This is a genomic window from Halalkalibacter sp. HAAS-P014 (genome assembly GCF_056619965.1).
This window is the reverse complement of the sequence record NZ_JBWQTV010000024.1, coordinates 1-163,648: the sequence shown is the minus strand read 5'-3', so window position 1 is coordinate 163,648 and position 163,648 is coordinate 1. Positions and strand designations below refer to the sequence as shown.

Here is a 163,648-nt window from a genome sequence, read left to right as displayed (position 1 = left end):
CTCGACTTGCATGTATTAGGCACGCCGCCAGCGTTCGTCCTGAGCCAGGATCAAACTCTCCATGAAAATGGTAAGCTGATTAGCTCAATTTGCATCACGCTAGCAATGCAATAATAATTCCGATGAAATTTGCCCTAATGGGTAAATTTCTTTGACGAGATTAATATCTCCTTAATTTCGCTTGGCTTTTGTTCAGTTTTCAAAGAACTCGTCAAAACAGCAACTTTAACATCTTAACAGTTCCAAAAAAGAATGTCAATATTTTTGTGTTTTGTTAGCCGCGTCAGCAGCGACGGTTAATAATATAACACGTATCTCAAAATAAATGCAAGTCATTTTTTAAAAAAATTCTCCTTTTCACAAAAAAATGCAAAAGGACACCATATTAATTACAGGCATCCTTTCACTAGATTAAAATGTGTTAAGCATTTGAAACATAGGGAACATCGTTACAAGAAACAACACTAAAATAAATCCACCTATAAACAAAAAGAGAATAGGTTGAACAATTTGCAAACCTCTCTCAAAAAAATCTTCAAGCTCCCCATATAGAATATCACTATATTGAACAAGGTCACTCCCTAAGTACCCTGTTTTTTCTCCGTTATCAATTACATACGATAATTCCTTCAGTAAATATTCTTTTTCTATCACCACGTCATGAAATGGTCGCCCTTGCTGAAGTTGATGTGAAATTTCTACGCTTTCTTGTTGTAAGAATTCGAGATAGTCTTGTGTTTGAAAGTGTACCAAAGCTTGTTGCAAACTCATCCCTGCTTTCATGAGTCCTCCCATTTGAAGTGCAAAAAAATAGGTTATTACTACTTTTACATACTTGCTACAGAACGGAAGAGAAAGGATCCTCACTACTTTTTCGTAAGGGGTCAATTTATTTAGCATATGAAATACATAGAAAATAATAATAGAAACAACCAATAAAAAAATAGTGATTATATAAGGGAAATTATAAATAAAGGTTAGAAGAAAACTAATAAATAGTGGTAATTCTTCTGGCACTACAGAAAAGGAAGTTTGAAAATGAGGAAGGACAAACTGAAACATTAATAACAACAAAAAAATAGAAAGGAAGAGAAGAAAGACTGGATATCTTAATAGCTTACCTAATTCTGCAAGGGTTTCTTTCCTTCGAATCAATAATGACCCCGCCTGAATAAATCCTTCTGCTAAATTACCTTGTTTATCATAAAAATAAAGGAATGATTTAATGCTATTTGGAATATCAAAGGATTGAAATGCTTCATGTACCGAAAGACCATCTTTAAGATTTATCAAAACAAAATCAATTTGTTCTTTTGTTAATTTACTAACGTGAAGTTGGACAAATTTAAGTGCAACTTCTAAAGGGTAACCTTGCTGAAGCATACGTCCAACCCTTATAAAAGAATAAGCAGCATTTTGAAAGTGTTTTTTACGTTGCGTCCTTTTAGATAGTTTTAAGAACAAATTCCAACACCTCTTTTTCATCAATAAAACCTAATGCCCATGCTTTTTTCGCTTCACTTAAAAATAATTCACCAAGAGCTTCATCTTCTTCTTTCAAAAACTTTCTTAATTTCTCTCCTTTTAACACCTCATATAGTGCAGCCCTTGGCATCGACCTCGTCCTAGCGCAAAACCAATGGCACTTCCCTGGACAAAATGGACATTTAATATTTAGAATTCGCTGAGATAATAACACCCTGCAACATTCAATGAGCTCCAGGCGAGAAACACCTAAATCAATCATTCTCATTACTGCCGATTCACAATCATTAGCATGAACCGAAGCGAGTACCAAATGACCCGTAAGAGCAGCCCTTATTGCTAACGATGCCGTTTCCTCATCCCGTATTTCACCAATTAAAATAACATCCGGATCATGTCTTAATGATGCCTTTAAAGCATTATCAAAGGTCATACCTGTTTTCTGATTCACTTCAACTTGAACGGTATTTTCAACGACTTGTTCAACGGGATCTTCAATTGTAATCACTGATTTCCCACCGTTTTTAATAATATAATTTGTTAATGAATAAAGAGTAGTTGTCTTTCCAGAGCCAGTAGGTCCAGACAGTAAGCAAAGGCCATGAGAATAAGATGTAATAGTACGTAATAATTGAACTTTATTATGAAGGATAGGCAAGGATGGTAGCGCCTGTGAAGAAACATGAGGGAAAATTCTAATTGCTAAGCTTTCTTTCTCCCTAGAAGGAAGAGTGGATAACCTGAGGGAAAATGTTAAGGTTCCTTGCTGATATACCATGGAAGTGCTTTGTGGTTTGCGACGTTCGCCGATGTCCATTCCCGATCGATATTTAAAATGGCTAATTAATCTCTCTGCGATGATTGGGTTTACTTTTCTCCAAGGCTCCAAGAAGCCACCTATTCGACAGGTAACAATGTAATAATTTTCTTGAGGAATTAAGTGAACATCGGTTGCCTTCATATAAATAGCGTCACTTAATATATGCCTACTATATTGTTCAATATCATACAATCACTTCAACCTCCTTTACTTTTAAATAAGGAATTCAACACTTTCAAAAAAAATCCTTTAATTAAATGAATAGTTTTTTGAAATTAGGCTAAGATATTTACTAGTAAGCGCCACAGCGAACAACATTTTACAGAACACATTTTACGAACAAAGTTTTTTTGAATAAAAACAAAAGCTTGTGGTTATGCTATAAATACCGATGGGCTATAGCCAAGTGGTAAGGCACCGGACTTTGACTCCGTAATGCGCTGGTTCGAATCCAGCTAGCCCAGTAAATCTCTAAATTGAGGTTATCTCTTATCAGATCTGTTTATGACAAAATGCAGATCTAATGAGATAACCTCTTTTTTTAATTCATACACGCCACCTTCTTGCATATCGTTATTACATGGTTAACTCTCTAACTTTTATAAGTAAAAGAAGGTGAATCTGTGAAAATTTTTAGTGAATTCAAGGAATTTGCCGTTAAAGGAAATGTCATTGATATGAGTATCGGTGTCATTATAGGTACAACCTTCGCGAAAATCGTTGAGTCATTAGTTGATGACATCATTATGCCTCCATTTTGGTTGTTGTTTGGACAAGTAGATTTTTCTAATATGTATATCAACTTATCTAACCAACAATTTGCTACCTTATCTGAAGCACAAGAGGCTGGTATACCAATGATTAACTTTGGAGTCTTTTTAAACCATACCGTTCATTTTTTTCTTATCGCGTTTGTTTTATTCTTATTTGTTAGACAAGTAAATCGTATTAGACGTCCCGAGGAAGACCCTTTAATTAACATGAAAACAAAATTATGTCCACACTGCTTTCAGTCTATTGCTTTCAAAGCAACTAGATGCCCAAATTGTACATCTTTGTTAAATGACACACGTACTACAACACAAAAGCCTACCTATGTTCGTATTCAGAAAAAGTCATCTTCTTGAATTAGATTTCCTAGTTCGACTTATTTTTGTAGGTGGTTGCTTCTGTATCCACTTTATAAAATTTTTTAACCTGTCATCATTTATTAACCTTTCTAACGTCATCAGACGATTCGCAATTTCTTTATTTGTATATATGACAAGGGATACAAAGTTCAGCCGTTGGAAGATGTGTCCCTCCCTCCTCTTTTGGTGTTAAATGATGAACTGTTAATTCAACTTTTCCTCGATGACACATTTGACACGTACCCATTCTTTTTTTCATTTTCCATCCTTCTTTATCAATTTATTAATTAACCTACGTGAATTTAGGTCTACTATCTTCCCCTTTCCTCTCTTTCACGTTTTACTTGAACTGAACTTATAAAAAGAAAATTTAATCCGATAATCGCCGCTATAAATGGCCCAAATAAAAATTGATCTTGAAAGTACCAGCCACCTATAAGAAAAGTAATGGCAGTAATTGTAACGATACACCCTAAAATAAAAAACGAAATCATAAGATACCTCTCTTCTTTGTTTTTTCTAAATCTCTTATTTCCTACGAAAAGTAGCACACTTTCACGACAAAATTTGCTACGATAGACAAGAACATATTTATGAGAGGAGACCTAATTATGCAAGTGGCTTATCACCAAGAAAAGCTTATTCATCTCTCAAGCTGCGAGCGTGAAAAATGGCAACAACTGTATATGGCTAGTATTCGACAGGAGGTCACTTGTATACATTGCCACTCACCTCTAAAAATGGAGATAAGTATCCTCACTCCTCCAAAGTTTGTCCATTTACACGAAACAGATGAATGTAGGGAAACGGCTACTCTAATGGAAAGAAAAATGACAAAAGTTAACCAACACATAGATACGGAGCCGAAAGTCGAAAATACATCCGGGATTCAATTACCCAAAAGAAGAGTCATTACATCACCCTCTTCCTCAAGCAACCAAGACAATACTTGGAAAGAGCCAGAATTAGTTAAAGCAATCCCTTCCTTTCTACCTAAAGAGCCTATTATTAATATTGACTCCAATAGTTATCGCCATACTTTAGCTAACAATGGGATCCATTTAGATGATCATCAATGGAGTGCTGTGCAAACAACAGAAGGGCCACTTCTTATTTTAGCCGGAGCCGGTAGTGGCAAAACACGTGTATTAACAACAAGAACAGCTTATATGTTAACTGAGCTCAACCATTCACCAAAAGAGATTATTTTAGTAACCTTTACAGCGAAGGCAGCAAAAGAAATGAGGGAACGGATGGCCCTGTATCCAAGTATAAAAGCTGCCGATTTAAACCAACTTGTTATCGGGACATTTCACAGTATCTTTTACAAAATGCTTATGCATCATGAGCCCAGCCAATGGGCACCAAATAAATTATTAAAACAAGAGTGGCAGCGTCAAGCTATGATTAAAGAAGCAGGCCGTGAAATTGACATAGATGAAAAGGAATTTCCTTTTGACCAAGCTTTAACTCAAATAAGCTGGTGGAAAAATCACCTCATCACCCCACAACAAATAAAGACAAAAGATATATGGGAAGAACGCGTTTCTTACTTGTACAAGCGATATGAACAAATGAAGCTCTCAAACAATTTATTTGACTTCGATGATATGCTAGTTGGTTTGCATGAATTATTAACTACCAACCAAAGACTGTTAAAACGTTATCAACAACGCTTCGCCTATGTCTCGGTCGATGAGTTCCAAGACATTAACAAAGTCCAAGTTGAATTAATAAATATGCTAAGTGACCACACAAAAAACTTATGTGTAGTAGGTGATGACGATCAATCCATCTACGCATTCCGTGGGAGTGATCCGTCCTATATATTACAGTTTAAAGATCGTTATCCAGAAGCAAATACGGTAATCCTAGATGAGAATTACCGATCAAACCATCAAATTGTTTCTTCAGCTAATAATGTGATTGCAACCAATCGCAATCGCTATCCAAAACAATTACATGCACAGTCAACATCAAATCAAGTCCCACTTCTTTTTTATCCTTTTGATGAAGAGGAAGAAGCAACGATGATTATGACTGATATAAAACAACAAATAGAATTAGGTGCAGAGCCTTCAGAATTTGCCGTCTTATTTCGAACAAATAGTTCAGCACGAGCTTTGATTGAACGCTTTATATCATCAAGTATCCCTTTTCAGCTAGAAGTTGATGGTGAATCTTTTTACCGACGAAAAGCTGTCCGTAAAATGCTGTCTTATTTAAGGCTAGCGATTAATCCTGATAACGGACAAGCATTACAAGAATTAGTCGGCGCCCTATTCTTAAAGCAACATGTTACGCAAGATATTAAAGCAGTCAGTATTGAAAATGACTGCTCATATGTTGAAGCTCTCTCTTATCTTAAAGGGCTACAGCCATTTCAACTTAAAAAACTCGCTGCCCTACCGAAAAAGTTCGTGCAACTAAAAGAAAAGGCACCTGTTGATGCGATTACATTCATTGAACAAGAAATGGGCTTTAATGATTATGTAAAAAAACAAGGAAACGAAGGAAACAAAATGGAACGTGGCTCTGATGACATTCGAGATTTAAAAGTCGTTGCAAAGCTCCATAATACGCTCGAAGACTTCTTAGTGTATGTTGACCACATGACAATAAAATATAATGAACTTCGTCACCAAAATACAACGAATGCCGTTCAACTTATGACGATCCATCGAGCAAAAGGGCTTGAATATAAACATGTATATATCCTTAGTTGCGTTGAAGGTGGCCTTCCACATGATTATGCACTTGATGCTTGGCGAGAAGGAGACGACAAACCACTCGAAGAAGAGCGTCGCCTTATGTACGTTGCAATGACAAGAGCTGAAGAAAGTTTAAAGATGTCCGTTCCACTAATGAGACGAGGAAAAAAAGCCTTTCGTTCTAGGTTTGTTAGAGAAGTTCAAAGAATAGCGCCAAAACAATCGTTTAAAACCTAACCTAAAAAGGAGTCTAAAAATGGAAAAAGAACAAATGATAGAAAAAACACAACAATGGGTGAAAGAACAGCTACTACATGAAAAGACTGGACATGACTGGCATCACATTAGACGTGTTAGTGAGCAAGCACAAGAAATCGCATTAATAGAAGAAGCAGATGAGCTCATCGTAACACTCGCCGCTCTAACTCATGATCTAATTGATGATAAAGTAGTTGACAACGAAACAGAAGGATTAAACCGAGTTACCAAATGGCTTATAGAAATCGGTACTAACAAGGAACAACGTGAGCATATTCTACAAATTATTACTACAATGTCCTTTAAAGGGGGTACAAACAAACCCGTAACTACTCTTGAAGCCCAAGTCGTCCAAGATGCTGATAGACTTGATGCATTAGGGGCAATCGGGATCGCAAGAACATTTATTTACGCCGGCAGTAAAGGTGACCCAATGTACGACCCAACACTTCCTGTACGAGAGAATTTCACCATTGATGATTACCGAAATGGTCGTTCGAGTGCAATTAACCATTTCCATGAAAAATTGCTTAAATTAAAGGATCTAATGAATACAAACGAAGGGAAAAAACGAGCTGAAAGCAGACATCAAGTTCTTGTAGAGTATCTTGAGCAGTTTTATCGTGAATGGGGTAAAAATTAACATTCATTAATACTGAGATTTTATTTATAGACGAGGCCCCTAAAAAGATAATTTCACCCTCTTTACGGGCCCTGAGGTAATGCGCAGAGTCGTTACGTTTTTTGAAAGCCTTTCTATATCTCATAGAAAGGCTTGTAACGTGCGAAGCCATTGCACTTCTTCGAGGCACTTTTTCAGCGTCCTCTTTAAACCTTCTTTAATGTAATAAGTTCTATAAATACAAGTAAAACTTTATCTAATTACGTACTAGAGTGTAAAACCAATTATTTCTTTTCTTTACTTTTTTGAGGTAGCTCTTTTACAGTCCGTTCTTTTTTCTTCAACATGGATTTTTGGTAGACAAATTCTTGCTCTAACACCTCAACTTCCCTCTCTTCCCTCTGATAAATATATAATAATGGCATTTTATTTTTTCCCATTCTCACTCACCTCTTAACTTTTATACTTTAGTTCATCTATATTTATGAACAGTTCAATGTATGATACAACTTCTATAATTTGCATAATTAAATCAGGATTGCTTACATATGTATAAATGGACAGGGTGTTTAGTGTGTAAATAAGAAAGTCTACTTAACGAGGTGAAGGATAATGGAACAAGTCGAAAGAAACCTTAAAGAAGCTCTCGAAAAGCTCGAAAAAGCGATTTATCAATATGAAGAACATTTGTATAAAGCGGCTGAGAAACTTGAAACAGAAGAGGAACATTCGCAATCACTTAAATCAATGAAAGTTTTGTTACATGATAAGAAAAGAACGCTGGATCCTCATGTACAGTTTGAAGATATTAATAATAATTCATTATCGAAATTAGATTCAAGTATTCCATCAGGACACTCTGTTACGCTATTCTATTATAAAAATCCAATCCAAAAGCAAACCATCTATCATTCTGAGCAAGTACAACAAAAACCCTGGTTCTCATTCCGATTTAATAATTTACCATAAGAAAAAAAGGTCGACTCTTAACAAAGAGTCGACCTTTTTTTATGATTTTTAACTTTTCAATTTAGGACAATCACCTACTGAGTTAAGATCCATATGATAAAGAGAACTTACAAAAAGGAGGAACTTTCATGTACGGACCACAACAACCAGGTGTTCAATTTTTACCCCCTACTGTTATTACCCAATACATGAATCAATGGATTACAACATCGATCCCGACTTACGGGGAAGTTATAGGCTATATAACAGATTTCAACCGTAGAACAGGTATGGTTTCTATGTTTATTTACCGAGCACCGAGCTACCAACTTCAGTTTATTCAAGTACATCACAGTGATTTAGTCGGAATCGCTCCTTATTATGGACCCATTCCACCACGTCCAGGCAGACCGCCTAGACCTCCTAGACCTCCTAGACCAAGACCTCCTTATCATCATAGCCCTGGTTTCCCAGGTGGAGGATTTTGGCCTTGGGTCTTTGACCAAACAGGTGTCTTTGGTCAAAGGTACTAAAAAGTCAGTAAAAGTAAAGAAAGGGCTGAGTCATCTTCAGCCCTTTCCTTTGTTTTTTTATGAAAGCGACAAAATATTATAACCACTATCTACATGTAGCAGTTCTCCTGTCATTCCACGTGACAAATCACTCATTAAGAATAATGCCGTATCCCCAACTTCTGCTTGAGTCGTAGTACGACGTAGAGGAGCACGCTCTTCAATCTCTTTTAAAACGTCGTTAAACCCACCAATCCCCTTCGCCGCTAATGTACGAATCGGACCAGCTGAAATAGCATTAACACGAATGTTCTCTTTTCCTAAATCATTAGCTAAATATTTCACACTCGCATCAAGTGACGCTTTCGCAACACCCATAACATTATAATTTTGCACCACTTTTTCTCCACCAAGGTATGTTAACGTTACAATGCTTCCACCTTCTGTCATTAATGAACGTGCTTGTTTTGCAACTGCCGTAAGTGAATAAGCACTTATATTTTGGGCAAGCAAGAAACCATCTCGAGTTGTATTTAAATACTCTCCCTCTAGCTCTTCTTTGTTAGCAAAAGCAATACAGTGAGCAATCCCATGAATGGTTCCTACTTCACTCTTTATTTGTGAAAATGTTTTTTCAATTTCTTCATCACTTGTAATATCGCAAGGTAAAACAAGATGGTCGTTCCTCTCTAATGATTCCATCAGTGAACGAACATTTTTTTCTAATCTCTCACCAGCATATGTAAAGATTAATCGTGCTCCTGCGCTCGCTAATGACTGGGCAATTCCCCAAGCGATACTACGTTTATTCGCCACGCCCATCACAACATATGTACGATTTTCTAAATTTAATTGATACATTTCTTCCCCTCCGTTATGAGTAGTTATTAATACCAAGTACTAATTATTATAGCATACGTATCCCATGATAGATAGTTCAACAAGCATCTACTCTATCCCTTTTTTTGTCTCGATATTCTTCTTCTCATAACTACAAACATCGCACTTATAAATTAGGTTTTGATTTGACTGTGCCGTTAATAAATTCGTAATCGGCTTTTGATCATGGCAATTAGGACAAATAACCATCGCATCCGTTAGCATCTTAATCATTCCCCCTATTTTTTCTCACTATTTTTTCCAGAATGTAAAATATCATACATGATGTTGCTTTCCCAAGCCCATCTCCATAAAAAAAGAGCCCTCCCTACTTTTGCTATAAAAGTAGGGAACAGACTCTATTAAAAATTAAAAGTAGCTTTCTTACTCATATGAACTGTGTGATAAAAAGGTTTTCGGCAGTTCCGTCCCTCTAGTTCCTCTTGTATCAACCTCTTCTGCCTCAGGTGGATATACCATAATAAAACTTTTCGGTCCAGAATGAGCTAGTACACGAGGTAAGCGTTCAAGTTGTGGATGCCAAGCAATGGTTCCTCTTCTAGCACTAAAAACGAGGACAACATCATCTGAACGTAAAAGTGGTTTATACGTATTATGCCACTCATTCCAAGTTTGAAGGCTAGTAATCGTTATTTTAACATCAGGTTTTACCTCATTAAAACTTCTTTCATAGCTTTTTATATTATCCTTAATAATGAAGCAAGAAATCGTAGCTCCTAATTGACTAGCCATTTTTTTTGCAACCTGTACAGCCTGATAATAACCAGCTTTATGATCAAAACCAGACGGGATAAGAATAACAATTCGCTTCGTCGTATTTAATGGATGACCAAGTTTAGATACTAAAATCATTTGTGTCGTTCTCTCAAGTAATTGGTCTAGAACACCACCAAAAATTTTTTGTGGGGTAGATAATTTTCCATTCCATCCAATCACTGCTGTCGTAATACGTGATTCCTCCATTGCGCGCACCATGCCAGAAGTAATATTGGAATCAACACGAGTAAGCATTTGAATTGGAACCTCAGCTCCTGCGGCATAAGTGACCGCATGCCCGAGTACTTTCTCCGCTTGCACTATTCTGGATTCAGAATCTTCTCTACCTCCTTGAGCAACAGATAAAGTATAAAGAGGTTGAGGTGATTGCCCTCTTATAATAAACGATAAATCTAACAATGAGTCCATCGTATGTGGATTTGCAATTGGTACCATTACTCGCTCAGGAGCCAATGACGGTTCGTACGGTTTTTGTTCCTCTTTCATAGCAATTATTCTGGAGAATTTCTCTACAGTATATGGTCCAATCATACATGTAACTAAAATCATCACAATAATTGCATTAACCGTTGCCTGATCAAAAAAGCCTAGATCAAACCCAACGAGTGTGGCTGCCAGGGTAGCTGCTGCTTGAGGAATCGTTAGACCAAAGATTAACTTTATTTCCTCATTCGAATAATGATAGATTTTGCCTGTAATCCATGCTGCACTAAATTTTCCTATTAATACAAGTGTAACAACTAATGTAGCCTTCACCCAAGCAGAAGGATCTGATATCAATATACTTAGATCCATCAACATTCCTACAGACAGCAAGAAAAATGGAATAAATATCGAATTACCAATAAATTTAATTCGGTTCATGAGGGGACTTTGTTCAAAGATAAATCGGTTTAAGGCAAGCCCCGCTAAAAATGCCCCGATAATAGGTTCCAAGCCCGCTACCGTTGCAAAGTAAGCCGAAACAAAGAGTATCGTCATAACAAAAATATATTCTAGTGTTCCTTCACTGCTTAGTGTCCGAAAGAAAAACTTCGCTGCAACAGGTACAATTATAAAAACACCTGCAACATATACGACTAGGGATACAATTAAAATAAACCAAAAGTCTGGAGTTAGTTCGCCTTGGGAGGAACCAGCAACAACTGCTAAAATAAGTAAAGCAAGAGTATCTGTCATAATCGTTCCACCAACAGAAGTCGTTACTGCTTTGTTTTTTGCAATTCCTAAACGACTAGCTATCGGATAGGCTAGTAACGTATGTGACCCAAGTAAAGATCCTAGTAAAATTGCTCCAGCAATACTATAGCCTAAAAAGTATGCCCCGATTGTCCCCAGTAAAAACGGGATTAGAAAAGACATCGTCCCAAAGGTCAAACTTCTTTTCCGGTATTTTTTAAATCCCTCAAGATCAATTTCAAGTCCTGCAATAAAAATAATATATAAAAGTCCGACTGTACCTAATAAAACAATTGTTGGATCCCTATCAAGTAGCCCAAGACCGTTAGGACCAATAACTACGCCGGCAAAGATAAAGCCAATAATGCCAGGTACTCTAAACTTCGCCATAATCAATGGGGCCACTAAAAAAACGACCATAGCAATTGCAAAAATTAGGACGGGGTCCGTTACTGGCTGTGGCAACATTGATCATTCACTCCTTTAATTCCTTTATCTATTTGTGCAAGTCTAATCAATAGTAAAGAACAGTCCCTTACGCTGTCAATGCAAAACTCTTTTGTAACCCCTTACAAATAAAAAGCTATAACTTGGAAGCAAATGGTGAATATTTAGAGGAGTTCATTGCTTTTCATTATTTGGATAAGATATCATTTGAAATAGTTATATCAGCATTCGAATGAATAGGAGGACAACCTTAATGAAACTTGATATTATTGGTGATATACATGGATGTTATGATGAGTTTATTTCTCTTATTACGAAATTAGGATATCATTATAACGAAAACTGTTACGTACACCCGACAGGTCGAAAATTAGCATTCGTAGGTGACTTAACAGATCGTGGACCAAATTCCTTAGCAGTTATTCAAACAGTTTTTGATTTAGTAGAATCAAATCAAGCATATTACTGTCCAGGCAATCATTGTGATAAACTATATCGCTATTTTTTAGGAAGGAACGTTCAAATTACACATGGCTTGGAAACAACGGTAGAAGAATTAAAACGATTATCAAACAAAGAATATAAGAAAGTTCGCCATCAATTTATGAGCCTCGTTGAACGTTCTCCCCTTTACCATGTGCTTGATGACAAAAGACTTGTAGTTGCTCACGCTGGAATACGTAGCGATTTGATTGGTAAAACAAGTAAGCGAGTTAAAACCTTTGTTCTATACGGAGATATAACAGGAGAAAAAAACGCGGATGGTACTCCCGTTCGCCTTGACTGGGCTCAAGAACACCAAGGCAAAGAGTGGATTGTGTATGGGCACACCCCTGTTAACGAACCTCGTTTCGTTCATCACACGGTCAATATTGACACAGGTTGTGTTTTCGGTGGAGCGCTAACTGCGTTGCAATATCCGGAAATGCAAATTGTACAAGTCCCTTCAAAGCAACCACTTATCAAAGAAAAGTTTCGAACGTTTGACTAATCGTTATGTATATGAAAGGATTGAAAATTTTATAATGAAAAATTACATACTATCTCTTTTTTTTATTCTTATTTTGACGGGCTGCGGTCCTGAAGTTGCAATTGAAATTGACTCTGAACAAACCCGAATTATCCACGATGAACAAATTGGCATGGTTTCTTTCTATGTGCGAGTAGAAAATCATGGACAATTACCTGCAAACGAACTCTCTGCCAAATTTATTATTGATAATCCTGATGTTCAATCAGCTCTTGGTGGCGTAAATGAAATAGTCTTCTCTGATGAACATGATATACCAGAACGGTTCCAAATTAGTGGAGGTTCTAGTTTCTTTTTCGCCGAGGCATTCTCACTTGAAACAGACGTTTCAGATGAAGATTTAAGTCATGCAATTACAGTAGAGATTTTTGATAACAAAGACGAGATCGTAGCCGAACACACATTTCATCAAGTAACAGATGAATAAATAAGATTAAAGGCTAGTACAGGACAATCATTACCTGCTACTAGCCTTTTAATAAGTTTTTGTGTCAAACAAAAAGATTACCCATATCTCTAGGTAATTCTTTTGTCACGTTTATAACCCGATCATTATAAGGATGCATAAATTCAACACGATAACAATGAAGAGCTTGTCGGTTAATAACACTGCAACTTCCTCCGTACAAATCATCACCAAGAAGTGGGTGTCCAATATAGGAGAAATGAACACGAATTTGATGAGTACGACCAGTTTCTAATTTAATATCAACTAGACTCCCAAACTGAGCTTCTTTTTGAACAGAATAGTGTGTGATCGCTCGCTTTCCGTCAGCTCTGACTTCACGTGTAATAATACTATTAGGATCTCTTCCAATCGGTGCATCAATTGTACCTGCTTTATCCTGTAAATTACCCGATATGGCTGCTAGATAATAACGTTGCACCTTTCCTTGTTGCTGCAATTTGGACATTCTGTCATGAGCGAGCCGGTGTTTTGCAACTATAAGCAATCCAGATGTATCTTTATCCAACCGGTTAACAGCATGAAATGTCGCATTAATATCCCTCTTTCGGTAATACCCTAATACACCATTTGCTAATGTGTGAATGGTATGTTGCCTCGAAGGAATCGTTGGTAGTCCGGCCGGTTTGTCGATAACCAGTATGTGATCATCCTCATAAGCAATATCTAGTTTCATATGTTCAGATTTTAGCGAGGAACTCGTCTGTTCAGGTGGAAGAAGGATCACCACTTCATCACCTTCATAGATCACTTTACGTACCGTAACTTCTTCTTTATTAACTAAAATTTTTCCACCATTAAACTTTATCTCAGCTAAAGCCCTCTTTGAAATATGACAATTTTCACGCAAGAAGTAACGAAGCAATTGTTCATCACACTCTGCCCCAACTACCCATCGCAAAGTTGCCAAGTAGTTAGTCACGTATAAACGACTCCCTTACTCTTTTCCAAAAAGGAAATGGACGAAACCTAGCAAAACGAATTTTCTCTTCAGCTACTCGACATTGCAACGACTTTACCCGAGTATGATCAAGTGTGTAATGGTCAATCGTCACTTGAATATCAACATCATTTAACGGTTTGAGTAAGCATGTATGATGCTGAGGTAAAACAAGTGGAGATCCTACTGTTCGATACACCCGGTTGTTAATCGAGGCCATTTCAGCTATTTGAATTGAAGCAAGTGAAGGATGTAATATCGCTCCGCCTAAAGCTTTATTATAAGCTGTACTACCAGATGGCGTAGAAATACATAACCCATCACCTCGAAATACTTCAAAGGATTCTCCTTTTATATCGACCGTACTGACAAGTGATCCACCTATACTTTTTATCGTGCATTCATTTAAAGCCAAATGTCGCTCCGATTTGGTAACGCCTTCTCTTCTAATCACCACTTCAAGTAGAGGATATTCAACTATTTGATACGGTGTTTTGGCAATATGAATAACTAATTTTTCAACTTCTTCAGGGATCCAATCTGCATAGAACCCTAAATGACCTGTATGTATACCAACAAAAGCCGTATCCTCTAAACGGTCACAGTAATCATGAAAAGCTTGTAAGAGCGTTCCATCCCCACCGACAGTTACGACCATTTCTGGTTCTTTATCATCATAAATTAATCCAAAATCAAGCAAATACTGTTTAATTCGTTGCTGCAATTTATTAGACGTGTCATCCCCACGTGATGCGACGGCAAATTTCATTAGAATTCCCCTTTCTAAAGATTGTACTTGAACAATCTCAGATCACAGTGTTAATACCATTACATCTTTTTCGTAATAAAAAAACAGTTTTTTATCTACAACTTCTTTCCTTGTTCTTGTTTCGTTGAAATAATCTCTTGTGCATCTCTAACTTCATCACGTATAATCGACATCTCTTCATCCAATAGAAAAGCAGCTTCAGCAGCACGTTGTAATCTCATCTTAATGTCTTCAGGAATTTCCCCACTATATTTATAGTTTAAAGAATGTTCAATTGTCGCCCAAAAATTCATAGCAAGTGTTCTTACTTGCAACTCAACTAAGATTTTTTTTTCACCATTTATTGTTTGCACTGGGTAGTTGAGTACAATGTGGTAGGATCTATACCCACTAGGTTTTTTTTCAAAAATATAATCCCGTTCTTCGACAATTTCAAAATCTTTCCTTGTTCGAATTAAATCAACAACCGTCTCTATGTCTTCAACAAACTGTGTTACAATACGTAACCCTGCTAAATCCTGCATTCCCTCTTCCAACCGATCCAACGGAATATTTTTCCGTTTTGCTTTATCTAAAATACTTGAAACCGGCTTAACTCTTCCGGTGACAAATTCAATTGGCGTGTGTTTAGATGATTGTTGATATTGTTCCCTAATCCCTTTTAGTTTAATTTTTAACTCCTCGACAGCTTGCCGATATGGCGTCAAGAAAATCTTCCAGTTGCTCATTGCATCACCGTCCACTCATGTAGAGAAATTGCATGATTGTTAAGTATGTTAGTTGAATATCTCCTTGACTGCACTTTCCATTTTTTCTCCGTAATTACCATTGCCTTCAATATTATCAGTTAAAAATACCAATTCCTCCACAATAGAAGTCAACTCGATATTCGTTTCGTCGTTTAGTCGTAAAGTAACTTGAGCATTCTCTCTTAAAACTCCATGTAATTGTTCCCATGTTGTTCGTGGGAAACAAACATAATAAAATGCTGATTCATCCTCTAATATGTAAATAAACGCTAATTCATCAGAATCAACAAGCATACGCCCACTAGCTTGAAGCGATTTAGCTACTTGTTCATCAATCATCTCATTCACGATCGCAATAACATTTCCATCTTCATTTTTAATTTGTTCCACAACTAATTTCTTCAAAAAATATCCCTCCAACTTTTCAAACACGTTCTTCAAAGATACCATTTTATTCTAACATAGTTCATCTGTAAATACGTATCAGTTCAAGCTTCCCCTTAATACGATAACCTTAATTACATTTGAAAGTAATTTACTGTTATAATTAGTAACAACAATTATAAATAATACTCGAGATAATATATTTTACTAAAGGATGATCAATCAATGTCACAAGAAGTTGAAATTGAAGTTAAATCAATGCTTAGCAGAGATTCATTTTTCACCTTATTAGATGAGTTTCAGCTTAGTACTACAGATGCAGTTGTGCAACATAACCATTATTTTGAAACACCGACTTACTCTTTAAAAGCTTGTGGTTCTGGACTTCGTATTCGTGAAATAAATCAATCCTACACATTGACACTAAAGCAACCTCATAAAGTCGGTAAGCTTGAGACACATCAAACCTTACAAAAAGAAGATTGGGTGTTGGCAAAAAAACAAAGTATATTACCTCCTGGGGATGTGCAAACACAACTAAAATTACTTCAAATCCCAATTGAACAACTTGAATATGTCGGAACCTTAACGACCAAGCGAATTGAAATAGACTATCATGACGGCACTTTATGCTTTGACGAAAGTAATTACTTCGATCAAATTGATTTTGAGATTGAATTTGAAGGCAAAACAGAAGAACACGCTAAATCCACCATCATGAACTTACTGTCAAATTATCAATTGACTTATGTACCCACTAAAAATAAGGTTCAACGATTTTTCGAACGCAAAAACAACTTTAACCAATCATAACCAATTGTTGTCCTAGAAAACATTTGTTATGATAAAACAGAATCGGCTACTTTACAAAGAGGTGCTACTATGAACTTGTCCTTTTTACAACAAGTTAATCATCTTCCATCAATTCAAAAATTACAAGCAACAAAAAATCAACAAAATATCATGCAATCTATGTTTTCCGGTTTTTTAGAAGAACAAATAAGTAGACTTCAAATGAATAATACTCATGAAAGAAAGAATGACTTGTACTTAAATCCTGCTATCCAACATTGGGTTGAAACTCAAAACAGTACTTTAAATCATTCTATCGAATCAATTCAAACAAAATCACAACCAAAAACGGAGTCTACATTCCAACCATATATTGAATCTGCAGCGAAAAAATACAATCTTGACCCGAAGTTAATTTATTCCGTAATCAAACATGAGTCAAGCTTTAATCCGAATGCTGTTAGCCATGCAGGTGCTAGGGGTCTAATGCAGTTAATGCCTGCTACAGCTAAAATGCTTCAAGTTAAAAATATTGACGACCCACAGCAAAACATAGCAGGGGGCGCCAAATATTTACGGCAAATGTTAGACCGATATAACGGGGATATTCGCCTAGCTCTTGCAGCTTATAATGCAGGACCAGGTAATGTCGATCGCTACAACGGGATTCCTCCATTTAAAGAAACACAATCATATGTACCACGAGTTTATAATACTTATATGAATGCCTAACATACTTAAGCTGACCCTCAAGAATAATCAATATCTTTCTTGAGGGTCAGCTTTTTACCTATTAGAGTCATCAAATTTGCCGATCCCGGGTCATATTGCTACAATATGAGAAAGAGTCGATATAATATAACATCCTATAAATTGGCTAGAACACGTTGAGGAGTTTTTGATTATGACAAATACAGGTCAAACACCTTTTGATGCATTAGGTGGCGAGGAAATACTCTCCAAATTAGTTGATACATTTTATAGTAAAGTTTCTGAACACCCAAATCTAGCCCCACTTTTTCCTGAGGATTTGAGGGAGACAGCACGAAAACAGAAACAATTCCTTACCCAGTTTCTCGGTGGGCCTACACTATACACCGAAGAACATGGGCATCCAATGTTACGAGCACGCCACATGCCCTTTGAAATTAGTCCAGTACAGGCTGAGGCTTGGTTAGAATGCATGGAAAATGCAATGAATGATATTGGAATACAAGGGCCTATTCGAGAATATATGTTAGAACGTTTGACAATGACTGCTCATCATATGGTGAACAAACCATTGTAGAAAGGAGAATGACCATTGAACCAAAAAGATCTTTCTTCAACATGTGATAATCAACTTGGCGTTTGTGGTCTAGATCCTGAACAGCAAATTTATAATAAGCGCCATAAACCCATTGAAATATATACTTTTATTGATCCTTTATGTGCTGAATGCTGGGCATTTGAACCCGTATTAAAAAGGTTATATGTTGAGTATGGGAATTACTTCCGTATCCGAACTCTTGTAGCTGGCAGGTTACAGGCATGGAACGCTTGTAAAAATACACTGAATGGACTGATCTCTAACAAAGAGGATATCGCTTCTACATGGGAACAAATTGCTTCACGAACAGGAATGTCCTGTGACGGTGATGTTTGGTTAGAAAATGAGTGGGATTCCCCCTACCTTGCTTCTCTAGCTATCAAGGCGGCTGAATTTCAAGGGCCACATGCAGGGATGCGTTTTTTACGAAAAGTGCGTGAAGCATTCTTTCTTGAAAAGAAAAATATTACTGAAGAAAGTGTTCTAATTAACTGCGCGAAGAAAGCTTCTTTAGATTTGGTGGAATTTAAAAAAGATTTAAGCTCAAAGACTGCTGCCAAAGCACTTCAGCACGATATTCATACTACGAACGAAATGGATGTCGACCTAGTACCGACATTTGTATTTTTCAATAATAATGTTGAAGATGATGGTATAAAAGTAACAGGGAATTATCCTTATGAAGTATATGTACAGATTCTTGAAGAAATGCTAGGTTTCAAGCCAGAACCAGCTCCAATGTTATCGTTGGAAGACTTTTTAGCACGCTATGAATTCGTGGCAACAATTGAAGTTTCTATGGTATTTAATATTACTGACGAAGAAGCAGAAAAACAACTAAAAACATTAGTTCTTCAACAAAAGGTCGAATCAGTGCCAGTGAAATACGGTATGTTTTGGCGCTATCTAGGCTAGAGAGCTATATTTTTAAAACTGTTGATATTCAACAGTTTTTTTATTCACCGGTGTTTCTAATCCGTTTTCGAGCGTCATGAGGCCACATTAAAGCTTGTTTTCTTTCCTTCTAAGCTTGCATACTTAAGCATAACATATAAGAGTAATATAGTATTAGGAGGAGTGAGCATGAATCGAGTAAAGATTATCATTGGAGTGATCGCGATCATCGCTAGCTACTACTTCTTCATTTTATCTTTAATGAACCTTTTTCCAATTTGGATATCAGCTCCCTTTTTATTCGTCTCTCTCATAGTAACACTTTCCCCTCTTGCCACTAAAAAACGGTTTAAAGGGTTCCACTAACGTGAGAATTAGGGCTGTTCAAAAGGTCAAAAAACAACCTTTTAAACAGCCCCATGTACCTTTATTTTTTATTCCTCAACTACTAACAACTTTTCCATCTCCGTGAGGGTCTTTTCAAAAACAGCTAATGCCTCTTCAATCGGTTCTGATGAGGTCATATCTACCCCCGCTTGCTTTAATACTTTAATAGGATAATCAGAGCTGCCGGCTTTTAAAAACTCTAAATAACGTGCAACAGCGCTCTCTCCCTCTTCAAGTATTTGATTAGATAATGCTGCAGCAGCACTATAACCTGTTGCATACTGATAAACATAAAAATTGTAATAAAAATGAGGAATTCGAGCCCACTCCAATCCGATTTCTTCATCAATGACAATGTCCTCACCAAAATATTTCACATTCAAATCATAATAGGTCTTCGTTAATAATTCCGGTGTTAACGCTTCTCCACCTGCAGCTTTTTCGTGGATAAGTTGTTCAAACTCTGCAAACATTGTCTGACGGAAGACCGTCCCTCTAAATCCCTCTAAGAAGTGGTTTAAGAGGTAGAGTTTTTTCTTAGAATCTTCAGTATGCTTTACCATATAATCATTGAGCAATGCTTCATTAACGGTCGAAGCAACTTCAGCTACGAAAATCGTATAGTCCCCATAAATATATGGCTGTGACTGACGTGTATAGTAACTGTGCAAACTATGACCAAATTCATGCGCAAGAGTAAACAAGTTGTTCACATTATCTTGCCAATTCATTAATATATACGGCATCGTTCCATAGGCTCCAGAAGAGTAGGCACCACTACGCTTACCAACATTTTCTTCAACATCCACCCAGCGATTTTCAAACCCCTCTTTTAAAGCTGAAACGTACTCCTGACCAAGAGGTGCCATCCCTTTTATAATAAGTTCTTGCGCCTTCTCATAAGGGATTTCCATTTTGACACCTTTTACAAGTGGTGTATAGAGGTCATACATATGCAACTGCTCTACACCAAGAACTTTCTTACGCAAACGAACATATCGGTGCAATAAATCAAGCCGATTATTAACCGTTTCAACAAGTTGTTCATAGACGGTCTCAGGAATATGGTTAGAACTTAAAGCAGCCTCCCTTGCTGATTGATACTTCCTTACTTTTGCATAAAATAAATCACGTTTTACTTGACCACTTAATGTTGCAGCAAACGTATTTTTATATTTATCGTACGTATTATAAACAGCTTTAAATGCCTCTTTCCTGACACGACGGTCACCACTTTCCAAAAAGCGAATGTAACGCCCATGTGTAATTTCAACTTCCTCACCATTCTCATCCTCTATAATAGGGAAAGTTAGATCAGCATTATTTAGCATGCCAAAGGTATTACTTGGGCTATTTGTGACTTCACTAGCCTGAGCTAATATCACTTCTTCCTTTTCCGATAATACATGTGCCCGTTGTTCATTTAATTCCTCAAACATATGTTTATATACTTTTAATCCATCGTACTCTTCAATGAAACGCTCAATTTTTGATTCTTCAATTGCTAGAAGTTCCGGAACAATGAAGGAAGCAACTTGAGCTACTTCCGAAGCAAGATTCGCTGCTCGATCATTTAGTCCTTGATAGAACGAGTTTGTTGTATCTTGATCGTAGCGCATATGAGCATACGTATACACACGCCCTAACTTTTCAGTGATTTCATTTTGTTTTTCCAGAGCAACAAATAGACTTACCGCTGAGTCAGCTAACGTACCTCTGTAAGCTTCTAGATAAGGAAGCATAATTTGAATGTTTTTAAATTCTTTTTCCCACTCATCATCCGTTGAGAAGATTTTTTCCAAGTCCCAGGTTTTTTCAACAGGGACCTCTTTACGTTTAGGTAATTTCTTTGACAATAGACTTACACCTCCACATTCATACCTTTACCTTATATATTCGATTCCGAAACACTTATTCCTTTATTCTCACCTTCTTCATTTCTTTGTTTGATCATTTTTCCTACCTCTTGTATAAACAATGTTTCATCAAATGTGATTGCCTCATTTACAGTTTTAGGCAATGTCACATTTCTTACTCTTCTATAAAAATGATCTCGTTTCTTTTCTTTCTGTAAGTATCCTGTCTGAACAAGAAACTCGATGAAACCTGCTACAGCATCAATCCAACTTATTTGTTTATTTACTTGTCTTATTAAGAAGACTTTTCTATCAAAATAGGGCTGTAAACATTGTAAAGCTAATTGTAAAGAAAAAGGATGATTAAGTGGTTGATATTCGAGACATTCGAGGAGGAGGAAAGTTTGCCAATAACAAGGAGAAGATCCAATAGTGTAGTGAAAGTCTGAAGGCCAACCGGCTTCAATAGGGAAAAGACTAGGTGAAATTTGTTTACGGTATAAGATTGTTTGAAGGAATTTCTCTGTTTTTGTAGGATATGGATATGGTTGATGATAGCGCCAATGTTTCTTTACCATCAGCCACTTCTCAAGCATATTATTCATTTGTTTATTAGGATAGAAAATCGATTGAATTGTTGATTGTATCATCGGAGTTTCATTGTATGAGGCTAGTAACCGTGTAGGACTATAAGGAGTTAATTGTTGTAGAGTTACAAAACTTGCTTGGTCTGGACAAAAGTACGTAAGGATTCGATAATCGTGATTTACAATTCGAGCCATATTCCATTCAAAGGATTTTAACGAGAAGGAGTTAGGTCCGTGTCGTTTCAAACGGTTTCCACCTAGGATCCAAATTGGGATTATCCCTAATTGAAGATAACCATCTGTACGACTTTCGATAAGTTCGGGGACAATGGGAGAACACTGATATTCAATAGCATAGAGGCTATTATGATAGCGCAATAGTAGATCAGGGCGTTGTTTAATCAAGGGCAAATATACTTCTAGAGCAACTTTTACCTTTTGCTGTTGTAACCATTCAAACAGTTTTCTTTTTCCGTTCATATGGTATAAAGATTCTCGCTCATACATTTCACTACACACCGAGTCTTGTTTATGAGCAAAATGCCATAGTTTTTTGGATCCGAGTTTCAAACTAACTTTTGATTTGCAGGCCGGACAGTAAAAAGTCCTTTTTCTTCGCAACTCTTTCAGTTCATCAATATGCCAGCGCTCAGCCATTGAAATGACCGTTCCATCTGCTAACTTAGCATTAAACAATCAATCCACCTCCATAAATTTCATACAAACTAAATTCTAATTTCGCTTTCCCTTCATTATTCCCCTGCAAAACACAGAAATTTTCAACAAAAAAGCCATACTCAATTAATGAGCTGGCTATAATAATGGAGATAGCAATCTAGATGTCGATTCAACTACGCGATAGAAAATCGAACGACCTTTAAATGATTGATAATTTAATTGATTTGATTGCTCAAGGTCATAGACAAAATCGCTAACCAAAGTCGTTACACTTTTTGTTCTATATAAATAGGCATTTACTTCAAAATTCAAATGAAAACTTCGCATATCCATGTTTGATGTTCCAATAGACGCAATTTCATGGTCAACAATAATTAACTTACTATGCATAAATCCACGCGTATACTCATAGACCTTTACCCCTGTTTCGAGCAGTTCAGGAAAATAAGAACGCGATGCATGAAATACTATTCGTTTATCAGGTCGACTTGGAACAAGAAGTCGAACATCTATACCACTTAGGGCAGCAATTTTCAATGCACTTAAAATATCATCATCTGGAATAAAATATGGACTTGCAATCCAAATCGATTTTTTTGCTGAAGTAATCATAGAGAAAAATAACTTCTTATTTACTTCCCAACGCTGATCAGGACCACTAGCGATCATCTGAACCCCACCATCTCCTGTTACGGATGCTAGTGTCGGCGATAAATACATTGGATTTAAAATGGTTTCACCAGTTTGATAGTGCCAATCCTGTAAAAAGATTAATTGAAGCGTCCTTACTGCTTCTCCTTTCACAAATAAATGCGTATCTCTCCAGTTACCGAAATAAGAATGTTTCCCTAAATATTCGTCACCGATATTTAAACCTCCAACAAATCCAATCACTCCATCAATTACAATGATTTTACGATGATTTCGGTAATTAATTTTATGATTCAAAAAAGGTAGCTTTACTGGTGAAAAAGCCGTTATTTCTACACCAGCTTCTTTTAGCTCTCGAATAAACGTTTTTGTTAACTTCCAACTCCCTACTGCATCATAGAGAAAACGTACTTTTACACCTTCATGCGCCTTTTGGATTAAAATTTCTTTTATTTCTTGACCAAGTTCATCATCTCGAACAATGTAATACTCAAGGTGAATGTGATTTTCTGCTAATTTGAGTGACTGCAATATATGGGCGAACGTTTCCTCCCCATCAGTTAACACTTTTGTTTCACTTGAAAATGATACCGGGTTCTTTCCAAGTCGATGAGCTAAACGAAATAGCAACTGTTGATGTCCACCCATCTTTTGCATTTGGTCTTCATTTAATTGTCTATGCCCTTCAATCTTCTGAAAAGCTTGTTCATCTTGAATCGCTTTTTTCGAAAAAGATCGCTTCTTTCGATGATCTTGCCCGAATAACAAATAGAAAAAGAACCCTATCAATGGAAAAGCAGCCAATACTAATAACCATGTCAATGTTTTTGTCGGATGCCTATTTTCAAAAAAGATAACGACGGCTATAAATAAAACGGTTAAAGAAAAAATGATACTTAGAGCTCCGACAACCCAACCTTCCCAATAAATCCTTGTCATGTAAAGTAAAACAAGGACCATCCCTAAAAAGATAAATAAATTCAATTGATTTCTCATTAGACACTCCATACTAAAATTTAATCATAAAAAGAGGGGACCCACCGGATCCCCCCTAATTCTAACACACATCATTATATTAATAGATGCTCATATCGGCAATAACATTTTGTAATGGCGTTGATTTCTCCATATCCTCTAGATCAATATTGCCATAGTCTTAATTAAACTGTTTCTTTTTACATTTCACTTTACTTAGGGAATGACTTTCGAATGACCGGAAGGGCATTTTCTTTAACGATTTCTTTTCCGTATTCCATCATCCTATAGATGGAAAGGTCAGATTCATAACCATATTCAAGCATTTGACTTAGCATATCATCTTGCTCATCTTCATTATACTTATCGTCCTTAAATAGAACATGTAAATAGTACGTATCTTCAAAATGATAAAGCTCGTTAAACAAATCATCTACAAAGAAGTTATGACTAAGAGAAATAACATCTTCAAAGTCTTTGAATCCAATTACGATTTCTAACTCGTCATTTATTGAGTCCATATCATCTTCATTTCCAGCCATTAAGTCAACAAGATTTGATTCATCTGTATCTTTGTCATTTACTGGAATTTCAAGTTTAACACTGCCATCTGAGACTTGCCCTCTTGTGACAACAATCTCTAGCCCTTTATCTAACGCATGAACCTGTATCCATAAAGGTCCATCCAATTCAAATTCATCATCTCTATCATTGGCTTCATTCATCATTTCGAAGAAGAGCTCTTCCCCACGCTCACGATTGTACCAAATTTCATCCCTGTCAAAGCCTCTATCCTCAATATCTGTATACGTAATAAAAAACTTAATGGTCGTATCATTGACGCGTTCAATGTCCATTTTGCTCTCCCTCCTAATCGAGTAATATTACTAGAATTAGCTCAAGATAAGGAACTCGTGTAAACCCCCTTCGAAACCTTGATCCTATAAAGCAGCCTTTTTAGAAACCTTAAAATACTTATTCGATATAGTATCCAGATTCCCTTCATACTCCATGTGAATATGTTACGGGGTCTGTATCCCTTAATCAAAATATAGGCTTACTACTATTTTATGATAAATCCTTTGAAAATGGAAATTTTAAAAGCGATTTACTTAGATTTTCTACAATATCACTACTATATCTATTATAACAGTTATTGCTTGAGATATGACTCAGAAAATTTTCTCATATTTTGGCCTAGTAAGCCATATATGTACTTAGTAGACGGTTAGACAAGCTCATACCGACTTAAAACCAATGTTACTGATTAATGTATGAATTGTTATTAACCAATATGAAACAAATAATGTGCTTATGCCAAAGGATGATGCAGAATATGGATACAGAATTTATCATTTCACTTTTAACAATTATTGGTATTGACATCATTTTAGGTGGAGATAATGCAATCGTTGTTGCTTTAGCTTGTCGAAACCTACCTAAAGAAATTCGGAATCGGGCCATTGTTCTTGGCATATGTTTGGCACTTGTAACAAGAATGTCACTAACAGTCGTAGCCGTTCAGCTTCTTGAAATTCCATTTCTCCTAGCAATAAGTGGAGCGCTTTTAATTTACATCGCTTACAGCCTGTTGACTGATCAAGCAGACAATCGCGATATTGAGGGTGGAACAAGCCTCTGGAGTGCGATAAAAACGATTATTATTGCTGATTTAGTAATGGGATTTGATAATGTTATTGCCGTTGCAGGAGCAGCTCACGGTGATCATACACTGGTGATGATCGGTCTTCTAGTTTCTGTTCCAATTATAATATGGGGTAGTAAGCTCATTTTAAAAGCGTTTGATCGCTTCCCTATTATCATCTACTTCGGATCTGGAATTCTCGCCTTTACAGCTAGCCGAATGATAACTCATGAAGAAATGCTCACACCATTATTTGTTCAACACCCAATCTTCACTATCTGTTTTCAACTCTTTATTATTTTAGGAGTTATTATAGCTGGTGCTCTTCGTATGCGTTCTTTAAATAAAAATAGTTGATACAATAGTCAATTATAGGGATCGTACAACTTATCTTTCTGTTTTCTATATCAGTACGTCTCTAAAAAAGGTTGCCTCACAAAGCTTCATCCCTTATATATTAAATATAAACGGGGTGAAGCTTTTCTTCGAGACAACCTTTTACTTATGGTTAATTAACTAAGCGTTGAGCTTCTTGTAAATGAAATGTACGAACCTTACGTGGGAGAAAACGACGAATTTCTGCGTCATTATAACCTACTTGCAAACGTTTCTCATCAAAGATGATGGGCCGGCGCAAAAGCCCTGGATTCTCACTTATAATTTCAAACAACCTTTGTAATGGTAGTGATTCTAATTCTACATTTAGTTCTTGAAACACTTTTGACCGTGTTGAGATAATTTCATCTGTACCATCTTCAGTCATTCTTACTACTTCTTTCACTTCTTCAACAGTTAGAGGTGACGCAAAAATATTTCTTTCCTCAAATGGGATATTATGTTCTTCTAACCATGTTTTCGCTTTTCGACATGATGTACAACTAGGTGATGTTAATAGTGTAACCATATGGTGGACCTCTCCTTCCAAGTTTGAGATCTATGACGAACTTCGTAGTTTTAATGTCAACTTGTGATTACATAATAATTATACAAATGTGTTCAATATTTGTATATACAAAATGCATTCTTTTATACTTTTGCTCAATTTTACACAATCGAACAAAGGATATAAGAACCTATACCCTCTTCATGACATTATAAACCTATTATACAAAAAAATCTTTTCTAAACAAATATGTTTATTTAGTTGTTTTGAAACAAAATCCTTTTTTCCTCATACTTGTCACACGTTTGTCACACCATATACATAGAAATCCTTTTTATCAACTAAATTGAAAATACTACCATAATGTAGGAGTTGAAGAAATTGAAAGGTTGGATGAGTGCCTTGATCGCTTTACTTGTATTATCTGCTTGTGGGACAGATGACATAACAAGTGATCAAGTGGAGCGCCAGCGTTTACTCGTTGAAACAGAAGCAATAAAGCGAAGTTCGATTAATCAAACAATTGAGTTATCCGGCCAGATGGTGCCAAGGCGGCAAATTCCCCTTTTAACCACAATGCCTCTTGAAGTCAAAGAGATTCATGTTCAAATGGGCGACCATGTTAAAAGTGGTGACCCTTTACTTAATTTAGATGATGAAGAAGCACGCTACCAACTAGAGCAAGCCAAAGAAGCCGTTAAGGAACTCGAGAAAACCCTAACTCAAGTAGAGGAACTAAACCGTTCTATTGAAAGTAATTCAGCAAACATTAAAGAGCTAGAACAAGAATTACTAAGGTCAATTAACCGTTCACGTATGATAATGAATGAATTAAATCAAGATCAACTTGAAGAATCATTAAAAGAACTCTTACAGTCCTCAATTGATGTTTCTTTAAAACAAGCTGAGCTTGCACATGCAGCCACCAATATTCATTCGTTCGCACCAATAAATACGATTGAATTAGAGCTACAACTAAAAAATGCAGAAGCTACCGTTCAGCAAGCTGAACAAGCAATACAAGCAACGACCATAACATCGCCAATATCTGGAGTTGTTTCGCAACTCCATGTTGTAGAGGGACAAATTGCTCCACCAAATAAGCCTTTAGCATTGGTTACAGATTTAACTGAGTTGGTTGCGACTTTCCCAGTTAACACTTTTCAAGTTGCAAAGCTCCAGCCTGGCTTAGAAGCAAAACTCTCCGTTTCAGGGGTTGAAAAAACGATCATAAGTGGAGTTGCTAGAGTCTCTCCTGTTGTCGACCCTTTAACGAATACTTTCACTGTTGAAATACCTATCGATAATGAATCTATGCAATTAAAAGGTGGAATGAGGACAAATGTAACAATTGATTTAGATACCATTAGTGAAGCCCTCATTATTCCAGCTGAGGCAATCCTGTTCGAAGATGGAAATCCCTATACGTTTGTTATTGAAGATCAAATCGCAAAAAGACGAGCATTAGAACTAGGAACTAGAAGTCAAGATATGATCGAGGTTGTCTCAGGTGTAAAAGAAGATAATCTTGTTGTTACTTCCGGTAAAGAACGTCTAATTGACGGAGCTGAAATAACGATTCGAAGTGAGTGATTGGTATGAATTTAGCAAAATTATCTGTATTACGTCCTGTAGCAATGGCAATGGTGATCTTTCTTCTGATCATTTTAGGTATGGTCTCGCTTCGAAGCCTTCCGATTGATCTCTTTCCAGAATTAAATTACCCCGTTGTTGCTGTAACGGCTAGTTACGAAGGTGCTGGCCCTGAAGAAATTGAAAAACTGATTACTCGTCCTATCGAAGAAATAATGGCCAGTATTCCGAATGTCGAATCCGTCTCCTCTACTTCACGTACAGGAGGTGCTCTCATACTCGTTTCTTTTGACTGGGGAACGGATTTAGACTTTGCTACGCTTACGATGAGAGAAAGAATTGATCAAATTCGAGATCATTTGCCCAGTGGTGTAGTCGCACCACAAGTCATGAGATTCGATCCGAGTATGTTACCGGTTATTCAGTTAGCTGTTTCTGTTTCAGATGCAAACCTAAGTGAAACAAAAAAATTAATTGAAAATGAACTGCAGCCTAGACTTAACTCTGTTGATGGCGTTGCATCTGTACAAATTGAAGGAGGCACAGAAATTGAAATTCGCCTCGATGTTGATCCAGAACATTTAGCTAATTATGGAATCAGCCTTAATGATTTACAAGGCTTCATTTCTAGTGAAAATTTGAATATCCCTAGTGGTGAAGTGACTGAGGGAAATCAAAATTTACCTATTCGTATAGCCGGGGAGCTGACATCCGTACATGATTTAGAAATATTACCGATTCCAACAATTGAAGGGGTCATACCCCTTGGTGAGTTGGTAAACATCATCGAGACAAATGCACCTGTTATACAAGAAAGTTATTTAAATGGAGAACCAGCTATTGGAATTTCTGTACTAAAGGCTTCAGGTACAAATACTGTCGGAGTTGTTAAAAACATTCACAATGAGCTCGAGGTGCTCTCTGATTTACTTCCAAACGAAATAGAAATTCGAACGATATTTGATCAAAGTCGTTTCATCGAGCAATCAATCCGTGCAGTAGCATGGAATATTATCATTGGTGGTTTGTTAGCTGCTTTTGTTCTCTATCTTTTTTTACGAAATTTTCGTAGTACACTTATTATTGGATTGTCGATTCCTATTTCTATTATGACGACGTTTCTATTTCTATATTTCTATGGTGAAACATTGAATCTTTTAACACTCGGTGGGCTAGCTCTTGGGGTTGGAATGATGGTAGATAATTCTATTGTCATTCTCGAAAATATCTACCGAAAACAACAACTAGGTGAGGAAAGAAAAACAGCTTCTATTAATGGAACGAATGAAATTGGGGGGGCAATTGTTGCCTCAACGTTAACAACTGTAGTCGTATTCCTACCAATCGTTTTTGTCGAAGGGTTGGCGGCTCAATTGTTTAAACCACTAGCGATAACAGTTGCTTTCTCATTGCTAGCTTCTCTTATTACAGCTTTGATCATTGTGCCATTGCTTTCATCAACTTTGTTAAAAGTATCTGATGACTTAACTACCTTTCAACGTGGCTTCAATCGTTCAAGAGATATGTATAAACATGTTCTCATAAAGGCTCTACAAAAACCTAAAACTGTTCTATTCAGCACAATCGGATTATTGGTAACGTCGCTGGCTTTCACTCCGTTTATAGGTACTGAATTTTTGCCTGCACAAGATCAAAGTTTCATCAGTGTGGACGCACGCTTACCCGTTGGAAGTTCACTTGAAGCCACTTACGAATTGACAAAAGAAATTGATAAATACCTAGAGGATATAGAAGAAATCGACCTTGCTTTTGTTACTATTGGTGGAACAGATAATTTTACAATTGGAGCAGGGACACAGGCAAATAGAGCTTCCTATAGCATTTTACTTAAAAATCTTACTACTCGCATTCGTTCAGATTTGGTGATAGCTGAAGATATTCGCAAGAGATTACAGCAAATTCCTAATACTGATATTTCAGTCACAGCGAGCGACACGGGCTTCTCAGAAAATCCGATATCCGTGACGGTTAAAGGTCCGGATTTAAAGACATTAAAAAACATCGCAGACAATATGATCAAAACGATTTCATCTGTAGAAGGTGTACGAGAACCATCTTCAAATTACACTGAAGGAAATCCTGAAGTTACTGTATTAATTAATCGCCAAAATGCAGCTTCATATGGGATCGGAAGTGCCCAAATCGCTACTATTATTGGTAATGCAACTAAAGGACTCATCGCTTCAACTCTTACCCGTAATGGAGAAGAAATAGCCGTACGGCTCCAAGTAGAGGATCGTTATACAGCATCTGTTGATCAATTGGAACAACTTCTCATTGATACTCCTACTGGTGAACGTATTCCACTTTCGGCAGTGGCAACTGTGAAACGTGGACAAGGGCCCAGCTCGATTCGTAGATCTGATCGCTTACGTGAGATTACCATTCGGGCCGATATTTTAGGTCGTGACTTAGGAAGTGTTATCTCAGACATTGAGCTCGCTTTAAAAGAAGAAGTGCGTCCTCTAATGCCTAGTGGTTATCGTATTACATTTGGTGGACAAAATGAACAGATGAACGATGCGTTTTTTAAACTTAGTGGAGCGATTGCTTTAGCTATTCTACTTGTCTATATGGTAATGGCCGGACGGTTCGAATCATTTTTCTATCCATTTATCATTATGTTTTCAGTGCCTGTAACAGCAATTGGTGTCATTTTTGGGTTACTTATAACAAATCAACCTCTTGGAGTAGGTTCGTTAATCGGCATATTAATTTTAACAGGCATTGTCGTTAATAATGCCATCGTTTTAGTGGACTACATCAATACATTAAAGAACGATGGTTTACCTAGTAACGAGGCTATCATTAAGGCAGGGCCGACAAGGTTAAGACCGATATTAATGACAGCTCTTACGACTATACTTGGTTTACTTCCATTAACACTCGGATTCGGCGAAGGTACTGAGGTTCAACAACCAATGGCTATAGTTATCGTTTTTGGGCTTGCTGTCTCAACATTTATCACATTAATCTTAATACCCGTTCTTTATGAGTTAACGGATAGACGTCGTAATAAGAATAAAAAGGTTGATCATGTTCACACATGAAAAGAAGAAAGGGATGTGCCAAAAGGTCTAAACTTGACCTTAGGCACACCCCGAGGCAATGAACGAATTGCTACATCTTTTACAAGCCATCAGAGAAGTAAGGTTCTTCTCTATAGACATGTGGCGAATGGAGCCATTGCTAACTATACTTTTGGCTTTTGAGTCATCCTTACGTCTTAGGCAATCGTTCGCCTTGTAGGTGTCGGTACTGGACTTCGGTTCGTACGTCCCTTCCAACCTCGCACATTTTTCTTTAAAAAGTCTTTAAGCATTTCTCTTTTCTTTTTAGCACGTTTACGGACTTTACTTTTCATCTCAATCACCCTCATTATTGATGATTTACATGCTAGGTTACATACTTGCCTGATCCTTTTCTTCCTCATATGTGAGAACTTGGTCTACATCCTCATATGAGGCTCCATAAAGCTCTTTATCTTTATACGTATGAATGTTTTCATACGTGTGTTTCATTTTTTCAAAAATACTTTTTTCTGACTCATCTGTCGGAGACCAATATAGTATTTCTAGCTCATTAATTTCATTGGTCGCTAACGAACGCCTTCGATAACCAACAGACTCCGCATGCTTAAAACCTTCACGACTATAGAAGCGTTGTCTCTTCTTCGTATCGGTATCAGCATAATCAACCGGTTCTACCTCCAGTATAATCGGTTTTTGTTTTAGTTTTAATTGATTAAGCAACTTTCTGCCTAACCCTTGGCCTCTTGCATCCTTTGAAACAAAAAGATAATCAACAAACACGAAATCATCTGTTTCTACGTACATCATCACATGATGTGGGCCTTCATCTTTATGATAAATATCTGCTTTTTCTTTTAACAGTAATTCCATATGTTCTTTCGATTTCATTTCTTCGATCGGGAAGTATTGATTGAGCTTTTCGTACCAATTCATACAATGTAACCTCCATATTCGTTATAATCTTAGTATATTCCTCTTTTCCATAAGCTTAAACTGCCTCATTTCAGCATATCTTAGGAAGGTTAACCATTCTAACCATTATTTGTAGTATACGCACCTCACCCATACAATTACACGCTGTTCCTCGGGGTCAGACACCTCTTTATTACTGCACTTGAGTAAAGATAGGGGAGAATCGCAAAAAGAGCTGCTCTTCATGTAGCAGCTCTTCAATTTAATCTAATGGTTTGTAATTCACATCTGGTGTATAGCGATTCGTTGCATTCCAAAGTAAAAACTCGTTAATTCCTTGCTCATTTAGTGCTCTAATTTGGGCCTCGACTTCCTCTTTTCCATACTTCTTATAATTTCCTGATCCAAGCCAAGTTGCAGTAAAGTCTTGAATCCACGGTCTTGAAACTGGTGGGTCTTTCAAAGCTTCGAGGACCTCATTTTCAACTTTTGCATACTCCTTCGTTAACTCATAAGGATACAGGTCAGGCTTATCTAAGCCAAAATAAGGAGTCCAATGACTAGGATAAATCATCGATGAAATCACATCTACATTTTCTGAGATTTTAGAAAAGTTTTGCCCGATTCCAGGTGCTTCTTTAATGGTTGCAGCATATCCAAATATATCAACTGAGACATCAACATTGTATGAAGATAATTGTTCATTCGCATAGGCCACAAAATCAGTCACAGCTTCTACTCGTTTTTTTACATTGTCGTCCCCATCTGTGTATTCACCTAATTCGTATTCAAGCACTTCATCTCGTCGTTCAAAACCTTCTGGAAAACGAACATAGTCAAACTGAATTTCTTTAAACCCCATTTTAGCAGCTTTTTCTGCTATAGCTATATTGTAGTCCCATACCTCTTTCAAAAATGGATTAACAAACGCTTCTCCCCTGCCATTTTTCCACACTTCTCCATTTTCTTTAAATGATAATTCAGGTTTACTTTCTGCAAGTACAGTATCTTTAAACACTACAATACGCGCTATTGGATATACTTCATTTTCCTCTAATATTTCCATTAATTCTTCTGTGTTTCCAATGTAATTTTGGGAAATGTTAAAGAACGGCGATTCGTCTTCCGGACGATAGGTAAGATAGCCATGATCATCTTTAATATCAATGACCATTGAATTTAACTCCGTGGTATTAATCATGTCAAGCAACGTATCAAATCGTTCTCCTCCTGCTGAGTTACCAGTAACATAAATACCACGAACCCCATCTGCTGGATATGAAAAAGAATACCCGGAATCATATTCAAATCGGATCAATTTATCTGGCAAATCAAACGCTGTTCTTTGCATTAATTTCTGCTGATGGTCTCTTGCTTTGATTGTCTCTGTTTCTTCTGCATGTACAGAAAAAGGTCCTACAACGAAACCAAAGATACAAAGCATGAGCACAAAAACCAAGTGTTTCCCCATGCGCTTCACAACCTTTTCTTTTGGTTTTGTGTTCACGTTTATAGTGTATGTATTAATCTTCGTCTTTAGCATCCCAATCTTCGGGAATTGGTTCCTCGGCCTCCTCTGTCAATTGTTTTCTTTTCATGTCAAGTTGTTCCTTATGCCATGAGAAATTATCCTTGTTTACTAAATATTTATCTCCATCGTATAATGCTTTGATATGACCTTGTTTAATTTGTTCCAATATGTATCTCTCAGGCAATTCTAAATAATCTGCCAAATCAGCTATCGTAATATACATTACATATCTCCCTTTTAAATGAGTCTAAAAAAACAAAAAGAAAGGCGTCTCTCTAAAATTCCTGATACCATATCACAAAATAGTAAATGAAATGGAACCCGGAACTTTTATGAAACACCCTTTTTTAAAAATTAAATTGGCAACACATAAAACAATATCATAAAGAAATGAGCTACTGTTCCAGCTAACACAAATAAGTGCCAGACAGCGTGGTGGTATTTAAATCCTCTCCAAACATAAAAAATTGTTCCTACAGTGTAACAAACTCCACCAATAAACAATAAAAACGTTCCAGCAGGTGATAATGTTGCTATTATTGGTTTTATAGCAACGATCGCAAGCCACCCCATTCCGATATAGAAAACGGTTGACATAAAAAGAAATTTCTTCACAAAGAATATCTTAAATATAATTCCAACAGTTGCGATCCCCCATACAATACCGAATAAGGTCCAACCAAGAGCGCCTTGAACGACGATAAATAATAATGGAGTATAGGTGCCGGCAATAAATAAGTAAATCGATGCGTGATCAAAAATTTCAAATAAGTCCTTGACCTTGCCAGGAGGCATAGCATGAACCATTGTGGAAGAAAAATATAGTAAAAGCATTGTTGTGCCATAAATTGTGAAACTAACTATATGCCAAGCAGAACCATATAGACTCGAAAATACAATAAGCAAGACAAGTCCTGCAATACTTAATAAAGCTCCAATACCGTGTGTAATTGCATTTGCAATTTCTTCACCTTTTGAAAACGTGTGTGTTGTAGCCATTTTTAACCCCTTTCAACTTGCATTCTTACATTATACACTCTTTAGTATGTACATTGCTACCAATTTCAATCAATTGTTGCATTTCAGTCAAAAAGTCTTTATAATAGATGAAATATACTTTTTTAATGACAAAATTTATCACAACCTAGAAAAGGGGGAATGTCCCATGAGACATGTTACATTAGTTCAATTGTTTGATCATCCCATTACGCAAAAATATGTAAAACGCTCTGGTATGGCCCACGCAGTTGCTTGTGCTTATCATGCTTTTCGCTTAGCACTTGAGCATAAAGTTGATCCTGACCTAGCAACGAAGGCTGCATTCCTTCATGATATCGGTCATTACACATGGTATCGAGATGGTCAGTGGGATTATGATTTATATAAACAAAATGATATTCATGCAATCAAAGGCTCCGAAAGAGCGCACAAACTGCTAATTCGTTTAGGTGAACATCCAAAAATAGCAAAAGATATCGCCTTAGCCATTTTGCTTCACACCGATTCTTATTTACCTAACGGGTATTTAGAATTGAATCCACTACAACATGTTGTAGCTTTAGCCGATGAAGCCGATGAAGAGCCAGGAGGAGATCATCATTACCGTACGATTTCAGATAGTCGCGCAAGACGACTATTAGAACGGCTAGATAAAAAGGTTGAATCTAAAAAAAATAACAATTATATAAAGCGTTCAATTTGATTTTTTCGAAATTTTAATCACATAAAACAAATTGACGATACGCTCCTCCTCATGCTACATTAAACACATCACAATAGAATACCCTAAAAAGGGGAGTAGCGACCTTTTGGTCAATGAGTCGTCATGACAGTGAAATTTCACTCGGTTCATTGAGCTTTGAGTTGAGCAGTTCATATCGAAACATGAACTGGCCTCAAAGTACGCAAGACCTTTTTATGAGAGATTACATCCAACTTGGGGCAAACTCTCATAAAAGGGTCTTTTTTGTGTCATTTATGTTTAGGAGGAATTGTTTTATGGTCTTTTTTTGGTTTATTATAGCAGCTGTCATTACCGTACTAGCTGCGATAAAACTCTCTACATATGCCGATACAATTGGAGAAAAAACCTCTCTTGGGGGGATGATGGTTGGAACGATTTTCCTCGCTGGAGCAACTTCTCTTCCTGAAGTGACAACCACCGTATCTGCTATTGTGTTAGATACTCCCGATATTGCTATTGGGAATGTATTTGGCAGTAACATGTTTAATTTATTAATTATTGCGAGTTTCGATCTCTATTTTAGGAGACAACAAATCTTTAAAGCAGCTGAGCGTTCTCATTTATATACAGCCAGTGTTGGTTTGCTTCTTGCAATTGTTGCTTTACTAGCTCTTTCCATTAGAATCGAAATTTCATTACTTGGTATTGGAGTTGATATTTGGATCCTTTTCTCTGTTTATGCACTAGGGATTTGGCTAACCTCCTATTTATCAAAAAAATACCCCGATCAACCTGTAGAAGAGCCAGAAGAATACAATATGTCAGCTATTCCCCTCAAACAAGCAATTATTGGCTTTGTGATAGCTGCGATTGTCATCATGGGGGCAGGAACTCTCTTAACGATTACAGGGGATCAAATTGCTGTGATTACAGGGCTTGGTGCAAGCTTTGTTGGAAGTTTCTTAATTGCAGCTACAACGTCTCTACCTGAAGCCGTATCTGTACTTGTTGCTTTGCAACTTAGGAACAACAACCTTGCCATAGGGTCAATATTAGGAAGCAACTTATTTAACTTTTTAATATTAGGCTTAGCCGATATTTTTTATCGTGAAGGTCCAATCATTGCTGCAGTATCTGATGTACATCAAATTACGGCAGCAGCTGTCGGTATTTTATCAGTTGTAGTCCTTTATGCATTAATACGAAAACCAAGAGAAACCATGCTCCGTTATGCATTGCCCTCTGTTGTTTTAGTTATCCTATACTTCATTTCTTCTTTTCTTATTTTCATCCAGTAATAATAGAGGCTGCTGAAAAAAGGAAAGACCGATCTTTTTCAGTAATGGATTCGTTTCTAGAGGAATAAAGTGAACACGCAAGGAAAATAGCATAGCACAGGTACTTAACACCTGTGCTATTTACTCTTGTTGAACTAACGCTTCCATTAGCAAAATACATTTTTAGATACTATTTCCAATTGTTAATTCTCCCTTTTCTCCTCCCAAAGCTGTATACGCTCTTCATGACTAACTTCTTTATGTACCTGATGCAGCATCCATACATAACCAAAGGGGTCCATAAATACGGCGTTCGATACACCATAGTCAGCTATCTCAGTTACCGGTTGCACTTCTTTACAACCTCGGTCCATCGCTTTTGCGTAGGTCTCTTTAATGTTTGGGACAGTAACATTTACCCAACTAGTTTTAGGGTCCTCAAGATTCGGTGCAATCAAATGAAATTCTGGATTCTCATCTAACATATGAAAGTGAACGTCGTATAGGGTAAAAACTACCTCATTTTCACCACGAGGAAAGTTTGAAACCTCCACACGCTCGATATCAAATATATTTTCGTATAATTCCAGTGCTTGTAAGCTATCTTTCACAACCATATCAAGTTCTACTCCAACCATAATGAACACACTCCTTACAAGTTTATAAATATTCTTTTCTTTACCATTACCCCAGTTTATCAATTAAAGTATACCAAATTCATAATTAATAACACGGTAAATATAGTTTATAAATAAAAACAAGCGTACCAATTTCTATGTGAATTGATACGCTACTTCTATTGCTTTTGTATTTTCTCTTCGAAAACTGGCCGTCCTACGTTTCCAGCAGTCTCTTTAACCTTCTTCCCTCAGAACTATAAGGTCTTCCATTATATCAAAGGTTAAGCCTCCATTGATTCGTTGAACAATCAGCCCTTGTTCATCAATAACTATTGTTGTAGGTATTCCAATAATTTGATATTTTTTCATTACTTCTCCATCTTGATCAAGAAGTGGATCAAAAGTCGCTCGATAGTGTTGCAGAAATGGTCTTATTTCTGCTTGGCTCTTTTCTTGACTTGTCATATTTATTGCTAAGAACGCTGCACCTTTTTCTTTCAACTTTTTTTCCATCTCTAAAATGACTGGCATTTCTTCTTGACAAGGATGACACCATGTCGCAAAAAAGTTTATGACAACTGGCTGTCCTATAAAATCATCTAATGAAACTTGATTTCCATTTAAGGTTGTCAATTCAATAGGAAGCGCTTCTTGTCCGACTTGCACACCTGGTTGTACCGAAGCAGCTACAGACTCCTCAACCTGTTGAAAAATACTATCTGATTGGCTATACATAAACCCAACACCACATAAAAGAATAATTAAAACACTTCGATAAAAAGCTTGTTTTCTTCTCATCCATCACGCCTCTTTTCGTTCTTTTTCAGGATTGTTATAATGTATCGTATGTCCTTAAAAAGGAAATCATGCGAAATGAGGGGAAGTCTTGAGTAAAATCCAAATTCTTCAATTAGTTGCTATTACCGTCTTAATTATTTTTGTGCTTATCTCCTATCTAAATGATTACACCATTACGTGGCTTTTTTATTTAATTGTTGTTATTAATGTTGTTCTATGGGTCTTAAGATTGAATGAACGACGAAAGTCAGCTACTTAAAACAAGGCAGCATGTTCGCTCATTGCTTTGAGGGATTTCAAGAAGGGAAAAGTCGCCCTTCGATTGTTTGCAATGGCTCCCTTGCTACGCGTAGCTATGAGAAAATCGCTCATAGCTCCTTAAAACAAGGCAGCATGTTCGCTCATTGCTTTGAGGGATTTCAAGAAGGGAAAAGTCGCCCTTCTTGAAATCCCTCTTGTATGTTTTTATGCATCTTCGTACATATTAGTTATACAGAGACTTCTAGACAGGAGGATGTAATATGAAAGCTTTGCTAGGAAAAGTTAAGGATTTTAGCTATCACTTTTTAGATCTCCTCTTTACTTTAGAATACGAAGATGTATATAACAAACCTCATAGAAACCAAACTGTTAGAGAACGACAGTCTTACTCAAATTCAAAACCGATTCACTAAACACATAAAAAAAGGTGACATGTATGTCTACTTTAGCTAGGTCATCTATCATGAACTTGACCTTAATTACTAGCTATAGAACATTTCAGTCACCTTCTTTATTATGACATAATATGAAATTCATTCTTTTTTATTGAAATTGCTGTTGGAGTCGTTCCAATCATTTCTCCATCAGCCATTACAGTTTGTGGCTCATCACAATCTACATAAATAGATTCTACTTGTAAATATTCAACACCTTTCATGTTAACATGTTTCCCCCCAAAAACGTTAGCGAGTATAAAGAGTAACCTCCACCTAGGGAGACTGTGAATAATACATAAATCCAATTTCCCATCATCACTAATCGCTTTAGGACAAATTTTTATTCCTCCTCCATAGTAAGCATGATTGGCTACTGCTACTAACCAAACTTTCTCAAAAACTTTTTCGCTACCATTCAATTGAAGCCTAAAAGAAGAAGCCTTATATGTTAGTAAGACTCTTAAGATTGTTACTAAGTAAGCGAGACTTCCAAACCACTTCTTCAAATTACTTTTGTTAACTTCATCGGCAACCTTTGCATCAAAACCTATTCCAACTACTGTCATACAATGGCGGTCACCAACTTCTAATACATCAATTTTGCTTTTTTCATTTTGCAACAGTTTCTCAACTTCTTTTCTGTAATCCTTTGAAATTCCTCTCGCTCTTGCATAATCATTTCCAGATCCTGTCGGGATAACACTGAATGGTACTGATGTTCCAATTAGTTGATTCATAATCTCATGAATTGTCCCGTCACCACCAAGAGCGATGATACACGATATATTCGTTTTAGATGAAATTAAATTGTTTAGATAGCTAATAACTTCTTCTTTAGTAGCTGTAAATTGAACATGATATTCAACTTTTTTTTCGTTCAAAACTTTTTCTATTTCACTCCAAGTTTGAACAGACCGTCCTTTTCCTGATGTTTTGTTTACAAGAAAATAATACATCTACTTCCTCCCCCCTTTTTTGCATGTATTCTTCCCATATTTCTTTTCGATATTCAAAGATATTTATTCCAATTATAGTGGAAAAATATGAATAAAATACTTTTTTTTGCACAAATTACAAGTAATTAAGTACGTACTTCCATATTAATTAGGGAGGTGATTAGATGAACGCTTTACAATTTGATTTTACAATTCCGAAATATGTCCTTACAAAAACATTTGGTCGCTGGTTCCCTTCACTCCATTGGAATCCCCGGTTCTCTTGTTTAAAGTGGGGAGAAACCGAAGTGCCTAATTTACCTAATGAAGATTGGGCGAAAATTAAAGTTAAGTATGGTGGCATTTGTGGTAGTGATATGAACTTACTATTTCTACATGATTCGCCAACTACATCACCGTATGTTTCCTTTCCATTTACAATTGGCCATGAAGCTGTCGGGCAAATTGCGGAACTCGGAAAGAATATTACCCATTTAAAAGTAGGGCAACGGGCTGTTGTTAATCCTGTTCTCTCATGTGAAACTCGGGGTTTAGAACCTTGCCCAGCTTGTGAACGTGGAGACGAGAGCTTATGTGAGAAAAAAACGAAAGGGTCAATCGAATCTGGTTTGTTAATAGGGGCTTGCAAAGATACGGGAGGAAGTTGGAGTCCTTATTTTGTTGCACACAAAAGTCAAATTCTCCCCTTACCAGACGAGGTAAACGATTTAAACGGTGTTTTAGTAGAGCCATTCAGTTGTGCTCTTCATGCTGTATTACGTAATCCACCAAAAACAGGAGATAAAGTGTTAGTCATAGGGGCTGGGGTGATTGGACTTTCGGTTGTAGCTGCTATCAAAGCACTTAATTATTCCTGTAAAGTCTCAATCTTAGTTAAACATTCATTTCAAGCTGACATGGCCAAAGCGCTTGGGGCCGATGAAGTAATTTATCTTGATCAGTCATATGTCAGTTCGACTGCAAGAGCACTTGGGGCAGAAGCATTAAAGCCTGTTTTCGGAGCAGAAGTCGTACAAGGTGGAGCCAACATTGTGTACGAGTGTGTAGGCAGGAAGAAAAGTGTTACAGATGCACTACGCTTTACAGAAAGTGGTGGTACCGTTGTCCTTCTCGGTTTAGCAAGCATAATGAAACAGATTGATTGGACAACAGTCTGGTTAAATGAACTAACGATCAAAGGGTGTTTTGCATACAGCACAAATGAATTTGAAGGTCAGAAAATGAACACTCTTCAAATCGCAATTGAGTTAATGAAGAGAGGGAAAGTTGATCTATCACCTCTAATTACCCATCAATACCCTCTACATGACTACAAGGCGGCTTTCAACACCATTTCTAATAAAAATCGTGAAAATGCTTTGAAAGTTGTCTTCAACCATGATCAAACTACTGTTGGAGGTTAACTATGAAAAATTTTACATTGAGCTCAAATCCTACTAGTCCATTCTTACAATGGTTATCAAAAGGTTTAGTATCAACATTTTCAAAAAATGGTTTTTCATACACTGAAAATAATAATGATCCTCTTCAACTCGTCTTTCATTTTGTTACGGAAGATGAAATCAAACCATTTCGCCGAAAAGCACAAGCAACCTTTGTTGTTGCAGCATTAGAAAGTTCTGGCCAACCATATGATTTATTTACCGAAGTATATCCTTTTCTAGTTCGCTCATTAGCAAACCATTTTATGTACATTAATCACCGTTCTGGGAAAACAGATGTCCACTTTTTAACACCGGAACAAGGCTGCTACTCTATTTCATACCACGAGGGTGATGATGAACAAGAATTCTTGGATAAAATATATAAACGTCTTGAACCGTTAACATGTTCTAGACTTGTTATTGACAATCAATTTTACGAAGATCTTCCTAAGCCACTTTGGGAAGGCAACCAGGTAACAACTGAGCTAAGTAAATCCGGTAAAAAATTAGATGAAATGGATTTGCTGCCAGCTCCTTTTCCTTTAGATAAATACTTAAGCGAAAGAGATATGCGTCACCTCAATAAACTATATGGACTTGGTGGATTAAGCTACGGAAACTTAAGTGCTAGAAGCGACGAAGATCACTTCTGGATGAGCGCTAGTGGTATTAATAAAGCGAATATGAAAGAAATAGGTAGAGATATACTCTATATAAAGGGATATAATGATGATGAGAACTTTATTGAAGTCAGTATTCCACCAAATGTTAAACCAAAAAGAGCCTCAGTGGACGCAATTGAACATTGGATGATTTATAAGGAACATCCAGACGTCGGTGCGATTGTCCACATTCATGCTTGGATGGACGGTATACAAGCAACAGAGATTAATTATCCATGTGGAACAATTGAATTAGCCGAAACCGTCGCTCAACTAATTCGAGAATCAGACAATCCATCTGAAACCATTATCGGTCTTAAAAATCATGGTTTAACGATTACTGGCCCTTCTCTTAAAAATATCTTTAATCGCATTGAAGGTAAAATCCAGCGCCAAGTACCTATGTCTTAATTGAGCTCATTGCTTAGAGGCCACGGAAAAAGGATAATTCTCCTTTTTCCGTGGCCTCTATAGTACTTGTTTTGTTTTTACTAGTTGTTTTATTGCGTAAGCGATTTGTTTGGCTGCATCGGGTTTTTTTAGTTTTTGGGCGTTTATTACTAGCTGATTGTACTTTTCCTCATTGAATAACATTTCTTTTATATGGTTCGTAACTTCTTCGCTTTTTTCAGCGATAAAAGCTGTCCCAAATTCCATTAAGAACTTTGCATTATCTTCCTCATGTCCAGGTACTGGTTGATAAATTAAAATTGGTGTTTCACAGGCTAGTGCTTCTGACATCGTTAACCCACCTGCTTTTGATATGACAATATCGCTTGCTCTTAAATATTTGGTGAATTGATCAGTGTATGGAATAACATGTACACGATGTTTACTAGCACATATTTTTATTTTTTGTTCAATCTCTTTATTCATTCCGGTCATGCATAGTATTTGGACGTTTTCCTTTATCTTTTCTAATGATACTAATATCTCTTCATAATTACCGAGTCCTAGGCCCCCTCCTGTTATCAACACTGTCTTTTCATCAGGTTGTAAGCTTAAGTCGTTTCTTAATTTCCACCTTGGAATGGAAACATCGGGAATTTCTTTTATTGGAATACCTGTACAGAATAATTGATCTTGTCGTAAGTTATGTTCATTTGCAAAATGTTCAATATACGGAGAGGCGGTAAAATAACCATCAATCTCAGGACGTACATAAGCAGGGTGTAAATATAAATCAGTTATTACGGTATACAGTGGGATCGATAAATGTTTTTTTCTTTTTAATCTCGATAAAAAAGCTGTTACAAACGGATGAGTAGAAATCAATACATTTGACCGTTGTTTTTTTATAATCGAATGCAATTTTTCGCAAAAAAAAGAACCAAGTTGATCCATGATTAAAAACCATGAATACTCCTCACTATATCGGTAAAGCCTTCCCCAAAAGCGTGGAGTTTTTTCAATCATTTTTAAATATAATTCTAAAAATGTTTTGTGTAACAAGGGATGGATCGAATGAAAAGTATCTATTATTGAAACGGTTTCTCCTTGTTCCTCCAGTTGCTCTTTTAATGCTTTTGAAGCTTCGTTATGACCATTTCCTATTGAAGCAGAAAATATAGTGATTTGACTCATAAGCGCCTCACTTCCTTGAACCTGTTACAAATATGATAAAGTTATTGTTCACCTTTTCTTAAAAGATCATTCATGATATTCAAATTGACTTCTTTTCAAGAGGTGTATCAGCCTATGTTTTTGGGAAACAATCTGATATGATTTGATGTATATCATAAGAACATGTTAATGAAAGGAATGACAAAAATGAAAACCGTATTTTCTGGCATACAACCAAGTGGCACATTAACACTTGGAAATTATTTAGGGGCAATGAAGCATTTCGTGGAGATGCAAGATGAATATAATTGTTATTTCTGTATTGTTGATCAACACGCTATTACCGTTCCACAAGATCGTTTAAAACTTCGTGAAAATATTCGAAATTTAGCTGCTCTATACTTAGCAGTTGGAATTGATCATGAGAAAGCCACTTTATTTATCCAGTCTGAAGTACCTGCCCATGCTCAGCTAGGTTGGATTATGCAATGCGTTTCTTACATAGGTGAACTTGAAAGAATGACTCAATTTAAAGATAAATCTGAAGGGAAAGAAGCTGTTTCTTCTGCATTGCTTACCTATCCACCACTTATGGCAGCAGATATCCTTCTTTATAAAACAGATATAGTCCCAGTTGGCGAAGATCAAAAACAGCATCTCGAACTTACACGTGACCTTGCAGAACGATTCAACAAAAAATATAATGACATCTTTACGATCCCAGAGGTTCGTATACCTAAAGTAGGTGCTCGTATCATGTCTTTAAATGACCCTTCTAAGAAGATGAGTAAGTCAAATCCTAATCCAAAAAGCTATATTTCAATGTTAGATGACGAAAAAACGATCACGAAAAAAATTAAAAGTGCTGTCACAGATACTGAAGGTAGCATTCGTTTCGATCGTGAGGAAAAACCAGCTGTATCTAACTTACTTTCCATTTATTCTTTATGTTCTGGTGAAAGAATTGAGACAATTGAGGAGCGTTACGCCAATAAAGGCTATGGTGATTTTAAAACAGATCTAGCTGAAGTAGTAGTAAATACACTTAAACCTATTCAAAATCGTTATTATGAATTAATTGAATCTGAAGAGTTAGATGAGATACTCGACCACGGTGCAAACAAAGCGAATCAAGTAGCTTCTCGCATGATCGAAAAAGCAGAGCGCGCGATGGGGCTTGGACGTAAGAGGCAAAAATAAATTTTTGGTTGGAGTAATTGAACATGCAGCCACATGCAAAAAAGGACGGAAAACCGTCCTTTTTAGTATCCTGCATTCTTCTTCATGACTTTTCCTACAAAAAATGATAGTCCTAGTGTTCCCACTAACAATACAACTGTTAGGATTTGCATCACAGCATAAGCGAAATTATCCATTGTTTCCCCTCCTTACTTAATTCATCTTTCTCTGTAATTATTATAGGAGAGTTTAATTACAAAGTAAATGCCTAAGAATAGCACGTTTGGCTATTTCTTAGACATTACTATGCTTATGCTTCAATTGTTCCTTGCTTGTTCACAAACTATTCATTTATTTAACGCTCTCACCATGCTCAAGCTCCCATAACTTTTCAAAGAAGGCTTGTCCTCTAACCATCGCTTCGCATAGTTGGTGATGTTTTTCAGTCCACCCTATGCGAATTTCAGAATACAATTGTTCCCAAGCTTCATCTCTACTTAGCATTTGTATTCGTATATAATCGTTAGGGCTCCACTCTGTATACCAGTAACGCACTTCAGCATCAGTTCCAGAAGAGTATAGCTGATCCAAAGCCATATACAACAATTGCTTTAATTGTCTCTCTCTTCTAGTTAACCCCCAAAGATCTTCAGGACTCGGTGATAAAATATGGTACTCTTTGCTAACAGTGCTTGATAATTCAAATTTGGTAAATTCATTCTGTTTTAATTGCTCATAAACCATTTGTTCCTGTCTTGGAGTTAATCGACTTTTCCGAATAGGCGTTTTATAGCCCATTGTATCAACAGCAATGATCCCTATACCATCTGTTGCAATAAAGCAGTAATCTAATTGAATACGCGACATGTTTTTTCTAAGATAACTTTGTTGATGAACTTCAGCCAACAAATCTTCCGGCAGGTCGGATAAGTTGTTCTCAATGTAGTGGAATAATTCTGAACTTACTAATACTACGATTGCTTGATCTAACACTTCAATTCTGTCATCACTACGCCATTCATGAAAATCACATACATTATATCCGTTTTCCTCGCCTTCGAACCAATTGACCCATACGTCTCGGATATGGACCATGAAAAACCCCCCTCACTGTATTTTGTTTTGTATCCACAGTATAGGCAGGCACGAACCAGTTTATTCCATACACACATAATTCATTCCAAATTATTCTAAGTTTTTTTTTTCCGCTTTCTTTTAGTGGGTATCGTCATTGAGACAATGATGATAATGACTCCAATAACGAAGAAATAAAACTCTATTCTTTGCAGTAAGAACATCACATACATCGAAGCATCATAACCAGCTGTAAGTAAATTTAAATATGCTAAAATACTTATTCCACCTACTACAGCTAGTGTGAAGCCAATAAGAACGAAGAATAATCTAATCATGAGCTATCACAACAAATAATCACCATTTTTTCTCACCTCTTTTAGTTTGAATTTCGATTTCTGCAGTAATGTCTCAGCAGGTACTTGCAATAGTTGTACAGTATTATCGGTTTCAGTCGTTGCAGATTGAACCAGTTTGTAACCGGTGTAATACCCTAACCATAATGGAATTCCATGTTCTTGACTTCCATATAGGTAAACTAGATAATTTTTTCTTCCTTGCTCAAACAAATTAGGGCGAATCCACCTTTCAAACCACTTATCATTCCATCTATCATCATATCGGCGAGTCCAAGAAGCGCAAGCATTTGGGCCTAACTCTTCTTTAACAGCAAGTTCAGCAAGACCTTCCATTGCCATTGACTCTAATAACGTAATGGACTCTTCGGTTTGATGAAGGGTCGCCAGGCGACATATATGATGATATTCATGCGTGATTAAAGCAAGAAGATCGTTTTTTGTTGTAGAAGAATCGATAAATAGTAAAATCGCATTTTGTAATGATAATCCTGTTTTTCTTCCTAGCTCACTAGCGAGAAACTCATCTTGATTATTTAATGGCAAAATATATATTTTAACGTCTGGTCCATTCCATTTCTTTTTTAATTTAAGAAATTGTTCTTGAACGACAAACCAAGGCATTGTTTGTTTCCATATGTCATATTCACGTTCGATTGATTGGTTAGGTAAAAAAAGTCCCATTTGCATAAGATATTGATGCAACCCCAATACATCTTCCGTCGAAAAAAGATCGCAAAGTGGTTTGATGACCAGTTCCCTTTGACATTCAAACTTTTCTTCAATCGTCTTTGCTTCATTCCATTTTAATTTATAGTGATGTAACCACTTATCCGTTCTTACAACCCCCATAAACTGACACCCTCCTTATTATTACTATATGAAGAGTTTGTCTGGAATGAACCAACTTTTGCCTTTTTTTCAGTAAAGCTGTAGATCAGTGGTAATATATGTATATTGATAATTTGCTATTTCATATGAACGTTTATCACGGTTTTACATACTCTATTATTAGCTATTGGATAAGAAAAGGATGGTTCTATGCCAGCAATTGTAGGAGCCGTAAAAGTTAACAGTGTTGGAAATAGTGGAGTACTTAATATTGGAGACGTATTTAATATCGCTCCAAAAAGTACTGCGAAAACCTTTGCCGGTGCAGGCTCTTTTATTACTGGAGATTACCTGAAAGTAAGTAACAACCAGAGTGCAACAAATACGTATGACAAAGATTTTGCTGACTCAAACATTCAATCAATCATCTAAAGGAGGGTATATATGAACTTCCATATTAATCAAAGCATTACAATACACAATTTAAGAATAGATGGAATAACGAACTCTTCGGTGTTGCAAATCGGAAGTGCGGGTATGATTAAATCACTATCTAACCTCTATAATACGGGTGGCTTTACAGAACCAGCACCTGAAGCAGACGGAATAGTAGAAGAACATGACCCAAGACCTCCTCTTGTTCCACTTGCACCACCAACAGGAGCATAAAAATGTTGAAGTAATACGTAAGGAGGAGATTTCATGTATTTCAACAATTCAGATTTGATACAAAATCTCCAACAACTCTATGGCCACGTTAATTCTCAACAAGAAAGAATTACTTATTTAGAATCAACGGTTCAATATCTACTGAACGAAATCAACACTTTGAAACAAAATCAAACTTCAAATATAGAGAGAGTCGAGTATAAGTTTGATCAGTTAAAAGTAGAAAGGTTGGAAGGGACGTTAAATATCGGTTTGACACCACAGCATAACGGCGAAGGACCTATTGAAGATTTTTCGATTAATCAACATGATTTAAAAGTCCCTTCTGTAAATCAACAGCAATCAAACATTTTTGAAACAGTAAAACATCAGGTACACAGTTATTTGAATGGAGAATGCCATGAAATTTTCAATCAAATTGAAAGCCAGCATAATTATTATTTAGATAGTCATTATCGCCAATATATCATTGATGATATACGAAGACAGATTGACCATCGTATTAACTATTACCTTAATCAAGTTAATCAAGCTTCTTTACCACCAGAGGAAATTGCACGTGTTGAAGAGATGGCTATAAATAAAGTAAAAGAAGATATTCATAAAACATACGATGAGTATCTTAAACACCTACCTCGAGAGGAGTCAGAGTGATTATATGAATTTCACCGTAGTTAACAAAAACGTATGTGTCGATAATGTTCGGATAGTAGGGGTTTCAACTTCATCTCTATTCTTAGTTGGAGATACAGATACAATCACATTATCCTCTATTTTTGATACACCACCCGAATCTTTAATTATAGGACCATTCGTTCCACTTGCCCCTGAGTAAAGGAGTGTCATATGGTTAGAAGGACTTCTATTGTAAAAAACGTGAAAATCACAAGCTTAGCAAGCAGCTCTGTTTTAGAAATTGGCGATTCAACGAATATTACTCCGAGATCCAGGGCTTTGGCCGTACAGCGTGAAGTTGAATTATTTTATAGTGATGAAGGCAATTTTAATGCGTATCCAATTTTCACTAAACCTTTACCGAGACCGATTATCACTGAACCAATTAACATCTCAAGACACAATGTTTCTCCTTTTATTCATGTCAATCAAATCGATATTATAGGGGCAGCTGCCTCCTCTGTAGTGCATATCGGATCAACTCATAACATTGATGCCGAAGCCAGGGTGAAGCATATCAGACAATTAGAAGAAAGAAACTGGAACCAATAACTTGTTTACTGAGTACTGTACTGTAATTCTAAAATGAAAAGGGTGTTAATATGCCTTCGATAGTAGGTGGTCCATTTAAAGTAAATTCAAATGGTGGAATTATGCATTTTGGAGATTCATTAAATATTTCTCCAAAAAGTTCAGAGAAAAGCGTTTCCGGTCAAGGCGCCGGAATTAATGGTGATTTTGTCATTACAAATAATGGATTTAATGCAAATAACGTCACAGATCCAGATATTTTAGATCAAAATCTAGGTGGAAATGTTTAAAAGTGGGTGATACTCTTGGATTTTCACGCAAATGAATGGAATAAACCGTTCAAGAACTTTTTTGAAGATGAGTTTTGGGGGAAATTTAATAATTATTTTAACGGAGTTGGTAATCAACCAAGAGCAAACGTATATCAATCCGGAAATGAATTGATTTGTACTGTTTTTTTGCCAGCAATTGAAACTGTAGAAGATATTCGATTAAATGTCTATGAAAATACGTTAGAAGTTAGTGGTGTAATTAATCTTAATTATAATGGATTTCAATTAATTCAAGAGGAGCTACAACAAGGGGCCTTTAAACGCGCAATAGAATTGCCTTTTGCTGTTCGGAAGGATAAAATTGAAGCTTCCTATAAACGTGGAATGTTAGTCGTACATTTATTTCGACTAATACCAAATAAGAGTAACCAAACCATTCAAATAAGAGATGAAGAGTAAAGATCAGTAACTTAGCTACTGATCTTTTCATAATTATCGCTCAAAGCGAAATTCTATTTTTTTATTCTCTTTATTCCAAAAAAGTGAGGCTTGAAACGTCTTCTCACCTTTTTTAAAACCATCTATTAATTCAGTCTTTCCATCATTTAATAGAGCTCTCATATCTTTTTGTCTAATTTTCTTCCCTAAGATCGTCTTTGAAATCGTAAATTTGCAATTATGTGACTTGTATTGACTGCAGCCATAGAACGTTCCCCTATCTAATACTCGACCACTGCATTGAGGACAAGCGCCCACAGTGGTAGGCCTACTCTTTCCTTTTTGAGGTTTCTTTTTCATGGCTGTTATATCATATTGAGAAAAGTCCCATCCTTTCGATTGTTTTTCTGCTTCAGAAAGGATGTGATGAATGAGCTTTTTTGTCTGTTCCATAAATACTGCTGGAGATGCCTTCCCCTTGCCAATCTCATTTAGACGCTGCTCCCATTTTGCCGTCATCTCAGCAGAAGTTAATAGACTATCCCCTAAAGCTTCGATTAATAGGCGACCTTTCTCCGTCGGTGAAACAATATTGTTGGTCACTAACATATAACCTCGATCCTTTAAGACAGTGATAATTCCAGCTCTTGTAGCTTCAGTTCCAAGCCCTTGTGATTCCGTTAAAATCTTTTCAAGTTCCCCATCAGTCAATTGTTTCCCAGCTGTTTTCATAACATTAATAAGTTGTCCTTCTGTATAACGTTTAGGAGGTTGAGTGACTGATTCTTTTGACTCTACCTTTTTTACCGTTCCTGAATCCCCTTGTTCTATTAAGGGTAATTCTTCTTCCTTTTTCTCCTTTTGCTCGGGAAAGATAATCTTTCTCCATCCTTCCTGCTTTGTAATGTTTCCCTTTGATTGAAAAGTTGCTCGTTCATCAACAAGTGTTTCTACTTTTGTCGTGTGAACAATCGCTTCATTTTCGTGTGCTGCAAGAAGTGATCGAACAATTAAATCATATATATTTCTTTCTTCAGTTGTGAGCTTTTGTATTTCGGGAATCTGTTCTGTTGGAATAATCGCATAATGATCGCCAACTTTTTGATCATTAACATAGCGTTTATTTCCAATTAACGACTTGATCGGTAGAGGGAAAAAAGAAGAGTAATCTTGCATTTTTGCTAACGATTCTATAATTTTAGGAAACGTTAATGCCTCACCTTTTGTAATAAAAGGAGAATCCGTTCGTGGATAAGAAATAAATCCTTTTACATAAAGCTTTTGAGCCGTATCAAGTGTTTTTTTAGGTGAATATTTATAACGTTTGTTCGCTAATGTTTGAAGGCTCGATAGTGTAAACAAAAATGGTGGTTTAAAATGTTTTTCTTCTTTTTTAACACTTATGACCGATGCCTGTTTGCCATCACAAAACGCGACAATTTTATTTGCTAATTCGGCCGTTTGAACTCTTGTCTGGTTATCTTTATGCCAAATTCCACTATACTCTTTATCTTTAATTTTAAATGTTGCTTTTATTTCCCAAAAAGGTTCAGGTTTAAAATTTTCAATTTCCTTTTCTCTTTTCACAATTAATGCTAGCGTTGGTGTTTGGACTCTCCCAGTGGAAAAGACATCAGAGATCCCTTTTTCTTGGAACAAAAGTGTATAGGCGCGCGAAGCATTCATTCCAACAAGCCAATCAGCACAAGATCTACTTAGCGCCTCATAATACAAAGGACGAGTCTCTTCTTCGCTTCGTAAAGACTGGAAGCCTTCTTCAACTGACTTTTTGGTAAGAGAAGAAAGCCATAGTCTTTTGAGTGGCTTATTAACCTTACATTGTTCAATAATTAACCGAACGATTAGCTCCCCCTCTCGCCCGGCATCTCCAGCCATAATAATTTCCTTTACATGATCTTGGTTAACTAGTTTTTTTATTACCTGAAACTGCTTGCTTTTCCCTTTTGTGATTTTATGTGCGAAGCGATCTGGCAAAATAGGTAAACTATCTATTCTCCAAGCCTTCCATTTCTGTGAATAGAACTCTGGAGGAACCAATTCTACGAGGTGGCCAACAGCCCACGTAACATATGCACCATTCGGAAACTGTGGTGTTCTCTTAATTTCTATGTATCCTGATTTTTTACTTGATGGATATGGAGCTGCTAATTTAACTCCTTGGTCCGGTTTCTCAGCTATGATCACTTTCATTCTCTTTTTCGTCCCTTTCAATACTCCAACTTTCGATTTATTATAACTCAAGATAGAATTTATGAGTGAATTATTGCCCATTTTCAGTAAATTAGTGTTACTATAAGAAGATCAAAATATTTCTTATTAAATAGAGTCATTTTCGACCTGAACACATATACGTAAAGGAGAACAATATGGTTACTTTAAACAAGTCTGTCCCTTTATCAGCCTATACTCCATTTACTCGGGCTGAATGGGCTAAACTTTCAGAATCAACAACCGAAATACTTTCTGCTAGTGAGCGTGAGAAACTCGGCAGTATCAATGAGGCTATTTCTGCTGATGAAGTTTCCGATATATTTCTTCCATTATCTCAATTACTGTACATGCACATGGTACATTCGGTAAACTTACACGATAACGTGAGTACGTTTTTACAAAAGAAAACAAAAAAAGTTCCTTTTGTCATTGGAGTAGCAGGAAGTGTGTCTGTTGGGAAGAGCACAACAGCAAGATTAATTCAAGCACTTGCCTCTCGTTGGCCTAATAAGCCAAAGGTTGATTTAGTAACAACGGATGGCTTTTTATACCCTAATGCTGTCCTTGAGGAACGAGGGTTAATGAAACGCAAAGGTTTCCCTGAAAGCTATGATATCGGCCGTTTAATACGATTTTTGTATGAGCTTAAATCTGGTTACCCTTACATTGAAGCGCCAATGTATTCACATTTAACATACGATGTGCTAGAAAATACAGTACAGAAAATCATCGAACCTGATGTGGTTATAGTTGAAGGAATTAATGTATTACAAGTTAACAAAAAAGATCGGCGAATTCCACAGGTTTTCGTTTCAGACTTTTTTGACTTCTCTATCTATGTGGATGCTGATGAAAATGATATTCTTTCATGGTATATCGAACGTTTTAAACTATTACGTAATACCGCTTTTCAACAACCTGAATCGTTTTTCCATCAGTACAGACATTTAAACGACTCTCAAGCTCATCAATTTGCTAAAGATATCTGGAGCACAATTAACGGAATTAATTTAGAAAAGAACATTCGCCCTACTCGCCATAGAGCTGATTTAATTTTAAAAAAAGGACCAGGACACAGAGTAGAAGAAGTCCATTTAAAAAAGATGTAAGAAAAGGAGCTGCTCCTTTTCTTACATCTTTTTTTACTTAATGATACTTTAGAGCCTACAAATATTCATATATTACGAATTTATTATTATACGTTACAGAACTGTAAAGAAGCATATTCCGATTTACTGCCTCTAGGGATGGCGTTTGTAACATTCTCAGTTGGTAAAAGTTGGACCCTTCTTAGTAAGTGAATTTATGCTAGTTTAGTAGAGTACAAGTTACCAAGGAGGGTTTTACAACATGAAAAAAATGTTAGTTACAATGTTTGCTGCAACTTCTTTATTCTTTATTGGAGGAAACGATACACACGCTCAATCGACTCATAACGTTCAAGCTGGTGATACACTATATAAAATTGGACAACAATATGGCGTATCAACCACAGCAATTCAACGAGCAAATAATAAATCGTCATCTATGATTATGGTCGGCGAAAAGTTAACCATTCCATCATCAATTTCTGCTGCTGAGAAAGATCTATTAGCTCGTCTAGTTCGTGCTGAAGCTGAGGGTGAATCTTATGCTGGAAAAGTTGCAGTTGCAACTGTCGTATTAAATCGCGTCGATCATCATGATTTCCCAAATTCAGTTCGTGGGGTTATCAATGAAGTATCTAATGGATATTATGCATTCTCACCTGTACAAAATGGTCGTATTAATCGTGCAGCAGACCAAGAATCAATCCGTGCTGTTAATGAAGCATTAGCTTTTCGCGGACAAGGCTCAGGTTCTTTATTTTTCTACAATCCAACAATTGCTACAAATCACTGGATTGCAACACGTACGGAAACCGTAAGAATCGGTAACCACGTTTTTGCTAAATAATAAGACATAGAATTACCAAGTAAAAGAAAATTAACTTCTAAAGGGTGATATTCATCGCCCCTTTAGAAGTTCAACTTTTCCCACTTCACTAAATACAATTGCTCGCCACATATTCTTCGTCTATATATATGATTTACCCTCAAATCTCTTCGTTCAAACTTTCTCATTGTTGGATCAAACAACTATTCAATTGTTTAAGATCATAAAAAGCATTCTCTCCCTATACTTTTTCCTCATACTAGTTTTGATACATAAAAACTTCCAAGCATTGCTTTATGACGCAACTTTATTAGTCCAGGCCTGTAATACTTAACATCCCTACAAGCTTTCATCATCCACTTTAAAAAGTTTGAATAAATATAGTTAATAAAACAGGTACTTTTACATGGAATGGGGAATTAATTATATAAAAGATTAATAAAGGGTGGTGAGACTTTGTCTCGAGTTTCAAATACTTCACGGATAAGGAGCAATCGTATTCAGTCTTCATATGTCAATCGAATGACAGAGGTGGGAAGTATAGATGCAGTAGAACAGATCGAACGTATACAAGATACGAAAAATCCGACAAATCACCCTTCCGAAAATTATCTACTCTCATATGAACGATATTATCAAAAACAACAAAGCTTAAAAAAAGAATTCAAACATTTTTATAGACAAGAAAAGCAACTATATGAAGCCGCTAAAAACCTTGATGCAACAAGTAACCAAATTATTAAACAAATAGATGCACTCGTCCAAAAGTACAACCAAGCTCTCGGCTCACTGAAGAATTTTGACATATTAGCTAGTACAAACTATGTAGCATCAATAAATGAAATATTTGACCATTATTCCAAGGAACTTATGTCTATCGGCATTCAAACAAACAAAGATTCCACTTTATCCTTTAACTCAACTAAATTTATTATCAGTTTAGCAAACTCCATAGATGCGACCACGAAAATAGTAAACACTTTTCAATCATTGATTCTTATCAAATATAAAACATTCGCAAAAACTAAAAAGTCTGATTTTGTAAATGGTTATGATAATTTATCACTAGAATTAAAAGGCTTAATTATAGAAGAAGAAGGATGATATTCCTTTCTTCTTCTTTTTTTACCTTATCAAGTATAGTTGTAGTCTGGTACACTTATACAAAACAGGTAGAAATGAGGTTCAAACATGGATGTTATTGTTTCACATATGAATCTTGACTTTGATGGGTTAGCTAGCTTATTAGCAGCAAAAAAACTTTATCCTCATGCTAAAGTAGCACTTACAGACAAACAACAGCCAACAGTGAGTTCATACCTTGCTATTTATAGGGATCGACTTAACTTCTCTTCATATAATGAGATTAGATGGAGTGATGTTGAAACACTCATTCTTGTAGATGTAGCTTCTCTCAAAAGAACAGGGGTTCCAGCAAACGAACTCCCAAATGATAAAAAAATTATCGTTTATGATCATCATCCACCAAAAGAAGGAGATGTTACAGCTGAAGAAACATATATAGAGGAGACAGGGGCAACGATTACCATTCTTACTGAAATATTACATAAGAAAGAGATTACCATCACCCCTTTTGAAGCAACATTATTTGGCCTAGGACTATACACAGATACTGGAAACTTCACCTACCAACATACAACAGCTAAAGATCTTTACATTGCCTCTATTTTAAAGCAGTTAAAAATGGATATTAAGTTAATAGACCGGTTTTCGGAACAAGCGTTATCCATAAAAGAGAAAGAATTATTTCAACAATTACTCACTAATGGAGATCAATATTATGATAATGGTATTACGCTGTTTCTCTCACGTTTCGTCCAGGATACTTATCAAAATGGTCTTGCAACGATTACGAGAAAAATAATGGAGTCAACTGATTCAGATGCAGCCATATCAATTGTAAAAATGAAAGAGCATGTTTATGTTGTAGCACGAGCTAGCTCTGAACGTATTGATTTTCGTCCTCTAATGAAAAAACTAGGTGGGGGTGGACATGCCCAAGCCGCTTCAGCAACACTAAAAAAGCACGAATTACAACTCGTTAGCTCAATGGTACAAGAGAGTCTTGATGCCATTATTAAGCCAGCTATAACAGCAGCTGAAATAATGGCAGTACCAGTAAAGTCTGTATCACCAAATGATACGATTAAATCCGTCCACAGCCAAATGCATCAATTCGGACATACCGGTTTTCCTGTTGTTAATGATGACGACCGATTGGTTGGCATTATTTCTCGACGTGATGTTGATAAAGCAATTCACCATGGTCTAGGACATGCTCCTGTAAAAGGATACATGTCGACAAATTTGATTACTTTGCAACCCCATGCTTCCTTAGAAGAAATTCAACTAACAATGATGGAACATAATATTGGTAGGATTCCAATTATTTCAGGCGACAGAATGATTGGTATTCTGTCTAGAACTGATGTAATTGAACAGCTTCATCAATCGTCCAAAAAGCAAAAAAGTTATCCTATCATCTCAAAAATGAAAGCACAACTCTCTCCTTCTATTTATGATTTGCTACTCAAAATTGGAATGATCGCAGATCAAGAAAATGTAAAAATATACTTGATAGGTGGAATTGTTCGCGATTTCATATTAGGCAGAAAAAATGAAGATATTGACCTTGTCGTTGAGGGGGATGGAATTGCTTTTGCAAACCTTATAAGTAATAAATTAGGTGGCGAGATAAAAGCTCATGAAAAATTCGGTACAGCCACATGGACTACACCAGCTGATGTAAAGTTTGATATTGTCACTTGTCGTACCGAATATTATGACGCACCTGGAGCGTTGCCTAATGTACGTGCTTCAAATATTCGCGAGGATTTAAGAAGAAGAGATTTCACCATTAACGCAATGGCCTTACAAATAAACTATAATAATTTCGGTCATCTTCTTGATTATTTCCAAGGCCAAAATGATATTGACAATAAGAAAATACGAATTTTACATAGTTTGAGCTTTGTAGAAGATCCTACTCGTATCATTCGAGCAGCTCGATTTGCTTTGCGCTTCAATTATCAACTTGCCGATCAAACACGCGAATTAGCGATCGATGGATCGCAAATGTTAAAACAAGTGAGTGCCAAACGTCTTCTCCGAGAACTAGAATTGTTACTTAATGAAAGTACGTCTACAGATGGAGTCAAGCTACTTGACTCTCTCGGTGTATGGTCTATTCTCTTTGAAATTAGTTTAACGGATAAAATACTTAATAATATTGAGAAATTAATAAAGAAAAATAAAAGCGATCCATTTCTTATAATCCTTGCAATAGTCTTTAGACAAGTAGACTGGGATAGAAAAATTATGTTTTACGCCATTACATCGCAACATATTCAAATGGTTCAACAGATTTTTAAAATGGATCAAATCCCTATCTCATCTGATGATTCCTTAAGTACAATTCATCAGCATTTTTATACATTTAAAGAAGACGTTATTTCTAACTATGCTATATTAGCAAATAAGGAAGCAATTTTTGCCTATGTAAAGAAACGAAAGACATTACCAACTTTGCTTACTGGAGAGGATCTGATTCAATTTGGATTAAAGCCAGGCCCTACTTTCACACAAATTTTTCAGGAATTAACCTGTCTACAGCTAGATGATCGTATCGAGTCAAAAAGCGATGCTCTATTGTGGTTACGATCTCATTTAAAAAATGATTCTTCTACCACCTCTTAAAATTATACGGTACTATTCATGAATACTTTTAATAAAAAAGGCTCCTTAACACTAAAATCTAACCATACCTATACAATAGTACATAGCATGTACTATTGTATAGGTAGAATCAGAAATAAGCTTCGGAGCAACCTATTGGCATTTTAAATCGTTTGGAATTTATTATTTCAATTATCATTTTCTTTAAACTTGTCTAGCTTTGTTATTGTATCAACTAGATGATTATTAAATATTTCCTTTGCTACAACTAATAAATCGATAATTTTTGGATCTTTTAACGAATACACCACTCTATTCCCATCTTTCATACCTACTACAATGTTCTTTGCACGCAATACCGTTAATTGTTGAGAGACAGCAGAACCTTCGCTCCCAATAATACTTTGAAGTTCATTGACATTTTTATCCCCTTCAGATAAAAGTTCTAAGATACGTATTCTTAAAGGGTGAGCAAGTGCTTTGAAAAAATCAGCTTTAAATTGTTGCATTTCAAGCTCCAATGCCAGATCCTCCTTTCCCTAATACTCTAATTACATTTAGGAAGAAGTTGCTTTCCTTTTTTCTTCGAAAGATGCTGACCCTAATTCAGAAAGACTAACACATTCTCTAAATGCAAAATGTTGACAACCATAACACCTCTTTTTATCTAATTGCGTTAACGCATAGTTAATTGCATCACCCGTATGATCAAAGAAATGCTCCTGTTTTATAATATCATATAAGCCTGTTTTGATTAACATACTTTTTGGTTGAGGTTTTAACCCCGATATTAAGACAACACCACTCTTTGAGGAGTGTCTTATTATATTTGCAAGATAAGCCTCCCCTGTTGTGTCAATGAATGGAACTTTTCCTAATCTTAATATAAGGGTTCTTGGTTTTTGATTAATTGTTTTAAATAGTTCTTGTTCAAATGTCTGAGCTGCACCAAAAAATAACGGACCCTCGACATTATAAATACTTATTTGTGGACAATCATGTGTCTCTGTAACGATATCTACTTCGACCTTTTCTGACTTCCTTTTAGGGTTTGGGAGTACTTTTGTCACAACAAAACTTTCACTCATTCGTTTTATGAATAAAACAACGGCTAGTAAGAGTCCAACCTCTACTGCAACCGTTAAGTTTACAAATACAGTTAATAAAAAGGTTACAAGCAATACAAGGGAATCACCACTTTTGGTTTTTAAAACATGCATGAATTGTCTTCTTTCGCTCATATTCCAGGCTACTACCATTAATATAGGTGCCATACTCGCCAGTGGTATTACCGATGCGTATGGAGCAAACAGTAGTAATACAAGGAGAACAACTAGACCATGTACAATACCAGAAACAGGTGACACCGCACCATTTTTAATATTTGTTGCAGTTCGAGCAATAGCCCCTGTAGCTGGAATTCCTCCAAATAATGGTGTAACCATATTTGCCACACCCTGTCCCATTAATTCCTTATTACTGTTATGCTTATTATTTGTCATTCCATCCGCTACTACAGCAGAGAGTAAGGACTCAATTGCTCCTAAAATAGCAATAACAAATGCAGGCCTTAATAACTCTATGACACGTTCATAAGTAATATCCAACATTTGAAATTCAGGTAACCCACTTGGGATATCCCCAAATGTTGAACCAATTGTAGGAACCTGGTTCGGAAATAAAAAAGTAGCTAGTACCGTAGACAAAAGTAAACCGACTAAAGGGCCAGGTATTCTTGGCAAAAGCTTCGGAGTTACGATTACGGCTACGAAACAACTAATAGCCGTTAAAACACTATACAGATTAATAGAGTTTAGATGTATTATAATTTCATAGATGTTTTCGATAAATGCCTCATGACTTTCTACTTCAGTTAAACCTAAAAAGTTTGCTATTTGCCCAGTAAAAATAATTACAGCTATTCCAGAGGTGAAACCAATTGTAACAGGTTTAGGTATAAATTTAATGAGTGATCCTAACTTGAATACCCCCATTAAAAATAGTATGATACCAGCTAAAAAACCAGCTATCAGCAAATTTTCAAATCCATAAGTGACGACAATCCCAAATAAAATAGGGATGAAAGCACCTGTAGGACCACCGATTTGGTATCTCGAGCCTCCTAGTAACGATATAAGTATTCCTGCAATAATTGTTGTGTAAATACCGTATTCTGGTTTCACACCAGAAGCAATAGCAAATGCCATACCTAAAGGAATAGCAATTACCCCAACAACAATTCCAGCTAAAATATCCTTTTGTAAACTATCTAAATTATAATCAGTATATCTTCCACAAGGAAACTTCACTTTTTTGTTCACCGTTAACCCTTCTTCGCTTTAATTTATTTACACTCATATATATATATGTATATCTGATTATTTGAATATACGCAATATCAAATCATACAATTTTATGTATAAAAAAGAAATAACGAGACAGAACATTAGATAATGAGCAATCTTCCTCACTTAATTCAGATTCAAGTTATGAAAATCCAGTTTCCAACGAATAATACTAATACATCTTTAGTTAATAATGCGATCTTCTCTTACAAATGATTAAAGTAAGGTCATGAACGACACCTGTTCTTTTACTAAACTAATATTTCATCGGGAACGTGAGGAGGGCTTTGTATGTCCACCCGAAGCGCTAGAAAGAAGCAAAAGAAAAGAAGACGTTATCAGGCCATCTTTCTTTCTTTCAGCCTCCTACTCTTTCTCCTTTTTGGCGTAATTGGTTCGTATGTATTCATGCAATACGAAGCAGGTAGGTCTGAATCACAGCAGCTAATCATATTCACCGACAATCCACCGAGAACGGTTGAAAAACAGGCAGAAATAGCTGTTAGAAAGGAGCCTGAGAACAACGAGCCAATTAATGTTCTCTTAGTTGGAGTTGATACATCTAAAGAAGATATTGCACGGACGGATACGATCATGATCGCACAATATAACCCTCTTAATGGTAATGCAAAACTTGCCTCTATTATGCGTGACTCATATGTAGAAATTCCAGGTCGAACAAGCAACAAAATTAATGCCTCATTTGCATTTGGTGGTGTTGAACTTCTTCAAGATACTATTGAGCATAATTTCGACCTTGACATTCACTATTACGCTTTAATCAACTTTGATGGCTTCATAAAAATGGTCGATACTATTGCTCCAAAAGGACTTAAAGTAACTGTTGACCACCATATGTCTGACCCTAAAAGTAAAATTGAATTCAGACCAGGCACACAAATATTGGATGGAGAAAATGCATTAAAATATGTACGTTTTCGTAAGGATTCTGAGAATGATTTTGGGCGTGTAGAACGACAACAAGAAATACTTGAAAAATTAAAAGATGAACTATTTACACTACAAGGATTGGCAAAAATACCAAGAGTGATTGGTGCTCTTGAACCGTCTATTGAAACGAATATGCGCACCACTAAGTTGTTAAGTTTGGGACGTGACGTCATGCTAAATCCTATTAAAGGAATTGAGACAACTCGAATTCCAATCGAGGAAAGTTTTAAAGATGCATACTACCAGCATGCAGGAGCTGTATTAGAGATAGATATTATTGACAACAAACAGTTTCTTCACGATTTTTTTAAAAACAAGAACGAAGTCGACGAACATTCTAAAAGAAGCGCAAATAAAGCTGACTAACCAAATCAAATTTGGTCAGTCAGCTCTTTCTTACTTTGTATATTCTTTAAATACTAACGTTGCGTTATGTCCTCCAAAACCAAGAGAGTTACTCATAGCTGCACGTACTTGTTGTTTCCGTGCTTCGTTTGGCACATAATCTAAGTCACAGTCTGGATCTGGAGTTTCGTAATTAATCGTTGGCGGGATAATTCCTTCTTTAATCGCCTTAATCGAAAAGATAGCCTCAATCGCTCCTGCCGCTCCTAAAAGATGTCCTGTCATGGACTTTGTTGAGCTAACAGCTAATTTATAAGCATGTTCTCCGAAGACCTTTTTTGCTGCCATTGTTTCAAACTTATCATTGTACGGAGTACTTGTACCATGTGCATTTAAGTAATCAATATCTTCAGGCTGAAGACTCGCATCTTCTATCGCTTGTGTCATTGCTCTTGCTCCACCTTCTCCTTCAGGTGCAGGTGCCGTTACATGGTGCGCATCTCCTGTTGCCCCGTAACCAACTAACTCAGCATAAATGGTCGCACCACGTTCTAGTGCTGAATCTAGACTTTCAAGGATAAGAATACCTGCTCCTTCACCCATTACAAAGCCATCACGATTTGCATCAAACGGTCTCGATGCATTCGCAGGATCTTCGCTTGTTGAGACTGCTTTTGCAGAACAGAATCCAGCAACAGCCATATTTGTGATTGGGGCCTCAGAGCCACCAGTAATCATGACATCAGCATCTCCTCGTTGAATTACCTTAAAGGCATCTCCGATTGAATTCGTGCCAGAAGCACAAGCAGTCACAGTACAAGAGTTAATCCCTTTTGCCCCTGTTGTAATTGACACTTGTCCTGAAGCCATGTCTGGAATCATCATTGGGACAAAGAACGGGCTGACTCGTCTGTGCCCTTTTTCAAGGAATTGACGAAAGTTTTGCTCGTATGTCTCCATCCCACCAATACCAGATCCAATCCATACTCCTACTCGCGATGCAATTTCTTCCGTGATTTCTAGGTTGGCATCTTTTAGTGCCATTAATGATGATGCAACAGCAAATTGAGTAAAGCGATCCATTTTTCTTGCTTCTTTTTTATCAATAAATTCAGCTGGATCAAAATCTTGAATTTCAGCAGCAACCTTCATCGGGAATTCCTCTGCTGGTACTCTAGTTAGAGCTCCAACACCCGACTTTCCATTAATAGCATTCTCCCAAGTACTTTGAACATTTAAACCCAGTGGGGTCACTGCCCCCATTCCAGTTATCACAACACGTCTTTTATTCACAATTTTTCTCTCCTTTGCGTTAATGGCTATCTTCCCCATCTTATAGCAGCAGAGCCCCACACAAGACCAGCTCCAAAACCAACTAAAACTAATAAATCTCCATCTTTAATTTTACCACTTTTCAACTCATCAACCATAGCCATTGGAATCGATGCTGAAGAGGTATTTCCATATTTATGGACAGTTTTGGACATTTTCTCAACTGGCAAGTCTAAACGCCCTCTAGCCGCTTCCATTATTCGAATGTTTGCTTGGTGAGGTACAAGAAAGTCACAATCTTCCTTAGTAAAACCTGCTTTTTCAAGTACACGTAAAGAAGAGTCACCCATTTGGCGAACAGCAAATTTAAAAACTTCACGCCCATTCATTTCTAAATACTTACCTTTTTGATTAATATGCATCGCACCAGAGCCGTCAGCACCTAACTCAAAAGCTAGAATACCTTTCCCTTTAGAAACTGGTCCAAGGACAGCAGCCCCTGCTCCATCTCCAAATAATACCGCAGTATTTCGGTCAGTAAAATCAGTGATTTTTGATAATTTTTCAACCCCAACAACGAGTACGTGTTTATATGCGCCTGTTTCAATGAACTGTTGTCCAGTAGCTAACCCGTAAATAAAACCTGCACAAGCTGCACTTATATCCATTGCAGCAGCTTTCTTTGCACCCAGGCGATCTTGAATTAATGCAGATACGGTTGGAAACGCCATATCTGGCGTAACGGTAGCAACTAAAATTAAGTCTATGTCCTCAGCTGAAAGCCCTGAGTGATCCAACGCATCTTTTGCAGCACTAAATGCCATATCCGAACTATCCACATCATCTGGAGCAAAGCGTCTTTCTTCTATCCCCGTTCTTGTTTTAATCCATTCATCATTAGTATCTATTTTTTCTTCAAATTCTGCATTCGTGACAACATTTTCTCCAATATAGCTGCCCATACCTAATATTCCTGCACTTGTCATCTTACTCTTCCCCTTTCGCGATGGCACACGATTTTTTGGGTTATTATTAGTACCTGATCCTAAGTTTAACGTATTTCAAAAGTTCTGTCTATATAAGAGATTCTCCAAAAGGGAGGAGTTTTCCTTTTTGTAGAATCTCATTTTAATGCAAAGAGTAGCTACTTTATAAGCTCTGGAATATCGACTTTCTAAAAGTAATTTCTCTATTTAGGTACCAGCCTTTACACAGTGACACCATTTCATCCATACAATATCTATGAGTACAGTTAAGGAGGGGAATTTATGAGTGATGAAAAAAAACAACAAACTGATTTTTTTACTGACTTAATGTTCGGAAGGCCACCGACACCACCTGAAACCGAACAACCAGTAGAAAAACAAGCTGAGGAATCTGATGAAAACATTTCTGAAACATCCAATGTTCCTGCTGAACAAAGTAATACTCAATCAAACAACCAACAACAAAATGAACAAGGGGATCAATTAACCCATATAATTGCTCTTGTTCAATCATTAAGTCCTTATCTTGTTAAATTAGCACCTCTTGCGAAAATGGTCTCTAATTACTTTGGTCAAGATGAAAAAGACACTAAAGAAACCTCGACGAGCAAGGAAAAATCAAAAAAACGCTAACAACTAGAGTTAGCGTTCTTGTTTTTGAAGTTCCTCCATTAAGTCATTGAAAAACCCATCTAGTTGCTGCTTCAATTTTATTTCTTCTTCACTTTTTGGTTCCATTTCCTTTACCTCAGCATACGTTTGTAAGAATCCCTCTAACTCACCTGTACGAATTTGGGCAATACTATAAGAGGAGAATAGTCGGATGTTAGGAGCACCACTTCTTCTCATTAATTCAATGAAAGGCTGTAGTTTCTTTTTCGCTTCTTCATCACGTTTTTCTTTAACAAGCTGAAAGCCTTCTTTCATTTCTTGAGCAAATTCCTTAAGTTTTTCTACCTTCTCCATACACGTTCCTCCTCACAATTTATAAACAAAACAAAAGCTCGTTCTGAGTTATCTCAGGTCGAGCTCATTTTCTATTTCATTTAGTTTGATTCATTAGCATGATCTTTTCCTAGTTCATATGCCTCTGACATCACATTTAATAATAATTCCAACATTGGTTGCAAATCTTCCATATTCAATTCAATGCCTTTTTCATCAAGGAATTTTTTTCCTTCTGGTAAGTGCTTCATAGCAATTTGCATAAATCTCATATTCATTTCCGGGTTACTCATCTTCAACCACCTCTATCTTCATTCTTCCCACTCTAACAATACTATGACAACCTCTATGAACGCAAGTAACACACTATAGTGGTTCGGTCAGTAACTCTCCAGTCTCTATGTATGTTTGAACAGCTTCCTCAATTTGAGAAACAATTTCCTCAGGGATACTTGGGCTAAATTGACCTAAAGTAATAACACCATCTTGAAAATCATATCGCAAATTACCTGACTCTAATTCACTTTGATAAAATTTTTCAGCCACCAATTCATATAAATAATCGACATGTTGCACCGTACTCGTTAGAACTGTTGTTTCACCTAGATCGGCTTGATCACTTACAAATCCGATTGCATATAAACCTTCTTTTCTAACTTCTTCTATAACATCGACATGAAATCCATCTCCTGCAGGATAATAAACATCTACCTCTTCTTTCAACAACTCTTCAAATAGTGAAAGAGCCACTTCACTATCTCCCCAGTCTTCAACAACCTCCAAATAAACATTTGCTTGATTAAGAGTTGCTCCATCATAAAAGCCATTTACTTCCGGCTGCCATTCAAATGCTGAGATAACACCAACATTCCCACTGTCAGACATTGTTGCTGCAACCATTCCCGCAAAATACCCCATTGCATAACTATCAAAATGTAGACTTGTTACATTATCGCCCTCAACTTCACCATTAAAACTAACAAAATGAATTTCAGGATATTTTTTCCCGATCTCTGTAAAAAGATCAGCATAATAGCGACCATGTCCAAAAATTAAGTTCACTTCTTCTTGAACAAATTCATCGATAGCTTTAGTAACTTTAGCTTCCGTGTTCATATCTTCATAAAACAATACATCAATATTTAGATTTGAATGTATATTTAATAAACCTTGATACCCTTTGCTATTCCAACCCTGATCATCAATCGTATCTTCTAATAACAAACCTACTTTATTTTCAGAAGATGGTGAGTTAATTACACAGCCAGCAAGAATAGCTGGTAATAATAGTATGATTAGCCATTTAAAATTCATGTTGACACAACTCCCTAATCTTTACACTTTCTAAAATGATAATAAACTAGTTGTCTACTGTTATTCCACTATTGGGTCCACAATAACTACTTTTGTACTAGCTTATTCGTTAACCATATGTATGTTTCCTTTGGCCCTTGCCTTTTGATATGAACTTGTAATATACTTGTAATTTTTTAACAAAGTAAGCATTGGTATTAACATGAAGATGAAACATTCGATCAACACTGTTATAATGAACCGAGACTATTTAAATATAGAAGCGAGGATATTATTTTATGAATTATACAACGGCAGTAGAATCGCGTCGTACTTTTGCGATTATTTCCCATCCAGATGCAGGGAAAACCACCTTAACAGAAAAACTTCTTTTATTTGGGGGAGCAATTCGTGAAGCAGGTTCTGTAAAAGGTAAGAAAAATTCAAAGCATGCGATGAGTGACTGGATGGAGATTGAAAAGCAACGTGGAATCTCTGTAACAAGTTCAGTCCTTGAATTTTTATACGAAGGATATCATGTCAATATTCTTGATACACCTGGGCATGAAGACTTTAGTGAGGATACGTATCGTACTTTAACTGCAGCTGACTCTGCAACTATGCTTATCGATGCTGCAAAAGGGGTAGAGGCACAAACGAAGAAGTTATTCAAAGTATGTAAAATGCGTGGTATACCTATTTTCACATTTATGAATAAATTAGACCGACAAGGTAGAGATCCATTTGAGTTAATGGAAGAACTGGAAAACCTACTTGGGATTCGTTCATATCCAATGGGATGGCCTATCGGAATGGGGCAATCATTTTCAGGGGTATATGATCGTCACAATAAAAAGCTTGAGCTATATAATCCTGAAAATCCAAAGGAAATTGATGTTATTCAACTTGAAGGCCCAAACGATCCAAAGTTAGATGAAGCGATTGGTGACGAAGGGTTAGTTGCGCAGTTTCGAGAAGAATTAGAATTGTTAGATGTTGCCGGAGATGAATTTGACGCAGAACTAGTTGCTAAAGGAGAGCTAACTCCTATTTTCTTCGGAAGTGCAATTTCAAGCTTTGGTGTTCAAACCTTCTTAGAACACTTTTTGGAGCTTTCTCCAGCTCCTACACCACGAGAAAGCTCAAAAGGACTTGTTGATCCACTAACGAATCAATCTTTTTCAGGGTTTATCTTTAAGATTCAAGCAAACATGAATCCTGCTCACCGTGATCGCATTGCCTTTTTACGTATAACATCTGGTAAATTTGAGCGCGGAATGAATGTGAAACATGTTCGAATTGGCAAAAGCCTCAAGCTTACTCAACCAACTCAATTCTTAGCTCAAAGTAGAAGCATAGTTGACGAGGCTTATGCCGGTGATATTATTGGGCTATTTGATCCAGGTAACTTTAGAATTGGTGATACATTAGTGGCAGGGGACAGCTTTGAATTTGATGAAATGCCTCATTTCTCACCAGAGTATTTTAGCGCCATTACAGTTAAGGAAGCTCTAAAGCATAAGTCTTACGAAAAAGGTTTGCAACAACTGACTGAAGAAGGCGCAATCCAGTTATTTAAAACATTTAATCGTTTTGCTGAGCAACAGATTGTTGGTGTTGTTGGAGTTCTTCAGTTTGAAGTTCTTGAATATCGTCTAAAACATGAATATCATGTTGACATTCAACTAGAACGACTTCCATTTTCCTTTGCTCGTTGGGCTGCTGGACCGCCTGAGGCAATGGAGGCTTTTAAAAAGTCACAGCGTAACCTAGTAACCGACCGAGACGGGCGAATCGTTGTTTTGTTTGAAAATGAGTTTCAAATGCGTACAGCAATTGATAAATATCCTGAAATGAACTTCTATGAAAATTCATTTATAAGAGAAATAAATTAATAAATAAGCAATGTGTTCTTGTGATTAAAAGAATCAGGGGTGTGCCAAAAGGGCAAGTTTATAACTTTTTTGGCACACCCCCTTTTTGTATTCATTTTCTTTTTTGATAAAGAAACTCAATAATCCCTCCACATAGTAGCGCAATAATAACACTTAAGCCCTCCCCTAAATGAAAAACTTGATAAAGAAGGAAATACGATACAACTGTTACAATCGCAAAAATGAATATACCAAAAATCGCTCGCTTTCTTTGCACCTGTTCACATCCTTAAGTTAACCTTTGTTGCTGCTGCCATTGTTTCACATGTTCCCGTTGTTTGGCAAGGCCTTCATCAAGTGATATTTTCGGTGTGAAACCAAGCAAATTCTTAACTTTTTCATTACTAAGCGATGTTTTCACCTTAGGTACCCTTTTGATCCCCTGATACCCTAGAAGCTCAATCCCCTTATACCAAGCTTCCTGTTGTCCCGATGCTAAGTGAAAAACTTCATTCTTTGCCTGATTACATAAAACGAATGCTTTAACACAATCTTCCACATACAATACATCTAGAGTTGATCGATCAACAGTAGGGTTTTCTACCCCTGATATGATTTGTTGATAGGTCATATCAGCTCTTTGCCAAGGGCCATAAATAGTGGGCAATCGAAGTATATTAAACGAAACACCTTTCTCGCAACATTCTTTATCGATTAGTCTTTCGCTTGCTAGCTTAGTAATACCATAGGCTGATGTCGGATTTGTTGGTGTACGTTCTGTAATCGTTCCTGGACGTTCTCCATATACTTCAACTGTAGAAGCAAAAATCAACTTAGCTCGCTTTGGGATGGCACTCACTATTTTTTTTGTTACATGTACATTATTTATAATGATGTTAGCTAACTTATCCCACTTAGTATCGATTGCCGTTGCTGCAGCTAAATGGTAAACAACATCAATATCTTTTAATAGTTCAAGTAAATCAACATTCTCTACTTTCTTATCAATTAATGTAACTAAATCATTACGACCAATTCTCATCCACTTCTCTTCTTGTTCTACTTTACTCTCGTCGTTTATTTCATCTATAATAATTACTTTTATACCTTCAGACAAAAGGTGCTCCACTAAATGGTACCCGATAAATCCTAATCCACCTGTTACTACAACCTTTTTCATATCCATACTTCTCCCCCTTTACTAACAAGTTATGTAAAAAGCCCTCTCCTATGTCAAATAAAGAGATAGGCTATAAGTGTACTTCATATTTTTTATAAAAAGGAAAAGCTGCTTGTGAAGCTTTGTAAAAGGATTTATCATTCCCATGGATTCGCAAATTAACAAAGATTTGTCTTTTTGCTAATTCTTGTTGGAATGGCCGACTTTGAACTTGTAGAGGAAAATACTTTTCTTGCATATGACAATGAATCGATAATGGTGGTACATAACCTTCTTCAAGTACAGGTGTGATTGCCTTCATAGTCTTTGCGCTAATCTCTTTAGAAGGAAGTTGATAAGCTTCTCCAATTTCTTTGATGAATCGTTTAAAGTATAGTTTATTCTCTTTCTCTTGTTGATAGAATGCTTCCAACGAAAAACACGGGTTAACAAAGTAACAGGAACGAACACGTTGTGGATTGTCATTAAGAAATCTTAATGCTAGAAGTGCACCACTTCCCTCTGCAAAAAGATGCACCTTTGAATTTAATATTTCTTTTTTTAAAACTAAATTATAAAGTTGATTAAACAATTGGTAAGCCTTTGGGCTCCCCCAATGTTGATCAAAAAGCGAGGAAGCAATAACCGTATATCCTCTACTTAACAAATCATCAACGAATTGATTTTTTTCAGGGTGTTGCTCCCAATCACTTGTATCTTTTTCAACTAACATCCCGTTAATTCCAAGCAAAAAAACGGCAAAACCACTTGGGCGTTCTGGAAGATAGATGACGTTCCACTGTTCTTCTATGCGAAAAAAACGTGCACGTATCATTGTTATACGTCTCTCCCATCATTTCAGTAGTATCTTTATTACGGTATGCAGAACTAAAAAAAATGGAAGCAAAAGTGACAACAATATTTTTTAAAATAGGAAAAAACCTCTTTTTCTTCTTGGTATTGCATAGGGAGAAAAAGAGGTTTTTTATTCACTTTATACATAAATTCAAAGACTTATAACTCTTCTTTTTAGAAATCTATAAGCCAGCTTTTGGTTTTGGCTTTGGTGTCCATTTCCTATTATGGTTTTGCGTATCAGGAAATGTATCTCCGGCTTTCATTTTAAGAGCCTTTGGGTTTTGTACCATATCCCCCGTTTCACCAATTTCTACATAAATTCCGTTATTTGGTGCTTTTTGTCCTGGTTCAAATTGTCTACTTTGACCCATGATAAAACCCCCTTTCCATAATTAGAATACCCAAATTTATTCTAATCATGAACACGAAGAACCTAGTTAGGATTGGTTAATAACGCCAGAAGAATCGCTTTTTGTGCATGGAGACGATTTTCAGCTTGATCATAGACAACTGAATGTTTTCCATCAATTATGTCTGAAGTTACTTCCTCATCGCGATGTGCCGGTAAGCAATGTAAGAAGATAAAATCGTCTTTTGCACCGCTCACTAAATTTGAATTTACTTGGAAACCAGCAAATGATTTTAAACGTTCTTCTTGTTCTTGTTCATACCCCATACTTGCCCAAACGTCTGTATAAATAACATCAGCATCTTTAGTGGCTTCTTCTGGATTATTCGTTTGAACAATGTTTGCCCCTGTCTCTTCAGCAACTTGCTTTGCCTTTTTAAAAATTTCTTCATCAACTTCATATCCTTTAGGGGTTGCAATCGTAACATCCATTCCGACCTTAGCTCCTGCAATTAAAAGAGAGTTAGCTACGTTATTGCCATCACCAACATAAGCAAGTTTTAACCCTTTAAGTTGTTTTTTATGTTCATATACCGTTAACAAATCCGCCATAGCTTGACAAGGATGATATCCATCAGTTAAAGCATTAATAACAGGGACAGACGAATGTTCTGCTAACTCTTCAACAAGTTCGTGTGAATTCGTACGAATCATAATAGCATCAACATAACGAGCGAGTACATTAGCTGTATCCTTAACCGGCTCACCACGACCAATTTGCATATCACGTGGGCTTAAGAACAAAGCATGCCCTCCTAATTGCGTCATACCTACTTCAAAAGAAACACGAGTACGTGTAGATGCATTTTCAAAAATCATACCCAATGACTGACCTTTTAATGCGTTAGCATAGTTGTATTTGTTTTCTTTTATATCTAATGAGCTTTCAAGTAAAAAATTGATCTCATTCGGTGTATAATCAAGCAAAGTGAGAAAATCACGTCCATAAAATGATTGTATATTCGTATCAACTGCAGTTTTCAAGCCAGTCACTTCCTTTATTTGATAAGTTCCTTTTCTTTCATCCACCAATCTTGAATTGCATGGTAATTAAGATTGCTTACTCCTAATCCATTTAGCATTACTTCTAATGTTGTAAGCTCAGAAATCACAGAGCAGCGTTGTCTTAACGCTTCTTGGCGTTTTTGTGTCCCATTTTTCGTTCCAAGCTTCGGCAAACTAATTAACGCTATTGCTTCATCCGATTGAATCCAATTTTCAAATCCACTCGATACAAGTGTAAATTCATGCTCTTCTAAACGCTTTGCATAGGATTCAAACTCTGTTTGAAATTCCGGTGCTACATCAACAAAGATTGAGCCTTTCTCTGTAAAGAACTTTGGTTTCGATTGCTGTGACCACATAAATGCTTTTAAGAATGCCTCATCAAGATCTACACCCATACTCATTAATTCACCTGTTGATTTCATCTCAGCTTCTAATATTGGATCAAGTCCTGCCAATTTCTGATAAGAGAAAACAGGAGCTTTTACTGTATAAAAATGTGGTTTACGCATTAGCTTTTCGGATATACCGAGCTCAGTTAAAGATGCTCCAAGCAATAATTGTACTGTGTAATCAATTAAAGACTGGTTAGAAATTTTACTCAAGATCGGCACCGTTCTTGAAGCCCTCGGATTTATTTCAATTACGTATAATTGCTCTTTATATAACACAAACTGAATATTAAAGATCCCTTTAAAATCCATCCCTTTTGCAATTCGTTCCGTGTACGTTAATACAAGATCTTGTACAGATTCAGAAATAGAATAAGGTGGAGTAACAGCTATGCTATCACCTGAGTGTACCCCTGCACGCTCAACATGTTCAAACATCCCAGCGATACATACTGACTTTCCATCTGTTAACGCATCTACCTCTAATTCAATTCCAGGATAGTAAGCATCTATTAACAAAGGAAAAGCAACTGTTTGCTCTTCATCGTTTAAATAAGAAACAAATTCCTTTTCCGATTCAAACAACATCATCCCTTGACCACCGATTACATAAGAAGGGCGGATTAACACTGGATAACCAATTTCGGCAGCTTTTTCTAATCCATCCTCTTCATTGCTTGCCGTTACACCCGGGATATGTGGCACTTCAACTTGTTGCATAAAAGAATAAAACCTTCCACGGTCTTCTAATTGATCAATCGTATCGAGATTAGTACCATATAACTTTACTCCTGCTGCTTCTAGACCCTCGACAAGTGAGATTGCTGTTTGCCCTCCAAGTTGGACAATAACCCCTTCAACATGTTCTAAGTCAATAACATTTAGAACATCCTCAACCGTTAAAGGTTCGAAGTACAAGCGATCTGCCGTTGCATAGTCTGTACTTACCGTCTCAGGGTTGTTGTTCATCATAATAGCTTCATAGCCTAAACGATGAAGACTCTGAATTCCCTGTACCGAGCAATAATCAAACTCAATACCTTGCCCAATTCGAATTGGACCAGAGCCGATTAATAAGATTTTCTTTTTCCCGGATTGAGGTATCGTATCATTTTCACCTGACCAACTCGAATAAAAATAAGCAGTTGAAGCCGTAAATTCTCCTGCACATGTATCAACCATTTTATAAGAAGGTACGATTCCATAATCAATCCGTTTCGTACGAATTGCTTGTTCCGTAGTTCCCCATGTGCGAGCTAGGTACTCATCAGCAAATCCAGCTTTTTTTATTTCTTGTAAATCCTCTTTTTCAATCGTATCAAAGCTTTCTTCTTTTACCTTGTTTTCGAGTGCTATTAACCGTTCAAAGGATTGAAGGAAAAATTCATTAATACCAGTAGCTTCATGTAAACTTTGACGTGAAGCCCCTCTTCTCATTAACTCTAATAAAACAAAGAAACGGCGATCATCAGCATTCTTTACTAAGTGCCATAACTCTTCATCTGACTTTCTCGAAACAACTGGAAACGTTAACCCAACTGTTTTCAACTCTAAAGATCTGACAGCTTTTTGAATCCCCGCTTCTAAATTACGTTCAATTGCCATCACTTCTCCAGTAGCCTTCATTTGTGTACCAAGCTTACGTTCGGCATGAACAAATTTGTCAAACGGCCAGCGAGGAAACTTCACAACAACATAATCTAGAGCAGGTTCGAAACTAGCATACGTATGTCCTGTTACTGGATTAATTAATTCATGTAAATGATATCCGATACTCACCTTTGCTGCCATTTGCGCAATCGGATAACCAGTTGCTTTAGAAGCAAGCGCCGAAGAACGACTTACTCGTGGATTTACTTCAATTAAATAATATTGCTTGCTATAAGGATCAAGAGCAAATTGAATATTGCAACCACCGACAATTCCCAAAGCTCGAATAATCTTTACCGAACAACTCCTAAGCATTTGATATTCAACATCTGTTAAAGTTTGTGAAGGGGCAACGACAATCGAGTCACCTGTATGAATACCAACCGGGTCGATATTTTCCATATTACAAATCGTGATACACGTATCATTGCTGTCACGCATTACTTCATATTCAATTTCCTTGAACCCTGCGATACTTTTTTCAATTAAACACTGACTTATCGGACTAAGGGAAAGCCCTCCCTTTATAATTCGCTTTAACTCGTCTTCATTTGAAGCAATCCCCCCACCTGCGCCACCAAGCGTGTAGGCAGGACGAACAATAATTGGGTAACCTACTTGCTCTGCAAATTGAATTGCAGCATCACTCGTTGTAACAATATCACTCTCAGGGACCGGTTCATTCAGTTCCTGCATTAAAGAACGAAATTCTTCACGGTCTTCCCCTTTTTTAATAGATTCAATGGGAGTACCTAAAAGGTTAACATTATATTTTTCCAAAATCCCATTATCATGTAGATCCATTGCTAAGTTTAGCCCAGTTTGACCTCCTAGAGTGGCAAGGATACCATCAGGTTGTTCTTCTTTAATGATATTTTCAACACTCTCGATCGTCAAAGGTTCGAAATAAACACGATCGGCACATGATTCATCTGTCATGACAGTTGCTGGATTATTATTTACAAGGATGACCTCGATGCCTTCTTCCTTTAAAGCAAGGCAAGCCTGAGTACCGGCATAATCAAATTCAGCTGCTTGCCCGATAACAATTGGTCCAGATCCGATAACAAGTACTTTTTTTAAATGTTGGTGTTTAGGCATAAGCTTTCTCTCTCCCTTTATTACGTAGCATTTCTATGAATGTATAGAAGAGTTGTTCACTATCAGATGGCCCAGGATGAGCTTCAGGATGAAACTGCACTGTAAACACAGGATATTGTTTATGAATAAGACCTTCAATTGATTGATCGTTAATATTCATAAACTTCGGTTCAAATCCTGTTCCGTTAAGTGATTCTTCATTAACGACATAGCTATGGTTCTGTGATGTCATATAGACTTTATTTGTTACTAGATCAATAACTGGTTGATTAGCACCACGATGACCAAACGTTAATTTTTCAGTATTGGCACCAAAAGCAAGTGCTAATAGTTGATGTCCTAAGCAAATTCCCATCGTTGGATAATTCATAGCGACTTCTTTAATTGTTGGAAGGACATGTTGTAATTGTTTAGGGTTTCCTGGTCCATTTGAATACATGACCCCGTCCGGCTGTAGGCTTTTAATTTTTTCAAACGATGTGTTATATGGAACAAGAGAAACTTTGCATCCATGTTCTAGTAAGGAATCTAGAATAGACTTCTTATAACCAAGATCAACCATGACAATATGATGATCCCCGTCACCATACGTTCTTATTTTTGAAGTAGTTACTAACGGTACAACTTGTTGCTCCCCTAGTGGCAAGGACTTCTCAAATGTTATATTAGCAGGATCCGTTGTGATAATCGCTCGCATATCGCCCTGTTCCCGTATCCGTTTCACAATAGCTCTTGTATCAATTCCTGACATCAACGGAATCGAATGCTTCTTGCAATAAGTAACTAAAGATGTACAAGATTCATAGTGGAATCCTTCATCTGATACTTCACTTACGAGTAAGGCATTCACTTGAGGTGTAATGCTTTCAAAGTCAACTTCATTAACCCCATAATTTCCGATTAGTGGATACGTGAACACGACCATTTGCCCTTTAAACGATGGATCACTTAAAACCTCTTGATAGCCTGACATGCCCGTAAAAAAAACAATTTCTCCATGAACTTCCTCTTGATCGCTATGAAGAATTCCCTCGAATATCTCGCCATTTTCTAACACTACGAACCCTTTCATTTGATTCCCTCCACTCGTGATGAATACTTATACTAACTTCTAAATTTTTATACAAACCTTTTTTTAAAAAAACACTACTTATTTGAGCAGTGAGCGTTTAAATTTAGACATTCACATTGTTATTTTCATTTAATACCGTTAATACTTCTGTCAAAATTGTTACTGCCTTTTTTAACTCCTGTTCCGTTACCACTAACGGTGGCAAAATACGAAGAACCTTTGGTCCAGCTGGTAGGACTAGCAATCCTTTTTCTCTGCAAACATCGATAACAGGACCGACTTCAATTTCACAAGCAATTCCAACCATTAAGCCTTTTCCACGCACTTCTTCAACTATCTCAAGAGAGTTGAGTTTTTTTTCTAGCTCAGCTTTAAGCCATTTCCCTTTATTTTGAACATCTTGTAACAATTGAGGATTAATCACTTCTGTCAACACAGCTTCAGCTGCTGCCATCGCAAGTGGATTGCCACCAAATGTTGATCCATGGCTTCCTGGTGTAAATGATTCCTTTAATGACTTCTTCCCGATGAGAGCACCAACTGGAAATCCATTCCCTAGCCCTTTTGCTAAAGTTATTATATCTGGTGATAAGTCTAACTGTTCATAAGCAAAAGTTGTTCCTGTCCGGCCTATTCCTGTCTGAACTTCATCAATTATGAGAAGACAGTCAAATTTTTCACAAATCTGGCTAAGGGCTTTTGCATACTCTTCGTTCATTAACCGTATGCCTCCCTCACCTTGTATCACCTCGACCATAATAGCAGCTGTTTGATTAGTAACAGCTTCTTCAAGTGCTGATTGGTTATTCATTTCAATATACGTAAATTCAGTCAATAGCGGACCAAACCCTTGATGAATTTTATCTTGCCCTGTTGCAGCCATGCTTCCAAGAGTCCTGCCATGAAACGAGTTTGTTAAACTAACAATATGATGTTTCCCTGTAGACTTTCTAGCTAACTTAATTGCTGCTTCATTTGCCTCAGCCCCACTATTACAGAAAAAGACATAATCACCAACACTATGATCGGCTAACAACTGTGCTACTTTCTCTTGTTGTTCTATATGAAATAAATTGGATACATGCCAAAGTTTTCCTAATTGATTCTCAACAGCTGCGACGACTTTAGGATGACAATGTCCAAGGTTACATACAGCGATTCCTGAGATAAAATCTAAATATTCATTTCCTTCTACATCTATAATTGTTGATCCAATACCTTTTTCAGGTTGTATATTCCATCTTGCATATGTTGGAAATAGTGCACTCATTTTGTCCTCCCTACGATACCGACAGTTTCATTTTTGATTTTATTATAGTTGTTCCTTGGACAGACCCATCTTTTCCAACATTCGTTGATTTCCCATTCATAATCATAACCGATTCAAGACTATCTTTTAGTGAAGAAAGGGCTGCTTTTACTTTTGGAATCATACCACCATAGATCGTACCATCTGCTATATATGCTTCTATATCCTTATCCGTAACTTTATCTAGGCATTTTCCGTCTTTTAAAATTCCATCAACATCGGTTACGAAAATAAGTTGTTCTGCATGTAATTCATTTGCAATTGCTCCAGCTGCGCTATCAGCATTCACATTATAATGAGTTCCTTCATCGTTCATGCCAATCGGTGCAATAACGGGAATCATATTTAATTCCATTAATGAAGTAAGCAAATTGGTGTTTACCTTAATTGGCTCCCCAACATAGCCAAGCATTCCTTCATTAATTGGCTTAACATCAAGTAATTGACCATCACAGCCCGATAAACCAACTGCCTGCCCTCCAGCTTTATGCAAACTAGTGACGACTTGCTTATTAACCTTCCCACAAAGAACCATTTCAGCGGTATCTAATACATCTTCTGTCGTTTTACGGAGTCCATCTACGAATTCAGATTTGATGTCTAACTTTTGCAATAGTTGATTGATAGCAGGGCCTCCACCATGAACAATGATTGGGTGCTTTCCATTTTTTTGCATCATTACGACACTTTCAAAAAATTCTTCTGATAATTCAGCGATCGTACTGCCCCCACATTTAATAACGACAACATCCTTCACTACTTTTCCCCTCCCGAGTATGTTCTTACTTATGTTCTATATCCAGCGTTAATCCGCACGTAATCATAAGATAAATCACAGCCCCAAGCTTTCCCTGCTCCATCGCCGACGTGTAAGTCAACTTGAATTACGATTGTATCATTGTCTTCCATATATGCTTTTGCTTCTTCTTCAGAAAACGAAACCGGCTGACTCTCTACAAGCGTTTCAATTGAACCAATTGAAATATCAATCGTATCCGGGTCAATCTCACAACCACTATAACCGATCGCACAAATAATTCTTCCCCAGTTTGCATCTGTACCATAAACAGCTGACTTAACTAGGTCTGAACCAACAATCTTCTTAGCTACTTTCCCTGCTTCCTCATTTGACAGAGCACCTTTTACTTGGACTTCAATTAATTTCGTAGCACCTTCTCCGTCACGCGCAATTTGTTTGGCTAATGATTCGCAAGTTAATTTTAATGCTTGATAAAACTGATCCCAATCAGGATGATTGGGTGACAGGCTTTGATTATCAACTAAACCTGATGCCATAACAACAACCATATCATTCGTTGATGTATCTCCATCAACCGTAATACGATTAAAGGTTTCATTTGTAATAGAGGTTAGTGCATTTTGCAATACTTCCGGTTCAACATTTGCATCCGTTGTAACGAACGATAGCATCGTAGCCATGTTAGGGTTAATCATGCCTGAACCTTTTGCAACTCCACCAATTGTAACCTGTTTACCATCTATTATTGTTTGAAAACATACTTTTTTATTGATTGTATCCGTTGTAAGAATTGCCTGATTAAATGCCTCAGCGCCTTTTAAAGTAGGTATTGTATCAAGTTGCTTTATCCCAGCTACAATTTTGTCCATCGCTAAATATTCTCCAATAACACCAGTAGATGTTACAGCAACATAGTGAGGTGGGATGTTAAAATGATTAGCACTTTCACTTCTCATTTTATAAGCATCTTCAAGTCCCTTTTTACCCGTACATGCATTTGCATTACCACTATTTACGACTAACGCTTGGATTTTGCCTTCTTGTTCTATTGATTCTTTCGTTACTTTTAGTGGTGCAGCTTGGATTCGATTACATGTATAAACAGCTGCTGCACTTGCCGGAACTTCACAAAAAATTGCTCCAAGGTCAAACCTTTTTCTTTTTACGCCTGTATATAATCCATTAGCCGAAAAGCCTTTTGGAGTTACAATACTTCCATTCTCTAACTCTGTGATTGTCGGTGCATTTGCAACGCCTTTCATGAGTGACCACCCTCCATTACGGATACATAGGAACAAGTGCTAACCCTGTATCCTCTTTGAATCCATTCATAAGATTAAAATTTTGAATCGCTTGCCCTGACGCGCCCTTAACTACATTATCAATAACTGAAACAACCGTTATTCGCCCTGTCCGTTCATCATACGTTAGGCCAATATCACAATAATTACTACCGTATACTTCTTTGGTCGATGGGTACTGACCTGTCTTTCTAATTCTTACGAAAGATTCATCGGAATAAGCCTCTTTGTAAAAGTTTCGAAGCTCAGTTTCTGTAATTGGCTGCTTTGCCTTCGCATAGATTGTTGCCATAATCCCTCGAACCATCGGAACTAGATGTGGTTGGAATGTAATGCTAGGAATGCTTTCATCCCAACTATTTAAATTTTGTTCAATTTCAGGAATATGTTTATGTTGATTAATTTGATATATTTTGAAATTTTCATTCATCTCACTAAAGTGTGTAATAGCAGATGGAGATCTACCTGCACCAGATGTTCCAGACTTAGCATCAACGATAATCGAATCTACTTCAATTAATCCATTTTTCACTAAAGGAGCAAGACCTAAAAGTGTTGCTGTTGGGTAACAGCCTGGATTTGAGATGATTTGGGCTTGTTGAATCTCTTTTCTATTCCATTCAGGTAATCCATATACAGCCTTCTGAATTAGAGATTTAGGAGCACTTTCACGTTTATACCACTTTTCATATACATCAGGATCTTGTAGACGCAAATCACCAGACAAATCAATTACTTGGCACCCAGCTTCAGCAATAGCTTCAGACCATTCAGTTGAAACACCCGGAGGAGTCGCAAGAAACACTGTATCTACTTCTTCTCTAATTGAACTAAGTTCAATTGGTTTTAACGGTTGTTCATAGATCTCCGATACATGTGGATAAGAATCCTGTATATTCATGCCCTCTTTTGATGATGTATACAAAACAACCTCTTTTACATGAGGATGTTGGTTTAACAGTCTTAATAATTCTGCGCCACCATAACCACTAGCGCCAATAATACCAACTCTCATACTTCTCTCTCCCAACTTTTGGTTCTCTTCTCTTTATGATCTTGGTAATCATTATATCTATGTATAAAAATTAATTCAACTGTATTTTTATTTTATTTTTGCCTATTTTTAATCTTTAACAATTTCAAACGATTTCTTATAATGCTTTTGGGATATTACCTAATGCGAATATTCTGATTAAAGAGGATATAATAAAGAGGTTTCTCAGTTTTTCTGAAGCTATTTATAAAATATAATTCGGGGTATTATACTTAATCATAGTTTATTATGTGTCTGTCTATTGGGGGAACAAATTATTTGATACTTCCCCATTTCTATTTCTTTGTCCACAAAAAAACCCACCAAGTTTGGTGGGTCTCGATTCTAATGATTTAGTTTATCAAATATAATATCTTTCGTCTCTTCTATTTGGTCGCCCCAAAAGTCATTTATTTGATGATAAATATAGTTTCCATCCTTATCCAAAATACTAATTCCACGATAAGACATATTATCATTTCTCATATTAACGTGTTCAAGCACCTCGAGTGTTGAATCCGATAAAAAAGAAAAAGTAAAGGATCCAGCTTCTTTTAATTGTTTAGAGTGATCCGGACTATCTGTACTGATCGCAAAAATATCAGCATCTAACTCCTCAAAGAGATGGATGTTCTCTTGCAACTGAACCAGTTGCTGCTGACAGAGTCCTCAACCAACCTCTGTAAAGTGAAATAAGATGGTCGCTCGCTCCTTGTTCGTAAGCGATACTTCTTCACCTTGCTCATTTAAAAGTGTTAAGTTGCCTTCTGGTTGTCCGTCTGAAGAACCACACCCAACTAATACAAACAGAAACGAAGCTAATACAAAATAGAAGGCTATATATTTGCCTTGAAATTTTTTCATTCTTTCACCTCCAGTCGTTAGACGTTTTTTCCTTATTGCACGGTTTCTAATAAATCCTCAATAATTGATTCTTGATTCGTCTGAAGTCCATCATATCTCTTAATAACCTTCCCATCCGGGTCGACTAAAAAGAATCTTGTACTATGAATAATATCATCACCATCAGTTTCTTGTACAAGTGATAAGAAGCTATCTTTAGCAAAGTCAGCTATTTCATCAAACGTATAACCGGTTAAGAACTGCCAAGTTTCTAAGTCCGCTCCGACATTTTCCCCATAAGTTTTAAGGTGTTCTGCTGTATCTCTTTCAGGGTCTACCGTGAATGAAATAAAAGACATTTCAACACCTTCAGCTTGCATAGCAGCCTGAAGACGCTGCATATTAGGGGTCATGGTAGGACAAACGCTAGGACAGTACGTAAAAATAAAATTTGCGAGCCAGTACTGCCCGTCTAATTGTTCTGTACCATATGGCTCACCTTCTTGGTTCGTAAATTCAAACTCTACCACTTCTGCATTTGCTTCTGCAAAATCATATTCTTCTGACTCACTACTACCAACTTGATAAATCCAACCACACCCGCCTAAAAAAAGGACAAGCAATAATACACTTAACTGTTTCATATAAGAACCTCTCCCTACGATATGTTCAAAAAGTAAACTGCTCTTTTTGAACAAGTCAATAGCACTGCAACTAATAAAATAGTTCATGGTAAATGATTTACCTAAAGTACCCTAATTACTTTTTGCTGTTGGAATATCACTGATCGTTAAAGTGCCGTCTTGTTGCTTTTCTTTCTTCAACCATTGTTTAAACACATAACCAATCGTAATTCCATAAGTGATTTCCTGCATTACTTTCATTAATACACCTGCTAATTGCTGGTCCATTCTTGTTTCTAGAAAAGCAAAAGAATTAGGTCCCGATAAAAGACCCATAGGCACTTCTGTTCCAACAGGTAAGCAATAAGCCATTACTTGAGCCCAAATTGTTGGATCTGTATAAGTTTGGTATAAAGGATTAGGAGCAAAGATAATTAAAGCACAAGCTGGGGTAATTAAAATCCCATTGGCAAAAATATACCCTACCCGTCGAAGGTCCGACAACGGAAATGCACTTGGAAGTGGTGCAATCATATGCCACCACATTAACGTTGCAGCAAAAAATAGTAAGTATTCGTATAAGCTATGCCAAATAACAGACTGCATCAATGTATCAAACATAAATGGGACATGATAAAATGAAAAAAGTCCATTAAATAATAACAAAGCTACGATCGGACTCCAAATCACGCGAAAAACACGCTCCGTTATAGGTGAACGGAAACGATCTACAATAGCTTGAAAAAACCATTTTGGAAGCCCTAATAAGAAAAGAGGTGCCGCAATAAAGTAAGCGAAGACCATCTGAGTCATATGAAAACTTATCATAATATGTCCAGCTACATATAAAGGGCTTCCCCAACCAATATATAAAGCAATAAGTGCCAAGACAAAATATACCTTCTGCCTTAATCTAACAGGGGTGGCCCCTTTAAAGTGACTACGCCATTTTGTAACAAGTAAAAAATATAGGATCCCAACAATGAGTAACCCAACAATTAACTCTGGTGTCCATAGCGCTCGAAAACCAAAGTTTTCAAATAAAACACCCACAATATTCCCTCCTTTGTGGACTTAACTATTAAAGCATGTCTATCATAACATAATTTCAATGACAATTATTTGAACGAATACAGACAATTTATTGAAAGGAAGATTTCATGTCAAAAAAACATTTAATCGCACTAGATTTAGACGGAACTTTACTTACCGATGATAAAACGATTTCCCCTAAAACAAAGCAAGTCATAACAAAAGCTAGAGAACAAGGGCATATTGTTACCATCTCCACCGGACGTCCTTATCGAGCTAGCAGTCAGTATTACAACGAATTACATCTAGATACGGCACTTGTAAACTTTAACGGGGCTTTTGTCCATCATCCATACGATAAAAGCTTTGGTACTTACCACTCTCCACTTGACTTAAACATCGCTAAAACGGTTATTAGAACATGTGAAGCTTTTAATGTAAGTAATATAATGGTTGAAGTAATTGATGATTTCTATTTACGCCATTTTGATGAAGTGCTAGTTAATACATTTCTTTCCGGACAAAATCCCGTTGATCACGGTAATCTAATGCGCATCTTAAAAGATGACCCTACTTGTGTGTTAATACACCCGAAAGATGAACACGTTAAGCAATTACGCGAATTGCTTGTAGATGCCCATGCGGAAGTGATCGACCAAAGAGTTTGGGGCGCTCCTTGGAACGTTATTGAAATCGTGAAAGCTGGGATGAACAAAGCTGTAGGACTAAAGAAAGTAGCAGATTTTTATAACATACCTAGAGATCGCATTATTGCATTTGGTGATGAAGACAATGATTTTGAAATGATCGAATTTGCCGGTCAAGGTGTGGCCATGGGTAACGGAATTCCTGAATTGAAATCTCTCGCTAACTCTATTACCCTTACGAATGAAGAGGATGGAGTCGCTGTTTACTTAGAAAATGCATTAAATTTACGTTAATTTTTGAATGATTTCATCCTTTTAGGAGATGGTAAAAGAAGGATCCATTTCAATCTAAAGGAGAAGCATATGCCAAAACCAAAAGTTAACAACGACATTAAACAAGAAATAAATCATGTACAAGCTGCTAAATCAAAGATTGATACTCTTACACTCGGGAATATGACTCTCGAGAAAGCAGAAAGGCTTTACAATAATCATTCAGAAGTGGGAGTTCACAAATGGACCAACAATTAAACTTTTATGAAGTAAGAGAAGCCATTGCTCGGTTTGAGCTGTTAGCTCTGAATGTAGAAACACCTATTCAATATGAAGCTGTAGAAAAAGAGTTACAACGTGCAAAAGAAACCCTACATTCTGCTTTCTCAAACTCCTCACCTGCTGAACAAGATCAAATTATTTACATGGAGCAGCATTTGGATCACCTTTTTACTGATATTAATTTATAAATTGTCAACACATCACGAGAATCTAAAATGCTTTCTTGTGATGTGTTTTTTCAATGATTATTTCGCTACTCTAATACCTTGATTTATGTTACCCTTAAATCATATTCAAAAGGCTTTTATGTAGGGGGAACTTGGATAATGGTTAAGGTGTATGAAGTAGGTAAAGACGCTGACTACCAATTCAAACAGCGAATTGCCAATTTACTTATGGGTCAATTAGAGCCCATCGGTCCTAAAAATGCGTATGATCAGTTAGTGAAAACGATTGACTTGGCATTAAAAAATGATTCTCAAGCTCATATTTTTGTTGCTGAGAAAGAAAAGACACTTGTTGGAGCTGCCTTTTTTAATCTTGGATTAAGCATTGATAAAGGTGGTCAATATATTTGGTTAAATGATTTATATGTGCACAAAGAGCACCGAAACCAAGGGATAGCAAAGAAGCTTCTTCTAAAAGTCATCTATTGGGCCGAGCAACAAGAAATTAAAGGAATTGAACTCGAAACAGGCATTAATAATGAAGCTACGAAAGCATTATATAACTCATTAGGTTTTTACGATATCGTCTCAAAACGCTACGGCTTCCGATTTTAGAGGCTACAGAAAAAGGTGATTCTCCTTTTTCTGTAGCCTCTTTTATAAATACTTGCAGATTCACCGCGCCCATTTCTCCTGAAAGTGGGCGTTTTACTTCTTTTTTCTGACTTTTCAACATATGATATAGCAACCATAACCTTATCAATGCGAAGCTGTCAAAGGAGTGTGTGTGCATAATGATGAGAGATTCGTTTGTTGAAGTGGAATTTTCAGATATATATATTGAGCTTTCCAAGCCTGCGTTACACCAGTTTATAAAAAATATGATGAGTCAACATTACTCTCTCTTTTGGCGCTATGATGCAAAAACGATTTATCTCATGGTAGAGCTAGAGGAGTCTGTCCACGAACTCCCGTTTATTCGAAATACTGAATTTCTCACTCTCTCTGCTGACAGTATTCATGTTTATGATGATGTGTTGGCAAGTGCGCTTGAGAAGCTACTTCAACATGAAAAAGGCAATGGCATTGTAAAACGGTCAACAGAAGGCCCCCTCTATATTACTTCATACCAGTCTGGTGATATTGAGTCGATGATCGAAATTGATGGGAGTGAAAAGGTCATGATGAACCGAAATGGATCGATGATTCAGTATAAAGATGATGGGAAGTCCCTAGAGCCTCGTACAATTTATAACATGATGAACTTAGAAATTGATTATGTATTAATGGAACTTCATGAAGCTCTTCTCGATTCAGATGATTCGTTAATTGATGCTCATAAAAATAAGTTAAAAAAACTATTATCTCGACGAGAACAAGTAGAACAACTCTTATAAACAGGAACATCTCTTCTAATTCAAACTATCTGTTTCGTTGCTTTTGCAACGAAAAATGCAAGCACCTAAAAGTAGTGCTTGCATTTTTTCGGGCCCTACCTCCCCCTAATATACTTCCCCCTAGAAAAGTATTTCACCCTTTCATCCAAAAGAATGTATTTTTGCTATTGATAAGCCCTAGCATACACTCGTCGTGTTATAATATTCTTCATGATTTGATGACTTTATTTAGTTGAAAGGAGAAGTCAATTACATGGCAACAACTGTCTTAACGAACCAAAGGTCTGCTTTTTCACGTGGATTGCTTGCTGGGTCAAGCATTGCAATCGGCTATTTACCTGCAGCATTGACGTTTGGTTTACTTGCAAAAAGCACCGGTTTAACCTTTTTAGAAACAATGGCCATGAGTATTTTTGTATACGCAGGGGCTGCTCAATACATGGCATTGAATTTGATTGCATTAGGCACTGGAGCATTTGAAATCATTTTCACTACTTTTATCGTAAACATTCGTCACCTTCTCATGAGTGCTTCTGTTAGTGAACGTGTTGAAGAGGATCATCCTATTGTTAAAGCCCTTTATTCATTTGGAATCACGGATGAGGTTTTTGCCGTCACAACAACTCAAGAAGGTCAAGAAGGCCCGATAAAGACAGGATTTGTAGTTGGTGTAGCAACAATTGCTTACATAAGTTGGGTCGTGAACTCAGGGATTGGTTATTTTGTCGGATCCATCTTACCTACTTCCCTTCAACAAAGTATGGGCATCGCACTATATGCAATGTTTATTGCATTGCTGATCCCATCATTAAAAAAGCATCGGAAGGTAATGATATTGGCCATAAGTGCTGCACTTTTAAATAGCCTCTTTTCACTTGTAGTACCAAATGGCTGGTCAATCATTCTGGCTACATTGCTAGCGTCTGCAGGAGCTGAACTTTTAAACCGGAAGGATGACGAGCAGATATGAACATGACAGTATTACTTATTATCGCTGGAATGGCTCTTGTTACATATATTCCTCGGATGCTACCACTTGTTTTTATGAACATTGAAAAAGTTCCACCTTGGTTTCAGGCAATATTAAGGAATGTTCCATATGCTGCGTTGGGTGCCTTAATCTTTCCTGGGATTCTTACTGTACATGAGAACATTTGGTTCGGGATCGTCGGTGGAGCCTTTGCCATTACAGTTGCCTACTTAGGCGCAAACCTGATTGTTGTAGTGACAAGCAGTATTGCAGTTCTTATGCTACTAACACTTTTTTTATAAAAGTTTTTATAAAAACCTAACTAAAGGAGGTTGTCTTATGGGGACAACCTTTTTTTGTTGCTACTAGAACAGTCAGCAATAATCTCCTTGTTCCCTTTTCTTCTTCTCTCAGAAACGATACAATGGAAGAATGGAATTTTTCGAAAAAGAGGTGAGATTTTATGAATAGCTCGCTCTTTCAAAATGAAGAGTTAAATATATATATGGAAATAGAGAAAGATATTAACTATACGTATCAATTAATTACCTCTTCAAGATTTGTAAACAATCGAAATCTTGAACAACTTTGTAATGACACCAAAAACCGTGTTAAATCTTTAAATAAATCTGATTATTGGCTGTATCTTATTATCTATATGAAAGGCATTTACAAACTCACTCAAAATAGCAACCATTACGAGGAATATGGGAGAAGGTTTACATATTTTTTCAGATCGATGCGCCATGAAATTATTGAAGATCTCACAAAAGGACATTCTAACCAGTGTGATGTGTTTCTTGAAAAATTAGTTTCTTCCATTATCACTGATGCAAATAGTACGTATTCCCCTTGGCCAAAACTACTCCTTGAAATTGTTCGGGAGTTGAAACAAGTGCATATCGAAGTAGTATACGATCGGCTTTCTACAAACCTTAATTCATTGACTATTTCAAAGAATCTTTCACTTGCTTACAGCTATATTGCATTACTTGTGGGAAAGAAAGAAGCTTCTTTAACAATTTTACAGCAGCAAAGAGATGCTATTAAAGAGCAAGATGTGACTCCACATTATCAGCTATTAAAGGAAAGAGACCTTTGGAGTACGATGAAGCAGTGGTTTAAAGTTTTGTTCCCCGAGAAAGGAAATGGCCAGTATGGATCTTTACAGAAATACGTCGATGAAATGAATACAGTGTTACCGATCGGTCCAAAGGAACAAAAACTAATCTGGGATAGGTGGTTATTATCACCAAGCTTTGTCCGTTTTCAATCATATAGCAAGCACCTATCAAACGATGAACAACTTGCCCTTATTGATCGTCTACTACCTGAACTCGAACAACGTCTCCATCAAGTAGACGTTGCTAAAACATATGAGAAACTGTTGCTCACATATGAAAAGTATGATTTAGCCATTTTGTATTTCTTAAAATATGAACGTGAACCCTTAAGGTTACGAGATGAAAAAGTTGAATTATTAAAAGCGATTAAATCATATGATCCTACATTAGCACGTCCTATTTATCATCAGTTTGTAGTGAGACTCGTTGAAAAGAAGTCAAGAGTTTACTATGAACAAGCTGCCGTCTACATAAAAGATCTTCAATCTTTATATGAGCGAACAGAAGATGACCAGAAATTATTTGTAGCTTACGTCAAGAAGTTAAAGAAAATGTACAGAACGTATCGAGCGTTCGTAGAGGAGTTGAAACAACTTGGCCTCTAAAGTAATTATCCATGGTGGCTGGTTAGAGGATTCTTTTTTCATATGGGGAGAACGTCCTCCATCGTCTCGTTTTGAACAAATAGTCAACTTTCAGTATCCATTTTTGTATCCTCCTTTTGAGTTGAAACTTACTTTATTTAAATTTGATCAAACTTCTTTTTACGGGACTTTTATTAACACAGATAAGGCTGTTCTTGATGTGCCTATTCATTCAAGGATATATTCTTCTTTGGCTGGGGATGTGACTGTATATCAGGCACAAGAAAACATGAAGCAATACTCATTTCCAGTGGAAGGTCTTGTTATTTCAATTGATTCTCTTCTTTCTTACTTATCTCTCTTTCAAACTTGGAGAAAAGATGATGATATTGAACTCGCGCCTGATTTCCGTAAGTGGGTAAAACTAATTAAAAGTATCCAAGACTACATAATAAGTGGAGCTTTTTCTCCTACTGCATCTGGACAGTGGGAATTAGAGGAATTTCCGTATGAAAAGTGGCTCGAATATATTCCTTTATCAGGTAGAGCATTACGTGCAAACACTAGTTATATAAAAAATGAATCAGCTGGCATTGTAACTATCTCTCAACTACAAAGTCTTGTCACGCTCATTGCTAATAAGATGATACAGTCGTTATTTAAAGAATCAACTGTTCTAACAGCCTTTAACACTTGGAAAGGTTCTATAAGAGAGACATGGCTTCCTGTTATTGATCAACTAAAGGAAACAGGGACAATTGAACAACCCGTGTCAACAGCTGCTTTTCAACAACAAATTGGCGTTACTGAGGCAACACCATTCATTACAGGATTAGCCTTAAAAGAACCCAGCTCTAAAAATGGAGATTGGAAAGTTTCTCTTTGTATGGTTGATCGTAAACGCCCATCACTTATGGTTGAAATGGATCAATTAGAAAGAGGAGAACATCCGTGGCGTGAGAACCCTATCGCACAATTAAAAAGAGACCTTAAGAAAGCTAAAGAAGCATTGCCTATTCTTATGCCTTTAAAATTGTCATCACCGACTTTATCGTTACAACCAGATGAAGCTTACGAGTTATTCACAACTTCAGACGATTTACTTAAGCAATTAGGGTTTCATTTAATTGTTCCTAAGTGGATGACAGAAAAAAAGAAACCACGTGTTACATTAGCGATGAACAAGGAGCCAGAGCAAAATCAAGCAACGAGTGAACCATTACTAGATTGGCAAAGTGTTTCTTCTTTTACTTATAATATCGCTTTAGGAGACCAATCCATAAGCAAGAAAGAGTTTGAAGAGTTCGTTGAAGGAAAAAGACCTTTCCTTTATTCAAATGGTGAATGGATGTCGTGGGATCGTTCTTTAGCTGATAAACTCCTTCATTATTTAGAACATATGGAAGAGAACACTTCATTTTTAGAAGCTTGGCGCTTAGATCAACTTGAGTTTGATTCTGAATTTGATACAGCTATTGATTGGAATGTCTCCTGGGGAGGGGAATTAACTAATTCCATTCAAAAACTGTATTCCTCCACTCCCTCTTTGGTTCAAATTCCGAGTGAACTAAATGCAACATTACGTCCTTATCAACATGAAGGGGTTTCGTGGCTAGTTCACTTACGAAGAACGGGGTTTGGAGGTTGTTTGGCTGATGATATGGGACTTGGCAAATCGATTCAAACGATTGCATACATTCTATATATATTAAAAAAACAACGTGAAGCCGGGACTCAAAATTCTCCATTCTTACTTATATGCCCTACTTCATTACTGTACAATTGGGTTCACGAATGCGAGCAATTTGCCCCTTCACTTAGAGTATTTGTCCATCATGGTCCTACACGCCTTGAAGAAGAACAACTGAACGCAGCAAACTGGGATCTTATTATTACTTCCTACCAACTGGCAGTAAGAGATCATGAACTCTTTCAACAACTAACATGGAACGGCTTAATACTAGATGAGGCTCAGCATATTAAAAATGTTGAAACGAAGCAACGACGAGTCATAAAAAAAATAAGAGCAACACATCGAATTGCGTTAACTGGTACACCGATCGAAAATCGTTTACGTGAATTATGGTCGCTGCTTGATGTATTAAATCCGACATACTTAGGTTCTTATCAAGACTTTCAAACAACCTTTATTAGACCGATTGAGCGTGACCAGGATGACCAACAATTACGTAAGCTTCAAACACTAATTCATCCACTTATATTAAGACGTAAAAAATCGGATCAGTCTCTGCAAATAGGACTGCCAAAAAAAGAAGAAAAAGTCCACTCTGTTCATTTATCTTTAGAACAAGCAGCACTCTATCAAGCTGTAGTAGATGATATTATAAAACAATTAGATGAAGTAACGGCTTTTGAAAGACGTGCACTTATTTTACGAAGCTTAACGAAATTGAAACAAATTTGTAATCACCCAGCTCATTTTCTAAAGGAACGTTCATTAACAGGACATGATTCAGGGAAGTGGGATGCTTTTATGGAGCTTATCGATGAGCTTCACATAAAGGGAGAGAAAGTTTTGATTTTCTCACAATATAAAGAAATGGGTGTATTGCTTACAAATGCCCTTGAAGAACGATATCAACAAACAGTCCCCTTTCTGCATGGCAGTTTAACAAGAGCTAAACGTCAAGAAGCCATTCAAGCATTCCAAACGAGAGAAAACGTTAATTTCTTCGTTCTCTCTTTAAAAGCTGGTGGAGTTGGACTGAATTTAACAGCCGCTACAAATGTCATTCATTATGACCGTTGGTGGAATCCAGCTGTTGAAAACCAAGCAACTGATCGCGCCTACCGGATTGGACAAACAAAAGATGTAACAGTTCATAAACTTGTTACTAAAGGAACATTGGAAGAACGCATTGATAAAATGCTGCTTAAAAAACAAGAACTAGCAGATCAAATACTCACTGCAGGTGAACAGCGAGTAACCGAACTTTCAAATGAAGAAATCAAAGAACTAATCCAACTTACCGTTCCTGTAAGAAAGGAGTAATCTTAGTATGAGAAAACTTAAGCCTCCCTTTTCTTTATTTTGGTATGGAAAGAAGCTTGACTTAAAATCCGTAAAACCAAGGAAAAATTCTCTTAACACATCGGAAGAAGAATTGTATCATGCATTTAAAAAGTCGATACAAGAAGAAGCGAGAAGACAATGGAGCTAATCAATCTACTTGATATCAGCCAGCTCATGACAATAGTCACGACACCATCAAAAACGGACACCCTAAAACAATAGAGTGTCCGTTTTTTCTAGCTCATATATTAGATCTTACATTTCAATATCAACTTTTTTTAGGAATGTCCCATCTTCTGTCCATTCTTCTCCATCGATAGCTGATAGAATTAGCTGTGCTTCAAGCGTGTACTCCCCAGGTTCAATCGAATCTAATGGTATCGTTTCTTCAAATTTCATTGACTCTCCTGGTTCAACTGTTTCCTGAATTAGAGCCATTGTGAACATTTTCCCCTCGGAGAATCGATACACTTCCGTATCATTTTGATCGATCAAAACTAATTCATATTTTTGCCCCGAAGAGAACTCAAGTGTTGCTGCCTCGTTTTTTTTGTTCGTAACGATCAGTGATACAAGTAAATTATTATCTTTTTGATTTGTCTCAACTGTAAATCCCCACTCTTTAGCTGACAAATCCTCATCTCCTTCAGTTAAGGGTGCAGTTGCTCCCTGCCCACATGCACTAAGAAAAACTAGTAAAAACAAAAGCCAGATCATTTTTTTCATTTCGTTTCATCCCTTCATTCTTTTCGAAAGAAACCAAAAATACCTGATGTTTCAACTATATTTGTGAAAGCATTTGGATCTACCTCTTGAATCACTTTTTTCAATTCATAAAGTTCATAACGTGTAATAACAATCATCAAAATTTCCTTATCATCAGATGTGTATCCACCTTTAGCGGGAATTCTTGTGATTCCCCTTGTAACCCGTTCATGTATTGCTGATCTTAAAATTTCAGCTTGCTTCGTTACGATCAGCGCTGTGAGTTTCACGTGCCTTGTATAGATGGCATCAATCACTCTTGAAGAAACATAAAGAGCAACAAGAGTATACAGAGCTTGCTCTAGGTCAAATAACAAACCAGAGGTCATCACAATTATACTATTTAAAATAAGAAAGTAAACCCCAACTGGCCGGTCACTTACTCTAGATAAGATTAATGCAATAATATCAAGCCCGCCAGAGGAAGAACCCCACTTCAAAGGAATTGCCGCTCCAACTGCTAAGATGACACCACCAAACACCGCATTCAATAAAACATCCGGAGAAAATTGGGTGACAGGTAACACCTCTAGAAAAAACGTTGTTAAAATAACATTAACAAAACTGTAGACTGTAAAGCTTTTACCAATTTTCATCCAACCGAGAATGGCAACTGGAATGTTTAATAGAAATAACATAATCCCAGTCGACAGAGGGATAACGGTAGCAAGAATTTGGGCTACCCCAGTGAACCCACTAGCAAAAACATTCGCCGGAATTAAAAAGAAATTTAATCCAGCAGCTAAAAACAACGCACCTACTACTACCGCTATTATTTTTTGAGTTTCTTGAATTGTTCTTGATTGCATATCTACTAAGATGATACCTTTACTGATAAATGTTGTTCAATCCACTCCACAGACTTGAGTACTGCCCTTCTCGAGACTTTGTGGCCGGCCTTTTCCTCCGAGAACAATTGAAGCTTTTCTGGGGTGTCTTCATAACTTACTTCTAACTCTTCATATAACTTTTCAGAAAAAGGATAAGGAACAACTTGATCTTCCATACCATGCCAAATAAATAGTGGTCTACCGTTGAGTTTATTTAGTTGTGCTGATAAGTCAAACGGTCTAATTTTTCTTAATACTTCCTCTTTCATACGATCTTCAATGGTAAGACCTTTGTTTTCTACAGTCTGTAACAATCCGTGAGCGAACTTTTCATAATATGCTGTACCCATAAATGACACAGCTGTTTGTATCCAATTGTATTGAGTTAGCGCTCCAAACATAGTAATAGCACCCATTGATGTACCAATGACTCCAACTCTATCACATAGCGCTTGCTCTTCCAATGTTCTTTTCATTAAGTCCATTTCTTGTATCGATGTTAAAATAATCTCCCAAAACGCCAAATTCCGTTGCGTTTCACTTAAGCCTTGGTCTCGTTCACCGTGATAAAGAGCATCGGGTAATAGAACACGAAACCCTTTTTCAGCTAGCAAATAAGCTACATGTAAGTTATGTTCCTTCGCACTAGTAAAGCCATGAAAAAAAAATACGGTTGGAACTTTTTTCATACGGTATGATTCTTCCACTACATGTAATGTTGGTATTTCGACGATTGGTTCTTTTTTTATTGTTATCATCCATTTTCACCCTTTTTTAAAACTGATCTTATTATAGCATTCCAAATTTATGAATTCACATTACCAAAACTTTCAGTTTCTTACAATAAACCTCTCAAAATCATTCTTTTGAGCCATTAGAAAAAGCCACCTGCTTTAAGGTGGCACAAGAAGGAATATAGGGCGCTTAAAAAGGGAAAACGCCCTTTTCAGTATCCTTCTTTCAAGTCGCTTCATCTTGCCTTTTATTATAATATTTGATGCTAGTTAACGCTCCTTCACCAACCATTTTATTATCTTCATAATCATTAGGGTGAGAATGCCCGATTTTTAAATGATGCTCATTATTCTGTTTCTTACCTTTTGTTTTCATTTTAAGATAACGACCTTGAACATATTGAAAAAGTTTTGTTCGAACGTTTTTGCTTACTATCAAAGGTGTTGCGCCAACTACTGTAACTGCCGAAATTACTTTAGATAATTTATTCATTTTTCATCTCCACCTTTCTCCGATCGTTATAGAACTATACCCCTTCATAAAAGAGATCAAACATGCCGTTCATATCCTTATATGGTTTCGGACAATCTATAAATAAATGATTAGGAAAGAAGGTGAAATTGCAATGTCTCGTACTGGTGATAACAACAAAAAGAAAAAAGATAATAATGCCTTAAACCGTCAAAAAAATGAGCAAGCACATGCTAATGCAGAACACGGTAAGCATAGCTATTCAAAAAAAACAGATCATTTATAAAAGAATAAAGGTTGCCTCAAAATTACGTTCTGTCCCCAAACACATTTGGGGGCAGACATAACGAGGCAACCTAACAACCTAATTCAACTCTTTTACATCTTTAACGATCCATTCAGGACCAACTTTTACCTCACCGTCCCATGCTAACATTCCACCAAAATAATTTTGGACATTGTTAAATCCTTGGTTTTGTAAATATATTGCAACGTTTTGACTGCGATTGCCACTTCTGCATATAAATAAGTAGGACTGTTCTTTATCTAACTGATCCATAACCATTGGGATGGTTTGCATTGGAATTAGTGGCACTCCAGGTATATGCGCTTCTTCATATTCCTCGACTTCGCGCACATCAATAATAATTGGATCTTTTTTCCCACCCTTTACAAGTTCCTTTAATTCCTCTACTTCTACCTGCTTAATACCATCTTGTTCAAAAGACAATTCGATCACCTCATTTTTATTCTAACTCTATAAGAGCCGATTCAAAGCATATACAGATACTTACTATAACGTAGATTACTCGATAGTTGTATTTCGAAGCAACCACAATCGATAAAAATGTAATACTAAAACCTTACATACTGCGTAGGCTGGAACAGCAATTAATAGCCCAAGTAATCCAGCAAATCTACCCGCAACAAGGAGTAAGAATATAATCGTTAAAGGATGAATCGATAACTTCCTCCCCATAATCTGTGGGGAAATCAAATTACTTTCAATCTGCTGAACAATCACAACAACTATAATGACAAGCAGTGCCATCAATGGTGACTGTAGGAAACCAACGATAACTGCAGGAATCGTTCCAATCCATGGCCCTAAAAATGGAATCACGTTTGTAAACATCGCAACAAGCGCTAATACAAGTGGATAGTCAAGACCAATAATGAGAAAACCTATGTAAGCTAAAATTCCGACACAAATGCTTACAAGAATTTGCCCTTGTATATAGGAACTCAGTGCGACATCCATAGCTCGAAGCACTTCTCTTCCTTCATTTTGTCTTTTTTCAGGCAACAATTTCAAAAATTGATTCGGTGCCTTTTCTCCTTCTTTTAGCATATAAAAAAGGACAAACGGGATAATGACGATTACAATTAAGGCATTCATCACAAACCCAATAATAGTCGCTATACTTGTTCCTAAATTGCTAACAAAGTTATTCAAATAATTTGCTAACTCCATTGTAATCTCTTCCAACGAAAAATGCTCACCTTCTTGAAAGCGAGAAACATATTCATTCGCTTGAAGATCAATAAACATATCTCTAATTTCATTAATAAAAATGGGCATATTCCTTGTAAAACTATAAAATTGCTTCTGAAGCTCAGGGCCGATTATGAAAAATAATGCTGTTAACAACCCAACCACTCCAAAATACAGAACCAAAATCGCAACCGTCCGAGGTACTTTAATTGCTACTAGATTGACAAAAGGCCGTAGTAAATAATATAGAACACCAGCTAGAATTATCGGTGCAAACAATGTCTGGACCAAAATAACGATTGGCTGAAAGACCCAGTCAATTAGAGAACCTAAATAAATAATAATAAAAACTAAAACGATTCCATAGCCTAGACGGAAAGCTTTCGTTTGTGGCATCAGTACAATCCCTTCCTTGCTATCCAAAAATTTGTTTTCTATATTGTACCATTATCTTCCGATTTCTTCTTCCTGATATTCCAAAAAATATCATCTAACTAAAACTGTCAATAACAATAATCACTTTATGAAGTCATGAATCTAGTTCCATAGATCAATTATCTCGTAAATATTCATTGAATTTAAACCCAAATGATGTAAAATTTAACTAAATGAGTTGATGGTTTCATTAAATGAGGAGGATCAATATGAAAAGAAATGGAATGTTTCTCGCACTAGTTTTCTTTATTTTAATGCTTAGTGCATGTGGACAAGGTGCAACAAGTGAACAGGAACAGCAACTAGCTGATGGCATTGAAACAGAAGTAAATACCGAACCCGAAGAAGAAGAGAATGAGTTTGATTCTGAAGAAACTATTGAAGAAGTCGAAGCAAATGAAGAAGAGCATAATGATGAAATAACAGATGAAGAGGAGAAAGAAGAAGAAAAAATGGAAACAACTATAACTCCTGTTGAACTGCTCTTTTCCGATGATCAAGCTATGAATATGTATCGCGTCGAACGCCAATTAGAAGTTAGTAACGACGACCTCTTCAAGGCTACATTAGAAGCATGGATAGAAGGTCCGACAGAAGAAGGCCTTGTATCTCTTGTGCCCCAAAATGTTAAGGTACAATCTTTTGAAGAAAAACAAGGGGTCGCTTATGTTTCATTTTCTTCTGAATTACTAGATGCGCAGTTAGGATCTGGAACTGAATCTATGTTGTTGCAACAAATTGCATTCGCTTTGAAACAATTTGGATTTAATGAAACACAAATTTTAGTAGATGGAGAAATTTATCCTGAACTTTTCGGTCATGTTGACACGAGTCAACCGATTGTAGCTAACAATCTAGATAATTATGAAAAAAGATAATCAACATATATCAACTTGTAAAGGTATCCCAAAGACCAAGTCCTGGTCTATGAGATACCTTTTTCCATCGTTGCCTAAAGAATGGTCCTTATGCCCCTTCTTTTTAGTCGTTTTAGAATATGGTATGATACTGTACGTAATGAAAGAAGAGAATTGAGGGGTACACTATGAAAACCGTCGTAACGACGTTGAATGCAAAATATATCCATACATGTTTAGCGCTGCGTTGTTTAAAGGCTTATGCTGAACCGGAATTTCCTGTAGAAATGGTTGAATACACAATTAAAGATCCAGTCATGAATATTGTTTCAGATTTATACGAAAGGAAGCCTGATGTCATTGGGTTTAGCTGTTATATCTGGAACATCGAAGAAACTATAAAAGTAATCAATATGTTAAAAAAGGTAATGCCCAATACGAAAATTATTCTCGGTGGTCCCGAGGTTTCCTATGACACAAAAGAGTGGCTTGGTACTCTTGAAAATGTTGATTTTATTGTAGTAGGTGAAGGCGAAGAAACATTTAAACAATTACTCGAGGAAATAAGCAGTTCGGAAAAATACCATATGGTTTTTGGACTTGCTTATCGTAAAGAAGATGAGGTCATCATTACTGCACCGAGACCTAAATTAAAATTAGATGATGCTCCAACGCCTTACCGTTTCGCTGAAGATTTAGACGGATTGAAAAAGCGGGTCACTTATTTTGAAACTAGTCGTGGCTGTCCATACAGTTGTCAATTTTGTCTGTCTTCTATAGAAGTAGGTGTACGGTATGTAGACATTGATCGCGTAAAATCAGACTTGCTTTATTTAATAGAGAACGGAGCTAAATTAATCAAATTTGTCGACCGTACATTTAATATAAAACGTGATTATGCGTTGGAAATCTTTCGTTTTCTAATTGAAAATCATCAAGGCTGTGTATTTCAATTTGAAATTACAGCAGACATTATGCGTCCCGAAGTTTTATCATATTTAAATGAACACGCTCCTAAAGGAATCTTCCGATTTGAAATAGGAGTTCAATCAACAAACGATGCAACAAATGAACTTGTTATGCGTCGTCAAAACTTCGAAAAGCTAAAACGGACAGTTACAATGGTAAAAGAAGGAGGAAAGATTGACCAGCACCTTGATTTAATCGCCGGGTTACCAGAAGAAGATTATGATTCATTTCGAAACACATTTAACGATGTTTTTGCAATGAGACCTGAGGAGCTTCAATTAGGCTTTTTAAAAATGCTTCGGGGTACGGGGTTACGCCTGCGGGCTGAGCAACACGATTATGTGTACATGGATCATTCTCCTTATGAAATTTTAAGTAACAATGTCCTTAGCTTTGAAGAGATCATTCGAATAAAACGCGTGGAAGATGTCCTAGAGAAGTATTGGAATGACCACCGAATGGACCGAACCGTTGAGTACCTAGTAACCCAAGAATATGATTCACCTTTTGACTTCTTCCAAGACTTTGGTGACTATTGGGATGAACGTGGTTGGGCTAGGATTGGTCATCAACTAGAGGATTTATTCAATAGACTCCATGAGTTTTTAGTGCAAAGAAAAACAAAGAACATACAAATAATTCGTGGGCTGATGATGGTGGATTACTTTGCTAATCATAAACACAAACCTCGTAAAACTTGGTGGGATTTCTCGATGTCAAAACAAGAACAAACCCATTTCTTAACTTTATTAGCTGAGAATCCAACTCTAGTTTCAAAACAATTCGCTACCCTTCAATTGAATTTGAAGGACTTACACAAGCACACAATGATAGAGAAGATTCCATTTCATATATCAGACCTAGGCTTTGAAGAAACAACAAGCTTGCTGCTTGCATACTTCAGTCCAAAACATAATCAATCAACCGTCTATACTGTCCCACTTGAACGATTTGCCACAGTAGTAAACTGATATGTTAAAGGTTGTTCTAAGGATTCTCCTTTCGAACAACCTTTTTATTATCAAAAAAACAATGATTAATCCCTGCCTTGTTCATACTTTTTTAATAACGTTACTGCCGCTTTCATTGCACTGATTTGGCCTTCTACTACTGTTTGTTTTACTAATGGTAGCTCACTTTTTATCGTTTCATGTTCGTAGAAATCAGAAAGAAGTTGCTCCTCAACGAGTGAGTGAAACCACTCACACACCTGCTCTTTTCTTCGTTTATCGAACTGACCTGTCTGTTTCATATAGTAAGTGAATTCTTCAATTAAGTTCCAACACTCTTTTATCCCTTTCCCTGTAATGGATGACACCGTTTCTACTTTTGTTTCCCATCCTTTTGTCGCGCCTTGCAAAAAATGAAAAGTACGAGTTAATTCCATTTTTGTCTGCTCAGCTGCTTGTATATTCTCACCATCAGCTTTATGAATAAGCATTAGATCAACCATTTCCATAATGCCTTTCTTAATACCTTGTAACTCATCTCCAGCTCCAGTTAACATTAAAAGCACAAAGCAATCCACCATAGAACGAACAGCTACTTCACTTTGCCCAACTCCTACAGTTTCAACAAAAATTATATCGTAGCCCGCTGCTTCACATAATAAGAGCGTTTCCCTCGTTTTCCTTGAAACCCCACCTAATCTTCCTCCCGTAGGTGATGGACGAACAAATGCATTAGGATGCCTAGATAGCTTCTCCATCCTCGTTTTATCTCCTAAGATACTACCATTAGAATAGGAGCTTGATGGATCAACTGCAAGCACAGCAACACGGTGTCCTTTTTCAGCTAACATTGTCCCAAATGTCTCAATGAACGTTGACTTCCCTGCCCCAGGAACACCTGTAATCCCTATCCGAATGGCATTACCTTTATAGGGCATAATCGCTGTAAGTACGTCTTGAGCAAGCGCAATGTGCCTAGTCGCATTGCTTTCCACAAGCGTAATTGCTCTAGCTAGTACAGCCCTGTTATTGTTTTTTATCCCAGTTACATATTCATCTATAGAAAGTATCTTACGTCTTAACTGAGGTTTTCGCTTCATAAACTATGTTCACCTTTCCTAAATAAAATAGGATGGTCGGTGGTACCTCCTCTTTCGGAGACTGCTAATAGTCATTTTCACAATACCCTAAGCGTTTATTTAACTCTTTAATAATCTGTTTTGCTGCCACAGGAATGACTGTACCTGGACCAAAGATTGCACTCACTCCAATATCTTTTAGAAATTGATAATCTTGTGCCGGGATCACCCCCCCAACAATCACAAGTATATCTTCCCTTCCAAGCTTGCGCAGAGCTCCAACAACTTGAGGCATCAACGTTTTATGTCCGGCTGCTAAAGAACTGACACCAAGAACATGAACATCGTTTTCCACTGCCTGCATTGCAGCTTCTTCCGGTGTTTGAAATAAAGGACCAATATCAACATCAAAGCCCATATCAGCAAAGGCCGTAGAGATCACCTTTGCACCTCTGTCATGTCCGTCTTGCCCCATTTTTGCAATCATAATACGAGGCCGTCTGCCTTCTTTTCTTGAAAACTCATCCGTTAGCTTCCGAATAACTTCCATTTCTTTTTTCTCTCCAAACTCGCTAGAATACACCCCACTTACCGAGCGAATCCTTGCTGTATGTCGACCTACAACCTTCTCATAAGCTTTTGAAATTTCTCCAAGGCTCGCACGTGCTCTAGCAGCCTTTACGGCACATTCTAATAAATTTCCTTCCCCACTCTCTGCCACTTTAGTAAGGTCATTAAGGGTTTTCTTAACCTCCTTTTCATCTCTTTCTTTTCGCAGAACCTCTAAGCGTTTGATTTGGGCATATCTTACAGCTGTATTGTCAACATCTAATATATCCAACTCTTCCTTAGATTCAGTGCGATATTTATTTACACCAATAATCGTTTCGTTTTTTGAATCGATATGCGCTTGCCTTTTTGCAGCCGCCTCTTCTATGCGCATTTTTGGTAATCCTGTATCGATTGCCTTAGCCATACCACCAAGTTTTTCAATTTCAGCAATATGCTCCCATGCCTTCTTCATAAGCTCAACCGTTAAGGATTCTACATAGTAGGATCCGCCCCAAGGATCTAATACATTTGTAATTCCTGTCTCTTCTTGTAAATATAGTTGAGTATTACGGGCAATTCTCGCTGAGAAGTCCGTCGGTAAGGCAATCGCTTCATCAAGAGCATTGGTATGGAGTGACTGAGTATGACCGTGGACAGCTGCCATTGCTTCAATACATGTACGAATAACGTTGTTGTATGGGTCTTGCTCTGTTAAACTCCAACCTGATGTTTGTGAATGAGCCCTAAGAGCAAGTGATTTTTCATTTTTAGGTTTAAATTGTTTCATTAATTGTGCCCACATGAGACGAGCCGCTCTCATTTTTGCAACTTCCATAAAGTGATTCATACCTATTCCCCAAAAGAATGATAGTCTTGGTGCAAACTGGTCTATATCAAGGCCAGCACTAATACCAGTTCTCACATACTCAAGACCATCAGCAAGGGTATAGGCAAGCTCAATATCTGCTGTGGCACCTGCTTCTTGCATATGGTAGCCTGAAATACTAATACTATTAAACTTTGGCATATTCTTAGATGTGTATTCAAAAATATCAGCAATCACTTTCATTGATGCTTTCGGTGGGTAAATGTAAGTGTTCCGAACCATATATTCTTTCAAAATATCGTTTTGGATCGTTCCCGTTAGCTTCTCAAGAGGGACTCCTTGTTCCTCAGCTGCAACAATATAAAAAGCCATGATCGGCAAGACTGCCCCGTTCATCGTCATTGAAACCGACATTTGATCAAGTGGAATTCCATCAAATAATAATTTCATATCTAAAATAGAATCAACAGCTACTCCTGCCTTCCCTACATCTCCAACTACTCGTGGATGGTCAGAGTCATACCCCCGATGCGTTGCTAGATCAAACGCAATAGATAACCCTTTTTGGCCAGCAGCTAAATTACGACGATAAAAAGCATTGCTTTCTTCAGCTGTTGAAAAACCAGCATATTGACGAATCGTCCACGGGCGTTGCTTATACATGGCTGGATAAGGGCCTCGAAAGAAAGGTGCAATCCCTGCTACATAATCGAGATGCTGCATACCCTCTATATCTTTTTTTGTATACACATGTTTTACAGGAATACTCTCAAATGTTTCCGTAGAAAGGGATTCAATTTTCTCTTCCTTTACACTATTTCGTAAAAATGGGAATCGCATATTATGAAAAGCTGGTTTCCTTCTCATAGCTGCCCACCTCCCATTTCCTCCTGGAGATTATAGATAAATGTGTATGCATTTAAATCAGAATGTATAAACCCTCGAATCTCTTTTTGAAATACGTTATTTAACTTTTCAGTTGGTCTACCAGCAACATAAATATAGCACTTTGTTTTTGTTAATTTTTTCATAATCGACTTAGAACAATCATTGTAAGTTTCATTGCTTCCACAAAGGACTACATACTTATGAAGTCTTGCAAGCTCAACCAGTTCCTGTTCATTCTTACTAGAATTAAACACTTTTACATCCATTCCTCCACTTAGAAAAAAATCACTAATGAAATCTGCTCGAGGCTTATATGATGCGTGTGTTCCTAAGGTTACAACAAGTACTGTTGGCCCCCTCTCTGTTCCTTTCCTTAAAAACTTACTGCGACTTCTTAATTCTTCAAACGGTTGTGCTAAGCGCTTTTGTGCAATTGACTGAATGATTGGTGGTTGTGTTGTATCTCTTAATTGTTCATGGATTTGATAAAATGGGGTATTTTGATGAATTAACTGTTGAACGGACTCCATTGTATTTAGTCGTTTTGCTCGTTCATTTGTTTCCCACTTGTCGACAGACAATGTCGGATTCGATTCAGTTACTTTGTTTTGTGGATAGGATTCATCTAAGAAACTAAATTTATTAACTCCAACTAGGACTTTTCTTCGATACTCAATCTCTCTTGCAATAGTTTTCCAACTCTCATCGATCTTTTTTTGAATAGATCCTCTCTTTAACGCAGAACTTATTCCACCCTCTTTCTCGATCAGTTGAAAGTGCTGCCATATTTTTTGGGCCATTTGCTCTGTCAAATATTCGACATACCAGGAGCCTCCTGAAGGGTCAATTGTTAGCATTGTATATGCTTCTTCTTTCAAGATAAGTGACGTGTTTCGGGCAATTCTCTTCGAAAATTTAGAGGTTTGAAACATCTCATCAAAAGGACTAACATGAAGACTTTCTACACCAGCTATTGCAGCTGCAAATGCCTCAGTGGTTCCTCGTAGCAAATTGACGTATTGGTCTAATTTAGATTTTGTGAAAGCAGACGTTCTCGCATGAATATGCATTTTCTGTCCAGTTTCATCGGCTCCAAACTCCTTCATAATGGCAGCCCAAAGGGCACGCGCAGCTCGAATTTTTGCAATCTCACTAAAGAAATCACTACCAATTGAATAAGAAAATGTGATTGAGCGCCCCGCTTCATTCGCAGTAACCCCTCGTTCTAGTAATGCATTTACATACTCTACACCTGTAGATAAACTAGTAGCTATTTCAAATGCTGGTGTCGCTCCTCCATTATGATAGACATGACTTTGAACAAGCACAGTTCGCAAGGTTGAATGATTTTCTGTTGCCCATTTTACAGCAAGCGCCATTAAATCATAGGAGCGATTAAGTGAATAAGTTAGCTTCCCTATTTTTGCTAGCTGGTGAAGTGGATCAGAAGCAACAGTTCCTGTTATATTTTTTGTTATTGAGTGTACGGCAGCTAAGATAGGAAGGCTTACGATACCTGTATCGATATGAAGAGGATAATCGGCAAGGTTTATTTCTTCAAAAGCTTGCTTAAGATTAGATAGATTCGATAATGTACTAGTAGAGGAGGAATCTTTCAATGGTTTTACAGCGTTTTTCAATGTTTCGGGTAATATGATATGTGCAACATTTTGTCCTCTCTTAAAGGCATGCTGCATTTCTTTATTTAAATGAGTAGGAGATGTCTCTGTAAATTCTTGACTAATTTTCCAAGGGGCAGGATTCACCTTTACTCCTCTTACATATGGGTAGATACCTGGCTGACTTACCAAAGTTGAACAGTGCTCAATGTCTTTCTTTTGGTACATCGGTTCGAGTACAATGTCATCAAGGAGCCTCGTTAATAATGATTGTTCAAATGACTCACCTTTTAATGATTTTTCAGTGGTTTTATGCCATTGTTCATATGTTGGAACTGGAAATTGATTAAAGGACATATCCATAATGTTTGTGGCTACCAAGTTTGATTATGCCACTCACCCCTTCCTAAAAAAATAAGCACACGTTACAAAGGTATATTTCCGTGTTTCTTTTTTGGAAGTTGTTTCTTTTTCTTTCTAAGAACTTCTAACCCTTGAGCAATACTTTTTCTTGTATCACGTGGGTCAATAACATCATCAACCATCCCATTTGCAGCTGCTATATAAGGGTTAGCGTATTTCTGTCGATATTCTGCAACTTTCTGTTGTTTCATTTGTTTAGGGTTTTGACTTTCTTTAATTTCACGAGCGTAGATAATAGTTGCTGCCCCCTCAGGACCCATTACTGCAATTTCAGCATTTGGCCATGCAAATACTAAATCAGCTCCAATTGCTTTACTATTAAGAGCAACATATGCTCCTCCGAAAGCTTTCCGTAAGATAATAGTAATTTTAGGAACGGTTGCTTCAGAGTATGCATATAAAATTTTTGCCCCATGGCGAATAATACCACCATGTTCTTGTTGAACACCCGGTATAAATCCACTTACATCTTCAAAGGTTATTAAAGGAATATTGAAACAATCGCAGAATCTAATGAAGCGTGCACATTTATCAGAAGAATTAATATCAAGGCCACCGGCCATCATTTTCGGGTTATTTGCGACTATCCCAATCGTTTCACCTTCGATTCGTCCAAAGCCTATTACAATATTTTTCGCAAAATGAGGTTGGACTTCCATAAATTCTTCATCATCAACAAGCTCTTTGATAACTTTTCTAACGTCATAGACTTTTCTTCCATCAACAGGGACAAGGTCTAGTATTTCATCAATTCGTTCTTGTACAGGTCTTTTTGTTTTAGGCTCTACATGCTCTGACCTTTCCTCAAAGTTTGAAGGCAGAAACCGAATTAATCTCCTTACCTCCATTAAAGCCTGTTCCTCTGTTTGCGCTGTAAAATGAGTATTCCCACTTACAGTAGAGTGTACCTTCGCTCCCCCTAATTCTTCAGCATTCATTTTGGCTCCTGTAACACTTTCAATTACTTTAGGGCCTGTAATAAACATTTGACTTGTTTTTTCAACCATAAACACAAAATCAGTTATAGCTGGTGAGTATACAGCTCCTCCAGCACACGGCCCCATAATAACAGATATTTGTGGAATCACACCTGAATAGATCGCATTTCGATAAAATATGTGACCGTAACCATCCAAGGATAGTACCCCTTCTTGAATACGAGCTCCTCCTGAATCATTTAACCCAATAATTGGAGCACCATTCTCAGCTGCCAAATCCATAATCTTCGAAATTTTCCTAGCGTGCATTTCTCCTAATGCACCACCAAAAACAGTAAAATCTTGAGCAAATAAAAAAACAATTCTCCCATGGATCTTTCCGTATCCTGTAACTACGCCTTCTCCAGGTGCTTCATTTTCTTGTAACGAGTTATTCCGGAACTCAATAAATGGATTAAGTTCGACAAACGTTTCTTCATCTAGCAATAGCTCAATTCTTTCTCTTGCTGTAAGCTTGCCCCGACTATATTGTGCATCAATCCTTTTTTGTCCCCCTCCTTGTTTGATTTTGTCTCGGCGATTTTCCATATCCTGTATAAAGTCAAACATATCCATTTTAAACAGCTCCTTAACGAATAGTCTTACTTACTCGTGAGGAAAAAGCGTGCGTATTCTGGTTTCGTACTAGCTTCTTTCGTAAGAACTGCATTCATTATTATGTCGGCATAAATATTTGCAATTTCCATTATGGAGTATTCGCCACTTTCCTTATACCACTTATAAGTCCAGTTAGTCATTCCAAATATCGCCATTGATGTTATTGGTACAGGAATCTCTTTTCTAAACTCACCGCATGCTATCCCCTCTTCAACTAGGCGAAACATCATTCTTTTATAACTGCTTCGTTTCCGTTTGATTGCTTCATAATATTCTGTGCTTAAGTATAACGATTCTTGATAAAAGACAGTAACATGCGAGCGGTATATTTCGAACATTCTAACAAATGATTTGACAGTTTCATATAAACGTTCAGCAGGTGTAGAATAACGATTGTACGCATCTTCAGCTTTATCAAGGATATATGTTATGAATGAATCATGTACTGTATACAAAAGCTCATCTTTAGATTTGAAATTATGATAAAAGCCTCCCTTTGATGTTCCACTCTCTTTTACAATCCTATCAACCGTTACAGCATGGTATCCATTCTCTTCAAAAAGAATAAGTGCTGTTTCAATAATCCGTTCTTTAGTTGGTTTTTTTTGTGTTTTAGCTTCGAGCACGTTAATAATTCCCCCTTCGTACATAAATCGGTAACTCGCTTCGATACAAAGCTTTTACAGACTAGTCAGTTTGGCTAAATTGTATATAAATTTCAGATTATTGTCAATGGATTTTGTAACCGTTTACAAAAAAATGTGATTGTTCTGCTTGTTTAGACATTCTATTGAAGTACAACTTTTTTTATGTCATAATTGCTAAATTTCAACAGCTTTCTTAAAATGTAAAGGCTTCAAGCTTAAAACGAGCAAACGAAAAAAAATGTGATATGCCCTAAGGCATATCACATTCTGTACTGCTTATTCAAAAAGCGCCTCTTATGAATCGAAAACTAAATGCAACTCAAATCCATCTTCTACAACAGTCTTACCTTCACGATGTAGATTTTGCCATTGCAGTAATTGTCTAGAGTACTTCATAAATGTTGTTTGATCTTTCTCTTCCAATGCTTTGTCAATCTTACTTGTTAGTGTCTGTTTTTTAAATTGATAGATAGAATATTCTAGTATTGCTTGCGCATACAAAGATTGTACAGTGTCATCTGTTGGAGATTGAAGATTTTTAATAACTCGCAGCTGCTTTCTAATACTTGGGTCCATCGCAAAATCATTAATCAAAACTATCCCTCCTAAGTGAATAACAATGCTTATCATTACATTACCCATTAGTTGGAAGTTTCAAACTAGTTAAAATAAATTTCCATTATTAAGGCTGCCTTTGTAAAGATTGTTACTATGAAATACTTTTTCCTCGTAGTGAAATGGAGTGGAAGTCACTCGACTCCTGTGGGATGCAGAGGTAGGGGCGAGACCCCACAGGCGCAGTACACAGTCGAGGAGGCTCGGCACCTCCCCACGGAAAGCGAGTGGCTCGAGCGTAATGAAACGAACAGTGAAGGATACGTAAGCCGTATAGAGCTCTTTTAGAAGCAATAAATCTACTATTCTACAACTCCTCTTAATTGGTCAGCACGTTTTCTACGTTCTTCATCCGTTAATTTTGGACATGAATAACAATAATTCCCATCAGCTTTTAAGTAACTCATACAGCAGGCTGCTTTTATTTTAATGAGGCGATTTGAATCCTGCCAGCTTGCAACAAATTTAGATGTAATATTAAAAGGGTTTCGTTTTAATCCAAATAGAGCAGGTGATAAATTACGTACTAACTTCAAATCATTCTCTACATTTACTGAGTCTACCCCTATGTCACTCAACCATATCGTTAAACGAGTAAGTGCATTATTTAGCAAACCCCACACTTGTTGTTTGGGTAAACCAGAAGTGTGGGCAATAGTTTCAAACATAGGACGATATGAAAGAAATAACTTCTTAAGCTCACCTTTTCCATATTCATTTCTATCTGTTTGAACCTCTAGCAATTTTGGGTGATGTATCTCGAAATAAACATCCTTTCCATTATCCACCAAATACAAACTATTATAAGTTAACCATTTGTTATGAATTGAAAAAACGTAGAGATGGGCACTAATCAAATCACCTAACCATTTCATTATATTTGCTCCACCTACTCTTAGATCTTTACCATTAAAACAATAAGTTCGCTTTTCAATCATTTCTTTTATTGTCTGTTCACCAACACCCTCATCCAATACTATCCCACTCGAATCTATTGAATTGTCTACTATTTTCAAAGAAAATTTATCCTTGAGTATTTGGGCTAATTCACTGTTCATTGTTCTCTCTCCATTCATAAGGATAATCATTTGCAATTAGTATAACAGTAATGAATAAAATGCGCAGCAACATTAAGACTCATTGCTAACAGCTTCTCTCATTAAAAAAGAGACCATCATAATTTGATGCCTCCTTTTCTCATTACACATTACTAAGCTGTAAGTGACTAAGTTCTCTTACATTCCTTCATCTTCAAAACGCTTCAAGTCATTTTTATGACCAATCACAATTAGAATATCATTCAATTCTATATAATCCGTTGGTGTAGGAGCGATATTAATGTCTTCACCTCGTTTTATTCCTAAAATCGTACAACCATATTTTGCTCGTACATCTAAATCAATTAACGTTTTATTGGCTACTTTCTTTGTCGCAATAAGCTCAACGATACTATAATCAGCAGATAATTCGATATAATCAACAATCTTTTCGGACGTTAGATGCTGTGCGATTCGAATCCCCATGTCCTGTTCAGGGTGAACAATACGATCAGCTCCTATTTTTTCAAGAACTCTTTCATGGTAATAATTTTGTGCTTTAACCCAGACATTTTCTACCCCAAATTCTTTTAAAATTAGCGTACACAAAATGCTTGATTGAATGTCATCTCCGATTGCAACGATCACATAATCGAAGTTTCGTATACCTAACGATTGGAGCGCTTTTTCGTCAACTCCATTTGCAATCGCACTATGAGTAGAGTAACGTGTCATATCATTGACTTTTTCTTCTTTTGAGTCTATTGCTAACACTTGATGGCCTAATTTGTAAAGCTCTTTACAAACACTGCTTCCAAATCGGCCTAGGCCAATCACAGCAAACTGCTTTTTCATCTTGATTCTCCCCTTTTGAAACATACCAACTGTTTTTATCCATCTCTTAACACTCTAAATTATGTATTGTTATACCAGTAGTTCTATTATCTCAGTTACTATCATTTATTGTATATTGTACCCTTAAAAAAAGTTTTTAGTTGCATTTATAAATCTCTCAGAAAAAAACCCCTAATTACCTAAAAACAGTAATTAAGGGTGGTGAGAATGTTATCCTAGTACTTTTTTAATAGCTTCAAGGACACGATCAGCTTGAAAGGGCTTAACGATAAAGTCTTTTGCTCCTGATTGGATCGCATCAATTACCATCGATTGCTGGCCCATTGCTGAACACATAATCACTTTGGCGCCACTATCAATTTCTTTAATTTCTTTTAATGCTTGAATACCGTCCATTTCTGGCATAGTGATATCCAGTGTTACAAGATCGGGTTTTACCTCTTTATATTTTTCAACAGCTTCTATTCCATTAGCTGCTTCTCCAGCGATCTCAAATCCATTTTTTGAAAGGATATCCTTAATCATCATTCTCATAAATGCTGCATCATCAACAATTAATACCGATGCCATTTATATCACCTCATACTGTTTATTAATTATTAATAGAAGATCTACTGACACATTAACCCCTCTACCTCTGATTGATTATTGTAATAATTTATCTAAGTTTAGTAAGGTGAACAGCCTTTTCTCTATTTTAACAACACCTCGGATATAATCAGTTTCGATTCCCCCTATTACTTCTGGTGAAGGTTCAACTTTTTCAAAAGGAATATCAATAACATCATTAGCTCCATCGACAATAAATCCTACTTCTAAATTCTCTTTTGAAATAACCAGAATACGAGTAGCGGCATCATATTCCTTTTCTTCTATACCGAACCTTTTACGTAAATCAATAATCGGAGTAATAACACCACGTAAATTCATTACACCCACTACAAAAGAATATGTACTCGGAATTCTCGTAACTGGTTGCATTCTTTCAATTGATTGAATGTAGTCTATTTCTAATGCATACTCTTCATCTTTTAACTGAAATATAATAACTTTCATCTCTTTCTTTGTAGCTGTATCATTTGACATTTTTTGTAACCCCCCTCTAAATTACTTAATTAACGCATTGGTATCAACGATGAGAGCAACTTGTCCATTTCCTAGAATCGTTGCTCCTGAAATCGCAAAGACTTCCTTTAAGTAATTTCCGAGTGATTTTAGAACAATATCATGTTGACCAATTAAAGAATCAACTACTAACCCAGCTACTTTATCGCCTTTATGTACAATTACGAGTGAATAAAGTTCTTCCTCTCCCCACTCTCCAGGAACTTCAAAAATATCTTTTAAAAATACAAGAGGAACTACTCTCCCTCTAAAGTCAATTACCTTTTGATTGTGAACGCTATAGACGTCGTTTTTATTTACGATAGCTGTTTCTACAATTGACGATAGTGGAATTGCATATTTTTCATCTTTTACTTCAACGAGCATTACATCAATAATTGATAATGTTAATGGTAGTTGAATTGAGAAAATAGAACCTTTACCAAGTTCAGAATTAACGGTAACAACTCCACCTAATGATTCAAATGTATTACGAACAACATCTAGACCAACTCCACGTCCAGATACATCAGTAATCTTTTCTGCAGTAGAAAAACCAGAAGCAAATAAAAGACCAAATACTTGTTGATCAGTCATTTTCATTGCATCTTCTTCACTTACGACACCATTCTTTAATGCCTTATCAAGTATTTTATCACGGTCAATACCAGCGCCATCATCTTCTATTTCAATGAAAACATTGTTCCCACTATGGTATGCCTTTAAGCGCACCGTGCCCTCTTCTGGTTTCCCTTGAGCTAACCGCTTGTCAGGAGTTTCAATCCCATGGTCAATTGAATTGCGTAATAAGTGAACCAGTGGATCACCAATCTCATCAATAATTGTTCGATCTAATTCCGTCTCAGCACCGATAATTTCCAAATTCACTTTTTTATGTAAGTCCTTTGAAAGATTACGAACCATCCTAGGAAAACGATTAAAAACTTGTTCTACAGGCATCATTCTCATATTTAATATGATTTCTTGTAGATCTCCTGAGATTCTTGACATCCGTTCAACTGTTTCATTTAGTTCATTATTTCGTAATTCACTAGCAATTTGTTCAAGACGCCCACGATCAATAACCAACTCTTCAAACAAGTTCATTAAAACATCTAATCGCTCTATATTCACGCGAATTGTTTTGTTTATTTCACCTTGAGCTTTCTTCTTTGCAGGTGGTTCTTTTTTAGTTGTAATATCATTAGCTGGCTTTTCTTTATGCTCTGACATTTGCTCCGTACTTTGTTGTTCAACGGGTACTTCTTCTTTAGAATTCGTTGCTATTGTTTTCACATCAAACGGTTGAATTCGTACATCTGTCACTTCAGAAACTTTTAAGATACGTTGCTTAATTTCTTCGTCCATTGCTTTTGATACAATCGTTACAAGAAAATGATTATCAAAATTTTCTGCTTCCAGATCCTCAGCATTTGGGGACGATTTGATCACTTCTCCAACCTGTTCTAATACGTCAAAGACCATAAAAACACGGGCCGCTTTTAACATAGCTCTCTCATCTAGCGTTACTTTAATCTGATATGTAGAATAACCTTGTTCAACTGATTGCTCAAGTACCGTTGCTTCAAATTCATCGTAATCTTCCTGTAACTCGCTAAGTTGACTAGAATCTACAGGTGGGTTACTTGGTTCATCACTCGGAATATTTCCATTCTCGATTCGTTCTAATTGAGAAACAACTTCACTTACATCGCGTTTTCCATCACCACCACTAGCAATATCTGTCACCATCACTTCTAAGTCATCAACAGCCATAAACACTACATCAAGAACTATTGATGTGGCATCAAGTTTATTGTTACGAATTAAATCTAATACATTTTCCATATTATGAGTTAGATGGGCAAGGTCTTCAAACCCCATCGTCGCGGCCATCCCCTTAAGTGTATGGGCAGATCTGAAAACTTCACCAACTATTGATAAATCGTCTGGCGACTGTTCTAACTTTAGTAAGTTATCGTTAATTGCTTGTAAGTGTTCTTGACTCTCATCAATAAAAACATCTAAGTATTCCGCATTTATCAAGTCATTCACCTCTATAGAGTTCTTTACTCATCCACTACTATTCTGAGCTTTTCTCCATAATAGCATATATTTATTATAATTTAAGGTTAAAAAACAGGAAATAAGAAATAGTTTCATTGTCTCATGTTTTTTTTCATGAAAATCTCAAATTCAGCTCTCGTTAATGGTTTCGAGTAAAAATAACCTTGCACTTTATCACACTGATTTGTAATTAAAAATTGTAATTGTTCACTTGTTTCTACCCCTTCAGCTATTACTGAAATGTTAAGAAAATGGGCTAAATTTATAATCATTGAGATAATTTCTTCACTTTGTTTTCCTTTCCCAATATTTTTCACGAAGGTTTGATCAATTTTCAATTCTTGAATAGGCAATTGGTTTAGGTATTGAAGCGAGCTATAACCTGTCCCAAAATCATCCAAACTAATTTGCACACCCAATGTTAATAAACGATTTACAATGTGTAAAGTTCGTTCAATATCAATCGTTACACTCTCGGTTATTTCGATTTCTAATAAATGAGGAGGTAGCATAGATTGTCGCAAAACTTCCTCAACTACTTCGACGATATTTTGTTGCAGAAACTGACGTAATGATAAATTAACGGACATTGGCACTTCTGGGTATCCTTCATCAATCCAACGCTTCTTTTGATAACAGGCCTCTTGTAATACCCATTTTCCGATTGAGTTAATCAAACCTGTCTCTTCAGCAATTGTCATAAACGAATCAGGACTAACCACCCCTTCTTCTGGGTGTTGCCATCTTAGTAGTACTTCTTCTCCGCAATATGTATTTTCACTTGTCTCAAATTGAGGTTGGAAGAAAAGAGAAAACTCATTTCTTTCTAAAGCTCGGCGCAAATCATTCTCAATATAAAATTTTTCATTAAGATGGACTCTCATCTCACGATTAAAAATCTCGCAAGTGTCACTACCAACTGTCTTTGCTTGATATAATGCAGCATCTGCTGACCTTATCAGTGACTCCGCATCTTCCCCACTCTGAGGAAATACAGAAACACCGATACTAGCTGTCAAGGTAAATTCATAGCCGTCAATAACAATAGGAGCTCTAATACATTTTAGTAGTTTCTCTGTTGTTACTTTTACTTTACTTAATGAGTGCATCTGTGGAAGGATGATAATAAATTCATCGCCTCCAACTCGTGACATGATTTTTGTTTCTCCTAACTCTTCTTTTAAACGTTTAGCTATTATTGAAAGAGCACGATCACCATAAGAGTGGCCTAAAGCATCATTGACAAGTTTAAACCTGTCCAAATCAACAAACATAACTGCAATTTTTTCTTCGGCCTTTTTGGCCTTTTTAATTTCTTTCGTTAGTGCCTTTGTCACATAACGGCGATTAGGTAAACCTGTTAGATTATCTTTAATTATAGTTTGATCTATTTTTGTTTCTTCAGAGATGTTTTTGGCAATGCCAATTAACCCTTTAAATTTCCCTTTAGCCTCAATTAATTCAATGGTAACTTTTACAGTTAGCTCATTCGAATGAAGTTGAGTTAGCTTACCTTCAAACGTTAAGGGAGTTCCAGCTTTCATAGTTTCTGTAATTTGAGTTAACTCTAAATTCGCTGTAGGTTGAATTAGGTCCGTAAATTGTTTCGTTAACAGCTTGTCTTCATCGTAGCCTGATAATTGTGTTAATCCCCGATTCAAACATACAAATTTCTCGTCTAGATCTAATATAAAAATTGCGTCTTCACAATATGTAAAAAGAAAGTTTATCTTTTGCTCAATCTCATTAAATTGATTATCAACATCACATTTTTTCAATTTGCTCACTTCCTATTCATGTGCTTAGCCAACAAACTCTAGCCTGTAACCAGATATGCATTACACCTAGTTTACAATAAAACAACTTCCTCTTATAGCTTATGCTACAAGAGGAAGTTGCCTTTAATTCTTATTTAGATTGAAAACAAGTTGTAATTGATGGAATAACTGTTAATAAATGGTGTTTATCATCAAATCCATGTGGATTTATGTATATTCCTTTCATACCGAGAAGGATAGCTGGTGCGATCTCATTAATAAAGTTGTCACCAACGGAAACAGCTTCCGATGCATCAACCTTATATTGCTTCAATAACTCATTAAAGATCGGTGTCGTTTGAGCTGGCTTCTTTGCAGATGTTACAACGTGTGCAAATACATGATGCAAATCTAACTCCTTTAATAACCGACAAACATCCTCACGATCACTATTGGTTACGAGGACAATTTGCGTCATATCTTTTAAATTAATTAATCCTTCTTTTAGTCCCTCAAGCCTTTCAAGTGTAAATTGCTCGGTAACCATGTATTCCTTCGTTGCTAAATAACTGGGGTAACAGTCTTCTACTCCGTAATGCTTAGCTGCGACATAGGGCAACCACCACCCATCACCAATTGCAATCATATCTTTAAAATTAAACTCTAGAGTACGTGAGTATAACTTTCTTACTTTTTTTTCCTCAACCTTGGTACCGTCCCAACAATGGGCCTCAGAAACCATTAACGTCATTGGATCAACTGTCAATATTAAATCTTTGTTAACATCGTAAGCTTTTCCGATTGATACGATATGGTTCCCATTTTTCATTCTGTCATAATCGTCTATATAGCTCTTCTTTGCATGTTCTGGTACGTATTGCTTTAATAGGCTAGCATAAAAATCAAAATGATCCGTGCCTTCGTATAATGTTCCGTCCAAATCAAAAATAACTAGTTTATAGTTCGCGAGCATCTTTATCTTCCTTTCCACCTATGCAATAACAGCAATCGAATTTTAACCGGTAAATTATATTTGTGAAGTTATTTAATTTATAGAGATGCACGTTGTTAAAGCTTTTTTAACTAGTAGAGTAAATAAACGCTAAATCTTATTTTGTGGAATTATTATTCATTAATTCATTCCTAAGCCTCTTTCTATACAATAAATACAAATAGCGTATTATCTATGAAAAAAAGCGAGCAGAATTCTAGTCTGCTCGCTTTTTTAACTAATTCTGTACTATAGACACATACTCTGCTTTCGTTGCTTGCTTCGTTCGCAGTAATTGAATCATCCGTATCGCTTGTCTAACAGCTTCCTCTTCCCTTTCTTTTCTCTCTAACGTATGAACTGGATTATCTTTATCACGTAACACAAACAACGACATCGTATCGATTTGATTTCCAGTTTCTTGCTCATAAGCTAGCTTATAAAGGTAGAGTTGTGACCAATAGAGATCCATTAATTCACTTCCTGAATCTTTGAACCGATTTGTTTTAAAATCAACTATATGATATTTTCCTTCTTTTTCCGTCACCTTATCTATTTCACCAATGATCTCAACGCCTTCAATTCTAGTTGAAAAAGACCATTCGTTTGCAACCGTTTCTCCTAGTAGCTCTTTTACCTCATCGTTGTAGCTTCTCATTAACTTCACCATTTCAGCTTCGTAATCAGGAAGTTCCTCACCAAACTCCTGTTCTTCACGCAGCGCTTCTTTTATTGCGAGCTCATTTGTTAGCCCGCTATCGCGAAGCTCACATGCCCGGTGAACTAAAGTACCTAGTTTTGAAGGATCAATCCCTATTTGCCTTTGTTCTACCCCAGTTTGGTTAACTAAGTCAGTAAAATCAGGTAAACCGATGACATGCCGATCGAAATAGATAGCTGGATCTTTTATGAAAAGCATCACTTCTGATACTGACAATGTTAATGGGGTCTCTTTAAGATCGAGTCGTTTCGGAATTGTATATGGTTTAGCAGTAACTTGTACTTGCTCTTGATCTTCACTAGGTTCTCTGTCATCAAGTTTGTCTGCTAAGCTTGTCTTTTCTAAAGCATCTTCTGTTAAAGCAAGCCAAGTATAGGAATTTTTAGATTCTTCCCCAAGCATAAAGAGATAATCACGTGCCCGTGTCATCGCTACGTAAAATAAACGCTTTGCTTCTTCTCTTGCTTCTAGATTAGCTCGTTCTTTGACAAGAGGAAATCCTGGCGTTTGATAAAAAGTAGACTTCTCCCCTAGTTCAAGCGCCTCTTCTTCCAAGTTCAGCACAATCCCCATATCTGGGTGAAAGCGAATACTTCCTTTGTCTCCTTGAATGGCTCTATCAAGTTGAGGTAAGCAAACAATTGGAAATTCGAGTCCTTTTGAAGCATGAACAGTCATAATTTGAACTACATCACCATCTATACGTTCTACTTCCGATTCTCCTTCTTTTTCACTTAGAGCAATTCTATCTTCTAATTCTGACAAGAGTGTCTCTAGATCGGTTTGCTTACTATCAACAATCGTTTGAATGAGTTTCTCAACATTTCTTACTTTTTGCAGCCCGTTCTTCTGAAGCAATAAAGCACTACGCAAGCCTGTTTCCTTAAAAACCTTCCCTAACGAATGCTCAAGTGATTCCTCTGTACGAAACGGTGTCCACTCTAACCAACGATGCAGCTTATTGCATGCTTCTTGAACCTGTGCTGGAAGGCTACTAAAAGCTTGATGGGCTTGATCATAAACAAGATGGTAAAGTGACTCCGTCTCACTTAATCTTGATTTAAGAGTTAAAAAGTCGTCAAACGTCAGCCCACAAATTGGACTTCTTAGAATCGCCAATAAATGCAACTCTTCAAATGGACGATTCAACCACCTTAAAAGTGTTAAAAAATCTAGAACTTCTTGTCTATCATAAAATCCAATTCCACCACTAACAACATAAGGAATTCCTTTATTTATTAATGATCGCTCAAGTGAGAGAAGCTGGGATCTAGCTGGAATTAAAATTGCTATATCTCCAAAGCTCGGTTTCATCCACTCCTCATTATGAAATACCTTTGGTCTTCCTGATTCAATCATCTCAACAATTCGATTTGCTAGCGTACCGTAAGAAGAAGTTTCTCTCTCTTCATCCTTCTCAAGCTTGACTAATTCCACTCTTTTTTCCCCGACAGTTTCACCAGGACGATTGGCTTTTAAAGGAGCATAAACAGTCTCATAAGATTCTTTTCTTTGCTTCACCATTGCATTTGAAAACAGCTCATTCACTGCCTCAATAACCGGTTCTGTCGTCCGGTAGTTTTGATTCATTAAAATAACCTCAGCATTGTTTAACTTCGTTGCTAACTCTTCTCGTTCGTTCATTAAACGTACATTAGCTCCACGGAAGCGGTAAATTGATTGTTTTTGATCCCCTACAATAAATTGAAAATCTGGTTCAATTCGTTCTAACATCTCAAGCTGCAAGCGATTCGTATCTTGAAATTCATCAACCATCATGTGACGAAATTGTCTCTGACAAGCTTCTTTAATGGCTTTATTATTAAGAAGTGCAACAGCTTTTTGCTGTAAATCTGAGAAATCAAGCACCCCTGCCATTTTCTTTTCATAGCTATAACGTCTTGCAAACTCTTGAAGTAGAATGATTACTCGTTCTAAATATTGCTTTGTGTCATCGTCAATTGTAACTTCTCCACCAACGTTTTCCCAAAGGTCTTTTAATGGCTTCCAATGCTCTACATAGAGTTCATATAATGCAGGTGCTTTTTCACTCCAACGTTTATCAGACTTTGAAGGCATTAAACTCGCTACTTGGTTTATATAATCATTAGGGTCTTTTTTAATCGAAACTGTCGAAAACCCTTCGGATATTCTCTCAATATGTGCCCGTTGTGCTTTCGTTAACTCATCAACTTCCGGAAAATCCTGAATGCACCTACGCGCTTCTTTATCAAACTTCTGAATTAATGTTACTTGTTCTATCTTTTTAGCTTCAGTTTGTTTTTTTATCATTTCGTCGATTTGCAGCGACTCAATTGTATTTACGCCAACAACAAATTCACTAATATCATTAAAAACTTGTTCAATCGATTCAAAGACTTGACGTTTACTCATGATTGTAAGTAAAGGTAAGGCGACTTCATGATATTTTCTTTCCTCAAGCATTTCTGTCATGATCGCTCGCTTACGGCTTCTAGCCTCAACATCATCAATCACACGACTCCTTGGTACTAAATCTGCTGCCATAGCATGTTGAGAAAGAAGTCGCTGACAAAAGCTATGAAAGGTCGAGATATTAGCGCGTTCTATCGCTTCCTTTTGTTCGTTCCAAAAGAGACGTTCGTACTCCTCTTTTCCGTGCAGTTCTTTTTCAGCTAAACGTTTACGAATTCGATCCTTCATTTCTCTTGCTGCTTTTTCTGTAAATGTGATCGCGACAATTTCCTCGACTGTTGCACCGACAGGGTGATTCGGGTCTTGTAATCGAAGTTCACACAGATGAATAAATCGCTCCGTTAACACTCGCGTTTTCCCTGAACCTGCTCCAGCTGATACCAAAATTAATGATTTGTCACTCGTAATAGCCCTTAATTGAGCATCATTAAATTTCATGTCTCTCCTCCTCAGGCTTATCCGTTATCGATTTGCTCGCTCTTTCTTCTCATCCGTGACTCGACACACCGACTTATACGGACAAAAACTAGAACATTCCAGTGGCTCTACAGGGAAATTAGTTTGCATGCCTTCCCATAATTCCGTAATACGTTCCTTTAGTTCATGCTCAATTAAAAATTGCTCCGTCCCAAGCTGATCGTCACGATTTCGGCAAGCTGATGATACAAAGTAACGTGACGATTTTCCAACGTGTTCGTTACGCCACATACCATTTCCTGCTCGTTTACTAGGCTCCTTGAGAGAGATATAGGTTGCTCCGTCTGCTTGGACAGTTGTTTGTTCGTTACGTTCAAGTTCCTCGCGAATGGCAAATGCATATAATGGTAATTGTAATTTCAATCCAGACTTAACTTCATCAATTTTCACACTAGCATGGCCAGATTTATAATCATATACAACGATGGACCCGTCGATTCGATCAACACGGTCTGCTTTACCTGTTAAAACCAATGTCTGCTTTTGCGACAATGGCAATTCAAACCGAATAGCTTTTTCAATTTCCATAATTTTCATTTCTGATAACTGTTTGTTATCCCAGAAGTGTTTCCGTTCTGCTTGCCACCATCTTCGTAAACGCCTTTGCCATTCTTGCTTTGCTAATTTTAAATCAAACCTTGAAATTTCCGGACTTTGTTTTTCAATAGTCTCCCATTTTTCCTCGAATAACTCTACAATCCGAGCGGGGATGTGAGTCACTTTCTCCTTCATTTCTGCAAATGACTTATCGACTGCATTAACCTCTGTATACACTTCTTCAATAATAGAGTGCATCATATCGCCTATCTCAAGCGGTGATACTCGCTCTTGTATCGACGCTGGTTCTGATACTTTCAGGACTCGCTCCATTCCATATCGAAAAGGACAACGCGCATAACTTTCTAGCGCCGTTACGGAAACCACCGGCTTTAATTGTTCTTGCTGGAAATAAGAGACGCGCTCCTCTCCCTTCTCTAAGCGCTCTAATCTATGTTGCATTTGTTCAATCTCATAAGGTGGTTGTTCGACTAAGTAGCCTTTGCCAAGGTGATAAGCTATTTTCTCACGTTCATCGTCAACAGAAAACGAGTATTCACGACTCATTCTTCCTTCCCATGTCCACATTTTTGTTTCATTTATGCCTTCTAGTAGAGTTGACGGTAATAAAGGATGGTTAGCATCGATTCCTTTCATATATGTGAATGTAATTGAACTTGCAACATATGCTAATTGCTCATAATATGCTTGTTGTTTTAAGCGAAAATGCTCTTGTGTCGGCGCACTAAAGCGAACTGGGCTATCAAATAGATCACGTTCATGAACATAACCACTCAAATGATGGGGGGCAGGAAATGCTCCCTCATTCATTCCTACTACATACAGTTTTTCTCCCTGAAACAAGCTAACATCACGCCATGTATGAATCGTAATCCCTTGTTTAGATGCTCTCTCTTTAAAGATGTGCAATCGATCGCCAATTGAACTCATCCATTCAACAAATAAATCATGGGTCATCTGTAACGATTCTAGGCCTTTGTCTAGCAAAAGCTGTTCGTACTTTTGCAAATGTACGTTGATTTGATCTAACGCCTTGTATTCATTCGCCATTTCTTTTAATAGATTTACATTATCTATTTTTGAAAATTGCTCCTGCCAATATGCTTGAAATGGTAGCTGTTCTATCAAGTTCCGTAATTGTTTAAGGTACGCAACAAACGAATCACTCTTCTTCCATTCAAGGCTATTTACTTGTTCAAATACGTATTGATGTTCCTCATATAACCAGTTACCCGAATTCAAAAACTCTTGCTTCTGTTTTGCATATTGCAATCCAGTAACTTGATACAGCCGTAAGATTAACTCTACTAAAGGAAGCTGTTCCCATTTTGACTTCGGCTTTCGATTATTACGTAAAGCTGCTAGCAATATAGAGTGAACCGAAGTCGTTGACAGCTTTCGTTTTTTCGCTTTGTCTAGAGGAACACCATAAACATTGGCATACTTCTCCAATTCATTAATGCCATTCTGCTCATCAACAACTAATATCCCTACACGATCATAGGGCTGATCGGACTGACATATTTCTTCAAGAATCCCCCTCCACTGCTCTTCGTTTGTAGACGAAGCAACTAGTTCAACATGCTTGAGCATTTTTGTTTGCTCTTTTTCCTCACGCCTATCAGTAAATCCTATCGTTGTTAATTCCTGTACTGTTTGGTCAACAATATCAAAGCCAGTATGATTTGGTACGTATATCTCTAGCGTAATGCCTGCTTTTTTTAACGCTTCAATAAATAATACTTGTAAAGGGCTAAAGTCGTAATATCCATCTATCATGATAGTAGACAATTTCACATCTTCAGGTTTTTGCTCAAGCAATTTAATTGCACGTAAAATAATATTTTCCGGATCCAATAACGTTCGAGCATTTCCAACTTGTTCTTCATAACTTTTAAATAAGTGTTGTAATGGTAATAGAGTATTTGGTATATCGTTAACTTCAAGCCCTAATCGTTTCACTTGTCCATACGTATCTGCATAAGCTCGAGCTTTTCCAGAAATAATCTCTTCCCCTCTTATCGTCTCTTTTTCCTTTACAAATTGTAAAAAGAAAAGAGTTCTCTCTTCTTCAGATAGTGGGATGTAGGAAATATTGGCTTCTGATAAGATGAAACTCGCAACATCATCAAATGTTGTAATTAACAAACCTGGTTGCTTTCTTCGTGCCTCATGCAACCACTTTTGCGATGGAAGAACATAGAAAACCTTCCCCTCTCCTTCCTTAGTAAGGGCAAACGCTCTTTTTAACCGTTCTTTATTAGCTACCTGTTTGACATGTGTACTATAAACAACGTGCTGGCTCATACCTTCCTCCCCTTACGCATATCTAAATGATCAATCCCATCTAATAGATAAACTTCAGACACTGCTTGAAAACCGAATGACTGATAAAATTCCAATAAATAATTTTGCGCATGAATGAGGATGCTCTGCTCCCCCATCTGCGTTTCTAAAGTTTCTATTGACTTAGTAAGTAGAGCTTGTCCCCATCCATTCCCTCTTGCATTTTCTTTTACGATGACTCGTCCGATAGATGCATCATCAGTTGCGACTATTCCTTTTTGAAATAACCTACTATAAGCAACAATCTCTCCATCTTTTCGACCGATTAAATGGAGAGCCTTCTGATCTTTGTCATCAAGTTCTTGGTATGGGCAATTTTGTTCTACTACAAAAACCTCTATACGTAAACGAATTATTTCATATAACTCATCTATTGATAAATCAACGAATTTTTTAACCGTCCAGTCCATAAAACATTTCCCCCTAAAATTATCTTCTGTTATTTTATCATCTTCCACGTATCCAATGAAAATGAAATGGTACAAGGTTGCGTCTAAGGACATCGCTATGAAAAAGGTGGAAATATACACAATTTCCATCATATAAATATGAGGAATGTCAATAAAGGTGGGATGCTATGTCAATTATAACGGGTAAACAATATATTGATCGAATTGATTCATTAAATAACGAGGTTTGGATTGAAGGAGAAAAAGTGACAGGTAAACTTTCAGAGCATTCAGCTTTTAAAGGAATACTTAACAGCAAAGGAGCTCTTTATGACCTCCAACATACTCAGAGCGCCCAGCCTTTACTCACACGATTAACAACTGATCAAAAGGAACGCTATAACTTTGCATTCGAGCAACCAACAACACTCGAGGCATTAAAGAGGCGACGCGAAGCCACTCAACTCTGGGCCAGAGAAAGTGGTGGGACCATTGGACGTTCTCCTGATTATATTAATACAGCGATCATGACACTTGGAGCTTCTTCCTCCTTTTTTGATAGGCGTTTTAAAGAAAACGTTAAAAATGTGTATCAATATGCTAGTAAAAATGAGTAGCGACACAAGGTGGGATAACAGATGAAGTACTCGTCTTACCTGCAGGTGGAAATTCTATTGATCCGGCGTATGTTTACGCATTTTCCCTCCCCTCGAACACACCTGGTTTCCAACAGAAAAAGATTTTCATTCTCCGATTGGCCCTGATTTAGAGCAATATTTACAAGCAAAAGAAGCCCCAACTAAAGAACGTGTCCAACTGTTTCGTTTAGCATGGGATCTAACTATGAGTCCATTTGGTTCTCGTCAAACTCAGTATGAGCGTTATTTCTTTGGCGATCCTGTTCGTCTGTCGTCTTCGCTCTACCAATCTTATGACAAGATTGAATATGTTGAGCAAATCACTTCATTTTTAAACCAACATAAAAATCAAAAATAGAGGTTAGCTCAGAAACTGGTAACACGGAGGTAATAGCTCAAGACACGTAGCGATCCCACTAAATGCTTTGAGGATGTCCCAAAAGGCTTCACACCTTTTGGGACATCCCCTCTCTTAAAATACTATTACTCGAAGACCTAATAGGACCACAAGGATAAGTGTAACAATCAAGATTCCCCAGTACATTGTTGCCTTCGAACCAAGCGTTCCCTTCTTTGTCCGAACAAGAATCATTTCCATAGCATAAATGAGCACAACTGCAAGAATTCCTTTTACAACATACATCAGTGCAAATCCTTGATTAAATAGGAGAACAACTCCAGAGAAAATCATAATGACGTAGAATAAACGCAAGATCATATGTAGAATTTTACCAGCTTTATTCACATTAGCTCTTATTAGAAAGAATGTGATCAAAAACAATACTAGAAAAAGCCACCATGAATCTGCATGTGCATAGTACATTCCAACAAGCAAGATAATACCTCCTTCTAAAATTAACATTCTTCCCCATTATAATCGATAAAAGCTAAAAATAATAACAATCAGCTGTAAACGACAAAGAAATTTTAATTTCCATTTATTGTCAAAAAGATTCCCCCACTTCTGTTTTCATACATACTCCTCTGGAAGCCTCACATACTAAATGTAAAAATGAGGTGAGAAACTTGTTGCTGACACGAAAGATCTTGTCACTGATATTCACTTTCGCTCTGATCATGACAGGCTGTGGTATGAATGAAGGTGCAACCGAGGAACAAGCACAGACTGGAGTAGCTAGTATTGATAACATAGAAGAATTTGAACTTGAAGTTGATTTTATTAACAATGAAGAACTCGAAATGGACTTCAAAAATAAGAATGGCTCTAAAATGGCCGAAGTTGAAAGAAAAACTGCTGAAGGCAAAGACGTATCCAAGGGAGAAGTAGCACTTGCAGAAATAAAAGGGTTGCTGCATCAACTTGCTTTACAACCCAATACTTCCCCTGAAGAAGCACTCGCTAAGACACTAGATTCCCTGAACATTACAAGAGATGATATTCGTAATTTAGAATTAGAAGTTGATTTTTCTACAGGTGAAGAACTAACAGCAAATATGTAAATCTAATAATCCCGTGAAGGGTCGGTAGTGCCATCTTATTTCACGGGATTATTTTATTTTTTATATAGAGGCTAATTTAAATCAAAATGCTTACCATTCACTTCATAAACAACCCATTCTGCAATATTAGTAGCATAATCAGCTATTCGTTCAATATACCTTCCGATAAAGGCTAATTGCGTAATTTGATCAACCTCTATTTGCTCCTCTTTTAATTGAAATAAATCGCGAATTAATGCCCCGTACATAGCATCCACTTTATCGTCCATTCCAGCAATTTTCTGAGCTAGTAGAATATCTGTTTCTCGATATGCCTGTAACGATTTATGAATCATTTCTTGTGCTAATGAAAAGATAGCTACAATTTTAACCTGGTAGGGTAATAAACTATTTTGTTTTATTCGTTTAGCTTGTTTTGCCATATCAACGACTAGATCTGCAATTCTTTCTAAATCACTCGAAATTTTTAAGGCGACAATTAATTTTCTCAAGTCTGTTGCAACGGGCTGCTGTCTAGAAATTAACAATGTTACCTGATCGTGCAACCTAAGCTCTAATTGATTAATTTCAACATCCTGCTTAATAAGTTCTTCCATCACTTTGACTTCTGATGCTGCAAATGCTTTAATCATTCGATCCATTACATCTTCAACTTTTGTTCCCATCTCAAGGAGCTGATGTTTCACTAAATCAAGTTGTGAATGGAAACTTTCGCGAACAGCCATAAACATACACCTTCTTATCCAAATCTTCCTGTAATATAATCCTCAGTACGCTTATCAGTTGGATTCGAGAAAATAACATCCGTTTGATCGTATTCCACCACTTCCCCATTTAAAAAGAAGGCCGTCTTATCTGATATACGAGCTGCTTGTTGCATATTATGAGTTACAATAATAATCGAATACTCTTCTTTTAACTCTTGAATAAGCTCTTCCACTTTAAGGGTTGATTTAGGATCTAAAGCCGAGGTCGGTTCATCCATTAAAATGACATCCGGCTCAATTGCCAAGCAGCGCGCTATACAAAGACGTTGCTGTTGTCCACCAGATAAACCATAAGCATTTTCTTGCAATCTATCTTTCACTTCATCCCATATTGCAGCACCACGTAGGCTTCGCTCAACAATTTGATCTAATATGTTTTTATTTTTAATTCCATGAATTCGAGGACCATATGCGACATTATCATAAATTGACTTAGGAAAAGGATTCGGCTTTTGAAAAACCATTCCAACACGCGTTCGCAAATCTTCTACTTTATAAGACTTGTCTAAAATACTTTTGCCACGGTACATTATATCTCCTGCTATACGAACAATTGGCACTAATTGAACCATTCGATTTAGCGCTTTTATATAAGTTGATTTCCCACAACCTGAAGGGCCAATAATAGCTGTTACTTCTCGTTCAAATATAGGAAGATTAATATTTTTTAAGGCATGATCTTTTCCATACCAAAGGTTTAAATCCTTCGTTTCATACACAATCTCTCTTCCCATTACAGTACTTTTTACAGGGTTGCTCTTCTCATTGTACTCAACATTATCTTTTTGAAATAAAAGCGCCATGATTTCCCCTCCTGAAAAATTAGATTAATATCTTTGTTGAAATTTATTCCGTATGACAATAGCCATTGAATTCAATAAAAATAACACAACAAGCAGGACAATAATCGTTGCCGAAGCTAAGTAGGCATATTCAGCTACTAAAGCCGAGTCAAGCGTCCAATAATAAATTTGCATCGGTAACACCGTAAACCGGTCCATAATCCCACCCGGAAATGGAATTAATAATGCTGGAATTCCTATTACCACAAGAGGAGCTGTTTCTCCAATCGCTCGAGATAAGGATAAAATGGCACCTGTCATGATTCCAGGTAACGCAGCAGGTAAGACGATGTTTTGAATCGTTTGCCATTTGGTTGCTCCCATTCCAAAAGATGCTTCACTTAATTGTCCTGGTACGGCACGAATCGCCTCCTGACTTGCAACAACGACAATTGGCAACACTAAAAGTGACATCGTTAGCCCCCCCGCTAGAATGACATTTCCGAAACCAAGCGTACGAACAAACACGGTCAAACCTAAAATACCAAATACAATTGAAGGTACACCAGCTAGGTTAGAGATATTTGTTTGAATAAATGAATGGAGTCGGCCTTTTTTTGCATAACACTCTAAATAAATTGCTGTACCTACACCTAAGAATAGGGTGACAGGAGCAACAACAGCTATGAGCCATAACGTACCAAGTACAGCACCCATGATTCCTGCTCGCTCTGCATTCGTTGATAACTTCCCTGTTAGAAAGTCGACATTAATCCAGCCAATTCCTTGTGAAACAACGCGAATAATTAAAATAGTAAGGATGAGAAATCCGAACATTGTTGCGAGAAAAAATAATGATTTTGCAATAGTATTCGTTAGTAAACGTGTGTTCATTTTTTTTTGAACTTGAGCTGTATCCACGTATTTCATCTTAATATTCCTCCCTATACTTACGAGAAATATACCTTGCTAGTAAATTCATTAAAAACGTAAAAATAAATAATGTCATTGCTACAGCATACAAGCTGTAATATATCGTGGAACCAGCGGGAGCATCCCCACTAGATACCTCAACAATATATGCAGTCATTGTTTGCATAGATTGAGTAATGTCGAAAGTGAAGTTTTTGGAACTACCACTTGCAATGGTTACGATCATTGTTTCACCTATCGCCCGTGAAATTCCAAGAACGAATGAAGCAATGATTCCTGACATCGCAGCTGGCATAATTACTTTTCTAGTAACCTCTAGCTTCGTTGAGCCAAGCGCTAAAGCTCCCTCTCTCATTGAATTCGGTACAGAACTCATTGCATCTTCGGACAAAGATGCTACCATTGGAATAATCATAATTCCCATTACAATTCCTGGACTAAGGATATTTGTAGCTTGAAGCCCTGGAATAAATTCTCGTAAAATAGGTGTAACAAACGTAAATGCGAAAAATCCATAGACGATCGTTGGGATTCCTGCTAAAATTTCAAGAATTGGTTTGAATAATCTTCTTACTTTATCAGACGCATATTCGCTTAAATAAATAGCCGTCATCAATCCAATTGGAATTGCAACAAACATTGCAATGATTGAAGAGATAACCGTTCCCATAAGCAATGGCAAAATACCAAATTCAGGATTTTGACTAAGTGGTTTAAGGACCGTTCCCGTAAAGAAGTCTAAGATCGGAATTTCCTTAAAGAATGTTACCGTCTCAGTTATTAGTGTTAGGATAATTCCAATTGTTGTTAGGATTGAGATGGTCGCAATCGCTAATAGAACCTTTGGCACAATTTTTTCTAAAACATTGGTTAGACTTCTTGCTTGTTTTCTTTCATCAATCATTTCCCGAACGTTAACAGCGTTCCCTTTGTTTAAAGCGCTGTTTGTCTCCATCACTCGCGCACCCCTTTATCCCCGTTACTCGTAGATAATAGAGGGCGAAAAGCAAAAGGTTTATGCCCTCACCCTCTTCATTACAAAACGATTATTTTAAGCCTTCTAAAAACTCAACATATTGTTGTAATTCTTCTTCTGGTAACGGAGCAAATCCAGTTTCTCCAGCAAATTCATCTACATTATTCGCAACAAAAAGTGCAAAATCTAATACTTGCGGCTTTTCTTTGGCCATATCCACATTCAAGTACGTAAATACTGGACGAGTAAACGGGGCATATTCTGCATCCTCTCCAATTGTTCCTAGTGTTGGTTCGACTGGTCCATTTCCAAAGTCAACATTAACTGCTGTAAGCTGCTCTTGATTGTTCACATAATAACCAAAGCCAAAGAATGCAATCGCATTTTTGTCTTCTGCTACTAGGTTTACTAACGTCGAATATTCTTGTTGAAGGTTAACACCGTCTACTAAATCTTCTTTATCAAGAATATTTTCATAGAAAAATTCATACGTTCCATGGTTTTCGTTTGGTCCCATTGGGTTAATCTCTTCATCTGGGAATTCAGGACGTAAATCAGACCATTTCGTAACACCACCGTCATGTTTGAAAATGTGGATTATTTCCTCTTCAGTTAATTCAGTTGCCCAGTCATTTTCTTTGTTAATGACAAATGTTAAACCATCTAATGCTACTTTCATTTCTTTCACTTCAAATCCAACTGCTTCTGCTTCTTGCGCTTCTTCTTCTTTTATTTGCCGTGATGCATTATTAAAATCTGTACCGTTTTCTATTAGGAATCTACCGAATCCAGCACTTGTTCCTGCACGACTAACCTCTACAGATACATTTTCTTGTTCTTGATACATATACTCTTCAGCCACGACTGACATTAATGGATAAACAGTTCCCGATCCATCAACAACAACACTTCCTTCTAAAGAAGTTTCTTCTGCTGCTTTTTGTCCATCATTAGAATCTTTTTGCTCAGATACACTTCCTTCATTTAAATCCCCTGTTGACTCTTCACTTCCACATGCTGCTAACACTATCATTAGCATCGCTGTAACGAATAACAATAAAAACTTCTTCAATTCATTGTCCTCCCTTTTTCTTTTAAGTGAATTTTCTAAAGGTCTCTCCCTTACAATTGTAAGTATAGTAGAGGAATATTAAGGAGGTATGGTTGTACTGTTAAGCTTTTGTAAATGGAATTTACACTTCTTTACATACAAAAAGGGGTCCATTCTATATCAATTAGAATGGACCCCTTAGTTCTCCCTATTTTACTATTAATACTGGCACTTCTACTCGTTTGGCAATTTTATGGCTTACGCTACCTAGTACCATTGTTTGCAATTTATTTAATCCACGTGAACCGACCACAACACAATCATAGTTCCCTTTGTTAGCAAAGTTTACAATTGTTGGTCCTGGCTCACCTTGTATAATTTGAACCGTAAAGTCTACTTCTTCCTTCTCTAACAATTCTACAATTGGTGCTAGCTTTTCTTTACGCTTTTTCTCAATCTCATACTTGCTATTGTTCGTCAATACATCTGATTTCGATGTTGAGCCGTCAACTGAATAAATAACATCAACTTTTCCATTGTGTAACTTTGCTAAATTTGCTGCTTTCTCAGCTGCACGTACGGAATGTGCTGATCCATCAGATGCTAACAAGATTTTTTTGAACATATCGAGTCCCCCTCTGTAAAACACGTTATGACTTATTATAATCGTAATCAATTCACCAATTAATGTAAAGCGTATTCAATGAATCTACTTTTAAAATAAAAGAATGAAAGACAGAGGTATGCATCGACCTCTGTCTTTTAATTTTAGTGGCCTGAAGCTTTTGAGATTCCACCAATTTTATCTTTTAATTTTTCGCTCTCTGCATTCAAGCCAACATACTCGACTTTAATGCCATTTTGTTCAAATTTCCCTTCGATCTTATCTAATGCCCCAATCGCTGAGTCATCCCAAAGATGAGCGTTTGTTAAATCAATCTCAACATGTTTCACATCTTCCTTGTAATCAAAGTTATTTACTAAATCCGTTACAGAAGCAAAGAAAATTTGACCATGAATTTTATAGACTTGTTTATCGAGATTATTAATATAGCTCTTTTCTACATGAACCTTTGAAATCTTTGCAGCAAAGAAAATCGCACTTAATAGAACACCTGCAAATACACCGTATGCCAAATTATGCGTGATAACAACCGTTGCGACTGTAACAACCATTACGACTGCATCAGTACGTGGGAGCTTGTGAATGTTACGGACAGAACTCCAGTCAAATGTACTGAAGGACACCATAAACATGACCCCTACAAGTGCCGCCATTGGAATTTGAACGACTAACCCTCCGAGTACTAAGATTAAGAACATCAAGAACACACCCGCTACTAAAGCTGAAAGACGTCCTCTTCCTCCCGATTTGACATTGATAACGGACTGACCAATCATCGCACAACCAGCCATACCACCGAAGAAGCCTGACACGATATTGGCAATCCCCTGTCCACGACTTTCTTTGTTTTTATCACTTTCTGTATCTGTCATATCATCGACGATATTTGCTGTTAACAGTGATTCCAGAATACCTACAATTGCTAAAGCAAGTGAATAAGGGAAAATAATCATTAACGTTTCAAAGTTTAACGGAATTTGTGGAATTAAAAACATTGGCAAAGCTTGAGTTAGGTTTCCCATATCTCCAACGGTACGAAGGTCAAAACCCGCAAAAATAACAACTGCAGTAATGATGACAATTCCCGCAAGAGCAGACGGTACTACCTTCGTAATACGTGGCAACCCATAAATAATTACTAAAGTTGCAGCAACCAATGCATACATTAACCATGTTGCATCAACAAATTGCTCAAGCTGCGCCATAAAAATTAGAATCGCTAATGCATTCACGAAACCTACCATTACGGAACGAGGAACGAACTTCATAATTCTCGCAAGTTTAAAAACTCCAAATAGTATTTGTAAAATTCCTGTTAGTATTGTAGCAGCCAATAAATACTGCAAACCATGTTCGGCAACTAATGTTACCATTAATAATGCCATCGCACCTGTTGCAGCTGAAATCATCCCTGGACGTCCACCTACAAAAGCGATGACAACAGCAATACAAAATGAAGCATACAAACCGACCATTGGGTCAACACCCGCAATAATCGAGAAAGCAATTGCTTCTGGAATAAGTGCAAGAGCAACGACAATACCGGCCAAGACGTCAGCACGCACATTTCCAAACCATTCTTGTTTTATTGATTGAATGTTCAATCTAGCACCTCTTTCTTTTACTTATTTTTTGTTCGACTTTCGACTCTCACAAAAGTCGGGGTCCGTTATTAACAATCGTAATCTTATCATCAACACACCTTTTTTGAAAACCTTATGTAAGCGTCCATCATACTTTAATTTCTTCTGTTTATTACTATTTTCTCTCTTTTTCTCTTCTTTCAATAAATTTGTCATAAAATCGACCAAACTTAATGTTGCATAACACAAAATCAAGGGAATGTTTTGACTTTACTGGTTACTTTTCATCACTTCGTTCTTTCTCTTACATATTTTATAAAACTTTCTCTATGAACTTCCTTATCTATAATTTTACGAACAAAATAAGGATCATTTAACAAGCCATTTTCTCTATCTGAATCAATCCACTGTTTACTTTTTTGATTTTCCAATAACTCTTTATACCACTCTTGTTGATCTAACTCTTCCCAAAGAAGCTCTATATCAGGTTTCGCTTTTCTTACAATATATCTTTGTCCTATCTCAATGATCAGTGCGCCACATAACAAACACAATAATAATAAAAACAGCATGCATTTCTCCTCCACTCTCTATGCAACTTGTTAAACGGTAAAGCTACTATGGATTATTCTACTAGATCATTGAAAAATAGTTTATAAACAACTAGGGTTTTATGCTTGGAAAGTTTAGTAATTTCTTTTCCATGACAAAAAGAGCTATCTCAAAACTGAGAGAGCCCATTAGTATTAATTGACAATTTTTATATAACTTCCTATTTCGTTAACTGCTTTAATTGCTCATAACCCGTTCCCATTTCTAACTGCCACGGTATAATTGCCACTTGCTTTGATTGTTCTCTTATTACAAGATTGATCCACTTCGCCTCTGAATTAGAGCGAGCCTTTAAAATTGGATCAAGAGTCTGAGTTGTAGCAAAGCTTTGATTCACAACCCACCAGCTCGGGGTAATTCCGGCTCTTACAAGGTCTTCTTGCAAGCGTGTGGCCTCATGTACAGGTGTCGCTTCCGGGAGAGTAACAATGATCACATCTGTTTCATTCTCGTTTCGTAACCTTGGTAACAACTTGGATACTGCCACTGGAACATCTCCTGTCGTACGTTCCAACTCTTTATGATATGACTGAGCCGCATCTAATAGCAACAACGTATGTCCTGTTGGTGCAGTATCAATAACGACAAACGAATCCTTTGCTTTTTCTACCACTTCTGCAAAGGCACGGAATACAGCAATTTCCTCCGTACAAGGAGAGTTTAAATCTTCTTCTAAGTAAGCAAGTCCATCTTCATCAATCGACTCTTTCGCGTTTGATAAAACTTCTTCTTTATAAGCTTCTACCTCAGCTTTCGGATCAATACGACTCACCGTAATGCTTCCAACCTGTTTTCCTAGAACATTTGTCAGATGTGCAGCAGGGTCTGTTGTCGTCAAATGGACAGTATGACCACGTTCAGCTAGTCCAACTGCAATCGCTGCAGCAACAGTTGTTTTCCCGACGCCACCTTTTCCCATTGTCATAATCACACCTTCAGACTTACTCCCTACTTGATCAATAAGGTCTTTCATCGATTGAATATCGCCTGACAGTCCTTCTGAAACGTTTTCTGGTTCTGTCTGTTGATCGTTAAAGAGAGTCCGTAACGCTTCAACACCAGTGAGTTGATAAGGAACATAAGGAAGTTCATAGCGACTCATCGTTTTTAATAAAGCTGGAATATTCTGTAATGCTTTTTGTTGTCGTTCATAAAAAGCACTAGAGACGGGATCACCTTCGATAAACTGCTCACGCTTGCCATTAATCAAAAGAAGCTGATTTGTTAAACCAATTTCTTTTAACTCGTTTGCTGCTCGGCTCGCTTCTTTCAGTGCTGATTCATCAGGCCTTGATACAAGGACAAGAGTTGTCAACTCTGGGTTCGATAATGCTGTTACAGCTTCATTGTACAACTCTTTTTTCTCAGCTAGTCCTGAAAGTGGACCAAGACATGATGCCCCGTGCGTACTCTCTTTTAGAAAACTTGACCAAGCTGTTGGAAGCTGTAGCAAACGCAATGTATGCCCTGTTGGTGCTGTATCAAAAATGATATGATCATATGCACTAGTACGTTCTGGGTTCGTTAAGATTGAAGCAAATTCATCAAATGCTGCAATTTCCACCGTACATGCACCGGATAGTTGCTCTTCCATTTGTGCAATTACGGGGCTTGGAAGTTTATCACGATATGGACCTACTACTTTTTCACGATAAGCACGAGCTGCTTCCTCAGGATCAAGATTGATCGCTGATAAACCTTGAACATTTGAGATAGTTGTTTTTTCATAGCCAATTTCTTCTTCAAAAACATCTTGTAAATTCGAAGCAGGGTCAGTGCTGACAATTAGAACATTCTTTCCTTCATCAGCTAAGGCCACTGCTGTTGCACAAGCCGTTGAAGTCTTTCCTACCCCTCCTTTTCCTGTGAAAAATAAATAAGGGGTACTCGTTACGGAGTGAGGCTCGAAACGTTTATTCATAGTAGTTCAATTCCTTTACTTTTCGTCTCTTGCTTCGTAAGTTCATTAGCTGATACATTCGCCCATTCGGCAAATTCTTCATTTGTCGGATAACGACCTGTTGCCTTCACTTCACCATCGACGATGACAGCAGGTAGCGCATCGGTCCCTTTTGTATTTAATAATTCCTGTACCTTTTCTTCATCAATAAAAGCTTGAGGTTCAGAACCCAAATTATAACGAGTGATATCAACATTCTTTTTCTCTAATATAAAAACCGCCGTTGCGACACGCGTTAATTCTGGGTCTACACTAGGTCCACACACACCCGTTGCACAACACATAGCCGGATCGTAAATTCTAATTTTAGACATATAACCACTCCTTTACCGTAGTAAAGAGGGGTCTGACCCCCTCTCTCTTATTTTCCTGTTTCGCCGAACGTTTTGATGCGTTCGCCAATTTCATCGCGTACACGTTGGAAGAACGCCCACTTTTCTTCATCAGTTCCTTCTGCTTTAGCAGGGTCATCAAACCCCCAATGAACGCGCTCTTTATTAGGTGGTGTTGCTGGACAAACATCATTGGCATGCCCACAAAGTGTTACAACTAGGTCCGCTTTTTTCAAAATCTCAGGATCAATCGTATCTGACGTTTGACCTGAAATATCAACACCCACTTCTGCCATTGCTTTTACCGCATTTGGATTCACACCGTGTGCTTCAATTCCAGCTGAGTAAACATCATATTTATCGCCTAAGTATTTTTTGCCCCATCCTTCAGCCATTTGGCTACGGCAAGAGTTTCCTGTGCAAAGAAAATAGATAATCGGTTTTGTTTGTGTCATATTGCTAGTCTCCTTACATAATTATATTAATTAGTTTCAAGCTTTGCCGGAAACCAATGTCTCGTATTATTCGCAATTCTTACTAGGAATAACATAAGTGGCACTTCAACTAAAATCCCTACAACCGTTGCTAATGCTGCCCCGGAATGAAGGCCGAATAGACCAATTGCTACTGCTACTGCTAATTCAAAGAAATTACTCGTACCAATCATTGCTGCAGGTGCTGCAACACTGTGACCTACTCTCCAGTACTTTGCCCAAAAGTAAGCAATGGCAAAGACAAAAATTGTTTGGATCGTTAATGGAACGGCAATTAACACAATGTGCAGAGGATTACTCATAATCACATCGCCTTGGAATGAAAACAAAATAATAAGTGTTAACAAAAGACCAACGATTGTAAATTTCCCAATTGTTTTTAGGTAAACATTTTCAAACCATTCTTTCCCCTTCTTTTTGATAATCAAAACGCGAGATACATATCCAGCAATTAAAGGGATTAAAACATAAAGCACAATTGAAAGAAACACCGTATCAAACGGTACATTTACATTTCCTACCCTTAATAAGAGCATTACAATAGGAGCATATAAAACTAATAAAATTAAGTTATTAATTGCCACTTGAACAAGTGTGTATCCAGCATCCCCTCTTGTTAAATAACTCCAGACAAAGACCATCGCTGTACAAGGTGCAGCTCCTAATAAAACAGCACCAGCAATATATTCGGTTGCTAAATCAGCAGGGATAATCCCTCCAAAAATCACTTTTAAAAACAACCATGCAAAAAAGAACATTGTAAAAGGCTTAATTAACCAGTTGACGACAATCGTGATCACTAATCCTTTTGGTTTCTTCCCTGCATTCACAATTGAACTAAAATCAACTTGAGCCATCATCGGATAGATCATCAACCAAATTAAAATAGCTACCGGAATCGAAACCTGGGCATATTCAAAACGTGATAATGTCTCTGGAATAGCAGGTAAGAATTGACCAATTGCAACCCCGATCACAATACAAATGATCACCCAAATCGTTAAATACCGTTCAAAAAAACCTATGCCTTTTCCACTGTCATTGCTCATACTCTCCAACTCCTTCCCTTGTTCTTTTTTTAATCACAGCTTACACGCAAGCCACGCTTCTCTAATTCAATAAGCTTACTTTTTTGTTCAGGTAGAAAGGTAAGTAGCGTTTGAACCATTGGGAAAACTTCATGATCAGTATTAAGTCGATAAAATATCCACTGACCTTTTCTTTGTTCTTCAACAAGACCAACATCGCGTAACTTACGTAAATGCTGACTAACAGCAGGTTGACTCATTTGAAACAGTTCAACAAATTCACACACACAACACTCATCCTCAGATAACATCGCTATCATTGCTAAACGCGTCTTATCACCTAAAAGCTTTAACACTTTTGCAGCTGTATCAACTTCTACCTTTGCATGGACATCTTTCAAAAGATCATCTCCCTTCTGCTCAAATAAAGTATATAACTATATGCTTATATATACAATTAATTAAATGTAAAGAAAAAGTAAAGGATAGACGCAGAATGTAAATTCCACAACTACCCTTTAGATTCTTTCATTACTTATTTACATACTCATCAAAAAACAGTTGAAATTCTCCATTTGACACAGCTCCTTCAACACGAGCGACTTCAGATCCATTCTCATAATGTACCACAGTCGGTGTCGATTGGAGGTTGTACTGATCCCATCCTTGTTCAAATTCTAACAAGTTGTATTGCACGAGGTCTATTTCATTCTCTTCTGCTAAAGGTACGAGCCTTGGGGTAGCTTCCCGACAAAATTGACATGTAGAGCTATAAAAGTATACGGTCACAGTTTCGTCATTTGAAAGCTTTTCTTCTAATTCATCAGGTAAGATTACATTCTGATAATTAGGATCATCCATTAAACCAATTGTCGCAGGGTCTAACCGTTCTTTACCAAACGGATTTCCTGCTGCTTGTTGTGTTTGCTGCATGTTCGATACAATCGCAAGAGCAATAAATATTACCAGGACTACACTACCAAAAATCACTACTTTCTTCATGAAGCTTGTTCCTCCTTTGTTGCTTTCAATATCATCAGACTGCAAATAAAAATAATCGTAAACGCTACTAAAGCTAAAAATGGTATCGTAATAAAACCGAACCAATTAATATATTGTCCCGTACATGGTATCCGGCCACAGGCAGGCGCATTTTGGGCGAAAAAAGCAAGCTTCTGCATAGCATAATGATAGCTTGATAGACAGAGCCCAATAAAAGAGAAGATTGCTGAATAAAGAGCAGCTGTTGCATCTTTTTTTATGATACCAATTAAAAGGATAATGACGAGTGGATACATGAGAATGCGCTGATACCAACATAATGTACATGGTTCAAACAATCTAATTTGAGAAAAGTACAAAGATCCAAGTGTAGCGATTAACGATGTTAACCAAGCTACAACACTAAGGTTCTCAATTCGTTTGTTCATCGTTTATCCTCGCTTCTAATAGATTCAATTCCAGATTCATTATACAGATAGTTACAATACTTTACTAGTAATAAACATTGGCAATGAAAGTTTTGTACTTCTATCTTAAAAAACAAAAAACATCACTTTCTACTTCAAAAGTGATGTTAATTTATAGATTAGTTTCTAAACCTGAAGAAGCTAGCTTGATCTCGCCTGGGAATTGTTCTGCCACTTCTTTAATCAATAGTTGATGATCTCCAAAATGAGGTAGATGAGTCAAAATCAGCTGTTTTGGTTGTGCTAACTTTGCCAATCTACCTACGTCTTCACTTGTCATATGACCATACTGCGCTATTTGATCTCCTTTATATCCAGTACACTCTGCGAGTAGGAGGTCTGCTCCTTTAGCGAATTCAGCAAGCCCAGGGAAAAAGCTTGAATCCGCTGTGTATACAAGCGTTTTGCCTTTGCTTACCACTTTCACCGCATAACACGGGACTGGGTGATCTGTTTTAAAAAAAGTAAAAGTGAACGGGCCTGCTTGAACTGGATACTGGTCACTATATGCTTGTGCCTTAACTAAGTCTTTATACTTTAACTTCGAAAAAGCAAATTCATCCTCACGGTGACCATAAACCGTTACATCTTTCATGCTTGTACCCATACCTTTATGAATAATTCGCGAATATTGAAAAGGTCCGATATCGGCTTGGTGGTCTTGGTGATAATGCGATAAAACAATCGCATCTAAATCAGTAAGTTGACAATAGTTCTGCAGTGAGGAAAGTACACCACTTCCACAATCAAGTAACACTTTGCTCTCGCCTTCTTCTATCAAATATCCTGACGTTGCTTCTCCTTTTTCAGGATAACCATGCCAATAACCAACAACCGTTAGTTTCAATTAACTCACTCCCTAATTCGTTTGCTGATTGGTCGTTTCTTCTATCCGTTCTCTTTCTGTAATCAATGCAATTTCCGTCATTAGTTTCTTCTGTTCATTTTCTTTTTGAGCATCTGAAACACACTTTTGCAATTGCTTAATAGTTTCTTGTTCTTTTTCGCTAGTCACATCTAACACCTTCCCCATTTGAATCGAGAACCACCATAAAAAACTAGTGGCTAGTCGCCCTCTACTCTTTATTTATACACACTTTGACGATAATTAAACCTTATACTTTGCACAAGAACCATCAATCATAATAACGTTTCTACACAACAAAAAAAGTTCTCTTGCAACTAGAGTGCTACAAAAGAACTTTTTTCAACAATTATGCAGGATATACGCTCACTTGCTTGCGATCACGACCAACACGCTCGTATTTCACAACGCCGTCTACTTTCGCAAATAGTGTATCGTCTCCACCTTTACCTACGTTCACACCAGGATATACGCGTGTTCCGCGTTGGCGTACTAGGATAGAACCACCTGTTACAGCTTGACCGTCAGCACGCTTAGCGCCTAAACGCTTAGATTCTGAGTCACGTCCGTTCTTTGTACTACCTACCCCTTTTTTCGATGCGAAAAATTGAAGGTTCATTTTTAACATGGAATTCACCTCCCGAATGTTTCGTTAACTTGAATATTACGGCTGTATTCTTCAGCAATCGACTGAAGGGATACAAGCATCCCTTCAAGTAGAAGCTGGACTTTCTCAAATGTCACTTCATCCAATTCGTTTGGAACATGACAGCGGAGAAAGCCACCATCGTCTTCCATTTCAACATCAAGCTCTACTTCACAAAGTGCAGCAATTGCATTGACGGATCCAAAAGAGACGGCTGAAGCTCCAGCACAAACGATATCATGACCATGCGGACCAGCGTCAGCATGTCCACTCATCGTAAAAGAGACAATGTTACGTTCGTCGTTCCGTGTAATCTCAACCGTAATCATAACACTTATGCGTTAATCTTTTCGATTACCACTTTTGTGTAAGGTTGACGATGACCTTGCTTACGACGGTAGTTTTTCTTAGCTTTCATTTTCCAAACGATGATTTTCTTTGCACGACCTTGCTTTTCAACTTTAGCCGTTACAGTTGCGCCCTCAACGTATGGAGCACCAACTTTCACCTCATCGCCACCTACAAATAAAACGTTATCGAAGCTAACTGTTTCACCAGCTTCTGCGTCTAATTTTTCGATGTAAACTTCTTGGCCTTCTTGAACTTTAACTTGTTTACCACCAGTTTCAATAATTGCGTACATACTTGCACCTCCTCATATACTCAGACTCGCCATCCCAGGTAGGCAAAAAGCCTTTAAAAACCTGCTCTGTGCGGTTATAGTTGTTTGGGTGCGACCAAATAACTAACAAGCGCTATTGTAGCATATTTCTTCAAAATATGTCAACGGATTTATTTTGTTTTTAGACGCTCCAACTGTGCTGTTGCCTCAACAATATCACCAATATATCGGATCGCAAAAAACTCTTCTTTTGTCTTTCGGTTAGGGTAAGCGAAGATTCGAAATCCGAGCGCTTCCTCTAATCGTTTTAAGTGTTCACCTTTTTGACCAAACAGAACAGTGGATACAGAAGCCGGAAGTTCTAACACAACTGCTTCATCTGACATTCCCCTGTACTCCCATAACTGTCTTTCAATTTTGAATGCTTGTGCCTCATCAGAGAGCACAACTCCTTTGCCACTACAAGTGGGACAAGGCTTTGACAAACTTGCTTGAAGGTTTTGCCGAACTTTTTTTCGAGTCATTTCAAGCAAACCGAGTCCTGTAAACCCAAGTACATTGGTTTTCGTCCGATCTTGTTTCAATGCTTTCTCAAAGACGGCTTGTACATGTTCACGGTCTTCTGCTCGCTTCATATCAATAAAGTCAATTACTATGATACCGGATATATCACGAAGACGAAGCTGCCTTGCAATTTCTTTTGCCGCCTCTCGATTTGTTTTTAACACCGTGTCTTGTAAATTTGTTTTTCCAGTGAATTTCCCAGTATTAACATCAATGACTGTTAACGCTTCGGTCTGATCAATCATTAAATACGCGCCATTTTTCAGCCAAATCTGTCTGCGTAATCCTCGTTCAAAATCCTTTTCAATGCCATAAGCTGAAAAAATATTCTCTTTTTCACGATAAAGCGTAACTGCTTGATGCAAAGCAGGAAATGGCTCAAGCAACTCTTTCAACAGTATATATTCATCAATATGATCAACGACAATTTCATCGATCGTGGAAAAAGAGAAATCGCGCACGATACGTTCAATCAACCCAGAGTCTTGATGAATTAACGCAGGCGCTTTCTTGTCTTTTCCGTCTTTCCAAAGCTCTTTCCATAATTTGCGTAAAAATCGAAGCTCTTGAGTAACTGCCTCGAAATCTTTCCCTTCACAAGATGTACGGATAATGAGACCTTCATTTCCTTCTGTAACGTTATCCCCAAACGTTCTCCAGCGCTCCCTTTCTCTTTCATTTGAGAACCGGCGCGACACGCCCACATAATCTCCTTCAGGCATATAAACAAGAAATTGACCTGGAAACGACACCACTCCAGTCAGACGAGGTCCTTTTGAGCCAAAGCCTTCTTTCGTGACTTGAACCAACAACTCTTCTCCTTGTTTCACAAACTCAGAAATACTCCGCTCTTTCTTCTTCTCTTCATCCTCATTTGATAAGTGAAACGATAGTAAATCATCTCGGTAAAGAAAGCCGTTTTTCTCACGACCAATATCAATAAAGGCAGCTTGCATTCCTGGTAACACATTTACGACTCGCCCTCTATATACATTACTAACGATACGATTTTCAAGCGTACGTTCAACCATTAATTCAACTACTTGACCATCTTCTACAACAGCCGCTCTTCTTTCTCTCGTTGCCATATTAAAATAAATTTTCTTCAATGGAAAAGCCCCTTTTAAGATTGTACAACTCTTAATTCATCTTTATCCCATTGTAACAGTTTCACGATTAAAAGTCGTGAAACCACATATAGTGGGCACGACTTTTCAATCATTTTTTATTATTTGAGAACAATGTTGACAACGGTATGTGAGGCCTATTATCTTGAAAGAGTCGGTGGATCAACTCTTTTTCACTAATCATATGGTGTTCTCCCGTTTTCAATTGAAACACCTTAAATAAATGAGACCGACCTCTTTTTATTTTCTTCATCGCTTCACGCATTGAAATCGTATCTCGTACAGCTAATACTGCTTTTTTTCTATCTTTTGTTTCACTGGATCTCCTAGACATGAGAAAACGCATAAACCGATAATGCCGTTGCTTCCATTCTAAATAATTTGCAATCATTAAAAACGAGATTATCACCCATAAATTTAAATGATAAGGAAACAAAATGGCACTTACACCAATCATAACAAGTAAAACCAAACAAGACATCCAACGCGAATACGCTAATGCATGTACATAAGGAAAAAAGTACGTAAATCCTAACTGGACAAGTCGTCCTCCATCGAGAGGTAAGACCGGAATTAAATTAAATAATAGAATCATTACATTATGCCAAACAAACAGATGATGATCCGTGCTAGTCCAGAACGGAAACTGGACTAAAAAATAAGATAACAGGATCATCCATAAATGTTGAAACGGTCCAGCAATAATCACGATAAATTCCTCATGAAAAGGACGATTGCCCATATCTTCAACTTCAGCAACGCCCCCAAATGGTAATAGCTCAATTTTATTTATTCGCCATTTAAAGAAATGGGCTGCAATCGCATGTCCCATCTCATGAATAAAAACAATACTAAAGATCATCAATACTTCCCGAAAGTAACCTGTCAAGACCCCGACTCCAAGAACAAACCAAAATAAAGGATTTACTTTAATTTTTGCGAAAAGTTCTTTCATGTTACTCAAATGAAATAACTTCACTAGGGTTAATGTATTGGTCGTCGTCTTTTAGGGCAAAGTAAAAAATTCCTTTCTGGGCTTGTTCATTAGTTGATACGCTACCGATTTTATACCCTGCTTGAATATGGTCATACAAATTCACATCAACCTGATCTAACATCCCATAAACAGCCTCCGTTCCATCATAGTGTTTGACAGTCACTGTTTTTCCGATGTCTCGACCTTCCTCATCAGCGCCTACTTTGATTACTTGCCCACCTTTAACCGCCTCGATTTCAGCGTTCATTCCTGTTTCAATTAAAATGCCCCTACCGTCTTGATCAAAATCTTGACTTATCGTTCCAGAAGCTGGTACGGCGTAAACCATTTCAACTTGTTCATTCGGATCTCCTTGTGCAACATCTTGATTCATAGGTACAAGAGCAAGTGGGCGGCCAAACTGCTCTTCATACCAATTGGCAATCGAAGCGAACTGAATCTCCTGTTCATAGGATTGCTTTACAAACTGCCTTACTCCCTCAGCCTGTGGGACACTAGATTGAAACAGAATAGCAGTCATTAAGAAAATACAGACAGCAAGCATCAATCGAAATAGAAATAAATCACCTTTGTTAGTTTTTTCCTTCGGCTCTTTCTCTGTAGATGGAGGCATATAAAAATCTGGCTCTTCCCTCGCATCCTCATGACGATTAAGCAACATCGGTACCGAACGCTCACGCTGTTTCACATTATGATTTATTTGACGCCTTCTATTTTCAAGCTTTCTCCTAACCTTATTAAGATTTTTGGACATACGCTCCCCCATCCTTTTACGTACTAGATTTACTTAACTATATGACTTGTCCGCCTCTCTTATGACATAATAGAGCTAGAAGGAAAAGGTTGGGTTTCACCTTTTCCTTCTAGCTCTATGCAATGCGCGTAACCGCTGCTTTCTTTAAGCTTTGAATGAGCGAGCTTCTCATTCAAAGCGCGCAGCGTGTGGAGCCATTGCCTTCCTTGAGTTGCTTTCGATTCTTACTCAGAAGGTTGGGTTTCACCTTTTCCTTCTAGCTCTATTAACGTTTACTGGTAAAAAATATTATTTTTGAGAGGAGACAAAAAATTGGAGAAACGGAAACTTGGACTCTCTGATCTTTATGTAAGCGAAATCGGGCTTGGGTGCATGAGCCTCGGTACCGATCAAAGTAATGCAAAACATATTATAGAAACAGCACTTGACATGGGCATCAACTACCTAGATACTGCTGACCTATATGACCAAGGTTTAAATGAAGAGTTAGTTGGTGAGATCATTAAGGAAAAAAGAAAAGATCTCGTGGTAGCGACTAAAGTTGGAAATCGCTTTGAACAAGGAGTTGAAGGATGGACTTGGGACCCTTCCAAAAAACATATTGTCTCAGCTATTAAAGACAGTCTAAAAAGGCTCCAAACTGATTACATCGATTTATACCAACTACACGGGGGAACGATTGAAGATAATATTGATGAGACGATCGATGCGTTTGAAGAGTTACAGAAAGAAGGGCTGATTCGCTATTATGGAATTTCTTCAATTCGACCAAATGTTATTCGTGAATATGTAGAACGTTCTTCAATTGTAAGTATTATGATGCAATATAACTTACTTGACCGCCGTCCTGAGGAATTATTTCCATTTTTAGAGAAGAACAAAATCAGCGTAGTCGCAAGGGGACCTGTTGCCAAAGGAATTCTAACGAATCGCCCACTTTCTAACATGTCTGACTCGATAAAACAAAAAGGCTACCTCAATTACTCTTATGATGACATTGTCTCATTACGTTCTGCGATGAAGGATGAACTCCTGCACGAAAGACCACTACAAACTGTCGCACTCAACTATTGCCTTTCATCACCTATCGTCGCCTCTGTCGTTGCTGGTGCAAGCAGCGCTGAACAAGTCAAAGCAAATACCCATGCGATTTTTAAAGGAAATCAACTATCAACAGAAGAGTTTCAATGGCTACAAAAGCACACAAAACAAACATTCTATACTCAGCACAGATAAAACGGGGGTCAGACACCTCTTTAACACACTAAAGCGACAGGTGCAAAAGAAGGCTGTTTGAGCATAGGTCTCAAACAGCCTTTTTCTTAGACTCTGACTTTATCCATCAGGATTTCTTTCATAACCGATCCTAATTCAGGGAGAATAATTCTTTCCATCGCTAATTTAATTGCTCCTGTCGGTCGAGGCATTGAAAAGATCGCCTTCCCATCACGTACACCTGCAATTGCACGACTCAAAATCGCAGCTGTACCGATCTCTTCTTTAAAGCTTAAATGGCGAAACAACTCTCCAAACCCTGGCATTTCTTTATCAAGACTATCTCTAACAGCTTCGTGTGTCGTATCATGTAAAGCAATTCCCGTTCCACCTGTAATTAAAATGGTATCAACGTCTGCTCGAATGGCTGCAATTTTAATCCAATGTTGAATCAAGCTGTATTCTGCATTAATAATTTGATATTCTGAAACACAGTGACCTTTTTCTTCTAACATTGATCTGATCAATGCACCACTTTCATCATCCTCATATGAACATGAATCAGTAACCGTAAGTACCATACAACGGATGCTCTTTGTAGTTTCTTCCAAATGTTCTTCCATCATTGTCATTAATTTGGCCTCCTATTTTTTAAAAACCACATTCTTGAGAACTATCATAACACAGCCCCTTTGCCTCTGTTACCTAAGTTTGTCAAATAATTACTACGGTGCCAAGAAAGTGACGGATAAGAAGCGTTTATCCTCTCACCCCCTCTAATGCTACCTACTAACAAAAAATCAACTATAATGACGAAATATGAATATTTAATATTAATGCTATTCAAAAAATAGGTGCACAAATTTCAATCATATAAAGCAGATTTGTTCTCATACAAACAAAAAAACAAGGGCCATAGGCCACTTGCTTTTTATTATCTAACACTAAAAATCTTTTTAATTCTTGCAAACATACCACGTTGTTCGTCAAGTGACATAAGTGGTACCGTTTCACCAAGAATTCTTCTTGCAATATTTCGGTATGCAATCGAAGCTTTACTCGTTGTATGTAGAGCTATTGGCTCACCTTTATTCGAATGTGTAATAACATCATCATCATCTACAACGATTCCTAGGAGGTCTATCGCTAAAATTGAAGCTATTTCATCAACATCTAGCATATCTCCATTTTTCATCATATGACCTCGAATGCGATTCACGATTAATTTTGGAGATTCCACGCTCTCCTGTTCAAGAAGCCCAATAATCCTGTCAGCATCACGAACAGCAGACACTTCCGGAGTCGTAACCACAATTGCACGGTCAGCTCCTGCAACAGCATTTTTAAACCCTTGTTCAATACCAGCAGGACAGTCAATGAGAATATAATCGTATTCCTGTTTTAACTCATCAACAATCTTCTTCATTTGCTCTGGTTCAATAGCCGTTTTATCTTTCGTTTGTGCAGCAGGCAGTAAGTATAAGCAATCAAAGCGTTTATCTTTAATCAGTGCTTGTTTAAGCTTACAACGACCTTCTATCACATCAACGAGGTCATATATAATCCGATTTTCAAGACCCATGACAACATCAAGATTGCGGAGTCCGATGTCTGTATCCACTAAGCAAACTTTCTTCCCCGAAAGCGCAAGGGCTGTGCCAATATTAGCAGACGTTGTTGTTTTCCCAACGCCACCCTTTCCACTTGTAATGACGATTGCCTCTCCCACGTTGATGACCCCTTTCTCAATTCAGTGTATAATTGCGTATGCATAAAGATGATTACAACGGTCCACTCAGTAGCAGCCTTCTCATAAAAACTTAAAAAGACTAGCAAATCTAAATAGCCATTAGACAAGTACTTGTGTCTGATTTTTGGCAAGCTCTGGATGAGTTTGACCTAGTTGTTGAACTCTACCTATTTGAATCATTTTTTGATCATCTAAAAAAGCACTTGCCATCATATGCTCATTGGATTGTTCTCTATCAAATTGTTTGATCTCATTAGCAATTCTTAACTGAGAGGGTGCTAAAAGCGATGCCGAGATAACAGCTCTTTCATTTCCCTCAAATCCTGCATGAGCAATTCCTCTAAGAGCCCCCATAACGTAAATATTTCCATTTGCAATAAGAGTTCCTCCTGGATTAACATCCCCAATGAGCAATACGTCACCATTTACTCTCAGTACTTGTCCCGAACGCACAATCCTCATTAACGTTACCGTTTGCGACTCCTGACGCAATTTCTCTGATTCTTCTTTTGATAGAACACGAGATTCAAACTGTTCGACAGCTAAATTTCGGCCTTTTGTAATAATATGCTTTAGCTCCTCTTGCTGGTGTTCCTGAAGAAATCGGTAACCGATATCAACTTTCACCTGAACACTAGGACCTTCGGCTTGTTGATAATGCTTAGATGATAGTTTCTCCACTAACTCTTCTAATAAGTTTTCATAGGAACAACTATCATCCAATAAGAAAATAAGTCCTTCTTTCGTACCTTTTATCGTAACATATTGCTTCTTCTGAACCATTGTTGTGTTCACCTCAGCCTCACTCACCTTCGTTGCTCGTCACCAAGTCACTACCCGAGTAAAACGAGAAAACAGTGATGATACGTTAATTCAACAAACAACCTTTAAAACCCTTCTTCATTTGAAGAAGATGTAGAAAATTCACCGTATTTTATGTCGTATTATTACTTTTCACGGAATTTCGCTTGCTTTTCAACATGGGCAAAAAGTCTTTTAACAGGATAATAAATCACAATAGCAAAAGCTAAGTTTATTAGTAAGCTAGGAAGAAAGCGCTCCTGAAAAAAAACAACTGATTCCATGTCAGCTAGTCCAATTAACCTATACAAACCAAACTGATAATATTCAAATAACGAAACAGCGAGCAGGACTAAAAAAAGTTGGAACAAAAATGAATCCTGTACTCGCTTGTATGTATAAGCAAAAGCATACCCTATGAGACCAAATCCAAACATGTACACACCAAGCAATTGCGTATAGACAATATCGTAGATCAGACCAAAGATAATTCCATACATAATTGAACTATAGCGACCAAAATGAATCCCAATAAATACGATCATAACCACAATAAATCGTGCAACGATTGTGACTTCAATATCATGATGGGAAGGAGTAATAATTTGAAACAGAGTACCTTCTATAACCAACAAAATAAAGACAAGTGCAGGAATATAGAAACGACTCACGATTGTTCCTCCTCTAACAGATCCGGATCTAATGACGTACTCGTTCTTTCAATAATGTAAACATAGTCTAAGGCATAGAAATCAGCTGTTGGCTCAATATATGCATTTTGCGTTAGTCCATACTCGTCAGGTTCAACCCGAACGATTTCACCAATTAATAGTCCACTTGGATAAATGCCACCTTTGCCAGATGTCATTACCATTACGCCTTCCTCTATTTCTGCCTCAATGTCGATCTTACGCATAATTAACATTCCCGATTCAGCATCATAGCCTTCGATAAATCCGTACTCAGGCTGATCAATCGAGATCATCGCCGAGACCCGATTCGTACGGTCATTATCTGATAATAATTGAATTCTAGAGGAAAACTCACTCACTTGCTTTACTTTTCCAATTAACCCTCCATTTGAATCAATCACACCCATATTGGGCTCAATTCCATCATCAGAACCTTTATTTAAACCAATGTATTCTGTCCAACGATCTGGACTACGGTGAATGACAACAGCAGACCTCATTAGATAATCGTTTAGACTTTCTTCGAGTTCAAGCATGTCTTTTAATGTATTGTTCTCATTTCGTAACAAATTTCGCTCAACAGAAATTTGTGCGTACTCTTCTAGTCGCGATTTCAACAGTTTATTTTCTTCATAAATATGGCGGATGTCTTGGACATTTTCAAAGAAACCCGCTACAGCATACGCGGGTTTCGTAAAAATAGTCTGCACCCATCCAACAGCATCTCTCACCACTTGCTCTGGTCCTGTAATCTGTTCTCGATCTGTTCTCGAATAACCAATCAAGGCAACCAATATGATAATGCTGACCAGAAGAATAATTAATTTTTTGTTTGAAAAGAAGGATGGCATGCCAGACACCTACTTACAATTTTCTATCTGAGCGCGACGTTATACCCGCTTTTGAACGAAATAAGTGTAAATTTTCAAGTGCTCGACCTGTACCAATCGCTACGCAATCTAATGGATTTTCTGCAACAAGTACTGGCATATTCGTTTCATCACTTAACACTCGATCAAGGTTTCTTAACAGTGCGCCTCCACCTGTTAAGACGATACCCCGGTCCATAATATCCGCTGCAAGCTCAGGAGGTGATTGCTCCAACGTATTTTTCACAGATTCAATAATGGTAGTTACTGTATCGGCGAGAGCACCTGAAATCTCTTCAGCTGACACTGAAATTGTCTTCGGTAATCCTGTCAACAAGTCACGCCCACGGATATCCATATCATCGACACCTTCAGGGGCACCAGCAGAACCAATTTCGAGCTTAAGTGCTTCTGCTGTTCTCTCACCTATCATCAAATTGTAGTTTTTCTTAATGTATTGAATAATTGAATCATCCATTTCATCACCAGCAACTCGAATCGATTGGCTTGTAACAATCCCTCCTAATGAGATAATCGCTACTTCTGTCGTTCCACCACCGATATCAACAACCATACTTCCTGTCGGTTCCCATACAGGGAGATCGGCACCTATAGCTGCTGCAAATGGTTCTTCAAGCGTATATGCTTCCTTTGCACCTGCTTGCTTTGTTGCATCTTCAACTGCTCGTTTCTCTACCGCCGTAATTCCAGATGGAACACATACCATAACAGAAGGCTTACGGGTAAAAATTGAACGGTTTTTCAACGCTTGTTGGATAAAATACTTCAGCATCGTTGCAGTCGTATCGAAGTCAGCAATGACCCCATCTTTCATCGGACGAACTGCCACAATATTACCAGGCGTTCGACCAATCATATTTTTTGCGTCATTTCCAACAGCCTCAATTGAACCAGTATCAGTTCGAAGTGCGACAACCGACGGTTCACGGACGACTATTCCTTTGCTCTTCACATAAACAAGCGTGTTTGCTGTTCCTAAATCAATTCCTATATCTTTTGAGAACCCACCAAACATCTATGTATCTCCCTTCATACAAATCCGAAATCATAACCTTCATTATAACGAATAAAACATAAAAAAAATAGCCTTAAGTTCCCCAAGTTTAACAAAAAAGCTACTAAATAAAAACTTTCATGAACATTTCATCACTTTGAAGCAAAACATAAAGAAATTGAGTTACAGTGGCATGGCATGATTCCAATAAAAAAGCAACACCCCTCTTATGTTACCATTCTCTTTTGAAGATCGCTATCGCTTTATTTCCTAATCTTATTTCCACGACTACGATCGAGTTTATTATATGACATACCCTTGTTCCTTAAGACTAACAAATTTTCGATCACCGATAATAATATGGTCAAGAAGCTCAATTCCAAGAACTTTCCCCGATTCCGTTAATCGCTTTGTCACTTCAATATCTTCACGACTTGGGGTCGGATCTCCAGATGGATGATTATGGAGGCAAATAACAGAAGCAGCCGACCTACGAAATGCTTCCTTGTATACTTCACGTGGATGCACGATACTCGCATTTAAGCTGCCAATGAAAATTGTCTTTCTTGAAAGGACTTGATTCTTTGTATTTAAATATAAACAGTCGAAATGCTCTTGTTGAAGGAAGCGCATATCTTCCATCACATAGTTTGATACATCTTCTGGAGAACGAATGACATACCGTTCGTCAGGTTGCATACAATGAATTCGTCTTCCAAGTTCTATTGCAGCTAAAAGTTCAACTGCCTTTGCCTCACCTACCCCATTAACAGTACATAATTCCTCAATTACAGCATCCTTTAACAATAATAAACCATCAAATTTTGCTAAAAGATGATGAGCCACTTGCAAAGCTGATTCTTTTTTCGTTCCACTTCTAAGCAAAATCGCTAGTATTTCTTGATTCGATAAAGTTTTAGGGCCTTCTTGTAACAAGCGTTCACGAGGCCTTTCACGCAATGGAACATCTCGGATAAGAAACGACGAGTGAGACAAAGAGAACACTTCCTTTCTACTGTGTACAAAAAAGGGAGATTTTATAAAAATAAAAAGGTAAAAACCAAGGACGGCTGAAAACCTCAAAGAAGTGCAATGGCTTCTCTCGCTACTCGGCTTCATGAGAAAACCACTCATGAAGCCTTAAGACCATTGTAGCGGCTTCGCTCATTGCTTCGAGTTGATTCCAAAAGGGATAAACCGCCCTTTTGGCTTTTTTGCAATGGCTTCTCTCGCTACTCGGCTTCATGAGAAAACCACTCATGAAGCCTTAAGACCATTGTAGCGGCTTCGCTCATTGCTTCGAGTTGATTCCAAAAGGGATAAACCGCCCTTTTGGAATCAACTCTTATATACTTGGGGTTATGCCGATTTTTTTTAGTTCGCGCATTGTTTTGGCTAGGGGGAGGCCAACGACGGCGAAATAGTCACCTATGATTCGCTTAACTAAATAAGCACCGAACCCTTGTATTCCATATGCTCCCGCTTTATCAAACGGTTCACCACTACGAATATACATGTCAATATCGTCAGTGGATAATGGGTAAAATTCAACTTCAGTTTTCTCATAGAAGGTTGTTGTGCCGCTTGGATGACAAAGGGCTACGCCTGTATACACAGTATGTGTTTGTCCAGATAGACGCTCAAGCATTGCTTTTGCTTCAGTCTTATCTTGAGGCTTTCCAAGGATATCAGAATGAAATACAACGACAGTATCTGAACCTAGAACAATCGCATCTTTATGTTTCGATGATACGTCTTCTGCTTTTTGTTTGGCCAATTGAACTACGACTTCTTCCGGAGATAATCCCTCCTCTACTTTTTCTTGAACTGTACTTGCTTGAATGGAAAATGAATAGTGGGCTTGTTCGAGTAGCTCTTTACGCCTCGGGGAACCTGAGGCTAAAATGAAAGATTTCATGAAGGGGTCACCTCTACAATAGTTTTTTACTTATTGTACAGGTTCATAAGAAAGATTACCAAATCCTCTTTTTTTCCACAACAAGTATGTTAGAAAATGTATCTTTCAAACGTACTAAAAGAAGGCGCTCAATTGATAAGCATTGAAACACCTTCACTTAATTCCTCGTTATTGTAGCGTATCTATAACCTCTTCGTAATTTACAAGTGCATCTAACAGCGCCTGTTGTGACTGCCACAATTCTTCTTCTTTTTGAGTGTCTACATAAGCTGATAACTTCTCGCCTGCAAGAACTAGGTTATCCCCCATGGCCAAAGCTTTATCTTGCACTTCTTTTGGCATGTTCATAAAAGCTTGATTACGATTGGCTTGTAAGTCATCGGTTGCTTGTTCTAATTGCGCCATTTTCTCAGTTGTAAGTAACGACCCACCACCGAAACCATCAACCGTTAATGAAAGAAGTTCTTTATAATGGGAAATGGCATTTGTAAACCATGTAGTCGTTTCTTCAGCTTGTCCGGTTACAGCTTTCCCATCAACACGATACGTTTTCAAATACGTATCGTGGCCATAATCTTCATATATCATCCCGATGCTCGTTGCCTGTGCACGATCTCCCCCAGCACCTATAAACATATAAAATGGATCAGTTGTAGTTGTCAGTGTTGCAGCTAAACCTTGTTCTTTTAGATTTTTAGCAACGTCTTCTCCAGTCTCCAGTTCAGCGAACGCCCCACCTTGAACGACTTCCAATGCTAAGACTGGGAGCCCCTCACCTGCTTCTGAGAAAGCAGGAACTACTGCTCCACCTGTAGTTCCTTGGCTTGTCCCCACACCATCGCCAGTAAAAAAAGTCAATACCATAAATCCAAGACTTAGTCCAACTGCAACAGCTGAAAACAACGAGACAATTAACATCATTGGAAATTTAGGCTTTTTATTAGGATTATATGATTTCTTCTTACGTTTAAATGGAAGTTTCGGACTCTTCTCACTAAACCCATCATCCCAATATGGTGCATCATTTCGTTTTCGTTCTTCTTGTCTTTTTCCAAAATCTATGATGTTATCTGGTTGAGGAATGAGTTCAGTTTCATCATCTGCTACATCTTCTCGGGCCGCAACAATTTCATTTGAGATAACCTGGTTGGCAGATTGTTTGCTAGAGCGATCTTCATTGCTTTGCTCGTTCAGGGTCTGCTCTTTCCCATTTAATCGGACCGATATTTTATATTTCTCCTGTTCCATCTAAACCACTCCCTTCCACAATCATTTCTTTATATTTCTATTCTATTAAACATGAGTACTAGATAGAACAAGCAACTGAAATAATTATCGTATTAACTAATAGCCTTATCTAAGAAGAAACAATTGATCTAAAGGCTAGGGTACTCGAGTAGAGTTAGAAAGGCCACTGAAAAAGGTAAAAGACCTGTACCTTTTTCAGTGGCCAATAGAGATTTCACTTTCAACTTTATCCTCCAAAATTCTGATAAACAGAAAACATAGGGAGCATCGTCGCAAGTACGATTGTACCAACAACGAGCCCTAACACAACGATCATTAAAGGCTCTATTATTGAACTCATCCTTGAAGCCATTTGTTCAACTTCTTCTTCATAGAAGTCTGCTACTTTCTCAAGCATTGAATCAAGTTGTCCAGACTCTTCTCCTACCTTAATCATATGGCTTACTAGTTTTGGAAATACCCAGCTTTTGCTAAATGGCTCCGATAAGCTCTCCCCAGCACGTAATGACTCTTTTGATTCAGTCATTACTTTTTTTACCACTTCATTATTAGCAATTTCTGAGCTCATCGTTAACGTTTGTAAAACCGGAACAGAACTTGAAAACATAGAAGCCATCGTTCGCGTTACACGAGCAATAATAGTTTTTTGGGCCAATAGACCAAAAACAGGAAGCCTTAATTTGACGTAATCAAGCATATATCTCCCCTTCGGATCTCGTTGTAGCGCCACAAATCCGAGAATCAAACCAAGTACCACGAGCAAAGCAATATACCACTGATGAATAAGAAAATCAGATGCCGCCATTACTATTAACGTTGGCACCGGAATCTCCCCACCCATTGATAATAAATTATTTAATAAACTGGGTAATACCACAGTTAGCAAAATGACAACTACGACAACGGAGATGAGAGATACAGCAATAGGATACATCATAGCTGATTTCACTTTTTCGCGAACACGTCTTTCTTTTTCATAGAAAGTTGCTAAACGATCTAACACCTTTTCTAAGTCTCCACTCGTCTCCCCAGCACGAACCATATTGATAAACACCTTATCAAAGATCTTCTCGTGTTTCGTGCAAGCTTCGGAGAAAGAAGTACCTGATCTCACATCGTAATAAACCTCATCAAGTGCTTGTCTAAAAGGTTTAGAGGTTACTTGCTCTGATAAGATCTTCACAGATTCTACGATTGTTGTGCCCGCATTTAACAGGGTCGCCAACTGCCTGCAAAAAATAACAAAATCTGCATTCTTTACCGGCTTACCTATAATGATAGTAAGATCTTTGTTCCAAATAGACTCCTTTTGTTCCTTTAACTCAGCGATGTAGAGACCTTTTCGTTTCAACTCGGTTGCAGCTAAATCTACAGAATTCGCTGAGAGCTTCCCTTTTATTTCTTTCCCTGTTCTGGAGTCGATCGCCTTGTAGAGAAAAACCATTCGCTTACCTCCTCTCCATTGTTATTCATGTTTATTCCAGTTTGGTACAAATTCATCAGCAGTCTCACGTGTAACAAGACCTTTTTGCACAAGCTCACTCACGGCCATATTAATCGTTCTCATTCCACTGCTTCGACTCGTTTCTAATACCGTTAGAATCTGATGAATTTTATCACTGCGTATTAAGTTAGCAATCGCTGCATTTTGAACGAGAATTTCTAATGCTGCGATCCTCCCTTTACCATTTGCTGTTGGCAAGAGTCGTTGGGAGACAACCCCAAGAAGAGAACTAGCTAATTGCATTCTCACTTGCTGATGCTGTTCAGCTGGAAACACATCAATGATTCGATGCACCGTTTGCGAAGCTGTTTGAGTATGGAGTGTCCCGAGAACCAAATGACCTGTTTCAGCTGCTGTTATAGCCGTTCGAACAGTGTCCAAATCTCGCATTTCACCAACAAGAATTACATCAGGATCTTGACGCAAAGCAGCACGCAACCCTATCGAAAACCCTTTACTATCAAGGCCTATTTCTCGTTGATTGACGATACTCTTTTTGTGTTTATGCAAAAACTCAATTGGATCTTCCAATGTCAAAATGTGTTTGCTCATATTCTCATTAATGTAATCAATTATAGAAGCTAGAGTGGTAGATTTCCCCGAACCTGTCGGGCCCGTAACAAGTAAAATTCCTTGTGTATACTTCGCGAAGTCTTCTAGGATCGTTGGAAGACCCAGTTCTGAAATAGTAGGAACTTTCCCACTCACAACCCTGCAAACGATCCCGACAGAACCTCTTTGCCTAAACACATTAACCCTAAAACGACAAACACCTTGAATGGCATATGAGAAGTCAAGTTCACCATTTTGTTCAAATTGCTTATACTTATCTTCTGGAATAATTTGTTTAGCCATCATTAACGTTTGTTCAGGTGTTAAAATTTGTGATTCAACTTTCTTTAACTTTCCGTTGATTCGCAAATTCGGTGTTGCTCCTACTGTTATATGCAAATCCGATGCCTTATTTTGAAAAGCAAAATTTAATAATTTATCAATATCCATTAAAAGCCACCTTCTATTCCACTGTAACTCTATACACCTCATCGATTGTCGTAAGTCCTAAAGCTGCCTTTGTCAAACCATCTTCTAACATGCTATTAAAGCCTTGCTCTTTTACGTATTGGCGATACGCTGAATCAGATGATTTCTTTATAATTAATTCACGTAACTGTTCATTGATTACAATCGCCTCGTGAATCGCAAGTCGTCCTTTATAACCTGTACTATTGCAATTTGCACACCCTTTACCTTTAACAAGCTGCTTTACAGGAATCTCGTGTGATTGAAAGAGTTGCAACTGTTCTGCTGATGGATCATACGACTGAACACAACTTGGACATACCTTACGCACGAGACGTTGTGCAATTACACCCGATAAGGCCGATGCAACTAGAAACGGTTCAACTCCCATATCCATCAAACGCCCGATTGCGCTTACAGCATCATTGGTATGCAATGTACTTAAAACCAAATGCCCTGTTAATGCAGAGCGCAGTGCAATTTCAGCTGTTTCTGTATCCCGCACTTCTCCGACCATTATGATGTCAGGGTCTTGTCGCAAAATTGATCTCAGGCCCGTAGCAAATGTCATTCCTACGTTGCTATTAACATGAACCTGGTTAATTCCTTTTAATTGGTACTCGACCGGATCCTCAACCGTAATAATATTTACTTCAGGTGAGTTTAAGTTCGTCAAAGCAGAATACAACGTTGTCGATTTTCCCGAACCGGTTGGTCCTGTAACAAGAATGATCCCATATGCATTTTTAAGCATTTTAAGAAACTTCTCTTCATTATCTACCGAGAAGCCAAGACGATTAATCCCAAGTAGAACATTTGCCGTATCAAGAAGTCGCATAACAATTTTTTCACCAAAAATTGTTGGTAAAATGGAGATACGCAAGTCAATTTTATGAAGATCTAAATCCATTTTAAAGCGACCATCTTGGGGTAGTCGTCTTTCTGCAATATTTAAATCTGCTAAAATTTTCACCCTTGAAACTAGAACATTGTGCATATTTTTCGGCACCGTTCGCTCATGGCGTAGTACTCCGTCTACCCGAAAGCGAATAATCGTTTCTGTTTCTTGTGCATCGATGTGAATATCACTTGCTCCTTCATGAACAGCTTGAGAGATAAGCTGGTTCACCATCTTTGCAACTGGCGAATCATCCGATTGCTGCATTTCAAGAGTGGCCTCATCATCTTCTTTTTGGGGCGCCATATCAACGATCATTTGATCGAGTGATTTTTGCACTCCGTAGTAACGATTTATGGCCAAGCGTAATTCTTCTTTTTTTGCGATAGCTGGCTGAATTTGAAAGCCCGTGCTAAGTCTCAGATCATCTAAAGCAAAATAATCAAGTGGGTCTGCCATTGCAACCGTTAACCGACTTCCATTTCGCTCAACTGGTATTAGTTGGTATTCGCGGGCATATTCTTCACTAATAATCCCAATAATTTTTTGATCGAGTTTTACTTTATATAGGTTTATATGTGGAATCCCTAACTGGTACTCCAAGGTTTCAATAATTGTTTGCTCCGTAACCAAATTCATTGATACGAGTTGGTCACCAAGCTTGTCTCCCGTCTTTTTTTGTTCTTCGAGCGCTTCCATTAATTGATCATTGGTTATGACTCCTGAATCAACAAGTAAGTCGCCTAATCGTTTACGTTTTTGCGAAGCCATACGTCCAACTCCTTTTTTACTAAGAAAGATAACAATGAAGCTACTTCGAGTCGAATCGCACAAAGCCATTCAATGAATAAATGAATTCAAGCATGGCCCCTTGTGTTTGCCATAAGACTGCAGAATCCGGCTGATCATGATAGTGTTCGATTGAATCTTTTGCTAATGCTAAAAATGTGATCGTATCTTGCAGTTGCACAATTCTCGCTTCATCTTTTGAGTCTTCTATCGCTTGCTTCGCTATTTCTTCATATGTCTCAAAGACCTCATTGACCTTCATATACTGACTACTTGTAAGGGCAAAATTTTTGTCCGTTATCCCTCTGGATGCGATATCACTCATTATATTAATTGCATCAATGGCAACCGGCCACAAAGTCTGTTTCTCACTCTCTGGAAGTCGAACAGGCACTTTATCTACCCAAGAATAGTAATCTGAATGGATACTATATAAATAATTGCCTATTTTTTCAGCTGACGCGCGTGAATGCCCAAACCCCGTATTAATAACTAAACTCGTTAAACTTGGATCATGATCACGTACTACTGTTCGAGGGAATACCCCTTGTCCAATAAGTCTGTTTAATTGTCTATGGAAATAATAATCCGTATTATAAGCTCCTGTTTGAACAAGGTAAACAAACGTATCGTCATCTTTAACGGCTTTATCGTATGAGGCCGGCATATAGTATAATTCTAATGGAGTGACGCCTAATTCTACATTATAGCTTTCATTCGGATAAACAGGGTTTATGGAGATATTCTCTCTGTGATCGTGACCTATATCGTCTCCGGAAGGCATGTCCTCTACAGTCTCTTCCCTTGACTCGTTTCTTTCTTCCCGGCTTTCTTCTGCCTCAAGTTCCTCTTCATCATTGAAAGGCTCACCTTCATTCGTGTCTACACGCTCTCCATCAGTTGGTTCTTCGCTTACTCCCTCAGCTATTTCAATATAACGATTTAAGCGATTTACATCAAATTCATAATCTAACTCAAATTCATCTCGTTCTTCAACAAATGTAAGGAACTCCTCGCTATAATAGGCTCTCATGTTAACCGTAGCTGTTAAGCGTTCTGTCCCTACATCATTCTCACTAATTGTATAGTTATAATCTTGAATATGAATAATCCGAGGAAGATTTTCGATATCTCCAATGAATGCATCAACTTCTTCTTCTGTGCCTTCTACGTTAACAATTAGTTCAACTGAGGAAACTTGTAGCTCTTCAACCTCCTCAAGTCGCTCACCCAAAACCTCTAAAACGTCTTCAGAAAATACCGAGCCCCATTGACGCTCCTCTGCTTCATTCTGAATGATCTCAGTAGAAATACTCCTAATAAAGACTCCATTTTCAAGTTCTGTACTCTCTAAATCAGCAAGTAACTGTTCGACATTTGGCCGGATTGGAATGCTGTCTAGTAATAACCTTTCGTCTTCATTTGACAACACTTGAGGCTTCAAACTTGAAATCGCTTCTTCATAGTTCCAAATAGATGCATGAATTCTATCCAGTTCACCTTCTTGATTCTTTTGTGACGCTTGTAATGGTTTGAGTTGAAAAAAGTAGAAAAATGCTAACCCTAAAAAAGCAATAATCACAATATATAATAGTAGGTTTTGATTTCGAACAAGCCATTCCCTCATTCTCTTTCACCAACTAACGTATTAAGCATTAACGTAAACTGAGATGTATAGGCAAGGGTTCCATCGCTCTCTCTTTCCGAAACAGTCTCCACTTGTGCATCTGTTACAATTTCTTCATTTAGCAAGTGATTCAAATAAATAGCGGCATCTCCCTTAGAAGTCGTCGTCAGCCTTATTGCTAATGCTCCTTCATTATTAAACGCATATGTTTCAACGCTAGCACCTTCTGGTAAATAAAGATATATTATTTCCTTTAATGTAATGGCCCCTCTGTATATACTAGTTAAAAAGCCATCCAATTCTTGATAATAGTCAACATAGTTATATTCTGTAACACCTGAAGTCATTGCAATAAATTCAGCCTCGATTATATCGAGCTGTTCTGTTTGCGTTGCAATTTGTCCCTGTAACGTATTAATGTTACTTCGTGTATCAACATATGTGACTCCTAAAACGATCGCTCCGATCACAATCGAGGCTAATCCCATAACTGGGATTACCGGAAACCTATCTTCTCTTGCTCTTGATCGTTCTGGGAGTAAGTCAATGCTTATGTTCAAGACGATCTCTCCAATCTCCCACTACAGATTATTTCTTTTTCTTTGGCTTCTCGTTAGCGCGCATCGCTAACCCAATCGCCACACTACAGCTATCTAACAAATCGTTTGAAATGTCATATTCGAGTATCGGAGTATAATCAACCCTTGTCACTTCAGTAACCATCGTTAATCTCTCCTTAAAGAGAGGACACATTTTGCTTGCAAGATCACCGGTTACAATCACTCGATCAAATTCACTATCTCTTTCCCCTAATGAGTAACGATAAAAATTTTGAGCTTTTTGAATTTCATCAATTACAGCGTTGACATAGTGATCTTCTGCTTCATTCTTTGTCTGCTCTTTCGTAGCAGCTATTTCGCGGTCCTCTTCTAAATCAACTATATTAAAGGAAAGCACTTCCTCTTCAAGCTCTACCGGTATATCTACAGATTCCTCACTATCAATTACCATCGTTCTCGAGAAAATAATCATATCGTTTTTAAAAATATGGATATCTAGAATCTCTTCTTCTACATCAATGATCATCTCCACTCCTCTTAACCAACGAGGATGAAGATTCAATATCAATCGCTGTAGAGCCAGACCACGAATCTCGGCCGTTTGGGGTTTAAAGCCGGCATCTTCACAAGCTTCCATTAGCTCTTCAGAAATTTGTCTTGATGTTGCAAAGAAGAGGATCTCACTCCGGGGCTCGTCCTGGTTATTATTTCTTGCTAAATCCTCAACTGTAAAGTCTTCATTTTCTAAGTAAGCATTAGGACGGTTAATATTAAGCGATCCGATTTTCACAAAGTCATAAATCGGTTCATCAAATGGAAGGTGAATTGTTTCTCCAATTTGAAACTTAATGAGTTTCGCTAAATCCTTCTCTTCTAGATCTGGCAATGTATTTATCTTTCGAATTAACGTATTTTGAGTAGGAATGGCAAGATGAACTCGTTTTGAACTTTGTTTTTTATTTTCTAAAAACGTCTCGATCGCTTCAGATAACGCTTCAACTTCTACAACTGCTCCATCATCCATTATCCCTTTCGAAACCGGAGTCTCAAAAACCCCCACTAGTACAGGCAGCTGTCTATCCATTTTAATCGTAGCAAAGGTTACCTTCTTGTCACGAAAGTCCATGCCTGAATACTTATTGTTGAAGAACATTACTTACACCTCATTCTCTTTATCTTAATGTTCTATATGATACGACCTCGTACTCATAATTTTCGCCATACTCAACTGTAACATGCTCTAAATTATCCACTTTGCCACAATCAATTAGTGTACCATTAAGTAAATCACACGGTATACCATTTGCAGCACCTTCTACACTTAGATTTTGCCCGGCTGGTGGACTTTCTGGATTCCCTTTTCCTCCCATGACAAAATCTCTAGCAATGATTCCTGTATTAACAGTAAGAGTTGGAGTCCCGTTAATTCGTAAGTAATCAGCAAGTAACAAACCGTCCACAGTAACGTGACTATTCCCCGTTATCTCGACCTCATCTACTATATAAATTTCATTTTCGGGAACATTAAATGGCGCTGATAAATTTTTGCACGTTTTAATTACTAATTCGCCTATCGTAAATGGGTTAGGTGTATCTTGACAACTATTAGGTATTTGCTGAAAACCTGTATGAGGTTGCTGTCCAGAAAAATTGTAATGATACCCATATTTCTCGTGTATCAATTTGCTATATTTATCAACAACGCTATTATATTGATCGTTCGTGATCTGAATAATTTCTTCAGCAGACAACTTTACTTGTTTCGTCTCTGCATCAACATTCCCACCAATATAATTAATAGAAACCCCTTGCCCAAAGTATCTATTGATAATCTCTTTGTTAATATGCATCAAGAGTTCGCGTTCTATTTGGGGATCGTTTTGCACACTCGCAGTAATTGTCGCTTCCATTAGCTGTTCATGTACCTCTTCATTTGGTTCGCTCTGCAACTCTTCATCAGATATTACTTCAGATGAGATTGTAAACATGATTGTGTTTCCATCAATGACATATACATCATCAGTAAAGACTTTCTCTTCTGACAAATAATGCTCAAAAAAGGAAAAAAGCTCTTCTTCCCCGACATCCTGATAAATATAATCTAGAAATAAGTCAAGTCCACCTTCCAACATATAAAATTGACCTTCAATCACTTTATTTTGAACTATCGACTTTTGGCTGTACGTCGTTTGTGTTAACATCGACAGTCCAACTATGGAAAGAAAAACAATAACAAAGAGAACTAATATAAGGGCAGCCCCTTGTTCAGATTGAATGTGCTTTTTCATGTTATTCATCCTCTTCATTAAAACGATTAGTATAGATATCACTTCTTAATTCAAGGCTTTCATCAGCCTTATCAATTCTCAATACAACTTGGCCACTTTCCCCGAAACCAGGAAAGTCAAAATTCTCAATATCTGTAGAAAGAACATTTCCTCCAACACCGAGCCTCATTGTTTTATTAGCTTCTTCATAGGTTAAGAAAACATCGGAGCACTCTTCATCGCCTTCCTGATTTTGTTCACCTTTGCACAAGAACCAAATTTGAGTAGTTTCGTTCTTTTGGATCCATCCTACATCTTTATCACGCATTTTTTCCGTTATATATTCCATAATAAAACGGGCTTCTCGTTGTATCTCATTTCGTGTGGAAACATCTCGTTCAGTATTCAACGACAGTGAAACCATCATAAAAATCGGAGTGCTAATAGCCCCCATGATGACAATGATAACGAGCAATTCCACTAGTGTTATCCCTCGCTCATTATTGCTATTCATTTTTTTTCACCACCGTTACTAGCTCGATCTCATTCTTTTTTTCAACGACACCACTAGTAGGACCATGTGACACCAAGGAATCATTGCTGACCGTTACTAAAACTTCATAAAAATGATCTCTATCTGAATAACTCTTAACTTCCACATAAATGGTATAGTCGTGATTGATTTCTAAATCCCCATCGATATAAAAATCAGGTAAGGGTTCACATTCGACACCGTTCCAACAATAGCTTCCTTCGATTAACTGATGTTCGGAACTGTTCATTCTTACCTTTTCCATCACACTCTGAGCGATATAGGCATTAACCGTCTCTTGCTCTTGACTGACTGTGCGCGTAAACGTACCAGTCATGATCGTTAATAGGGGAACGAGGATGATTCCAGCGATAACAATCGCAACTAGCAATTCAACTAACGTTACACCTTTCTCATCTCTCATTCCACTAACCTCCTATAAAAAACTTGTGTACCAATACCAAATCTCAAACCCAAACAAATAAGCTACAATCGTACCAATTAAAATAAACGGTCCAAACGCAATCGGTTGCTTATGTTTAACCACCCCTAAAAGCATCAATACCCCACCGACAAGAGCACCTGCAAATGCAGCAAGCATCAGGCTCATCAACGTTAACCAAGGACCTAGCGCGACACCAATGGCTGCATAAAGCTTTATATCGCCACCACCCATGCCACCACGGCTGGCAATCGCAATAACTAGTAACAATACAAAACCAACAACCCCACCTGCTAAATAAAACCAAAACGACTCCGTGCCAATAAAGAAACGGCTAATTAGCAAAAGACCAAGCATCGGAAACGTAACTTTATCCAAAATCAACTGCTCACGAATATCTGTTAACACTGCTAATACTAGTAAAACCGTGAGTAAAAGCGCCGGAATCAATTCCCACTCTAATCCAACAAACTTATAAACAACAAACATAGATGAAGCCGTTAACAATTCCCCAAACGGATATAGAGGAGAAATCTTCACTTGGCAATAACGACATTTGCCCTTTAAGAAGAGATAACTAAAGACAGGTACAAGATCAAGAATAGACAGCTTGTGCTTGCAGTGAGGACAATGAGAAGGAGGGAATGCGACTGACTCTTTTTGTAGTAAACGAATGGCGACGACGTTGAAGAAGCTGCCGAGTATGAGGGCTATTAGGATAACGTATATGTCAATGAGCATGTCTTTCCTCCTTTTTTGGTATTATTTAAGAAAAGCTGTCGCTGAAATATAGCGACAGCTTTAATTAGTAAACTTTAATCCTCACTCAAATGTAAATCAGCATCATAGCCTGGGCAATCGTCATTCGGGAAAACTGCTTTAATTACACCATTATCATCATCTATAGCAAAAGGACTTTCACAACCTGCACCGACCGCTTCTGGAATAGCACTAATAAACGGACCACCTACATGAAGGCCTTCATTAGTTTCTTCTAATAAAAGATGAGAAGCCTCAGGAACAGTACCGTTTAAAACTTGATATCGATTAGCCGCATCAACAATAATACTAGCATTTTGTAAATTTGTGTTCGCATTCGCCTCATCCGTATTTCCCATAACCATCGGAATTACAATCGCAGCAATAATCCCCAAAATCACAACTACAACCAATAACTCAATCAGCGTTAACCCTTTTTGATTTTTCAGGCGTTCTTTAATCAATTTTCTCATTTCTCTATCCCCTTTTTCATTTTTCAAAATCATCTAAGATAGTAATAAAGACCCATAAAACCAGACTCATTTTTAACAAAATCAGCCAAATGAAAGGAATTGAGCAAACAAAAAAGCCTTTTGCATTTCAACTTACTAAAGTAGACAAAAGGCCGGTTGCACCAGTGGCTCAATACGACTTTTAGGTGCCCAGATACAAGTCGTATTTCATCGCTTCCAAGTGTGTTCATTTGTTACATTTAGTGTATTTTTTTTCGGAATTAAAGTCAATACTAATTTCCTAGATTTTGAAGCTTTCCAGAAATATCGACAATTTTCCAAATTAATCAAAAGGACTATTGATACAGCAGCAGTCCGGCTCTTCAGAAGTAAATAGTTTCACTACGAGGTTCTACTACTAAGTTATGTTTACCCACAGTCATTGCTTCCTAAACACATTATCTGTTGATCATTAGTGCTGTTTCATCTTTACTTAACAAGTATTTTCTGACCTTTGCTATAAAGTAAAGTGACCCACATACAATTAATAAGTCATTTTCATTCAGTGCATCTATTTCTGTTGCTAACGCTTGTTCCCAATTTTCTTCTATCTTCTTTTTAGCGACAGGCGCTTCCCTATATAAGTCATGGGCTTTTGCTGCACGTTCAAAGTCAAAGGTTGTAAACGTAAACTCAGCATCGAATCTAGTTAACGGCTTCAATAAATTGGCGACTTCCTTTTCCTTAGTCGCTGCCACTATAAAGCGAAACGTTTTGTCTGGATAATGTTGTTTTAACGTATTTGCTAGCGCTTCTATTCCTTCTTCGTTATGAGCTCCGTCAATAATGATAGGAGGATGGTCACTTATTTGTTCAAAGCGTCCTAGCCACGTGGCCTTTTCAAGCCCACGTTGGATATCTTGTTCTGTTACCCTATATAAATATTTATTTGTTAAAACTTGTAAAGCCTTAATTGCCACAGCTCCATTTTTCCTTTGATGTGGTCCTTGCATTTGAATGGTGACATCAAATGTTTCGTCATCTTTTTGAAGGTAAGTAAAAACTTGTTTCTGTTCATTATTAGTCACAATTCGCTCGCTAAAATCCGTACCTAATTGAAACAATTCTGCTAGCTGCTTTGTTGAGGTTTTCTGTACAACCTCTTTCGCACTTTGCTGAGAAACTCCAGATACAACTGGAATGTGTTTCTTAATGATTCCAGCCTTTTCCGTGGTAATCTCCTCAACTGTTTTGCCAAGTATATGCATATGATCAAATCCGATAGAGGTAATGACTGAAAGAATCGGATGAATTACATTGGTTGAGTCTAAACGTCCACCTAAACCAACTTCTAACAGTACAACATCTGGCTTTGCAATCGTAGCAAAATACTCAAACGCAATGGTTGTCAGCACTTCAAATTCTGTCGGACTTCCAAGGTCTGTAGTTGCTAGTTCTTCTACTAACGGGCGAATGCGATTCCCACATAAAACAAGCGACTGTTCATCAATCGGGATACCATTGATCGAAATTCGCTCTTCAAAGAACTCGATGCTAGGAGACGTAAAGGTTCCCACATTATAACCAGACTCTTCTAAGACATGCCTCATAAAACTAATCGTCGAACCTTTTCCGTTTGTCCCAGCGATATGGACAGCCTTTATTTTCTGTTCTGGATTCCCAAGACGTTCTAGTATCCATTTCATTCTCTCTAAACCGGGCTTGATGCCAAACGGCAATAACCCTTCAACCCAAGTAATGACCTCAGAACTTGTTTTCATGTACTCACTCACTCCCCTTCTATACGTTGCATACATTGTTCTATTATATCGATAATTGTCATAGTCTATCAATCATTGTTTTATGTTCATATTTTACCAATGCTACATACGCAGAAAAGACCCCAATATATTGGGGCCTCAGGCTGTTGAGAAAGTTTTCTCAACAGCCTGTTTTTTTGCGCAGACTAATCCGATTATTCAGGTAATTATAGTATAATATAGATAAGAATAATCGTGAGGTGATCCATATGTTACGTC

General features: G+C 37.3%; 169 protein-coding genes, 1 tRNA gene, 1 rRNA gene, 3 pseudogenes, 1 riboswitch and 1 other annotated feature. Of the genes and pseudogenes, 54 read left to right on the top strand and 120 right to left on the bottom strand.

Translation table 11 applies throughout. From position 1 onward, the window contains the following. The 3 genes from AC1FXZ_RS19375 to comGA all read right to left on the bottom strand — a co-directional run. A 16S ribosomal RNA gene (locus tag AC1FXZ_RS19375) occupies positions 1 to 66 on the bottom strand; the annotation flags it as partial. Between the two features lie 345 nt (positions 67 to 411). Beyond that, on the bottom strand, positions 412 to 1,485 hold the full coding sequence (comGB, locus tag AC1FXZ_RS19370) for a competence type IV pilus assembly protein ComGB (RefSeq protein WP_480056738.1): 1,074 nt from the start codon (positions 1,483 to 1,485) through the stop codon (positions 412 to 414). Then, entirely contained in the window at positions 1,445 to 2,497 is a 1,053-nt protein-coding gene (gene comGA, locus AC1FXZ_RS19365; RefSeq protein WP_480056736.1) for a competence type IV pilus ATPase ComGA, read from the bottom strand. The genes comGB and comGA overlap by 41 nt, the downstream gene beginning before the upstream one ends. Positions 2,498 to 2,697: 200 nt before the next feature. Here comGA and AC1FXZ_RS19360 point away from each other — a divergent pair. Both AC1FXZ_RS19360 and mscL read left to right on the top strand, forming a co-directional pair. Further along, positions 2,698 to 2,769, top strand: a tRNA-Gln gene (locus AC1FXZ_RS19360). A 165-nt stretch (positions 2,770 to 2,934) separates the two neighbouring features. Next, complete coding sequence (gene mscL / locus AC1FXZ_RS19355) at positions 2,935 to 3,432, top strand: large conductance mechanosensitive channel protein MscL (protein ID WP_480056746.1); 498 nt, start codon at positions 2,935 to 2,937, stop codon at positions 3,430 to 3,432. On the opposite strand, the pseudogene AC1FXZ_RS19350 reads toward mscL, so the two are convergent. Continuing rightward, a pseudogene (locus tag AC1FXZ_RS19350) lies at positions 3,421 to 3,694 on the bottom strand (HNH endonuclease). The gene mscL and the pseudogene AC1FXZ_RS19350 sit on opposite strands and share 12 nt — an antisense overlap. A 52-nt stretch (positions 3,695 to 3,746) precedes the next feature. Next, positions 3,747 to 3,929 (bottom strand): hypothetical protein, encoded by a 183-nt coding sequence (locus AC1FXZ_RS19345; RefSeq protein ID WP_480056734.1) that lies wholly within the window; start codon positions 3,927 to 3,929, stop codon positions 3,747 to 3,749. Positions 3,930 to 4,046: 117 nt separating this feature from the next. On the opposite strand from AC1FXZ_RS19345, the gene AC1FXZ_RS19340 reads away from it, so the two are divergent. Next, positions 4,047 to 6,383, top strand: a complete 2,337-nt coding sequence (locus AC1FXZ_RS19340; protein WP_480056732.1) for an ATP-dependent helicase — start codon at positions 4,047 to 4,049, stop codon at positions 6,381 to 6,383. A gap of 19 nt (positions 6,384 to 6,402) precedes the next feature. Beyond that, positions 6,403 to 7,047, top strand: coding sequence for an HD domain-containing protein (locus AC1FXZ_RS19335; protein ID WP_480056730.1), 645 nt, complete (start codon positions 6,403 to 6,405; stop codon positions 7,045 to 7,047). A gap of 263 nt (positions 7,048 to 7,310) precedes the next feature. Here the strand turns inward: AC1FXZ_RS19335 and AC1FXZ_RS19330 are convergent, their stop codons facing one another. After that, on the bottom strand, positions 7,311 to 7,466 hold the full coding sequence (locus tag AC1FXZ_RS19330; protein WP_480056728.1) for a hypothetical protein: 156 nt from the start codon (positions 7,464 to 7,466) through the stop codon (positions 7,311 to 7,313). 172 nt (positions 7,467 to 7,638) lie between these two features. On the opposite strand from AC1FXZ_RS19330, the gene AC1FXZ_RS19325 reads away from it, so the two are divergent. Next, positions 7,639 to 7,995 carry a hypothetical protein gene (locus AC1FXZ_RS19325; RefSeq protein ID WP_480056726.1) on the top strand — a complete coding sequence of 119 codons (357 nt, stop codon included), beginning with the start codon at positions 7,639 to 7,641 and terminating at the stop codon, positions 7,993 to 7,995. A gap of 128 nt (positions 7,996 to 8,123) precedes the next feature. Then, entirely contained in the window at positions 8,124 to 8,507 is a 384-nt protein-coding gene (locus AC1FXZ_RS19320; RefSeq protein ID WP_480056724.1) for a hypothetical protein, read from the top strand. Positions 8,508 to 8,564: 57 nt separating this feature from the next. Here the strand turns inward: AC1FXZ_RS19320 and fabI are convergent, their stop codons facing one another. The 3 genes from fabI to AC1FXZ_RS19305 form a co-directional block, all read right to left on the bottom strand. Next, positions 8,565 to 9,347, bottom strand: a complete 783-nt coding sequence (gene fabI / locus AC1FXZ_RS19315; RefSeq protein ID WP_480056722.1) for an enoyl-ACP reductase FabI — start codon at positions 9,345 to 9,347, stop codon at positions 8,565 to 8,567. 87 nt (positions 9,348 to 9,434) lie between these two features. After that, positions 9,435 to 9,599, bottom strand: coding sequence for a hypothetical protein (locus AC1FXZ_RS19310; RefSeq protein ID WP_480056720.1), 165 nt, complete (start codon positions 9,597 to 9,599; stop codon positions 9,435 to 9,437). A gap of 150 nt (positions 9,600 to 9,749) precedes the next feature. Further along, positions 9,750 to 11,810 (bottom strand): cation:proton antiporter, encoded by a 2,061-nt coding sequence (locus AC1FXZ_RS19305; protein ID WP_480056719.1) that lies wholly within the window; start codon positions 11,808 to 11,810, stop codon positions 9,750 to 9,752. Between the two features lie 232 nt (positions 11,811 to 12,042). Between AC1FXZ_RS19305 and prpE the strand changes: the two genes are divergently transcribed. After that, complete coding sequence (gene prpE, locus AC1FXZ_RS19300; protein ID WP_480056717.1) at positions 12,043 to 12,780, top strand: bis(5'-nucleosyl)-tetraphosphatase PrpE; 738 nt, start codon at positions 12,043 to 12,045, stop codon at positions 12,778 to 12,780. 34 nt (positions 12,781 to 12,814) lie between these two features. Beyond that, complete coding sequence (locus AC1FXZ_RS19295; RefSeq protein WP_480056715.1) at positions 12,815 to 13,246, top strand: hypothetical protein; 432 nt, start codon at positions 12,815 to 12,817, stop codon at positions 13,244 to 13,246. 64 nt (positions 13,247 to 13,310) lie between these two features. Here the strand turns inward: AC1FXZ_RS19295 and AC1FXZ_RS19290 are convergent, their stop codons facing one another. The 4 genes from AC1FXZ_RS19290 to AC1FXZ_RS19275 form a co-directional block, all read right to left on the bottom strand. Next, positions 13,311 to 14,207, bottom strand: a complete 897-nt coding sequence (locus AC1FXZ_RS19290) for an RluA family pseudouridine synthase (RefSeq protein WP_480056713.1) — start codon at positions 14,205 to 14,207, stop codon at positions 13,311 to 13,313. Next, positions 14,200 to 14,994: an NAD kinase gene (locus AC1FXZ_RS19285; RefSeq protein ID WP_480056711.1), complete on the bottom strand. Its 795-nt coding sequence runs from the start codon at positions 14,992 to 14,994 to the stop codon at positions 14,200 to 14,202. The genes AC1FXZ_RS19290 and AC1FXZ_RS19285 overlap by 8 nt, the downstream gene beginning before the upstream one ends. A 95-nt stretch (positions 14,995 to 15,089) precedes the next feature. Continuing rightward, positions 15,090 to 15,722, bottom strand: a complete 633-nt coding sequence (gene yjbM, locus AC1FXZ_RS19280; protein ID WP_480056709.1) for a GTP diphosphokinase — start codon at positions 15,720 to 15,722, stop codon at positions 15,090 to 15,092. A gap of 48 nt (positions 15,723 to 15,770) precedes the next feature. Beyond that, on the bottom strand, positions 15,771 to 16,148 hold the full coding sequence (locus tag AC1FXZ_RS19275; protein WP_480056707.1) for a UPF0738 family protein: 378 nt from the start codon (positions 16,146 to 16,148) through the stop codon (positions 15,771 to 15,773). A 204-nt stretch (positions 16,149 to 16,352) separates the two neighbouring features. On the opposite strand from AC1FXZ_RS19275, the gene AC1FXZ_RS19270 reads away from it, so the two are divergent. From AC1FXZ_RS19270 to AC1FXZ_RS19250, 5 genes are all read left to right on the top strand, one after another. After that, positions 16,353 to 16,940: a CYTH domain-containing protein gene (locus AC1FXZ_RS19270; protein ID WP_480056705.1), complete on the top strand. Its 588-nt coding sequence runs from the start codon at positions 16,353 to 16,355 to the stop codon at positions 16,938 to 16,940. A gap of 69 nt (positions 16,941 to 17,009) precedes the next feature. Beyond that, entirely contained in the window at positions 17,010 to 17,651 is a 642-nt protein-coding gene (locus tag AC1FXZ_RS19265) for a lytic transglycosylase domain-containing protein (RefSeq protein ID WP_480056703.1), read from the top strand. A 172-nt stretch (positions 17,652 to 17,823) separates the two neighbouring features. After that, positions 17,824 to 18,207, top strand: a complete 384-nt coding sequence (locus AC1FXZ_RS19260) for a globin domain-containing protein (protein WP_480056701.1) — start codon at positions 17,824 to 17,826, stop codon at positions 18,205 to 18,207. A 15-nt stretch (positions 18,208 to 18,222) separates the two neighbouring features. Further along, entirely contained in the window at positions 18,223 to 19,143 is a 921-nt protein-coding gene (locus AC1FXZ_RS19255) for a ClpXP adapter SpxH family protein (protein WP_480056699.1), read from the top strand. Between the two features lie 168 nt (positions 19,144 to 19,311). After that, positions 19,312 to 19,488 (top strand): hypothetical protein, encoded by a 177-nt coding sequence (locus AC1FXZ_RS19250; protein ID WP_480056697.1) that lies wholly within the window; start codon positions 19,312 to 19,314, stop codon positions 19,486 to 19,488. A 68-nt stretch (positions 19,489 to 19,556) separates the two neighbouring features. Here AC1FXZ_RS19250 and pepF read toward each other — a convergent pair whose 3' ends face one another. From pepF to mecA, 4 genes are all read right to left on the bottom strand, one after another. Beyond that, on the bottom strand, positions 19,557 to 21,365 hold the full coding sequence (pepF, locus tag AC1FXZ_RS19245) for an oligoendopeptidase F (RefSeq protein WP_480056695.1): 1,809 nt from the start codon (positions 21,363 to 21,365) through the stop codon (positions 19,557 to 19,559). Positions 21,366 to 21,397: 32 nt separating this feature from the next. Beyond that, positions 21,398 to 22,648 carry a competence protein CoiA gene (locus tag AC1FXZ_RS19240; RefSeq protein WP_480056693.1) on the bottom strand — a complete coding sequence of 417 codons (1,251 nt, stop codon included), beginning with the start codon at positions 22,646 to 22,648 and terminating at the stop codon, positions 21,398 to 21,400. Positions 22,649 to 22,765: 117 nt separating this feature from the next. Further along, positions 22,766 to 24,277, bottom strand: coding sequence for a cardiolipin synthase (gene cls, locus AC1FXZ_RS19235; protein ID WP_480056691.1), 1,512 nt, complete (start codon positions 24,275 to 24,277; stop codon positions 22,766 to 22,768). A gap of 191 nt (positions 24,278 to 24,468) precedes the next feature. Then, positions 24,469 to 25,113: an adaptor protein MecA gene (gene mecA, locus AC1FXZ_RS19230; RefSeq protein ID WP_480056689.1), complete on the bottom strand. Its 645-nt coding sequence runs from the start codon at positions 25,111 to 25,113 to the stop codon at positions 24,469 to 24,471. Between the two features lie 479 nt (positions 25,114 to 25,592). On the opposite strand from mecA, the gene AC1FXZ_RS19225 reads away from it, so the two are divergent. Next, positions 25,593 to 26,258, top strand: a complete 666-nt coding sequence (locus AC1FXZ_RS19225) for a TerC family protein (RefSeq protein WP_480056687.1) — start codon at positions 25,593 to 25,595, stop codon at positions 26,256 to 26,258. A 151-nt stretch (positions 26,259 to 26,409) separates the two neighbouring features. Here AC1FXZ_RS19225 and spxA read toward each other — a convergent pair whose 3' ends face one another. Continuing rightward, positions 26,410 to 26,805 (bottom strand): transcriptional regulator SpxA, encoded by a 396-nt coding sequence (gene spxA, locus AC1FXZ_RS19220; protein WP_480056685.1) that lies wholly within the window; start codon positions 26,803 to 26,805, stop codon positions 26,410 to 26,412. A gap of 360 nt (positions 26,806 to 27,165) precedes the next feature. On the opposite strand from spxA, the gene AC1FXZ_RS19215 reads away from it, so the two are divergent. Together AC1FXZ_RS19215 and AC1FXZ_RS19210 are read left to right on the top strand one after the other, a co-directional pair. Continuing rightward, complete coding sequence (locus AC1FXZ_RS19215) at positions 27,166 to 28,377, top strand: efflux RND transporter periplasmic adaptor subunit (protein ID WP_480056683.1); 1,212 nt, start codon at positions 27,166 to 27,168, stop codon at positions 28,375 to 28,377. 5 nt (positions 28,378 to 28,382) lie between these two features. Further along, positions 28,383 to 31,448, top strand: coding sequence for an efflux RND transporter permease subunit (locus AC1FXZ_RS19210; protein WP_480056681.1), 3,066 nt, complete (start codon positions 28,383 to 28,385; stop codon positions 31,446 to 31,448). Between the two features lie 176 nt (positions 31,449 to 31,624). Here the strand turns inward: AC1FXZ_RS19210 and AC1FXZ_RS19205 are convergent, their stop codons facing one another. The 5 genes from AC1FXZ_RS19205 to trhA all read right to left on the bottom strand — a co-directional run bounded on the left by AC1FXZ_RS19205 (position 31,625) and on the right by trhA (position 34,872). Further along, positions 31,625 to 31,762, bottom strand: coding sequence for a hypothetical protein (locus AC1FXZ_RS19205; RefSeq protein ID WP_480056679.1), 138 nt, complete (start codon positions 31,760 to 31,762; stop codon positions 31,625 to 31,627). Positions 31,763 to 31,799: 37 nt separating this feature from the next. Beyond that, on the bottom strand, positions 31,800 to 32,363 hold the full coding sequence (locus tag AC1FXZ_RS19200) for a GNAT family N-acetyltransferase (protein WP_480056677.1): 564 nt from the start codon (positions 32,361 to 32,363) through the stop codon (positions 31,800 to 31,802). Positions 32,364 to 32,604: 241 nt separating this feature from the next. Next, positions 32,605 to 33,813 (bottom strand): putative glycoside hydrolase, encoded by a 1,209-nt coding sequence (locus AC1FXZ_RS19195; protein ID WP_480056675.1) that lies wholly within the window; start codon positions 33,811 to 33,813, stop codon positions 32,605 to 32,607. A 52-nt stretch (positions 33,814 to 33,865) separates the two neighbouring features. Further along, positions 33,866 to 34,096 carry an excisionase family DNA-binding protein gene (locus tag AC1FXZ_RS19190; RefSeq protein ID WP_480056673.1) on the bottom strand — a complete coding sequence of 77 codons (231 nt, stop codon included), beginning with the start codon at positions 34,094 to 34,096 and terminating at the stop codon, positions 33,866 to 33,868. A 131-nt stretch (positions 34,097 to 34,227) separates the two neighbouring features. Beyond that, positions 34,228 to 34,872: a PAQR family membrane homeostasis protein TrhA gene (trhA, locus tag AC1FXZ_RS19185; RefSeq protein ID WP_480056671.1), complete on the bottom strand. Its 645-nt coding sequence runs from the start codon at positions 34,870 to 34,872 to the stop codon at positions 34,228 to 34,230. Positions 34,873 to 35,038: 166 nt separating this feature from the next. On the opposite strand from trhA, the gene AC1FXZ_RS19180 reads away from it, so the two are divergent. After that, a complete protein-coding gene (locus AC1FXZ_RS19180; protein ID WP_480056669.1) occupies positions 35,039 to 35,575 on the top strand; it encodes an HD domain-containing protein in 537 nt (178 codons plus the stop codon). A 296-nt stretch (positions 35,576 to 35,871) separates the two neighbouring features. Beyond that, on the top strand, positions 35,872 to 36,855 hold the full coding sequence (locus AC1FXZ_RS19175; protein WP_480056667.1) for a sodium:calcium antiporter: 984 nt from the start codon (positions 35,872 to 35,874) through the stop codon (positions 36,853 to 36,855). 182 nt (positions 36,856 to 37,037) lie between these two features. Here AC1FXZ_RS19175 and AC1FXZ_RS19170 read toward each other — a convergent pair whose 3' ends face one another. Next, on the bottom strand, positions 37,038 to 37,472 hold the full coding sequence (locus AC1FXZ_RS19170; protein WP_480056665.1) for a VOC family protein: 435 nt from the start codon (positions 37,470 to 37,472) through the stop codon (positions 37,038 to 37,040). Positions 37,473 to 37,688: 216 nt separating this feature from the next. Next, positions 37,689 to 38,252 carry a TlpA disulfide reductase family protein gene (locus AC1FXZ_RS19165; RefSeq protein ID WP_480056663.1) on the bottom strand — a complete coding sequence of 188 codons (564 nt, stop codon included), beginning with the start codon at positions 38,250 to 38,252 and terminating at the stop codon, positions 37,689 to 37,691. Positions 38,253 to 38,340: 88 nt separating this feature from the next. On the opposite strand from AC1FXZ_RS19165, the gene AC1FXZ_RS19160 reads away from it, so the two are divergent. Beyond that, a complete protein-coding gene (locus AC1FXZ_RS19160) occupies positions 38,341 to 38,511 on the top strand; it encodes a hypothetical protein (protein ID WP_480056661.1) in 171 nt (56 codons plus the stop codon). Positions 38,512 to 38,773: 262 nt separating this feature from the next. Continuing rightward, positions 38,774 to 38,926, top strand: coding sequence for a hypothetical protein (locus tag AC1FXZ_RS19155; protein WP_480056659.1), 153 nt, complete (start codon positions 38,774 to 38,776; stop codon positions 38,924 to 38,926). A 101-nt stretch (positions 38,927 to 39,027) separates the two neighbouring features. Here the strand turns inward: AC1FXZ_RS19155 and AC1FXZ_RS19150 are convergent, their stop codons facing one another. Continuing rightward, positions 39,028 to 39,906: a diacylglycerol/lipid kinase family protein gene (locus AC1FXZ_RS19150; protein ID WP_480056657.1), complete on the bottom strand. Its 879-nt coding sequence runs from the start codon at positions 39,904 to 39,906 to the stop codon at positions 39,028 to 39,030. Positions 39,907 to 40,070: 164 nt separating this feature from the next. On the opposite strand from AC1FXZ_RS19150, the gene AC1FXZ_RS19145 reads away from it, so the two are divergent. Further along, a complete protein-coding gene (locus tag AC1FXZ_RS19145) occupies positions 40,071 to 41,309 on the top strand; it encodes a zinc-dependent alcohol dehydrogenase (protein ID WP_480056655.1) in 1,239 nt (412 codons plus the stop codon). A gap of 2 nt (positions 41,310 to 41,311) precedes the next feature. After that, positions 41,312 to 42,403, top strand: coding sequence for a class II aldolase/adducin family protein (locus tag AC1FXZ_RS19140; RefSeq protein WP_480056653.1), 1,092 nt, complete (start codon positions 41,312 to 41,314; stop codon positions 42,401 to 42,403). Between the two features lie 57 nt (positions 42,404 to 42,460). On the opposite strand, the gene AC1FXZ_RS19135 is transcribed toward AC1FXZ_RS19140, so the two are convergent. Continuing rightward, positions 42,461 to 43,576, bottom strand: a complete 1,116-nt coding sequence (locus AC1FXZ_RS19135) for an MGDG synthase family glycosyltransferase (protein ID WP_480056651.1) — start codon at positions 43,574 to 43,576, stop codon at positions 42,461 to 42,463. Positions 43,577 to 43,762: 186 nt separating this feature from the next. Here AC1FXZ_RS19135 and trpS point away from each other — a divergent pair, with 186 nt between their 5' ends. Further along, a complete protein-coding gene (gene trpS, locus AC1FXZ_RS19130) occupies positions 43,763 to 44,755 on the top strand; it encodes a tryptophan--tRNA ligase (RefSeq protein WP_480056649.1) in 993 nt (330 codons plus the stop codon). A gap of 330 nt (positions 44,756 to 45,085) precedes the next feature. Here the strand turns inward: trpS and AC1FXZ_RS19125 are convergent, their stop codons facing one another. From AC1FXZ_RS19125 to AC1FXZ_RS19115, 3 genes are all read right to left on the bottom strand, one after another. Then, on the bottom strand, positions 45,086 to 45,829 hold the full coding sequence (locus AC1FXZ_RS19125) for a DUF3603 family protein (RefSeq protein WP_480056647.1): 744 nt from the start codon (positions 45,827 to 45,829) through the stop codon (positions 45,086 to 45,088). Between the two features lie 95 nt (positions 45,830 to 45,924). Further along, positions 45,925 to 46,146, bottom strand: a complete 222-nt coding sequence (locus tag AC1FXZ_RS19120) for a YuzI family membrane protein (RefSeq protein ID WP_480056645.1) — start codon at positions 46,144 to 46,146, stop codon at positions 45,925 to 45,927. A gap of 6 nt (positions 46,147 to 46,152) precedes the next feature. Further along, the gene (locus tag AC1FXZ_RS19115) at positions 46,153 to 47,016 is read right to left on the bottom strand and encodes a DUF2268 domain-containing putative Zn-dependent protease (protein WP_480056643.1); all 864 of its coding nucleotides are present in this window, start codon (positions 47,014 to 47,016) and stop codon (positions 46,153 to 46,155) included. A 189-nt stretch (positions 47,017 to 47,205) separates the two neighbouring features. On the opposite strand from AC1FXZ_RS19115, the gene AC1FXZ_RS19110 reads away from it, so the two are divergent. From AC1FXZ_RS19110 to AC1FXZ_RS19080, 7 genes are read left to right on the top strand one after another with little or no spacing between them, the layout of a single operon-like run. Then, complete coding sequence (locus tag AC1FXZ_RS19110; RefSeq protein WP_480056641.1) at positions 47,206 to 47,427, top strand: spore germination protein; 222 nt, start codon at positions 47,206 to 47,208, stop codon at positions 47,425 to 47,427. Positions 47,428 to 47,439: 12 nt separating this feature from the next. Continuing rightward, positions 47,440 to 47,664, top strand: coding sequence for a spore germination protein GerPB (locus AC1FXZ_RS19105; RefSeq protein WP_480056639.1), 225 nt, complete (start codon positions 47,440 to 47,442; stop codon positions 47,662 to 47,664). Between the two features lie 33 nt (positions 47,665 to 47,697). After that, positions 47,698 to 48,318, top strand: a complete 621-nt coding sequence (gene gerPC / locus AC1FXZ_RS19100) for a spore germination protein GerPC (protein WP_480056637.1) — start codon at positions 47,698 to 47,700, stop codon at positions 48,316 to 48,318. Positions 48,319 to 48,322: 4 nt separating this feature from the next. Further along, positions 48,323 to 48,499 (top strand): spore gernimation protein GerPD, encoded by a 177-nt coding sequence (locus AC1FXZ_RS19095; protein ID WP_480056635.1) that lies wholly within the window; start codon positions 48,323 to 48,325, stop codon positions 48,497 to 48,499. Positions 48,500 to 48,510: 11 nt separating this feature from the next. After that, positions 48,511 to 48,891 carry a spore germination protein GerPE gene (locus tag AC1FXZ_RS19090; protein ID WP_480056633.1) on the top strand — a complete coding sequence of 127 codons (381 nt, stop codon included), beginning with the start codon at positions 48,511 to 48,513 and terminating at the stop codon, positions 48,889 to 48,891. A 50-nt stretch (positions 48,892 to 48,941) separates the two neighbouring features. After that, complete coding sequence (locus AC1FXZ_RS19085) at positions 48,942 to 49,160, top strand: spore germination protein (protein WP_480056631.1); 219 nt, start codon at positions 48,942 to 48,944, stop codon at positions 49,158 to 49,160. A 15-nt stretch (positions 49,161 to 49,175) separates the two neighbouring features. After that, the gene (locus AC1FXZ_RS19080) at positions 49,176 to 49,601 is read left to right on the top strand and encodes an Hsp20/alpha crystallin family protein (RefSeq protein ID WP_480056629.1); all 426 of its coding nucleotides are present in this window, start codon (positions 49,176 to 49,178) and stop codon (positions 49,599 to 49,601) included. A 33-nt stretch (positions 49,602 to 49,634) separates the two neighbouring features. Here the strand turns inward: AC1FXZ_RS19080 and AC1FXZ_RS19075 are convergent, their stop codons facing one another. Further along, positions 49,635 to 51,791, bottom strand: a complete 2,157-nt coding sequence (locus AC1FXZ_RS19075) for a DNA topoisomerase III (protein WP_480056627.1) — start codon at positions 51,789 to 51,791, stop codon at positions 49,635 to 49,637. A 176-nt stretch (positions 51,792 to 51,967) separates the two neighbouring features. Here AC1FXZ_RS19075 and coaA point away from each other — a divergent pair, with 176 nt between their 5' ends. The 4 genes from coaA to AC1FXZ_RS19055 all read left to right on the top strand — a co-directional run bounded on the left by coaA (position 51,968) and on the right by AC1FXZ_RS19055 (position 57,443). Beyond that, complete coding sequence (coaA, locus tag AC1FXZ_RS19070; RefSeq protein ID WP_480056625.1) at positions 51,968 to 52,921, top strand: type I pantothenate kinase; 954 nt, start codon at positions 51,968 to 51,970, stop codon at positions 52,919 to 52,921. Between the two features lie 241 nt (positions 52,922 to 53,162). Beyond that, positions 53,163 to 53,747 carry a cell wall hydrolase gene (locus AC1FXZ_RS19065; RefSeq protein WP_480056623.1) on the top strand — a complete coding sequence of 195 codons (585 nt, stop codon included), beginning with the start codon at positions 53,163 to 53,165 and terminating at the stop codon, positions 53,745 to 53,747. 435 nt (positions 53,748 to 54,182) lie between these two features. Beyond that, positions 54,183 to 54,830: a hypothetical protein gene (locus tag AC1FXZ_RS19060; RefSeq protein ID WP_480056621.1), complete on the top strand. Its 648-nt coding sequence runs from the start codon at positions 54,183 to 54,185 to the stop codon at positions 54,828 to 54,830. Between the two features lie 87 nt (positions 54,831 to 54,917). Further along, positions 54,918 to 57,443 carry a CBS domain-containing protein gene (locus AC1FXZ_RS19055; protein ID WP_480056619.1) on the top strand — a complete coding sequence of 842 codons (2,526 nt, stop codon included), beginning with the start codon at positions 54,918 to 54,920 and terminating at the stop codon, positions 57,441 to 57,443. Between the two features lie 167 nt (positions 57,444 to 57,610). On the opposite strand, the gene AC1FXZ_RS19050 is transcribed toward AC1FXZ_RS19055, so the two are convergent. Then, positions 57,611 to 57,943 (bottom strand): ArsR/SmtB family transcription factor, encoded by a 333-nt coding sequence (locus tag AC1FXZ_RS19050; protein ID WP_480056617.1) that lies wholly within the window; start codon positions 57,941 to 57,943, stop codon positions 57,611 to 57,613. Positions 57,944 to 57,979: 36 nt separating this feature from the next. Beyond that, positions 57,980 to 59,743 carry a SulP family inorganic anion transporter gene (locus AC1FXZ_RS19045; RefSeq protein WP_480056615.1) on the bottom strand — a complete coding sequence of 588 codons (1,764 nt, stop codon included), beginning with the start codon at positions 59,741 to 59,743 and terminating at the stop codon, positions 57,980 to 57,982. A gap of 315 nt (positions 59,744 to 60,058) precedes the next feature. On the opposite strand from AC1FXZ_RS19045, the gene AC1FXZ_RS19040 reads away from it, so the two are divergent. Further along, positions 60,059 to 61,084 carry an LCP family protein gene (locus AC1FXZ_RS19040; RefSeq protein WP_480056613.1) on the top strand — a complete coding sequence of 342 codons (1,026 nt, stop codon included), beginning with the start codon at positions 60,059 to 60,061 and terminating at the stop codon, positions 61,082 to 61,084. A gap of 30 nt (positions 61,085 to 61,114) precedes the next feature. Here the strand turns inward: AC1FXZ_RS19040 and fabF are convergent, their stop codons facing one another. Both fabF and AC1FXZ_RS19030 read right to left on the bottom strand, forming a co-directional pair. Next, positions 61,115 to 62,356 carry a beta-ketoacyl-ACP synthase II gene (fabF, locus tag AC1FXZ_RS19035; RefSeq protein ID WP_480056611.1) on the bottom strand — a complete coding sequence of 414 codons (1,242 nt, stop codon included), beginning with the start codon at positions 62,354 to 62,356 and terminating at the stop codon, positions 61,115 to 61,117. Positions 62,357 to 62,382: 26 nt separating this feature from the next. Next, a complete protein-coding gene (locus tag AC1FXZ_RS19030; RefSeq protein WP_480056609.1) occupies positions 62,383 to 63,321 on the bottom strand; it encodes a beta-ketoacyl-ACP synthase III in 939 nt (312 codons plus the stop codon). Between the two features lie 282 nt (positions 63,322 to 63,603). Here AC1FXZ_RS19030 and AC1FXZ_RS19025 point away from each other — a divergent pair, with 282 nt between their 5' ends. Further along, the gene (locus AC1FXZ_RS19025) at positions 63,604 to 63,954 is read left to right on the top strand and encodes a hypothetical protein (protein ID WP_480056607.1); all 351 of its coding nucleotides are present in this window, start codon (positions 63,604 to 63,606) and stop codon (positions 63,952 to 63,954) included. Between the two features lie 9 nt (positions 63,955 to 63,963). Here the strand turns inward: AC1FXZ_RS19025 and AC1FXZ_RS19020 are convergent, their stop codons facing one another. The 3 genes from AC1FXZ_RS19020 to AC1FXZ_RS19010 all read right to left on the bottom strand — a co-directional run bounded on the left by AC1FXZ_RS19020 (position 63,964) and on the right by AC1FXZ_RS19010 (position 65,580). Further along, a complete protein-coding gene (locus tag AC1FXZ_RS19020) occupies positions 63,964 to 64,287 on the bottom strand; it encodes a hypothetical protein (RefSeq protein ID WP_480056605.1) in 324 nt (107 codons plus the stop codon). 80 nt (positions 64,288 to 64,367) lie between these two features. Then, positions 64,368 to 64,559, bottom strand: a complete 192-nt coding sequence (locus tag AC1FXZ_RS19015; RefSeq protein ID WP_480056603.1) for a ComZ family protein — start codon at positions 64,557 to 64,559, stop codon at positions 64,368 to 64,370. A 73-nt stretch (positions 64,560 to 64,632) separates the two neighbouring features. Further along, on the bottom strand, positions 64,633 to 65,580 hold the full coding sequence (locus AC1FXZ_RS19010; RefSeq protein ID WP_480056601.1) for a BMP family ABC transporter substrate-binding protein: 948 nt from the start codon (positions 65,578 to 65,580) through the stop codon (positions 64,633 to 64,635). A 278-nt stretch (positions 65,581 to 65,858) separates the two neighbouring features. On the opposite strand from AC1FXZ_RS19010, the gene AC1FXZ_RS19005 reads away from it, so the two are divergent. Continuing rightward, positions 65,859 to 67,454, top strand: coding sequence for a peptide chain release factor 3 (locus AC1FXZ_RS19005; RefSeq protein WP_480056599.1), 1,596 nt, complete (start codon positions 65,859 to 65,861; stop codon positions 67,452 to 67,454). A gap of 91 nt (positions 67,455 to 67,545) precedes the next feature. Here the strand turns inward: AC1FXZ_RS19005 and AC1FXZ_RS19000 are convergent, their stop codons facing one another. From AC1FXZ_RS19000 to ctaG, 15 genes and pseudogenes are all read right to left on the bottom strand, one after another. Beyond that, complete coding sequence (locus AC1FXZ_RS19000; RefSeq protein ID WP_480056597.1) at positions 67,546 to 67,710, bottom strand: hypothetical protein; 165 nt, start codon at positions 67,708 to 67,710, stop codon at positions 67,546 to 67,548. A 12-nt stretch (positions 67,711 to 67,722) separates the two neighbouring features. Continuing rightward, a complete protein-coding gene (locus AC1FXZ_RS18995) occupies positions 67,723 to 68,619 on the bottom strand; it encodes an NAD-dependent epimerase/dehydratase family protein (RefSeq protein ID WP_480056595.1) in 897 nt (298 codons plus the stop codon). A gap of 64 nt (positions 68,620 to 68,683) precedes the next feature. Continuing rightward, a complete protein-coding gene (locus AC1FXZ_RS18990) occupies positions 68,684 to 69,427 on the bottom strand; it encodes an alpha/beta fold hydrolase (RefSeq protein ID WP_480056593.1) in 744 nt (247 codons plus the stop codon). 202 nt (positions 69,428 to 69,629) lie between these two features. Beyond that, positions 69,630 to 69,821: a YjzC family protein gene (locus AC1FXZ_RS18985; RefSeq protein ID WP_480056591.1), complete on the bottom strand. Its 192-nt coding sequence runs from the start codon at positions 69,819 to 69,821 to the stop codon at positions 69,630 to 69,632. Positions 69,822 to 69,883: 62 nt separating this feature from the next. Further along, positions 69,884 to 70,843 carry an ornithine carbamoyltransferase gene (gene argF, locus AC1FXZ_RS18980; RefSeq protein ID WP_480056589.1) on the bottom strand — a complete coding sequence of 320 codons (960 nt, stop codon included), beginning with the start codon at positions 70,841 to 70,843 and terminating at the stop codon, positions 69,884 to 69,886. Positions 70,844 to 70,857: 14 nt separating this feature from the next. Continuing rightward, on the bottom strand, positions 70,858 to 74,007 hold the full coding sequence (locus tag AC1FXZ_RS18975) for a carbamoyl phosphate synthase large subunit (RefSeq protein ID WP_480056587.1): 3,150 nt from the start codon (positions 74,005 to 74,007) through the stop codon (positions 70,858 to 70,860). Further along, entirely contained in the window at positions 74,000 to 75,079 is a 1,080-nt protein-coding gene (locus AC1FXZ_RS18970; RefSeq protein ID WP_480056585.1) for a carbamoyl phosphate synthase small subunit, read from the bottom strand. The genes AC1FXZ_RS18975 and AC1FXZ_RS18970 overlap by 8 nt, the downstream gene beginning before the upstream one ends. Before the next feature lie 103 nt (positions 75,080 to 75,182). Further along, positions 75,183 to 76,349: an acetylornithine transaminase gene (locus AC1FXZ_RS18965; RefSeq protein ID WP_480056583.1), complete on the bottom strand. Its 1,167-nt coding sequence runs from the start codon at positions 76,347 to 76,349 to the stop codon at positions 75,183 to 75,185. Between the two features lie 10 nt (positions 76,350 to 76,359). After that, on the bottom strand, positions 76,360 to 77,145 hold the full coding sequence (gene argB, locus AC1FXZ_RS18960; RefSeq protein ID WP_480056581.1) for an acetylglutamate kinase: 786 nt from the start codon (positions 77,143 to 77,145) through the stop codon (positions 76,360 to 76,362). A gap of 29 nt (positions 77,146 to 77,174) precedes the next feature. Further along, complete coding sequence (gene argJ / locus AC1FXZ_RS18955; protein WP_480056579.1) at positions 77,175 to 78,410, bottom strand: bifunctional ornithine acetyltransferase/N-acetylglutamate synthase; 1,236 nt, start codon at positions 78,408 to 78,410, stop codon at positions 77,175 to 77,177. Positions 78,411 to 78,426: 16 nt separating this feature from the next. Further along, positions 78,427 to 79,464: an N-acetyl-gamma-glutamyl-phosphate reductase gene (argC, locus tag AC1FXZ_RS18950; protein ID WP_480056577.1), complete on the bottom strand. Its 1,038-nt coding sequence runs from the start codon at positions 79,462 to 79,464 to the stop codon at positions 78,427 to 78,429. A gap of 363 nt (positions 79,465 to 79,827) precedes the next feature. Continuing rightward, positions 79,828 to 80,136 (bottom strand): annotated as a pseudogene (locus tag AC1FXZ_RS18945) (redoxin domain-containing protein); the annotation flags it as partial. Positions 80,137 to 80,151: 15 nt separating this feature from the next. Further along, a complete protein-coding gene (locus tag AC1FXZ_RS18940) occupies positions 80,152 to 80,346 on the bottom strand; it encodes a hypothetical protein (RefSeq protein WP_480056575.1) in 195 nt (64 codons plus the stop codon). A 32-nt stretch (positions 80,347 to 80,378) separates the two neighbouring features. Next, positions 80,379 to 80,969, bottom strand: a complete 591-nt coding sequence (locus AC1FXZ_RS18935) for an SCO family protein (protein ID WP_480056573.1) — start codon at positions 80,967 to 80,969, stop codon at positions 80,379 to 80,381. A 111-nt stretch (positions 80,970 to 81,080) separates the two neighbouring features. Next, positions 81,081 to 82,001: a cytochrome c oxidase assembly factor CtaG gene (ctaG, locus tag AC1FXZ_RS18930; RefSeq protein ID WP_480056571.1), complete on the bottom strand. Its 921-nt coding sequence runs from the start codon at positions 81,999 to 82,001 to the stop codon at positions 81,081 to 81,083. Positions 82,002 to 82,108: 107 nt separating this feature from the next. Between ctaG and AC1FXZ_RS18925 the strand changes: the two genes are divergently transcribed. The 10 genes from AC1FXZ_RS18925 to AC1FXZ_RS18880 all read left to right on the top strand — a co-directional run bounded on the left by AC1FXZ_RS18925 (position 82,109) and on the right by AC1FXZ_RS18880 (position 90,606). Continuing rightward, on the top strand, positions 82,109 to 82,921 hold the full coding sequence (locus AC1FXZ_RS18925; RefSeq protein WP_480056569.1) for a Cof-type HAD-IIB family hydrolase: 813 nt from the start codon (positions 82,109 to 82,111) through the stop codon (positions 82,919 to 82,921). Positions 82,922 to 82,990: 69 nt separating this feature from the next. Beyond that, complete coding sequence (locus AC1FXZ_RS18920) at positions 82,991 to 83,158, top strand: hypothetical protein (protein ID WP_480056567.1); 168 nt, start codon at positions 82,991 to 82,993, stop codon at positions 83,156 to 83,158. After that, a complete protein-coding gene (locus AC1FXZ_RS18915; protein WP_480056565.1) occupies positions 83,143 to 83,370 on the top strand; it encodes a DUF3813 domain-containing protein in 228 nt (75 codons plus the stop codon). The genes AC1FXZ_RS18920 and AC1FXZ_RS18915 overlap by 16 nt, the downstream gene beginning before the upstream one ends. A 138-nt stretch (positions 83,371 to 83,508) precedes the next feature. Beyond that, a complete protein-coding gene (locus tag AC1FXZ_RS18910; RefSeq protein WP_480056563.1) occupies positions 83,509 to 83,964 on the top strand; it encodes a GNAT family N-acetyltransferase in 456 nt (151 codons plus the stop codon). A 179-nt stretch (positions 83,965 to 84,143) separates the two neighbouring features. After that, a complete protein-coding gene (locus AC1FXZ_RS18905) occupies positions 84,144 to 84,746 on the top strand; it encodes a hypothetical protein (RefSeq protein WP_480056561.1) in 603 nt (200 codons plus the stop codon). 253 nt (positions 84,747 to 84,999) lie between these two features. Beyond that, positions 85,000 to 85,716: an AzlC family ABC transporter permease gene (locus AC1FXZ_RS18900; protein WP_480056559.1), complete on the top strand. Its 717-nt coding sequence runs from the start codon at positions 85,000 to 85,002 to the stop codon at positions 85,714 to 85,716. Next, a complete protein-coding gene (locus AC1FXZ_RS18895) occupies positions 85,713 to 86,018 on the top strand; it encodes an AzlD domain-containing protein (protein WP_480056557.1) in 306 nt (101 codons plus the stop codon). Before AC1FXZ_RS18900 ends, AC1FXZ_RS18895 begins: the two co-directional genes overlap by 4 nt. Before the next feature lie 161 nt (positions 86,019 to 86,179). Next, complete coding sequence (locus AC1FXZ_RS18890) at positions 86,180 to 87,445, top strand: hypothetical protein (protein WP_480056555.1); 1,266 nt, start codon at positions 86,180 to 86,182, stop codon at positions 87,443 to 87,445. After that, positions 87,435 to 90,437 carry a DEAD/DEAH box helicase gene (locus tag AC1FXZ_RS18885; RefSeq protein WP_480056553.1) on the top strand — a complete coding sequence of 1,001 codons (3,003 nt, stop codon included), beginning with the start codon at positions 87,435 to 87,437 and terminating at the stop codon, positions 90,435 to 90,437. The genes AC1FXZ_RS18890 and AC1FXZ_RS18885 overlap by 11 nt, the downstream gene beginning before the upstream one ends. A 7-nt stretch (positions 90,438 to 90,444) precedes the next feature. After that, positions 90,445 to 90,606: a hypothetical protein gene (locus AC1FXZ_RS18880; RefSeq protein WP_480056551.1), complete on the top strand. Its 162-nt coding sequence runs from the start codon at positions 90,445 to 90,447 to the stop codon at positions 90,604 to 90,606. Positions 90,607 to 90,713: 107 nt separating this feature from the next. Here the strand turns inward: AC1FXZ_RS18880 and AC1FXZ_RS18875 are convergent, their stop codons facing one another. The 4 genes from AC1FXZ_RS18875 to AC1FXZ_RS18860 form a co-directional block, all read right to left on the bottom strand. Continuing rightward, positions 90,714 to 91,184, bottom strand: a complete 471-nt coding sequence (locus AC1FXZ_RS18875) for a BsuPI-related putative proteinase inhibitor (RefSeq protein WP_480056549.1) — start codon at positions 91,182 to 91,184, stop codon at positions 90,714 to 90,716. Positions 91,185 to 91,198: 14 nt separating this feature from the next. Beyond that, positions 91,199 to 92,032, bottom strand: a complete 834-nt coding sequence (locus tag AC1FXZ_RS18870; protein ID WP_480056547.1) for a YitT family protein — start codon at positions 92,030 to 92,032, stop codon at positions 91,199 to 91,201. 5 nt (positions 92,033 to 92,037) lie between these two features. Then, positions 92,038 to 92,811 carry a serine aminopeptidase domain-containing protein gene (locus AC1FXZ_RS18865; RefSeq protein ID WP_480056545.1) on the bottom strand — a complete coding sequence of 258 codons (774 nt, stop codon included), beginning with the start codon at positions 92,809 to 92,811 and terminating at the stop codon, positions 92,038 to 92,040. Between the two features lie 202 nt (positions 92,812 to 93,013). After that, positions 93,014 to 93,280 (bottom strand): hypothetical protein, encoded by a 267-nt coding sequence (locus AC1FXZ_RS18860; protein ID WP_480056543.1) that lies wholly within the window; start codon positions 93,278 to 93,280, stop codon positions 93,014 to 93,016. Between the two features lie 106 nt (positions 93,281 to 93,386). Here AC1FXZ_RS18860 and AC1FXZ_RS18855 point away from each other — a divergent pair, with 106 nt between their 5' ends. After that, positions 93,387 to 93,545: a DUF3941 domain-containing protein gene (locus tag AC1FXZ_RS18855; protein ID WP_480056541.1), complete on the top strand. Its 159-nt coding sequence runs from the start codon at positions 93,387 to 93,389 to the stop codon at positions 93,543 to 93,545. A gap of 78 nt (positions 93,546 to 93,623) precedes the next feature. Here AC1FXZ_RS18855 and AC1FXZ_RS18850 read toward each other — a convergent pair whose 3' ends face one another. Beyond that, entirely contained in the window at positions 93,624 to 93,989 is a 366-nt protein-coding gene (locus tag AC1FXZ_RS18850) for a rhodanese-like domain-containing protein (RefSeq protein ID WP_480056539.1), read from the bottom strand. Positions 93,990 to 94,064: 75 nt separating this feature from the next. After that, on the bottom strand, positions 94,065 to 95,150 hold the full coding sequence (locus AC1FXZ_RS18845; RefSeq protein WP_480056537.1) for an AI-2E family transporter: 1,086 nt from the start codon (positions 95,148 to 95,150) through the stop codon (positions 94,065 to 94,067). 248 nt (positions 95,151 to 95,398) lie between these two features. Between AC1FXZ_RS18845 and AC1FXZ_RS18840 the strand changes: the two genes are divergently transcribed. Both AC1FXZ_RS18840 and AC1FXZ_RS18835 read left to right on the top strand, forming a co-directional pair. After that, entirely contained in the window at positions 95,399 to 96,067 is a 669-nt protein-coding gene (locus tag AC1FXZ_RS18840) for a GerMN domain-containing protein (protein ID WP_480056535.1), read from the top strand. Between the two features lie 167 nt (positions 96,068 to 96,234). Beyond that, positions 96,235 to 97,986 (top strand): B12-binding domain-containing radical SAM protein, encoded by a 1,752-nt coding sequence (locus tag AC1FXZ_RS18835; RefSeq protein ID WP_480056533.1) that lies wholly within the window; start codon positions 96,235 to 96,237, stop codon positions 97,984 to 97,986. 65 nt (positions 97,987 to 98,051) lie between these two features. Here the strand turns inward: AC1FXZ_RS18835 and meaB are convergent, their stop codons facing one another. From meaB to AC1FXZ_RS18755, 16 genes are all read right to left on the bottom strand, one after another. Next, positions 98,052 to 99,065: a methylmalonyl Co-A mutase-associated GTPase MeaB gene (meaB, locus tag AC1FXZ_RS18830; protein ID WP_480056531.1), complete on the bottom strand. Its 1,014-nt coding sequence runs from the start codon at positions 99,063 to 99,065 to the stop codon at positions 98,052 to 98,054. Positions 99,066 to 99,129: 64 nt separating this feature from the next. After that, a complete protein-coding gene (gene scpA, locus AC1FXZ_RS18825) occupies positions 99,130 to 101,262 on the bottom strand; it encodes a methylmalonyl-CoA mutase (protein WP_480056744.1) in 2,133 nt (710 codons plus the stop codon). A 23-nt stretch (positions 101,263 to 101,285) separates the two neighbouring features. Further along, the gene (locus tag AC1FXZ_RS18820) at positions 101,286 to 103,310 is read right to left on the bottom strand and encodes a methylmalonyl-CoA mutase subunit beta (RefSeq protein WP_480056529.1); all 2,025 of its coding nucleotides are present in this window, start codon (positions 103,308 to 103,310) and stop codon (positions 101,286 to 101,288) included. Positions 103,311 to 103,354: 44 nt separating this feature from the next. Further along, complete coding sequence (locus AC1FXZ_RS18815) at positions 103,355 to 104,905, bottom strand: acyl-CoA carboxylase subunit beta (RefSeq protein WP_480056527.1); 1,551 nt, start codon at positions 104,903 to 104,905, stop codon at positions 103,355 to 103,357. 26 nt (positions 104,906 to 104,931) lie between these two features. Beyond that, a complete protein-coding gene (locus tag AC1FXZ_RS18810; protein WP_480056525.1) occupies positions 104,932 to 105,573 on the bottom strand; it encodes a TetR/AcrR family transcriptional regulator in 642 nt (213 codons plus the stop codon). Between the two features lie 315 nt (positions 105,574 to 105,888). After that, on the bottom strand, positions 105,889 to 106,188 hold the full coding sequence (locus tag AC1FXZ_RS18805) for an IDEAL domain-containing protein (RefSeq protein ID WP_480056523.1): 300 nt from the start codon (positions 106,186 to 106,188) through the stop codon (positions 105,889 to 105,891). Positions 106,189 to 106,511: 323 nt separating this feature from the next. Beyond that, entirely contained in the window at positions 106,512 to 107,267 is a 756-nt protein-coding gene (locus tag AC1FXZ_RS18800; protein WP_480056521.1) for a hypothetical protein, read from the bottom strand. A gap of 177 nt (positions 107,268 to 107,444) precedes the next feature. Further along, positions 107,445 to 108,101, bottom strand: coding sequence for a potassium channel family protein (locus AC1FXZ_RS18795; RefSeq protein ID WP_480056519.1), 657 nt, complete (start codon positions 108,099 to 108,101; stop codon positions 107,445 to 107,447). 210 nt (positions 108,102 to 108,311) lie between these two features. Further along, complete coding sequence (locus tag AC1FXZ_RS18790; protein WP_480056517.1) at positions 108,312 to 108,671, bottom strand: response regulator; 360 nt, start codon at positions 108,669 to 108,671, stop codon at positions 108,312 to 108,314. A 75-nt stretch (positions 108,672 to 108,746) separates the two neighbouring features. Next, positions 108,747 to 109,187 carry a chemotaxis protein CheW gene (locus tag AC1FXZ_RS18785; protein WP_480056515.1) on the bottom strand — a complete coding sequence of 147 codons (441 nt, stop codon included), beginning with the start codon at positions 109,185 to 109,187 and terminating at the stop codon, positions 108,747 to 108,749. A gap of 21 nt (positions 109,188 to 109,208) precedes the next feature. Further along, positions 109,209 to 111,251, bottom strand: coding sequence for a chemotaxis protein CheW (locus AC1FXZ_RS18780; protein WP_480056513.1), 2,043 nt, complete (start codon positions 111,249 to 111,251; stop codon positions 109,209 to 109,211). A 113-nt stretch (positions 111,252 to 111,364) separates the two neighbouring features. Further along, a complete protein-coding gene (locus tag AC1FXZ_RS18775; RefSeq protein ID WP_480056511.1) occupies positions 111,365 to 113,050 on the bottom strand; it encodes a putative bifunctional diguanylate cyclase/phosphodiesterase in 1,686 nt (561 codons plus the stop codon). 130 nt (positions 113,051 to 113,180) lie between these two features. Next, positions 113,181 to 114,002 (bottom strand): HAD family hydrolase, encoded by an 822-nt coding sequence (locus tag AC1FXZ_RS18770; RefSeq protein ID WP_480056509.1) that lies wholly within the window; start codon positions 114,000 to 114,002, stop codon positions 113,181 to 113,183. 256 nt (positions 114,003 to 114,258) lie between these two features. Beyond that, positions 114,259 to 117,633 (bottom strand): UvrD-helicase domain-containing protein, encoded by a 3,375-nt coding sequence (locus AC1FXZ_RS18765; protein WP_480056507.1) that lies wholly within the window; start codon positions 117,631 to 117,633, stop codon positions 114,259 to 114,261. 24 nt (positions 117,634 to 117,657) lie between these two features. Continuing rightward, positions 117,658 to 120,537, bottom strand: a complete 2,880-nt coding sequence (locus AC1FXZ_RS18760) for a PD-(D/E)XK nuclease family protein (protein WP_480056505.1) — start codon at positions 120,535 to 120,537, stop codon at positions 117,658 to 117,660. Beyond that, complete coding sequence (locus AC1FXZ_RS18755; protein WP_480056503.1) at positions 120,534 to 120,986, bottom strand: GNAT family N-acetyltransferase; 453 nt, start codon at positions 120,984 to 120,986, stop codon at positions 120,534 to 120,536. Before AC1FXZ_RS18755 ends, AC1FXZ_RS18760 begins: the two co-directional genes overlap by 4 nt. Positions 120,987 to 121,153: 167 nt before the next feature. Here AC1FXZ_RS18755 and AC1FXZ_RS18750 point away from each other — a divergent pair, with 167 nt between their 5' ends. Together AC1FXZ_RS18750 and AC1FXZ_RS18745 are read left to right on the top strand one after the other, a co-directional pair. Beyond that, a complete protein-coding gene (locus AC1FXZ_RS18750) occupies positions 121,154 to 121,582 on the top strand; it encodes a 4-hydroxyphenylacetate 3-hydroxylase N-terminal domain-containing protein (RefSeq protein ID WP_480056501.1) in 429 nt (142 codons plus the stop codon). A 109-nt stretch (positions 121,583 to 121,691) separates the two neighbouring features. Further along, a pseudogene (locus AC1FXZ_RS18745) lies at positions 121,692 to 121,961 on the top strand (4-hydroxyphenylacetate 3-hydroxylase C-terminal domain-containing protein); the annotation flags it as partial. 114 nt (positions 121,962 to 122,075) lie between these two features. Here AC1FXZ_RS18745 and AC1FXZ_RS18740 read toward each other — a convergent pair. Continuing rightward, positions 122,076 to 122,438, bottom strand: coding sequence for a DUF1516 family protein (locus AC1FXZ_RS18740; protein ID WP_480056499.1), 363 nt, complete (start codon positions 122,436 to 122,438; stop codon positions 122,076 to 122,078). A gap of 194 nt (positions 122,439 to 122,632) precedes the next feature. Between AC1FXZ_RS18740 and AC1FXZ_RS18735 the strand changes: the two genes are divergently transcribed. Continuing rightward, positions 122,633 to 123,064 carry a YusW family protein gene (locus AC1FXZ_RS18735; RefSeq protein ID WP_480056497.1) on the top strand — a complete coding sequence of 144 codons (432 nt, stop codon included), beginning with the start codon at positions 122,633 to 122,635 and terminating at the stop codon, positions 123,062 to 123,064. A 71-nt stretch (positions 123,065 to 123,135) separates the two neighbouring features. On the opposite strand, the gene phoU is transcribed toward AC1FXZ_RS18735, so the two are convergent. The 23 genes from phoU to AC1FXZ_RS18620 all read right to left on the bottom strand — a co-directional run bounded on the left by phoU (position 123,136) and on the right by AC1FXZ_RS18620 (position 141,251). Continuing rightward, the gene (gene phoU, locus AC1FXZ_RS18730; RefSeq protein ID WP_480056495.1) at positions 123,136 to 123,789 is read right to left on the bottom strand and encodes a phosphate signaling complex protein PhoU; all 654 of its coding nucleotides are present in this window, start codon (positions 123,787 to 123,789) and stop codon (positions 123,136 to 123,138) included. 14 nt (positions 123,790 to 123,803) lie between these two features. Beyond that, entirely contained in the window at positions 123,804 to 124,565 is a 762-nt protein-coding gene (gene pstB, locus AC1FXZ_RS18725) for a phosphate ABC transporter ATP-binding protein PstB (RefSeq protein ID WP_480056742.1), read from the bottom strand. A gap of 93 nt (positions 124,566 to 124,658) precedes the next feature. Further along, positions 124,659 to 125,543 carry a phosphate ABC transporter permease PstA gene (gene pstA, locus AC1FXZ_RS18720; protein WP_480056493.1) on the bottom strand — a complete coding sequence of 295 codons (885 nt, stop codon included), beginning with the start codon at positions 125,541 to 125,543 and terminating at the stop codon, positions 124,659 to 124,661. Position 125,544: 1 nt separating this feature from the next. Next, positions 125,545 to 126,501, bottom strand: a complete 957-nt coding sequence (pstC, locus tag AC1FXZ_RS18715; protein ID WP_480056491.1) for a phosphate ABC transporter permease subunit PstC — start codon at positions 126,499 to 126,501, stop codon at positions 125,545 to 125,547. 91 nt (positions 126,502 to 126,592) lie between these two features. Then, on the bottom strand, positions 126,593 to 127,594 hold the full coding sequence (locus AC1FXZ_RS18710; RefSeq protein ID WP_480056489.1) for a phosphate ABC transporter substrate-binding protein PstS family protein: 1,002 nt from the start codon (positions 127,592 to 127,594) through the stop codon (positions 126,593 to 126,595). A gap of 187 nt (positions 127,595 to 127,781) precedes the next feature. Further along, positions 127,782 to 128,198 carry a universal stress protein gene (locus AC1FXZ_RS18705; protein WP_480056487.1) on the bottom strand — a complete coding sequence of 139 codons (417 nt, stop codon included), beginning with the start codon at positions 128,196 to 128,198 and terminating at the stop codon, positions 127,782 to 127,784. A gap of 143 nt (positions 128,199 to 128,341) precedes the next feature. Next, complete coding sequence (locus AC1FXZ_RS18700) at positions 128,342 to 129,802, bottom strand: SulP family inorganic anion transporter (RefSeq protein WP_480056485.1); 1,461 nt, start codon at positions 129,800 to 129,802, stop codon at positions 128,342 to 128,344. A gap of 266 nt (positions 129,803 to 130,068) precedes the next feature. Then, positions 130,069 to 130,353 carry a hypothetical protein gene (locus AC1FXZ_RS18695; RefSeq protein ID WP_480056483.1) on the bottom strand — a complete coding sequence of 95 codons (285 nt, stop codon included), beginning with the start codon at positions 130,351 to 130,353 and terminating at the stop codon, positions 130,069 to 130,071. A 200-nt stretch (positions 130,354 to 130,553) separates the two neighbouring features. Then, a complete protein-coding gene (arsA, locus tag AC1FXZ_RS18690; RefSeq protein ID WP_480056481.1) occupies positions 130,554 to 132,314 on the bottom strand; it encodes an arsenical pump-driving ATPase in 1,761 nt (586 codons plus the stop codon). Next, complete coding sequence (gene arsD / locus AC1FXZ_RS18685; RefSeq protein ID WP_480056479.1) at positions 132,311 to 132,667, bottom strand: arsenite efflux transporter metallochaperone ArsD; 357 nt, start codon at positions 132,665 to 132,667, stop codon at positions 132,311 to 132,313. Before arsD ends, arsA begins: the two co-directional genes overlap by 4 nt. Before the next feature lie 47 nt (positions 132,668 to 132,714). After that, positions 132,715 to 133,140 (bottom strand): arsenate reductase (thioredoxin), encoded by a 426-nt coding sequence (gene arsC, locus AC1FXZ_RS18680; RefSeq protein WP_480056477.1) that lies wholly within the window; start codon positions 133,138 to 133,140, stop codon positions 132,715 to 132,717. 26 nt (positions 133,141 to 133,166) lie between these two features. Next, complete coding sequence (gene arsB / locus AC1FXZ_RS18675) at positions 133,167 to 134,228, bottom strand: ACR3 family arsenite efflux transporter (protein ID WP_480056476.1); 1,062 nt, start codon at positions 134,226 to 134,228, stop codon at positions 133,167 to 133,169. Positions 134,229 to 134,257: 29 nt separating this feature from the next. Next, a complete protein-coding gene (locus AC1FXZ_RS18670; RefSeq protein ID WP_480056474.1) occupies positions 134,258 to 134,608 on the bottom strand; it encodes an ArsR/SmtB family transcription factor in 351 nt (116 codons plus the stop codon). 130 nt (positions 134,609 to 134,738) lie between these two features. Continuing rightward, positions 134,739 to 135,209: a thioredoxin family protein gene (locus tag AC1FXZ_RS18665; RefSeq protein ID WP_480056472.1), complete on the bottom strand. Its 471-nt coding sequence runs from the start codon at positions 135,207 to 135,209 to the stop codon at positions 134,739 to 134,741. Continuing rightward, a complete protein-coding gene (locus AC1FXZ_RS18660; RefSeq protein WP_480056470.1) occupies positions 135,206 to 135,637 on the bottom strand; it encodes a disulfide oxidoreductase in 432 nt (143 codons plus the stop codon). The genes AC1FXZ_RS18665 and AC1FXZ_RS18660 overlap by 4 nt, the downstream gene beginning before the upstream one ends. 151 nt (positions 135,638 to 135,788) lie before the next feature. Then, on the bottom strand, positions 135,789 to 136,523 hold the full coding sequence (locus AC1FXZ_RS18655) for an MBL fold metallo-hydrolase (RefSeq protein WP_480056468.1): 735 nt from the start codon (positions 136,521 to 136,523) through the stop codon (positions 135,789 to 135,791). Positions 136,524 to 136,535: 12 nt separating this feature from the next. Beyond that, the gene (locus AC1FXZ_RS18650) at positions 136,536 to 136,709 is read right to left on the bottom strand and encodes a hypothetical protein (protein WP_480056466.1); all 174 of its coding nucleotides are present in this window, start codon (positions 136,707 to 136,709) and stop codon (positions 136,536 to 136,538) included. 181 nt (positions 136,710 to 136,890) lie between these two features. Then, positions 136,891 to 137,169, bottom strand: coding sequence for a 50S ribosomal protein L27 (gene rpmA, locus AC1FXZ_RS18645; RefSeq protein ID WP_480056464.1), 279 nt, complete (start codon positions 137,167 to 137,169; stop codon positions 136,891 to 136,893). A 5-nt stretch (positions 137,170 to 137,174) separates the two neighbouring features. Further along, positions 137,175 to 137,516 (bottom strand): ribosomal-processing cysteine protease Prp, encoded by a 342-nt coding sequence (locus AC1FXZ_RS18640; protein WP_480056462.1) that lies wholly within the window; start codon positions 137,514 to 137,516, stop codon positions 137,175 to 137,177. A 5-nt stretch (positions 137,517 to 137,521) separates the two neighbouring features. Then, on the bottom strand, positions 137,522 to 137,830 hold the full coding sequence (rplU, locus tag AC1FXZ_RS18635) for a 50S ribosomal protein L21 (RefSeq protein ID WP_034626944.1): 309 nt from the start codon (positions 137,828 to 137,830) through the stop codon (positions 137,522 to 137,524). A gap of 12 nt (positions 137,831 to 137,842) precedes the next feature. Further along, positions 137,843 to 137,916, bottom strand: a sequence feature (ribosomal protein L21 leader region). A 63-nt stretch (positions 137,917 to 137,979) separates the two neighbouring features. After that, entirely contained in the window at positions 137,980 to 139,482 is a 1,503-nt protein-coding gene (locus AC1FXZ_RS18630; RefSeq protein WP_480056460.1) for an Rne/Rng family ribonuclease, read from the bottom strand. Positions 139,483 to 139,591: 109 nt separating this feature from the next. Beyond that, positions 139,592 to 140,455, bottom strand: a complete 864-nt coding sequence (locus AC1FXZ_RS18625; RefSeq protein ID WP_480056740.1) for a M50 family metallopeptidase — start codon at positions 140,453 to 140,455, stop codon at positions 139,592 to 139,594. 1 nt (position 140,456) lies between these two features. Then, entirely contained in the window at positions 140,457 to 141,251 is a 795-nt protein-coding gene (locus AC1FXZ_RS18620; RefSeq protein ID WP_480056458.1) for a peptidoglycan DD-metalloendopeptidase family protein, read from the bottom strand. Positions 141,252 to 141,563: 312 nt separating this feature from the next. Between AC1FXZ_RS18620 and AC1FXZ_RS18615 the strand changes: the two genes are divergently transcribed. Further along, a complete protein-coding gene (locus AC1FXZ_RS18615; RefSeq protein ID WP_480056456.1) occupies positions 141,564 to 142,487 on the top strand; it encodes an aldo/keto reductase in 924 nt (307 codons plus the stop codon). A gap of 86 nt (positions 142,488 to 142,573) precedes the next feature. On the opposite strand, the gene AC1FXZ_RS18610 is transcribed toward AC1FXZ_RS18615, so the two are convergent. The 21 genes from AC1FXZ_RS18610 to AC1FXZ_RS18510 form a co-directional block, all read right to left on the bottom strand. Continuing rightward, positions 142,574 to 143,098, bottom strand: coding sequence for a MogA/MoaB family molybdenum cofactor biosynthesis protein (locus tag AC1FXZ_RS18610; protein WP_480056454.1), 525 nt, complete (start codon positions 143,096 to 143,098; stop codon positions 142,574 to 142,576). 302 nt (positions 143,099 to 143,400) lie between these two features. Next, positions 143,401 to 144,195 (bottom strand): septum site-determining protein MinD, encoded by a 795-nt coding sequence (gene minD / locus AC1FXZ_RS18605; RefSeq protein WP_480056452.1) that lies wholly within the window; start codon positions 144,193 to 144,195, stop codon positions 143,401 to 143,403. A gap of 120 nt (positions 144,196 to 144,315) precedes the next feature. Next, positions 144,316 to 144,999, bottom strand: coding sequence for a septum site-determining protein MinC (gene minC / locus AC1FXZ_RS18600; RefSeq protein ID WP_480056450.1), 684 nt, complete (start codon positions 144,997 to 144,999; stop codon positions 144,316 to 144,318). A 164-nt stretch (positions 145,000 to 145,163) separates the two neighbouring features. Then, entirely contained in the window at positions 145,164 to 145,688 is a 525-nt protein-coding gene (gene mreD / locus AC1FXZ_RS18595; RefSeq protein WP_480056448.1) for a rod shape-determining protein MreD, read from the bottom strand. Further along, positions 145,685 to 146,560 carry a rod shape-determining protein MreC gene (gene mreC / locus AC1FXZ_RS18590; protein WP_480056446.1) on the bottom strand — a complete coding sequence of 292 codons (876 nt, stop codon included), beginning with the start codon at positions 146,558 to 146,560 and terminating at the stop codon, positions 145,685 to 145,687. The genes mreD and mreC overlap by 4 nt, the downstream gene beginning before the upstream one ends. A gap of 13 nt (positions 146,561 to 146,573) precedes the next feature. Beyond that, the gene (locus tag AC1FXZ_RS18585; RefSeq protein ID WP_480056444.1) at positions 146,574 to 147,614 is read right to left on the bottom strand and encodes a rod shape-determining protein; all 1,041 of its coding nucleotides are present in this window, start codon (positions 147,612 to 147,614) and stop codon (positions 146,574 to 146,576) included. A gap of 282 nt (positions 147,615 to 147,896) precedes the next feature. Continuing rightward, a complete protein-coding gene (gene radC / locus AC1FXZ_RS18580) occupies positions 147,897 to 148,589 on the bottom strand; it encodes a RadC family protein (protein WP_480056442.1) in 693 nt (230 codons plus the stop codon). A gap of 349 nt (positions 148,590 to 148,938) precedes the next feature. After that, positions 148,939 to 149,511 (bottom strand): Maf family protein, encoded by a 573-nt coding sequence (locus AC1FXZ_RS18575; protein ID WP_480056440.1) that lies wholly within the window; start codon positions 149,509 to 149,511, stop codon positions 148,939 to 148,941. Between the two features lie 168 nt (positions 149,512 to 149,679). Beyond that, positions 149,680 to 150,759, bottom strand: coding sequence for a hypothetical protein (locus AC1FXZ_RS18570; protein ID WP_480056438.1), 1,080 nt, complete (start codon positions 150,757 to 150,759; stop codon positions 149,680 to 149,682). Positions 150,760 to 150,985: 226 nt separating this feature from the next. Then, positions 150,986 to 152,203 (bottom strand): type II secretion system F family protein, encoded by a 1,218-nt coding sequence (locus AC1FXZ_RS18565; protein ID WP_480056436.1) that lies wholly within the window; start codon positions 152,201 to 152,203, stop codon positions 150,986 to 150,988. Positions 152,204 to 152,224: 21 nt separating this feature from the next. Continuing rightward, the gene (locus AC1FXZ_RS18560; RefSeq protein ID WP_480056434.1) at positions 152,225 to 153,265 is read right to left on the bottom strand and encodes a type IV pilus twitching motility protein PilT; all 1,041 of its coding nucleotides are present in this window, start codon (positions 153,263 to 153,265) and stop codon (positions 152,225 to 152,227) included. A gap of 13 nt (positions 153,266 to 153,278) precedes the next feature. Next, on the bottom strand, positions 153,279 to 154,952 hold the full coding sequence (locus tag AC1FXZ_RS18555) for a GspE/PulE family protein (RefSeq protein WP_480056432.1): 1,674 nt from the start codon (positions 154,950 to 154,952) through the stop codon (positions 153,279 to 153,281). Positions 154,953 to 154,992: 40 nt separating this feature from the next. Then, entirely contained in the window at positions 154,993 to 156,597 is a 1,605-nt protein-coding gene (locus tag AC1FXZ_RS18550) for a hypothetical protein (protein ID WP_480056430.1), read from the bottom strand. After that, positions 156,594 to 157,157 (bottom strand): hypothetical protein, encoded by a 564-nt coding sequence (locus tag AC1FXZ_RS18545; protein WP_480056428.1) that lies wholly within the window; start codon positions 157,155 to 157,157, stop codon positions 156,594 to 156,596. Before AC1FXZ_RS18545 ends, AC1FXZ_RS18550 begins: the two co-directional genes overlap by 4 nt. A gap of 28 nt (positions 157,158 to 157,185) precedes the next feature. Then, positions 157,186 to 158,310 carry a type IV pilus biogenesis protein PilM gene (gene pilM / locus AC1FXZ_RS18540; RefSeq protein ID WP_480056426.1) on the bottom strand — a complete coding sequence of 375 codons (1,125 nt, stop codon included), beginning with the start codon at positions 158,308 to 158,310 and terminating at the stop codon, positions 157,186 to 157,188. A gap of 19 nt (positions 158,311 to 158,329) precedes the next feature. Then, complete coding sequence (locus tag AC1FXZ_RS18535; protein WP_480056424.1) at positions 158,330 to 159,445, bottom strand: hypothetical protein; 1,116 nt, start codon at positions 159,443 to 159,445, stop codon at positions 158,330 to 158,332. Position 159,446: 1 nt separating this feature from the next. Further along, complete coding sequence (locus AC1FXZ_RS18530) at positions 159,447 to 159,938, bottom strand: PilW family protein (protein WP_480056423.1); 492 nt, start codon at positions 159,936 to 159,938, stop codon at positions 159,447 to 159,449. Beyond that, positions 159,931 to 160,380, bottom strand: coding sequence for a type IV pilus modification PilV family protein (locus AC1FXZ_RS18525; protein ID WP_480056421.1), 450 nt, complete (start codon positions 160,378 to 160,380; stop codon positions 159,931 to 159,933). The genes AC1FXZ_RS18530 and AC1FXZ_RS18525 overlap by 8 nt, the downstream gene beginning before the upstream one ends. 12 nt (positions 160,381 to 160,392) lie before the next feature. Beyond that, a complete protein-coding gene (locus tag AC1FXZ_RS18520) occupies positions 160,393 to 161,139 on the bottom strand; it encodes a prepilin peptidase (protein WP_480056419.1) in 747 nt (248 codons plus the stop codon). 74 nt (positions 161,140 to 161,213) lie between these two features. Next, positions 161,214 to 161,630, bottom strand: coding sequence for a type II secretion system protein (locus AC1FXZ_RS18515; RefSeq protein WP_480056417.1), 417 nt, complete (start codon positions 161,628 to 161,630; stop codon positions 161,214 to 161,216). 141 nt (positions 161,631 to 161,771) lie between these two features. Beyond that, positions 161,772 to 161,857, bottom strand: a riboswitch (cyclic di-GMP riboswitch). Between the two features lie 210 nt (positions 161,858 to 162,067). After that, entirely contained in the window at positions 162,068 to 163,390 is a 1,323-nt protein-coding gene (locus AC1FXZ_RS18510; RefSeq protein ID WP_480056415.1) for a bifunctional folylpolyglutamate synthase/dihydrofolate synthase, read from the bottom strand. Positions 163,391 to 163,648 lie beyond the last annotated feature (258 nt).

What these genes read in the sequence shown, in the direction of transcription:
- AC1FXZ_RS19025 (WP_480056607.1), top strand. Translation starts at nt 63,604, where the DNA reads ATGAGTGATGAAAAAAAACAACAAACTGATTTTTTTACTGACTTAATG.
- pilM (WP_480056426.1), bottom strand. Translation starts at nt 158,310, where the DNA reads ATGTTCTTCAACAATAAGTATTCAGGCATGGACTTTCGTGACAAGAAG.
- AC1FXZ_RS19330 (WP_480056728.1), bottom strand. Translation starts at nt 7,466, where the DNA reads ATGGGAAAAAATAAAATGCCATTATTATATATTTATCAGAGGGAAGAG.
- mreC (WP_480056446.1), bottom strand. Translation starts at nt 146,560, where the DNA reads ATGCCATCCTTCTTTTCAAACAAAAAATTAATTATTCTTCTGGTCAGC.
- AC1FXZ_RS19320 (WP_480056724.1), top strand. Translation starts at nt 8,124, where the DNA reads ATGTACGGACCACAACAACCAGGTGTTCAATTTTTACCCCCTACTGTT.
- meaB (WP_480056531.1), bottom strand. Translation starts at nt 99,065, where the DNA reads ATGAAGCGAAAACCTCAGTTAAGACGTAAGATACTTTCTATAGATGAA.
- AC1FXZ_RS19210 (WP_480056681.1), top strand. Translation starts at nt 28,383, where the DNA reads ATGAATTTAGCAAAATTATCTGTATTACGTCCTGTAGCAATGGCAATG.
- AC1FXZ_RS19115 (WP_480056643.1), bottom strand. Translation starts at nt 47,016, where the DNA reads ATGGGGGTTGTAAGAACGGATAAGTGGTTACATCACTATAAATTAAAA.
- AC1FXZ_RS18660 (WP_480056470.1), bottom strand. Translation starts at nt 135,637, where the DNA reads ATGAACAAACGAATTGAGAACCTTAGTGTTGTAGCTTGGTTAACATCG.
- AC1FXZ_RS19250 (WP_480056697.1), top strand. Translation starts at nt 19,312, where the DNA reads ATGAATCGAGTAAAGATTATCATTGGAGTGATCGCGATCATCGCTAGC.
- AC1FXZ_RS18870 (WP_480056547.1), bottom strand. Translation starts at nt 92,032, where the DNA reads ATGCAATCAAGAACAATTCAAGAAACTCAAAAAATAATAGCGGTAGTA.
- AC1FXZ_RS19155 (WP_480056659.1), top strand. Translation starts at nt 38,774, where the DNA reads ATGAAAGCTTTGCTAGGAAAAGTTAAGGATTTTAGCTATCACTTTTTA.
- pstA (WP_480056493.1), bottom strand. Translation starts at nt 125,543, where the DNA reads ATGAAATACGTGGATACAGCTCAAGTTCAAAAAAAAATGAACACACGT.
- AC1FXZ_RS18970 (WP_480056585.1), bottom strand. Translation starts at nt 75,079, where the DNA reads ATGAAAGGGTTCGTAGTGTTAGAAAATGGCGAGATATTCGAGGGAATT.
- coaA (WP_480056625.1), top strand. Translation starts at nt 51,968, where the DNA reads ATGGTTACTTTAAACAAGTCTGTCCCTTTATCAGCCTATACTCCATTT.
- AC1FXZ_RS19015 (WP_480056603.1), bottom strand. Translation starts at nt 64,559, where the DNA reads ATGAGTAACCCGGAAATGAATATGAGATTTATGCAAATTGCTATGAAG.
- AC1FXZ_RS18905 (WP_480056561.1), top strand. Translation starts at nt 84,144, where the DNA reads ATGATGAGAGATTCGTTTGTTGAAGTGGAATTTTCAGATATATATATT.
- arsC (WP_480056477.1), bottom strand. Translation starts at nt 133,140, where the DNA reads ATGACACAAACAAAACCGATTATCTATTTTCTTTGCACAGGAAACTCT.
- AC1FXZ_RS18795 (WP_480056519.1), bottom strand. Translation starts at nt 108,101, where the DNA reads ATGAAAAAGCAGTTTGCTGTGATTGGCCTAGGCCGATTTGGAAGCAGT.
- AC1FXZ_RS19145 (WP_480056655.1), top strand. Translation starts at nt 40,071, where the DNA reads ATGAACGCTTTACAATTTGATTTTACAATTCCGAAATATGTCCTTACA.
- mecA (WP_480056689.1), bottom strand. Translation starts at nt 25,113, where the DNA reads ATGGACATTGAACGCGTCAATGATACGACCATTAAGTTTTTTATTACG.
- AC1FXZ_RS19335 (WP_480056730.1), top strand. Translation starts at nt 6,403, where the DNA reads ATGGAAAAAGAACAAATGATAGAAAAAACACAACAATGGGTGAAAGAA.
- AC1FXZ_RS18555 (WP_480056432.1), bottom strand. Translation starts at nt 154,952, where the DNA reads ATGGCTTCGCAAAAACGTAAACGATTAGGCGACTTACTTGTTGATTCA.
- arsD (WP_480056479.1), bottom strand. Translation starts at nt 132,667, where the DNA reads ATGTCTAAAATTAGAATTTACGATCCGGCTATGTGTTGTGCAACGGGT.
- AC1FXZ_RS18865 (WP_480056545.1), bottom strand. Translation starts at nt 92,811, where the DNA reads ATGATAACAATAAAAAAAGAACCAATCGTCGAAATACCAACATTACAT.
- AC1FXZ_RS18975 (WP_480056587.1), bottom strand. Translation starts at nt 74,007, where the DNA reads ATGCCTAAACACCAACATTTAAAAAAAGTACTTGTTATCGGATCTGGA.
- AC1FXZ_RS19195 (WP_480056675.1), bottom strand. Translation starts at nt 33,813, where the DNA reads ATGGGGAAACACTTGGTTTTTGTGCTCATGCTTTGTATCTTTGGTTTC.
- arsA (WP_480056481.1), bottom strand. Translation starts at nt 132,314, where the DNA reads ATGAATAAACGTTTCGAGCCTCACTCCGTAACGAGTACCCCTTATTTA.
- AC1FXZ_RS19165 (WP_480056663.1), bottom strand. Translation starts at nt 38,252, where the DNA reads ATGAGAAGAAAACAAGCTTTTTATCGAAGTGTTTTAATTATTCTTTTA.
- AC1FXZ_RS18835 (WP_480056533.1), top strand. Translation starts at nt 96,235, where the DNA reads ATGAAAACCGTCGTAACGACGTTGAATGCAAAATATATCCATACATGT.
- fabI (WP_480056722.1), bottom strand. Translation starts at nt 9,347, where the DNA reads ATGTATCAATTAAATTTAGAAAATCGTACATATGTTGTGATGGGCGTG.
- AC1FXZ_RS18560 (WP_480056434.1), bottom strand. Translation starts at nt 153,265, where the DNA reads ATGGATATTGATAAATTATTAAATTTTGCTTTTCAAAATAAGGCATCG.
- AC1FXZ_RS18875 (WP_480056549.1), bottom strand. Translation starts at nt 91,184, where the DNA reads ATGAAAAAAATGATCTGGCTTTTGTTTTTACTAGTTTTTCTTAGTGCA.
- AC1FXZ_RS18750 (WP_480056501.1), top strand. Translation starts at nt 121,154, where the DNA reads ATGTCAATTATAACGGGTAAACAATATATTGATCGAATTGATTCATTA.
- AC1FXZ_RS19150 (WP_480056657.1), bottom strand. Translation starts at nt 39,906, where the DNA reads ATGTATTATTTTCTTGTAAACAAAACATCAGGAAAAGGACGGTCTGTT.
- AC1FXZ_RS19075 (WP_480056627.1), bottom strand. Translation starts at nt 51,791, where the DNA reads ATGAAAGTGATCATAGCTGAGAAACCGGACCAAGGAGTTAAATTAGCA.
- AC1FXZ_RS18565 (WP_480056436.1), bottom strand. Translation starts at nt 152,203, where the DNA reads ATGGTTTTTCTCTACAAGGCGATCGACTCCAGAACAGGGAAAGAAATA.
- AC1FXZ_RS19265 (WP_480056703.1), top strand. Translation starts at nt 17,010, where the DNA reads ATGAACTTGTCCTTTTTACAACAAGTTAATCATCTTCCATCAATTCAA.
- AC1FXZ_RS19120 (WP_480056645.1), bottom strand. Translation starts at nt 46,146, where the DNA reads ATGATTAGATTATTCTTCGTTCTTATTGGCTTCACACTAGCTGTAGTA.
- gerPC (WP_480056637.1), top strand. Translation starts at nt 47,698, where the DNA reads ATGTATTTCAACAATTCAGATTTGATACAAAATCTCCAACAACTCTAT.
- AC1FXZ_RS19310 (WP_480056720.1), bottom strand. Translation starts at nt 9,599, where the DNA reads ATGATTAAGATGCTAACGGATGCGATGGTTATTTGTCCTAATTGCCAT.
- AC1FXZ_RS18755 (WP_480056503.1), bottom strand. Translation starts at nt 120,986, where the DNA reads ATGGACTGGACGGTTAAAAAATTCGTTGATTTATCAATAGATGAGTTA.
- AC1FXZ_RS19345 (WP_480056734.1), bottom strand. Translation starts at nt 3,929, where the DNA reads ATGATTTCGTTTTTTATTTTAGGGTGTATCGTTACAATTACTGCCATT.
- AC1FXZ_RS19260 (WP_480056701.1), top strand. Translation starts at nt 17,824, where the DNA reads ATGACAAATACAGGTCAAACACCTTTTGATGCATTAGGTGGCGAGGAA.
- AC1FXZ_RS18940 (WP_480056575.1), bottom strand. Translation starts at nt 80,346, where the DNA reads ATGAAAAAATTTCAAGGCAAATATATAGCCTTCTATTTTGTATTAGCT.
- AC1FXZ_RS18995 (WP_480056595.1), bottom strand. Translation starts at nt 68,619, where the DNA reads ATGGATATGAAAAAGGTTGTAGTAACAGGTGGATTAGGATTTATCGGG.
- AC1FXZ_RS19175 (WP_480056667.1), top strand. Translation starts at nt 35,872, where the DNA reads ATGGTCTTTTTTTGGTTTATTATAGCAGCTGTCATTACCGTACTAGCT.
- cls (WP_480056691.1), bottom strand. Translation starts at nt 24,277, where the DNA reads ATGAGAAATCAATTGAATTTATTTATCTTTTTAGGGATGGTCCTTGTT.
- yjbM (WP_480056709.1), bottom strand. Translation starts at nt 15,722, where the DNA reads ATGAGCAACTGGAAGATTTTCTTGACGCCATATCGGCAAGCTGTCGAG.
- prpE (WP_480056717.1), top strand. Translation starts at nt 12,043, where the DNA reads ATGAAACTTGATATTATTGGTGATATACATGGATGTTATGATGAGTTT.
- rpmA (WP_480056464.1), bottom strand. Translation starts at nt 137,169, where the DNA reads ATGTTAAAAATGAACCTTCAATTTTTCGCATCGAAAAAAGGGGTAGGT.
- trpS (WP_480056649.1), top strand. Translation starts at nt 43,763, where the DNA reads ATGAAAACCGTATTTTCTGGCATACAACCAAGTGGCACATTAACACTT.
- AC1FXZ_RS19030 (WP_480056609.1), bottom strand. Translation starts at nt 63,321, where the DNA reads ATGACAAGTGCAGGAATATTAGGTATGGGCAGCTATATTGGAGAAAAT.
- AC1FXZ_RS18935 (WP_480056573.1), bottom strand. Translation starts at nt 80,969, where the DNA reads ATGAAACAGTTAAGTGTATTATTGCTTGTCCTTTTTTTAGGCGGGTGT.
- AC1FXZ_RS19190 (WP_480056673.1), bottom strand. Translation starts at nt 34,096, where the DNA reads ATGTATATTACGATAGCTGATTTGGCAGATTATTTAGAATTGCCTGAG.
- AC1FXZ_RS18625 (WP_480056740.1), bottom strand. Translation starts at nt 140,455, where the DNA reads ATGAAAGAACTTTTCGCAAAAATTAAAGTAAATCCTTTATTTTGGTTT.
- AC1FXZ_RS18705 (WP_480056487.1), bottom strand. Translation starts at nt 128,198, where the DNA reads ATGTTCAAAAAAATCTTGTTAGCATCTGATGGATCAGCACATTCCGTA.
- spxA (WP_480056685.1), bottom strand. Translation starts at nt 26,805, where the DNA reads ATGGTTACACTATTAACATCACCTAGTTGTACATCATGTCGAAAAGCG.
- AC1FXZ_RS18575 (WP_480056440.1), bottom strand. Translation starts at nt 149,511, where the DNA reads ATGAAATCTTTCATTTTAGCCTCAGGTTCCCCGAGGCGTAAAGAGCTA.
- AC1FXZ_RS19005 (WP_480056599.1), top strand. Translation starts at nt 65,859, where the DNA reads ATGAATTATACAACGGCAGTAGAATCGCGTCGTACTTTTGCGATTATT.
- trhA (WP_480056671.1), bottom strand. Translation starts at nt 34,872, where the DNA reads ATGGCTACAACACACACGTTTTCAAAAGGTGAAGAAATTGCAAATGCA.
- AC1FXZ_RS18530 (WP_480056423.1), bottom strand. Translation starts at nt 159,938, where the DNA reads ATGAATAGCAATAATGAGCGAGGGATAACACTAGTGGAATTGCTCGTT.
- AC1FXZ_RS19200 (WP_480056677.1), bottom strand. Translation starts at nt 32,363, where the DNA reads ATGAATTGGTACGAAAAGCTCAATCAATACTTCCCGATCGAAGAAATG.
- AC1FXZ_RS18665 (WP_480056472.1), bottom strand. Translation starts at nt 135,209, where the DNA reads ATGAAGAAAGTAGTGATTTTTGGTAGTGTAGTCCTGGTAATATTTATT.
- AC1FXZ_RS19125 (WP_480056647.1), bottom strand. Translation starts at nt 45,829, where the DNA reads ATGGTCCATATCCGAGACGTATGGGTCAATTGGTTCGAAGGCGAGGAA.
- AC1FXZ_RS18790 (WP_480056517.1), bottom strand. Translation starts at nt 108,671, where the DNA reads ATGGCATCGGTATTAATTGTTGATGATGCAGCATTTATGAGAATGATG.
- AC1FXZ_RS18915 (WP_480056565.1), top strand. Translation starts at nt 83,143, where the DNA reads ATGGACCAACAATTAAACTTTTATGAAGTAAGAGAAGCCATTGCTCGG.
- AC1FXZ_RS19325 (WP_480056726.1), top strand. Translation starts at nt 7,639, where the DNA reads ATGGAACAAGTCGAAAGAAACCTTAAAGAAGCTCTCGAAAAGCTCGAA.
- AC1FXZ_RS18515 (WP_480056417.1), bottom strand. Translation starts at nt 161,630, where the DNA reads ATGAGAAAATTGATTAAAGAACGCCTGAAAAATCAAAAAGGGTTAACG.
- AC1FXZ_RS18585 (WP_480056444.1), bottom strand. Translation starts at nt 147,614, where the DNA reads ATGTTTGGTGGGTTCTCAAAAGATATAGGAATTGATTTAGGAACAGCA.
- AC1FXZ_RS18520 (WP_480056419.1), bottom strand. Translation starts at nt 161,139, where the DNA reads ATGCTCATTGACATATACGTTATCCTAATAGCCCTCATACTCGGCAGC.
- AC1FXZ_RS18525 (WP_480056421.1), bottom strand. Translation starts at nt 160,380, where the DNA reads ATGAGAGATGAGAAAGGTGTAACGTTAGTTGAATTGCTAGTTGCGATT.
- AC1FXZ_RS18900 (WP_480056559.1), top strand. Translation starts at nt 85,000, where the DNA reads ATGGCAACAACTGTCTTAACGAACCAAAGGTCTGCTTTTTCACGTGGA.
- AC1FXZ_RS18990 (WP_480056593.1), bottom strand. Translation starts at nt 69,427, where the DNA reads ATGATACGTGCACGTTTTTTTCGCATAGAAGAACAGTGGAACGTCATC.
- AC1FXZ_RS18925 (WP_480056569.1), top strand. Translation starts at nt 82,109, where the DNA reads ATGTCAAAAAAACATTTAATCGCACTAGATTTAGACGGAACTTTACTT.
- AC1FXZ_RS18845 (WP_480056537.1), bottom strand. Translation starts at nt 95,150, where the DNA reads ATGCCACAAACGAAAGCTTTCCGTCTAGGCTATGGAATCGTTTTAGTT.
- AC1FXZ_RS19305 (WP_480056719.1), bottom strand. Translation starts at nt 11,810, where the DNA reads ATGTTGCCACAGCCAGTAACGGACCCCGTCCTAATTTTTGCAATTGCT.
- AC1FXZ_RS19105 (WP_480056639.1), top strand. Translation starts at nt 47,440, where the DNA reads ATGAACTTCCATATTAATCAAAGCATTACAATACACAATTTAAGAATA.
- AC1FXZ_RS19180 (WP_480056669.1), top strand. Translation starts at nt 35,039, where the DNA reads ATGAGACATGTTACATTAGTTCAATTGTTTGATCATCCCATTACGCAA.
- AC1FXZ_RS18550 (WP_480056430.1), bottom strand. Translation starts at nt 156,597, where the DNA reads ATGAGGGAATGGCTTGTTCGAAATCAAAACCTACTATTATATATTGTG.
- AC1FXZ_RS18855 (WP_480056541.1), top strand. Translation starts at nt 93,387, where the DNA reads ATGATTAGGAAAGAAGGTGAAATTGCAATGTCTCGTACTGGTGATAAC.
- AC1FXZ_RS19095 (WP_480056635.1), top strand. Translation starts at nt 48,323, where the DNA reads ATGAATTTCACCGTAGTTAACAAAAACGTATGTGTCGATAATGTTCGG.
- AC1FXZ_RS19090 (WP_480056633.1), top strand. Translation starts at nt 48,511, where the DNA reads ATGGTTAGAAGGACTTCTATTGTAAAAAACGTGAAAATCACAAGCTTA.
- AC1FXZ_RS18840 (WP_480056535.1), top strand. Translation starts at nt 95,399, where the DNA reads ATGAAAAGAAATGGAATGTTTCTCGCACTAGTTTTCTTTATTTTAATG.
- AC1FXZ_RS19225 (WP_480056687.1), top strand. Translation starts at nt 25,593, where the DNA reads ATGGATACAGAATTTATCATTTCACTTTTAACAATTATTGGTATTGAC.
- AC1FXZ_RS18610 (WP_480056454.1), bottom strand. Translation starts at nt 143,098, where the DNA reads ATGACAATGATGGAAGAACATTTGGAAGAAACTACAAAGAGCATCCGT.
- AC1FXZ_RS18880 (WP_480056551.1), top strand. Translation starts at nt 90,445, where the DNA reads ATGAGAAAACTTAAGCCTCCCTTTTCTTTATTTTGGTATGGAAAGAAG.
- scpA (WP_480056744.1), bottom strand. Translation starts at nt 101,262, where the DNA reads ATGCGATTCCCATTTTTACGAAATAGTGTAAAGGAAGAGAAAATTGAA.
- AC1FXZ_RS19270 (WP_480056705.1), top strand. Translation starts at nt 16,353, where the DNA reads ATGTCACAAGAAGTTGAAATTGAAGTTAAATCAATGCTTAGCAGAGAT.
- AC1FXZ_RS18510 (WP_480056415.1), bottom strand. Translation starts at nt 163,390, where the DNA reads ATGAAAACAAGTTCTGAGGTCATTACTTGGGTTGAAGGGTTATTGCCG.
- AC1FXZ_RS18985 (WP_480056591.1), bottom strand. Translation starts at nt 69,821, where the DNA reads ATGGGTCAAAGTAGACAATTTGAACCAGGACAAAAAGCACCAAATAAC.
- AC1FXZ_RS18965 (WP_480056583.1), bottom strand. Translation starts at nt 76,349, where the DNA reads ATGAGTGCACTATTTCCAACATATGCAAGATGGAATATACAACCTGAA.
- phoU (WP_480056495.1), bottom strand. Translation starts at nt 123,789, where the DNA reads ATGGCTGTTCGCGAAAGTTTCCATTCACAACTTGATTTAGTGAAACAT.
- AC1FXZ_RS18890 (WP_480056555.1), top strand. Translation starts at nt 86,180, where the DNA reads ATGAATAGCTCGCTCTTTCAAAATGAAGAGTTAAATATATATATGGAA.
- AC1FXZ_RS19140 (WP_480056653.1), top strand. Translation starts at nt 41,312, where the DNA reads ATGAAAAATTTTACATTGAGCTCAAATCCTACTAGTCCATTCTTACAA.
- pstC (WP_480056491.1), bottom strand. Translation starts at nt 126,501, where the DNA reads ATGGAGACAAACAGCGCTTTAAACAAAGGGAACGCTGTTAACGTTCGG.
- AC1FXZ_RS19170 (WP_480056665.1), bottom strand. Translation starts at nt 37,472, where the DNA reads ATGGTTGGAGTAGAACTTGATATGGTTGTGAAAGATAGCTTACAAGCA.
- minC (WP_480056450.1), bottom strand. Translation starts at nt 144,999, where the DNA reads ATGGTTCAGAAGAAGCAATATGTTACGATAAAAGGTACGAAAGAAGGA.
- AC1FXZ_RS18695 (WP_480056483.1), bottom strand. Translation starts at nt 130,353, where the DNA reads ATGCTGTTTTTATTATTATTGTGTTTGTTATGTGGCGCACTGATCATT.
- AC1FXZ_RS18640 (WP_480056462.1), bottom strand. Translation starts at nt 137,516, where the DNA reads ATGATTACGGTTGAGATTACACGGAACGACGAACGTAACATTGTCTCT.
- AC1FXZ_RS19010 (WP_480056601.1), bottom strand. Translation starts at nt 65,580, where the DNA reads ATGAATTTTAAATGGCTAATCATACTATTATTACCAGCTATTCTTGCT.
- AC1FXZ_RS18895 (WP_480056557.1), top strand. Translation starts at nt 85,713, where the DNA reads ATGAACATGACAGTATTACTTATTATCGCTGGAATGGCTCTTGTTACA.
- AC1FXZ_RS18650 (WP_480056466.1), bottom strand. Translation starts at nt 136,709, where the DNA reads ATGGGGAAGGTGTTAGATGTGACTAGCGAAAAAGAACAAGAAACTATT.
- AC1FXZ_RS19020 (WP_480056605.1), bottom strand. Translation starts at nt 64,287, where the DNA reads ATGGAGAAGGTAGAAAAACTTAAGGAATTTGCTCAAGAAATGAAAGAA.
- arsB (WP_480056476.1), bottom strand. Translation starts at nt 134,228, where the DNA reads ATGAGCAATGACAGTGGAAAAGGCATAGGTTTTTTTGAACGGTATTTA.
- AC1FXZ_RS18785 (WP_480056515.1), bottom strand. Translation starts at nt 109,187, where the DNA reads ATGTCAAATGATACAGCTACAAAGAAAGAGATGAAAGTTATTATATTT.
- pstB (WP_480056742.1), bottom strand. Translation starts at nt 124,565, where the DNA reads ATGGGAAGAGAGATTGTGTATGAAACGAAGGATTTAAACCTTTGGTAT.
- AC1FXZ_RS18815 (WP_480056527.1), bottom strand. Translation starts at nt 104,905, where the DNA reads ATGGATATGTTTGACTTTATACAGGATATGGAAAATCGCCGAGACAAA.
- AC1FXZ_RS18800 (WP_480056521.1), bottom strand. Translation starts at nt 107,267, where the DNA reads ATGAACAGTGAATTAGCCCAAATACTCAAGGATAAATTTTCTTTGAAA.
- rplU (WP_034626944.1), bottom strand. Translation starts at nt 137,830, where the DNA reads ATGTACGCAATTATTGAAACTGGTGGTAAACAAGTTAAAGTTCAAGAA.
- AC1FXZ_RS19110 (WP_480056641.1), top strand. Translation starts at nt 47,206, where the DNA reads ATGCCAGCAATTGTAGGAGCCGTAAAAGTTAACAGTGTTGGAAATAGT.
- AC1FXZ_RS18760 (WP_480056505.1), bottom strand. Translation starts at nt 120,537, where the DNA reads ATGAGCCAGCACGTTGTTTATAGTACACATGTCAAACAGGTAGCTAAT.
- AC1FXZ_RS18860 (WP_480056543.1), bottom strand. Translation starts at nt 93,280, where the DNA reads ATGAATAAATTATCTAAAGTAATTTCGGCAGTTACAGTAGTTGGCGCA.
- AC1FXZ_RS18570 (WP_480056438.1), bottom strand. Translation starts at nt 150,759, where the DNA reads ATGGAACAGGAGAAATATAAAATATCGGTCCGATTAAATGGGAAAGAG.
- AC1FXZ_RS19205 (WP_480056679.1), bottom strand. Translation starts at nt 31,762, where the DNA reads ATGAAAAGTAAAGTCCGTAAACGTGCTAAAAAGAAAAGAGAAATGCTT.
- AC1FXZ_RS19135 (WP_480056651.1), bottom strand. Translation starts at nt 43,576, where the DNA reads ATGAGTCAAATCACTATATTTTCTGCTTCAATAGGAAATGGTCATAAC.
- AC1FXZ_RS18910 (WP_480056563.1), top strand. Translation starts at nt 83,509, where the DNA reads ATGGTTAAGGTGTATGAAGTAGGTAAAGACGCTGACTACCAATTCAAA.
- AC1FXZ_RS19295 (WP_480056715.1), top strand. Translation starts at nt 12,815, where the DNA reads ATGAAAAATTACATACTATCTCTTTTTTTTATTCTTATTTTGACGGGC.
- AC1FXZ_RS18770 (WP_480056509.1), bottom strand. Translation starts at nt 114,002, where the DNA reads ATGCTCGCGAACTATAAACTAGTTATTTTTGATTTGGACGGAACATTA.
- comGB (WP_480056738.1), bottom strand. Translation starts at nt 1,485, where the DNA reads ATGAAAAAGAGGTGTTGGAATTTGTTCTTAAAACTATCTAAAAGGACG.
- AC1FXZ_RS19040 (WP_480056613.1), top strand. Translation starts at nt 60,059, where the DNA reads ATGTCCACCCGAAGCGCTAGAAAGAAGCAAAAGAAAAGAAGACGTTAT.
- AC1FXZ_RS19085 (WP_480056631.1), top strand. Translation starts at nt 48,942, where the DNA reads ATGCCTTCGATAGTAGGTGGTCCATTTAAAGTAAATTCAAATGGTGGA.
- AC1FXZ_RS18765 (WP_480056507.1), bottom strand. Translation starts at nt 117,633, where the DNA reads ATGAAATTTAATGATGCTCAATTAAGGGCTATTACGAGTGACAAATCA.
- argJ (WP_480056579.1), bottom strand. Translation starts at nt 78,410, where the DNA reads ATGAAAGGCGTTGCAAATGCACCGACAATCACAGAGTTAGAGAATGGA.
- argC (WP_480056577.1), bottom strand. Translation starts at nt 79,464, where the DNA reads ATGAGAGTTGGTATTATTGGCGCTAGTGGTTATGGTGGCGCAGAATTA.
- AC1FXZ_RS19285 (WP_480056711.1), bottom strand. Translation starts at nt 14,994, where the DNA reads ATGAAATTTGCCGTCGCATCACGTGGGGATGACACGTCTAATAAATTG.
- AC1FXZ_RS19340 (WP_480056732.1), top strand. Translation starts at nt 4,047, where the DNA reads ATGCAAGTGGCTTATCACCAAGAAAAGCTTATTCATCTCTCAAGCTGC.
- AC1FXZ_RS18535 (WP_480056424.1), bottom strand. Translation starts at nt 159,445, where the DNA reads ATGAAAAAGCACATTCAATCTGAACAAGGGGCTGCCCTTATATTAGTT.
- AC1FXZ_RS19055 (WP_480056619.1), top strand. Translation starts at nt 54,918, where the DNA reads ATGGATGTTATTGTTTCACATATGAATCTTGACTTTGATGGGTTAGCT.
- AC1FXZ_RS18920 (WP_480056567.1), top strand. Translation starts at nt 82,991, where the DNA reads ATGCCAAAACCAAAAGTTAACAACGACATTAAACAAGAAATAAATCAT.
- AC1FXZ_RS18620 (WP_480056458.1), bottom strand. Translation starts at nt 141,251, where the DNA reads ATGTCCAAAAATCTTAATAAGGTTAGGAGAAAGCTTGAAAATAGAAGG.
- AC1FXZ_RS19065 (WP_480056623.1), top strand. Translation starts at nt 53,163, where the DNA reads ATGAAAAAAATGTTAGTTACAATGTTTGCTGCAACTTCTTTATTCTTT.